The 202961-nt window shown below is 40.2% G+C and carries 178 protein-coding genes and 3 tRNA genes (1 of these 181 only partly in view); 72 read left to right on the top strand and 109 right to left on the bottom strand.

Features of this window, described 5'->3' with window-relative positions; translation table 11 throughout:
- Positions 1 to 340: the start of a helix-turn-helix domain-containing protein gene (locus ACO1QW_RS12590; protein WP_486259028.1), read on the bottom strand. 545 nt of this gene lie to the left of the window's left edge; 340 of the gene's 885 nt are visible here — the first part of the coding sequence; its start codon is at positions 338 to 340; its stop codon lies beyond the left edge, outside the window.
- Positions 341 to 530: 190 nt separating this feature from the next.
- On the opposite strand from ACO1QW_RS12590, the gene ACO1QW_RS12595 reads away from it, so the two are divergent.
- From ACO1QW_RS12595 to ACO1QW_RS12605, 3 genes are all read left to right on the top strand, one after another.
- Positions 531 to 1670, top strand: a complete 1140-nt coding sequence (locus tag ACO1QW_RS12595; protein WP_486259030.1) for a glycosyltransferase — start codon at positions 531 to 533, stop codon at positions 1668 to 1670.
- Positions 1661 to 2308 carry a 16S rRNA (guanine(527)-N(7))-methyltransferase RsmG gene (gene rsmG / locus ACO1QW_RS12600; protein ID WP_486259032.1) on the top strand — a complete coding sequence of 216 codons (648 nt, stop codon included), beginning with the start codon at positions 1661 to 1663 and terminating at the stop codon, positions 2306 to 2308. Before ACO1QW_RS12595 ends, rsmG begins: the two co-directional genes overlap by 10 nt.
- Positions 2309 to 2419: 111 nt before the next feature.
- Positions 2420 to 3073 carry a response regulator gene (locus ACO1QW_RS12605; protein ID WP_486259033.1) on the top strand — a complete coding sequence of 218 codons (654 nt, stop codon included), beginning with the start codon at positions 2420 to 2422 and terminating at the stop codon, positions 3071 to 3073.
- Positions 3074 to 3219: 146 nt separating this feature from the next.
- Here ACO1QW_RS12605 and ACO1QW_RS12610 read toward each other — a convergent pair whose 3' ends face one another.
- The 24 genes from ACO1QW_RS12610 to ACO1QW_RS12725 all read right to left on the bottom strand — a co-directional run bounded on the left by ACO1QW_RS12610 (position 3220) and on the right by ACO1QW_RS12725 (position 36331).
- The gene (locus ACO1QW_RS12610; RefSeq protein WP_486259034.1) at positions 3220 to 5106 is read right to left on the bottom strand and encodes a M1 family metallopeptidase; all 1887 of its coding nucleotides are present in this window, start codon (positions 5104 to 5106) and stop codon (positions 3220 to 3222) included.
- A gap of 70 nt (positions 5107 to 5176) precedes the next feature.
- Positions 5177 to 6529: an ATP-binding protein gene (locus ACO1QW_RS12615; protein WP_486259037.1), complete on the bottom strand. Its 1353-nt coding sequence runs from the start codon at positions 6527 to 6529 to the stop codon at positions 5177 to 5179.
- Positions 6530 to 6553: 24 nt separating this feature from the next.
- Positions 6554 to 7651 carry an eCIS core domain-containing protein gene (locus ACO1QW_RS12620; RefSeq protein ID WP_486259039.1) on the bottom strand — a complete coding sequence of 366 codons (1098 nt, stop codon included), beginning with the start codon at positions 7649 to 7651 and terminating at the stop codon, positions 6554 to 6556.
- A gap of 11 nt (positions 7652 to 7662) precedes the next feature.
- A complete protein-coding gene (locus ACO1QW_RS12625) occupies positions 7663 to 13059 on the bottom strand; it encodes an eCIS core domain-containing protein (RefSeq protein WP_486259041.1) in 5397 nt (1798 codons plus the stop codon).
- A 128-nt stretch (positions 13060 to 13187) separates the two neighbouring features.
- Positions 13188 to 13940 (bottom strand): CHAP domain-containing protein, encoded by a 753-nt coding sequence (locus ACO1QW_RS12630; protein ID WP_486259042.1) that lies wholly within the window; start codon positions 13938 to 13940, stop codon positions 13188 to 13190.
- Positions 13941 to 13957: 17 nt separating this feature from the next.
- Positions 13958 to 15286 (bottom strand): contractile injection system tape measure protein, encoded by a 1329-nt coding sequence (locus ACO1QW_RS12635; RefSeq protein ID WP_486259044.1) that lies wholly within the window; start codon positions 15284 to 15286, stop codon positions 13958 to 13960.
- A 40-nt stretch (positions 15287 to 15326) separates the two neighbouring features.
- Positions 15327 to 18338, bottom strand: coding sequence for a hypothetical protein (locus ACO1QW_RS12640; protein WP_486259045.1), 3012 nt, complete (start codon positions 18336 to 18338; stop codon positions 15327 to 15329).
- A gap of 10 nt (positions 18339 to 18348) precedes the next feature.
- The gene (locus ACO1QW_RS12645; protein WP_486259047.1) at positions 18349 to 21018 is read right to left on the bottom strand and encodes a hypothetical protein; all 2670 of its coding nucleotides are present in this window, start codon (positions 21016 to 21018) and stop codon (positions 18349 to 18351) included.
- The gene (locus tag ACO1QW_RS12650) at positions 21015 to 24164 is read right to left on the bottom strand and encodes a hypothetical protein (RefSeq protein WP_486259049.1); all 3150 of its coding nucleotides are present in this window, start codon (positions 24162 to 24164) and stop codon (positions 21015 to 21017) included. The genes ACO1QW_RS12645 and ACO1QW_RS12650 overlap by 4 nt, the downstream gene beginning before the upstream one ends.
- Positions 24161 to 24616: a GPW/gp25 family protein gene (locus ACO1QW_RS12655; protein ID WP_486259051.1), complete on the bottom strand. Its 456-nt coding sequence runs from the start codon at positions 24614 to 24616 to the stop codon at positions 24161 to 24163. Before ACO1QW_RS12655 ends, ACO1QW_RS12650 begins: the two co-directional genes overlap by 4 nt.
- The gene (locus ACO1QW_RS12660) at positions 24589 to 24873 is read right to left on the bottom strand and encodes a PAAR domain-containing protein (protein ID WP_486259053.1); all 285 of its coding nucleotides are present in this window, start codon (positions 24871 to 24873) and stop codon (positions 24589 to 24591) included. The genes ACO1QW_RS12655 and ACO1QW_RS12660 overlap by 28 nt, the downstream gene beginning before the upstream one ends.
- 10 nt (positions 24874 to 24883) lie before the next feature.
- A complete protein-coding gene (vgrG, locus tag ACO1QW_RS12665) occupies positions 24884 to 26632 on the bottom strand; it encodes a type VI secretion system tip protein VgrG (protein ID WP_486259054.1) in 1749 nt (582 codons plus the stop codon).
- Positions 26629 to 27327, bottom strand: coding sequence for a CIS tube protein (locus ACO1QW_RS12670; protein ID WP_486259056.1), 699 nt, complete (start codon positions 27325 to 27327; stop codon positions 26629 to 26631). The genes vgrG and ACO1QW_RS12670 overlap by 4 nt, the downstream gene beginning before the upstream one ends.
- 25 nt (positions 27328 to 27352) lie before the next feature.
- Complete coding sequence (locus ACO1QW_RS12675) at positions 27353 to 27538, bottom strand: DUF5908 family protein (RefSeq protein ID WP_486259058.1); 186 nt, start codon at positions 27536 to 27538, stop codon at positions 27353 to 27355.
- A 5-nt stretch (positions 27539 to 27543) separates the two neighbouring features.
- Complete coding sequence (locus ACO1QW_RS12680; RefSeq protein ID WP_486259060.1) at positions 27544 to 27990, bottom strand: phage tail protein; 447 nt, start codon at positions 27988 to 27990, stop codon at positions 27544 to 27546.
- An 8-nt stretch (positions 27991 to 27998) separates the two neighbouring features.
- Positions 27999 to 28430: a phage tail protein gene (locus ACO1QW_RS12685; protein WP_486259061.1), complete on the bottom strand. Its 432-nt coding sequence runs from the start codon at positions 28428 to 28430 to the stop codon at positions 27999 to 28001.
- A 39-nt stretch (positions 28431 to 28469) separates the two neighbouring features.
- Positions 28470 to 30425 (bottom strand): phage tail sheath family protein, encoded by a 1956-nt coding sequence (locus ACO1QW_RS12690; RefSeq protein WP_486259063.1) that lies wholly within the window; start codon positions 30423 to 30425, stop codon positions 28470 to 28472.
- 24 nt (positions 30426 to 30449) lie between these two features.
- Positions 30450 to 31640 (bottom strand): hypothetical protein, encoded by a 1191-nt coding sequence (locus ACO1QW_RS12695; protein WP_486259065.1) that lies wholly within the window; start codon positions 31638 to 31640, stop codon positions 30450 to 30452.
- Complete coding sequence (locus ACO1QW_RS12700) at positions 31637 to 32239, bottom strand: Pvc16 family protein (protein ID WP_486259067.1); 603 nt, start codon at positions 32237 to 32239, stop codon at positions 31637 to 31639. Before ACO1QW_RS12700 ends, ACO1QW_RS12695 begins: the two co-directional genes overlap by 4 nt.
- Positions 32240 to 32697: 458 nt before the next feature.
- A complete protein-coding gene (locus tag ACO1QW_RS12705) occupies positions 32698 to 33147 on the bottom strand; it encodes a PepSY-like domain-containing protein (protein WP_486259069.1) in 450 nt (149 codons plus the stop codon).
- Between the two features lie 91 nt (positions 33148 to 33238).
- Positions 33239 to 33904, bottom strand: a complete 666-nt coding sequence (gene rsmI / locus ACO1QW_RS12710; RefSeq protein WP_486259070.1) for a 16S rRNA (cytidine(1402)-2'-O)-methyltransferase — start codon at positions 33902 to 33904, stop codon at positions 33239 to 33241.
- 83 nt (positions 33905 to 33987) lie between these two features.
- Complete coding sequence (purS, locus tag ACO1QW_RS12715) at positions 33988 to 34233, bottom strand: phosphoribosylformylglycinamidine synthase subunit PurS (RefSeq protein WP_486259072.1); 246 nt, start codon at positions 34231 to 34233, stop codon at positions 33988 to 33990.
- Between the two features lie 15 nt (positions 34234 to 34248).
- A complete protein-coding gene (locus ACO1QW_RS12720; protein WP_486259073.1) occupies positions 34249 to 35010 on the bottom strand; it encodes a CDP-alcohol phosphatidyltransferase family protein in 762 nt (253 codons plus the stop codon).
- Positions 35011 to 35041: 31 nt separating this feature from the next.
- Complete coding sequence (locus ACO1QW_RS12725) at positions 35042 to 36331, bottom strand: aminopeptidase P N-terminal domain-containing protein (RefSeq protein ID WP_486259075.1); 1290 nt, start codon at positions 36329 to 36331, stop codon at positions 35042 to 35044.
- A gap of 289 nt (positions 36332 to 36620) precedes the next feature.
- Between ACO1QW_RS12725 and pckA the strand changes: the two genes are divergently transcribed.
- A complete protein-coding gene (gene pckA, locus ACO1QW_RS12730; protein ID WP_486259077.1) occupies positions 36621 to 38225 on the top strand; it encodes a phosphoenolpyruvate carboxykinase (ATP) in 1605 nt (534 codons plus the stop codon).
- Between the two features lie 68 nt (positions 38226 to 38293).
- On the opposite strand, the gene ACO1QW_RS12735 is transcribed toward pckA, so the two are convergent.
- The 6 genes from ACO1QW_RS12735 to ACO1QW_RS12760 form a co-directional block, all read right to left on the bottom strand.
- Positions 38294 to 38695, bottom strand: coding sequence for a hypothetical protein (locus ACO1QW_RS12735; protein ID WP_486259079.1), 402 nt, complete (start codon positions 38693 to 38695; stop codon positions 38294 to 38296).
- A gap of 18 nt (positions 38696 to 38713) precedes the next feature.
- Entirely contained in the window at positions 38714 to 39349 is a 636-nt protein-coding gene (locus ACO1QW_RS12740; RefSeq protein ID WP_182801904.1) for a deoxynucleoside kinase, read from the bottom strand.
- 93 nt (positions 39350 to 39442) lie between these two features.
- Entirely contained in the window at positions 39443 to 40438 is a 996-nt protein-coding gene (gene trpS, locus ACO1QW_RS12745; RefSeq protein ID WP_486259081.1) for a tryptophan--tRNA ligase, read from the bottom strand.
- Positions 40439 to 40662: 224 nt separating this feature from the next.
- Positions 40663 to 41997 carry an OmpA family protein gene (locus tag ACO1QW_RS12750; protein ID WP_486259083.1) on the bottom strand — a complete coding sequence of 445 codons (1335 nt, stop codon included), beginning with the start codon at positions 41995 to 41997 and terminating at the stop codon, positions 40663 to 40665.
- Between the two features lie 90 nt (positions 41998 to 42087).
- A complete protein-coding gene (locus tag ACO1QW_RS12755) occupies positions 42088 to 42504 on the bottom strand; it encodes a septal ring lytic transglycosylase RlpA family protein (RefSeq protein ID WP_486259085.1) in 417 nt (138 codons plus the stop codon).
- A 6-nt stretch (positions 42505 to 42510) separates the two neighbouring features.
- Entirely contained in the window at positions 42511 to 44211 is a 1701-nt protein-coding gene (locus ACO1QW_RS12760; RefSeq protein ID WP_486259087.1) for a L,D-transpeptidase family protein, read from the bottom strand.
- Between the two features lie 71 nt (positions 44212 to 44282).
- Here ACO1QW_RS12760 and ACO1QW_RS12765 point away from each other — a divergent pair, with 71 nt between their 5' ends.
- Entirely contained in the window at positions 44283 to 45002 is a 720-nt protein-coding gene (locus tag ACO1QW_RS12765) for a M15 family metallopeptidase (protein ID WP_486259089.1), read from the top strand.
- Here ACO1QW_RS12765 and ACO1QW_RS12770 read toward each other — a convergent pair.
- The 11 genes from ACO1QW_RS12770 to ACO1QW_RS12820 all read right to left on the bottom strand — a co-directional run bounded on the left by ACO1QW_RS12770 (position 44995) and on the right by ACO1QW_RS12820 (position 54419).
- Positions 44995 to 45297 carry a DUF952 domain-containing protein gene (locus ACO1QW_RS12770; protein ID WP_486259091.1) on the bottom strand — a complete coding sequence of 101 codons (303 nt, stop codon included), beginning with the start codon at positions 45295 to 45297 and terminating at the stop codon, positions 44995 to 44997. The genes ACO1QW_RS12765 and ACO1QW_RS12770 overlap by 8 nt on opposite strands.
- 2 nt (positions 45298 to 45299) lie before the next feature.
- Positions 45300 to 45746, bottom strand: coding sequence for a VOC family protein (locus tag ACO1QW_RS12775; RefSeq protein ID WP_486259092.1), 447 nt, complete (start codon positions 45744 to 45746; stop codon positions 45300 to 45302).
- 9 nt (positions 45747 to 45755) lie between these two features.
- A complete protein-coding gene (locus tag ACO1QW_RS12780; RefSeq protein WP_486259094.1) occupies positions 45756 to 46751 on the bottom strand; it encodes a chorismate synthase in 996 nt (331 codons plus the stop codon).
- 15 nt (positions 46752 to 46766) lie between these two features.
- Positions 46767 to 48038, bottom strand: coding sequence for a 3-phosphoshikimate 1-carboxyvinyltransferase (aroA, locus tag ACO1QW_RS12785; RefSeq protein ID WP_486259096.1), 1272 nt, complete (start codon positions 48036 to 48038; stop codon positions 46767 to 46769).
- Positions 48039 to 48098: 60 nt separating this feature from the next.
- Positions 48099 to 49124 carry a 3-dehydroquinate synthase gene (gene aroB / locus ACO1QW_RS12790; RefSeq protein WP_486259098.1) on the bottom strand — a complete coding sequence of 342 codons (1026 nt, stop codon included), beginning with the start codon at positions 49122 to 49124 and terminating at the stop codon, positions 48099 to 48101.
- Positions 49125 to 49323: 199 nt separating this feature from the next.
- On the bottom strand, positions 49324 to 50412 hold the full coding sequence (locus ACO1QW_RS12795) for a chorismate mutase (protein WP_486259099.1): 1089 nt from the start codon (positions 50410 to 50412) through the stop codon (positions 49324 to 49326).
- A 47-nt stretch (positions 50413 to 50459) separates the two neighbouring features.
- The gene (locus ACO1QW_RS12800; RefSeq protein ID WP_486259100.1) at positions 50460 to 50927 is read right to left on the bottom strand and encodes a GNAT family N-acetyltransferase; all 468 of its coding nucleotides are present in this window, start codon (positions 50925 to 50927) and stop codon (positions 50460 to 50462) included.
- A complete protein-coding gene (locus ACO1QW_RS12805; RefSeq protein WP_486259102.1) occupies positions 50924 to 51772 on the bottom strand; it encodes a prephenate dehydrogenase in 849 nt (282 codons plus the stop codon). Before ACO1QW_RS12805 ends, ACO1QW_RS12800 begins: the two co-directional genes overlap by 4 nt.
- A gap of 84 nt (positions 51773 to 51856) precedes the next feature.
- Positions 51857 to 53008: a pyridoxal phosphate-dependent aminotransferase gene (locus tag ACO1QW_RS12810; RefSeq protein WP_486259104.1), complete on the bottom strand. Its 1152-nt coding sequence runs from the start codon at positions 53006 to 53008 to the stop codon at positions 51857 to 51859.
- A 1-nt stretch (position 53009) separates the two neighbouring features.
- The gene (locus ACO1QW_RS12815; protein WP_486259106.1) at positions 53010 to 53834 is read right to left on the bottom strand and encodes a prephenate dehydratase; all 825 of its coding nucleotides are present in this window, start codon (positions 53832 to 53834) and stop codon (positions 53010 to 53012) included.
- Between the two features lie 402 nt (positions 53835 to 54236).
- Positions 54237 to 54419 (bottom strand): hypothetical protein, encoded by a 183-nt coding sequence (locus ACO1QW_RS12820; protein WP_486259108.1) that lies wholly within the window; start codon positions 54417 to 54419, stop codon positions 54237 to 54239.
- Positions 54420 to 54561: 142 nt separating this feature from the next.
- Between ACO1QW_RS12820 and ACO1QW_RS12825 the strand changes: the two genes are divergently transcribed.
- Positions 54562 to 55128 carry an RNA polymerase sigma factor gene (locus tag ACO1QW_RS12825; RefSeq protein WP_486259110.1) on the top strand — a complete coding sequence of 189 codons (567 nt, stop codon included), beginning with the start codon at positions 54562 to 54564 and terminating at the stop codon, positions 55126 to 55128.
- A gap of 1 nt (position 55129) precedes the next feature.
- Positions 55130 to 56233, top strand: a complete 1104-nt coding sequence (locus tag ACO1QW_RS12830) for a S1C family serine protease (protein ID WP_486259112.1) — start codon at positions 55130 to 55132, stop codon at positions 56231 to 56233.
- Positions 56234 to 56305: 72 nt separating this feature from the next.
- On the opposite strand, the gene ACO1QW_RS12835 is transcribed toward ACO1QW_RS12830, so the two are convergent.
- From ACO1QW_RS12835 to ACO1QW_RS12865, 7 genes are all read right to left on the bottom strand, one after another.
- Complete coding sequence (locus tag ACO1QW_RS12835) at positions 56306 to 56779, bottom strand: DUF3276 family protein (protein WP_486259113.1); 474 nt, start codon at positions 56777 to 56779, stop codon at positions 56306 to 56308.
- 111 nt (positions 56780 to 56890) lie between these two features.
- Complete coding sequence (locus tag ACO1QW_RS12840) at positions 56891 to 58711, bottom strand: ABC transporter ATP-binding protein (protein ID WP_486259115.1); 1821 nt, start codon at positions 58709 to 58711, stop codon at positions 56891 to 56893.
- Positions 58712 to 58810: 99 nt separating this feature from the next.
- Positions 58811 to 59239, bottom strand: coding sequence for a CBS domain-containing protein (locus ACO1QW_RS12845; RefSeq protein WP_486259117.1), 429 nt, complete (start codon positions 59237 to 59239; stop codon positions 58811 to 58813).
- Positions 59240 to 59338: 99 nt separating this feature from the next.
- Positions 59339 to 59833, bottom strand: coding sequence for a cupin domain-containing protein (locus tag ACO1QW_RS12850; protein ID WP_486259118.1), 495 nt, complete (start codon positions 59831 to 59833; stop codon positions 59339 to 59341).
- A 97-nt stretch (positions 59834 to 59930) separates the two neighbouring features.
- A complete protein-coding gene (locus ACO1QW_RS12855; protein ID WP_486259120.1) occupies positions 59931 to 60377 on the bottom strand; it encodes a hypothetical protein in 447 nt (148 codons plus the stop codon).
- Between the two features lie 269 nt (positions 60378 to 60646).
- Positions 60647 to 61084 carry a YqaE/Pmp3 family membrane protein gene (locus tag ACO1QW_RS12860; protein ID WP_486259122.1) on the bottom strand — a complete coding sequence of 146 codons (438 nt, stop codon included), beginning with the start codon at positions 61082 to 61084 and terminating at the stop codon, positions 60647 to 60649.
- A gap of 45 nt (positions 61085 to 61129) precedes the next feature.
- On the bottom strand, positions 61130 to 61648 hold the full coding sequence (locus ACO1QW_RS12865) for a TM2 domain-containing protein (protein WP_486259123.1): 519 nt from the start codon (positions 61646 to 61648) through the stop codon (positions 61130 to 61132).
- Positions 61649 to 61827: 179 nt separating this feature from the next.
- On the opposite strand from ACO1QW_RS12865, the gene ACO1QW_RS12870 reads away from it, so the two are divergent.
- On the top strand, positions 61828 to 61983 hold the full coding sequence (locus ACO1QW_RS12870) for a hypothetical protein (RefSeq protein ID WP_486259125.1): 156 nt from the start codon (positions 61828 to 61830) through the stop codon (positions 61981 to 61983).
- A gap of 133 nt (positions 61984 to 62116) precedes the next feature.
- On the opposite strand, the gene dnaK is transcribed toward ACO1QW_RS12870, so the two are convergent.
- The gene (gene dnaK / locus ACO1QW_RS12875; RefSeq protein WP_486259127.1) at positions 62117 to 64027 is read right to left on the bottom strand and encodes a molecular chaperone DnaK; all 1911 of its coding nucleotides are present in this window, start codon (positions 64025 to 64027) and stop codon (positions 62117 to 62119) included.
- Positions 64028 to 64323: 296 nt separating this feature from the next.
- On the opposite strand from dnaK, the gene ACO1QW_RS12880 reads away from it, so the two are divergent.
- Together ACO1QW_RS12880 and ACO1QW_RS12885 are read left to right on the top strand one after the other, a co-directional pair.
- On the top strand, positions 64324 to 64983 hold the full coding sequence (locus ACO1QW_RS12880; RefSeq protein ID WP_486259129.1) for a YdeI/OmpD-associated family protein: 660 nt from the start codon (positions 64324 to 64326) through the stop codon (positions 64981 to 64983).
- Between the two features lie 170 nt (positions 64984 to 65153).
- Positions 65154 to 66416, top strand: coding sequence for an aspartate kinase (locus ACO1QW_RS12885; RefSeq protein WP_486259131.1), 1263 nt, complete (start codon positions 65154 to 65156; stop codon positions 66414 to 66416).
- Here the strand turns inward: ACO1QW_RS12885 and ACO1QW_RS12890 are convergent, their stop codons facing one another.
- From ACO1QW_RS12890 to hppD, 3 genes are all read right to left on the bottom strand, one after another.
- Positions 66417 to 68393 (bottom strand): T9SS type A sorting domain-containing protein, encoded by a 1977-nt coding sequence (locus tag ACO1QW_RS12890; RefSeq protein ID WP_486259133.1) that lies wholly within the window; start codon positions 68391 to 68393, stop codon positions 66417 to 66419.
- 81 nt (positions 68394 to 68474) lie between these two features.
- Positions 68475 to 69647 (bottom strand): L,D-transpeptidase family protein, encoded by a 1173-nt coding sequence (locus ACO1QW_RS12895; protein WP_486259135.1) that lies wholly within the window; start codon positions 69645 to 69647, stop codon positions 68475 to 68477.
- Between the two features lie 91 nt (positions 69648 to 69738).
- A complete protein-coding gene (gene hppD, locus ACO1QW_RS12900; RefSeq protein WP_486259137.1) occupies positions 69739 to 70869 on the bottom strand; it encodes a 4-hydroxyphenylpyruvate dioxygenase in 1131 nt (376 codons plus the stop codon).
- 220 nt (positions 70870 to 71089) lie between these two features.
- On the opposite strand from hppD, the gene ACO1QW_RS12905 reads away from it, so the two are divergent.
- The 6 genes from ACO1QW_RS12905 (at position 71090) to ACO1QW_RS12930 (ending at position 79221) form a co-directional block, all read left to right on the top strand.
- Complete coding sequence (locus ACO1QW_RS12905) at positions 71090 to 72214, top strand: 5-(carboxyamino)imidazole ribonucleotide synthase (RefSeq protein ID WP_486259139.1); 1125 nt, start codon at positions 71090 to 71092, stop codon at positions 72212 to 72214.
- 129 nt (positions 72215 to 72343) lie between these two features.
- Complete coding sequence (locus ACO1QW_RS12910; protein WP_486259141.1) at positions 72344 to 73384, top strand: efflux RND transporter periplasmic adaptor subunit; 1041 nt, start codon at positions 72344 to 72346, stop codon at positions 73382 to 73384.
- 2 nt (positions 73385 to 73386) lie between these two features.
- A complete protein-coding gene (locus ACO1QW_RS12915; RefSeq protein ID WP_486259143.1) occupies positions 73387 to 76485 on the top strand; it encodes an efflux RND transporter permease subunit in 3099 nt (1032 codons plus the stop codon).
- Complete coding sequence (locus ACO1QW_RS12920; protein ID WP_486259145.1) at positions 76442 to 77755, top strand: TolC family protein; 1314 nt, start codon at positions 76442 to 76444, stop codon at positions 77753 to 77755. The genes ACO1QW_RS12915 and ACO1QW_RS12920 overlap by 44 nt, the downstream gene beginning before the upstream one ends.
- A gap of 95 nt (positions 77756 to 77850) precedes the next feature.
- A complete protein-coding gene (purE, locus tag ACO1QW_RS12925) occupies positions 77851 to 78366 on the top strand; it encodes a 5-(carboxyamino)imidazole ribonucleotide mutase (RefSeq protein WP_486259147.1) in 516 nt (171 codons plus the stop codon).
- Between the two features lie 33 nt (positions 78367 to 78399).
- The gene (locus tag ACO1QW_RS12930; RefSeq protein WP_486259149.1) at positions 78400 to 79221 is read left to right on the top strand and encodes a hypothetical protein; all 822 of its coding nucleotides are present in this window, start codon (positions 78400 to 78402) and stop codon (positions 79219 to 79221) included.
- Here the strand turns inward: ACO1QW_RS12930 and bshC are convergent, their stop codons facing one another.
- From bshC to ACO1QW_RS12980, 10 genes are all read right to left on the bottom strand, one after another.
- Positions 79222 to 80877 (bottom strand): bacillithiol biosynthesis cysteine-adding enzyme BshC, encoded by a 1656-nt coding sequence (gene bshC / locus ACO1QW_RS12935; RefSeq protein WP_486259150.1) that lies wholly within the window; start codon positions 80875 to 80877, stop codon positions 79222 to 79224. It lies immediately after the preceding gene.
- 6 nt (positions 80878 to 80883) lie between these two features.
- Positions 80884 to 81717: an SMP-30/gluconolactonase/LRE family protein gene (locus ACO1QW_RS12940; RefSeq protein ID WP_486259151.1), complete on the bottom strand. Its 834-nt coding sequence runs from the start codon at positions 81715 to 81717 to the stop codon at positions 80884 to 80886.
- 48 nt (positions 81718 to 81765) lie between these two features.
- Complete coding sequence (locus tag ACO1QW_RS12945) at positions 81766 to 83010, bottom strand: NAD(P)/FAD-dependent oxidoreductase (RefSeq protein ID WP_486259153.1); 1245 nt, start codon at positions 83008 to 83010, stop codon at positions 81766 to 81768.
- A 3-nt stretch (positions 83011 to 83013) separates the two neighbouring features.
- Positions 83014 to 85368, bottom strand: coding sequence for a beta-L-arabinofuranosidase domain-containing protein (locus tag ACO1QW_RS12950; RefSeq protein WP_486259154.1), 2355 nt, complete (start codon positions 85366 to 85368; stop codon positions 83014 to 83016).
- Positions 85369 to 85376: 8 nt separating this feature from the next.
- Positions 85377 to 87347, bottom strand: a complete 1971-nt coding sequence (locus ACO1QW_RS12955; protein WP_486259156.1) for a glycoside hydrolase family 127 protein — start codon at positions 87345 to 87347, stop codon at positions 85377 to 85379.
- Between the two features lie 78 nt (positions 87348 to 87425).
- Complete coding sequence (locus ACO1QW_RS12960) at positions 87426 to 87716, bottom strand: YciI family protein (protein WP_486259158.1); 291 nt, start codon at positions 87714 to 87716, stop codon at positions 87426 to 87428.
- Positions 87717 to 87726: 10 nt separating this feature from the next.
- Positions 87727 to 88812 (bottom strand): 4-hydroxyproline epimerase, encoded by a 1086-nt coding sequence (locus ACO1QW_RS12965; RefSeq protein WP_486259160.1) that lies wholly within the window; start codon positions 88810 to 88812, stop codon positions 87727 to 87729.
- Position 88813: 1 nt separating this feature from the next.
- Positions 88814 to 91123 carry a VPS10 domain-containing protein gene (locus ACO1QW_RS12970; protein ID WP_486259162.1) on the bottom strand — a complete coding sequence of 770 codons (2310 nt, stop codon included), beginning with the start codon at positions 91121 to 91123 and terminating at the stop codon, positions 88814 to 88816.
- A gap of 26 nt (positions 91124 to 91149) precedes the next feature.
- Positions 91150 to 92634: an aldehyde dehydrogenase (NADP(+)) gene (locus ACO1QW_RS12975; RefSeq protein WP_486259163.1), complete on the bottom strand. Its 1485-nt coding sequence runs from the start codon at positions 92632 to 92634 to the stop codon at positions 91150 to 91152.
- A gap of 17 nt (positions 92635 to 92651) precedes the next feature.
- Positions 92652 to 93548: a dihydrodipicolinate synthase family protein gene (locus ACO1QW_RS12980; protein WP_486259165.1), complete on the bottom strand. Its 897-nt coding sequence runs from the start codon at positions 93546 to 93548 to the stop codon at positions 92652 to 92654.
- A gap of 127 nt (positions 93549 to 93675) precedes the next feature.
- Between ACO1QW_RS12980 and ACO1QW_RS12985 the strand changes: the two genes are divergently transcribed.
- The 8 genes from ACO1QW_RS12985 to ACO1QW_RS13020 all read left to right on the top strand — a co-directional run bounded on the left by ACO1QW_RS12985 (position 93676) and on the right by ACO1QW_RS13020 (position 99921).
- Entirely contained in the window at positions 93676 to 94554 is an 879-nt protein-coding gene (locus ACO1QW_RS12985; protein WP_486259167.1) for an AraC family transcriptional regulator, read from the top strand.
- Positions 94555 to 94681: 127 nt separating this feature from the next.
- The gene (locus ACO1QW_RS12990; RefSeq protein ID WP_486259169.1) at positions 94682 to 95962 is read left to right on the top strand and encodes a sterol desaturase family protein; all 1281 of its coding nucleotides are present in this window, start codon (positions 94682 to 94684) and stop codon (positions 95960 to 95962) included.
- Positions 95963 to 96086: 124 nt separating this feature from the next.
- The gene (locus tag ACO1QW_RS12995) at positions 96087 to 96647 is read left to right on the top strand and encodes an RNA polymerase sigma factor (RefSeq protein ID WP_486259171.1); all 561 of its coding nucleotides are present in this window, start codon (positions 96087 to 96089) and stop codon (positions 96645 to 96647) included.
- Complete coding sequence (locus ACO1QW_RS13000) at positions 96637 to 97215, top strand: hypothetical protein (RefSeq protein ID WP_486259173.1); 579 nt, start codon at positions 96637 to 96639, stop codon at positions 97213 to 97215. The genes ACO1QW_RS12995 and ACO1QW_RS13000 overlap by 11 nt, the downstream gene beginning before the upstream one ends.
- 42 nt (positions 97216 to 97257) lie before the next feature.
- Positions 97258 to 98271, top strand: a complete 1014-nt coding sequence (locus ACO1QW_RS13005) for a DUF4097 family beta strand repeat-containing protein (protein ID WP_486259175.1) — start codon at positions 97258 to 97260, stop codon at positions 98269 to 98271.
- A 251-nt stretch (positions 98272 to 98522) separates the two neighbouring features.
- On the top strand, positions 98523 to 99077 hold the full coding sequence (locus ACO1QW_RS13010) for an RNA polymerase sigma factor (protein WP_486259176.1): 555 nt from the start codon (positions 98523 to 98525) through the stop codon (positions 99075 to 99077).
- A 38-nt stretch (positions 99078 to 99115) separates the two neighbouring features.
- Complete coding sequence (locus ACO1QW_RS13015) at positions 99116 to 99412, top strand: hypothetical protein (protein ID WP_486259178.1); 297 nt, start codon at positions 99116 to 99118, stop codon at positions 99410 to 99412.
- Positions 99413 to 99420: 8 nt separating this feature from the next.
- On the top strand, positions 99421 to 99921 hold the full coding sequence (locus ACO1QW_RS13020) for a Spy/CpxP family protein refolding chaperone (RefSeq protein WP_486259180.1): 501 nt from the start codon (positions 99421 to 99423) through the stop codon (positions 99919 to 99921).
- An 85-nt stretch (positions 99922 to 100006) separates the two neighbouring features.
- On the opposite strand, the gene rimO is transcribed toward ACO1QW_RS13020, so the two are convergent.
- Positions 100007 to 101317, bottom strand: coding sequence for a 30S ribosomal protein S12 methylthiotransferase RimO (gene rimO, locus ACO1QW_RS13025; protein WP_486259182.1), 1311 nt, complete (start codon positions 101315 to 101317; stop codon positions 100007 to 100009).
- A gap of 143 nt (positions 101318 to 101460) precedes the next feature.
- Between rimO and ACO1QW_RS13030 the strand changes: the two genes are divergently transcribed.
- From ACO1QW_RS13030 to ACO1QW_RS13040, 3 genes are all read left to right on the top strand, one after another.
- Positions 101461 to 101946, top strand: coding sequence for a hypothetical protein (locus ACO1QW_RS13030; RefSeq protein WP_486259183.1), 486 nt, complete (start codon positions 101461 to 101463; stop codon positions 101944 to 101946).
- 429 nt (positions 101947 to 102375) lie between these two features.
- A complete protein-coding gene (locus ACO1QW_RS13035; RefSeq protein ID WP_486259185.1) occupies positions 102376 to 104022 on the top strand; it encodes a DNA polymerase/3'-5' exonuclease PolX in 1647 nt (548 codons plus the stop codon).
- A gap of 326 nt (positions 104023 to 104348) precedes the next feature.
- Complete coding sequence (locus ACO1QW_RS13040) at positions 104349 to 105719, top strand: hypothetical protein (protein ID WP_486259187.1); 1371 nt, start codon at positions 104349 to 104351, stop codon at positions 105717 to 105719.
- A gap of 117 nt (positions 105720 to 105836) precedes the next feature.
- Here the strand turns inward: ACO1QW_RS13040 and ACO1QW_RS13045 are convergent, their stop codons facing one another.
- Positions 105837 to 106268 (bottom strand): VOC family protein, encoded by a 432-nt coding sequence (locus tag ACO1QW_RS13045; protein WP_486259189.1) that lies wholly within the window; start codon positions 106266 to 106268, stop codon positions 105837 to 105839.
- A gap of 23 nt (positions 106269 to 106291) precedes the next feature.
- Between ACO1QW_RS13045 and ACO1QW_RS13050 the strand changes: the two genes are divergently transcribed.
- The 3 genes from ACO1QW_RS13050 (at position 106292) to ACO1QW_RS13060 (ending at position 108748) form a co-directional block, all read left to right on the top strand.
- The gene (locus ACO1QW_RS13050; RefSeq protein ID WP_486259190.1) at positions 106292 to 107539 is read left to right on the top strand and encodes an MFS transporter; all 1248 of its coding nucleotides are present in this window, start codon (positions 106292 to 106294) and stop codon (positions 107537 to 107539) included.
- A 116-nt stretch (positions 107540 to 107655) separates the two neighbouring features.
- Positions 107656 to 108012, top strand: coding sequence for a hypothetical protein (locus ACO1QW_RS13055; protein ID WP_486259192.1), 357 nt, complete (start codon positions 107656 to 107658; stop codon positions 108010 to 108012).
- A gap of 1 nt (position 108013) precedes the next feature.
- On the top strand, positions 108014 to 108748 hold the full coding sequence (locus ACO1QW_RS13060) for a DNA-formamidopyrimidine glycosylase family protein (protein WP_486259194.1): 735 nt from the start codon (positions 108014 to 108016) through the stop codon (positions 108746 to 108748).
- A 7-nt stretch (positions 108749 to 108755) separates the two neighbouring features.
- Here the strand turns inward: ACO1QW_RS13060 and ACO1QW_RS13065 are convergent, their stop codons facing one another.
- From ACO1QW_RS13065 to ACO1QW_RS13100, 8 genes are all read right to left on the bottom strand, one after another.
- Entirely contained in the window at positions 108756 to 109916 is a 1161-nt protein-coding gene (locus ACO1QW_RS13065; RefSeq protein ID WP_486259196.1) for a glycoside hydrolase family 88 protein, read from the bottom strand.
- 17 nt (positions 109917 to 109933) lie between these two features.
- The gene (locus ACO1QW_RS13070) at positions 109934 to 111454 is read right to left on the bottom strand and encodes a hypothetical protein (protein WP_486259198.1); all 1521 of its coding nucleotides are present in this window, start codon (positions 111452 to 111454) and stop codon (positions 109934 to 109936) included.
- 1 nt (position 111455) lies between these two features.
- The gene (locus ACO1QW_RS13075) at positions 111456 to 113969 is read right to left on the bottom strand and encodes a glycoside hydrolase family 2 TIM barrel-domain containing protein (protein ID WP_486259200.1); all 2514 of its coding nucleotides are present in this window, start codon (positions 113967 to 113969) and stop codon (positions 111456 to 111458) included.
- A gap of 116 nt (positions 113970 to 114085) precedes the next feature.
- Positions 114086 to 115831: a cellulase family glycosylhydrolase gene (locus tag ACO1QW_RS13080; protein ID WP_486259202.1), complete on the bottom strand. Its 1746-nt coding sequence runs from the start codon at positions 115829 to 115831 to the stop codon at positions 114086 to 114088.
- Positions 115832 to 115956: 125 nt separating this feature from the next.
- Entirely contained in the window at positions 115957 to 116466 is a 510-nt protein-coding gene (locus tag ACO1QW_RS13085; protein ID WP_486259204.1) for a hypothetical protein, read from the bottom strand.
- Positions 116467 to 116484: 18 nt separating this feature from the next.
- Positions 116485 to 118134 carry a RagB/SusD family nutrient uptake outer membrane protein gene (locus tag ACO1QW_RS13090; protein ID WP_486259206.1) on the bottom strand — a complete coding sequence of 550 codons (1650 nt, stop codon included), beginning with the start codon at positions 118132 to 118134 and terminating at the stop codon, positions 116485 to 116487.
- Between the two features lie 20 nt (positions 118135 to 118154).
- On the bottom strand, positions 118155 to 121292 hold the full coding sequence (locus ACO1QW_RS13095) for a SusC/RagA family TonB-linked outer membrane protein (RefSeq protein WP_486259208.1): 3138 nt from the start codon (positions 121290 to 121292) through the stop codon (positions 118155 to 118157).
- A 176-nt stretch (positions 121293 to 121468) separates the two neighbouring features.
- Positions 121469 to 124384 (bottom strand): triple tyrosine motif-containing protein, encoded by a 2916-nt coding sequence (locus ACO1QW_RS13100; protein WP_486259210.1) that lies wholly within the window; start codon positions 124382 to 124384, stop codon positions 121469 to 121471.
- 79 nt (positions 124385 to 124463) lie between these two features.
- Here ACO1QW_RS13100 and ACO1QW_RS13105 point away from each other — a divergent pair, with 79 nt between their 5' ends.
- Together ACO1QW_RS13105 and trxA are read left to right on the top strand one after the other, a co-directional pair.
- A complete protein-coding gene (locus ACO1QW_RS13105) occupies positions 124464 to 125027 on the top strand; it encodes a GNAT family N-acetyltransferase (RefSeq protein ID WP_486259212.1) in 564 nt (187 codons plus the stop codon).
- A gap of 67 nt (positions 125028 to 125094) precedes the next feature.
- Positions 125095 to 125463, top strand: coding sequence for a thioredoxin (trxA, locus tag ACO1QW_RS13110; protein ID WP_486259214.1), 369 nt, complete (start codon positions 125095 to 125097; stop codon positions 125461 to 125463).
- Positions 125464 to 125478: 15 nt separating this feature from the next.
- Here the strand turns inward: trxA and ACO1QW_RS13115 are convergent, their stop codons facing one another.
- Genes ACO1QW_RS13115 through ACO1QW_RS13125 form a run of 3 tightly spaced genes read right to left on the bottom strand, consistent with a single transcriptional unit; the run spans position 125479 to position 131149 of the window.
- Positions 125479 to 129234 (bottom strand): sensor histidine kinase, encoded by a 3756-nt coding sequence (locus ACO1QW_RS13115; RefSeq protein ID WP_486259216.1) that lies wholly within the window; start codon positions 129232 to 129234, stop codon positions 125479 to 125481.
- A gap of 4 nt (positions 129235 to 129238) precedes the next feature.
- Positions 129239 to 130021, bottom strand: a complete 783-nt coding sequence (mazG, locus tag ACO1QW_RS13120; protein WP_486259218.1) for a nucleoside triphosphate pyrophosphohydrolase — start codon at positions 130019 to 130021, stop codon at positions 129239 to 129241.
- A gap of 3 nt (positions 130022 to 130024) precedes the next feature.
- A complete protein-coding gene (locus tag ACO1QW_RS13125) occupies positions 130025 to 131149 on the bottom strand; it encodes a DUF3667 domain-containing protein (protein ID WP_486259219.1) in 1125 nt (374 codons plus the stop codon).
- 71 nt (positions 131150 to 131220) lie between these two features.
- Between ACO1QW_RS13125 and ACO1QW_RS13130 the strand changes: the two genes are divergently transcribed.
- Positions 131221 to 132060, top strand: coding sequence for an RHS repeat domain-containing protein (locus tag ACO1QW_RS13130; RefSeq protein WP_486259221.1), 840 nt, complete (start codon positions 131221 to 131223; stop codon positions 132058 to 132060).
- A gap of 190 nt (positions 132061 to 132250) precedes the next feature.
- On the opposite strand, the gene ACO1QW_RS13135 is transcribed toward ACO1QW_RS13130, so the two are convergent.
- From ACO1QW_RS13135 to ACO1QW_RS13155, 5 genes are all read right to left on the bottom strand, one after another.
- Positions 132251 to 132502, bottom strand: coding sequence for a GIY-YIG nuclease family protein (locus tag ACO1QW_RS13135; RefSeq protein ID WP_486259222.1), 252 nt, complete (start codon positions 132500 to 132502; stop codon positions 132251 to 132253).
- A gap of 38 nt (positions 132503 to 132540) precedes the next feature.
- Positions 132541 to 132626: transfer RNA gene (locus ACO1QW_RS13140), tRNA-Leu, on the bottom strand.
- Between the two features lie 43 nt (positions 132627 to 132669).
- Positions 132670 to 132742, bottom strand: a tRNA-Gly gene (locus ACO1QW_RS13145).
- A gap of 125 nt (positions 132743 to 132867) precedes the next feature.
- Positions 132868 to 133071, bottom strand: coding sequence for a hypothetical protein (locus ACO1QW_RS13150; RefSeq protein WP_486259224.1), 204 nt, complete (start codon positions 133069 to 133071; stop codon positions 132868 to 132870).
- A gap of 50 nt (positions 133072 to 133121) precedes the next feature.
- Positions 133122 to 134162 carry a glycosyltransferase family 2 protein gene (locus ACO1QW_RS13155; RefSeq protein WP_486259225.1) on the bottom strand — a complete coding sequence of 347 codons (1041 nt, stop codon included), beginning with the start codon at positions 134160 to 134162 and terminating at the stop codon, positions 133122 to 133124.
- Positions 134163 to 134201: 39 nt separating this feature from the next.
- Here ACO1QW_RS13155 and ACO1QW_RS13160 point away from each other — a divergent pair, with 39 nt between their 5' ends.
- Together ACO1QW_RS13160 and ACO1QW_RS13165 are read left to right on the top strand one after the other, a co-directional pair.
- Positions 134202 to 135350, top strand: a complete 1149-nt coding sequence (locus tag ACO1QW_RS13160) for a sensor histidine kinase (RefSeq protein WP_486259226.1) — start codon at positions 134202 to 134204, stop codon at positions 135348 to 135350.
- 90 nt (positions 135351 to 135440) lie between these two features.
- Positions 135441 to 135524: transfer RNA gene (locus ACO1QW_RS13165), tRNA-Leu, on the top strand.
- A gap of 62 nt (positions 135525 to 135586) precedes the next feature.
- Here the strand turns inward: ACO1QW_RS13165 and ACO1QW_RS13170 are convergent.
- Together ACO1QW_RS13170 and ACO1QW_RS13175 are read right to left on the bottom strand one after the other, a co-directional pair.
- Positions 135587 to 136432 carry a hypothetical protein gene (locus ACO1QW_RS13170; RefSeq protein ID WP_486259228.1) on the bottom strand — a complete coding sequence of 282 codons (846 nt, stop codon included), beginning with the start codon at positions 136430 to 136432 and terminating at the stop codon, positions 135587 to 135589.
- Positions 136433 to 136515: 83 nt separating this feature from the next.
- Complete coding sequence (locus ACO1QW_RS13175) at positions 136516 to 137244, bottom strand: hypothetical protein (RefSeq protein ID WP_486259230.1); 729 nt, start codon at positions 137242 to 137244, stop codon at positions 136516 to 136518.
- A 536-nt stretch (positions 137245 to 137780) separates the two neighbouring features.
- On the opposite strand from ACO1QW_RS13175, the gene ACO1QW_RS13180 reads away from it, so the two are divergent.
- Positions 137781 to 138188 carry a hypothetical protein gene (locus tag ACO1QW_RS13180; protein WP_486259232.1) on the top strand — a complete coding sequence of 136 codons (408 nt, stop codon included), beginning with the start codon at positions 137781 to 137783 and terminating at the stop codon, positions 138186 to 138188.
- 176 nt (positions 138189 to 138364) lie between these two features.
- Here the strand turns inward: ACO1QW_RS13180 and ftsZ are convergent, their stop codons facing one another.
- The 7 genes from ftsZ to murD all read right to left on the bottom strand — a co-directional run bounded on the left by ftsZ (position 138365) and on the right by murD (position 148096).
- On the bottom strand, positions 138365 to 140224 hold the full coding sequence (gene ftsZ / locus ACO1QW_RS13185; RefSeq protein WP_486259234.1) for a cell division protein FtsZ: 1860 nt from the start codon (positions 140222 to 140224) through the stop codon (positions 138365 to 138367).
- A 113-nt stretch (positions 140225 to 140337) separates the two neighbouring features.
- On the bottom strand, positions 140338 to 141738 hold the full coding sequence (gene ftsA / locus ACO1QW_RS13190; RefSeq protein ID WP_486259235.1) for a cell division protein FtsA: 1401 nt from the start codon (positions 141736 to 141738) through the stop codon (positions 140338 to 140340).
- 69 nt (positions 141739 to 141807) lie between these two features.
- Positions 141808 to 142983 (bottom strand): cell division protein FtsQ/DivIB, encoded by a 1176-nt coding sequence (locus tag ACO1QW_RS13195; protein WP_486259237.1) that lies wholly within the window; start codon positions 142981 to 142983, stop codon positions 141808 to 141810.
- Between the two features lie 5 nt (positions 142984 to 142988).
- Complete coding sequence (murC, locus tag ACO1QW_RS13200) at positions 142989 to 144371, bottom strand: UDP-N-acetylmuramate--L-alanine ligase (RefSeq protein WP_486259238.1); 1383 nt, start codon at positions 144369 to 144371, stop codon at positions 142989 to 142991.
- Positions 144368 to 145462, bottom strand: a complete 1095-nt coding sequence (murG, locus tag ACO1QW_RS13205) for an undecaprenyldiphospho-muramoylpentapeptide beta-N-acetylglucosaminyltransferase (protein ID WP_486259240.1) — start codon at positions 145460 to 145462, stop codon at positions 144368 to 144370. The genes murC and murG overlap by 4 nt, the downstream gene beginning before the upstream one ends.
- Positions 145459 to 146700 (bottom strand): FtsW/RodA/SpoVE family cell cycle protein, encoded by a 1242-nt coding sequence (locus tag ACO1QW_RS13210; RefSeq protein WP_486259242.1) that lies wholly within the window; start codon positions 146698 to 146700, stop codon positions 145459 to 145461. Before ACO1QW_RS13210 ends, murG begins: the two co-directional genes overlap by 4 nt.
- A 55-nt stretch (positions 146701 to 146755) precedes the next feature.
- Positions 146756 to 148096, bottom strand: a complete 1341-nt coding sequence (gene murD, locus ACO1QW_RS13215) for a UDP-N-acetylmuramoyl-L-alanine--D-glutamate ligase (protein WP_486259244.1) — start codon at positions 148094 to 148096, stop codon at positions 146756 to 146758.
- Between murD and ACO1QW_RS13220 the strand changes: the two genes are divergently transcribed.
- Positions 148095 to 148259 carry a hypothetical protein gene (locus tag ACO1QW_RS13220; RefSeq protein ID WP_486259246.1) on the top strand — a complete coding sequence of 55 codons (165 nt, stop codon included), beginning with the start codon at positions 148095 to 148097 and terminating at the stop codon, positions 148257 to 148259. The two genes, murD and ACO1QW_RS13220, sit on opposite strands and share 2 nt — an antisense overlap.
- A gap of 76 nt (positions 148260 to 148335) precedes the next feature.
- Here ACO1QW_RS13220 and mraY read toward each other — a convergent pair whose 3' ends face one another.
- From mraY to mraZ, 6 genes are all read right to left on the bottom strand, one after another.
- On the bottom strand, positions 148336 to 149613 hold the full coding sequence (mraY, locus tag ACO1QW_RS13225) for a phospho-N-acetylmuramoyl-pentapeptide-transferase (protein WP_486259248.1): 1278 nt from the start codon (positions 149611 to 149613) through the stop codon (positions 148336 to 148338).
- 76 nt (positions 149614 to 149689) lie between these two features.
- Positions 149690 to 151156: a UDP-N-acetylmuramoyl-L-alanyl-D-glutamate--2,6-diaminopimelate ligase gene (locus ACO1QW_RS13230; RefSeq protein WP_486259250.1), complete on the bottom strand. Its 1467-nt coding sequence runs from the start codon at positions 151154 to 151156 to the stop codon at positions 149690 to 149692.
- Positions 151156 to 153264 (bottom strand): penicillin-binding protein, encoded by a 2109-nt coding sequence (locus ACO1QW_RS13235; protein ID WP_486259252.1) that lies wholly within the window; start codon positions 153262 to 153264, stop codon positions 151156 to 151158. The genes ACO1QW_RS13230 and ACO1QW_RS13235 overlap by 1 nt, the downstream gene beginning before the upstream one ends.
- Positions 153264 to 153590: an FtsL-like putative cell division protein gene (locus ACO1QW_RS13240; protein WP_486259254.1), complete on the bottom strand. Its 327-nt coding sequence runs from the start codon at positions 153588 to 153590 to the stop codon at positions 153264 to 153266. Before ACO1QW_RS13240 ends, ACO1QW_RS13235 begins: the two co-directional genes overlap by 1 nt.
- A gap of 56 nt (positions 153591 to 153646) precedes the next feature.
- Positions 153647 to 154603 (bottom strand): 16S rRNA (cytosine(1402)-N(4))-methyltransferase RsmH, encoded by a 957-nt coding sequence (rsmH, locus tag ACO1QW_RS13245; RefSeq protein ID WP_486259256.1) that lies wholly within the window; start codon positions 154601 to 154603, stop codon positions 153647 to 153649.
- Positions 154604 to 154608: 5 nt separating this feature from the next.
- Positions 154609 to 155067, bottom strand: a complete 459-nt coding sequence (gene mraZ, locus ACO1QW_RS13250) for a division/cell wall cluster transcriptional repressor MraZ (protein WP_182801999.1) — start codon at positions 155065 to 155067, stop codon at positions 154609 to 154611.
- A 221-nt stretch (positions 155068 to 155288) separates the two neighbouring features.
- Here mraZ and ACO1QW_RS13255 point away from each other — a divergent pair, with 221 nt between their 5' ends.
- Complete coding sequence (locus ACO1QW_RS13255) at positions 155289 to 155696, top strand: hypothetical protein (RefSeq protein WP_486259258.1); 408 nt, start codon at positions 155289 to 155291, stop codon at positions 155694 to 155696.
- Here ACO1QW_RS13255 and ACO1QW_RS13260 read toward each other — a convergent pair whose 3' ends face one another.
- Positions 155697 to 157025 carry a sensor histidine kinase gene (locus ACO1QW_RS13260; RefSeq protein WP_486259260.1) on the bottom strand — a complete coding sequence of 443 codons (1329 nt, stop codon included), beginning with the start codon at positions 157023 to 157025 and terminating at the stop codon, positions 155697 to 155699.
- Between the two features lie 167 nt (positions 157026 to 157192).
- On the opposite strand from ACO1QW_RS13260, the gene ACO1QW_RS13265 reads away from it, so the two are divergent.
- Positions 157193 to 157744 carry a YqgE/AlgH family protein gene (locus ACO1QW_RS13265; RefSeq protein WP_486259261.1) on the top strand — a complete coding sequence of 184 codons (552 nt, stop codon included), beginning with the start codon at positions 157193 to 157195 and terminating at the stop codon, positions 157742 to 157744.
- An 80-nt stretch (positions 157745 to 157824) separates the two neighbouring features.
- On the opposite strand, the gene ACO1QW_RS13270 is transcribed toward ACO1QW_RS13265, so the two are convergent.
- From ACO1QW_RS13270 to atpD, 4 genes are all read right to left on the bottom strand, one after another.
- Positions 157825 to 158883 carry a VOC family protein gene (locus ACO1QW_RS13270; protein WP_486259263.1) on the bottom strand — a complete coding sequence of 353 codons (1059 nt, stop codon included), beginning with the start codon at positions 158881 to 158883 and terminating at the stop codon, positions 157825 to 157827.
- 77 nt (positions 158884 to 158960) lie between these two features.
- Positions 158961 to 160853: a DUF4139 domain-containing protein gene (locus ACO1QW_RS13275; protein ID WP_486259264.1), complete on the bottom strand. Its 1893-nt coding sequence runs from the start codon at positions 160851 to 160853 to the stop codon at positions 158961 to 158963.
- Between the two features lie 101 nt (positions 160854 to 160954).
- A complete protein-coding gene (atpC, locus tag ACO1QW_RS13280; RefSeq protein ID WP_486259266.1) occupies positions 160955 to 161206 on the bottom strand; it encodes an ATP synthase F1 subunit epsilon in 252 nt (83 codons plus the stop codon).
- A gap of 87 nt (positions 161207 to 161293) precedes the next feature.
- Positions 161294 to 162793 carry a F0F1 ATP synthase subunit beta gene (gene atpD / locus ACO1QW_RS13285; protein ID WP_486259267.1) on the bottom strand — a complete coding sequence of 500 codons (1500 nt, stop codon included), beginning with the start codon at positions 162791 to 162793 and terminating at the stop codon, positions 161294 to 161296.
- 251 nt (positions 162794 to 163044) lie between these two features.
- Here atpD and ACO1QW_RS13290 point away from each other — a divergent pair, with 251 nt between their 5' ends.
- Together ACO1QW_RS13290 and ACO1QW_RS13295 are read left to right on the top strand one after the other, a co-directional pair.
- A complete protein-coding gene (locus ACO1QW_RS13290) occupies positions 163045 to 163878 on the top strand; it encodes a dienelactone hydrolase family protein (RefSeq protein WP_486259269.1) in 834 nt (277 codons plus the stop codon).
- Positions 163879 to 164073: 195 nt separating this feature from the next.
- Positions 164074 to 164493 (top strand): lipocalin-like domain-containing protein, encoded by a 420-nt coding sequence (locus ACO1QW_RS13295; protein WP_486259270.1) that lies wholly within the window; start codon positions 164074 to 164076, stop codon positions 164491 to 164493.
- 75 nt (positions 164494 to 164568) lie between these two features.
- On the opposite strand, the gene ACO1QW_RS13300 is transcribed toward ACO1QW_RS13295, so the two are convergent.
- Entirely contained in the window at positions 164569 to 164898 is a 330-nt protein-coding gene (locus tag ACO1QW_RS13300; protein WP_486259272.1) for a hypothetical protein, read from the bottom strand.
- Between the two features lie 43 nt (positions 164899 to 164941).
- The gene (locus ACO1QW_RS13305; protein ID WP_486259273.1) at positions 164942 to 165409 is read right to left on the bottom strand and encodes a hypothetical protein; all 468 of its coding nucleotides are present in this window, start codon (positions 165407 to 165409) and stop codon (positions 164942 to 164944) included.
- A gap of 102 nt (positions 165410 to 165511) precedes the next feature.
- On the opposite strand from ACO1QW_RS13305, the gene ACO1QW_RS13310 reads away from it, so the two are divergent.
- The 15 genes from ACO1QW_RS13310 to ACO1QW_RS13380 all read left to right on the top strand — a co-directional run bounded on the left by ACO1QW_RS13310 (position 165512) and on the right by ACO1QW_RS13380 (position 177540).
- Positions 165512 to 166231, top strand: a complete 720-nt coding sequence (locus tag ACO1QW_RS13310; protein WP_486259275.1) for a ferredoxin--NADP reductase — start codon at positions 165512 to 165514, stop codon at positions 166229 to 166231.
- 211 nt (positions 166232 to 166442) lie between these two features.
- On the top strand, positions 166443 to 166793 hold the full coding sequence (locus tag ACO1QW_RS13315; RefSeq protein ID WP_486259277.1) for an NADH-quinone oxidoreductase subunit A: 351 nt from the start codon (positions 166443 to 166445) through the stop codon (positions 166791 to 166793).
- A gap of 24 nt (positions 166794 to 166817) precedes the next feature.
- Positions 166818 to 167360, top strand: coding sequence for an NADH-quinone oxidoreductase subunit B (locus ACO1QW_RS13320; protein ID WP_486259279.1), 543 nt, complete (start codon positions 166818 to 166820; stop codon positions 167358 to 167360).
- Complete coding sequence (locus tag ACO1QW_RS13325; protein WP_486259280.1) at positions 167357 to 167815, top strand: NADH-quinone oxidoreductase subunit C; 459 nt, start codon at positions 167357 to 167359, stop codon at positions 167813 to 167815. Before ACO1QW_RS13320 ends, ACO1QW_RS13325 begins: the two co-directional genes overlap by 4 nt.
- A gap of 3 nt (positions 167816 to 167818) precedes the next feature.
- Positions 167819 to 168934, top strand: a complete 1116-nt coding sequence (locus ACO1QW_RS13330; protein WP_486259282.1) for an NADH-quinone oxidoreductase subunit D — start codon at positions 167819 to 167821, stop codon at positions 168932 to 168934.
- A 144-nt stretch (positions 168935 to 169078) separates the two neighbouring features.
- Complete coding sequence (gene nuoH / locus ACO1QW_RS13335; protein ID WP_486259284.1) at positions 169079 to 170155, top strand: NADH-quinone oxidoreductase subunit NuoH; 1077 nt, start codon at positions 169079 to 169081, stop codon at positions 170153 to 170155.
- Positions 170156 to 170164: 9 nt separating this feature from the next.
- Complete coding sequence (locus ACO1QW_RS13340) at positions 170165 to 170644, top strand: 4Fe-4S binding protein (RefSeq protein WP_486259285.1); 480 nt, start codon at positions 170165 to 170167, stop codon at positions 170642 to 170644.
- A 26-nt stretch (positions 170645 to 170670) separates the two neighbouring features.
- Entirely contained in the window at positions 170671 to 171186 is a 516-nt protein-coding gene (locus ACO1QW_RS13345; RefSeq protein ID WP_486259287.1) for an NADH-quinone oxidoreductase subunit J family protein, read from the top strand.
- The gene (gene nuoK / locus ACO1QW_RS13350) at positions 171183 to 171497 is read left to right on the top strand and encodes an NADH-quinone oxidoreductase subunit NuoK (protein WP_486259289.1); all 315 of its coding nucleotides are present in this window, start codon (positions 171183 to 171185) and stop codon (positions 171495 to 171497) included. Before ACO1QW_RS13345 ends, nuoK begins: the two co-directional genes overlap by 4 nt.
- A gap of 3 nt (positions 171498 to 171500) precedes the next feature.
- The gene (nuoL, locus tag ACO1QW_RS13355) at positions 171501 to 173432 is read left to right on the top strand and encodes an NADH-quinone oxidoreductase subunit L (RefSeq protein ID WP_486259291.1); all 1932 of its coding nucleotides are present in this window, start codon (positions 171501 to 171503) and stop codon (positions 173430 to 173432) included.
- Position 173433: 1 nt separating this feature from the next.
- Positions 173434 to 174924 (top strand): complex I subunit 4 family protein, encoded by a 1491-nt coding sequence (locus ACO1QW_RS13360; RefSeq protein WP_486259293.1) that lies wholly within the window; start codon positions 173434 to 173436, stop codon positions 174922 to 174924.
- Positions 174925 to 174933: 9 nt separating this feature from the next.
- Entirely contained in the window at positions 174934 to 176337 is a 1404-nt protein-coding gene (locus tag ACO1QW_RS13365; protein WP_486259295.1) for an NADH-quinone oxidoreductase subunit N, read from the top strand.
- A 56-nt stretch (positions 176338 to 176393) separates the two neighbouring features.
- On the top strand, positions 176394 to 176801 hold the full coding sequence (locus ACO1QW_RS13370) for a hypothetical protein (RefSeq protein WP_486259297.1): 408 nt from the start codon (positions 176394 to 176396) through the stop codon (positions 176799 to 176801).
- Positions 176792 to 177244 carry a DUF1569 domain-containing protein gene (locus ACO1QW_RS13375; protein ID WP_486259298.1) on the top strand — a complete coding sequence of 151 codons (453 nt, stop codon included), beginning with the start codon at positions 176792 to 176794 and terminating at the stop codon, positions 177242 to 177244. Before ACO1QW_RS13370 ends, ACO1QW_RS13375 begins: the two co-directional genes overlap by 10 nt.
- A 50-nt stretch (positions 177245 to 177294) precedes the next feature.
- On the top strand, positions 177295 to 177540 hold the full coding sequence (locus tag ACO1QW_RS13380; RefSeq protein WP_486259300.1) for a hypothetical protein: 246 nt from the start codon (positions 177295 to 177297) through the stop codon (positions 177538 to 177540).
- Positions 177541 to 177616: 76 nt separating this feature from the next.
- Here the strand turns inward: ACO1QW_RS13380 and nifJ are convergent, their stop codons facing one another.
- Together nifJ and ACO1QW_RS13390 are read right to left on the bottom strand one after the other, a co-directional pair.
- Positions 177617 to 181192: a pyruvate:ferredoxin (flavodoxin) oxidoreductase gene (nifJ, locus tag ACO1QW_RS13385; protein ID WP_486259302.1), complete on the bottom strand. Its 3576-nt coding sequence runs from the start codon at positions 181190 to 181192 to the stop codon at positions 177617 to 177619.
- Between the two features lie 416 nt (positions 181193 to 181608).
- Positions 181609 to 181872 carry a hypothetical protein gene (locus ACO1QW_RS13390; protein ID WP_486259304.1) on the bottom strand — a complete coding sequence of 88 codons (264 nt, stop codon included), beginning with the start codon at positions 181870 to 181872 and terminating at the stop codon, positions 181609 to 181611.
- 133 nt (positions 181873 to 182005) lie between these two features.
- On the opposite strand from ACO1QW_RS13390, the gene ACO1QW_RS13395 reads away from it, so the two are divergent.
- Positions 182006 to 182620 carry a low molecular weight phosphatase family protein gene (locus tag ACO1QW_RS13395; protein ID WP_486259306.1) on the top strand — a complete coding sequence of 205 codons (615 nt, stop codon included), beginning with the start codon at positions 182006 to 182008 and terminating at the stop codon, positions 182618 to 182620.
- A gap of 4 nt (positions 182621 to 182624) precedes the next feature.
- Here ACO1QW_RS13395 and ACO1QW_RS13400 read toward each other — a convergent pair whose 3' ends face one another.
- From ACO1QW_RS13400 to glpK, 3 genes are all read right to left on the bottom strand, one after another.
- Complete coding sequence (locus ACO1QW_RS13400) at positions 182625 to 183335, bottom strand: MIP/aquaporin family protein (protein ID WP_486259308.1); 711 nt, start codon at positions 183333 to 183335, stop codon at positions 182625 to 182627.
- A 139-nt stretch (positions 183336 to 183474) separates the two neighbouring features.
- Positions 183475 to 185025, bottom strand: coding sequence for a glycerol-3-phosphate dehydrogenase/oxidase (locus ACO1QW_RS13405; protein WP_486259310.1), 1551 nt, complete (start codon positions 185023 to 185025; stop codon positions 183475 to 183477).
- 176 nt (positions 185026 to 185201) lie between these two features.
- Positions 185202 to 186686, bottom strand: coding sequence for a glycerol kinase GlpK (gene glpK / locus ACO1QW_RS13410; protein ID WP_486259312.1), 1485 nt, complete (start codon positions 186684 to 186686; stop codon positions 185202 to 185204).
- 75 nt (positions 186687 to 186761) lie between these two features.
- Here glpK and ACO1QW_RS13415 point away from each other — a divergent pair, with 75 nt between their 5' ends.
- The 4 genes from ACO1QW_RS13415 (at position 186762) to ACO1QW_RS13430 (ending at position 191970) form a co-directional block, all read left to right on the top strand.
- Positions 186762 to 187922 carry a hypothetical protein gene (locus ACO1QW_RS13415; RefSeq protein WP_486259313.1) on the top strand — a complete coding sequence of 387 codons (1161 nt, stop codon included), beginning with the start codon at positions 186762 to 186764 and terminating at the stop codon, positions 187920 to 187922.
- Between the two features lie 21 nt (positions 187923 to 187943).
- Complete coding sequence (locus ACO1QW_RS13420; protein WP_486259315.1) at positions 187944 to 188921, top strand: DUF2157 domain-containing protein; 978 nt, start codon at positions 187944 to 187946, stop codon at positions 188919 to 188921.
- Positions 188918 to 190072, top strand: a complete 1155-nt coding sequence (locus ACO1QW_RS13425) for a hypothetical protein (RefSeq protein ID WP_486259317.1) — start codon at positions 188918 to 188920, stop codon at positions 190070 to 190072. Before ACO1QW_RS13420 ends, ACO1QW_RS13425 begins: the two co-directional genes overlap by 4 nt.
- 107 nt (positions 190073 to 190179) lie before the next feature.
- Positions 190180 to 191970: a DNA polymerase III subunit gamma/tau gene (locus tag ACO1QW_RS13430; RefSeq protein WP_486259318.1), complete on the top strand. Its 1791-nt coding sequence runs from the start codon at positions 190180 to 190182 to the stop codon at positions 191968 to 191970.
- A gap of 5 nt (positions 191971 to 191975) precedes the next feature.
- Here ACO1QW_RS13430 and ACO1QW_RS13435 read toward each other — a convergent pair whose 3' ends face one another.
- Positions 191976 to 192419 (bottom strand): META domain-containing protein, encoded by a 444-nt coding sequence (locus ACO1QW_RS13435; RefSeq protein WP_486259320.1) that lies wholly within the window; start codon positions 192417 to 192419, stop codon positions 191976 to 191978.
- Between the two features lie 185 nt (positions 192420 to 192604).
- Between ACO1QW_RS13435 and ACO1QW_RS13440 the strand changes: the two genes are divergently transcribed.
- The 11 genes from ACO1QW_RS13440 (at position 192605) to ACO1QW_RS13490 (ending at position 202711) form a co-directional block, all read left to right on the top strand.
- On the top strand, positions 192605 to 194263 hold the full coding sequence (locus ACO1QW_RS13440; RefSeq protein ID WP_486259322.1) for a 2-oxo acid dehydrogenase subunit E2: 1659 nt from the start codon (positions 192605 to 192607) through the stop codon (positions 194261 to 194263).
- Positions 194264 to 194361: 98 nt separating this feature from the next.
- A complete protein-coding gene (map, locus tag ACO1QW_RS13445; protein ID WP_486259323.1) occupies positions 194362 to 195120 on the top strand; it encodes a type I methionyl aminopeptidase in 759 nt (252 codons plus the stop codon).
- A 40-nt stretch (positions 195121 to 195160) separates the two neighbouring features.
- Positions 195161 to 196987, top strand: coding sequence for a hypothetical protein (locus ACO1QW_RS13450; RefSeq protein ID WP_486259325.1), 1827 nt, complete (start codon positions 195161 to 195163; stop codon positions 196985 to 196987).
- A gap of 76 nt (positions 196988 to 197063) precedes the next feature.
- On the top strand, positions 197064 to 197927 hold the full coding sequence (locus ACO1QW_RS13455; RefSeq protein WP_486259326.1) for a UbiA family prenyltransferase: 864 nt from the start codon (positions 197064 to 197066) through the stop codon (positions 197925 to 197927).
- Positions 197920 to 199008, top strand: coding sequence for a type III polyketide synthase (locus ACO1QW_RS13460; protein ID WP_486259327.1), 1089 nt, complete (start codon positions 197920 to 197922; stop codon positions 199006 to 199008). The genes ACO1QW_RS13455 and ACO1QW_RS13460 overlap by 8 nt, the downstream gene beginning before the upstream one ends.
- Positions 199001 to 199702, top strand: coding sequence for a methyltransferase domain-containing protein (locus tag ACO1QW_RS13465; protein ID WP_486259329.1), 702 nt, complete (start codon positions 199001 to 199003; stop codon positions 199700 to 199702). Before ACO1QW_RS13460 ends, ACO1QW_RS13465 begins: the two co-directional genes overlap by 8 nt.
- Positions 199695 to 200831 carry an NAD(P)/FAD-dependent oxidoreductase gene (locus ACO1QW_RS13470; protein ID WP_486259331.1) on the top strand — a complete coding sequence of 379 codons (1137 nt, stop codon included), beginning with the start codon at positions 199695 to 199697 and terminating at the stop codon, positions 200829 to 200831. Before ACO1QW_RS13465 ends, ACO1QW_RS13470 begins: the two co-directional genes overlap by 8 nt.
- 54 nt (positions 200832 to 200885) lie before the next feature.
- Positions 200886 to 201392 carry a GbsR/MarR family transcriptional regulator gene (locus tag ACO1QW_RS13475; protein ID WP_486259332.1) on the top strand — a complete coding sequence of 169 codons (507 nt, stop codon included), beginning with the start codon at positions 200886 to 200888 and terminating at the stop codon, positions 201390 to 201392.
- Between the two features lie 88 nt (positions 201393 to 201480).
- On the top strand, positions 201481 to 201834 hold the full coding sequence (locus ACO1QW_RS13480; RefSeq protein WP_486259334.1) for a hypothetical protein: 354 nt from the start codon (positions 201481 to 201483) through the stop codon (positions 201832 to 201834).
- A gap of 31 nt (positions 201835 to 201865) precedes the next feature.
- Entirely contained in the window at positions 201866 to 202303 is a 438-nt protein-coding gene (locus ACO1QW_RS13485; protein WP_486259335.1) for a hypothetical protein, read from the top strand.
- Between the two features lie 45 nt (positions 202304 to 202348).
- Positions 202349 to 202711, top strand: a complete 363-nt coding sequence (locus tag ACO1QW_RS13490) for a CoA-binding protein (protein ID WP_486259337.1) — start codon at positions 202349 to 202351, stop codon at positions 202709 to 202711.
- Positions 202712 to 202961 lie beyond the last annotated feature (250 nt).

The raw sequence follows: 202961 nt of genomic DNA on the forward strand, positions 1-202961 counted from the left end.
CAGTGTATCTCGGGTTGGCAATAAATGCATGCAGGAACTGTTCCGAAAAGTTGACAATAAACCCATCGGGAGCCGAAGCAAAATCCCAGCTGTGCACTTGTCCGGGTGTCATAAAATAAATCTGACCTGGCTGCACGTTAAAATTCACAAAGTCGATTGAATGTGTACCCGAACCCTTGCTGAAATAAACGAGATGAAAAAACGAATGCTTATGTGGGAAATGCAGGTTCCGGTGTTCATCCAGGTAATGGGCAAAGTGATCTGCTGTAAGATCTTTTGCAGAAACTACATCCGCTTTTAATGTTTCAATACTGTAAACAGGTAATACTTGCTTATTCATGGCTGATGTTGCTATTGCAAAATTACGTAAGCCACACCCGGTACACGGGTAGTTTTTATGGGTTTTGTGGTACTTTTTACGGATAACGGTAGATGATGGTTGCGCAAGGTGGATTATCCCTGATTAGTCTTGAAAAAAGGAACAACAAATCCCCCAGCCAAAAATCCAACCTCCGAAATCTGCTTTCCGTGTGCTATTTTCGCAGCTGCTTATGAGTGTGTACTGGCCCGAAATCTTATTTGCTGCTTTTTGTTTAATGGCAGCCATCCAGGTGTTCTATTACCTGTACTTTTTTTCCCGTTTGGCATTTTATAAGAAGCCCAAGGTGGAAAGCTCCATGCAACATGCCGTATCAGTGGTGGTATGTGCAAGAGACGAAGCACAAAATCTTGCTGATAATTTACCGGAAGTTTTGCAGCAGCAATATCCTTCAACTTTTGAAGTCATAGCGGTGAACGATAACTCGTACGACGATAGTAAGTATGTGCTTGAATATCTGTCGAAACCATTCCGCAATCTTCGCCCAATAGAATTAAAGCAGGAAGCACGTTTAATCTCAGGGAAAAAATTTCCCTTGTCTATTGGAATTAAAGAAGCAAAACACGAATTACTCTTGCTTACCGATGCCGATTGCAAACCTGCCAGTGGCAAATGGATCGAACTGATGCAGGGCGCATTTAACAATGGAAAAGAAATTGCGTTGGGTTATGGTGCTTATTATAAAAAACCTGGCTTGCTTAATAAGCTTATTCGCTTCGAAACATTTCTATCGGCACTACAATATTTCTCTTACGCATTAGCTGGCATGCCATATATGGGTGTGGGCAGAAACCTTGCTTATAAAAAGGAATTGTTTTTTCGCAACAAAGGATTCTCATCACACAACCAGTTACCCGGTGGCGATGATGATCTGTTTATTAACAAGGTTGCCACAAAAAAAAATACAGCGATTGTTATTGATGAAGATGCCTTCACTTTATCTGAACCAAAAACAAGATGGAGCACATGGCGCAGTCAAAAAGCAAGACATTATACTACCAGTAATCATTACAAAGGCATTCACAAATTTTCATTGGGATTGTTTGCATCTTCACATTTCCTGTTTTATCCGTTACTGGCTGCATCTATTATCTTTTTCAATTGGTGGATGGCGTTGGCAGTATTTGGCTTCCGATTAGTTGTGCAGGGAATTATTTATTACAAGAGCATGAGCAGGCTGAAAGAAAAAGATCTTTTCTGGCTTTATCCTTTCCTCGATATCTGGCAATGGTTTTATTATCTTTTATTTGCAAATACATTATTCAAAAAACCGAAGCCCAATTGGAAGTAGTACTCAAATATTTTGCTGATTTTTCTCCTAGGCAATTGCAACAGTTGCAACAACTGGAAGCAGTGTATAAAGAATGGAATGAAAAGATCAATGTCATCTCCCGTAAAGACATTGACAGTTTGTATGAAAAACATGTGTTGCATTCCCTTTCTATTGCTGCGGTGTTCAACTTTCAGTCCGGCACACAAATTTGTGATCTTGGAACAGGTGGCGGCTTCCCCGGCATTCCATTAGCTATCTTTTTCCCGGAAGTTCAATTTCATTTAACCGATAGCATCAATAAAAAATTAAACGTTGTAAGAGAAGTTGCCAGCGCTATCGGTTTAAATAATATAACTACGCAGCATACACGTACAGAACAAATTGTTAATCGCAAATTCGATTTTGTGGTGAGTCGTGCTGTTGCTCCATTGAAAGATTTGTGGAAATGGAGTGTGCCTATTTTAAAAGCAAAAGGCCAAGGCAAACAGGCAACCGCTTTTGATGAACCATTTTATGGCGGACTTATTTGTTTAAAAGGTGGCGACCTTGCTGAAGAAGTAAAAGAAAGCGGTCTATCGCCCATTGTTTGGGAAATTGAGCAACTATTCAGCGAAGATTTCTTTAAAGAAAAGTATGTGATGGCTGTGAAGCGCTGAGGATAAACCATATAAAGTTTATACAAGCCACTTGTCATTTTTATACCTGCAACAGCTTTATTACCACTTAGTGGTATTTCCTATATTCCCTGAATAGTTCAACTTTGCAGTATGAATAAAATTTCCGTTTGTATTGTTGAAGACGTTACAGACATCCGACAGGCACTGGAACAGATCATTGAGTTGAGCGAGAATTGCAGCCTGGCTGGTTCGTTTTCATCTGGTGAAGAAGCATTAATAAAGATTCCACTTATAAAACCAGACGTTGTGCTGATGGATATTGGTTTAGGTTCAACCAATGGTATTGACCTTGTGAAAGAATTGAAACCTCAACATCCTGAAATACTTTACATGATGTGTACAGTGTATGAAGAAGATGAAAAAATATTTGATGCATTGCGTGCCGGTGCCAGTGGTTATATCCTGAAAAAATCATCGCCTGCTAAATTATTAGATGCAATTGGCGAATTGGTTGATGGAGGTGCACCCATGAGCAGCCAGATAGCCTTGAAAGTTGTGAATGCATTTAAAGATATGCCGGTGCAGGAAACAGTTACTCCGAACACAGAGAATGAAGATACAGCCATCCTGACCCGCCGTGAAAAAATGATCTTAGAAAAACTGGCGCAGGGAAAAATTTATAAAGAGATCGGTAAAGAATTAGACATTAGTCCTGAAACAGTTCGCAAACACGTGTATCATATTTACGAGAAGCTGCATGTAAACAACCGTGTGGAAGCAGTAAACAAATTCTACGGACGTTAATACTTACAAGAGAACTTATAAAAAAAAGCTGTTCGTTTGAACAGCTTTTTTATTTGCAAAATATATAGTTAGTAAGTTTTATAGTTCTAAGCTGATTTGGCAATTGTCTATCGTCTATTGCCTATTCACCAATGACCATTCACAACTCACCACTTCAACTCGAGCCTGTTATTTCTCCTGTCAACATCTGCCATGCGTTGCGAAGGATCAATTTCAACGACAGTTAAATCACGCAGAGGTTTATCAAACTCTATCACATAAGTTGGGTGTGTCCATTTCCATGCAGGATAAACGGTACGTGGCATATTATCTTCCGCTGGCTTTTCACCAAACATGAGGTATGCAGGAATGTAATGCATCTGCTGTGTGCCATCTTTAAACGTAAGCACTACATCAATGGGCATTGGCATTTCTTTGAGGCGCCGCAAACTGATCTTTGTTCTACCACCCTCTTCCCACAAACTGTCAATTTTATAATCGATAGTTTTTGTACTATTTACCCAATATTCTTTATACCAGTCTAACTGCAAACCACTCACTTTTTCTGCTACACGTAAAAAGTCATTTACGTTTGGATGCTTAAATCGCCATTGTTTGTAATAATCCATTAAAATCTTATCACGCACTTCCCCACCAGTGATATATCCCAACTGTGCAATAAAAACTGCTCCCTTTGAATAAGCTGCACTTCCGTAAGCATAGTTGGTATTAAAATGATCGGCATGCGTTGTTAATGGTTCTTCTAATCCGCTTTTTGCCAGATTAAAATAACTGCTGTAACTACCGGAATTGTATTTTGGCAATTTATCGTCGGTATAAACAGTTCCATTCTTTTTGGCCAATTCTGTATAATAATAATTGCTTACTCGGCCTGTTGCATAGTCAGTAAAGCCTTCATCCATCCATGCATATAAACTTTCATCAGTACCCATCAGCATTTGGTACCAGGTGTGCATCCACTCGTGAATAACGGTTCCAATGCCGGGACCATTTAACAACGTTGCCATAGGATATTCCATACCACCATCGCCACCTTGCAGAAACGAATATTGTTTATATGGATAAGCACCAAAGGTTTTTTCAATAAACGGCAACACAATTACAGCTGCATCTGCAACTTTCGCCCATGCCTGGTCATTAGCTGCATCATTTGCTTTGTAGTTGTACAACACATGAATAGTGCGACCACCACTTACCTGCCGTGTAAGATGTTTGTATTCTGCATCGGCAGCCCACACAAAATCATGCACATTTGGCGCAGTAAATTTCCATGTGAGTTTATCGCCTGCTGGACGAGCAACTTTAACGCCAGCTGCTTCATATCCATGTCCTATTTGATTAGCGTTGGTTAAATAACCTGTGCCACCGATCATAAAATTTTTATCGATTGTGATGTTTACATCAAAATCGCCCCACACACCATAAAATTCACGGGCAATGTAGGGGTTTGGATGCCAGCCGTCGTTATCATATTCGCATAACTTGGGATACCATTGTGCCATCGAAAACTTTACACCGTTGGCTGCATCTCTTCCACTGCGACGCACCTGCAATGGTACTTGCGCATCCCAATCCATTTCCAACAACACTTTTTGTTTTGGTAAAATGGGTTTGCTAAGTTTTACTTCAAGAATGGTTTCATGCTCAGTTAATTTTTGTTCAACGCCATTCAGTTTTAATGATCTTACTTTCTGGTAACCGATTTCTGTTTCGTTGAGATTAAGAATGCGGTCTCTTACACGTGCATCCCAATCGGGTTTTGAACCAACGATTTTTTTTCCTAATTCACGGCTGCGTGTATCCATCATGCTGTTTGGCTGAAACGCATTCCAGTACAGGTGATAGAAAATTTTATCTAGAGTGTCGGGAGAATTGTTCGTGTATTCAAGTTTCTGTTTACCGCTGTAGCGGTTTGTGTTCACATCCATGTCGATGTCCATCACGTATTTCACCCGCTGTTGCCAGCGATTGGGCTGGGCCGATAGTGTTACCATCACACACAAAAGGGTTCCGGTCAAAACAAGTTTCTTCATGCTCAAAATTTTGAGCCGTAAATATCCTGAAAAATCCTGTTTGGAAAAGCTTAAATGATGAGCGGAGGAGTTACGCTGATTTTTCCTCCTTCATCAGCTCTTTGCGGATACCATCGAGCAGATCGGCCTGTTGCATGTCCATTGTATCACGTGCATAGCATTGCAGCACAGCAAACTGAACAGCGTTGAGGATAGAGGCCCCTGTTAGTTCATACTTTTCTGCCAGTTGAAAAAGATCAACTGAATTTGCTGTTGAGAGACTTTGCGGCAAGGATTTTTGCCACAGCACATAACGTTCCTGCACATTGGGGATAGGAAAATGAATAACTGCATGAAACCTTCTTACAAATGCATCATCAAGATTATGACGAAAGTTTGATGCAAGGATCATGAGTCCTGGATAATCTTCTACACGTTGCAACAGGTATGATATTTCCTGGTTTGCATATTTATCATGTGACGATTGCACGTTGGTACGTTTGCCGAACAATGCATCGGCTTCATCAAAAAACAACACCCAGTCTTTACTTTCGGCACGTTTAAAGACCGTCTCCAAATTCTTTTCTGTTTCACCAATGTATTTCGATACTACCTGCGAGAGATCGATGCGATACACTTCTTTATCAAACTCTTTACCAATCAGTCCGGCAGTTAATGTTTTACCGGTTCCTGATGGACCATAGAATAACACACGGTAACCCGGCTTGATCTTACGCTTGAGGTTTTCATCTGAAGATATTTTATGATGATGTTTTAACCAGGTGATAATGTCAGTTACCTGCTGTGCAGTTTTGTTTGGCAGCACAAGGTCATTCCAGTTCATTTGTGTGCTGATGCGTTTGGCAGGAAAGTCGACACCAAATCGTGGTGCTGATTCTTTTCCCAATAAAATTTTATCAACAACATCCTGTGCAAGTATTATGCGGCCGCTCATCACCGGTTCACCTTCCTTCACTGGCTCTAACCACAAAATACTTTCACGAAAAAAGAAATGATCTTCAGAAAAATAACGCTGCACATGCAAACGGTCTTCAATATTATTCCCTGCTAAAACAAACTGTGCAGTTTCTCCAGTTGGCAACATACTCCGGTGATTGGTTGCACGCACTCCGCCGAACAAAGAAAAATCGCCACCGCCCGGTAATTGTTCTTGAATTATACTTTCAAAAAAATCAGGACTTACATGCGGCACTAATGCCAGCATTAAAATGATCCACTCATCAGTGTTTCTTAAATGAGGAATATGTTTACCGATCTCTTCTTTATATAATTCACCATTAAACCGCTCTTTTAACCATTGCTGCAGTTGTAACTGCTGCTGATTAAAATGCGTTTGCAAGCGTTGCGAAATAATAAGATGAAGATCTGCAAATGCTGCATCAAAGGTTGAGGTGTGGATGTTTTTATGTAAGCTGTAAAGCATAAAACAAAATACAAATTTTATTAGTTACGGACAATTACAAGTGACAGTAAATTGGTTTGCACCATTTGCATCTAATGCAGCACTTCTTGCATCGGAGGCTGCTCGTCGTGACCGCTCAACCCGATCATGAACTGATTGTATATGAGCATCCAGGTCTGTCAGGCAACCGGTAAAACTATATCGTGTGGTAATGGTACCTGCATAAGTATTGAAAGCATCAACGTGTTGTTGCTCATGTTGGGCTAAAGTGGTATCAACAAAATTTTGAACGGCGTTATGTTCACAATCATTCAAACCCGATTGTGGCGATGGAAGAAATACAGAAGGGCTTGCTAAAAATTCGGATGTAACTGTGCCAACACTGGTAACACAATCTTCAGCAGAACAATTACGACAATTACGAGCTCTTTGCTGAGTTCCATCTGAAGAAAACGAATTAGAATAGTTTGCGGAGGTTCTTCCACTTACACGAACGTTGTTACAATGTGCAAAGTGAGTAGTGTTTTGTGTGTACGTCCCCTCACCGGAAAATTGTACTGAACCAAGATATTCAGTTTCTTCAATCGTTGCTTCATCAGTTTGCCGTTGAATTCTATTTCCTGTTTGCTGCATCACATGTGTTAACTCATGTGCCAGTAATGTTTTGCCTTCGTTACTGCTGCTGTTAAACTGTCCTTCGTTAAAGACAATATTGTTTCCTACAGTATATGCTTTTGCGTGAACTTCTTTCGCCGACTTTGCGGCTTCGTTACCTGTGTGTACCCGTACACTCGAAAAATCGTACCCCATTCTTGAAGAGAAAAATTGCTGATCTGACTTTGGCAATGTCGTTCCCTTTCCACTCAATGAATTGATATAAGAAGAAGTGATAGCTGTGCCCGAAGAACTTCCGTCATCTTTCTTCTGAATTTTTTCTTCTTCTTTTTTTTCTGCTGAACGATGTAGTTTTTTGTCTTCCTCTTCGCAGTGTTCACACTTGCGTTGCACAACAGGTGCTGCGTGGAAAAAACCATCACTTACAGAACCGGCAAAGAAATTCTGCTTTTGTTTATTCTCTTTGTTTTGAGTTACCGGTTTTTGTTTTGCAAAACGCCGGATGCGTCGGTGGATGGAAGGTTTCATAATTTATGTTTTTAAAATGTCCAATTAACACTACTCAGCCCTCTCCGAAATTCATTTATTCGGGCACGCTGATTATCTGTTGGAGAAAAACTTTCAATATGTTCCGGAGTGAATGTAGTTGCATTAGTAATAACACTATTTGCAAGCACTCTTTCCATTTGACGATAATTATTATATCCTCCTAAAGGCCTGTTTCTCCGGAGTGTATTAATCATGTTTTGCGAAACAGTGGTAAGTCTTCGTAACAATGCCTGGTCATCTCGACTTGCTATTATAAGATTAATATTATAATCATCTGTTTGTGGCAAATCAACAGACTTGCTGAACCGAAGCTGTTTAGCAGGATCTTCAACCCATTGATTATTTTGCATTTTCATTGCGCCTCCTGTTACTGAATAAGTATTTACAAAGTAGTTATTGTATTCGCTTCTATAGGTTACGTTAGCCCGCAACCAAATCGGCAGTCCTTGATCATAAAAACTTTTTAATTGAGTTTCAAATTCCGACCTATATTCATTGTTGTAATAACTTGGTGTCGGTATAAGATTGGAGTTACTTGCCACTCCGCCGACATTATGATTCAGAATATGAAAACGAACCCACCTTGAACTCAGTTGCATGTCCCTCAATACCTGCCATTCATCTTCAAGATTTGACTCGGATGGCTCAGTACCTGGCAAATGATTGGCTGGCACCCGGCCTCCTCCATTATAAACATATCTTGCTGTAAAACTTTGCGCTTTCGCAGCAGTAAACCCGGGAACAAATTCCGATCTAGGAACCGCAAGTTCTACTGCACCTGGGTCGATTTCCCGTACTATGTTTATAATATTACCAATTAATTGAGGGATAACGGGATTGTTTTGTTGACTGACTTTGCTACTATTCATTAGATTTTGCACATCTCTAAGAATGTTTCTTCCGTTTTGAATGCTGCGTAATTTTCTTTGCTTATCAGCATCACTTAAAGTACTTGACCCATTTATTTCTGTTGTTTTCTGATCAAAGAATTGTGCAACATTCATTGGTGTACTTTCAATTATCAATGAAGGATTTTCTGCCGAATCTCTTATATAAATAGTATGCCTTTCGCCTGTTTCTGTTGTAAACTGTTGCCTGAAACCTAGCCATCCCATAATCGCATCTCTTGCACTTCTTCCCATCGCCATCACTCTATCTAACAAATTCATTCCCGTATCAACAGCCCTGTTCACCAACCATGTTAATGCATTATCCACCATCTCTCTTGCACGTTCGATCATTTCACCTACTCTTCTGCCAATACCACTCAAACCAACCTGGTTGGCAAGAAAACCAATCACAATCGGCATTGCTCTTCCCATGGTGCGTTCAAGATAATTTGCAGCAGTGGTAACATTACCTTCTGCTATATCGGCCACACCATTTACAAAACTGTTCACCACTTCCAGCATCTCACGCAGGTAACGGATAAAACTTTGTATGGCACTATAAATAGCAATGGCACTATTCACCACTGCCATGATACCTGTTGGATCGAGCATGCTCAACAAACGTGTTACCATGCGATTGATGATCTGTTCCATTACCCAGTTCTTCACTGCATCAAGAATTGTATCCCACAAATTGGAAAGTTGTTCCTGTATCTTATCCCATATTGCAGCCATACCACGTTCCTGCACATCACGAATGAACGTCCAGATACCTTCCAATGTATTGATCATACCACGTATGCGTGCCACACGCTGCGGACCAATGCGTGGATGTGCAGCGAGTTTTTGCCAGATGCGTTCCATACTAATGCCCAACACTTCGAGCACCCAGGCAATAACACCACGCAATGAAAGATCCGTTAACTCAGGAACACCTGCATCTCTCAACTCACTCATCAACCAACCGACCAAACCTTGCACCAGGTGTTGCAGAATATTATCAAAGAACTGGATGAAGCCTTGCTTAATTGCACGTAACAGATTTTTCAAAAACGCAACAGGGTCTTGTTTGATCCTGTCGAATGCAGCCATTGATCTTGCAATAATGTTATTGATAAGATCGAACGGAAAGTTCATAACTGTAAGAATAGCTTCAATCACGATCTTCACAATTTCAATCACAAATGCAATCAGACGACCAATGGGTTCACCAAAGCGATCAAGAATGCGTTGGAAACATGCGATGGGGTCCATTAGATCGCCAATGGTAAACGAGTTCCACAGATCAATGAACAATTGCACGATGGCTGCAGGCGTCATATTGAGCCTGTTCACCGCTGCAGTGATCCTGGCTGTAGTGCTGTCGATTGCTCCGCTTTCTTTCAGTTGATTATACTGATCGATACCACCTTCCATTAAACTAAAGAATCCCCTGATCACATTCTCCATGTTGAACGGCACTTCTTCATTTGTAAACGGATCTCGTCCAATGATGACCGTTACTAACTGGTATCCACGAACCGTTCTTGCCCAAGTACTCAGACGTTGCATCAACACTTCTTTTACGAGACGAAGAATTTCTGCAGCAACACGAATCACAAAATCAAGCACCTGCGTAATGGGCTCAGCAAAAATGTTATAGATGCTTCGGAAGGTTTCCACAGGACTCATCAACGCTTCAATGGTTACCCTATCCCAAATGGTACTGAAATTTTGAACAATGGTATCGTACAAATTACCGAACACCATTATGCCTTCATCAATATAACCTACCACCCGCTGGTAAGTACCTGTCTCCTGCATTTGTGTTCGCTGCTGTATACCTTCTTCACCACCCAATTCAAGAATGGCGTTAAGAATATTTGTACCGTTACGATCGACCCGTTGTTTGGTAACAGGATCTTCACCAAGAATAACAGTGAGCAGCGGATAAGCAGTTGTATTCTCTTTAATGAAATCAACAATGGCATTAAGCAGATGATCTTTGATCATCTCAAGAATTTCAAGCGCCGCATTTACAGCAAAGTCAATCACGTTGCTGATGAAACGTTGCACAATGTTGGCGCCATCACGCAACACACCCATCGGCGACATATCCAACCCAAACTCTATACTGTTCCAGAATCGGTCGAACTCGCTGAACAATCCATCAACGATCGCTTCGAGCCCTGCAATCTGTTGATCGATCCATTGAGCAGCAGGATCAAGCAAACCTTCTTCATTCAACTTTTGCTGGATCAACGTTCCGCCCGGCATAATATCAAATGCAGCATCAAGCAGGTTATGACCATTTCGTTGCACTTCTGCATGCGTAATGGGATCTCGGCCTAACACAACACGTAAAGCACGATAACCTGGTATATAACTAACGATCTCACTTGCTTTACGCAACAAACAAGCAGACACTTCATTCATGTCGATACCAAGACAACTTGCAAGTTCTGAAATGCTGGTATGCGCAAGTGCGTCGTCAATTACCAAACGTTGCAACTCATCATCTTCTGTTTTGCATTGCACAGGTGGTCCACGATCATTCACCGATTGTAATTCATTAAAATCACCAGCTTTTGTATTTGTCAAAGAACTAATGGAAACATCTTCTGTTTTTTGTTGAACAGTATTCGCAGCAGCACAACAAGTATCTTGAACATCAACACTACTATGATCATGTTCATTCAATTCCTTTTTCTGAATGCATCTTGATAAATCTGTAGCAGGTAATTCTTCTTCCTGTTCATGATCTTCTTTTTTCTGCAACTCTTTTTCTTCAGCAGACCGATCGACCCTGGTGGTTGGATTTTGCAATGAACCCTCTGCATTTACCTGCCAATTGCTTAATTCAGTTTTTGCCTGTATGTCGGTTGATGATTCATCGCTGATATGATGTTCATCTTCTGTGTCTCCTTTTCGCTGCAGTCGCTTTACATCAGCTCTTATTTCAGCCAATGTTTTGGGTGGCACCTCCGGTACAATCGCTTCACCCGGACCTAATGAACCTTCCATGATCTTTAACGGATCAAAGAACGCCGTCCATTCCTTCATGGAATGATCTTTTGTTTGCACCTGCCCACCCAGATTATCTTCACCTGCCGTGTTACCATTTACCGTTCTTACGTTTCCCCCTTCGGCACTTTCAACAATGGCAAAATGTGAGTAAGCATTACGATAAGCAATATCACCGGGCAACGGAAGTTCACCGGGTTTGCGTGCTGCCTGGAACTTCACCATTTGTCCGCCAAGTTTCCATTTCGGCATCGGCACACCACTTTTATTTAATGCCCAGAAAACAAATATGCCGCACCAGCTTGGCATGGCATCACGTTTTCCTTCTGTTGTTTTAGGAATTGCATTGGCAGTAGATACAGTTGTTTTATCAACGATCATTGCCGTTGTTTCACGTTTCTTTTTTATGTCCTGTTCAGCAATTGCACCCGGTGTTGCAGGTTGCCCGTTGCTGATAATTTTTTCTTCCCCAAATGTTGTTTTAAAAATATCTACGAGATGTTCCCAACCAGTACGATTACCATCGGCCTGCGGTTTATTAGCATCAATTTTACCTTCAACTGTTTTTGCTCTTGCAACAGCATTTGTGAGTTGCGACGGTACAGCAGCACTACGATGGATCATTTGCTTACGTGCAATGATCTTGGGTGTAACTACTGTAGAGTTATTGGCATGATGGCTGCTGGCACCTTGCTGAATTGTATGCGTTAGTTCATGTGCAAGCAAAGTACCACCTGCTTCGGTGTGAGGAGAATATTTACCGGAGTTGAAATAGATATCATTGCCATGCGTGAAAGCCTGAGCATGTATAGAACTACTCATGCTTTGTGCATAGCTTCCCGTGTGGATGCGAACACCACTGAAGTCGGCACCAAAACGGGATTCCATAAATTGTTTTGTTGATGAAGGCAATGCAGAGCCACTTCCTTTTGATGAAGAAAGACTGCTTTCAAATGATGCCCGGGGGGAGGATGCCGGTGGCCCCCTTCCACTGCATTGGATGACATCAGAACTGTGTAAAGCTAATTCCTTGCGATTGATATTGTAATCATTTGCTGATTCACCTACAGCATCATCAGCAAACGAACTGTTCGCTTCTTCACTTCGTTGAATTAAGCGAAAGAGTTTGGTATGAACCTGTTGCTTTTGTTCGCAGGAAGCACACATGCGTTGTACATTAACGGAAGAGCTTTGCTCAGCTTCCGGCAACTCTTCTTCCTTCTTCTGAATTTTTTCTTCTTCTTTTTGTGCAGAAACAGGTGCTGGTTCAGGCATGCGCATTACCTGGTTTGCTACAGCATCGGCTTCTCTTTCCTGCGGATCATCGGGACTGCTTACTGAAAGCTTTGTTTGAATGGCTGATGAAAAAAATGAACTACTTTCTTTACCAGCGAAAAAAGAATCCTCACCTGCTTTCCTGAAGAAAGAAGTTTTATCTGCGGATGCTTTTACAGCAGTTGCAGGTTTGGATGTTTTTTCAGCCGATGTAAACAAGTTGCCTGTTTATGGTTTAATGTTTGATGTTTGTGTTTGTAGCCTGAGCGAAGTCGAGATTGAAACACTACATCTGTCAGACGATGGCGTCAGACGGGGCGCACTCATCACTCATTACTCATCACTCCTCATTTGTATTCAATAAATCCCCTGTTGATCTTTCCTATCTTTCTTTGTAACCGAAACACACCAATACCATTCCTGCTTCCGGCATTATTGCTGTTGCCTTCAATGGTATGAATAAACCCGCCTTCTACTTTTTCTACAATGCCTGTATGACCAGCAGCTCCACCTGTGTTCATAATAAAAATATGCCCGGGTTTAATCAGTGATGGTTTGTTCACTGCTTCATCCGTTGTGATCTTTTTTCCTGTTGTTTTATTCCAATGCGTCATCACGTGTCCTGTTTTAAACAATGGATTCTTCTTACCCAACGTTGTTGATGCCTTATCAAAACCCCAATAAACAAATGCAGCACACCAGAATAACCCGGAAGGTAAACCAACACTTGCGAGATACTGATCAACAACAGGTCCTTTGTTACTACCCGGAGGATCTTCCATTACACCTAATTGCTTAACCGCAACCTTCAACGTTTCTGTAAGTAGATTATTAGGAGCTGTATCAGTAGTTACAATACTTTCCGTTCCAAACAAGGTTGCCCATGTTAGTGAACCTACATGTCCATCAACCTCCAACGGATTTCCAAACTGATCCATATGTGTTGCCTGGAAAAGCTTTACTGCATTTTTTGTTTTTACTCCATACGTACCCGTTCCTTCAAGGTTACCGATGTTCAGCTCCATCAGTTTTTTCTGAATGGCTTTTACAATAGCAGTATTGCTTTCGCCTTCTTTGATAATTCTGCCTGGATATTTCATATCTGTAGTTTTTGGTTTTACGTCCATTCAACAAACAGTGCCTGTTTCATCCAAGGGTAACGAATGATGGAATAAGACCACGGCAAGTATTGCAGCAACACATCTTCTGTTCGTTGCTCCACCTGCAACAGCCATTTGTTTTCTTTCAGTGATAGCTTACCTGTGCGTTGAAAAAAAGATTGCTGAAGTGATGGTACAGATGTTTGCTTTAGTGCCGGCCAATGAACGATCATCTGCTGAAGCAAATGAAAACATTCTTCCTTTTGTGCGATCGTTAACTCCACATTAGCATCAACAAATTCATGAGGCTGCAAACCACAGATCAATTTGCATAGAGGATAATAAATCTCTGCGTGTTCTTCGTCACCCGCTAGAAACGAAAGCAAGGCACAGGCTCGGTCTTTATCGATCAATGATTTTCTGTCTTCACTTAACAGGTGTAACTCATGAAACAACGTAGAAATAAATGGCTGCAACAAAACAATGCCGGCATTATGCACAATGATGGCTTCATCATTTGACTTTGTTGTGCTTTTCTTCTTATCTAAGGTTTTCTTTTGCTCTGCATCATGTTTTGCAGAACGCTGATATAATTCGTTATGATCCATCACCCATTCCACTGTGGGCAACTCTTCTTCATTTTGCAGCAAATGATTGTTCTCGTCAGCCAACAAGTAAAGCAGGTAGGTTTTTATTTCAAAATACGAGAATGAAACAGAGCGCTTGAATCTCAATTTGCCTTCCTTTAAAACAACGTTCAATCCCCGATGAAGTTGAGTAAATAACCATTGCTGCTCCTCAAATGTTCCGTGCTTCAGAAACCGTTTCAATCTTTGCTCATCATGCAATTGCTGAATAAAAAAACTCCTTAGTTGTTTATCTATTGGTCTAGCTGATTTCTTCCACCAGCTCAAACGTTCCTGCCATAGTTCAAATGAAATATAAGAGGGCAAATGTCCATGCTCTAAATAAAAAGCCCAGGCTTGTAATAAAATATCGGGATCAACACTCACAGACTTTTGTTCAATATCATTTGGATGTTGAACAATTATTTTTTTCTGCTGCTGCACATGAGTGGCAACCTGTTCCCTTATCTGTTCACGCAAACGATATTCTATTTTCTGCAGATCAAATGAATCGTTAACCTGGAGATCAATTGAAACACGATCAATAAATAACAACTCATCATCCAGATCAAAATCAGCAAACACTTCCTCTGCCAAACGTTTAAAATTGTGTTGCAAGTAAGAAGCAGCCTGCTGACGCATAGCAAACACTTTCTCCTGTTGCACTCCTTTCAGATGAAATGAAAGTTTACCGATACTATGTATTGCAGTTGTGCTCATGGTATTGATATCTTAAATAAACTATGATTAAAGAATTCAGTTACCTTATCCGTGTTTTAAGTGTTGTTAAATCTCTGTTGACGGTGCCAATTGTTTGATCAAATGCAGCTTTCTGCAGGTTCAGCTTTTCTGTTACCGATCTATCCGTCTGCACAAGTACTTCGTTTTTAAGCGTAGCGAGTTTTCCATCAACCGCCTGTGCGTTAGTTGTCATATCACGGTTAACAGTAGCAATCGCCTGGTTTAACTTGGTATCACTCGCTGCTGTGGCTTGCACCAGTCTTGTATTAAATCCGCTTTCAACAGAAGTAACACGATCGTTCACTCCTTTAACATCTGCTGTTATTTTTGAAGTCAATTCGGTTCTTACTGTGTTTAATTTACCATCGAGCAAAGCAAGATCGCTGCCGGTTTTGGTTACTTGTGCTTTTGTTGCAGTAAGTTCGTTTGCAACAGTAGTAACCTTTGTATTGATCCGGTTTTCTGCTTCCAGTATTTTACCGTTGAACTCTGTTCTTACACCTGTTATCAACTCTTCAAAATCGGCCCGGTTCGGTTCCCTGACACCTCCTTCAGTGCTAACTTTAATATTGCCTTTTGTAACTACTGTATCGTATGATGAAATTAATTTTGAGAACGATGTCTCATACTTGTCTTTAACAACCGCTACTTCCTTTCCAATATTTTCACGGTTTACAAGCACATCCTGTCCAACTTTGTTTATCCTGAGATCAAAATCATTTAGCCGTTTTCCTAAAGTAATATCAGCATTATTTGTAAGGTCTTTCACTCTTGCTAATTCATCTTTAACATTGAATAGTTCAGCGTTTAACAGCGGCCGTTTAATGATGTCTTTCGAAATAGTGTAGTTGATCTCTTTTATTGGTCTGATTGGTATTGTTGTAGTATCAACATTCGATTCTACCAATTCGTCTTTTACAATATAGGGCAAATAAAAATCGGCAACCACAGTTTCAGTGTCCCCAACTTTTTCATACACCAAAATAAACGTGCCGCCTTTACAAACGCCTCCATTATGCATCATGGCAGGATTCTGTTGCAAAAACTTGCTGAAAATATATCCGTCTTCTACCTGTTGTTTTTGCTTTTGCAAAATATCGCCAAGCCATAACAATATTCGTGGCTGCTCCAACACTGCAAGGTTCTCAAGAGGTGAACGAAAAGCTGCTGCTGTAAATAGCTTTGAATTTTTATTTACTTCTGCACCTGCATTCGCCATGCTGAGATGCAGATCATCCCACGCTACAGCGCCAACAACTTCTCTCGCCGGTTTAGCCAAGGCGAGTTTTGTAGTTGCAATTTGTGTATCCAGTTCAGTTTTTTTATTCAACACCAAATTTCTTAACGCCTTTGGATCGCCATAATCTTTTGTAATGGCAGGCTGGTTTAGTTCTTCATCGTTTGGCAGATTTAAAAGCAATGATTCATTATACTTCTTTACATAATCGAGCTTGGTATCCATGTGGAGGCGTTCCTTATCATACAACAGATCAAGAATTCCGGGACGTATTGCTTTGGGCGGCAATCTTCTTATTCTTTCTTTCTGCAGTTGCACACCCGCTATATCAAAAGGCAGATCAAATTGCTTTCGTATGTTATCAATTGCGATGTATGCATCATCGTATGTTTTTCCAATATGCCCTTCAATTCTTAAGAAAGGATATGCATCAATATCAAACATCAGCGGCGTTGTTACATGCGGCAAACTGGAATATTGCTGTGAATGATAAGACAAGATAGTGTTGCTTTTATTGCGTTGCCATGCTTTAGGCGACCAATGCGGTACAACATTTTCCGCTTCATAGTAATACGGTATCGCCCTGTTTCCAAGCACTTCGTTAATACCACCTGACGGTGTAATTTTTATTGATGCTCTTTCAGGAATGTTGAATGATGCAATGAGTTTTGCAAGTCGTGCAAAAAGATGCAAGGCATCTTCCATCGCTTCGTTTTTATTATTTAGAATGGGCGATTCAATAAAACAATGCCTGTATTTTCGGTTTAAACCAAAATCAGCTCCTTGTACTAATCCCAATGCCAAATGTTTTGGAAATGCATCAGCTGAAATGCAACAGCCATGACAAAGATCGAATACACTTTCCTTGAATTCATTGTATGCAACAGCTACGTCTTTCAAAAAATCATACACGTATTGTATGCCACGTGCATTGTCTGCTACTGCTTTTTTTGCAATGGCCGGCACTTTTGTTACAACATTCATTTCAACCTGGGTAAATAATTCTTTATATCCACCATTTACCTTGTAACACTGCAACAGATCACGGGCAGTTGCTGCCGCAGTTTTCAATCCCTCTTCCAAAATATTACCTGCATTATTAATGGCAGTACCATAAGTGCGCAATAAGTCTGGATAGCTGAAGATGCTGTCATTCTCATTCAGCAACACACGTGGAATACTTACTTCCGGCAGGCTGAAATATTCATCACCACAACAGTCAACATCATTATCGATCAGATCATAATCACTCCTGCTAATGGCGAGAAACTTTAACTCCGAATGATGTACCAATCCTTTGTTCTCACATTCATCTGCAGAGCATTGATCGGTATCAATTGTATATTGACTCAGGTAAGCAAGTACAACTGTGTTTTGTGGTGGATTATTTCTACCAAAGAAATCAGCAAGCCCTGTTGCGTCATCATTTGATTCCACTAGCTCCGATAGACGAAGCGTGCCATCTTCATTCTTTAGTTTTTCAAATGCTGGATAGTTTGCTTTACCATCATCAAGTTGCTTTGCGGCAATTAATACTTTATCAGCTTCCAGTACCACCAGGTCGCCATCGCTGGTAACACCTACACCCTTTGTAACGATAATACTGTTTCTTTCAAACACGATATTTAAACCGCATACGATTCCCACACCAAGCAATCTTGCACGTGTAAGCCGCTGCTGGTAATCAAAATACTGCACCACGTGATTCAACTGCTCAGCAGTGAGTACCTGGTTATCTTCAAAATAGTTAAACGTGTTTCTTGGTGCGTTGAGTTTTACGGGAATATGTACCATACCAATTGTTTTAAAGATTACCTAAACTGGTTCGTCCTAACACAAGCGGATTTGCTGGCGTCTCACCACAATGAGGCAGCACGCCTTTTGGCATTAAACTCCGCAGGTTAAATAGTATATCGATCAATGCTCTTGTTGCAATCAATCCTTCAGTTGTGTTTTGTTTTCCTTCCTGTTTTAATGCAAGCCATAATTTCCATGCAGTTTCAAATTGTGCAAGCTGCTCTTTATTTACCCAACAGATCTTTGGATAGATATGCGCAGGTGTTTGTTGCCGGATAAGATTCTCCACTTGTTTTCTGAAATCCATGTTTCTGAAACGAATTGTTTCCGCCGGCAATACAACTGTAATGCGGAACGAATAAGGATCCTGTTCACAATCTTCACAATCATTATCGGTACACACCGGTAAGAAATTTTCTTTGTTGAACAGTTCATTTTCCTTTTGTAAGAATGCTGCATCTAATCGCAACAACAAATGTTCCACTACAAATAATCCTTCATTACTGAATTGTTCTTTCACCAGCAACATCAGTTTGAGAATAGCAGCTTCTGCCTGGCTTTTGCTTGCAAAAAACTCATTGCGCCTTGCAAGTATGGTTCCGGAAGCATCAATTACATTAAAGTGATACCGGCCATCGGTAGCTTGTTTCAGATCGTAATGATCACGAAGTGAAGCATGCTCTATTGCTTTGGCGAAAACCAGTTCAGCTTCTGCCTTTGTTGAATATTTCTTGACACTGCTGAGTAATGTTCTGCTTCCATTATCCGGATCAGCAATGCGGAACACATAGTCTGCCGTACCGTTGTTGATCTCTTCCACCACTTCTGACTTGACATTTGAAATGGCATGTCGTGAATAATTGCTGATACCAAGCAAGCGACAAATCCTGTGCTCCAATCCGCTTACATTCTTTGTATCCCAAACAGGGCTTTTTGTATAATTATAACCAGCTGATCTGTTCTTACTCAATAAAGGATACTCTTGCAGCAGTTGAATTTTTGCAGCAAGCAGTTCGCTATCGGAAACATTATCTGAAAGCGTGTATAGCTGAATGGCATAATCTGTAAACTGTTCAGCAAAGCGACTGAGTAAATGATCGGTAAACCGATTTAAGCGGTCTGTATCTTTTTCAAAATTGCTGACAATGCCTGCAAGTGTTCCGCCGGGATTTGCATAGTCGTCTGTATTGATAATAATTTCCTTCTTTTTCTTTTCGGCTGGATCAGCTATATCTTCTGTTTCACCAATATCAGCGAGCTTCTGATAAAAATAACTCTGCGGCGTTGTTACATCGGTCATCGGCCGTTCCAACCGCAATAGGTCTTTTACATGATGCAGTTGCGAAAGATAATTGCCAAGCAACTGATCAAAAAATACGAGATACCCTTTCAATTGTTTTGCTTGCGAACGACGCAACTCATCGGCATGAGATGGCAATCCATGATCACTCACTCCATAAACAAGTGGCAGATCATTCCGCAGCGAACGGTAACCATTCACTTGCCTGTCTACACCTTGGGCATACATGTAATCGTCATACTTTTTATCTTTCTTCGATAACCTGTCTACTTCCATCTTCTCCCTGAACAGATCAATCGCTTTTTGCTTATTGGCATTTACAGGAACAACATCTTTATAAAAATGCAAGGCCATCTTGTCCAAACAAAGCCCGGGCTTTTTTCCTTTATCGATGCAAAGCACCCATTCATTCTTTAGTTCTTTGTCCTCACTGCAAAAGTTGAACTTCACTTCCTTCACAGCAATCACATGTTGTATATCCATCATAATGGATATAATGTCGGACAAGAATATTTTTCGTTTAAGTCCTGACCGCTTTACTTCTTCGTCCGGAATAAAACCATATTTCAAAACGGGGCCACTGAATATCTCATCCATGCGGTATGGTTCGCCATTACTTTTTTTCAACTCCCGCATTTCAGCAAGTGTATATTGCTTTACATCAGGCGATAAGTAATTCTGTACACGGTATAATATTTCCGCATACACTTCAAAAGCATTTGCCGTTGGCAGTATTTCCACATCAGCACAAATGCGAATCTTTTGTTCATCGACCAGTTCAATATTCCGGAGATCTTCACATAGGTTGCGATGTTTGTGAAAACACTGTCTTAAATCGTCAAACAATTGTTGTCGCTTCTCATCATCCCAATCAGTTCCATCTTTATACTTCATATCCAGCTCCACCTTCACATCGTAAATACCATTCAATTTAAACTCATCATATTTTTCATGATCAGGCTTAGCGGCTACAATATGTTCATTCTTAAAATCAACAAATAACGATTCATCGGCTTTCAATAGCCAGGCATTCTTTACTCCATCTGCACCAATGAATAATTTCCGTAGATCAATTTCTGAAACAGGTCGTGTAGGTAATATTTTTCTTGCTGAATAAAACTGAGATTTAAAATTCTGTTTATTACTTTTTGAAGTTGATAAGATATCTTTTAATGGGAACGATGTACGATAGCCGAGATCTGTAATAGCGTACGACAGCAACTCCATAATGGTAATACCGGGATCATGCGTATTGTAATCCGTCCACAGATCAGATGAATAGCGTTCGATCCACTTCAACCCTTCTGCACGCAGAAAGGCATAATCCATGGCTGATGATGCAGGTTTTTGTTTTGATATGGTAACAGCATTCTTCATACACAAACTTCTGTTTCCTGGTAAGCGGTGATCAAATGTTGGTTATGCGAAACAAGAATAGCAGCCGGGTTACTGATCTTTATTTCATCAGTATCAGCTCCCGGTACGTTGTTGACTATATGATACATGTTGAACTCTGTAACAAAATCAACATAGCTCAGTTCTTCAATAAAATTGAGCAGGACAGATTTCCTGATATGGCCGCCAAAAACAATATCAGCACTTGATGAATAGGCCCAAGGTGTGAGATAACGAATGAGGTCATTGTTCAACACATCCGCATAAAAACCAAAATCACCTTCGGTTGTAAACCTGATCTTGAGTTGCAGCTTCACTTGTTCATACACCGGGTTCTTCACCTGCGGCGTAACAAAAAACGAACAAAGCTCTTTCAGGTAATCTTCTATCCTTGTAATAAGGTCGAGACTTACTTTTGGTTCAAGCGGACTGAATTGATTTTTATTCCGTACATCAGGCACAACTATCAATGTTACATTACCCGGCTTCACAAAATCACAAGCACAATCAGCAGGCAATACACTATGGTTTAAACATTTCACTTTATACACTTCAGGAAATTCCTGCAACACGAGATGTTCATAGTCCCAGAGATCAACAGCCCGTTGTTTATGACGCAAGCGTTCACTCACACGCAGGTAAAAATCATCTTTTGATTCAACTGCCTTTCCACCAAAAGATGCATAAGGCTGGATAAGTTTTTTTACTTCAGCTACTTTATTCACCAGCTTGCTGATAGTGCCAGCAGCAGATTCATGCAATGCATTTTTATTTGCATCAGCTTTAAATGTTGCTGTGATAGCTTGTGGTAGTACATTATTAAATAAACAAACAGCATCCACATCTTTTTCAACCACTGCACAGATCCATATTTTGCCGGCATCAAGCAAACTATTATCCGTAGTTGCTTCCGCAGGTATCACTAATCGGATAATACCGCTTCTTAATAAATGATTGGTTTCGTCTTTCAATATTTCTGTTTTCTTCAGTTTTCGCCATTCATTATTGCTTAATGCAAACCATTGGATGTTCACTGCTTCCTTTTCAGGGTTAGCTGTGCCTTCTGCAAACTGAAATAAAAATGAAACGGATTGACCAGGCAAAGCACCGGTTAATGAAAACAAGAAGCTTCCTTCATTTACATAAGAAGGAAAAAGAAAAATACTCTTGTTAAAAGGAACAAGCGGGCCAAATAGTTTTGCTGTTTCAGCTTTTAAATAACCGTGCTGTTCTGCCTGGCCAAACACCCCGAGATGAAATAATTGAATTTCTTTCCGGTTGAAATCACCAAAGCTTTCGGATGAAAGAATGATTTCTGTTGATGAAGCTGTATAGTTAAAACGGATGGTTTTAATTGTTGGTGTGTAAGGTTCCTTTGGCAAAACGCTGACACTTTTTTCTCCTGAACCACTCATAGCTGCTGCCAATATTTGCGGGTATATGCTATGAAGAAAATCTTTCTGCAATTCAAAACGGATAAACCCTTTCTCAGAAGAAACAGGAAGTATCACTTTTTTTGCAATGCTACTTACTGCATTAAAATTGTAGCCAAGAAAACCTGCGATGTATACATTGGGATTGGAATAAAGAGATTGAAAAGAATTGTAAGATGAAATGAAATACGTGTTGAGCCACGGATAAATTGAAAAAAGACCGGGTGAACTTGCTGTATTAGGCCATGTAACTGTCGACTCTGCATTACTTACATCAAACAAATTTGTTTCGCCGTTTCTTGTTGTACTGGTTTTAACAAAATAGTCGGCTTTAAAATATTCGTTCTTCTTAACAGGGTTAGTAGGCTTATAATTACTGTAATGAGCATTTAAATCAGCAGGTGGCGCCAACCATGTTACATCAAATGAAAATGTATCCAGATTTTTATGCAGCACTTCTTCAAACCCAACATAAAACGATGAGCCTTTTTTAGGAAGTGATCCAAATGGTTGAAAAGGTTTCTTTGCATCAACCACACCCTGGTCATTCTCCAATCGTAATCCTGCAACGCCAGTTACTTTCACATCGATCTTTAGTTTGGTTACAGTTGCAGCCTTTAATGCTCCAAACAAATTACCCTTGCTTGTTGTATCAGCTTTTAACTGCATGACAGGCCATACCGTGTTGAACGATTGTCCATGCAGCAAAGCATCATACTTAGTTATCTCTTCATCACCGGCTCCTAAAATATGCCTGATGCTGATCGATTGATTGCCTGCATTGAAATTATTTGCTGCTGTAACCGTTGCTTCAAACGGACCCATCCAGTTTTTCTTACCGGTATAAAAAACTTCCAGCTTTTCTCCACTGATGTTTTTAATGCTTTGCAAGGATTGTGCAAGTCCGCTTAGGTGAATAGTGATATTTATTTCTCTTGTGCCTTCTTTCAACAATAACAAAGGCGATGCTAATGCAAAACCAATTTTCGTAGACGAAAGATGATTACCACCAAATGCTTTCCACCATGGTTTTGTGGGATCTGGTTTTGCAGCAAGTCCGTCAGGTGAATTGGCAACACTTGCAAAACGAACAACATCACTTTCACCAGGGTTTAAATAAATGGTTCGTTTATCAGCAATGGTTGCAGTGTTAATGAGCGTATCATCATCGGCACTATACTGAAGCGGTAGTTTTGTTGCAGCATCTTTGCCTGCATCAAACAATGTATTCTTTGCAGAAAAATATTCTGAAGCACCCTTCGCCAATTCATACACTACATGCACTTTATCAGGCTCAGCTTTCAACTGATGGAGATCGAGTACATGTTCGTAATAAAAATCGAGATGCTCGCCTGTTAAATTGTTCAATTGATTTTGTGCGTAGCCAAAAAGTTTTACAAATACGAGGTACAATGCAAACTGCGGATGAAAATCGCTGTGGCTGTCGATGCTCTTTTTTAGTTCTGCAAGATTCAATCCCTGCTGAAAGAAATGTTTCCAATTACCATCAATGTTCAATTGTTCGTTAAAGAAATTCACTTGTTCAGCAAAGTCAATAGCAAACTGTACCAGGTCGTCCATACTGCGTTCATCAATCTTCACATAGTTCTTGTTGAGCAATACAGTTGCCCGTCGTTTCAACCTGCTTGTTCCATCCCGCAGCAATAATTGTTCGTATGGTTTACCCGTGATCATTCGCCTGTTGTTTTTAATTCAGTTGCTTCAGCTTTATAAAATGGGAACACATAATTATACCGGCTGTTGGTTGTACGTACTTTGTAATGAATATCGATGAGTATTCTTCCTTCCAGTTCTCCTTCATCATCTATCTCCAATTTTTCCACTTCAATGCGAGGCTCATAGATCAACAAAGCAGTACGCACTTTATCTGCCATTACTGTTTTTAATGTTGTTGTTACAGGATCAAACACAAACTCATTCATATCGCATCCATATTTTGGTTGCATGATGCGTTCGCCCGTAACAGTTGATAAGAGGATGTGAAGACTTTGATTAATATCGTCCACCGCCGCAACCATATTCACCAGTCCGGCTGTTTTATTGAACGACGGAGGAAAACTCCATCCTTTACCTAAAAAATCATCTTTCACTTCCATGGTTAACCTCCTATTATTACTGTTGGACATCCTGCTACAATTGTTCCGCCATGTGCAGTTGTATCGCCCATGCGTGCCGCAGGCATACCACCGATCATTACTGTTGCAGAACCTTTAATGATTGTATCAGGCGGACCAGTACACACTAACATATCACCAACACGTGCAGCCGGCATACCAGCTATCAACACCGTTGCACAACCCGGTGGCATCACCGGGCCGCCAACATGAGGTACAGTTCCATTTACCATTGGGCAAACATGCATATCGCCCACTCTTGCTGCCATTGACATACGCTTAGTTTATTTGTACTACCGATCCTTTTACTGTTGTTGAACCGCTTGATGATACTTCCATTGTTCCGCTTGCATTAAGCTTACCGCTTGCACTGGCTTTCAGTTCTGCATTCAATGCTTCTAGTGTTAAGTCAGTACCAGCTTTAATGTTGATGGCTTTTGATGCTTCAATCGTAATACCATCTGCATTCATCAAAAATTTATTTCCGTTTTCATCCGCTATCTGAATTTCACCTGCATCTTCATCCACAATAATTTTTTTACCGGCAGGAGTTTCTGTTGTGAATGATTTTTTTTCATCGTTCCATACCCATTTCATTTCGCTGCGTGTTTGTAATCCCTTTTCATGATTATCATTATTCTGTTGCAATGGAGAAACTTTTGCAGAACTATGCAGGCCTCCTAATATCACCGGATAGTTGGGATCTTCATTGAGAAAACCAACCAATACCTCATCCCCCACTTCTGGACGAAAGAAAAAACCACGGTTGTTTCCTGCATCAGGCATCATCATGCGTGCCCACATACCTTCTTCCTGCATGCTGACAGAAGGCAGTTTTATTTTCACTCTGAATTCATTCATTGGATCTTCGAGGTCAGTTACCACACCTGTATGCAATCCTTTAATAGCAGGACCATAAGCAGCTGCGGGAAATGCACTGATGGGCAATGTTGTTGCATAAGCATTGGCATCTAAACCAAATTGGGCAGTAGTGATCCAACTTCCATCAAACAACTCATGACGGATGCCACTGATAAATGCATTGCTGCTGAAACGATCCCCAACACCTGAGATAGCGATCATTTGCCCCGGCTTTACATCGGCATAACCCTGGAACTTTGCACTGCCCCTAATTTTCGATAAACGATTACGCATGAGTTGTGCATCGGCCCATTGTTGCAATTGCGGTTCAGGCAATGCACCTGCATGTTGAATGATTTGTTTACTGTTTCCTGTTGCAGCAGAAATATCTTCGGGAGATAAATTACCGGCGTTACTGATCGTTGGCGCACTTGCTTCTACATCTACCAATTCCTGGTCGGCATGGTTCCATGTTTGTGCATGCACTGTTTCAAACTGACCACGTGCATCTATCTCCGCATCCATTTCCAAAATCGTTGCACCAAACAATACACTTAACGATTCAGTAGCAGCGAGATCAGGTTTCTTTGCAATGAGTTTTCCTTCTTCACAAAAACAAATCAATCCGTTTGCTTCTGCACGTGTCACAATAAAATCCCAGTCAGTTGAATGGTATTGCACAATTTCTTTTAACGCAGCTCCGGTGTTTTCTATCTCCGCTTCTAATCCTGCATCCTGGATAATTTCTTCCATCACTTGCTGATCACTTAACTCTGCAAAATATTTGCTCTTTGCATATGTGCTTAATTTTACGAAAGCGTCCTTTGCTTCCACTTCAAGTACAGGTGATCGTTCATTTCTTATTTTGATAGCCTGTTTTACAACAATGCCTTTGAACAATAATTTTTCATCGGCTTCATAGCCGGCCCACAGTTCAAGATTTTTTCCGGGTATAAACCATTGTTCATTGCTTGCGGGAAAATTTGATTGTGCCGCATCACCATCATAAATAATGAGCTTGCAGGAAGGAATGCGATAAGCCTGCCTTTGTATCACCACTGAACTGATGTTGACGCTGCGTGGCACATTCTCCCCTTCAATTTTTACTGTGAACGTAACCACATCAGTGCCTGCTGAAGAAGATGGTATGGTACGGGTTTCACTCATGCTTTTACTTTTTCAACTGGTGGAAAAAAAAGTTCTTGTCCCACTTTTATATCACGGTAATGATTGAGTTGATTCACAGCTGCTACCTGCAGGTATAAATTTTCATCACCATAAATGGTATAGCACATATAAGGTAAAGTATCACCATGCTTCACACGACGCACATGTGTAAGATCGGGCGACTGTGCATTTTCTGCTGCTGTGCGCTGCACATCTTCAACGGCACCCATGAACGAACATTTTGCTGATGCCCTGATAGGCGTGCCATCTGGCTTGAACAGTTTATAAGTAATGCTGAGATTAGTCAACCGACATTTGAACAGCATCGTTCCCCAATATATCTTAACGTAAGGTGTTTCATGTGTATCGCCCACAAAATCATACACTACTTTTTTCAGTTTGTTGATGGTATCAACAATTGAATGAACAGCAGTAACAACAGGTACTCCGCTTTCTGCTGCAGGTATGCCATCGCCATTCAATACGCCTGTTGCATCAAACAAAAAATCAAACTCAAGATTTTGTGGTCGGCTGCAACTGTAACGAGGTTGTGCAGCACTGGTACCACCGGCTTGTTGCTCGGTGTATTCAATCGTATGAGAAAGCGTATACGATTCCGGATTTACCTGCACAGTAAATTCTCCGTCCGCCATTGCAGTGTTGAATTCTGCATCGGTGTACGCCTTCAATGTCATCTTCTGTAACTTACCCGGTATCATACTATCGTTCTTCTTTTTCTTTTAAAATGCGTAATACTTCTTCCACACAAATTTTTACAAGTGATTCTTTCTTGCTTTCACCATCTTTTTTTTCACCTTCACTTTGCCCACGTTGCTGACGGCTTTCTTTATTGCCGGTTTCATTTACATAAGCAGTGATCTGTATTTCATTAATGACTACTGGCATACGGTTTAACGGTTAAGGGGTGAGAAATAAGCACAGCTCAGTACCAATGTTTCCACTACCACTTCGCTATTATTAGCATTGAAAGATGATAATTCCCATTTGATGGGGATGCTGTTATACACCCGCCACATATAAACGGGTGCATGTATTTCGTTGAGTAAGCTGATGGTTAAATTTAACGGCCGGAATTCAAAATTCTCCATTGCATTTTTTACCCAACGATAGAGTTCAGAATATTCAAACAATCCACGCTTCAATGTTATATCGCTGAAGTTGGCTCTTGTTGGCAGCTTATGCGAAAAACGATTTTCCCCACCTTCATTCACTGATTCTGTTCCCATACTTACAGACAAACCAGCCACTTCCTGGAAACGTACGTCAACAGGCGATTGCGGAAATAACTCAAAGGTTACCAGGAAATGAAAACCGGTAAGCGGATATTCAAATGGCATACTCTTGTTTATGGAAGTTCAATAACCAAACCTTCGTGTGCGAGTTCCATTGTTTCAATGGCCACTTCGTTTCCGTCGGCTTTCAGATCAGATGACTGCACTTTAACCGGGAATGCATTTTTTATTTTCCATACCATTACCGGTTCGTGCTGCTCATTGAGTAATGAGATCACCAAATCCCTTCGCTCAATTTTATTCATCTGTACTGTGTTGAGCCATGCATAGTATTCATTGTCGCTTTCAAAAGTTCCCCGTTTTAGTGTAACGTTTGAAAATTTTTGCAGGCCTGGCATTTTTATTTTAGAATATTCAGGACTTGAGCCATCTCTGTATTCAATTACATCAAGACTTTTATCTAAGCCTGTTACTTCTGTAAAACCAATACGGGTACCGCCCCATTCAACCCTGAAATGAAATTTTGATAAAGGATAATTTGCCATATCATTCTTTTTGTGTGATTAATGTGATGTTACTGCAGATCAGGACTCCTGCATTTTGTGAGAGAAACGAAGGATGATAAACTCAGCCGGACGAACAGCTGCCATACCGATTTCGACAAACAATTTCCCTTCAAGAATATCCTGTGCAGTCATTGTTGCTCCAAGTCCGCAAGCAACATAAAATGCATGCTCCGGTTTTGCACCTGCCAATGCGCCTTGCCGCCATAACACAGTGAGGTAATTGGAGATCATTGCTTTTACTTTTACCCATGTGTTTGCATCATTCGGTTCAAACACAAACTGCTCGGTTGCTTTCTTCACACTCTCTTCAACCATATTGAACAAGCGGCGAACGGAAACATAGCGCCATTCATTATCATTTCCTGCCAATGTTCTTGCACCATACACCAATGTTCCTTTACCGGTGAATGCCCGGATAGCATTGATGGATTTACCTGCTGTTACATCAATATTCAATGCATCTAATTGTCCTGCGTTAAATGTTGTAGCTGGCCCGATGATGCCACTGATGCTTACATTGGCAGGAGCTTTCCACACGCCACGTGTACGATCAACAAATGCATAGATACCAGTTACAGAACCTGAAGGAGGGAGAATAGTTTTTGTGTTTTGAATACCATCCAGTATTGCTTTGTAAGCGGGGAATACAATTGCCAATCCTTTATCTGCTTCCTGTTCTGTAAGTGCTGCTGTTTTTACGATTGCACTGGAAAAATAACTGTTGATAAAATTAAACTCCGTACGAAGCAACGGAATAATGCTTCTGATCATTGCTGCATCATCTGCACCACTCATTACATTTAATGAAGCAGGAGGCGCACTAAAAATAGTTGTCCAGTTTGCATGCGATGGAGAAGAGATAGAATGCTGCACTGTGTAAGCAGCAGTTAGTTCTGCATCTGCTTCCACTTCATAACTAATGATCTTTGAGTACGAAGTCACTAATGATTTAATGGTGTTTTCATAATTTAATTTAAGATTATTGCTGTTTGTTACAGCAGCAGATGTTGCACCTGCAAGTTTGTCCACTTCACGTGCAATGTCAAAAAGAAAAGCCATCACCGCTTCAAGATTTGCCGGGTTGGGCGTTACAGATAACGCATTTTCCAAAGCACTATAACGTGCGGCTACATTTGCGGATGACCCCTGCAAAGTAGTTGTGCTCGTACTTACTTTTACATTGTCAGCAACAGCATCATTCAGTTTTTCAATTTTTGGCGATAGGTCACCTGAGCCTAAATCGCTCAATGTAACATTTACTCCATCACGTTGAAAACGATTGGGGAATATGCTATTGTTCATAAAATCGCTATACTTGATCTGTCGAGGAAGAATTACTTCCAGCCACGGCGTATACACTGCACCATACTTCAAATTATTGATGCCAATACCGCTCCTGAATGTTTCTCCTTTGTAATCATTATTCTTTACATCCATCACTACAAACCTGTCTTTCAGCTGTTCACATTGCATCAATGCTTGTTGATATACTTCATAATAATCGCTGTCGTTTGTGAGCAATGAATTATCAGGGAAAATGAGTAAGGTTGGTTCATCTACTTTTTCAATTACTTTTAAACCTTTTCCCTCATCGAGAAAATCGCCTTTTGCTTTGGGATCGGTGTACAGCCCAACAGAAACAATGTAACAATCGCCACCACCATTCTTAAAAAACATACGCAGCGAATCGTACATAAACAACGACTGGCTGATGTTGGCCGATTTAAAATTGTTCAATGCATCAACAGTCACTTGCGTGATAGCCAATGATGGTGCTCCTCCGAAATACGTTTCATAATCGAGCAGGCTGCTGATCTTTACTGCTTTATTTTTTAGATCGCCGGGACCGTACTCATCTGCTCTTGCAGTGTAGCCGATGAAAGCAGGAATTGCGGTTTCAACCTGTGCTATGGAAGGAGGAAATTTTGGAACCTCTTCTATGTAAACACCGGGAGTTTTAACTGTTAATGCCATAGTTGACAATGTTTATAATGATGATTAATGATTTAAATAAACTGATGAGCAATTATAGATATCAGTTCCCTGTTGCAATTGACTCAGCCATGTTGCTGATGCATTTGGTAAGGGACTGATGTTGCCATGTATTGCTGATGTGAACGATAAGGTTTTGACCGGTACTTCACTCAATGGGAACGGAGTTGTGCTGATGAACTCTAACTGATTGGCAGCATTTGAAAAGCTGAGCGCTGCGTCAGTATCCTGCACAGATGTTACATCATTTGTTTTAGCGATGTATTTGATAAGGACTGATCTGTTGCAAAAGCGAAGACTGAACATTCTGTCGACTGCTTTTCCATTATCAAGTAATGAGAAGGCAGTTGCAGTGCCGATCTTATTATGAAGTTCAATAACAGCAACAGGTGTTTCGATCATGCCGGGATCTTTTACTACTATAAAAGATGATTCGCCATTTACATCGATGCGATGCTTGCCTGCATCCAAACCTTGCAGACTAACATCAACCAGCGATCTTAGGGTTTCAAACTTTTGAATAACTGCAGCCTTTGTCTCTTTATTGAACAAACCGGTTTGAACATCAATTCCAAAATGTTTTATCACAAATTCTTTTGCAGGTACAGCAACTGTAAACGAGTATCTCGTACTGTAAACAGCTGCTGCATCCTGCTCTGCTACAAACTGCCTCTTTGTCCTCTTGCGCCAAAAAGAGGTATTGCTGATTAACGTACCGTTCGCTGTTGTCTTTAAACACTCATATGTATCTGTACCATCAGTCACTAAACGACCAGGCTTATAAATAGTGGCTGCAACATGTGCCGCTATTCGTTTTGATAAATACAACCTGTTGATGTTGCCCGAAGGAAGTACAGGCTCTGTAAATGCATTATTCGTAAAATTAGATAGCCAATTTGTTTCTGACTTTACCGGTTTAAAGTTTGATTGCGTAATATTTTCGAACAACCCGTTTTCCGGAATAACATAAAAGACAAGCTTCAAGTCATCGGGCCATGATTTTACAGGCTCTGAAGCATTATTCACTTTCGTTGCAATAATGAGTTGATGATCGAGCTGTTTCCATTTTATATCGTAGTTGCGGAATAACTTCTCAGTTGCTACTGATGGCTTAATAAGCAAATGTTTTGCTTTTGACTCACGGTAATAATCGTGCAGCATTTCAACACGGCAAACTAATTTGTAACTGCTGTTCATATTACAGTGGGAGTTTTATCTTTCGCTGTTGTTTCAATTTCAAGAATAATTCCGCCGCCATTTTGTACAAAGCGATCATCGATCATCACATTTCTTACTTTATATAATACTGATGGCAAATATTTTCCTCCAAGGCTTGCCCACAAATGATTCACCTGTTCGAAATTGAGTGTTACCAATTCACTGCTGATCTGTTGAACAGGTAAAATTGCATCAGTAAATAATGACGGACTATTTTGTGGCGTAAATAGATTCTTATGTTGAAAGAATTGCATCACATAAGAGAGATACAATAATGCATCGTCGGTATAATCACGGTTAATTGAAAACAATACATACAAATTCACAAGCACCGGCGGGTTTCTATATTCAACACCTGTACCAAAGGGTGAAGGAAAACTGTTTGAAGGATGTTTACTGATGCGATCTTCTTCAATATTCACCAATGACATAACAATCTTGGAAGTAACTGCAGTAAGTTCTTCGGCTTTGGCAATGTTGGCAGCAATTACAATTCCCGAAGGAGTTGCAGCGCCGTTTCTGAGCATAATAAATCTGTTCAGCTCTTCAGTTAAGAACCGGAATACTTGTTGTATCAAGATTATAACGTTTAACGGTTAAGGTCTTTGTTTACAACGGATGTGGGGTAATGCAGTTTAGTAAGGGAAGATTAACGGTAGGTTTTGCAATGGGTGATTTCTCTCACAGGTCATTCTGATGCTAATATTGAAAGTTTTTTAAGAATTGTCAATACCTCAAAGCGGTATTAATTTAATAATTGCAAACAGTGCTTGTAAAAAAACATTTCTGTTAAAGTGAAAGCACGCATAAAACTCAATACAGTATTCAGTTTCAAGAAAACATACAGCTGTTGTTTTTGAAGAATTATTTTATTTTAAACAAAGAAAAGAAATCAAAAAAACGTAAAATTTACATGTGATTTTTGCATTTGATCCGTAAAATTACCAGCACTTTTGATGATCAACGGACAACATTGCTGAAATAAAAAACCGTTTGTTTATATAACAAACGGTCAATTAAAACAGGAAAATGATTTCTATAAACTGAACAGCTCTTCATACAATCTTCCCTTTGCATCAAACACCAGTTTCTTTTTATTAATTGAAGATTTTTGTACGATAATATAATACTCGCCAGCTTCTACTCTTGGCTTGGTAACAGTTAGTACTTCTTTAACCGTCCATTCTTTATACTTGCTGTCTTTAAATCCCTGTTGCACCACTTCGGGCAAAGTTTCCAGTTTCACTTGCTCTTCTGTGCTTACCCAAAGTCCTTTAGGTGTGTAACTGGCTTTCAACCTTCGTTCATCCAATGTAAATCGTACGGTATGGTTATCTAAACCTCCACTCCATTTCAAATCCTTTGCTTCAGGATATTGTTTATCAAAACTTTGTTTCACAATATCGGGCACTGAAAATATTTGTTGTGCTCTTATTGAACTGCTGATTGAAAAGGCCAAAATAACTACTGAAAAAACGTGCTTCATAATCCTCGGTTTTATAGTGCAAACCTAAGCAGCTTTCGTGCCTTAAAATGTTAACAGCTCGTTGAATATCATTGAGAGAAATGAAGAGGAGTTATTCTTTGCCAGCTACCACAATCACTATTTCACCTTTGATGGCTTTGGCAGCAAAATGATCATGCACTTCTTTCAAAGTGCCTCGTTTGTTTTCTTCAAACTTTTTTGTGAGCTCCCGGCTTACACAACACAAACGTTGTTCACCAAAATACTGCATGAATTCTGTGAGCGTTTTTAATAAACGGAAAGGCGATTCATAAAAGATCATTGTACGTTCTTCTTCCGCCAACTGTTTGAGTGCGGTCATTCTTCCTTTTTTCAGCGGAAGAAACCCTTCAAATGTAAAACGTGTTGTGGGTAACCCGCTATTTACAAGTGCTGGCACAAATGCAGTAGCGCCGGGCAATGTTTCAACGGGAATAGCATTTTTTACACATTCACGAACAAGAAGAAAAGCAGGATCGCTGATACCGGGTGTACCGGCATCGGTGAGCAACGCCATTTTCTTTCCTTCTTTCAACTGATCAACCAGGTGTTGAACAATTTTATGTTCGTTGTGCTGGTGATACGGAGAAATGGGCTTTTGAATATTGTAGTGATTCAATAAAACGCTGCTGGTACGTGTATCCTCTGCTAATATGAGATCGGCTTCCTGCAATACATCCAAAGCACGAAGTGTAATATCCTTCAGATTACCAATGGGAGTGGGAACAAGAATGAGCATAATTTGAAAATTTGAAAATGAAAAAATTTGAAAATGAAAATCGAAACTGATTCAATTTTCAAATCTTCAAATTGTCAAATTATTTAATTAACTGAAATTTCGAACTGCTCCATTACCGGGTTGGCAAGGAGTTTTTTTGCAGCTTCTTCAGCAATTGCTTTTGCATCATCGGCAGTAGCGGCATCGATCTGCATGCTGATGTTTTTTCCAATGCGTACATCAGCCACACCTTGTAAACCTAAATTACTTAACCCACCCATTACCGCTTTACCTTGTGGGTCTAATAAATCTTTAAGTGGCATTACTTTCACCTGAACTGTGTACGTCATTGTCGTATAATTAAATTATGAGATTTGTTTGCGAAGCAGCAAAGATAAAGCAACATAGGTTAAATAAATAAGCGGAATGGCCGCCCATTGAAAAACAACCGCTAAAACAATGGTGATGGCTGCCAGTATGATCTTGGGCTGATTACCCTTGAAACTGTAATCTTTAAACTTGAGGCTCATAATAGGAATATCGCTCACCATCAGATAGCTGATAACGATAGTAATGCCGTATAACAACCAGCGGTTCAGGACAAATGACGAAAGATCCCAGCTATTATACCAAACGATCAATGGTAAGGCTGCAACCATAAATCCAGTAATGGGCGTTGGCACACCACGGAAAGAAATGCTTTGTCGTGTATCGATGTTGAACTTGGCCAGTCGCCATGCTGCCCCGCATGCAATCAGGATTGCAGGCAGCAATAACCAAATCGAGGTATCAAAAGCTGTTTCTTCTTTCAAATAGCTCATGCGCAGCAGTTGGTACATGATCATTGATGGAGCCACACCAAACGTAACGCAATCGCTTAACGAATCGAGTTGTTTTCCCATTTCGGATGATGCTTTCATTAAACGGGCAAGAAAACCATCAAGAAAATCAACTATGCCTGCAGCAAAAATAAAGAAGGAAGCATAAGCCATTTTTTCAGGAAGGTTGATGACTAGATTTTCTCCGCTGATCGTTGTTATTGATTCGCCAGGTTGCAGAATGAGAATAATGGCAATACAACCAAATACCAGGTTCAATAATGTAAAGAGATTAGGAATTTGTCTCATTTTCAAATTTTCAAATCATCAAATTTTAAAATTATTTCTTCATCAACGCTTCTATCTCTTCAACGGTAATAGGAATATTCTGCATCAGATCTTTATTACCATTTCGGGTGATCCAGAAATTGTTTTCAATACGTACACCCATTTGTTCTTCTTCAATATAAATACCAGGCTCAATAGTAAATACCATACCTGCTTTTACAGGTTCTGTTTTTGTACCAAGATCATGCACATCAATTCCAAGATGATGCGAAATGCCATGATACAAATATTTACGATAAGCCCTGTTCTCCGCATCTTCATTTTTTACATCGGACTTTTTCAATAACCCGATTTTCAGAAATTGTTGTGTTGCTTCTTCGCCAACCTTATTGGTGTAATCAACAATGGTAATTCCCGGCTTAAGAATGCTCTTGCAATAGTTATGAATATTCAGGCACGCATTGTAAACTGTTTTTTGTCTGCGTGTAAACTTACCATTTACAGGAACTGTACGTGTAAGATCAGCACAATAGCCGCCATACTCAGCGCCAAAATCCATCAAAATCAATTCTCCATCTTTACATTCCTGGTTGTTACTTACGTAGTGCAATGTTCTTGCTCTGTCGCCACTGGCAATGATGCTTCCATAAGCAGGACCAGTTGATCCCTGTGATAAAAATGAATGATAAATTTCTGCTTCAATTTCATTTTCCAACACACCCGGTTTAATAAAACCAAGTAATCGACGGAATGTTACATCTGTAATATCCATCGCTTTTTGCATCAACTCTACTTCCTCTGCTGTTTTAATCGCACGCAGGTCTCTCATGATCTTTGCAGCACGTTGAAAATTATGTAACGGGTATTTTGTTTTCATTTCATCGATAAAACGATAATCCCTGCTGCGAACGAGTGAAGCTTTGCGATCATTTTCATTACTGCTTAAATAAATATTATCTGCAAGATGAATCCATGTTTGCAGCAGCGCTTCAATACTATCTAACCAAACAATGGTTTGAATACCTGAAATTTCTCTTGCTTCATTTGCACGCAAGCGTTTACCATCCCATTTCTCTTTTAATTCGTTGGGGCGCACAAGCACCAATACCTCCCTGAACTTCGGATCAGGATTATCAGGATACAAAATCACCATGCTGTCTTCCTGCATTACACCGGTGAGCCAAAAGAGATCACTGTTCTGTTTGTAAGCATGCAGAGCATCACCGTTCATTGGCCACTCATCGTTGCTTACAAAAACAGCAATTGAATTTGGCCGCATGGCTTTGGTAAAGCGTTCACGGTTTTTAGTAAACAGTTGGGGTTTAATGGGCTGAAATTTCATGTGACAATAATTAGGTGCGCAAAATAAGCTATCGTAGGTGGCTTCCCAATTATGTCGTCAACAAATCCACAGAAAGTGAAAAACTAACGACTGTTTGATAAATATTTATAAATCATTCATCTGTCATTGCATATTATTTAAAAACATTCATCAGGAGTGTTCATATCTGAAAAAAATCAACAAAAAACAACCTTTATTTAGATATTGTTCAGCCGGCAACGATTGCGGAATTTTTCTGGCAACGGCCAACCCTGTATTTTTGGCTTGCCGTATAAAGGAGCTATTGATTATGTCTATACCAAGTGTATTTTTCCCAGAGCAAAAACTATTAAAGCTCGGTTTAAAGCTATCAAGTAATATCCACTATCAACTCCACCCGGAGGAGTTAGCTGAACAAACGGTTAACCGCAGACAAGGCCAGTTTAACGATACTGGTGCTCTTTGTATCAATACCGGTAAGTTCACGGGTCGCTCTCCAAAAGATAAGTTTATTGTGCTTGATGATATTACGAAAGACACTGTTCATTGGAACGATTTCAATCAGGCCATTGATGAAAAGTATTTTCACATTCTGTATAAGAAAATGATGGATTACCTGGGCGGAAGAGAAGAAATATGGGTGCGTGATTCTTATGCTTGTGCTGATAATAGCTACCGACTCAACATTCGTGTGGTGAATGAAAACCCTTGGAGCAATCTTTTTGCTTACAATCTTTTTTTGCGTCCTACCGATGAAGAGCTGGATAGCTTTGAACCGGATTGGCATATTATTCAAGCCCCGAATTTTTTAGCCAATCCCGAAACCGATGGTGTACGCAACTGCAATTTTTCTATTGTAAGCTTTACGCATAAAATGATCCTGATCGGTGGCAGCGGCTACACAGGAGAAATGAAAAAAGGAATTTTCACGGTACTCAATTATTTATTGCCACACCAAAAGAATGTATTAAGTATGCATTGCAGCGCCAATGTGGGCGAAAAAAATGATGTTGCTGTGTTCTTTGGTTTAAGTGGAACTGGAAAGACAACATTAAGTGCCGACCCTGCACGTAAATTAATTGGTGATGATGAGCATGGTTGGGACAATGATTCTGTTTTCAATTTTGAAGGTGGCTGTTATGCCAAGTGTATTGATCTTACTGCTGAAAAAGAACCAGAGATTTATAATGCTATTCGCCCCGGCGCTTTAGTTGAAAATATACAGTTCTTTGAGGGAACAAATAAAATTGATTTCAGCAGTAATGCAATTACGGAAAATACAAGAGTAAGTTATCCGTTGCATTATATCAGCAATGCATTGGAACCTGCAGTTGCTGGTTTACCAAAAAACATTTTCTTTTTAACCTGCGATGCAACTGGTGTTTTACCTCCTATTGCAAGACTTACACAAGGCCAGGCCATGTACCAGTTCATTAGTGGATATACTGCAAAAGTGGCCGGTACGGAAGCTGGTGTTACAGAACCTAAGTCAACTTTCAGTGCGTGTTTTGGTGCACCATTTCTTCCACTGCATCCGGCAAAATATGCAGAGATGCTTGGTCAAAAAATGAAAGACAATAATGTAAATGTTTGGCTGGTGAATACTGGGTGGACTGGTGGGAGTTATGGCGTAGGTAGCCGTATTAAACTTTCTTACACAAGAGCATTGATCAGTGCCGCATTAAATGGCGAATTGAATAATGTTGATTATGAAAATATGCCTGTGTTCAATCTGGCAATTCCAACTGCATGTAATGCAGTGCCATCAGAAATATTAAATCCCAGAAATACCTGGACAGATAAAGCAGCTTATGATGTAAAAGCAAAGTCTTTAGCTGAACAGTTTGTAACTAATTTTAAAAAGTATGCTTCCGGCAGTGGCGAAGAAATTCTAGCCGCAGCGCCGCAAGTGTAAGTGGTCGTAATCGATTGTTTGCTAAGAACAGGAAACCCCGCTATTCATGGCGGGGTTTATTATTTTATTTACGATAGTTTATTTTGCCATTCAAGCTGCTCTTGCTTTTTGTATTGATACAATTGTTTCAGATAAGTGGGTGTACCCGTCGCCCAAAAAATGGTGAGGATGATAACACTGTAAAGAAACAGAATGACCATCAGCAAAGAAAAAGACAAGGTGAGGATGAACAGAATATTGATCAACAAAAACAAAATGGTATTACATAAAAGAAGAGGTAGTGTAAACCGATTTTTTAGCATCAGGAAAGAAAAGCTGGTAATGCTAAACAGTATTGCAAGAATTACCGAAAGAGCCATCCAGTTGTCAGAACCATAAATAAACATTTGAAAAAGGGTCGCAAGAGAAATCAACACTCCAAACAACCCTGCATAAAAACAAAAGCTGTTTTTACTTTCCTGTTCAATCATATTTGTGTTTTAAGGGAATCAGAATAAACCGTATAACTGTGAATCGATCTTATTAATGATCTCACCAAAATGCTCTTCATTTTCAGCAAACTTATTAGCATCAACATCAATAACTAAAAGGCTGCCTTCTTTGTATTGATCGATCCATTTGTTGTAATATTCATTCAGTTTTTTGAGATAGTCTAAACGAATATTTTCTTCGTATTCTCTTCCTCTCTTTTGGATTTGTGCTACCAGAGTTGGTACAGATGCTTTGAGATAGATCAACAAATCTGGAGGCGAGACCATTGTTTTTAACGTAGAGAAAAAGGAAAAGTAATTTTCAAAATCACGCTTGCCCATCAATCCCATATCATGCAGGTTGGGAGCAAAGATGTGTGCGTCTTCAAAAATAGTACGATCCTGAATAACGGTTTCAGTTCCTCTTTGAATTTCTAATACCTGGTTCAGGCGATTGTTCAAAAAGTAAATCTGCAGGTTAAAACTCCAGCGTGGCATATCCTCGTAAAAATCGTTGAGGTAAGGGTTATGATCCACATCTTCAAACTGGGGTATCCATTTGTAATGCTTGGCAAGCATTTCAGTAAGGGTTGTTTTTCCAGCGCCGATATTACCGGCAATTGCCACATGTTTTGGTTTTTTACTTTTCGCCATAAACTATTTGAAATTCCAACTAAGGTTATCAAAATCCAAGAATGTTCAATGTAGATAATCTTTTTGGATTTTGGTTTTCGTATGCTGGGTTTTTTAGTAATAATTCAATCCTACTGCAGTCCTTACCAATTCAATGGTTTCCAGTGCGCTTTTCCTTGCTTTTTCAGCACCTTTCTGCATCACATCTTTCAGGTATGCATCATCGTTTTCAATTGCTTTCGCCTTTTCACGAATAGGTGCCACAAATTTGGCAACATCTTCTCCCAGTTGTTTTTTCATATCGCCGTAACGAATGACGCAACTGTTGAAATCGTTTTCAAATTTCTGAACAGTTTCAGGCGCACTCACCAACCGCATTAACTGGAAAATATTTTCAATATAATCGGGCTTTACTGAGTTGTGTTCCGTTGGGCCTGCATCAGTTTTTGCCTTCATTATTTTTTTACGAATCAAATCATCATCATCCGCCAGGTAGATAGTTGCATTTTGATTTTCACTTTTGCTCATTTTACCTGTGCCATCAAGGCTCGGCACTTTCACGAGTTCACCCCCAAAATTGAAAGCCATCGGTTCGGGAAATACCTCACCATAACGATGATTAAAACGGTTTGCAAAATTGCGGGCCATCTCTAAATGTTGCTCCTGGTCTTTACCAACGGGAACATATTTTGCACGAAACAGCAAAATGTCGGATGCCATCAACACAGGGTAAGTGAGTAGCCCTGCATTCACGTTATCGGGATGCGCTCTTACTTTGTCTTTAAACGTAGTTGTTTTTTCCAGCTCGCCTTTATACGCCAGCATGTTGAGGTAGAGATAAAGTTCGGCAGTTTCATGTATATGACTCTGGCAGTAAAACGCCACTTTATCTGGATCCAATCCACAAGCAATATTTTCTGCAAACACACGGCGAACGTTTACTTTCAGTTCTTTCGTGTCAGGATGTGTAGTGAGCGAATGCCAATCAGCCACCATAAAATAACATTCATATTCCTCCTGCATTTTCACATAGTTCTGCATGGCGCCAAAATAATTGCCCAGGTGTAAATAACCAGTTGGGCGAATACCACTCATTACAACTTCTTTCATGCGTTCATTTTAATTGTTCTATAGTCGCATAGTATATCCATAAAAAATAATCATCGCCGGTTGGGCAAAATTGCTCGATTATTTTTTATGAATATTTCTGTTTGATCATATCATTTAATCTTTCTTACACAAATAAGTGGGCGAAGATAAAACTTGTTTGCTGCCCTTTGCATAAAAAAAATCCCTCCAAAACAGGAGGGATTTCAGTATAAATATGATTGCTATTAATAACTTCTAAGCTTCAATTCAACCCGGCGGTTTTTTGCTTTACCAGCTGCTGTTTTGTTATCAGCAATTGGTTTATCAATTCCATAACCTGCAGAAGTTAAACGGGCTTTATCAATACCTTGAGCCACAAGGTAAGCCTTTACTGCTGCAGCACGGTTTTCTGATAATGTTTGATTCTTAGCAGCATCACCCGTGTTATCGGTATGCCCTTCAACATCCAGTTGAAGTGTTGGATTATCTTTCAGGATTTGCGCCACGTCGTTTAACGGAGCGTATGATTTTTTCTGCAACTGGTAGCTTCCTGTATTAAAGAAAATATTACGGGCCGCAAACTCAACTTTTGTCTTAATTTCTTCTTTTACTTCAGGACAACCTGCATTTGAAGCAACACCTGCAACGGCTGGACATTTATCCTCTTCATCATTCACACCGTCCTTATCTGTATCCGGAATTGGGCAGCCGTTATAACGTGCAACGCCAGCTTGCTGAGGACATTTATCTTCTTCATCATTGATGCCATCTTTATCGCTATCGGGAATGGGACAACCATTGTAACGGGCCAATCCTGCAACATCAGCACATTTATCGTCTTTATCAGCAACGCCGTCACGATCTTTGTCGGGACAACCACGTAATGCAGCAACACCAGCTTCATCAGGACAAACATCATCCACATCTAAAACGCCATCGCCATCTTTATCTTTTGGAGGCTCTGGTGCTGGTGGAGGTGGCGGAGCTGGAGCAACTCTTTCTTTAAGCGGAACGCTTACGCCAAAAGAATGCACCAGGCCATAGTTAGCTCGTGCAGTTACCGGAACACGAACACCCGTATTAACGTGAACAAATACCTGGTCAAATAAATTCACCTGTAAACCTGCACCTATCGGCATTTGTGCCATCCAGTTTCCTCTCTCTACTGAAGCACCTACGCCAGCCTGTAAATAAGGTACTACCCAATAATTATCAGGAAGAAGTTTAACGTTGAGGTTGGCGTCAATTTCACCATAAAATTTATCACTTGTCGCAACATTTAACGTGTTACGGGAAGGATAGGTAAGAAATGCTCCCCCCAACCTTACCATCACATCAATATTGTTTGTAACACCCTGCATGTAATGCACTGTAAGTCCGGGTTGTAAACGGTCCGTTTTTCCTAAAGTTTTCTCCCTGAGCACAGCTGAAAGGCCTTTACTTTTTATATCAACACCTGACTGAAAATCGAACATCGAAAACTGAAACCCTATCGATGGCAGTTTTTTTAGATCCTTGTTTTGAGCGCCGGCAGTTAAAAAACCACAAAAGGCGATCAATAAAACGAGCGATTGTTTCATAATATGAATTGTTTTGGAATGAGCAAAAATAACGGTAGGTAGCAAAACGATGAAAATAATTACCCACATTCTTAAGGATTTAATACGTATCTATTTTGCCGGGGGATTTTTACCGAGCACTTCAAGTTTTACACGGGTTAATCCACTGCTGATAAAGCCCAGTTTGGTAGCTGCGATCCTGGTTAGGTCGATAATGCGTTTATTCTTATGATGGAGGCGGTCGTTGATTTTTACAACAACGGAGCGTTTATTACGCAGGTTAGTAACTTTTACAAAGGTTCCTAATGGAAGAGTATTGTGAGCCGCTGTGAGTTTTTGATTATTGAAAATTTCACCATTCGCTGTTTTACGCCCATTGAATTTATTGGAGTAAAAACTAGCCATGCCGTATTGAATCTTTGGCTTGCCTGGAGTTTTTTTGGCGGACTTTGTCGTGTCTTGCTGAGCCTCAGCAACAAAAACGAACATTGAAGAGATCAATGCAAAAAGAAGGCAGAATTTCTTCATCAATCGTTATTTGGTTGAGAAATAAGCTTCACGTGCCACTTTATCTTCGTTGTAAATATCTTCAAAGAAAATAAGTTTCCCCTCTTTCCCGGCTGCGGTAAAGTAACGGAAATAAACGGGGAGTTTGGTTTTTACCTTAATGATATGTTTTTCTTTTCTTTCCAGCCAAGCTTTTATCGAATCACTTTCAACACGTGACGGATCAAATTCATAGTTGGCACTGTCTAGTGCCGAAATATAATAGGTAAGTTTCTCCCACTCCTGCACACGCACACAACCATGACTTAATGCACGCTTCGCATTTTTAAACAGGTAGCGTTGATTTGTATCGTGCAAGTAAACAGAATACTTATTGGGAAAATTAAATTTAAGAATACCCAAAGCGTTATCATCTCCACTACCCTGCACCACTTTATACGGAATACCTTTCTTATACTTTGTCCAATCAACAGTGTATGGGTCAACTACTTCACCTTCCCATGTAAGAAGTGAATAGCCTTTTTTGGCAAGATAACCGGGATCACGACGCATTGCCGGCACAATCTCTTTCATAATAATGCTGTTAGGAATTGTCCATTGAGGATAGGTAACCATATCGCTGATGCGACTTGTGAGCAACGGAGTTCTTGTGTTGGGTTTGCCTACCACTACTTTACTCTCAAGACGAAGTGTATCATTATCCCACAACTCAAGTTTGTATGAAGGAAGATTTACCCATATATAACGTTCGGGCATTTTTGCCGGAAGTATTTTATACCTGTCGAGATTAATAGCAATACGTCTAAATTTTTCTCCATCAGTGTTATTGAGAAGTCGGACTACCTGTACACCAAACTTACCATCAACTGTTAATTCTCTTTTCTTTTGCAGTTTAATAAGCGCATCTTTTAATTGTGTTGTATCAACCTGTTCCAATTGCCAGCTGAGCATCCCCTCTTCCTGCAAACGTCTTGCCAATGATTTTACAAAAGCCAGTGAATCTTTATAAGGGTAAGAAACATAAGTAAACTTTTTATCAAAGTCTGCGCTATCAATAAATTGCTTGATTGATTCTTTCAACTGGACATATCCTTCATGCGTTGGTTCTAAGGAATGAAATATTTGTGAAATACTTTTTCCATTTATAACAGCATTAAGATTTGCCTGGTAAAATTTATCTGTTAGTACCGTATCAGGATTCAGAAAAGTACTGTCAGTTTTTAATCTGCCAATGTGCAGATGCGCAACCATGTTAAAAAAAGCATCAGTCAACATTACATCGGCTTTCGACCACAAGGCAGCATCTCTCCTATCGGCAATAGCTGCTGTATCTGCAGCAAATCTTGTAGCAATACTTTTTAAAGTTGAATAATGATAATCGTTGGGGAATAAACCATAAAGCCTGGCCTGTTGAATAAATGCCATCAGTGAATCAGCCAAAGGCAAAAAATGTTCATCACTGCTCCATACAGCTTTGTGATCTGCTTGTTTATAATAAGCGTCTACTACTTGCAAACGTGAAATAGTAGTACTGTCGTCAGCTTTACCATCGTCGGCAATGCGTGAAAGTAATTCGCTGATGTTTGTCTTCACCCGATCGTTCATTTTTTCAGGCTCAACAACAATATCTTTTACTTCCTCAGTTTCATCGTTACCACAGGCACTAAATAAAAACAAGGAAAAAAATAAAAAGAATAAAGAAGAAATACCGGCGGGCTGCTTTCTCATGTATTGTTTACATTTATTGCACCATTACCAAAGAATCAACAGTAATGAATGCTTTTCAGATAGTCAAAATAGTGAAACGGTTGCACATAGCAATAACCGCCATCCTGTTTTTTTCCCTGTTGGTTTTACCATCCTGTGCACAGCAGCTGAAAACCAGCAACTATGGCGTACGCTACATCGCTGTAGAAAAAAGTTACCGGCAAACATTAACAATTGACAGTAACAAGAAAATGAAAAACCTTCAACAACTTATTCCGGCAGTTGTTCTTGATCTTCGTTACGCATCTGCAAATAATTTCGTCAACCAACCAGTTTATCCAGAAGGCACAACTATTACATTTTTACGATCACCCGCTGCAAATGCATTGTTGCATGTACAGGAGGAACTTCAAACAAAAGGTTTAGGATTGAAAATTTTTGATGCATACCGTCCTTATTCCGTTACTGTAAAATTCTGGGAGTTGATCAAAGACGAACGTTATGTTGCAAACCCAACAAAAGGAAGTGGTCATAACCGTGGGCTTGCTGTTGATCTAACGATCATTGATGTAAATACAGGTTTTGAGTTAGATATGGGAACAGGCTTTGATAATTTTACCGAAACAGCACATCATTCATTCACAAAACTGAACGCAACTGTTTTACAAAACCGAAAATTGCTGAAAGATGTGATGCTGAAACATGGTTTCAACTTACTGGAAACGGAATGGTGGCATTACTACTGGCCCAACGACAGAAATTATGAAGTACTGGATCTTGATTTTAAGCAACTGAAAAAACTTTCTAAGTAAGTTCAACTACATCCACCACCGCATCTACATTAATGGTTCCATATACATGAGGAAATGTATCTGCTGTCGACGGGCTCCATTCAAATACAAAACGACTGGTCAACTTATAGGTATCAATTACCAGTTTTACCAATTCTGTTTTCCCTGAAAAATAACGTTCAAGCACACCCGCCACCTGGTTTTCCTGTGAGCAATGAATAAATCCTTCGGCTTTTAAAGATGGAGATTCGTAAGCACCAACTTGTTTTGCTGCATTCCATTCCGCAGCAGTAGTAACATGATAAATAATGGGCATCGTTAACGTTTTACTTCGTTCAGTTCAATTAAATAACCATCAGGATCGGCAACATAAATCTGTACAGCACCATCAAAGCGAACTTGTTTATGAAAACTCATTTTGTGCAGCGTTAAATATTTTTCAGCAGCAGCAATAGAGGTAACAAACAATGCAAAGTGACTTCCGTTGCGATCGTTCTTTACTTCAAAATCTCGACCCGCCAGTAAATGAATCTGCTGATCGGTTCCCAACTTAAACCATGAACGGATGGCTTTGAGCGAATCAGGCACAGCAACGGGCTCCAACCCCATTACTTCTTTATAAAATTTTGTACTGGCTGCAATATCTTTTACATGCAGGGCTACATGATTATGTTTCACCACTTCAATTTTTGCATCTGTTGTTTGTGCAAAAGAAATTGTTGTGATGAATAAGGCAAAGATGACAATCGTTAATCGTTGAAGCATGATATGAAGTTAAGAGACTATTCGTTTGATCCGTTGTTCCTGCAACATCAGATCGGCCAATACAATCGCTGTTGCAGCTTCAACAATTACCGGTGCACGCAAGGCAACACAAAGATCATGTCGACCTTTGATCGAGAAATTTTCTGTTTGCTCTGTATCCCAGTTCAAGCTGTTTTGTTCTTTCGGCGTTGATGAAGTTGGTTTGATAGCTAAACGAAACACCAGTTCATTTCCATTGCTGATGCCACCCACTACACCACCTGCATGATTGGTGCGTGTTTTACCACTCATGTCATCAATGGCATCGTTGTGTTCACTGCCAAACATTTTTGCAGCAGCAAAGCCGGTTCCGAATTCAATACCACGAACGGCAGGTATCGCAAACATCATTTGCGCCAATACCGATTCAACTGAATCGAAATAAGGTTCACCCAAACCAACAGGTAATCCTGTTACTCTGCATTCAACCAAACCACCAACAGAATCTTTTGCATCAATCGCATTTTGCAATCCTTTTTCTAAATCTTTTTCACCACCTATTTCGGTTACCTCAGCATAAATAGAAACGCCGGGCAGTAATTTCTTTGCAATTGCTCCTGCAGCAACTAATCCCGTTGTAAGCCTCGCACTGAAATGGCCGCCACCTCGGTAATCTTCATGACCGCCAAATTTTTGATGCGCTACCCAATCAGCATGACCCGGACGTGGAATGCTGCGTTGCTTTGCATAATCTTCGCTGCGTGTATTATTATTTTCAAAGAAAATAGCAATGGGAAAACCAGTTGTTTTGTCGTTGAACGTTCCGCTTTTGAAAAACGGATAATCTGCTTCCTGTCGTGGTGTAGTACCTTTTTGTTTACCACCTTTTCTGCGCTCCAGATCGGGCAACAGATCATCGGCTGTTAACGGCAAGCCGGCAGGACAACCATCTACCACAATACCTACACTTTCGCCATGCGATTCGCCAAAAATGGAAATACGAAATAATTTACCGAATGAGTTCAATGTTGAATGGTTTAATTATAAAGATACGCTTGCACCTAATAACTTCAAGTGCTCATAAAAATCAGGATAGGATTTGTTTATCGCTTCTGCTTCTTCAATTGTTACATCACCTCCTGCTTTTAGTGCTGCAACAGCACAAGCCATGGCAATACGATGATCGTGTTGTGAATGAACAGTAGCGCCTTTTAAACCGCCACCACCATGTACGATCATGAGATCATCCTGCAATTCTATTGTTACACCCAGCTTCGCAAATTCTTCCTGCAAGGTTAATGCACGGTTACTTTCTTTATGTGTTAAACGTGTTGTTCCTTCAATTACCGATTTACCATTGCAATAAGATGCTAATGCAACTAACGGCGGAAACAGATCGGGACATTCAGTTGCATTAAAATGGAAAGGCTTTAGCGAAGCCGGACCAATTTCAATTTGTTCAGGTTGAATTGAAATGATGCAACCGCAGTCCATCAACGCCTGCAACACAGCTTTATCGGCTTGTGTTGAAAACACATCCAATCCTTTTACAACGATGTTTCCTGCAACAGCACCTGCAACAAGTAAGAAAGCCGCACCACTCCAATCGCCTTCTACAGTGTAGTGGTGAGTGGTGAGTGGTGAATTGTGAGTGGACGGAGCAAAATAAAAGGATTCGTAATTTTTATTCTCCGGCACTTTTAATCCAAACTGTTTCATTACATCAAGCGTAAGATCGATGTAAGGCTTACTTTTGAGATTTGTTACAGTGATCGAAACATCATTTGCATTGCTTGCTGCATACGCCAACAACAATCCGGTTAAGAATTGTGAGCTGAGCGATCCATCAATCGTAATATTTTTCGGAACGATCGGTCCCTGGATATTCAATGGCAATTTGCCTTCATTACTTTTCGCCTGTACATCCAGTTGCGGCAAGATCTCATCAAAGAAATCCATTGGGCGTGTAACCAAACTGCCGCTGCCGTTTACCGTTAGTGCATGATTGCTCAATGCAACCAATGGTGTAAACATGCGGATGCTCAAACCGCTCTCGCCGCAATTGATTTCGCTGCTTACCGGTTGCACACCGCTGCTCTCAATAATGAGTTCGCTACCGTTGTTTGTAACAACAGCACCGAGGCGTTGGGTAATATCCATCGCTGCTTTATCATCATTACTATGACCGGGATTTTTGATGACACTTTTTCCCGTTGCCACCAATGCAGCAGCACAAGCACGCTGCATGGAACTTTTTGATGCGTTTGATTGAATGGTTCCGGTAATGGTTGATGGATGAATTGTAACCTTCATGATTCAAGTGCGATGCGGTGAGTCACCCGTCTTTCTTAAAGGGTGACTCACCGGCTTTACTTATAAATTTTCAATTAATTCTTTCAGCTGCACCAACGGAATGTTCATCACTTTGGCTTCGCCTATTTTATTAAGCACAACATATTGCATTACATCCTGTGCTTTCTTTTTGTCTTTCTTCAAGGTCTCAAAAGCTTCTTCCTTATCAAATTCAAACGAAGAAGTGAGTCCGTATTGTTCAATAAGTTTAGTGAGGCGTTGCGTTTCAGCAGAAGAAAAATTATTTGTCAGCTCTGAAATTCTTGCAGCGGCCACCATTCCAATTGTTACTGCATGCCCATGCATCAATTGATATTTATTCTCGATTGCATGCCCCAATGTATGACCAAGATTCAACAATTTACGATCAGCTTTTTCAAACTCATCTTCCTGCACCACTTTTGTTTTAATTAAACAGTTGCGTTCAATTAACTGCTGCAGCGCTTCTTTGTCATCTTGATAATAGGTTATGGAGTGTTGTTCCAGTTCAGCAAACATGGCTGCATCTTTAATAGCTGCATGCTTGATCACTTCTGCAAAACCATTCTCCCATTCTTTAAGAGGTAACGATTCAAGCAATGAAACATCGTATAATAAAAACGAAGGCTGACGGATTGTACCTACCATGTTCTTGTAAAAGCCTACATCAATTCCATTCTTACCACCAATGCTTGCATCAACTATGGCAAGGATAGTGGTAGGAATAAATCCGCAGGCAATACCACGCATATACACGGCTGCGATGTAACCAACCATATCAGTCACCACACCCCCACCAACACCAACCAGTGTCGATTTACGGTCAGCACCCAATTCAATCAACTGGCGGATCACATCATCAACTGTTGCTTGTATTTTATGTGCTTCACCAGCTTTCATTACAATGGTTTTCCAACCATCGAATTTTGTGCTGTGAGCTGCAAATACATTTTCATCAGTGATGAGTACAGTGTTGTTGCTGTCTGCAATTGCAGACAGTTGCGCCATGCTTCCGTTGAAATAATAATCAACTGATTCGGTAGAAAATTGATAGGTCTGTTTCTGCATATCCTGCCTCTCCCTCGTTCCCTCTCCGGTAGAGAGGGAGCCGGGCTTTTATATTTTATTTTGGCTGAAGTAATTCAGCATTTCATCGTAATCAATCAGCTGAACAAAAAGTAACAGCTGATGTGGAGGATGTAAAGCAGATGAATGCTTCACTGTTCCGCTCCTTCTCTTTTGGAGAAGGAGCGGAGGATGAGGCTTCTTACGAATCCAACACCTTCTTCTGATGGTTAATGCTTTCCATATGCACCGCATCAAAATACTTGGTGATGAAATCTTTGCTCAAACCTTTACGCTCACCTTCTTTAAATGCACGCTCCAGAATTTCGTTCCAGCGGTTTGTTTGTAAGATGGTGATGTTGTTATCTTTTTTATACTTGCCGATGTTCTCAGCAATTTTCATACGCTGACCAAGGATCTGCATCAACTCATCATCAAGCTGGTTAATTTGCTGACGCAATTTTTCCAATGCCTGGTGAAATTCTTCTGATGCAACATCTTCTTTACGCCAAATAATGTTGCCAATCATTTCGCCCAAACGTTCAGGAGTAACCTGTTGTTTCGCATCGCTCCATGCATTATCAGGATCAATATGACTTTCGATCATCACACCATCAAAATCAAGATCGATGGCCTTTTGTGCTGTCTCTTGTAAAATATCTCTGCGACCGCAAATATGTGAAGGATCATTGATCATGATCTGATCAGGATTACGACGTTTCATTTCAATTGCCAAATGCCACATAGGTGCATTGCGGTATTCTGTATTACCGTAAGAAGAAAATCCACGGTGTATTAAACCAATTTGTTTTACACCTGCACGTGCAACACGTTCAACCGCACCACTCCACAATTCAAGATCAGGGTTGATCGGGTTCTTGATCAACACGGGAATATCAACACCACGTAACGCATCAGCTACTTCTTGCACGCTGAAAGGATTTACAGTTGTACGTGCACCAATCCACAACACATCCACTTCGAAGTTCAATGCATCTTCCACTTGTTTACCGGTTGCAACTTCAACAGTTGTTGGTAAGCCTGTTAATGCTTTTGCTTTTTGCAACCATGGTAAACCTTTTGCACCAATCCCTTCAAACATGCCGGGTTTGGTACGTGGTTTCCAGATACCTGCACGCAACATATTTATTTTTCCTGTTGCTGCCAGGCGCTGTGCGGTTGATACTAATTGATCTTCTGTTTCGGCACTGCATGGTCCGCCAATGATGAGCGGCTTTTTGCTCCATGCTTCCTGCACTTTTTCTTTCATGTTTGCTTCGATTGTTTGCATTGTTATTGGTTGTAAAGTTAAGTTTTATGTTACGAACACTTGTTCTGCTATTTGGCTGCTGTTGTGTCACTCACTTCAGCGTTCTTTTTCCATTCTTCTTTTTTCATTTCAAATTTTATCTCCCCTTTTCCATACACTCCTGTTTCGATCCATCCCTGCTTGCGATAAAATGTTTCAGCTCTTGTACCCGGGCTTGTACTCAACCATACTGTTTCATTTGTTTGACTGAAGTACCAATTCATCATGAGGTCATGTAATTGCTTCCCGATTCCTTTTGCTTCACTGTTGGGATCAACAAACAAGGCCCATATATTATGATCTACTAAATCAGCAATGGAAAAACCAACCACTACATCATCTATTACACAAACCCAACCTTTGCCCCGTCTTGTGATATAATCTTCCACATCACCATCGGACACCAATGCAGGATTGCTCAGCATGTTTTCTTTTACAGCGTTGCGTACAACCTGTATCTGTGGTATATCCTGTATCGTTGCTTCACGAAAAATCATTTGATGATGCGTCTTATTTTGTTTGCGTGTTCAATTAAATTCTGCAAATCTGTTCCTTTATCATCTCTGATGCTGTCTCTGAATTTTGTTAACTGTTGAATATGTTCATTCAATACATCCAGTACGTTTACTTTGTTCTGCAAAAAGATAGGCACCCACATAGCAGGATTACTTTTTGCCAAACGTACCGTGCTTTCAAAACCCGCACTCGCCATTTCGAAAATGGCATTGTCTTCTTTCTCTTTTTCCAATACCGTATTGGCCAAAGCAAATGATGTGATGTGTGAAATGTGACTGACATACGCTGCGTGCAGATCATGTGCTTTCGCTTCCATACTCAATAAATGCATCCCTATTTTTTTGTACATGTATTTTGTCCACTCCAGTGCATCCTGATCACTATCGTTTTCATTACAAATGATCACCGCTTTATTTTCATACGCACCACGTACTGCTGCTGCCGGACCACTGTACTCAGTACCCCACATGGGATGCGTTGCAACATAACGCCCACGTTTTGGGTGATTCGCTACTGCTTCTGTCAGTTGTGATTTGGTAGAACCCAAATCAACAACGATCTGCTGATCTACCTTGTCAAGAATAGAAGGCAACAATCCCACCATGAGATCAACAGGGAATGCAAGTATCACTACATCACTTTGTGCAATAGCTTCATCCAATGGCAATATCTCATCTACCAGTTCAAGTTCCAGTGCTTTTGTTTCATGTTCTTTATTGGCATCGGTACCGATCAATCGTGCTGAGATCTTTTTCTCATGCAGTTGAATGGCGAGTGAACCACCAATTAAACCCACACCAATGATCGCAATTCGTTTCCGTTCCATAGTTTTTTCTTTTTAAACTAAGAGGTTAAAGAGTGGAAGAAGTAAAAGAATATCTTTTTTAACTCTTTTCCCTCTTTCAAACTCTTAGCCCTTTATTCTTTCAATCGCTTCTTCAAATCTTGTAACAGGCGCACATAAACTCACCCGTATATAACCATCACCGGCATTACCGAAAATGCCGCCCGGTGTAATAAATACATTGCTGTTGTACAACACTTCATCACTCACTTCGTAACCAGTTTTATATTTTGCAGGAATCTTTGCCCATACAAACATGCCCACTTGCTCAGTTGAATAAGTACATTTTAGCAGATCGAGCAATTCAAATACTTTTTCTCTGCGTTCACGGTAAATAGCATTCACGCCATCGTACCAATCTTTATCTAAACTCAATGCTTTGGCTGCAGCTAACTGCAAAGGCAAAAACATACCACTGTCCATATTACTTTTAAACCGCAGCACTTCATCAATGCGTTCTTTTGCTCCACTTAACATACCCACTCTCCAACCAGCCATATTACTCGATTTGCTTAATGAGTTTAGCTCAAGCACACAATCTTTTGCACCATCAATACTCAACAAACTCATCGGGTTATCATTCAAAATAAAACTGTAGGGATTATCATGAATGATGAGAATGCCTGTCTTCTTTCCAAATGCAACCAATGCTTCAAACAACGTTTTATCAGCTGCTTGTCCCGTTGGCATCTGCGGATAGTTTACAAACATCAACTTCACTTTCGAAAGATCACTTGCTTCCAATGCTGCAAAATCAGGTGCATAATTATTTGCTTCAGTCAGATCATAATCTATACAAACGCCACCCGCCAATTTCACTGCACTTCGGTATGTGGGGTAACCGGGGTTGGGTACCAACACTTCATCGCCTTCATTTAAATACGTCATGCAGATATGCATGATGCCTTCTTTACTTCCAATCAATGGAAGTACTTCTGTATCCGGATTCAATTCAACATTATACCATTTCTTATACCAATCACTCATCGCCTTACGCAACACAATTGAACCTTTGTACGATTGGTAACCATGTACATTCGGCTTCACACTTTCTTCCTGCAATACTTTAATTACATCAGGATGAGGTGGCAGATCAGGACTGCCAATACCAAGGTTGATGATCTGTTTGCCTTGCTTGTTCAACTCCTCAATCTCTCTCAGCTTTTGAGAGAAATAATATTCACCAATGCCATCCAATCGTTTTGCTGTTTGTATCATATTAAACTGTCTTTCCGTTTTTGTAAACACCATAAATTTTCAATTCAACTGTTGAAGGTTTGATCGCTTCGATCACTTTATGAAATTGATCAATGGTATCAAACTCCATATCTGCATGAAAGCTGTATTTAAAATCTGTTCCGGGAATCGGGAAGCTTTGCAGCTTACTTAAATTAATACCCCCATCAGCAATTTGTCCCAGCACTCTTGCCAAACTTCCCTTCGAATGATCGGTTACAAAATTCACCGATGCTTTATTTGCCTGTTCAATGGAACCATTCTGCTCACGCTGTAAAATGAGGAACCTTGTATAATTGTTCTTCATGGTTTGGATACCGGGAGCAATTACATTCAATCCATATAATTCAGCTGCAAGCTTACTGGCAATGGCTGCAATATGTTTGCTCTTATGCTGATGAATATGTTTTGCACTCAGGGCTGTGTCTTCTGTTTCAACCAACTTCCATTTGTATTTATCTAAATAGTCATAACACTGCTGCAGGGCCATGGTGTGCGAATGCACTTCTTTGATGTCTTCCAGTTTCACGCCTTGGTTTACGATCAGGTTTTGCTTGATGTGCAGGTACACTTCACCCACAATAACAAGATTGCTCTTCTGCAATAAATTATAGTTAGGTAATATGCTGCCCGCAATTGAATTTTCAATGGCCATTACTGCACCATCACTTTCTTTTTTATTGGCACCGATCTTCACTACTTCTCTGAACGTTGCACAAGGAATCACTTCCACATCCTTTCCAAAAAATTGCCTTGCTGCTTCCTGGTGAAAACTGCCTTCGTAACCTTGTATTGTAACTTTCGCCATAGTCTTAAATGACGAATCCCGGCTTTTGAGCCGGGATTCTTTATGTTGTTTGTTCTGTTATCAGTACTGTTGCAACAAAAGGAAACCCGGCTTCGGTCTAAAATAGAAGAAGCTAAAATAAAAGAAACGGTATCCTTTGTTTATTGTCATCGAATTCAAATGTAGATAGGCTTTTCAATAAAACAAGCGTTAGCCGTAAAAAAAATCTGTGCAACCGTTATCAATTCCTGCACTAACAAACGATGTATCAGGAAAAATAAAAGCCCTGAAACGAAAAAAGCCATTCCAGGAATGGAACGGCCGTTAACGATTGCTTGCCATATGAAAATCTTAATCCTCGGGCTTAAACACTACCCGGCAAGCTGGGATCTTCTCTCTTCACCTTTGCCCAAGTGGCTGAAATTACTTTTTAGTTGTATCAACAGCAGGAGCAGCAGTTGTATCAACAGCAGTAGTGTCAACAATAACTGGAGCTACTGTATCAACTGGAGCTACAGTTGGAGTATCAGTTGCTTCTGTTTTTTCACCTTCATTGTTACAAGCTACAAAACCGAGGATAGCGAACGCTAATAAAACCTTTTTCATTCTTTCTAAATTTTAAAGTTTAAGATAATTATCAGGGATTAATACAGGAAGCTGGAAAAGGTAACCCGGTTTTTTTAAAAAATATTTTTAGCCGTTCTTTGGGTTACAATTTGCCCTTTTGGGTATTAAAATAACAGACATAGTGAAACCTGAGATAAACGAATCGGAATTACTGGAAGGATTGGCCCGGAACGATAGGAAAACGGTGGAAACCCTGTATAAGCAGAATTACAGTATGGTTCAGGCGTTTATCTTGAATAATAACGGCACAACAGACGATGCGAGGGATGTTTTCCAGGAAGCTATGATCGTTCTTTATGAGAAGGTGAAAGATGGTTCCTTTGAGCTGAACTGCCAGATCAAAACCTATGTTTATTCGGTTTGCCGAAGGCTTTGGTTAAAAAGGTTACAACAGCTCCAACGCTTTGGTGCCCCGGTTGAAAGTTTGGAAGAAGTGGTGCCCATTGAAGAAGAGCTGGAGGAACATGAGCGGAAAAATGAAGCCTTTGGGGTGATGGAAAAGGCCTTAAACCATTTGGGTGAGCCTTGTAAAAGTTTACTGGAATCGTATTATATCCAGAAAAAACAAATGCTGGACATTGCAGCAGAGTTTGGTTATACCAACGCCGACAATGCCAAAAACCAGAAGTATAAGTGCCTTATGAGACTAAAGAAGTTATTCTTTGCTCAATATAAAAAAGTGGACTGAGATGGATGAAATTTTACTATTAGATGCAACTGAGCGTTACCTCAACGGCCAAATGAATGCCGAGGAGAAAGCTATGTTTGAAGAACTCCGCAAAACCAACCAGGAAGTTGATCAGATGGTGGTGGAGCATTCGTTTTTCCTACAGCAGTTTGGACGTTATGGGGGCGTGAGAGAAATGAAACATTCGCTGCATGAAGTGCACAACCAACTGCTGCAGGATGGTGAAATAAAAGAAGAAGTATTGTCGACAAGTGCTAAGGTGGTGAATATGTGGAAACGTTACAAACGTACCATGACCATTGCTGCATCTATTGCCGGTATTACTGCATTATCTATCAGCGGTATGACCTTGTTGTTTACTCCAAAAAGTAATAACAAGCAGGTGCAGGAGTTAGTGAATACGGTAAACGTTATTAAAGAAAAACAAAAGCAACAGGATAACAGGATCGATCATATTGCAAATGCAACAAAAATCCCTACCGGTACTTCAGTAACAGGATTTGGTTCAGCATTCTTAGTTGATAGCAAAGGTTACCTTGTAACAAATGCACACGTTGTAAGAAATGCAAAAGGCATTGTTCTGTTGAATAATAAAGGCGCCGAATTTAAAGCCATTGTTGTAAAAATTGATGCGGCGAAGGACATCGCCATTCTCAAAGTGGTAGATAAAGATTACAAGTCAACCGGCTCAGTTCCTTATGGCATACGCAAATCTTCAACCGATATTGCCGAACCAATTTTCACTCTTGGTTATCCACGTAATGAAATTGTTTATGGCGAAGGTTACCTGAGTGCTAAAACAGGTTTTAATGGTGATACTCTCAGTTGCCAGATTGCTGTAGCGGCCAACCCTGGGAACAGTGGAGGACCAGTGTTTAATAAGAATGGTGAAGTGATCGGTATCTTAAGTACAAAAGAAACAAAGGCTGATGGAGTAGTATTCGCCATCCAGTCGAAATATATTATTGAAACGGTGAATCAATTGAAGAAAGATGATTCAACAATTGAATTAAAACTTCCTTCAAAATCTTCGGTGAAAGGAATGGGTGCCAGCGAACAGGTCAAGAAAATACAGGACTACGTTTACATGGTGAAAGTGTATTAATAGATTATCCCGTTATGAAACTAAAACCCCCCGACAAGTCGGGGGTTTTCTTTTATCAGTTGGTTTTGGTTTTTACCATTTGTCAACCTCTTCGTTCGCCAGGTTGTTTCCCTCTGCTGCCTGCACTTCTGCTGCCGGTGCTTCCTGAACAGGAGCAGGAGCTGCTACAGGAGCGGCAGTTGCTACGGCTGTTCCGTTCGATGATGATTCAACTACTTCATTATTGCTGTATTCACCATCACCGCTTGAAGGAGCGTCTTCATGGTTAAATGCATCAAAATCAAAATCAGGCATTAATTCTGTCTTCACATAATCCACTGCTTCGTTTAATCCTTTAATGAACTTGTTGAAATCTTCTTTGTACAGAAAAATCTTATGACGGTCATAACCTTCACCTGTAAAGCGCTTACGGCTCTCCGTAATAGTGAGATAATAATCGTTACCACGTGTAGATCTTACATCAAAGAAATAAGTTCTTCTCTTACCTGCACGGATGCGCTTGCTGTAAATACTTTCCATCCGTTTGTCATTGTTTTCGTACGCCACAGTTTTTAGGTTTTAGTTTGCAATGCTTTTTTTCAAACAGCGACAAAGATATATTTCTTTTCGATTTGGCAAAATTTTCCAAAAAACTCCAGACACCGCTGATTTTCACTCTTAAGAAGTAGTTTCTTCCAGTTGCTGCCGACTGTATAAATCGGCGTACAAGCCCTGTAATTGCAGCAATTGTTCATGGGTTCCCTGCTCTGCAATACGGCCGTTATCCATTACAATAATGCGGTCGAATTGCAAAAGCGAAAAGATACGATGGGTAATTACGATAGCCGTCTTATGTTGAAGATAAGTAGACAAATGTGTAAGAATCTCTTTTTCCGTGCGGGCATCAACTGCATTCAAACAATCGTCCATAACAATAAGGCCCGGATCTTTTACCAAGGCACGGGCAATGGATATGCGTTGCTTCTGTCCGCCGCTGAGTGTAACACCTCTCTCTCCCACCATTGTTTGATAACTTTCGGGGAAAGATTGAATGTCGTTATGAACCGATGCAGAACTGGCAGCAGCTTTAATTTCTTCTTCGGTATTATTGCCGGTGCCAAAAGAAATGTTGTTGGCAATTGTATCACTAAAAAGAAATACTTCTTGTGGAATATAACTTACCTGGCTACGATAATGCTGCAGTTCCAACTCCTGAATATTTTTATCATCAATGCGCACTGTTCCTTTTGACGGATCATAAAATCGAAGTAATAATTGCGCAATAGTTGATTTGCCTGAACCCGTGCGACCAATAATCGCCACTTTCTCTCCCTTCTTGATTCTTAAATTAAAATCTTTCAACGCAGCAATACCCGTGTGCGGATAAACAAAGCTTACGTTTTCAAATTCAACATTGCCTTCGAGTTTACTCTTTACTCCATTTTCAGGAGATGGAATAGTTGTTTTGGTGAGCAGAAATTCGTTTAACCGTTGCTGTGAGGCAGCTGCACGTTGAATAGTACTTGCCACCCAACCGATAGCACTTACAGGAAATGCCAGCATGGTCAGGTACATAATGAATGCGGCCATATCGCCAAAATTTATCTGCCCTTCCATATACTTTAAACCGCCAACCAAAATAACCAACAATGTACTGATACCAATAATGAGGCCCATGATGGGAAAATAGATCGCTTCAACTTTATACAATGCAGTAGCACTATTACGGTATTGTTCACTGTTTGTTTGAAAAAAACGAAGCATCGCTTTTTCCTGTACAAAGGATTTAATTACACGAATACCTGAATAAGATTGTTGTGCATTAGTGGTAAGATCAGACAGTTTGGCTTGCACCTCTTCACTTTTTTTGTGAATGATGTTATTCACAAAATAAATGGTAATGGCGAGGATGGGCATTGGTGCCAAAACATATAACGACAGTTCAGCGTTCTTCTTCACCATATAATAAACACTCAGTGAAATGAGCGCAATAAGGTTAATGAGGTACATGATGGCCGGGCCGGTGTACATTCGCACTCTGCTTACATCTTCGGCCATTCGATTCATAAGATCGCCAGTTTCATGTGTTTTATAAAAGTTAGTATCGAGCTGAAGATAATGCTGAAACACTTCGTTCTTTTGATCGAACTCAATGTGGCGACTCATTACGATTATTGTTTGTCGCATAAGAAACATGAAGAAACCCCGTAACACTGCAAACAATAATAACATCCCTGCAAGTAATGCGACTATTCCAGTGGGCGACATTGACATTGCTTCAATCCAATTAACCGTAGCAACAACCAACCAATCGTCCTGACGTAGCAGTCCTTTGGGTGTGCTGTTTGTTAGGAATCCCTGCACCTTATCAATAATATAACCGGTTACCTGTGGTGCCAGTACCGCAAAATAGTTGGAGATAAAAATGAAAACAATACCCAGTAACAACCGCCACCTGTACTTCCAGAAATATTTATTGAGATACGAGAGATGTTTCATGCAGCGGCAAAGTTACAAACCGAAAGGCCATGACAAGACCGTTCATCATATGATTGAATAGTTTAACGGAACGTTTTTGCTTTGTATCTGTTTGAAGCCTTATGATTGAATATAATTCTGCAGTTGCTCAATTGTTTCCTTTTGCGAAAGAATGGTTTCAGTAACTACATCATTAATGGAGATAATACCACTTACATGATCGTTTATAAATACCGGCAGGTAACGAATATTGCTTTCACTCATGATATGCATACAGGTTTCAATAGAATTTTCCGGAGTGATGCGGGGCAGTCCGGTTGTCATAATATCTTTTACAAAAGTTTCGGTTGATGATTTCCCTTTCAGGATAACCTTACGGGCATAATCACGTTCTGTCATTACCCCGAGGTATTCATCGCCTTCCTTCACCATTACAGAGCCAATATTTTTTTCAGCCATTAATTGCAATGCATTAATTACAGGCAAACCTGGCTCAACTGAAATTACATTCTTGCCTTTGCGCTGGAGTATATGCGAAACTTTTCTCATTCTATTCGGGTTTTAATTCAGGTTTAAGTTAATGAAAATCCATAAAAAAAAGATGTGCCGATTTACAACACATCTTTTTAATTTTTTTAGTAACTGATCTTATCGGCCAAAATCATCCTGCAAACGAACAATATCGTCTTCATCTGATGGATTTGCAACATCAGTATGTTGCCATATCTCCGCAATCACACCCCAATCTTTTAAACCAACAAGGCGATGACGCTGACCTGTTGATAGCACAATGATATCGCCTGCTTCGAATACATTGATTTCTTTTTCTTCATCGGTATCACTCATGACCACTCCAACTTCACCTTCAACCACACGCCAGATTTCTGCACGACGGTGATGATATTGCCACGATAAACGTTTACCAGGCTCTACCACCAATATTTTGGGGCTGAGTTTATTGCCCAGCATCAGGTCTTCTTTTTTATAAGTAGGAAAATAAGTTTCTATAAATAAGTCGGCCTGGCTTTCATCTAACACAAAAAAACCACCCCAGGGACGACTAAAATCATGAGTCTGAATCCGAAAGCCATCCTGCTCAATATACTGTTGCTGCTGTTCTAAAAATTGCTGTTTGTCGCTCATATGTATGTTTGTTTCGGAGTAAAAATAAACCAAGGACGTATCAGGGCAAAAAAAAACCCTCAAAGCTGAGGGTCTTTTTTTATTAAGGTGAATTGAATTAATTGGCTAATGCAACCAACCAAAGTACAAAGAAGATGACTGCTGCCAACCATGCAAGGCCCGATAAGAACCAAACAAAGGGAACGAACCATCCAATAATTGCCAGAACAATTGCAGCAAGGGCAAAAATGATCCACAAGCGAAGCATTTGCTTTTCATCTTTTGTATCAATTGAGTTGCCTTTTTTTAATTGTTTGCTTAATTTTTTCTGCGCCATTTTCAAGGCGATCTTTTGGCTGAAGGTCATTTTCTTGCCGGTCATTTCCTGAATTTTAGCAGGAGTAAGTGACAAGAACGCATCCATGTTTGTTGCTTTTACTTTTTCAATAGTAGTTTCAACACCTGCTTTTGCATTATCAGAAGCATTGGCAGGAACATAAATAATACCTGCATAAGAAGAAACACTAAATACAACGGCTAAAAGGACGATAATAATCTTTCTCATAGTAGAGCTTGATTTTTTTGATGATTGATTTGGTTAATGAGCCGGCAAATTACACAAAATGAATTAATATGACCAATAGCATATATATGTGGTGTTACTATTGCTGCATCAATTGAAGTAATACCTCACTCAATTGGCAATACTTTCTTAATATGCAGATGAATGGTATGTAAACATCCTAATAAAATAACAGTGCAGAATTCTAATACACAGTTGATGCAATAAAAAAAGGCCCTCAATGTGAGGGCCTCCCTTCTACTATAAATTAATTATGGATAGTATTTTTTCATTACAACTAACGCATGAATAAAACCAGGTAACCAGAACAGCAAGGTAAGTATAAGGTTAACGATCCATGTGCTTCCAGACCAATCATCCATTATACCCATTGCGATCCAGGCTAATCCAAAAATAGCCAACACGATGTACAAGCCTTTCGGAATTTCGCCACCTGCACGCTTAGCTTTTTTCTGAGCCATTTTAAGCGCCATCTTTTGAGCAAAATTCATTTTCTTTCCTGTCATTTCTTTCACTTTTTCAGGAGTGAGCGACAGAAAAGCATCCATGTTTGTAGCTTTAACGTTGGCAATTGTTGTTTCAATGCCAGCTTTTGCATTGTCTGTTGCATTTGCAGGTACATAAATAATTCCTGCGTAAGAAGAAACACTAAAGACCACCGCTAATAGAACGATAATTAACTTTCTCATAGTGAGCTTAATTTATTGGTTAATTGATGTACTAAATATAGGTAATTAGTTGGTATAAGAACCATCAACTGGCTCATAACTTCCTGTAAGAATGCGGATAAAATCAACAAATGCCCAAATGCTGATACCGAGAATAATCACGTAACCGATAATTGCAAGAGCCGGTACCGTAGTTGATGCAGCAGCTGCACCAGCAACACCAATCACCATCAATGCAATACCCACCAATGTGCCGATCAGTTTGATGAAACCATTGCGTTTATTGCCCAGGTAAAAATCATGAACACCAAAGCCGCCAAGGAAAAATGCAAGCAGGGCTGCAACAACTTTACTTTTATCGCCTGCACGCTTTGCTTTGTCGGCAACTTTTTCAAGTTTGTTCTTTAATATTTTCATGAACAGCTTGCCTTTTGCAGTTTTTTTCTTTACCACAACGTTGGCAGTAGCGGGTGCTGTAATGCCAGCTTTGGCCGCATCCGAAACATTTTCTGGTACATGTACAAAGGCTGAATTGGTAGCAAGAGTGATGGTTAAAACAAATAACAGGGTAACTAAACGTCTCATAGAAAAGTTTGATTTTGGTTAAGAATGGAGGCAAAATACTGAAAACGACTTAAAAAAAACAACCACATAAATATGTTCTTCCCCAAAGTGGATAAGCTGTTATTAGACTGATGGAAAGAATTTTAGCCGCACTTTTCTGTTCACGTCTCTTCCCTTATCTTCGCAAAAATTTTTAACGCATGGAAAAGAAATCATCTGCTTTAAACTGGATATTATTTTTTGTTTCTGTAGCAGCTTGTGTGATATTTTACTTTACCCCGTTTCTTGCCAATTATATTACAGCCACTTTTCCATTTATCTGTTATTACTTCGTAAAAGCATTAGACCTGATTTAAGAAGGCTTACATTTCATATAGATAGCCCGTTACCAAATGGTGACGGGCTTTTTATTGGACATCTGCTCACAACAAAAAGCCCCGACAAATTTGTCGGGGCTTTCATTATCATGAATGCATCAATCAAGCGGTGTTACTTCACCTCTTCAAACTGTGCATCTTCTACATTATCTCCTTTCGGACCAGTTGACCCCTCAGGACCAGCACCTGTTTCAGCACCAGGTTGAGCACCTTGTGCATCCTGAGTTGCTTTGTACATTTCTTCGCTGGCTGCTGTCCACGCAGTGTTCATTTCAGTCATAGCTGCATCAATTGCTGCTAAGTCTTGCGACTTATGTGCATCTTTCAGCTTGGTAAGAGCAGCTTCAATTGGCGCTTTCTTATCGTCACCAATTTTATCACCATACTCTTTCAACTGCTTCTCCGTTTGGAAAATCAAACTATCGGCCTGGTTGATCTTTTCTACTTTTTCTTTCTCTGCTTTATCGCTTGCTTCATTGGCCTTCGCTTCATTCTTCATCTTTTCAATTTCTTCCTTGCTCAAACCACTACCAGCTTCAATGCGGATCTTTTGTTCTTTACCAGTGCCTTTGTCTTTTGCACTTACATGCAACAAACCGTTGGCATCAATATCAAACGTTACTTCAATTTGCGGAACACCACGTGGAGCTGGTGGAATACCATCAAGATTAAATACACCCAGACTCTTATTATCCTTACTCATTGGACGCTCACCCTGCAATACATGAATTTGTACACCAGGTTGATTGTCGGCTGCAGTAGAGAATGTTTCGCTTTTTTTAGAAGGAATGGTTGTGTTGCTAGCGATCAATGTTGTCATCACACCACCTAACGTTTCAATACCAAGGCTCAGCGGAGTAACATCGAGCAACAATACATCTTTCACTTCGCCGGTTAATACCGCACCTTGAATAGCTGCACCAACTGCAACCACTTCATCGGGGTTAACACCACGGTTAGGTTTTTTACCGAAGAATTTTTCAACGATCTCCTGCACTTTAGGGATACGAGTACTACCACCCACAAGAATCACTTCATCAATATCGCTTGTAGAAAGACCTGCATCTTTCAACGCAGCTTCACAAGGTTTTAAACAACGGGCAAATAAATTGTCAGCTAAGGCTTCAAATTTTGCACGTGTTAATTTTATCACTAAGTGTTTAGGAACACCATCAACTGCTGTAACATAAGGGAGGTTGATCTCTGTTTCGCTTGAAGAGCTCAATTCAACTTTTGCTTTTTCAGCAGCTTCTTTCAAACGTTGCAAAGCCATTGGATCTTTGCGGAGATCAATTGCTTCCTGGTTTTTAAATTCATCAGCTAACCAGTCGATGATCACTTTATCAAAGTCGTCACCACCAAGGTGTGTATCACCGTTAGTAGATTTTACTTCAAACACACCATCGCCCAGTTCAAGAACAGAAATATCGAACGTACCACCACCAAGGTCAAATACAGCGATCTTCTGGTCTTTATGTTTCTTATCGAGACCATACGCCAACGCAGCTGCGGTTGGCTCGTTCACAATACGGCGAACGTTCAAACCTGCAATTTCACCGGCTTCTTTTGTTGCCTGGCGTTGTGCGTCGTTAAAGTAAGCAGGCACAGTAATTACTGCTTCTGTCACTTCCTGGCCAAGATAATCTTCAGCAGTTTTCTTCATTTTCTGAAGCACCATTGCAGAGATTTCCTGCGGCGTATATAATCTGCCATCTATGTCAATACGAACGGTATTATTGTCACCTTGCGACACTTTATAACTCCAGTGCTTGATCTCTTCGCCCACTTCGTCGAAACGACGACCCATGAAACGCTTTACTGAGTTAATTGTATTGATGGGGTTCGTGATAGCCTGGCGCTTTGCAGGATCACCCACCTTACGTTCACCGTTTTTCAAAAATGCCACTACCGATGGGGTTGTACGGCGTCCCTCATCGTTTGCAATCACAACAGGCTCGTTACCTTCCATTACGGCAACGCAGCTATTTGTTGTTCCTAAGTCGATTCCTATAATCTTACCCATTTGGATTGTTTTTAAGTTCACTAAGGTTACTCAATGATAATGCCATGTGTAAAGAGGGTGAAAAATTGGCAGACAATATACAGTTCTGAGTTCTAAGTTCTTAATTATGAATGTTGGGCTGTCAGCTAATGATTTTTATACCGCCACTTGTTCGGGCTGCTGCGGGGTTGTCGTGCTACACTTCGTTCCGCACCAGGCCGCTTCGCATCCCGCAGCCTTTGAGCAATGAAATTTCATTCAGCAGATCAAATTTTCAGCATTATTCAAGTTCTTATCTTTAGGCAAACCCATCAAGCATGGCCAATTCTATTGCCCAAAAACTTCGTATTAAAGACAATTATTCCCTGCTTACACTCAATGCGCCAAAAACATTCGAAAAAAGCCTGGGTAAACTTCCAGCCAATGTAGAGATCAGCAGCAGTGGTAAACAATACAACCAGGTTCATTGGTTTGTACTCAACCGCACACAAATGGAAAAAGAAATGAGCAAGGTGATGAAGTTGCTGAAACCGGATGTCACTATTTGGGTGTATTATCCAAAAGGCACATCGGGTATACAAACCGATCTTACCCGTGACAAAGGCTGGGATTGCCTAATGGCAGAAGGCGATAAACTTACATGGATCAGCCTGATCTCATTCGACGATACATGGAGCACATTTGGTTTCCGCCCAAAAACTGAAGCAGATAAAAAGAAAGAAGCTGCACCAAAAGTGCGGGAAATCTTTAACTGGGTAAATCCAAAAACCAAAGAAGTAAAACTGCCCGATGATCTTGCTGCTGCATTGAAAAAAAATAAAAAGCAAAACGAATACTTTCAATCGCTATCGTTCACCAATAAGAAAGAATACATTGAATGGATCATTACAGCCAAGCAGGAAAAAACAAGAACCGAAAGAATTGAAGGAACCATTGAACGCCTTGGTAAACAATGGAAGAATCCAAGGAATATTTAGTGTAAACACCTCTGCCGGGGTAAAACACTTTCAATCATCCTTTTAATTAACCGCCGTCAGGTTTACCAACCGCTGACGGGGTTGCGCCTCTCCCTATCTTTGCCCCGCATTTGATGTTGAATAGTCATTCAATTTTCAAATTTTCAAATCAACAAATTTTCAAATTCCCCATGCGTGTTTTCAAATTCGGCGGTGCCAGTGTAAGTAACTATGAAAAAGTGCAGAACCTTGGCAATATCATCAAACAATTTACCGATGAAAAATTGATGATCGTTATATCAGCTATGGGCAAAACCACCAATGCACTGGAGAAAGTGGCCGAAGCTTTTTTTGCAGGAAAGAAAGAAGAAGCATTGCAGTTGTTCCGTGCGGTGAAGTTGCAACATCTTGATGAAGCGAAGTATCTGCTGGTTACACATTTTAATCCGCTCATGGAACAGTTCAATAATTTCTTTACAGAAGTTGAATGGCTGTTACATGATCAGCCCGTTCGTGATTATGATTATTATTACGACCAGATCGTTTGTTTGGGTGAGTTGTTAAGCACTTCAATTGTAAGCGCTTATCTGAATGAAATTGGCATCAGCAATCAATGGATCGATGTAAGAGATGTGTTCCGTACCGATGATAATTTCCGGGATGCTGCTATTGATTTTCCATTTACGCAACAGCAAGTAAATAATATTATTAAGCCTTTATTTACAAATAATAATATCGTAGTAACACAAGGTTTTATTGGCTGCACCGATGAAAATGAAAGTACAACGCTTGGTAGGGAGGGAAGTGATTATACCGCTGCTGTATTTGCATATATGTTAGATGCTGAAAGCGTAGCGATCTGGAAAGATGTAAAAGGCGTGATGAATGCCGATCCTAAATTATTTGCAGATGCACAATACATCAGCGAATTGAATTATGATGAAGTGATTGAAATGGCTTATTATGGTGCACAGGTTATTCATCCAAAAACCATCAAGCCACTACAGAATAAAAACATTCCGCTTTATGTAAAATGTTTTGCTGATGCAAGCTTACCCGGTACCGTTATACATAACAACCCGGTTAAAAATTTACCGCCGATTATTGTTATCAAACAAAACCAGGTATTACTTGAATTACACACGAAAGATTTTTCATTCATTGGCGAACAACCGATGAGTGATCTGTATAAGATCATGGCAAAATTCCATATTAAACCAAATCTCATTCAAACCCATGCTGTCAACCTGCAGTTGTGTATTGATGATCGTCCGGATAAAGTGGAGAAACTGGCACTGGCAGCATCTGCTGAATTTGATGTGCAGGTTGTGAAAGGATTAACACTGCTGAGTGTACGTCATTACAACAATGAAACAGTTGAAAAACTCACCACAGGAAAAACAATTGAATTGAAACAGCAAAGTGCCGAAACAATTCAAATGCTGCTAACGTAATTATTGTTTCAGGAGTTTTGCAGAATAGCTTTCGCCTTTATTTTCCAACCGCACATTGTAAATGCCAGCTGCTAATTGTTTCACTGAAATAAGAGCTATATTTTGAGAAGAAGGAATAAATAACTGTTGATTGATCACTTGCCGACCATTGATGTCGGTCACTACCAAAGTAGTTTTACCGTTAAAGTTGGCCGGCAGTTGAATAGTTAAATCTTCTTTTGCAGGATTGGGATAAAGGTTGAATGTTTTTAATAGAGCTGTTTCAAAAAATACATGATTTGAATATTGTCGTTCGCCATTCAATGCAAATACAACAAGACGATAAGTGACTGTAGAGTTACTTTCTTCATCAATATAAATCCCATCTGCTGATGATGGATACAACTGTTCACTTATTTGTTTGAACTGTTGATTTCCTGTTTTTCTCTCAAGTATTATTTTCTGAACGTTATCGGCATTTGTTAATATCCAGTTGAGTTGGACCGAATGATTATTTCTTCTACCAGTAAATTGTTTCAATAGGTCAAGAGGTAAGATTGAGCAGTTGATCGTGTTATTCCCTTGCGGAGCTACATATCCAGATTGCAAAAGACCTGCTGTTCCGGCCACAGCTCCATTAGGCTGACCCTCACACGGAGGGTTGTGTGAGGGCGCATTTTTTATCACACCGCTGGCGCCACCAGTAACATTTGTTGTGACAGTTCCCGGCAAAGATCCACTTGACCAAATAACGCCGCCGCCGCCGCCGCCGCCGGGGCCTGGACACTGATCCTGAAAACCAGCATTGCTTCCGTTTGCACCTCTGGCCTGAACCGAAAGGCTTCCTGAAAAATTATTGATGCTAAGTAGTACAACTCCACCTGCACCACCACCACCACCACCATCACCCGCAGCTTCTGTTTTAACTGGCAAAACGGGATTTACTCCTTGTGCTCCATTTGCAGAAATTGTGTAACCGTTTCCAATTAAAGTAGAGGCTTTGACAAAAATTATTCCTCCTCCATCTCCACCGGGCGTGCCTGCGCCTGTTGTTCCACTATAAATATTATTCATCTCACCACTTCCACCACCGCCACCAAGAAAAATTTTATTGTTTGTACTTGTTGAAGTTACTGAAGCAGGATAGCCAAATGAATTTAATGCAGAACCACCTAGACCTACAGTATTCGCACTGCAAAAAAAGGAATTGCTTTTTTCGCCACCATTTCCACCCGTTCCATAATTGCTACCACCACCTCCACCGGTATTATCGACATTCGCTCCACCCCCTCCGTTCGATTGCCTGCCCCTCCCGTATTCCCGGTTTGAAATGTAATAGGCAATGCCCTCTCCTTTCGGAGATCCTCCAAGATTGGTCCCAGATGATTGAGCTTGAGAATAATAATAAGCTGTTTCTTCACCGCAACGGTCCGTAGTATTTACAAAAAGACCACCGCCTTTGAATCCAGCACTATCTGCACTTATTGACGCATTAAGCGTAACTGTTCCGGATGCTTCAAACGCAATAACACCGCCTGTTTCAGAAACCGGATCCCATTCACTAGCTCTTAATGTCCCGTTAACTGTGACATCAGTGAAAACAGGTACCCGCACAACTTGAACACCCGAAACATCATAAGTGTGCAACAAGTGATTACTCAATACAATAGTATTGTTTAGAAATCCACAGATAGAAGAAAATTCATATTTGCCGGCATTTCCTATCGAACTAACATTTCCAAAACTTGAATTATCTGTTGACGTGATCGTTGCACCTTTCATCTGTATAATTAACACACGATCACCCGTAGATAAACCCGCTATACTTTGTAGTGTAATGCCGGAATAAGAGTAAGAATTGTAAGTTCCGTAATTAGTGATGCCTGTTACGTTATGATAACTGTTGATAACACCGGATATAGTTTGCCCTTCGCTTTTTTGTGGGATGAAAAAAGCAATTAGAGATAAGCAGGTAATTATAAACTGTCCAAGTTTCATGTGGTGGGTCTTTTCCACAGCGTACAGATCGCTTTACATGAATGCTGGATGTTGGGTTTTGTGGTTCGAACTCGAAATATACTATAAATCTTCCGGAGCTGCAATATTCAGATTCTGGATCAGCTTTGTATTTACAGGCTGGCCATCTTTTGTGGCCGGCTGCCATTTCAATTCTTTTTCAAATTTTTCTTTAACAACCCTGTTCAGTTCTGTATGACCACCACGAATGACAGTAGCCAATGCTGTATTGCCATTTTTATCGACAATGAACTCTACCTGTAACGACATCGAAGAATTGCCTTCAAGGTATGGAACAAGTGATTGACTTAAATTGAATAACCATTTCTGCAATGCTGCATTTCCATCCTTATGAAAAGGAACACGGTCTACTTTTTCTTCTAATGCCCACGCTGCGTATGGATTTGCCTTGTTATTGGTTTCAATTACTTTAACGCGTTTTACTTTCGGCGTTTCAGGATTTGTTGCCACCACATAGCTACCATTCTTTGCAATCAATACCGTTGGTAACTGATGGGTGTCTTCAAAATATTCATAGGCATCCTTTATCTGTTGGGCAAACTGCTGCACTTCCTGCTTGTTCTTTGTTTTAGTAACCAACGTCTCCATCCCTTTTTGATTATCGTAACGAACGGGATAGATATGAACCGGGATAAAATCCTGCCCCTGGTCTTTTACAATTGAAGCCATGTAATACACTTGTTCGATCAATGAATCCGTTAAAGGCAAACATCCAATGGTTACACAATTGCCATGAATATAAATATCGCCACCGGGTTTACTATGATCGCTTAAAATAGCATCGGATGCGTTTGGATAATTTAAACCCAGAGCCAGGTGATAATTACTGTTGGGTTTAAATTCATTGATATAATAAAATCCTTCTGGTATTTGTTTATCGCCTTCTTTACGTTTTGGTCCATAAGTACCGGAAGTGGCACATACTTTATAAACTTTGAACAATTCGAATTTTTCATCCCAATCATTCTTCAGCCAAACTTCCAGTTGCTTCTCATGTTTAAAGGCACGCACATACATATATTTTAAAGGCCATTGAAAACCTTTTTCCTTTAATTCTTTACGTAATGAATCTTCTACTTTGGAAAATATACTGGCTCCTTTAAAATTTCGGGCTGCAGAAACTGTGGCACTGCTTCCTTCATACGGCGATTGAGCAGAAACACCTGTTACAAACAGGCTCAAACTAAAAATGAATAAAAGGCTTTTGTTGAGCATACTGGATTTGTTATGAACGAGACGCTGTCAAAAATATTTCAAATTGTGGATAAAATCAAATGAAACGAGGCAGTAAAACTGCCCCGTAAAATTACAGATTTCCTCTGGCTTCCTGCTCTCTTTCTATTGCTTCAAATAAAGCTTTAAAGTTTCCTTTACCAAAACTCTGTGCTCCTTTCCGCTGAATGATTTCAAAAAACAGCGTAGGTCTGTCCTCCACAGGCTTGGTAAATATCTGAAGTAAATATCCTTCATCGTCCCTGTCAACCAGTATACCCAATTCTTTTAACGGGTCAAGATCTTCATCAATATGACCAACACGATCGAGCAGATCATCATAATAAGTTGTTGGCACCTGCAAAAACTCAACGCCCCTGCTTCGCAATTCCATCACCGTTTCCACAATATTGTTGGTGGCCAATGCCACATGCTGCACACCTTCACCATTGTAATAATCTAGGTATTCTTCCACCTGCGATTTTTTCTTTCCTTCGGCCGGCTCATTGATTGGAAACTTCACATAGCCGTTTCCATTACTCATTACTTTACTCATCAATGCCGAATACTCAGTTGAAATATCATTATCATCAAAGCTGAGAATATTGCGAAAGCCCATTACATTTTCATAAAATCCAACCCATGGATTCATCTGGTTCCAACCCACATTTCCCACACAATGATCAACATATTGCAAACCGGTTTCATTTACTTTGAAATAGGGATTACTCCATTCCCGGTAACCGGGCATAAACACTCCTTTGTAATCGTTACGCTCAATGAATAAATGAACCGTATCGCCATAAGTGTGAATACCACTTACAATCACCTTACCTTGTTCATCTGCAAGGATAGTTGTGTCCTTATAAAGTTTTGCGCCACGTTTTGTTGTTTCAAATAATGCCGATGCTGCATCATCAACTTTTAAAGCCAAGGCTTTTACACCATCACCATGCTTATAAATATGATCAGCCACTTCATTGTGAGAACGTAACGGAGTTGTGAGCATGAATGTTAGTTTATTCTGACGTACCACATAACTGGCCTTATCTTTCATTCCGGTTTCCGGACCAGCATATGCCAATGGTTGAAAACCAAAAGCGGTGATATAAAAATGAGCAGCCTGCTTGGCATTACCCACATAAAATTCTACATAATCAGTTCCGTGCAAGGGAAGAAAATCTTTTTGTGCAGCCTGTTGTTTGTTAACAGCAATAGTTGACATGATTGTTGATTTAAAATTCAATAAAAGAGGGACAGTAGAGGTTCGTGATGCAGAACCTTTCTCAAACAATCAGTTGGAGTCAATCGCCAATACTTCCATCAGCAAACAGTAGTTGCTGCGTTTATCGTGGAAGCGCTTATTGGCATAATCGGGGTGCATGGAGGCAAAATTAAACTATTAAGCTTCAAACAGAAACCTCCCAAGCAATTATCTTTGCCGCATGCAAAAAATCGGTATTCTCGGTGGCGGACAATTAGGCCGCATGTTATTACAGGCAGCAGCTAATTATCCCGTTGAAACATATATTCTCGAAAATGATGAACATTGCCCCTCTGCACATCTTTGTCATCATTTTACCAAAGGAGATATCAGAGATTTTGAAACCGTTTACCAGTTCGGTAAAGGACTAGATGCCGTTACAATTGAAATTGAAAGTGTAAACGTAGAAGCACTGGAAAAACTTGAAGCAGAAGGTGTAAAAGTTTTCCCTAAACCTTCTGCATTGCGCATTATCAAAAATAAAATTGAACAAAAGAAATTCTACCAGCATCACCATATACCAACATCTGAATTTGTGATCACTGAAAACAAAGAAGAACTGAATGCATTGGCTTCTTTTTTACCTGCTGCACATAAAATAGGCATGGGTGGTTACGATGGCAAAGGCGTTGAAATATTAAAAACCGCCGCTGATATTGAACGTGGTTTTGACTCTCCTTCCGTTCTGGAAAAATTGGTGTCCATTGAAAAAGAAATAGCCATGATCGTTGCCGTGGCGCAGGATGGTGAAACAACCATGTACCCGGCTGCTGAAATGGTCTTTGACCCTCATTTGAATTTACTCGACTACCAGCTATCACCCGCCGAGCTTACTGAAAAAACATTTTGGAAAGTGGAAGCTATTGCAATGGCTGTAGTTCGTAATCTTCAATCACCGGGTTTATTTGCTGTTGAATTATTTGTTGACAAGAATGGTGAAGTATTAGTAAACGAAACAGCGCCACGTGTACATAATAGCGGTCATCACAGCATTGAAGGAAACTATTCGTCCCAGTTTGACATGTTGTGGCGTATTATGCTGGGTTATCCACTAGGCTGTACCGATGCTATCATGCCATCAGTTATCTTAAATATTGTTGGTGAAGAAGGTTTTAGCGGACCTGCTTACTATGAAGGTTTGGAAGATGTATTAAAAATGGAAAATGCATTTGTGCATATTTATGGTAAAACCCATACCAAACCGGGTCGCAAAATGGGACATGTTACGGTAATTGGAAAAGACAGGAGCGAATTGACCTACAAAGCCAACCGTATAAAACACTTGCTGAAGGTTAAGACCAGGTAACCCTTATCACTCGCCAAAACTCCACTGCATATCCGCCCATGAGGGCAGTTATGGAATTACGTCTACCACTCATCCATTGACGGGGTGGAAAAAACGTTCTATGTTTACCTTTAGCCAATTGATACATACATGAGAAGTAATATAATAATCGCAACCATTATCGCTGGATTGGCAATCAGTTGCAAAGACGAAAAGAAACAGGCAGTACCACAGGCTGGTCGACAACAAGGACCAATGACTGTAGTTGGTTATATCGTAAAAACAGGACCTGTTAGCGAACCCCTTCAATTACCCGGCACATTGTTGCCAATGGAAGAAACAGAAATTCATTCAGAAGTAAACGGTCGTGTAGTTTCACATGCTATTAACGAAGGCGCATACGTAAACAAAGGCGCATTGCTTGTGAAGTTATTTGATGGTGATTTGCAGGCACAGTTAAAAAAGCTGCAGGTGCAGTTGCAAATTGCGCAAAAGACAGAAGAACGTAACAAAGAGTTATTAAAGATCAGCGGCATTAGCCAGCAGGATTATGATCTCAGCTTTTTGCAAGTGAGTAATATTAATGCTGATATTGAACTGCTGAAAACAAATATTGTCAAGACAGAGATACGTGCACCATTCAGTGGTCGTATAGGTTTCCGCAACATATCGAATGGTGCCTATATTACACCCACAACCATTATTACAAAAATTCAGCAGCTGAACCAAATGAAATTACAGTTCAGTGTGCCTGAAAAATATACATCGAAGATCGGTGTTGGTCAAACCATCAGTTTTTCCGTTGAAGGCAATTCAAGAAAATACCTGGCGAAAGTGTATGCATCAGAGTCGACCGTAAGTGAGACTTCACGTGGTATGAATGTGCGTTGCATCGTGCAGCAGAGCGATGCAAGACTTGTATCAGGATCATTTGCCAAAGTGGATATGGATTTTGCTAAAAACGATGTCGCCATCCTTGTTCCTTCTCAGGCAATTCTTCCACAAGCAAGAGGTAAAAAATTAATTCTGTACCGTGACGGAATTGCAAAGTTTGTTGATGTGGAAACAGGCATACGTGATTCAGCAAACATTGAAATCGTTAGCGGCGTTGTACCTGGCGATACAATTATTACAACTGGTTTGCTTGGCTTAAAGCCCGAAGCAAAAGTTAAACTCTCTAAAGTTCAATAGTTATGACGATTTCAGAACTTAGTTTGAAACGTCCCGTGCTTGCCATTGTGATGAACATCATGATCGTGTTGTTTGGCGTCATCGGGTTTCGTTTCTTAGGTATTCGTGATTATCCGGCCATCGATCCTCCCAATATCAGCGTACGTACTTCGTATCCCGGTGCCAATGCCGATGTAATTGAATCGCAGATCACCGAGCCGCTGGAAAAATCAATCAACGGTATTGCGGGTGTAAAAAATATTACGAGCAGCAGCAGCCAGGGCAACAGTAATATTAATGTTGAATTTGAATTAGGTTTTAATCTTGAAGAAGCAGCAAATGATGTGCGTGATAAAGTGTCACAAACGGTTCGCTCACTTCCTGCCGATCTCGACGCACCACCGGTTGTCACAAAAGCCGATGCCAGTAGTGATCCTATTCTTTCCATGACCATTCAAAGCGAAAGCAGGAATCCATTGCAGGTAACTGAATATGCAACAAATAATTTGTTGGAACGTATTCAAACTATTCCGGGAGTTAGTACAGTTAATATCTGGGGTGAAAAGCGATATGCCATGCGTATTTGGTTTGAGCCCGAAAAATTACTGGCGTATAATTTAACAGCCAGGGATGTGCAGAACGCTTTGCAACGTGAAAATCTTGAATTACCATCCGGTAAAATTTCAGGTAACACGATGGAGTTAACTGTACGCACGTTTGGTCGTTTAAATACCGAAGAGGATTTTAATGATCTCATCATTAAAAATGTAGATGGCCGTGATATAAAAGTGAAAGATATCGGGCAGGCGATACTTGGTCCGGAGAATGAAGAAAGTGTATTGAAAGAAAGTGGCATTCCCATGATCGCCCTGGCTATTGTACCACAGCCGGGCAGTAACTACGTTGCTATTGCCGATGAGTTTTATAAACGTTACGATCAGATAAAAAATGAAGTTCCTGCAGATATAAAACTGGATATTGGTCTTGATCAAACAAAATTTGTACGAAAGTCCATTGCTGAAGTTGAAGAAACATTAATGCTGTCCTTTGCATTGGTGGTACTCATCATTTTCCTGTTCTTCCGTGATTGGATTGTTGCAATTCGTCCATTAATTGATATTCCTGTTTCGCTCATTGGTGCATTCTTTATTATGTACCTGAGTGGCTTTACCATTAATGTACTTACGTTACTCGCTATTGTACTTGCAACAGGTCTTGTTGTGGACGATGGTATTGTGGTAACTGAAAATATATTTAAGAAAATGGAACAGGGCATGGATAAATACAAAGCTGCCCGTGAAGGTTCCAAAGAAATTTACTTTGCTGTTATTGCCACTTCTATTACATTGGCCGTTGTATTTCTTCCCATCATTTTCTTACAAGGTTTTGTGGGACGATTGTTCCGTGAGTTTGGTATTGTGGTAGCAGGAGCTGTATTGATATCTGCATTTGTATCACTTACTCTTACACCCGTACTCAACGTTTATCTCACTCGTAAAGGAGGAATGAAACATGGTTGGTTTTACCGTGTAACAGAACCATTCTTTACGTCAATGGAAAACGGATATCACAAATTGCTTGTAGGTTTTATGCGGGTAAGATGGGTGGCACTTGTGTTGATAGTAGCATGTTTTGGCATCATTTGGTTTATTGGCAGCAATCTTCAGAGCGAACTTGCTCCTATGGAAGATCGCAGTCAATTCCGTTTACAAGTGAGTGCTCCTGAAGGAACGAGTTACGACGCCATGGATGCATACATCGACAAACTCAATCAACTGGTGATGGACAGCGTGCCCGAAAATAAGGTACTCATCTCCGTTACTGCACCCGGTTTTACAGGAGCCGGTTCAGTGAACAGCGGTTTTGTGCGTTCGTTGCTGGTAGATCCTGATGAACGTGATCGCTCACAACAACAAATTGTTGATGTCATCAACCGCAACCTTCCAAAATATAACGAAGGCAGAGCATTTGCTATACAAGAACAGACAATTTCCGTAAACAGGCGTGGTGGCTTGCCAGTTGCATTTGTAATTCAAAATAATAATTTCGACAAGCTCAAAGATATTCTTCCAAAATTTTTGGAAGAGGCGCAAAAGAATCCTGTGTTTTCAAGTGTAGATGTTGATCTGAAATTTAATAAACCTGAGTTGCGTTTGAACATTGATCGTTTGCGTGCAAGTGAATTGGGCGTAAGTGTCACTGATATTTCTGAATTGATGCAATTATCACTCAGTAACCGAAGGCTTGGTTACTTTATTAAAGATGGAAAACAATACCAGGTGATCGGGCAAGTGTTAAGAGACGATCGTGATGACCCAACAGATCTTAAGAATTTGTTTGTACGCAATGCGGCCGGCCAAATGATCTCTGTTGATCAGTTCGTTTCTTTTGAAGAAGAAACAACGCCTCCTACTCTCTATCACTTCAACCGTTACAAATCGGCAACGGTAAGTGCTGGTTTGGCTCCCGGTAAAACTATTGGTGATGGTATTAAAGAAATGCAGGCTATTGCTGATAAATTATTAGATGATTCGTTTAATACAGCTTTATCTGGCAACTCAAGAGATTTTGCTGAAAGTAGTGGTAATACTTATTTCGCATTGGGTCTTGCTTTGATTTTGATCTTCCTTGTATTGGCTGCACAATTTGAAAGCTTTATTGATCCGCTGGTGATCATGTTTACTGTACCGCTTGCTATTGCGGGTGCATTGTTCTCTCTTTGGTTGTTCGATCAAACGATCAATATCTTTTCACAAATTGGTATGATCATGTTGATTGGTCTTGTAACTAAGAACGGTATCCTAATAGTTGAATTCGCCAACCAGAAAAAACATACAGGCATGTTGAAGAAGCCTGCGGTTATTGAAGCAGCAACGATGCGTTTGCGACCTATCCTGATGACGAGTCTTGCAATGGCACTTGGTGCCTTACCGTTAGCGTTGTCGTTAGGTGCAGCATCAACCAGCCGCATTCCTTTAGGTATTGTTATTGTAGGTGGAATTATGTTCTCATTAGTGTTAACGCTGTTTGTAATTCCTGCGATGTATTCGTACCTGTCATCCAAAAAAATTAAAGTGCATGAAGAAGAAACTGAAGCTGCTATTACTAAGCTGTCTGATTAATATTGCTGCGTTTGCACAGGATACAGTTAAGCTTTCGATCGATGAAGCCATACGCATGGCAGTTGAAAGAAACTTTGATGTAGAAATTGTAAAGAATGAACAGCAGATTGGTGCCATCAATAATAATTGGGGCACAGCAGGTTTATACCCCACCGTTAGCGCTACCAGCACACTTGGCATTGCATCAAATAATCTTGAACAGAAGTTTTTTGATGGAAGAGAAATTAACAGGAACGGTGCCATTCTTAGGAATATCAATGCAGGCTTGGCGGTAAGTTGGCGCATTTTCGATGGAATGCGAATGTTTGCTACTAAACGTCGTTTGGAAGAACTGGAAAAAATAGGTGAGCTTAGTTTCCGCAGCCAGGTGAACACAACTGTGTTTAACGTGATAGCTGCTTATTACGAAATTGTACAACTTAATCAACAACGAAAAGCTTTACAGGCAACTATCAGGTTTTTTGAAGAGCGTAAAATGATTGCTGAAAGTAGGTTTACTATTGGCACTGCTCCTAAAACGGATTTTTTACAGGCAGAAGTTGACTTGAATCAACAAAAAGGAAGTTTATTAGCTGTGGAAAATAATATTCGTGTGGCTAAGGCTAACTTCAATAATTTACTGGCACGCAAACCCGAAATTGCTTTTGAAGTGATGGATACTATAGCGCCGGATGCAGGATTAACCTATGCAGCGCTTTTGCAAAAAGCACAAACCGATAACTATGATCTGTTACTTGCACAAAGCAGTTTGTCTGTACTCGTACAACAAAAACGGGAGATCATTTCTCAACGTCTGCCTTCTGTTACACTCAATGGAAGCTATAATTTTAATCAAAGTAAAAACAGTGCAGGTCAGTTTCTTTTGAATCGTAATAATGGCCCAAGTGGAAATATTGGTATTGCCATTCCTATTTTCCAGGGAGGCAATATTAAACGGCAGGAACAAGTTGCAGATATTGGTATCAAGAATCAACAGATCGTAATTGATCGTTTGAAAAACCAGGTCAATACAAGCTTATTGAATGCATACTACAATTTTCAAAACGCACTTAACCTGGTGACGTTGGAAAAAAATACTTTGACATTAATCGAAGAGAACAATATGATCGCTACCGAACGATTCCGTAAACTGGCAATCACTTCTTTAGAATTAAGACAAGTACAGATCGATTATATTAATGGACAAACCCGCTACATCAACTCACTGTTCATGGCCAAACTCGCAGAAGCAGAGATGAAGTTGTTAGCCGGTGATTTGAACAAATTGTAGACACCGCTTCATATTTTTCTTAAGCCGCTGACCACACATCAGCGGCTTTCTTTTTTAACTGCCTTTAGTTTTGTTTCTTTGCAGCAAATCAATTTATGGCATCTCCAATCATTGGCATCATCATGGGAAGCGACAGCGACCTTACTGTTATGCAACCTGCGGCTGATATTCTGAAAGAATTTGGTATCGATTATGAATTAACGGTTGTGTCAGCACACCGGACACCATTGCGTATGGTGGAATATGCAAAAACTGCCCGTGAAAGAGGATTGAAAGTAATTATTGCCGGAGCTGGTGGTGCTGCGCATTTACCGGGAATGGTGGCTAGCATTACAACGTTGCCTGTAATTGGTGTTCCAGTAAAATCATCCAACTCAATTGATGGATGGGATTCAGTTCTTTCCATTTTGCAAATGCCCAATGGAGTGCCCGTTGCAACAGTTGCATTGAATGCTGCAAAGAATGCAGGCATACTTGCAGCTGAGATCATCGGAACATTTAATGAAACAGTTGCTGAAAAGATTGCTAATTACAAATCAACGATGAACGATGAAGTTATTGGAAAAGTTGAAAAGTTGAAACAGCAGGGTTGGCATAATAAATTCGATTGATCTTCTTTATTTCCTTATCAAACAAATAAACCAATGAAACCGCAGTTACGTTTAATTGCATCAATATGCCTGATGAGTATGTTACTCAGTTCATGTACCTTATTTCGTTTTGCTTATTCTCCTACCGTACAGCAAATACCAGCCTTTAAAGAAAAAGGCGAATCAAGAATTACTGCCATTGCGGCAAGCACATTGGTAGGTACTGAAAACAGTTACAGTTTGCAAGGTGCTTATGCAGTTAGCGATCACTTTGCATTAAATGCTGCATGGAATGGATCGTTGCGCAGCCAGGATGAATTAACTACTAGTAGCGGAAATAATACAAGTACAGAAATTGTGAAATACAATCGTAGCACTGCTGAATTTGGTGCTGGCATTTTCTATCCCATTTCAAAAGGCAAGCAAGTGTTCATCGAGTTGTATGGGGGTTATGGCTTTGGTAAGAATAATATCGACGACAATATGGCCAGCAATAGTGGAGCAAAAGGTTTTCATCACAGCAAAACAAATAAAATTTATTTCCAGCCGTCTTTTAGTTTTCATCCCGGAAATAATTTCACTATTACTCCTGCCCTTCGTTTTACTTCAATAGGCTATACTGATATCAACACTAATTACGACAACAATGAATTAGAAAGTTACCAGTTACTGGAGATAGCACGTAAGCGTTTGTTTTTTGTTGAACCCGCATTAATGACCAGCTTCGGTTTTGATGGAGCACCGTGGTTTCGCATACAGGCACAAATGAATGTTTCACTCCTCACGGGTAATTCAAGTTCGCATACAAATTACCGCAGCAATTATTTCAGCGTAGGCTTTCAGTTTGATCCGGTAAAAGCAATGAAGAAGAAATAACTAAAAAGATAATACCACAAACTCCTGTTCAAGGGCAAGAGAATGTTGAAATAACGCATCGATAAATGCACTACCATGCTTAGCGTACGAGCTTAAAAAGCTTTCTTTACGTTCCTGCAAACCATTACCGGGAAAAAGTTGTTGTTTGATAGTTTGGATCTGCCGTTGTTCATCGCTGTACTTTCTCTTCTCAGCACGTACGAGTTTCTTTTCTAATTCCTTCAACCGGTAAACAGCTTTTACTTTCAACGCCTCTACATGTTGTAGTAAAGTTGAGTCAACGGTTGCGGCTTGTGTTTTCAACAAGTCGTATAACTCTTCGGCTTTCGTTAAACTGCCATTGAGCTGAATCTTATTGACAGTTGTACGATGAACATATTGATTAAGCAATGCTTCACCGCTGCTAAAAAATTCTTCAACAGTAAAACCAAGTTTCTCTATCCTGCTAATCCATTGCTTTTCGGTTACAAGAAATGAATTACGCAACAGCAACACCGGATATGGTACTTGATGATGCGCAAATACATTCTTCAACTCCAGCCAGTAAGCCAATTCACCACCACCACCAATAAAGGCGATGTTGGGAAGAATGGTTTCCTGGTACAATCCACGCAAGATCACATTAGGACTGAAACGCTCCGGATGTTCTTTTAACTCCTTCAGCATTTCAACTTTTGTAAACTTGATGGTTGTGTTTGCAACAGCAAAGCCATCGCCATCTGCTTCAATACGTTCACGCAGGTCTTCATCAAAATAAAATAAGTTGATCTCTCTGCCACCGGCCTGTACTTTATAATTCGCTTCAAGCTTCTGAATTGTATCAGCTACCTGTTTTGCAGAAGAACGATTCACTAACTCATCTTCAAACACATTGATCATCTGTTGCTTCAATTCTTTCGCATCAGCAATGATCACAATCAAACCAAAACGCTCAAAGAGAAAATGCACAAATGAAAATGTTGCAGCCTGTATGGTTGATTTCTCTTTATAACTTTTCAATAAAGCATCTACAATTTCTTTTCCATGTGGCTCCACCAATAATTGTCCGCTGATGGCATGAATGAGTTGCGTGATGTTTTTATCGATCAGCATCTTCCCAAACGCACCATTCTGCTGTGTTGCCCATTGGTATTTTACACCGTTCACACTTGCATAACTCAACTCTTCAAAGTCGGCATCTTCACTACCCATGTAATACACAGGCACAAAATTGTATTGCGTTAATTCCTGCTTTAAGGTATCGGCCAGTTTAATGGCATGCAGAATTTTATAAATGAAGTATAACGGACCGGTAAATAAATTGGGCTGGTGTGCCGTAGTGATGGTAAACGTATTTTCTTGAAGCAGCAGATCGATATTACGATTAACGGCTGCTGATTGTTCAACAGCAGCATACTGTTTTTTCAAATGATCGACCAGCACATTGCGGTTGGTTGCAAATGCTTGTCGCTCAGCAATAGCATGTTTAATGCCTTCCAGGTTTGGACGATGTTTATAAAACGGCTTTAATGCCGCAGCATCATCCAGATAATCCAATGCAATAGTAGAAAAAGCAGCAGTGTTACGGTAAGTGATCCGTTGCGATGTACAGTCCATACGTTTTGTAAAATTAGGAACATCCGAACGGTTACCCGCAACCGTCCGACAAGTTTTCACATTCCTTTATTTTAGTTCGTAAGCTACCACCGAGTTTTTCCAGAAAGTGGGAATATATACGATGCGTTTCGCAGCATCATAACCAATGTCGGCTGAGTTGATCTTTTGCTCTCTTCCATCGAGCAACACCTGTTTGCTTCCATCTGCATTTACATAATACACTACACCGCTCCAGGTTGATACAAGGTAATCGCTGCCGGTAACATTTTCAATACCATCGGTACCGCCTTCCATTCCTTCCGCAAGTTTGGTAAGCGAACCGTCTTTTTCCATGCGGTACATGGTACCAGCATCAAGTACATACAAACTTCCTTTATGTTTCAATACACCATTTGGTCCTTTTAATTTTGAACTATCAAGCAATACAGCTGCTTTACCATCTTTCACTTCATACACTCTTCTTGCACGTGAATCTGTAACATATACCGTTCCGTTCTCTTCTGCCGAAACATCGTTTAAACCTGCTGCACCTTCTATGGCAATACGTTCAATGATGGTTCCTTTGTCAATATCAATCACCACCAACTCTGTAAGATCAGCAACATATAATTTGTTTTTGTACAGACCCATTCCTTTCGGAGCACTAAGCCCGCTTACCCAATCAACGGCAATGATCTTTCCATCCAACCCAACTTTTCCAACACTTCCTTTTCCATCTTTGCCCCAAGGCTCTTTCCCATCAATATTTGTGATGTACAACACTTTATTTTTCCCGTCGAACAAAACAGATTCAGGCACTTTTAAAATAGCATCCGACTCCCATAATTTTACGAGTTGATGTTGTGCTGTTGCAGATAACAGAATAGTTGTAAACGATAGTAAGAATGCAAGCTTTTTCATGTGTTTTTGCTGTGTTGATGAAGATTGATTTGCAAAACGCACAGCAAATTACGAAAATCGTTCAGGATCGTAAGGCTTTATATCTACGGTTGCTTTTTGTCCGTTTGCAATCTCCGCAACAAGCTTACCTGTACCTGCACCCACACTTAACCCGATCATTGCATGACCGGTTGCAATGATGGCATTTGATTTTATTTTGCCGATATAAGGCAAGCCATCAGCAGAACAAGGCCGGTAACCATACCATATTTTATCGGGTGACGGTACAGGTATTTTAAACTGCGGCACAAAACGTTCAACAGCATTTAATATTCCTTCCACTCTTTTATAACGTGGAGCAGTTTTGGTTGAAGTGATTTCCATCGTTCCACCAAAACGGATCTTGTTTCCATCCATTGGTGTAATGGCAACACGACCTTCCTGCAACACCGCCGGATGGTTAAATGTAAACGGCGAATCTTCTAATGTAACGGAATAACCACGGCCGGGCATTAAAGGCAAATTCAATCCTGCCATTGCTGCAATTTCTCTCGACCAGGAACCGGTTGCGATCACCACCATATCGGCATCGTATGCTTGTGCCGTTGTTTTTACTGCAGTGATTCGCTCTCCGTTTTTTACAAAACCATTTACTTCTGCATGCGGAATTAACTGCACGCCTTTTTGCTGAAGGATGTTGATCAGGCCCTTCATTAATTTTTGCGGATAGAGATGTGCATCGCATTTAAAATACAACGCACCACGTATGTTGAGTTCAACCTGTGGCTCCATGGCCTGCACTTCTTCTTTCGATAACATCACGGCTTCCAGTCCAAGCTTTGCTGCATCTGCTGCTGTATGATGTGCATGTTCTTCGTTTGCTTCCGTTTGAAACATTTCCAGCAAGCCTTTCTTTTCGTACGCAAAATCAAATTCGGGAAGCTTGGCCCATTCTTCGTACAAGTGCTGACTGAACAACGCAATATCACGGAGAGGTATAGCCGATTCTGCCACATGCTTTGCAGTAGCGCTCTTCATGAATTTCAAACCCCATGAAATAAGCGCAGCATTTAATCGAGGCTCTACATAAAACGGACTTCTCGAATTCCACATCCATTTCAAACCCTGCGTTACAATACCGGGTGTCGCCAACGGAACAAAATGACTTGGACACACATAACCTGCATTGCCATACGAACAGTTATCGGAGAAATCATCTTTATCCAACACCGTTACATCCCATCCGCTTTGTTGCAGATAGTAAGCTGAACTTAAACCAATAATACCGCCGCCGATTACAATTGCTTTGCCCATACTTTATTGCTGCTCTTTTATTGTCCGTACACCAAATACACGTCCTGCTGTTTTACCATGATTCGCATCTACCTTCACTGTGATCTTTGTTTTACCGCTGATCATGCTTGCAGGCAGTTTGTATTCCAGATCGTAAAACTTACCCGTCTTGCCGCCTTTCCATTCTACTGTTACAAGCTTCACGCCATCCACTAAAATATCAAACACCCTGTCTTTATCATCACCAATGTACGTAAACAAAAAGGCGTTGTTCACTGCAGGATCAACTTTCATTTCAAACTCAAAGTTATTATTGCTTCTTGCTTCACGCCCCATCCTGTCCATTGCATCACTTACATAAGAACGTTCTGTTGCTTTCAGGTTATGGTCACGCTCGGGTTGCATTTCACCCACACGGAAGTTATCAATGGTTCTGTTTTCAATTTCCTGTACACGCTTTTTCTCTGCTTCATAATCGGCCTGCAGTTTGGCAAATTCATCCGGTGTAAAATAATCCCAATACACACTGTAATACTGATCGTAGGTTTGATAGAAAGGAATCAATTGTACATCAAATGGCTTACCCACGCCTTTCATTTGAAATTGTAAAGAAGAAGCCGGTTGAATCCAATCATTCACATTACGATTTGATGTGAGCAACACAGGCACACCCACAACAGGATCGGGCTTTTCTTTTCCCAACAAACCTGCCAATACCAACGGACCATATTTGAATGCAATACGATTAGGATTGTCGGGCATTGCCTCTGTATAAAGATTCATATCGAGATCAACTGTAACCACATCGCCGTTTTTCCAAACACGGGTGGCCGTTAAATAACCTGTTGCATCTGTTTCTGTTTTTACTGCTACGTTGTTAACCTTTATAACAGCAGCTGCATTACTCCACGATGGTTTACGGATCTTCAATGTAAACGAAGAAGGATTTGCTGCAGTAACAACAAGCTTCACCTGTTTACTTTCAGGAATATAGTTGGTCTGTGTAATGCGGATGTTCTTTTCTTTCCAGTTTAACACAGAAGGAATGAACAGATTTACGTAGAGATTATTCTTTCCATCGTAACTGTAAATCTGCTCTGCGTACTTCGCATGATTTTCGATACCACTGCCAACGCAGCAAGTAAATGTATTGAACTGATCGCTGAACTGTTTCTTTGTTCCCATGCGCAATGGAACAAAATACGTCATCATACCATTCTCCGGATTCTGCGAAGCAAGAATATGGTTGTACAAAGCACGCTCGTAATAATCCATCAACTGTGCCGATGGTTGCCACGCAAACAAATGTCTTGTCAGCTTCAGCATATTGTAGGTGTTGCAGGTTTCGCAGGTATTATCGCTTAACCGTTCGTTGAGCTTTCCTGCTTCACCGCAATACTCATAGTTACTGTTACCACCAATTACATAACTGTGGTTGTGCACCATCGTTTCCCAAAAGAAGGAAGCAATGGTAGCATCACTTTTGTTCCCCGTTAATTCATATTGCCTCGCACTGCCAATGGCTTTCGGTACGTTGGTATTGCTGTGCTTGCCGGGCAAAGGATCGATGCGTTGCGCCAATTTGCCCATTACAAACTCATCGTAAAATTTATACGAGAGATCCAGATATTTTTTGTTGCCGGTTAAGGAATAAATATTCGCCAGCACATCATTCATGCCGCCGTATTCGCAGTTCAGCATTTTTAATCTTGTTGAATCGGGCAAATGATTCACGGTGTTGTAGGTCCAGTCAGCCATGCCTGTTATCAGCTTCAATGCTTTGTTACTGTTGCAATACAAATACGCATCGCATAAACCTGCCATTACTTTATGCACCGTGTACCAGGGACTCCATCCACCATTCAAATCAAAACCCGATGATTTAATTTCTCCCTTTGCTACTTTTCCAAAAATGGAATCTTCTTTTGGTATGGCACCAATATAACCGGTCTTGCGTGCAAGCTGGCAACGTTCCAATTCGTTAACGATATAATCAATGCGTTTTTTAAATTCTGCATTGCCTGTCGATACATACATCATGGAAGCTGCTGACAAATAATGCCCCAATGTATGTCCCGATAATCCATCACTCTCCCATCCGCCATAGATCGAATCTTTCACCGGCAGTCCTGCATTTTTATAAAAGCGGTACAGCAACCTATCTGTACTTAACGATAACAGGTAAGCACTATCCAGCTGCATTGCCTTTGTAAACGGACTTGTCAACAGTTTTACATCAATCAACGGAAATGCAAATGCTTTCACCAGCACAACAGGTTGCACTTTTACTTTTGCATTTTCCTTTTCGGGTATATACGATTGTGCAGCACACAACAGCAGCGACGACAACAACGTAATTGTGCAGACGAATTTCTTCATGTTACTGATCAGTAATTAATTTTTACATCTTTAATGGTAGTTGGCAACCACACCTGCATTTCATTTTTACCACGGTTGGCCCATGTGTAGTAAGGAATGGCGATGATCTTTCGTTTCTCTGTTCGGAGTGATAAACCATCTTCAGCAACAAGCACAACAGGCACTTCTGCCGTTAATGCTTTCACCGGTTCATCCATTATTTTATAATCGATGGTTTCAAACTTTGTATCGGCAGGCAACACAATATTCCACGCTTTGTTATTGTTATCCGCACCTTCAACACAATACACAACCGGTCCACGCTGAATGGCGATGCGGTTATTGTTTTGCTTTAATTCTGCTTTTGCTTCAATGAGTTTGACTTCCATTGGCAGATCCAGTTCAACAACATCACCTTTCTTCCATTCCTGGTTAATAACAAGGTAGCCGTTTTCATAAGTGCCGCTCAACATCTTTCCGTTGATCTTGTAACCGATGGATAATGGTTTGCTATCAGCTTTGGTTATACGATATAAACCATCGGTGTTAAGCTGGTTATACATCCAGTCAGGAATGCGTACGTATAATTTGAACTTCTGCTTTTTTGCTTGCGGATCAACTGCAATCTTCACCTGTCCATCCCATGGATAATTTGTTTCCATCTTCACATCAACTTTTGTTTTCGGCAACTGAATACTTGTATTGCTGCCAACAAACAGATTCACATAAATACCTTCATCACTCTTTGCATAAATATAATCGCCCAGCGATGCGACCATACGTGCAATATTTGCCGGACAACAAGCCGTACCAAACCATTCTCTGCGTTGATGCTGCCCACGTGATGCCAATGGATTACCATAAAAGAAACGATCGCCGGTTAAACTCAAACCATCCAGTGCACCATTGTACAAACTGCGTTCCAGCACATCCATATACATCGCATCACCTGTTAATGCATTCATGCGTTGGTTCCAGAACACCATGCCCACACTTGCACAGGTTTCGCAATACGCCTGCTCATTCGGCAAATCATAATCCTGGCTGAAACCTTCGTTGCTTCCTGCAGAACCAATACCGCCGGTGATGTACATGTTTCGAAACACCACATCCTGCCACACCGTTTTCATTGCACGGATATAATCCACATCACCTGTTTGTGCAGCTACATCAGCAGCACCGGTGTACATATACATTGCACGCACAGCATGACCTGTAATTTGCGTTTGCTCTTTCACCGGCAACACATCCTGCGCATAAGCCGTGTCTTTCCAATCGGTCCACGTATAACCTTTCGCCAAACGTTTACCACGCTCGCTCAATAACCAATCAGCAAGTTTTAAATATTTTTCATTCTTTGTTGTCTTGTACAATTTCACCAATGCTAATTCCAGTTCCTGATGACCGGTTACCCAATGACGTTTACCGGGACCAAACAATGCATCAAAATGATCGGCCCACTTAATACACACATCTAAAAATTTGCGTTTGCCTGTTGCATTGTAATACGCAACAGCTGCTTCAATCATGTGGCCTGCATTGTAATCTTCATGCATGCTCATATCAGTATACCGATCCTGCAAACCTTTCAATGTATACCATGTGTTGAGATAGCCATCGGGTTGTTGTGCAGCAGCGATCTTATCGATCCATTCATCGCATTTCCTTTCCATCTCTGCATTGGGATGCGTCTTTAACGAATACGCCATTGCTTCCAATGCTTTGAACACATCACTGTCATCATAGAAAATTCCTTCATGCTGTTCGCCTTTGTTTCTTGCAACACGTTCAAAATTGCGGAGACGAGGTGTTGCCACTTCTGTTTGATAAATACAGGCAGCTAATGTCTTCGTTGCAACCTTATCGATCTTTGGTTTCCAGAATGCATCCGTTACATTTACCTGCGAAAAATTGACGAACTCAATTTTCTGTAGACTGTTTTGCGCAAGCAGGTTTAACTGCAACAAACAAACAAGCAGAAGAAGAATATTTTTTTTCATGTAACCGGCTGTTGAATAATGATGAATCAATTGTTGCGTCGCACACTTGTACAACATGAATTGTCTGCAACTTATTTCTTACACGTTCACTACTCTGAATGGCTTTACTTCGATCGTTTGCCAAATACCATCTTTAATGTATGGCTCATTTGCATACCAATGATCAAACTCTTCCTTAGTTTCAAACTGAACGATCATGATGGAACCACGCATCTTTCCTTCTTCATCGAGTGTAGCTCCGCCAATCACAAAGTTGTTTTGTTCTTTTAATTTCTTGGCACCTGCTAAATGAAACGGACGAACTTCCATTCTTCTTTCCAATGCACCTTCATCTGTTCCATCCTGTGCTATGATCACATATTGTTGCATAAACCTTTTTTTAAATTACCTGGAACCCATATGCATACGGATCATCCTCCTTATCAATGCTGATGGTATTGTAACCATAGATCTTGGCCCAACCTTCAATACCGGGTTTAATGGCTTTGATACCATTCAACTCCAGTTCTTCTTCTATTGTACCAATAAACTTACTGCCGATAATACTTTCATGAATGAACAGATCGCCTTTTTTCAACTTTCCTTTTGCATACCATTGTGCCATGCGTGCCGAAGTGCCTGTACCGCATGGGCTGCGGTCAATTGCTTTATCACCATAGAACACCGCATTACGTGCAGTAGATGTTGGATCGATCACAGCACCTGTCCACAAAATATGACTGCAGCCATTGATCGTTGCATCCTGCGGATGAACAAATGTATATTTCGCATTGATATTCTTACGCAAATCTCTTGCCCGTGCAATGAGTTTATCAGCAGCGTAATGTTCAAGACCTTTAAAATTTTTCTGCACATCCACAATAGCATAAAAATTCCCGCCATAAGAAACATCAACCACCAATTCTCCTAACTCCGGACAATCAACTGTTAATTCCGTTGAATGCAAGTACGCAGGTACGTTCGTCAACTTCACGCTCGTAACTCTGGGCGAACTGCTGTGGTCTGTGGTCTGTCGTTCATCGTCTGTCTTATATTCAATCATCACCAATCCTGCCGGTGCTTCCATACGAATAACACCCGGCGTTTTCGGAACAATCAATCCTTCTTCAACTGCAATGGTAATGGTGCCGATTGTTCCATGTCCACACATCGGCAAACACCCACTTGTTTCAATAAACAATACCGCTACATCATTCTGCGGATCATGTGGCGGATACAAAATACTTCCACTCATCATATCATGACCACGAGGTTCAAACATCAAGCCTTTGCGAATCCAGTCATACTCTTTTAAAAAGTGTTGACGTTTTTCACTCATGTTGTTTCCTTCCAATGCAGGGCCACCTTCTGCAACCAAACGGACAGGGTTGCCACAAGTGTGTGCATCTACACAATGAAACACCCAGCCGCCAAAACGATTGAGTGAACTATTGGGATATTTTTTAATGATTGGGGTAGTTGTCATTTTACTTCAACGCATTTAAGTCATCCAATACATACACTCCTCTTCCATATGTACCGATCACTAATTTTTTATCTCTCGGATGAATAAACAGATCATTCACCGAAACAGAAGCAGGAATGTTTCCATTGATAGCGATCCATTTCTTACCTCCATCTTTACTTATATACACACCAAAATCTGTTCCGCAGAACAATACGTTGGCATTGTCGGGGTGTTCGGCAATTACATTCGCCGGCGATGGAGGCAGATTAGATGAGATCGTTTTCCATGTTGTTCCATAATCATCACTTACATATACATAAGGCGTGTAATTATCTGCACGACGATCATTCAAAACAAGATATACTCTTGATGGGTTGAACGCCGATGCGACAATTTTAATCACATGTTTATTAAAGGGAAGTCCTTTGGTAATTTCTTTCCAACTGCTACCATCATTTGTTGTTAACCAAACACGACCATCGTCAGTACCTGCATATAATACGCCTGCTTTATTCCCTTCTGCAACTGCAGTGATGGCCTGGTGATAAATGAGATAAGGATAAATGCCGTTGCGTTGTTTGTTATTGTATGATAAGTCAGCGCTGATCATCTTCCAGGTTTCGCCGCCATCTTCTGTTTTGTACAAATGTTGCAAACCATGATAAAGTACTTTGTTGTTGAATTTACTCATTACTGTTGCAGCCAGCCATTCGCCCCGCAATGAATCAATACGACCAACATCAAACTGTTTGAATTGTTTTACGCCCTCTCTTCTTCCTTTGCTCATATCCGTACGCATCAAACGTCCGTAATAAGAAGAGGAATAAACAATATTTCCATTCAAAGGATCAACTGCAATTTGTGTTCCTTCACCACCCGGTGCCATGCGCCACGGACGAAGTGTTGTATCAGCAGCTTTACCAATCGTGTTGCTCACATTACCGCTCATGGTGCCTTCATCCTGCACTGCACCAAAAATGTTAAAAGGTGTTTGCATATCGTATGCAACAGTATAGAATTGTGTAGTAGGAATTTCATCAAAGAAATTTTTCCATTTTACTCCTCCGTTATAAGTAATAGAAACACCACCATCATCACCCATGATCATACGATCGGGATTTTCTTCATCGATCCATAATGCATGATGATCGCCATGTGTCCATTCACTGGTTGTATCCGATGCTTCCCACACTTTCCATGTTTTACCGCCATCTTCACTTATTCCTTTTTCTACACCAAATGCATAGATGCGGTTTTCATTTTTTGGATGTACACGTATTTGTGAGAACACCCAACCATAAGTGCCTGAGAATGGTTTAAAGAAATCATGCACTTCTCCCATCTTCTCCCAACTCTCTCCTTTGTTACTGCTCCGATAAATTGCAGCACCAATCACTACCTTCTGCACTTTACGTTCGTAGCTATCTGTTTCACCGGGATTCGGATCACGCTTTTTATTGTGATCGTCCACAAATGCATACAACACATTGGGATTTGAATGACTTATTGCCAGACCAATACGACCTGTAAGTTTTGTGTTGGGTAAACCGTTTGTGATCTTCTTCCATGTTTTACCGCCATCAGTTGTTTTATACAGATGATCGCCATCTTCAGGCACAGGATCGCTCCATCTTCTGCGAATGCGATTCCACATGCTTGCATACATTGTATTGGGATCAGATGGATCCATCAGCAAATCAATACAACCGCTTTGTTCACTTTCAAACAAAACCTGCTTCCATGTTTTACCTCCATCACTTGTCATGTACACACCACGATCTTTATTATAAGTCCATTCGTTACCACTTGCTGCCACATAAACCACATTTGCATTTTTTGGATGAACAATCACCCTGGCAATAGTGCCCGTGTTCTCCAAACCAATATGGGTAAAGCTTTTTCCTGCATCGGTTGTTTTATACATACCAATGCCCGGCAACGATGCACGGAAAATATTGGCTTCACCTGTTCCTACATACAATGTATTGGGATCAGAAGGCGCCACGGCAATATTGCCGATGGATTGTGTTGCTTCCTGATCAAAGATGGGTTGCCAGGTTGTACCTGCATCTGCTGTTTTCCATAAACCACCTGTTGCAAAAGCTGCATAAATAATATTGGGATTGCCTGTTATGCCTGCCACATCTGTACTGCGGCCGCTGCGGTTATCGGGCCCTGTCAATCGCCATTGCAGATTTTTGTATGGTGATTGTTGCAATAACAATTGTTGTTGTTTAAATGCAGCGATCTTTTGTGCCCCGGTTGTGCTTTTGTTTGGCTGAGCTGCCACTGCAAGTGGCAGCATCAGCAATAAACAGATTTTTCTCATTTTGAGTTTTGCTTTTTACGATTGCTTTATACTTTAGAAGCTGATGGAATATTATTGACTGTACGAATAATTCCCAACGGGTTTTCATTTTTCAATTCATCGGGTAACAATGTATTACTCCAGTTTTGAAAAGCGATGGGCCTTGCAAAGCGCTTGATGCCATCGGCACCCACACTTGTAAACCGACTATCGGTTGTTGCAGGGAATGGGCCACCATGCTGCATACTCAAACAAACTTCTACTCCGGTGGGCACACTGTTGAGAATAAAACGGCCGCAGATATTTTTCACTGCTTCTACCAGTTCATCATTTCCCAGCATATCATTTTCAGTTGCCATCAGTGTGGCGGTCAACTGTCCTTCGAGATGCAATGCTACCTGCAACATTTCATCGTTGTTTCCACACCTGATAATAAGTGAATATGGTCCGAATACTTCCTGGTGCAATACTGGATTCTCTAAAAAGGTTTCTGCACTAACGGTAGCAATGGTTGCTAATCCTTCATTTTCCTGAACATCTGTTTCTGATTCAGCAACGAGATGAACTTCCTCCTGCATCAATGCCAGTTCTTTCTTTTCTGCATAAGCTTTTGCAATACCGGCGTGTAACATAGTTGCTGGCTGCACCTTCTGTATTGCTTTACCAAGGTCATGTGTAAAGGTTTTCAGTTCCTCGCTCTCAATTGCAATGATCAAACCTGGATTTGTGCAGAACTGTCCAACACCAAGCGTGATGGAGCCTGCATACATTGTTGCAATATCCGTAGCAGATGCTTTTAATTTCTCCGGCAATAAAAACACAGGATTCACACTACCCATTTCTGCAAACACAGGAATAGGTTCTTTACGTTCGTTGGCCCAATCGAATAATTGTTTACCTGCACCATAAGAACCCGTAAAGCCAACTGCTTTTGTATGCGGATGCTGGATCAACGCCTTTCCAACTTCTATACTTTTTCCATACACATGTTGAAACACGCCCTTTGGCAAGTTGAGATGAGCAACTGCTTTGTGAATTGCGTCTGCAACGATCTCCGAAGTATGCTCATGTGCAGGATGTGCTTTTACAATCACGGGACAACCGGCTGCCAATGCACAAGCCGTATCGCCACCGGCAGTTGAATATGCAAAAGGAAAATTACTTGCACCATATACAACTACAGGACCAAGTGGCACCAACATCTTTCGGATATCGGGCTTAGGCGGAACCTTATCGGGAACAGCTGTATCAATTCTTGCTTCCAGCCAATCACCACGTTCGCATGCATCGGCATAACTGTTCAATTGAAAAATAGTGCGGCCACGTTCGCCACGCAATCTTGCTTCAGGCAAATTAGTTTCACGCATGGCCACTTCAATTAAATGATCGCCACAGCTTTCCAATTCTTTTGCAATTGCACGCATTAATGCGGCTCTTTCTTTTAAACTTTTTTTGCGGTACGCATGAAAAGCACTCCATGCTTCCTGCATACATGCATCAATTTCCTGCACTGACGTATCAGAATAACTCATTGTTCGTTTTTATTAGTTTACAAAACAGGTCGTGCAGCGATACCATCGTTAATGATCTTCAAAATACGAGTTCGCTCACTACCCTGTAAAGTTAAACGAGGACCACGAACATATTCACTTCCGATTCCCGTTTGTGTAGCAGCCAGTTTAATATACTGGACCAGCTTCGGATGAATATCGAGTTCGAGCAAAGGCATGAACCAACGATAGATCTTTGCAGCTTCTGCAATTTTGCCTTCTTTCACCAAATTATAAATTGTAACTGTTTCTTTCGGGAATGCACAAACCAAACCTGCAACCCAGCCATCGGCACCGAGACATAATTCTTCTACAGCCAGCGTATCTACACCGCAAAGAATTTTTAAACGTCCGTTAAAACGATTAATGAGACGTGTTACATTGGTTACATCCCTGGTACTTTCTTTTACTGCAGTGATATTGCTGCACTCGATCAGTTCTTCAAACATATCGAGCGTAACATCAATTTTATAATCAACCGGGTTGTTGTAGATCATGATGGGCAAGTCAGTTGACTTTGCAATGGCTTTAAAATACTCCACTGTTTCCCTGTCATCACTTTTGTAACGCATCGGTGGTAACAACATTAAACCTGCTGCACCCCATGCTTTTGCGTTCGCTGCCTGCTTCACCGCATCTTTGGTTGTACTCTCTGCAATATTCATGATCACCGGAATTCTTCCGTTGAGAAATTTAATAGCATGCTTGATGAGCTGCTCCTTTTCTGCAGCAGTGATGGTACTTGCTTCACCCAACGAACCACCAATGATCACTCCATGTACACCGGCATCGAGTTGCGCTTGTAAGTTTTTTTCAAACATCAAAAGATCGATTTCCTCGTTAGCAGTAAACGGTGTAAGCAAAGCGGGGAACACCCCTTTCCATTCAAATGACATAGTATAAAATTTTAACCGAAAGTAAACGATGCGGCAAACAAATAAAAAGCCGTTCTTAGCGAATACTTAACCGATATTAACCGAATTTGCTCGTACTTTTACAATTAAGGCTAATATTTGCTAAACAATGAAGATCGTACAGTTTACCATACCCGTTGCAGGTGATAGTTCAATGGTGGTACAGGAAGATGTGCTGCCACATTTTTATATTCACCTGCATCGTCATGCAGAAATGCAGCTTACATGGATAAAGGAAGGAACAGGAACATTGATAGCAGGTAACTATATGCAACCATTTAAATCGGGTGATGTGTATTTACTTGGGGCGAATCAACCGCATGTATTTAAAAGTGATCCTGTTTATTTTGATAAGCGTAAAAAGAAAAACACCCATGCTTTGTCAATATTCTTTCACCCGGAAAAATTAGGCGATACGTTACTGGCTTTACCTGAAACCAGATCCATCCGTCGGTTGATCGATCAAAGCCAATCAGGCTTACAAATACATCCTTCATCGACACAAAAGATCATCGCTTGTATGCAACAGGTGCAGCAAACAAAACAGGGATTTCAACTGGCAGCATTTATTCAACTGCTGCAAAGCATCAGCAATACAAAAAACAACCGGGTGCTTGCTTCGGCTTCTGCAGGTTATACTATTTCTGATACAGAAGGTTTACGCATCAACGATGTGTACCGTTACACCATGGAACATTATACTGAACATATCAGTCTTGAACAGATCGCTGCAGTTGCACATTTAACCGTGCAGGCCTTTTGTCGCTACTTCAAAAAACATACACGCAAAACCTATGTGCAGTTTTTAAATGAGATCCGTATTAACGAAGCCTGCAAAAAAATGACCGGCACAGACGCATTAAGTATTTCTTCTGCAGCTTATGAATGTGGTTTCAGCAGTGCCGTGTGTTTTAACCGGGTGTTTAAACAGATAACCGGCGTACCGCCTTCCCGCTATCTTTCCGATTACCGGCAGCAGGTAAACTGATATACAGCCCGTAACTGCGAGGAACGAAGCAGTCTATGCATAAGATTGCTTCGCAGGCTCGCAATGACGACCATTTTGAAAGATTGGTTTATTACGATTACTTATCTTTAGAGAAGATTGTTTGCACATGGAAACCTACGGTAAAATTTTACTCATTGCCATGCCGGCTTTTTTATTGCTGGTACTCGGCGAAACATTGTATGGAGCGTGGAAGGGAAAACAAACCGTCCGCAATATGGATATGATCTCCAGCCTCAGCAGCGGTGTCACCAATGTTACAAAAGATGTATTGGGCTTAAGTATTGCCATCATCAGTTATGGATGGTTGGTTGATAAGCTCGCCATTGTACATGTACAAAATAATATTCTCGTTTACATCATCGCATTCATGGCGCTCGACTTTGCAGGTTACTGGGTGCATCGTTTAGATCATGAGTATAATTTTTTGTGGAACGCACATATCATTCATCACAGCAGCGAAGATTTTAATTTAGCCTGCGCATTGCGGCAAAGCATTTCGGTTGTATTCCGCATCTTCGCTATTTTCTTATTGCCTGCAGCTTTGCTTGGTGTACCACCAATAGTTGTTGCTGTGATTGCGCCACTACATTTATTTGCACAGTTCTGGTACCATACACAACACATCAACAAGATGGGATTTTTGGAGAAAATCATTGTTACGCCTTCGCATCATCGGGTGCATCATGCCATCAATCCTGAATATTTAGATAAGAACTATGGGCAGATCTTTATCTTCTGGGATAAATGGTTTGGCACTTTCCAGGAAGAGTTGGCCGATAAACCACCGGTTTACGGCATTACTCGTCCCGTGCAAACATGGAACCCTATCAAAATAAATTTCATGCATTTGTGGTTGATGATAAAAGATGCGTGGCACACAAAAAACTGGAACGATAAATTCCGCATATGGGTGATGCCGACAGGTTGGCGGCCAGCTGATGTTGCTGAAAAATATCCGGTGCATAAGATCAACGATGTGTACCACATGGAAAAATATGATACCAAAGCATCAACCGGTTTGCATGTGTGGAGTTGGGTGCAGATAACAATGGTGCTGTTATTCATCAGTTACCTGTTTGGCAGTATTGCTTCCATCAATGCATTGAACGCTTACTACATTTATATCTATGGCTTATTTGTTTTTCTTACCATCTATGCTTACACCGAACTGATGGATCGTAATAAATATGCCATTGTGTGGGAAGTACTCAAAAACAGCCTGGGCATTGCTATTCTGTTACAAACCGGCGATTGGTTTGGCGCAGCCTCTCTAAGCTTTGTTATTAAATATATTGTTGCAGCATACTTTCTACTTTCTACAATCATCACACTTTGGTTCGTGATGAAGCATGCAAAGGAAGATGCACAGGTAGTGGCGATGGCGTGATATCGTTGAATACTTATACTAACCATTCATCCTGCATTAAATCCTTTCATCGTTCAAACAAAAAAATCTTATGAAGGTCATGCAACAAAATGCATGACCTTCATACTTTATTATAAATAAACCATTGAACCTGTCAACGATCATCCCTTCAGCAGACGTGTTGGTGCAGCAATGCCTCAACGGTGAAGCCTCGGCATACAGGGCCCTGTATGACCGATATGCAAAGGCCATGTACAATACAGCTCTGCGAATATTAAACAGAAGCGATGATGCGGAAGACATTTTGCAGGAAGCTTTCACCGATGCGTTTCAGCATTTGAGTTCTTTTGAAGGCAGGTCAACTTTTGGTGCATGGCTGCGGCAAATTGTGGTGTACAAAAGCATTGCACACCTCAAAAAAAACAAACTGCATTTGAATGGATTGGAAGCCGATGCAGAAAATATTGCCGATGAAACAGAAGTGGATGAAGATGAAGTTTGGTACACAGTTGACAGTATTAAACAAGCCATGCAAAAATTACCGGATGGCTACCGCACCGTGTTAACGCTTCATTTGATTGAAGGATTTGAGCAGGAAGAAGTGGCAGCAATGATGAAGGTGGCACATTCAACCGTACGTACACAGTACATGCGGGCAAAACAAAAACTATTACAGGTATTAAAACAGGAAGTATATGAGCAGTAACCTGGAAAAATTTGTGAACAGGAACCGTAGCGAGTTTGATACGGAACATCCGTCAGCCGACGTATGGAGAAAAATTGAAAAAACGCTTCCTGTCAAAAAGGAATCAAAAGTTTTTTCTCTGAGAGATATTTATAAGTTCTCTGCGGCTGCTGCAATACTGTGTATTGTTTTAACATCTGTTTACTTCCTGTACATCCGCCAGCAAAAAACTGAAACAGCACAGGTTGAAACCAAAACAAATAACCCTGAATTAAATGGTATTGCACCTGAATATATTGCAGAAGCAAAACAGGTATTCAATGCCATTGAAACAAGACAGGAACAATTAAAAGAAGCAACGGCAGACAATCCTCAACTGTATCAACAGTTTTTAGATGACCTGAAATTACTCGACAGTACTTACAACATGCTGCAAAAACAGGCGGCAGTAACTCCAAATAAAGATGTGATCATGAAAGCCATGCTTCAGAATCTGCAACTGCAGGCAGAACTGTTGTACCGCCAGTTAATGATCAGCAACGACATCAAAAAACAAACAAAACAAAACAATGCATTGCCAAATGGCTAAGTAGCATTCAGTACATCTCTACATCATTTAAAAAGTATGAATATGAATTTATCATTCAAAACCATTATTGGTATGGCCCTGCTGTTCATTACAGTTCAGGCAACAGCTCAACAAAAAGAAGACAAGACAGAGAAAAAGCGTTACGATCATTTCAAAGAAAGAAGCATTTCAAAAACTTATTCAGCTTCGGGTAACACATTGAATATTGATAACAGCTTTGGTAATGTAACGGTAACAACCTGGGATCGAAACGAAATTAAAGTAGACATCCACATTGAAGCAAGTTCTACCGACAAAGAACTGGCCGATAAAATGTTTGAGAACATTGATGTTACTGAAAGTAAAGATGGTAATGAAATAAAATTCAAAACCACCACCAACAAGAACAAGGGTAACAACAATAACAATTACAATTGTAAGAATTGTAAGAGCAGTATGAGCATTAACTATACTGTGCAGATACCATCAGGTAATACCTTAAAAATTGAAAATTCTTTTGGTGCCATCAAATTACCTGATTACAACGGAAGCGTTTCATTGAGTAGTAAGTTTGGATCATTAACAGCAGGCAATCTTCCCAAAACAGAAAAACTGGTGGTTGAATTTGGAAAAGCAACATTGAAGAATGTAAACAATGCCACATCTACATTCAAGTTTTCAACTGTGACTATTGAAAATCTTACAGGCAGCAACAAGATCAATATGGAATTTTGTAGCAGCAGCCGTATTAATATGGACAACGATCTTACTTCACTTACATTGAATGAATCATACAGCACAGTTAACCTTCGTCCTGCTTCAAATTTTTCTGCCACATATAATATCAAAACAAGTTTCGGTTCAGTCACTGATCGCAGCAACGCAAATATCAAACGTACTGATACCCCTGATAAATACGGCCCTGACTCAAACCGCAATTACGAAGGAAGATCAGGATCAGGTTCTTCAAAAATTGAAGTGAAATCAAGTTTTGGCCGCATTATTATTGGTGAAGCAACAGCTGAAGACCTGAAAGGAAAGACGAAAGAAAAAACGAAGAACAAAGAAGTTATTTAAAAGCTTTTTCTCATGTTGATTATACTTCCCTTTGATTCTTCAAGGGGAACTCTTTAACAACTGAAAGCAAACAGTTGTTTCGGTTTAAGTACAGCTAACCTTATCATCGCTCCCCTTTTGTTAGCGCAAAAGGGGATTTTTATTTTTGGTAATCATCTCATTAAATCAACCCTTCATTTCATCAAACCGCAGGTCATATTTTTTTATTCATTACAGTTTCCTTCTTATCTTGACCGCCACATTAACCCTTCATGCTCAGCTTTTCAGAAAACGAACATGCATTTAAAGACTTTATCACGCAACACCAGCAAAGGGTGTACAATACTGCGTTGAACCTGTTGCAGAATGTTGAGGATGCCGAGGAAATTACACAAGACGTTTTCATTGAAGCCTGGAACAAAGCCCACACGTTTAAAGGTGAGGCACAGGTGAGCACCTGGCTCTACCGTATTGCGGTGAATAAAAGTATCGACCTCCTGCGCAGCAAAAAGCGGAAAAAGCGCTTTGCCTTCCTCACCAATTTGTTTCATGAAAGCGGGGAACCCATCAGCGATGCAGGCGATTTTGTGCACCCGGGCGTGGTAACCGAAAACCGGGAAAAGGCAGCCATGCTTTACAAAGCCATCGATCAGTTGCCTGAAACCCAACGGGTTGCCTTTTTATTAAGTGAAACCGGGGGACTGAGTTATGCCGAAATCAGCGAAATTACGGGCAGTTCCGTATCTTCCATTGAGTCATTATTGTTCAGGGCACGTAAGAACCTGCGGGGGCTGCTGGCCGGTTACTATAAAAATTTACCTGAGTAGCAAGTTTTTTACATTATGAACGTCAAAATAGTACAGCAATGAAGAAAAATCAGGAACAATGGATCGATGAAGTAATGGGCAGCCTGCAGGGTATGCAACCCGCTGAAGGCAATCCTTACCTCCACACCCGTGTACTGGCCCGCCTTAAACAAACTCCGGCACGCCAGGCCGTTCAGGTGAAATGGGTATATGCTGTAGCTACTGTTTTCGTGCTGATGTTTATTTTAAATGTTGTGGGCTGGAATACGCTTAGTAGCGACGACCAGGATACAACAGATATTGAAACCGTGATCAACGAATACGATTTAGAAAACAACTTAACTTCTTTACCCTGAGCTTAGATATGAGTAAGATCAAATTTCTCACTACCCTTGTTGTTTTACTGTTACTACTAAATGCTGTTACGCTTTTTTTCCTGTTGGGAAAGAAAGATGGCAATAAGCATCGGCCTAATAATGGGGGTCGGCCTTCCTACTCCGAATTCATTAGTAAGAAGTTGAATTTTGATACCGTTCAACGTCAGGAATTAAAAGACTTGAGAACAAAACATAAACAGGAGCTGGAAGAGTTACGCAAAGAAGACAAACAGGTACAGGAAGTAAAAACGCAAATGTTAAAAGATGGAATTACTGATAGTGTAAGAATTGATTCCATCCTTACAGCTTCTGTCGTTGTAAAAAAGAAATTTGAACAAGCGTTTCATAATCATTTTATGCAATTGCGAGCCATCTGCAAACCCGAACAGATCACACTGTTCAATCAAATGCTTGATGAAATGAATAAACGACGCATGCCCAACTTTGGTGATAAAAAGACCCCGCCCAAAAAAGACGAAAAGAAATAATTGGTATCCTGACAATAAAAAAGTCCCGGTCAATTGACCGGGATTTTTTTTGAGCATTGCTTACTGTCTATTGCTTATTCATCAATCAGCTCACTACCTCTCCCTCCAGATCGTAATCAAATGCCTTCGTGATCTTTACATTTACAAACTCACCGATCTTTAATTTTTTATCGCTCTGAATGATTACTTCATTATCTACTTCCACCGAATCAAATTCAGTGCGACCAAGATAACGACCGGCTTCTTTCTTATCAACTATCGTTTTGAAAGTTTTGCCAACCTTCTCCTGGTTCAGTTCGTAAGAAATTTCCTGCTGCACACCCATGATCTCCTGTGCACGACGTTCTTTTTCTTCTGCAGGCACATCATCCACCAAATCAAAACCACTCGTACCTTCTTCATGACTGTAAGTGAAAATGCCCACACGATCGAAACGTTGTTTTTGTAGGAAGAGTTTTGTTTCTTCAATATCATCCAATGTTTCGCCGGGGAAACCAGCGATCAACGTAGTACGTAAGCAAAGACCGGGAACTTTTTCACGCACAGCCGCTATCAATTCTTCTGTTTCAGTTCTTGTAATTTGTCTGCGCATTGCCTTCAACATATTATCACTTGCATGTTGCAATGGCATATCAAGATAGTTGCAGATGTTTGGTCGCTCACGCATTACATCCAACACATCCAAAGGAAATTTATGCGGGTATGCATAATGCAAACGGATCCATTCCAAACCTTTTACATCTGCTAAACGATGCATCAGATCACCCAACATTCTTTTTTTATACAGATCCAAACCGTAGTAAGTTAACTCCTGTGCGATCAACATCACTTCCTTCACACCTTTCTTCACCAACCCTTCAGCTTCTTTTACCAGGTTATCCATGCTTTTGCTCACATGCTGACCACGCATTAACGGAATAGCACAAAATGCACAGGTGCGGTTGCAACCCTCACTTATCTTCAAGTAAGCATAATGCGATGGTGTGCTCAACAAACGTTCGCCCAACAACTCTGTTTTATAATCGGCTTCAAACTGTTTTAAGATCATGGGCAATTCCATGGTGCCGTAAAATGCATCCACTTCGGGTATCTCTGCTTCTAAATTATTTTTATATCGTTCGCTCAGACAACCTGTCACAATAACTTTGTCAAGTTTTCCACGGCGTTTTAGTTCCACCTGGTCTAAAATAGTATTGATGCTTTCTTCTTTAGCTTTATCAATAAAGCCACATGTATTTACAATAACAATGTTGTGATCTTTTTTACCACTCTCATGCACCACATCAATTTCGTTGGCCAATAACTGGCCGCTCAATACTTCACTATCCACCATGTTCTTACTGCAACCCAGTGTAATAATATTGACCTTGTCTTTTTTTAAAGTCTTACTTTTCATGTAATCTAATACTGGTATGGATTTGTCCGATTTTACCAGCGTGCAAAGGTAACAGATTCGGGTTGAACGGAAGCCATTTGTGAGGGTTTGTTAAAGTTTGGCATCATTTTTTCAATGGGGCTGGTACATCTAAAACTCACATTATGAAGAGACTTATTATCGCCGCCATTGTGCTTACAGCATTTGCACAAGGCGCATCAGCCCAGGCAAAAGGAAGCAGTTACAAAACAGCATTAGGTGTTAAATTCTATCCCGGTGCAGGTATCACCCTCAAACATTTCGTAAAAAGCAATGCAGCTCTTGAAGGACTCGCCTACTTCTGGAGAGACGGTGTTCGTATAACTGGTTTATACGAATTTCATGGCAACTTCAGTGGCGCACCCGGTTTAAAATGGTATGTTGGCCCCGGTGCACACGTTGGTTTCTGGAACGACCGTTACTGGAGAAGAGAATATCCAGGTTACAGGGGCAGCGCTGTTGCAGGTATCGATGGTGTATTAGGATTGGATTATAAATTTAATGGCGCACCTATTAATATGTCTATCGATTGGCAACCTTCGTATGAATTTGGCGATTATGGCGGTTTTTACGGAAACTGGGGTGGAATTGCGATACGTTATACCTTTTAAACAGGACAATCCTTTGATTACGATAAAGGGATACCCTTAAACTTATAAACTAAGTTTGAGGGTATCTTTTTTATACTGCAACTCATTTACTTTTACTTCATCAGCAAGGGCTGAATACCCTATAAGAGAACTATTTTAAATCCAATCCTTGAAAAGAAACCAGTAATCCGGTATCGTATGAAAAACAACGGATAAAGAACATCCGCCAATGTCCCTTGAGAAACTTCCGCAACCGGAAGTTTTTCCTTTTTATAGCTTACCACTTCGTTTTTTATCCAATTCAACAACGCTTTACGAAAAGTATTTTCTTTGTACAAATAACTTCCTTTTCATGTGTTCATTTTTATTTTTTTGGGCCCGATAGGATAAACGATTAAAATTATTATCGCTGTTGGTATAAATTAGCTCAATAATTTTTATGTTTATTTCATGCCCGATAATTACCAGATCGCCGAACTGTTTTCCCTGCTGAGCAAGCTCATGGATATTCATGGCGAAGACAGTTTTAAAGCAAAGACCTACGCCGCTGCAGCATTTAATATTGAAAAGCTGCCGGTGCAACTGGCCGAAGTAGACCCGGCAAAAATTTCCACATACAAAGGCATTGGTGCCAGTACATCAAAAAAAATTGTTGAAATACTGCAAACTGGTGAACTGAAAGCGCTCACCGAAATTGTTGCAAAAACGCCTCCGGGTGTTATTGAAATGCTGGCTATTAAAGGGATTGGACCAAAGAAAATTTCTACTATCTGGAAGGAAATGGAAATTGAAAGCATTGGTGAATTGTTATATGCCTGTGAAGAAAACCGCTTGTTGTTGTTTAAGGGCTTTGGTGAAAAAACACAGGCCAATGTAAAAGAGTCCATCGAGTTTTTCCTGAAGCATAAAGACATTCATTTGTATGCCGATGTGGAAGCTTATGCCATGGCCGTTGATAAAAACCTGCGTGAGCATTTTAAAGACTACCGGTTTGAACTAACGGGCGAGTTCAGACGACAAATGGAAATAATTCACCAGCTCGAATGGGTCACCACTACTCCACTTGCTGCATTAGCCCCAATCTTTATCAACAATAACTTTGAAGTAAAAGAACAAACCGATTCTTTCTTATCAGTAAAAGGGCCGGAGAATATTGTGCTGCAGTTTCATATTGCAACGCCTGCAAATTTTGGAACCGTGTTATTTCAAACATCAGCTGCTGAAAACTTTTTACAAGGCTGGGGAACTTTATCCACCGTTCCCGAAGAGCAAATGCTGTTTGAAGAAAAAGGCGTTGCTTTTATTCCGTTTTGCCTGCGTGAAGAGTGGAGCTCAGCCGCTGTTCCGGATCTTATTCAACCATCTTCTATTAAAGGCATTATCCATAGCCATAGTAACTGGAGCGATGGAGGCGAAACCATTGAAACGATGGCACGCCATGCACAGGAAAAAGGTTTTGAATACCTGGTGATCAGCGATCATAGTAAAAGTGCCGGTTATGCAAACGGTTTGAGCGTTGAACGTATTGAAGCGCAGCATAAGTATATTGATGAGCTGAACAATAAGCTGAACGGCTTCCGCATTTTTAAAAGTATTGAAGCTGATATTTTAGGCGATGGCTCGTTGGATTATGATGATGATACACTCGCTACATTCGATTTGGTAATTGCATCTGTTCACAGCAATTTAAAAATGAACGAAGAGAAAGCGATGATGCGTGTGATGAATGCCATTGAAAATCCATACACTACTATTCTTGGTCATATGACAGGACGATTACTTTTGAGCCGTGCGGGTTACCCACTCGATCATAAAAAAATTATTGATGCCTGTGTTACCAACAGTGTGGTGATAGAACTGAATGCACACCCACGTCGTTTGGATATTGACTGGCGCTGGATACCTTATGCTTTAGAAAAAGGTGCGCTGCTTTCCATTGACCCCGATGCGCATGAACTAAGCGGCTACAACGATGTGAAATATGGAACACTGGCTGCCCAAAAAGGCGGACTAACGGCCAGCCGTAACCTCAGCAGTTTTTCTTTACGTGAGTTTGAAGAATATATAATGGATGTGAGGATGGAGAAAGGGATATGATTGGCCTAACTGTCAAATGAAATGATAAAACATATAGGCTTTCTTTTGACCGATATTGTAATTATTTCAATTGCAGGAATAATTTGCTTTAAGAAGTTTAAGAATTTCAGGAAGTCGATCTATTGGTTGCTGTTTCCAAATATTTTCTCAGTCTGGCAAAGAAAACTTCGTGAAGAGGATTTCACTAATACATTTCGTTTTGAACTATTTATACTTCTTATTTGTGTTTTAATAGCAATCAATTTTCTTGTCTTTAAGTATATTCTCTAAAATATGTAATCAATATTTCATCACATCCCCTCTCCAGATCACCAAAAACAATTGCCATGGAAAATTTATCTGCTGAAACTTTATCGTGGAATAGTTATCAAAAGATAGGCTTTCGTTTTGCCTTCATTTTTTTCATCCTGTTTATTGTTTTACTGGACTGGTCTGTGAATCCTGTTTTATCCTATTTCTATTTCGAGGCAGGTCTGGCAGAATTTTTAGATAGCATCATTAACCGGACAGGCAAGAATCTGTTCCATATTCAGTACACGATCATTTCCCCTTATGACGGACAACATAACGACAGAACCTACATCTATCTGCTTTATTTCGTAATGATCATGGTAGCACTTTTGGGAACCATTACCTGGACAGTATTGGACCGGAAACGTACCAACTATGATTCACTTTATTATTGGCTCACTACCATTATACGTTATTACCTCGCATTTACATTATTTCTTTTTGCATTGGAAAAATTTTTTAAACTACAATTTCCAGACCTGGGCCTTTATCTGTTAACAGAGCCTGTAGGAAATCTGTCGCCCATGAATTTGGCCTGGGCTCTCTTTGGTTATTCGTATGGCTACAACATTTTTATGGGTATCGCCGAAAGTGCTGCCTTGCTCCTGTTATTCCGCAGAACAATGACCTTTGGAGCCCTCCTCACCTTGTTTACGCTTGCCAATGTGATGGCGGTCAATTACAATTATAATGTGCATGCGAAGATGTATCCAACGGCATTATGTGTAATGACCTTGTTCCTGTTGATTCCCCAGTTGAAAAGTTTGTTCCGGTTTTTCTTTACCAATGAGGCAACATCGCTTTCTGTTATAAAAGCACCAGTATTTAAAAAGCCGTGGATCACTATCTCAAAATTAGTATTGAAAATGCTGTTGATAGTTTACTTCCTGGTGTTTATGGTTAAGGACTACGTGGGTTATAAACAAAGAAGTTTTGCAAGAGAAACAAACAAAATCAAATCGGGGATAACCGGAGTGTACGATGTACACACATTTGTGATGAACAAGGATACTTTATCAACTGAAAACTCATTACGGTGGAACCAGCTCATAATAGGAGGTGCACGGGAGCGGATTCGGCTGAAAGCAGACAGTATTGCTTACATGGAAGTATCAGTTGATAAGAAAGAAATGTTCGTGTATGGAGACAGAAACCAATTAGCCCTAAAAGATCAGGAAATTTGCAATGAGTTGGGTTTTAGGGAAACAATGAATGTGGATATGGATTCCATTTTCGTAGCACGACAAATAAAAAGCCGGTTTCAGTTCGGGTTTATCGATTCCGCTACACTTTGGTTAAAAGGGAAAATTAAAAACGATTCGGTTTTCATTACCGCCAAAAAACAAACGGTTAAACCCGAAAACTTCAGATTAATGAAGAATGGTTTTCAATGGATAACGGAATAATGATAGCAGCAGAAGACATAGTTGAAAAAATGTGCGCTATACCAATTGACACGGACAAAGGACTTTATAAGACAGCATTTTCTTTTATGCAAATAAAAATACGTAGTCAATATTTCATCACATCCCCTTCTCCATCAACAGCACATTAAATTTATGCCCGTCCGGATCGGCGAAGGCAAAACCATAATAATTATTTTCATCACGCCCTGCTTCATTAAAAACAGTTCCGCCCGCCTTCTTCACCATTTCTTCCCACTGTTTTACTTCTTCTTCCGTTTCTGCAGAAAGCGTGAAAATAATTTCACTTGCATTGCTACCTGCTGTTAGGTATTCATCGATCTGTGAACCCTGTTCAAAAAAATGAATTACAAAATCATTATCACCAAAAAGGAAGCTGGCCAGCTTGGGATAATTGTTAGTGTTGTTGGGTGTAAAACCCAATTGAGTATAAAAAGCACGTGTGCGTTCTGCATCTTTCACACTGTAATTGGCCCATATTTTTTTCGCTTTCATATCGCCCAGTTTTAAATTGAATTTTACTGTAACCATGCCAACATGTTTTTTATAACTTCATGCAAGCAGCCGGTATTGCAGGTATAAGTTATAACACATCCGGCTATAAACACAGTATTTTGAAATACATTACACGCACGGTCTGGATTTTATCGCTGGTAAGTTTGTTTACAGATATGGCCAGTGAAATGCTGTATCCCATCATGCCCATTTATTTAAAGTCGATTGGATTTTCAATAGTGCTCATTGGCATTTTGGAAGGTGTGGCAGAAGCAACCGCCGGATTAAGCAAAGGTTATTTTGGAAAACGCTCCGATCTTTCAGGCAAGCGTGTTCCGTTTGTGCAATTGGGTTATGCATTCAGTGCTATTTCAAAACCAATGATGGCGATCTTCACATTTCCACTCTGGATATTTTTTGCACGTACCATCGATCGCTTTGGTAAAGGCATACGCACCGGTGCCAGGGATGCTATTCTTTCCGATGAAGCAACGACAGCTACAAAAGGGAAAGTGTTTGGCTTTCATCGTTCAATGGATACTTTAGGCGCAGTGATTGGTCCGGCATTGGCGTTGCTGTATTTGTATTTCTATCCGCAAAATTATAAAACACTTTTTTTAATTGCATTTATTCCAGGCGTTACTGCAGTATTGGCATCTTTCTATCTTAAAGAAAAAAATCTGAGTGAGCCTAAAGCATTTGTAAAAACAGGTTTTTTCTCCTTTTTAAAATACTGGAAACAAAGTCCGTCTGCTTACAGGAAACTGGTGACGGGACTTTTAGTTTTCACTTTATTCAACAGCTCAGATGTTTTTCTTTTACTACAGGCAAAACAGGCAGGGCTTAATGATACAATGGTTATTGGCATTTATATTTTCTACAATCTTGTGTATGCATTAGCTGCTTTTCCAGCAGGGATGCTGGCGGACAGGGTTGGATTGAAAACCATTTTCATTAGCGGCTTAACTTTGTTTGCAGCAGTTTATTTTGGAATGGCCCTGAATACAAATCTCTATTTCTTCGTTTTTCTTTTTTTCCTTTATGGAATTTATGCTGCTGCAACGGAGGGCATTTCAAAAGCCTGGATCTCCAACATCACAGATAAAAAAGATACGGCAACAGCTATTGGAACATTCTCCGGTCTTCAAAGTATTTGCAGTATGCTGGCCAGCTCACTTACGGGATTGATCTGGTTTCAGTTCGGGGCCGCAGCAGCGTTTGTATCAACAGCCATTGCTACAATACTTGTTATCGTTTACATTTTTACTCTTCCTGATCCAGTACCTATAGGAAGTAAAATGAAATGACGACAAAGAGAATTATGTAATCCGCTCAAATAATTGTGTAACATTCTTTCTGAAAGTAAACTGCAACTTAGAGTAACTATTTATTGAACCATTTTGGTAAAAGTAAACGAGTTGTCATGTATACCGCAAAAATAATCAGGCACCGGCACAAGTATCATCATTATTTAAATGACGATTTAAAATCAGTTAAAGAAGAAACTCATTTTAAGATTGTATTCTCACACCCCGAGGAACTGGTTCATTTTGAAGATTGGTGTAAAGAGAACAAAGGCGAATATATCTATGACAAAGATAACAGCTGCCAAAAAGGAACTTTCCCCCAATTAAAAATATTCCTCGAGGAAATATGCTGGTGCGATATCATGACCTATTACCTGCTCCATGTGGCAAACTATAAATATCATTCTTCTATTCATCCCTACAAAGGAGAAGTATATACAAGAAAACACGCCTTAAAAACAATAACGACCTAGCATGCCCGAAGGACCTTCGATAGTTTTAGCAAAAGAAACAGTTGCACAATTTGCGGGCAAAAAGGTTATTGCTGTAAGCGGCAACAGCAAAATTGATCAGGACATTCTTCTGAATAAAAAAGTAACTGCATTTAAGAGCTGGGGCAAGCACTTCCTCATTTGCTTCAGAGGCTTCACACTGAGGGTACATTTTTTAATGTTCGGCAGTTATACCGTAAATGAAAAGAAACCAAACAGGGCCATTCGTCTGAATCTTACCTTTAAAAACGGAGAAATAAATCTTTACACCTGTTCCATAAAATATCTCGAAGGCAATATCAACGATCATTACGACTGGAGTGCCGATGTTATGAATGAACATTGGGATAAGAAGAAAGCAAAAGCGAAATTAAAAGATATTCCCGGCACACTTATTTGCGATGCACTTTTAGAACAGGACATTTTTTCGGGAGTAGGCAACATTATCAAGAATGAAATATTATATCGTGTACGTATTCACCCCGAATCGTTAACAGGTAAAATACCTGCGGCCAAACTAAACAAGCTGGTTGATGAAACACGCATTTACAGTTTCCAGTTCCTGGAATGGAAAAGAAACTATGAGTTAAAACAACACTGGCTTGCACACACAAAGAAAACATGCGTACGGTGTAACCTTCCTATTACCAAAAAAAATACAGGAGTAAAAAAAAGAAGAAGCTTTAGCTGTGCTAATTGCCAGGTTTTGTATAATTAAACAGCTTTCATTTACTTACTCTTCTTAATAAGGCTTCCAAAAAATAATAATCGGCATAGATCAGGGGCACATCCACTTCACCATTAAAAGGTTTATTGCCGGTGCTATGTAATAAAATATATCCTTTCGCCGAACCCAATGGTGCACGGTATTTTTGTACCAGGCTCTTCACGATCTTATCAGCAAATGATTTGTATTGTTTTTTATTGGCTGAATAATTTTTCAACTCATACAAAGCAGACGCAATGATTGCTGCTGCTGATGCATCTCTTGGCTCACTGTTTAAATTGGGCACATTAAAATCCCACACTGGAATTTTATCGGCAGGTAACGCCGGATGATTCATTAAATAAGCAGCAACCAGTTCAGCTTGTTTTAAATAAGCAGGATTTTTGGTTTCACGATAGCACATGGTGTAACCATACAATGCCCATGCCTGTCCCCTCGCCCATGCTGATGCATCGGCATAACCCTGGTGCGTGCTGCCGCCTATTACTTTACCTGTGATTGTATCGTAGTCTATTACATGAAATGAACTGTGATCATTTCGAAAATGATTTTTCAACGTTGTGTTGGCATGCGATACGGCAACTTTATAATAAGTTGAATCGCCACTTAGTCTGGTAGCTGCAAACAACAGTTCAAGATTCATCATGTTGTCAATGATCACGGGGTATTGCCATTTACCAAAATCCCAGGAACGAATGCAACCAACTGTTGTATTAAATCTTGTAACCAATGTTGCAGCTCCCTGAATAATCTGTTTCTTGTATTCTTCATTTTGTGTGAGACGGTAGCCATTACCATAACTGTTGTACACTTTAAAACCAACATCATGCGAGTTGCGGTTTTTTGGTTCACGTTCCATCAAAGCGGTAAACTCTTCAGCTCTTGTGATCCATTCCGGTTTATTCGTGTATTCATACATGAACCATAACATGCCGGGAAAGAAACCGCTGGTCCAATCGTTTGATACCACGAGGTGAATTGAATCATGTTGCAATGTTCTGGGGAAAATGCGTTTATCTTTTCTGTTTGCAACAGCCTCCTTATACATGAGTGAAAGCTGTTTCTCAGCTTCTTCAAAAACCTTATTCGTGCTCTGTGCAATACCTATCTCAGAAAATAATAATCCGATGCATAGTGCAATGATCAATTTATACTTCATAACTGTTTGTGTAAATTTTATTTGGTTGCAGCTTTTAATTGCGCCATGTATAAAGAAGCCGGTGTTAATCCGGGTTTGTTTTGCCCTTCCCATTCGGCATCAGGCCGTCCGTTCAATCGGCCTTGATATTTATTCCCCTTCAACCCAATTACATAATTCATTGCTGATACCCACGGATTTTGAATGGCTGCTTTCCCTACAGTGCAATTCCACGCCACCATGTTTGCACCAGCCCATCCATGACCGGTGCCCCAGTTACCACGATCCTGAATATTCAATTCTCCATCGGTAATAATATTATCAAACAATGTACCTGTTGCCCAGCGATGATGCGGACCAATATCTGCTTTTGCATTTTCTGATCTGCAGGAATAAAATACATTCGGTCCGCAAACTCTTGCTCCATTCACATAATCATGACGACCTTCTGAAGCAAAACAATGCATAAATAAATTCAACTGTCCATCATTATTAAACGAATAACGACGACTACCAGTGATTTTTGATTTTGGCTGAAGGTATTTGCAGTAACTCACTGTAATGTTTCTTGCCTGGTAGCCAAGATTTACACATGAATAACCAAAATGTGTGGCAGTAACATTTGTTACCCAACCGTTCTCGATCCTGTTCATAAATACTGCATCCCATCCATGATCTTCATCTTCATCACTTGCATATTCCGATTCGCATAAAAGATCTTCAACACCCACATTATTGATACGACCATTAAAGCTGTATTGATAAATTTCACCACCTCCATATTGTTCTTCTATCGCCATTACCACCGGGTTGTCAATAAATATTTTGTTTCCGTCGATTTTTGTGATCACTCTTTCATAATGCAAACCATACTCTGCAGGATCCCATTGTCGTGAAGTACTATCTCTCACTACTATCTCATGCATCTTAATATCTTCGATCCATTTTTTTGTTGCAGGACGATATAAAACAATACTATCTCCAATTTTTAATCCCTTAGTACTTGCTACAGGGAATGACTTTGCACCAACAGGCACGTATGCATCTGTGATCTTGCGTCTTGTACCGCCGATTTCCTTTAACTCACTAACTCCACCGATAACGATCAGTTTTCGTTGACCTTTACCTGTTGCAACGAGTTTTGTTTCATCCCCTTCACCACGCAATACAATACCGCTTGTTTTGATACGGATCGTACCCGGAATTTTATACACCCCTTTCTTCAGAAGTATAGCGCCACGAAAACCGTTGGTATTTAGTTTCATCTTAGCAACTTCATCTATCGCCGATTGAATTGTTTGTTCATCGTTCTCTGCACTTGCTTCAATTGTTTTTACAATGGGAACTATTGGTAAGGCCTTACGGTTTTGTTTGTATCCCACACCGCTGAAATCAGGAAGGCTGTTACCCAAATTATCTTTAGCATAAACGATGCTGCCATCTTTTTTTACCTGCACATATTTTGAACTCCACGATTCCTGTGCAGTAACCTGCATGAAACCGAGCAACAGCAGCGCAATAATGCATCTATACATTTTGTTATGGCGTATACGCAACATTTTATTTGTTTAGCTTCTTTACCTGTAATGCATTCAATACAGGTTCACCTTCAACAGGTTTAAAATCGATCTCGATGCCTGTGTTAGGAGCAACAGTCAGTTTTACTTTCTTGCTTACCGCTGTTGCAGAACCATACTGAGATGCAATATCAAAGTTATCGAGTAGTAAACTTCCATTTACATAAACATTAAAGATCCTTTTTCCATTCGGCTCGATACGTTCAGGATCGGAAAGATTATAGGGAAGCTCTTTCACTTGTCCGCCTAACAATTCCGCAAAATGTAATGTAAGTTCATATTCACCAGCAGGAACATCAAATCTGTATTTTTTTATACCGATCTTTTGGGTTTGGTAAACAGGGTCGTTTTCCGATCCTGCAATATTCTTATCAGTACCATAAGGCAAACGGTTGCTGTTTGGAATCTTGAATGTTCTACCACCAACGGATCCCCAACCACCTTCATAGTATTGCTGATCGGGTATCCATTGCTGTTTTTCATCGTCAGTGAAATATCGATTGGCACCGAGCAATACGTTGAGTTGTTCAAACTTTAGTTGTTGCGTAAAGTGATGAGGTTGCATCGCAAATGAAACGATCATTTTATCATGATAGAATTTACCTTCCCTTTCTGCTTTTACTTCAATTACATTTGTTCCATTCTTATAAGGCAGTTGCCATTCACTCAATCCATCAACGGTTTGCTTTTTGCCCATGGAGATTCCGTTCATTGTGAGCATTACATTCTGCATGTTAGTGGCCACCTGAATGTTTTTCATGCAAACAAGTCTATTACTGTCTGCAATACCAACAGCTGTTGATGAACCCAATATTTTTATATAAGGCTTTTGCAATAATACTGCCTGGTAAAAATGATAAGGATCTTTTGCAGTGCGGTCCCATTCCAATAATCCTTTGTTATTGATATGCGGCATTGATTCTGTTCTTGTTTCCGAATTGAAATCAGCAAGATTCCAGATCATTGCAGCTGCAACAAAAGGACGCTTCATCATTTCCGTATAATAATACTGGTGAAGTTTTGTTGTGTACTCAATGCTCTTATCAAAACGAACAGGTGCTGTACTCCTGATGCGTGGGTCAGCATCTGCCCCATATTCAGAAACGACAATTGGAGTTGAAGGATGTCGTTTATGAAATGTATCAAGAAAAGCAGGAAAGTCGGTCATGTTAGGCCCGTACCAACCTGAATAAAGATTCCAGCCAACGATCATAGCAATATTGTTCAATCCTGTTTCATTGTAGCGTTTGTAATCGCCATGATGAGCGATCATGGTGTAACGATAAGGATCTTCTTTACGTGTTACACTATCCAATGCCTTGGCAAGGTTTGTAACAGCGGCAAAATAGACGACTTGTTTTCCCTTATCATTATTGTAATGAGGCCGCAGCAACACTTCATTCATATAACACCAGATGATCACACTCGGATGATTATAATGCTGCCTGATCATTTCCGATTGCATGGCCAAACAGTTTTGATAGAACTGTTCTGTTTCTGTTATTTCATTTACAACCGGTATTTCAACCGATGTTAAAATACCAAGACTATCGCATGCGTTCAACACTGATGGATCTTGCGGATAGTGTGCCACTCTTAAAAAATTGCCACCCATTTGCTTCAACAACAAAATATCTTTTAGTGCAAGATCGTCAGTTACTGCATTGCCAAAGCCCATCCGGTCCTGGTGACGACTGGTGCCCACCAATTTATACGACTTACCATTCAGGAAAAATCCTTTTGCTGCATCGAAATGAAACCAGCGAAAGCCAACTGAATTTGTAACCACATCTAATAACTTACCAGTTGCTGCATCTTTTATTTCCGAAGTGACTTTGTATAAGTACGGCAATTCAGGAGACCACAGTTGTGGATTTTTTATGGCAATAGTTGGTTGGCGAAATGAAACTTCAGCACCAGCATCTAAAACTAACTGTTGCGAAATTGATCCGACAACAATGCCGTTTTTACTTTTAACAACAGTATTAATTTTTACTTTTTTTGAACTGATCTCTTTGTTACTTATAACTGTCTTCACTTCAACGGTTGCCGTTTTAGCATCAACTGAAGGTGTGGTGATGTATTGACCATTATCGTTCGCCGAAAAATGAATTGGATCAACCATCTTTAACCATACATCACGATAAATGCCACCATAAAAAGTGAAATCAGCCGAGAGTGGTGGAATGTCCTGGTTAAAACTGTTATCAACTTTTACCAACAGATCATTTTCTTTTTCGAAGTTCAGTAATGGAGTTATGTCGATAGTGAAAGCAGTATAGCCTCCTGTGTGTTCACCGGCTTTTTTACCGTTAATAAATACTTCCGTAAATTGATTCGCCCCCTCAAATAAAATGTAAAACTGCTTGCCTCTGAATTTTTTATTTATGTTGAGTTTACGTTTATATAAACCGATTCCCCTGTAATAACCTGGCACATCATCCATTACATCGTCAGTATTCCATGTGTGTGGAAGACGAATTGCCTCCCACTTCATTGTCGAGGTTTTGTTTTCTTTACTGAACAACCAATCATTGTTGATGTTTGTAACGGAAGCCGGTTGTGCATATAAAAAACCTGTCAGCAAAAGGCTATATAGGGAAAGGATGAATTTCAAAACTTTTTATTTCGTTTTAGTGAATTGAAGAGCAGATAAATTAAAGCCCCATTTACAGCCAGCACTCGAAAAACGGTTGTGCCTTTTTTTAATGATACGATTGACGATGCTGACTCTTTAAAATTCAGCATGTCTCCGCTTGAAGAAAGTTCTAATTCTTTAATAATGGTTTGTTGATCCTGTTGAAGGGAAAGAACACAGCTGTTCTTGTCTGTTGCTGTAAGAAATGAAACCTTGTACTTACCTCCTTGACTAACTGTAACTGTGTACTGCAGCCACTCCCCTTTTTCAATGTCGGTTATATAAGCGACGTCTTTACTGATGCGTATATCAACTCCATCATTTCGATATACATGACCTTTATTACCGTCTGTATTTACTCCCGGTGTGTATTGGTAACGTGCCGAGTCTTTATCATAATAAGCATAACGCTGCCGACCAAGATCAAAATCAACAGCATTTATTGTTGTGTTGCCTTCAATAACGTGTTTCTTAAAAGGCTTTGTCGAAGTTGTTTGCACCTGGCGGATCATTGCATCCACCACATCAGCATGATAAATATTGTTTTCAAATTTTACATTTTGCAATAACTGTTGCAATATTTTCCATGCTGCTTCTTTCGTTGGCTTTGGTCCTTTGCCCGACCAGTAGTTTAATAATTCGTCATAACCAGCAGGTCGTTTTATTTCCAATGGATTATTGATACCCATTTTCTTTCCCTGCCACCAAGCCCAGCCTATGCCATGTTTTTCTACCAAACCAATTGCTCCAGTAAACCAGGTGTTTGAATTTTCACCGGACTCGCCTAACCACAACGGCATATTGTATTGATCTCTTAGTGCTAAAAAATTTTTAATTGACTCATCGTTATTGAAATTTCCATACTTGTGAAAACTCAAAACCATATTATCATCCCATGCAGGCAATATTCCACGATAGTTATTGCCAAAACCATTTCCTTCGATGATGATGATATGTTTTTTATCTACTTCACGAATTGCTTTTGTAATGGCAATCATCAATTCTCTTAAGGGCTCGTTCTTTTTTTCCGCAGTACCACGAAAATCATTTTTCGGATCTTCAAATCCCCAGTTGGGTTCATTGATAATATCGTACCCACCTATCCATGGCTCGTTTGCATAACGCTGAGCCAATTTTTTCCAAAGCGCAATAGTCTTGTCTTTGTTGGCTTCACTTTCCCATAAAGAAGGTTTGGTTGGATCTCTGTCCGATATAGGAAGATCATTACCTTGTCCGCCGGGTGCTGCATGTAAATCAAGAATGAGATACATTTTATTTGCCTTGCACCAGTTCAATAAACTATCAGTAAGAGCAAATCCTTTTTCGATCCAAGTATGCTGCCCTTTCACCGGTTCTTCTTCAACAGGTAGTGTATACAGCTTGTAATGCATGGGCAGACGAATCGAATTAAAACCCCAGGCAGCTAGTGCATCGATATCTTTTCTAGTTGTATGATGCAGTAACCATTCTTCATAGAATTGTTTTGTCTTCTCCTCACCCACTACATCTTTGATTTTTTCTTTAATACGGTACTGCTGACCAAGAAACGATAGACGAAACATATATCCTTCCTGCAACAACCAGCCACCAAGTCCCATTCCACGCAGAATGATCCTTTCGTCTTTTTCATTCACAATTGCAGTTGTTTTTGTTTTTAAAAACTGTGCATTGCTGTTGAAGATCGGACCAATAAAAAGTAGGAATAGAATAACTCTGTACATGCTGCTTATTTAGCAAAAGGTAATGCTGTATTTCTTCATTATGAAAAGGAAGTTTCCGGTATTACCCTTCAACTTCTCTTTTCAATAATGAAGGTTCTTGCTATATGAAAAACGACTGCTGACGCTTAGTTGATCGTAATGGGTCTTCTGAAAGCTGTTGAAAAAATATCAACATAAAACTGTGACGTTTTATTTTCCAGCATTTGTATCTCCAACTTTCTTGCACCCGCAACAGAACTATTGAGCAATTTGATATAGATCGTATCCATTGCCTGTTTTGCCTGTGTAAATACCATGCTGTAGGTAGTATCAGCTGATGGAATCACTACTCCGTTTTTATCTACGATATCAAAATCCTGTCCACGAACTGCAGGTGTTGAAATACCTCCTGTCACCACTGCATACTTCGCCACAGCATCATAATTCCTGGTAAAGCTTGAATAAAACTGCACAGGAAATTTCAACAAAGCAGTTTGAGATCTTGCCACGGTTACAGCTGTATTATTGTTAGGAACAAAAATGGCATAGTAGTGATGTTCATATTCCGATAATCCCATTGGGTAATCTCTCTTTTCGCAGGAAGTAATGGCAACCATTCCGGTAACTGCAATAAGTATATAAATAACTTGTTTCATTGTAATTCGTTTTTGTTATTACCAATTAAGGTTCTGAGTTACATTTCCCTTACTGAGACTTATTTCATTCAGCGGAACCGGGTAGAGATAATCACGATCGGCTCTGAATGTTCTTGTGCTTGCAGCTTCAACCCGCAACACATTATCTGAATTAAGTGTAAGACTATTTTGATTTGTACCCACCCATTCTGCTGCTATGAATTTTGCACCCAGCAAATCTTTTGGCAAAACTGTTTCAGCAGTTTTCCAACGAATAAGATCATCATACCGGAACCCTTCCAATGCTAATTCAACGGTGCGTTCCCTGCGAATTTCTTCACGCATGCTTAGGTTATTTGTTGTTACAAATGCATTAGTAAGTTTTGGTGCAAAACCAACTCTTGTACGCAAAGCATTAACGGTCAAATTAAGATCAGCATCACTAATGCTCCCGTTCAATTCAAATTTTGCTTCTGCATAAGTGAGCAATACTTCCGCATAGCGAATAAGGATGCGATCAACCGTTGCTGCATTTACGATGTTCTGATCAATTTTATTAAATGCTTTCTTTGGTGCAATGGCTGTTCTGATGCCTAATGAAGTTTTAGGAATCCAAGGGCCCTGGTAAGCTTCATCGCCAGCTCTGAAATAAGAGAAGGCCATGCGGGGATCACGGTTGTCAAGAATGGTATTGTAACTTGTTTCACTTCCTTCTGCAACAAAAGAAGCAGAACGAGTTGCTGATGGCGTTGTTCCATCCACATTAAATGCAGGTAAACCATCGCTGTACAAATACTGGCGTAATAAATTACGGGTAGGTGCCAACTGTCCATTCTCTAAACCTCTTGAATGATTATGACCAAGCAACAGGTTTGCATTGCTTACGCCGTAAATCTTTACAAAAATATTTTCATTGTTTGCTTGTCCTTCACCAGCTTGAATAAATAAATTACCATAGTTGGAGAACAATGTATGCCCTTCACCCATTACTGCTGTTGCAGCATTCACTGCAATAGTTAAATGGCTTTGCCAATCTGTAATGTTGCCATGAAACTTTCCTCTTGTGCCTTCATACAATGCTGCTCTTGCTTTCAACGCCAATGCTGAACTTTTAGTAACACGTCCCCATTGTGCAGCTTGCAGATTTGCTCTTGTTGGCAACCATAATGCAGCAAAATCAAGATCATCATAGATCTGTTGTATCACCTGTGCACGTGGCGTACGAGCCATATACAGTTCCGGCGAATTAACCAATAATGTTTTTAACAGTAACGGCACATCGCCATAGAGTTTCAGCAATTTGAAATAAGCATAAGCTCTGAAAAAACGTGCCTCAGCAAAATACCGGTTGCGTATTGCATCCGAAACATTTGCTTTCATTCCTTTTTCTAAAATGTTATTGGCTGTAAAAATTTCGTCATAACGTTCATTCCAATCTCCACTCGTATTAGGTACCGATCTTGCACCTGTGCTAACCGTATTCGGACTAGTATTTAAAGCATCATCAGCCCTGTTATCAACCCAATCTCCATCGAGTTCCTGGTAAAGCCGGTTTGTTGCACTGATAAGATCATTCTCTGTATTCCAGAAAGTTTCATCAGGCATTTGCGTTTCCGGCAAGCGATCTATTTTCATACATGCACTCAACAATAAAGTTGCAGTGATGATATATATTGATAGTTGTTTCATTTTTTTCATGATTTCATTGATTAAAGTGAAATGTTTAAACCAAATGCCACTGTGCGATAGAACGGATAAGTGGTTGCACCAACATTATTACCTACTTCAGGATCAAACACCTTCAGCACTTTTGTGCTTTCCCACAGATCCTGTCCGGATACATACACTTTAATTTCCCTGATATGTTTATTCTTTATTGGAAGTGTGTAACCGATCTGTACATTTTTCAAACGTATATAACTACCGTTTTGTGCCCAACGATCAGAGGGTCTGTAATTGTGTGCACTTGTTTGATACATGCGTGGAAAAAATGCATTGGGGTTTTCAGGTGTCCATCTGTCCATATGAATGGTCCATGGTACATCAGCTGTACCGAGAAGAGGTGAAAGTGTTCCTTCATCGATCAGGAATTTACGTTGTGCGGCTCCCTGGAAAAAGATAAAGAAGTCAATACCTTTCCATGTTGCACCAAGATCAAATCCATAAGTATAACGTGAGTTTGTTGTTCCAAGAAAAACAAGATCACCAGGGTTATCAGGCGTACCACCACCAGCATCAATTTTTCCGTCAGCATTCAGATCAAGATATTTTACATCACCTGGTTTTGGATTTGCAAAGAATGGATACACCACTTTTGCTTTGTAGGCATCAGCTTCTGCCTGTGTTTGAAAAAAACCATCCGTTTTAAAACCCCAAACAGAATTCATTGGAAATCCTTCGAGGTATTGAACAACACCACCGGTGCCAATTGAATTTCTATTATCGTATTCTAAAAGTTTATTTTGATTATCAGAAATGTTGAAGCCAATACGATACTCAAACTTGCCGATCATATCTCTCCATTTCACATCCAGTTCTGTTCCCCAACTTTTGAGTTTACCTAAATTGATAAACCCGGGTGCCACTCCAACAATATTTGGAAGATTAGGTTGTGCCAACAGATCAGTTACCATTTTTTCATAGTAATCGGCCGTAATAGTTAACCTGTTGCTTAATATACCAACATCAACACCAATATTTGATTGTGCTACTGTTTCCCATGTAAGATCAGGTGATGATTGTATTGATTGATAAACATATTGGGCACGGGTGTTGTTGAACACTAAATTGTTTGAAGTACTTAATCCGCTTGTTAGCAATGCTAAATAATCGTAATAACCTAATGCGTCACTGTTACCCAACTTACCCCATGAACCACGCAGTTTTAAATTATTGATGAAGTAAACATTCTTCATAAAATTTTCCTGGTCAACTCTCCAGCCACCGGAAAATGAAGGATAGAAACGCCAGCGGTTGGTTGGAACAAGACGTGAGCTACCATCGTAACGATAAGATGCTTCAAGTAAGTAACGCCCTTTGTAATTATAATTGAAGCGACCAAATGCAGAACCAAGCGCCCATGTTTGCACAACATCTCTGCTTGTTTTGGTTAACGGGTCGGCAAAGTTTAAACTGAAAAATTCATTGCTTGGCATACTCTGACCGGTTGCCTGTGCTTCATCTTTACGGTACTCTTCAAATGAACCACCCTGCAATAATGTGAATGCATGATCTTTCCATTTGAAATTGTAGGTGAGATAACTTTGCATATTATTCTGGTAAGCTTTGTTCTTCACCAGCGTAAGCATGTTCGGTGTATTGATGCTAAAGCGAACCGTGTTGGTGCTGCGGCCATACCAGTAAAGTGTCTTTGCCTGGTTCTCCATGTTGTAAGAACTTTGATTGCGCCAGGCAATTACATCAAGAGTTAATCCTTTAATAACATTCTTCACCTGGAAATTGATCTTGCCGGTAAAGGTTTCGTAATCTCTTGTTTCCATGCCCGCATTCTTTTCAATGTCAACAGCATTCACCTGGAGATCTCCATTATAAATATTTCCTGTTACATCATCTTTTGGAACATACAACGATTGACGTGCACGACTACGATACAGCCTGTTAATGATCTGTTCCGTACCATATGAATTTTCTCTTGTGAAAGAACCAATATATCCCGTTGTAACTTTCAAACTCATGTACCTGTTCAACTCTGTGTTTACATTCAGTTTGATGTTGTATCGTTTGTTATCATCGGGACCAAAACGTAAAACACCATCACGCTTATAATAACTTCCTGAAAGCAGGTAATTTAATTTTTGTTCGCCGCCACCAATTGATAAGGAATGATTTTGCTGATGGTTGATCCTATCCATCCCTTCTTTCAACCAATTGTTATTGCCGAAATATTCCCAACGATCTGCTGTTGGATTTGGACGTGAAGAAAAGTTAGGATTCTTCAACCACTCTAATTGCTCTGCATTAAATTCTCTTGCACCTGTTGCATTAAAACGTGCTTCATCGATCAACGTTTGTTCATCCCATGAATTCAAACGTTCCGGTTGACGTGCAGTAATATTAATACCATAGTAACTGTTGAAATTAATTCTTGTTTTACCGGCAGCGCCTTGCTTGGTGGTAACCAATATAACACCGGCTGCGGCTCTTGCTCCATAAATAGCAGAAGCCGATGCATCTTTCAACACCGAGATCGATTCAATATCATTTGGATCGAGTAGGTTGATATCCTGTTCTATACCATCAACTAAAACCAGAGCGGAGGCATTGTTGGCTGATGTAAATCCCCTCACCCGAATACCGTATCCTTCGGCACCGGGTTTACCACTGCTCCTGATAACCGTAACACCCGGCAACACTCCCTGTAACGCACCAGTTACATTTGGCACTGGGCGGTTCACAATATCCTTCCCATTCACCACTGCAACAGCACCACTGAGGTTTACTTTTTTCTGGCTACCATAACCGATCACCACGACATTTTCAAGCGAGGTGGCATTGTTTGCCAAAATCACGTTGATGGTTGACCGTTCGTCGACCGCAACTTCCTGCGTAATAAAACCGGTGCTGGAAAAAACCAACACGTTTCCTGTACTTACATTAATAGAAAACTTCCCGTTTTTATCGGTAGTAACGCCGGTGCTTGAGTTTTTAATAACCACACTTACACCTTCAACCGCCGAGCCGGTTGCATCTGTAACGGTACCAGCCAGCAATTTCGATTGGGCATTAAGTGAAGAAACGGAGAAAAGAAAAAAGATGAAAAGAGAAAGGACCGAGGTCCATGTCCAAAGTGGGGACTTTTGGGCATGAAAAGTTTTTTGAACTCTCATATGTGCAGCAATTTTGTTTTGTAACTCAAAATTGCTCATTTATAGGCCCCTTCTCCAAAAAATACACTACGCCAAAACCTCTACAAATGAAATAATAATTATTGATTTTTAAGTAGTTGTAAAAAATATCGCTACGCCTTCAACATTTCCGGAAATGCTTTGAAAGAAATTACGGCCTAGCTGGTGATTTTAATAAGATGATCAAACAAACTCATGTCGTTTGCCAGGTCGAGCTTTTTCCGGAGCCGGTAACGACTGGTTTCAACGCCACGGATGGAAATATTCATGAGCTGGGCGATCTCTTTTGAACTGAGGTTGAGCCGCAGATAAGCTGCCAGTTTCAAATCTGAGGTTGTGAGCGACGGATATTGCTCCTTTAGTTTTTTGAGATAGTTGGTATGAACGCTGTCGAAGTGAACAGCAAACTGCTCCCATTCCTCGTTATGGTCGAGTTCTTTATCGATCAGCTTCAGGATCTTTTGAAATTCCTTGTTGGCTTTGGTAGCATCAGGCGCTCCTTTATATTGTACAAGATCTTCCTTCAACTTGCTGAGCATTTCTTTTTTCTGCACAAGGTTCATGGCCGATGAAGCCAACTCCGAATTTTTATGCTCCACTTCGGACTGCAGCTTTTCGTTCCGCAATTCAACGATTTGTTTTTGGGTTTGCTGAATGGCAAGCTGGTGCTGCAGTTGTAACTGTTTTTGTTCTTCATCATACTTGCGCCGCTGTTCCTGCAGTTTTAGTTGCTGCAATCTTTTGTACTTGCTCTGCTGCCGTTTGTAGAAATAGTAAAGGAGGCTGAAAAAAAGGAGTATATATAAGGTATATGCCCACCATGTTTGATACCACGGCGGTAAGACTTTAAACGTGAAAGCAGAAACCTTCGACTCGTTATCGGGATTGTTGCGGCACTTTACTTTAAACACGTAATTACCAGCCGGGATGTTGGTGTAATCTCTCTCAGTCTTCTTCGTCCATACCGACCAATTTTTATCAAAGCCTTCGAGGTAATAACTATACTCCGTATTTAATTCCTGACCGAACAAGGTTGATGAACATTCAAAATGTAAGGAGTTGTACTTGTATTTTATGGAGGGAACAGAAGTCAACACATTATAACCCCCATAGATCAATCCGCTATCCTGCACATTACTCAGCTGCACTTTGCGGATCAGTGCCTGCAAAGGCAACCGATTTTTTTTATACAGGGCGTAGTTGATGTGAAAGAAACCTTTCTCCGCTGCTATCAATACATTGTTACTATCGATCACTAAAATATTTTCAAATCCATTCGCCATAATACGCCCATCAATCTCGGGTATCAATACAATTCGTGATTCTTTAAACGAGCGATCAACAACCGACACCTTTCGGTCACGACTGAACCAGATATTTCCGCTTGCATCTTCTTTCAAATAACTCACCGGTGCATTGCCCAGCAATTTTTCCAGCGATGAGGAACGGACAAAATCTTTTTGTTGTTCATCGTATTCAAAAATGCCATTATCGGTAGTGAGAACGATCTTGTCTTTTAATTTGAATATTTTGTTATGATTGCTTGAAAGAATTTTACTCCGGTCTTGATATCGTTCTGATTGACCAATACCGTTCTCGCCATAATTGATTTTATAAAGTCCTTTGTAAGGATGTGCTATCCAAATAATATTTTTCCCAATGACAACGAAACGAGCTGATTCAACTTGTGAATTAACAACCGGCATTGAGATGTTGCCGTTGCTGTAGTTTGCAAAACTTAGCCCATTATAAGTTCCGCCAACAATAACCGGTGATGGTTGCGCTTTGTACAAAGGTTGAAAACCCCAGAAACCTGTTCTTACATCAAGCGGAATTGCTTTATTGCCCTCAATAATGTAAGCTCCTTTGTTATGACCCATCAGCAGCTTATCATTTACTGCCGATAAATTCCAAACCTGGCCTTGCGAATTTTCAACAAAATCAAATGTGCCGATCGTATAACTTATGTCTTTGAATAACTCATCGAGTTTAATACGATAAACACCGGTAGAAACACCGAGATATAATTCATTCCGGAAAATAGTGGAGGTGTAACCCGCATTCCGGTTTTGCTGATCAGGAAAAATATTACGGATGGCGTTGCTGTAAGTAACCAGATCAATTCCATTATCTAATCCCAGCCAAAGATTCTTATCCTTATCGGCCATGATCGAAAGCACATTGTTATTTTGTATGCCTTCATTTTTTGTAAAACGCTGGATGAACTTTCCCTGCTTGTTTATAATGATGCAACCGCCGAGATTGGTAGCTAATGCAATTCTATCGGGTGAAATGATACAGGCAGATGAAATATTTTTCGAAGCAATTTCTTTAAGATGGGGAGAAGTAAAAGCAGAAATTGTATCGCCGTGCAAAATAAACAAACCATGCATGAGCGACACAAGCAACGTACTGTCTTTCGTTAACGGAAGTGCCGAGCGCAGCAATAAATTATCTGTTGGCAACTTCCCTGCTTTAATTTTAGGAAGCCATTGCCCGTGGGAATAATAAACTAAGCCCTTATCAATTTCATTGGCCAGTAATTGGCCATTTACTGAACTTAAAAACCCCCAGTTGACACTATTATAAACTGCAACTTTCTTTCCATCATATTCCAGTATTTTTTTATTGGCTCTGAAGAATACACGCTCCTGGAAAAAGCAGATGTTCCATACATCGGCAAAATCATTGTCTTTGGTTGGTATAAACTTGTTGAGGGAAGTATAAACTAATTCACCATTACCTACTGGTGAAAAATAACCTATCTCACCTTGTCCACCGATATATATTTTGTTATCGTCACTTACGGCAACTGACCGTGCAATTGTTTTGTTGGGCAATTTATACATCCGCCAGAACACACCATCAAAACTCAACAGCCCATCGTTGTTGGCCCAATACATAATGCCGTTTTTGTCCTGCACCACACCCCAATTCTGGCTGCCCGCATTATATTGTTGCTTACTGTAATTCACAATATTGGGAATACCGATCGTATTCTGCGCATACAACAAGCCGGTTGTTAAACACAGTAGAAGCAGCAATATCGGTTGTACCCAATTCTTTGTTTTCACGTGGTCAAGATAAATAATCTGTTGATAACATGAGCAAAGAGCTGCATACCTGTTAGATTTGTTAGTACAAAAGCGTTTCATGATCAATTACTCCACTTCAAATACAAAAGAAGAACTGGAAGGAATATTAAAGCTTCAGCGATCGAATTTAGCACAAGGCCTTTCAGCTGAAGAAGTAGAAAGTCAGGGTTTTGTAACAGTTCAGCATAGCTACGATGTGTTGAAAAGAATGAATGACATCGAAAAACATGTTATTGCAAAAGACAATGATGCTGTGGTTGGTTATGCCTTAGCTATGACAAAAAAATCAAGATTTGACATACCGGTGCTGATTCCCATGTTCGATGCATTTGATAAAATTGCCTATAATGGCAAGATCATTTCAGATGTAAATTATATTGTTGTTGGGCAGGTTTGTGTTGGTAAAGCATATCGAGGACAAGGCATTTTTGATGATTGCTATGCTGCTTATAAAAAATTATACAGCAGTAAATATAATCTTGCCATCACAGAAATAGCAAGCACGAATACACGTTCCTTAAATGCACACAAAAGAATTGGTTTCAGTGAAATCAGTTCGTATAAAGATCCTGAAAACACAGAATGGATCGTAGTTGTTTGGGATTGGCACAGCATTGTATAGATTCCTGTTGGTCTACCATGCCATAAAAATGGCTTGCTTCTTGGTACGTTTATTAATAAACATTCATATGGCTACTATCAAACTCACCACGCAGGATTTTAAAGACAACGTCTTTAACTACGAAACAGAAAAAGAATGGAAATATAGCGGCTCCCTTCCCGCCATCATCGATTTTTATGCTGATTGGTGCGGACCTTGCAAAATGGTGGCTCCGGTGCTGGAAGAGTTGTCAGAAGAATATGAAGGAAAGATTCTTATTTACAAAGTAGATACAGAAACGGAGATAGAACTTTCGTCTATGTTTGGCATACAAAGTATTCCTACATTTTTGTTTATACCTGTTGATGCACAACCCATGATGCAACCGGGAGCTTTCCCCAAAAAAGTATTTAAAGAAGTGATTGAAGAGCATTTACTGAAAGCCAAAGAGGCATAACTGAATGATAATTCATCAGTAAATAAGTGGCAGCTCAACGAAAAAAGTGCTGCCTTTTTCTTGTTCAGTAACAAACCATATATCGCCTTTCACCTGCTCCACGATACTCTTGCACATAGCAAGACCTAAACCCGTACCAGATGTTTTCGTGGTGAAGTTGGGATAGAAAATCTTTTCCTGCAGATCAGGATGTATTCCACGGCCATTGTCTGTTACAGCAACCAATACTTTTTCATCGTTCACATTTACCTGCAACTTTATTACAGCCGTTTCATCGGCAGGAGCTGCTTCAATGGCGTTACGAATAAGGTTTGTAAATAAACGGTTGAGTTGTGTTTTATCGGCCATAACCAAAGCTGTTTCTGCAGTTGTGGCAAAAGCAATATGCGCATCTTCATGCATATTGAAAAGATCAACAACAGATCGAACCGATTCAACGAGATTTACTTTTTCCAAACGTGGGTTGCCAATGTTTGCAAAGTTGGAGAAATCAGATGCAATGTTGGATAAATAATCAATTTGCTCCACCAATGTTTTCGCCACACTTTGTGAAATACTTTTTGCATCAGCTGAATTTGAATCAACCGCTTTTTGCAGATACTGGATACTTAGTTTCATTGGCGTAAGCGGGTTCTTGATCTCATGTGCTACCTGCCTGGCCATTTCACGCCATGCACCTTCACGTTCACTCCGGGCAAGCAAATTAGCACTCTCTTCAAGTTGTTTCACCATTCGGTTATACTCTCCTACCAGTTCACCAATTTCATCGTTACGATTCCAAACTATTGCTTCGTTTGTTTTGCCGAGCTTGATCTCCTTCATCTTTTCGCTGATGATAGAAAAAGAATTAGTGATACGGCTCGTTACAAAAAATGCAACCAACCCTGCAATAAGAAAGATAAATGCATTAAGGTTGATAAGTGTAACAAGAAAGTTTGATATCTCCTGCTTCAATTCATTCTGCGATGTGAAGTAAGGAATATTCAGGTACGCATAGGTTTGACCGCTTGCATCACGAACCGGCACATAAATACTCATATAAGAACGACTACCTACTTTTTCGTCTTCAATTGTCTGCACAAGAAATTCCTGCGATAATTTATAATATGCGAGTGGATCTGTTTTACTGCTGAGCAATCCTTTGTTATAATAATACGGTTGTGATGATATTTGCAGATTTCCTGCAGGATCATAAATATTCACATCTACTCCATGTATTTCCGATATGCGATTAATTTTCCCTCTTAATTCAGCTGAAGCAGGACTATCGTACGCTTTTAACACATCATCAAAAACAGCATGATTGTTTAAGGCAACTTCCACTTCCGAACGCATGATGCTGATAGTTCGTGATAATCTTTCTTTATTTATACGGCTGTGCCTGTTAATAAAAAAGAAGATCGTAGATGCACCAATGATCAGGAATGAAAATATACTGATACCAATAATGGTTGTGTGTACTTGTGTTCGGAAAGTGAGTTGCAGATGTTCTTTCCATTGATCAGCCTTAATACCTAACTGCAAAACATATTGCACAAACCTGAAAAGAGCAAGCATGATAAGAAATACACAAAACAAGTAGGCGAATAATGTTATGCCTTCCAGTAGTTGATTCTGGGGTTTAACTACTACAACTGTAAGGTCTTTTGAAACGGTGTACCATAATTCTGAATATCCGTTTCTTCTTTTCTGCTCAATAGCGGGCCTGGCATTTTTTGTACTACTAAGATGTATGGGAAACGCATAATCGTTTACAGCACTAATGAGCTCTTTATTTTTATAGATAGCATATGCATACGAAGCCATATTATCGGGCAAAAGGCTAAACGTACGGGAAAATAATTCAGGATTGAATTTTTCATCGGCATAACGCTTGGGTCGGGAAATAATGAAAACATAACCGATAAGTTGATTTGTTTCCTTATCGTGTACCGCTCTTCTTGCAATGTAATAGAACTTGTCAAATGATTCTTCGTAGTACTGCCAGTCACCTCCACTGGTTGGTTTGCTTTGCAGTGTATAAACCGTGTTAAGTGTATTGAACGAAATAGAATCAATATTAAATAACGACTCAGGGTTTTCACCTGCCGTAAACGTGTATATCTCCGTATCAAACTTATTTAAATAGCCGGTGAAGTTTTCGCTGATCAAACTATCTTTTAAAAACTGGTTACCACTGGAAAAAGTAAAACGATAGAATTCATTTTCCAGGAACTCAGGTCTGAAATTTCGCAGTGCCAGATTTAAGAGGTTTTCTGCAGATGGATCGGTTTGCAAATTTAATTTCTCCGCAAGCCCTATTCTCTCCTGCCACTCTTTACGGCTGTTTTCATTAATAAGCAAGAGTGTCAATGAAACGGAAAAGAAAAACAGCCAAAAGATCACACGACCGTTTGACGGTAAAAAATTCAACTGCAAATACTCCTTGTTGAGTAATACCAACAACAATAATAACCACCCCAGCAAGATCAAATGATATACAGCGGCTGTGGAGTTAACAGTGAAAGACAAATAAACCAGCCCTGTAATAGTTAAAGCTAAAGCCTGTATAGTTAACTTACCATTGCTATATCGTTTCAGAAAACCTGACAGCCAATCAGCCAATAAAAAATAGTTGAGCGCCAAAGAGCCAAGAATACAAAAGCCAACAAAGCTGAAAGTAGAAAGATCAAAAAAATCGGTAACGTTAAATGATATCTGCGAGTCGGACACCATGCTGCGAATGATATTTCCAAACATGATGGTGATGGCAACCAATAACACAGCAGAAATAATAAGCCCGGCTTTATCATTAATTTTTACAGGAAACCATCTTGCAGTTTTTCCATACCTGCGTATAAACAATAATATCCAGAGCAATAAAAATGAATTGAGAAAAAGATCGCCAAGCGAACGTAATATCCTGTTTGAACCATACACTGCGGGATCGAACAACTCAAATTGCCGCAGATTTAATGGAATTGGAAAATAATAACTCAGCGTGCGAATAATAATAATAACGCCCACCAAAAATAAAAGACCAATAAAAAAATTATACCTGCTTGTAAGTGCTGCTGCCGTTTTTTGAATAAACATCAGCAAACAAAAAACAGCCAGCAATCTTAAAATAACGGTGACACTATTGAGTGGTTGCGGATAATTGCTTTGCTCCTTTAACCAAAACAAACCAGTACCGTCCGTACTTTTTACCTGCAACTCTGTTTGCTGCACATCACTAAGCGTATAATATTTTTCAATTCCTTTTAAATAAGTAAAATTGTTACTGAGATAACTTGCAGGAAGAAAATAATTCCACTTTACAGGAATAAGCGCCATGGCATAACATACGGAACCATCGCCCAGGCGCACCGTTTTTTTGTAAACGGTATAGTATCCATTAATGAGTTGCTCAAACCAGATACCGTTTGCCCTTTGCCATAACTGAATGCTCGGCAAAATGGTTTGTGTACTCCAAAAACGTGTTTGAAAACCATCGGCGCCATCGGAAGCAACAAAGATGAAATAATCTTTACCCAACAATTTAAGTACATCATCTTTTTCTGCCCGGCCCTTTTTCAGATCGAGCAATAAAGCCGTGTCTTTCAGAATTTTTGTAAAGTCATCTTCTCTTTTATTAATAGCCCGCTGCAGTGTTTTTTTCACTTGCACAGGTGCTGAAGTATACGACCAGTAATATTGAAAGAGATAAGAGAATGTGAGCAGCCACCCTCCTAAAATGAGCAGATAGCCATTTTTAAAAATGAAGTTGCGGATGGTTGTAATGTGGTTCAAGATATTATTCTGCTTCCCTGTTTTTTTGTTTGATGCGGTTCCAGATACCGTCCATCTCTTCTAAACTCATTTGTGTGAGCTGCTTTCCTTCACTGATTGCTTCCTGCTCCATCTGGGTAAAACGCCGTATAAACTTTTGATTTGTCCGTTCCAGCGCATGGTCAGCATCAATCTGCAAAAACCGTGCATAATTCACCAATGAAAAAAATACATCGCCCAGCTCCTCTTCTATTTTCTCCTGCTCTGCAGTTAGCACCACTTCCTTCAGTTCACTTATTTCTTCTTCAATTTTTTCAAACACCTGTTCTTTATTCTCCCATTCAAAGCCAACCTGTTTTGCTTTTTCCTGGATGCGTATGGCTTTAACCATTGAGGGCAAACCTTTGGGAACACCACTTAAAACAGAAGTTTTCCCTTCTTTCATTTTTAGTTTTTCCCAATTACGTTTTACATCTTCTTCATCTTCAACTTTTACATCGCCATAAATATGTGGATGTCGTGCAATCAATTTATCGCAAACGCCATTAATCATATCCGGTATCGTAAACTGCCCCTGCTCTGCCCCGATCTTTGAATAGAAAACAATATGCAACATCAGATCACCCAGTTCCTCTTTAATATGTTTCCAGTTCTCCTCTGAAATAGCATCCGTGAGTTCATAGGTTTCTTCAATAGTGAGTTGCCGTAATGTATGAATGGTTTGTTTTCTATCCCACGGACATTGTTCACGCAATTCATCCATGATTTTTACCAAACGCAGGAAACTATCGGCAGTTGCTATTTGCATATCCTAAATATTAAATGCTGAGAAAATTAAAAAGAATGTAAAAAGAAACGTTACTACAATGAAAAAAATGAAGTTAAGAAGAAAGTATTTGATGATGGTTTTAGCTCTCCGTTGCATATAGTAATTACGCATGGCTTTGTACAGGTAAATAAACAACCAGACAAATAATGCTATTTGTATCCATATAAAAATGCTCCACCCCGTTATTCCACCAAGTTTATTCATGGCAAAATAAAGGAGCATGATCAGGAAACAGAAAATATAATAGTAAATGCTGAAGATAGCATGATCAACAAAATTAAATTGCCTGCGCCTGCGTATATAAAGCAAAGAAAGAATAAGCGCAAACATAGGTAACGACACAAAGAAGATGGTGGGTAACTTATGCAGGAAAACATCGCTTACACGGGCCATTGCAAGGCCGGGTGTTTTTCCATATTTCTGATTGATGTACGCCACCTTGCGGTTAAACATAGATGCAAACCAACCATCCTTTTTATCTTCGGGCAAGGTCTTTTGTATGGAATCATACTTTTCAGGTGAGGCCAGTTTATCGGTAAAGCCAAATAAATTGGGCGACTTCTTTTTTATGGTAGAGTCCTTTACCGGTAGTGAATCTCTTTTTACTGCATCAGCTCTTATAATGGAATCAATCAATGGTTCATTTAACTGATCCATCCTGTTTAGATTTCCCACAACCTTTTTTCCAACCTTGATATTGCCTGACACAAAATCAACATCAAAATTTACATCGCTGCCACGGAAACGTTCTTCCAGCCGTGCATAACTCATTGCAACGGCACTGTCGTCAATTTTAAACAGCGAAAAGAAAATGATAAAAAAGAACGCCGATGTAAACACATACATCCGCACAGGATTCATATAGCTCATGCGGCGGCCACGGGCATACTCAGCTGGTAAAAAACCAGGACGGAACAACAGATAACGGATGGCTTTACTGAATTTGCCTTCAAAATGGGTGATATCATTAAAAAAATGCACAACCAGGTGCCAGGCCGTTTCCCGGGGTTCAATATTTTCCTGCCCGCACACATGGCAATAACGGCCAAACACCCTTGCATTGCAGTTTAAACAGTTTTTTTCTTTGCGTTCCTCGCCGTGCGACATAGCCGTTAGTTTCGGCTAAAATAAAAAGATTCACCCATACGTTTCTTATTTCAGGAATATCTTTGCCACACATGATGTATAAACTAATATCCGCCTTCGTTTTACTTGCGTTAGTACCCTTTGCAGGCCGTAGCCAGTATTTCCAGAAAGACATCCTCAGTACAAAACAAACTACCGAACAGATTAAACTGTACAAAGCCAACAAAGTGCGTAAAGTTGTGTTGCAGTCGTTTGAAGCAACCGGCGAGCCTGTTGAACAGTTCATTTGTTTCCAGGAAATAAGTCCATCGTATAATATCATGAAAACATTTAGCCAAACAATGGGTACCATGCAATCAGTATTGGTAACACAGTTTAATTCAAAAGGACAATTGATACGTAGTGCCGATAGTAGCAACACCACATTAAATGTGTCGAGTTATGTGTATGATGCTGCTGGCAGATTAGCTGTGGTTGAAAATGTATCGCAGGCGTATGCTTACAAAACAAAAGAAACAGTGCGTCATCAATATACTTATGATTCAGCAGGTCTTCCTGTTTCAATGTTGCGTATTAAAAACCGAATTGATACTGCTTTTGTACAATTTAAAGCAGATGAAAAAGGAAATGTGGGTGAAGAAATTATTACGGCAAAAGGAAAAGCAACTCAAACATGGTTTTATTATTACGATGCACAAAACAGGTTAACAGACATTGTTCGTTATAATGATCGTGCACGACGTTTATTACCCGATTATGTGTATGAATACAATGAACAGTCTTTACTTACGCAAATGATCTCCGTGCAAAGCGGCGGCAGCGATTATGTTACCTGGCGCTACCAGTACAATCCGCAGGGATTAAAAACAAAAGAAAGTTGCTTCAGTAAGCAGAAGCAGTTAATGGGATATGTGACATATAGGTATGAGTGATGAATTGTGAATGATCAATGGTGAGTAGTAAATATTGCGAATCATTAACAACACTACCATTTTTGAAATGCCGGAATGAAATTGATGTAAATAAAAAAAGCGACGATAAAGGTTGCTTTTTTTGTGCCCCGGAACGGAGTTGAACCGTTACTCGCATTGCTGCGAACCCCGATTTAAGATCGGGGCGTGTCTACCAATTCCCAGCGACTAATCGTTCCAGATAAACACGACTTTTCATTTTCTTTAAACGTATTTCTTCTCTTCGGGCTTCTATTTCTGTTGCAAATGCTTTCATGGCTTTTAGTTCATATGGCCTGCAATTTCGGGTAGCCGTTACATAGCCACCGTTATGCCGCAACAATCTTTCTTGCACATCAGATGAATAACCGATATAATAACGATTACATTTTGTTGAATAAAGTATGTAAACCCGATACGACATACTGCAAACAAAAAAAGCAACTTGCGTTGCTTTAAATGTGCCCCGGAACGGAGTTGAACCGTTACTCGCATTGCTGCGAACAGGATTTTAAGTCCTGCGTGTCTACCAATTCCACCACCGGGGCTCCGGTAAGATGAAAAAAAATCCCGCATGAGAGCGGGATTGTGAGCGGAAGACCAGGCTCGAACTGGCCACCCCGACCTTGGCAAGGTCGTGCTCTACCAAATGAGCTACTTCCGCTTGTAAAAGAACGATTGGGGTGCAAATGTAAGGGACGTTGAATTAATTGACAAAAAACTGAGCAAAAATTCTTTAAAAAAAAATCCCTTCAACATGTGAAGGGATCATTTATAATACTTTGATTCTTATTTATACTTCGGATTGTAAAGCGTGCTTTCCGGAACCTGCACTTCAGGTTTTCCTTTATAGCGGGAGGTATATAATTTATAACATCCGCCCAGTAAAAATGCAGCAATACAAAACACCTGCACATAAAAAAGGAAACGAGATGAAGTTACCCAGTTGCCGGTGATATCTTTTTGCTTTTCGTCGATAATCTCTTGAGCCATATTAGTCGGTTTTTACAGTTGCAAATGTAAGGGATGATGCGTTACAGCGTTCAGACAGGCTTTACAATTTCTGAAAAAAACTTCTTCTTACGGATGAAATATTGCCATACCACCGAACCAACATAAATAGTTTTTAACCGTGGATAAGTGCTTACATTGGTTTGTTTTGGCCGGAAAATCCATCGCATAAAGGCAAAATGGGCTTTCAGTACCGCCAGCCAGTAGCCAGCTTTGCCTGCCAGCAACTCTTTATATGCAGAAACAATGTCCAGCCCTATCCTGACCGGAAGCTTCCATAACAATTCCGGCCTCGACATATTTTTCGTGATCATCACTAAATTGTTGCGGAAGTTGAGAAATATTTTTTGTGTACTGCCCGTTGGCAATGTACCGCCGCCCACATGATACACTACCGATTGCGGACACACCATTATTTTATAACCGCTTCGCTGCAATCGCCAACAAAGATCAATCTCTTCCTGGTGGGCAAAAAAGAATTCATCAAACCCATGCATTGCATGAAACAATTCAGCCCTGATGAATAACGATGCACCGCTTGCCCAGAAAATTTGCACTGCATCGTTGTATTGTCCGTTGTCTTTTTCCAAAACATCAAATACACGTCCACGTGAAAACGGGTAACCTAATGCATCCATCCATCCGCCACTTGCGCCTGCGTATTCAAATGTATCTTTCTGATGGTAGGTAAGTAGTTTTGGCTGACTAGCAGCAATAGTTTTATCTGCTTCCATCAGCTCAATGATTGGTTCGATCCAATTCGTTGTCACTTCAACATCACTGTTGAGCAACACATAATAATCGGCCTTTACCTGTTGCAGAAAAAAGTTATAGCCTTTTGCAAATCCGTAATTCTCTTTACTTGTAAGAATTTCAACAGGAGAAAAAGTTTGTTGCACAAGCTGCACCGAATCATCTGTTGATGCATTATCGGCAACAATCACACGCATGTTACCGTAGGTTGATGCCAATACCGAAGGCAAAAACTGTTGCAGGAAATTTCTTCCATTCCAATTAAGAATAATAACAGCAACAGACGGGAGGGTTTGCAAGAGTGGTAAATATTTTTTCAAAAATAGCGGATGAGAGTGAAACCTTGTCTAAATTAGGGCATGCTTCGTCAATATTTTAACTGGCGCACATTACTGGCAATTATTGCCATTGCTATTGTAACCGGTACCATTTTTTATTCAAATTATCTTGCCAACCAAATCGCAGTTGATGAACGTCTGAAAGTGGAGCAATGGGTGGAAGCTGGCAGGTTCCTGATAATGGCGCCTGTTGATGCGGATACAAAATTACCCTCACTCATCCGTAACGAGCAGAAATCGATTCCTATTATTGAAACCGATGAGAAGGACAGCATTGTAAGCTATATCAATATCGACAGTACAAAAATTGCAGACAATCCGGGTTATCTCGCTTCTAAACTAAAAGAATTTAAAGGTCAGAATCAACCCATCATTCTTGAAATAAGCAAAGATCCGCTACTCATCAATAAATATTATTTTGGTCACTCTGCATTGCTGCAGCAGGTGCGTTACTATCCCATGGTGCAACTTTTTATTGTTGCCTTATTCATTATTATAACCATTTTCTCTTTACAGATCAGGAATAAATCAACCCAAAACCAGGTGTGGGCAGGTATGGCTAAAGAAACTGCTCATCAACTGGGCACACCGGTATCGTCGTTGCAGGGCTGGGTGGAGATGTTGAAAGAACAGCAGGCAAATCCGCAAATTGCAACCGAAATTGAAAAAGATGTACAACGTTTGCGTTTAGTAAGCGATCGTTTTGGAAAAATCGGAAGCACCCCACAACTGGAACCGAATAACGTGGTTAGGCAAGTAGAAGAAATGGTGGAATACATCCGTAAACGTGCAACAGGTAAAGTGCATTTGGAAGTGAAGAAAAATAAAGCCGATATGATTGCGGCTATTTCTCCCCCGCTCTTTGATTGGGTGATTGAAAACCTCCTGAAGAATGCTTTGGATGCGATGGACGGCAAAGGCAATATCACCGTTGATATGCACGAAGAAGAACGAACAATCATCATTGATGTGACGGATACAGGCAAAGGCATTGCTTCGCAAAACATCAACCGTGTGTTTAAACCGGGCTTTACTACAAAGAAACGTGGCTGGGGTTTAGGCTTATCGCTCAGCAAACGTATTATTGAGCAATATCATAAAGGACAACTGTATGTAAAACATTCCGAGCCGGGAAAAGGTACTACGTTCAGGATTGTATTGAAGAAGTAGGAGAAAGCCGGTAGCCCGTAATCGTTAGTCGCAAGTAGTTGTTTTTTATTTTTCATTTCGCCTTTTTCATTTTACATTTGCCGCCCTCAAGCCCGGGTGTTGAAATTGGTAGACAAGCCACTTTGAGGTGGTGGTGTTCGAAAGGACGTGCTGGTTCGAATCCAGTCCCGGGCACAAAAATCCCCGATCAAATTGATCGGGGATTTTGCTTTTGTAATAAAATTGCTGGTTTGTTTTTACAACCGCACACCAACACTCGCTGTTACATAAAAACGGTTGCGTCCGTATTCCCCATTTGATGGTATAAGATTTTGCGGCATCACATACGATGGGCTCAACACTGCATTGAATTTACCCCACACCAACACCAATGGCATTGTGTATTCGTAAGCAAGAAGAGAAAATGTATTTACATTCCTCGTTCCTGTTACCGTTTGAGGCGGACCAACAGGCAAGCCACCAATAGTACTGTTCTGTTTCTTCTGGTAGGTTTCACTGAAGCGTTGCGTACCGCCATATGCTGTTATGGTTGGATTAATCGCAAATGCTTTTGGTTCACCTTCTTTCAACGGAATGATGAATAAATGATCGAGCCCGGCAGTTGCACCGATATCTGTGTTGTTGCTAAACTTCAGATCGGCACCAAGATTTATATTGACAACTTTATTTTGAAGGGACGTATTAATTCCTGTTTGATATTTTAATGCTGATTGTACCAACACCGATTGTTCTTTATAAAGAAAGCGTGACACGAACACATTGCCGGAAAACTTTTCGCTTTCAGGAAAACGATAACCAAGCTCTACACTACCACCGGTATATTGAAAAGGCAACGCACTGTTGGCAATAAATATAGCAGCTCCCTGTGCGTACAATCCATTTTTTAATTGATAGCTGATAATCGGCAGCGTAGCGCTGCTGCTTAAACTATCAGTACGACCCAGGAAATGAACTAAACTCTGATGTGCGATGTTAGCTGTAAACACTGGCTTTCTTTCGGCTTTTGTACTATCGTTCTGTGCAAACAGAACAAAAGGATTACTAAGCACAAGAATAAAAAGCAATTCATTAATTTTTTTCATGGCTACAGGTTGATAAAGTTTTGAAGAAGAAAGTCCCGCCATTGCGGGACTTTCCTTTCCCAAATCATCAGGAAATGTTATTCTTATTGATGACTTGTTGAAACTGCTGAGTTACTACTTGCGTTTGCTTCAGCATTTGCATTCACTTTTGTTTGCTTAACTTTCTTTACTGTTGCTTTTGTTTTGTCTTTTGCATCAGCAGCTTTTGCTTCAACTTTTTCTTTCATAGCTTCCGCCTTTGCTTTAGCATCAGTTTTTACTTCTGCATTACCATTAATTTCTCCATTAGCCGATGCATTGTTTGAATTTACTTCACCGTTTGCATTTGCATTGCTATTACCGCTGATCAACAGACCAGGTTTTACTTCATTCCGTAATTCCTTTTCTGTTGTACGGATACCATGCGCTTCAGTAACAACGGTTTCTTTTACTTCTGTTGCAATGCCTTTACCTTGTTCAGTGGCATTTGTTTCTGTTTTCAAACGTGCATCAATTGCTGTTTCATTTGTTACTTTACCATTGCTGCTTTTCAACGTAGCATTTGTTGCAGCATTTGTCTTTGCAGTAACATTCGCTGTTGTACGAGTAGCAACATTTGCTGTTGTTTGCACCACTTTTCCAGTAGCATTTACCACTCTTGTTGTAGCTTGTGTTGTTTTACTTACTACATCTGCTACTTTACTTGTGCTTACTGTTGCTTTTGTAACAGCGCTTGTTGTGCTGTTTAAATTAAGATTCACCTGCGCTAACGCTGCGTTTGCAAAAAGCATTACTACTGCTGCTGCTGATACTTGTTTCATTTTGTTCTTCATACTGTTTGATTTGATGATTGAATGAGTAAAAAAGCATTTATTGCTCTTCAACGGATATACAGACGAAGTATGTTTTCTTAGGTTTAAAACTGTTGATAACATTTTTTTATCATCAACCATGAGTAGAAAACATAAACTATGCCAAGAGAAAAGCAGCTATGTGAATGCTAACAATAACAGCTCATAACAATTCAAAATCAGTACCTAACAAATAGTTTAACGGGCAGTAAAAAATTATTTCTTAAAACCAAATCCATTAATCTCCTCGTTTCGTAATTGTGAGGTTTGGTTTATACGGATCAACATTTACTTTTATGGACATTTTGTAGAAGTTCTAAAATGGCATCATAAACCAGGCTATGACGAAGATCATCTTTTTCCCCTATCCGTGTCAGTTATGGAAAAGTGAACGCCATTTATTTTCGTATACAGATTATTTCAAATGAAATGAGGAATAAAGATTATTGGTGCGAAAACGACCGCAGTGATAATTTTTAGGCGCCTAGTATGTGACAAACACAATAATAAATTATCACATGAAAAAAATCATCAGCTCAGGTTTTGTAGCAAGCATTGTATTGCTTGTGTTTGCTTACCTCTGTCTTTTGGTGATGCCCATTCTTTTGCCTAAAGTGGCACAAGAGTATTACAGCCCTTCATTTGTAAGTGATGAATCAAGGAACCTGCTGTATTATGTTCACCCTGTTTTGCTGGCCTTTGGTCTTGCCTGGTTCTGGAACAGGTTTAAAACATTGCTGAAAGGAAACGCTTTGATGCAGGGAATTGAAATGGCATTGATCTATGTGGTTATTGCAACTATTCCATCATTACTAATAACCTATAGTGCGATAAATGTTTCTTTATTAACTATCGGCACCTGGTTATTGTATGGGTTCTTCCAGGCATTGATTGCCGGTATTATTTTTTCAAGAATGCATGTTTAGATCGTTTAAATAATTATTGACTTTCGTTTTCTCATGTTTAAGGTTTGACAAAAAAAGAAACCCCTCTGATTTTTCGGAGGGGTTTTACACAACTAATAAAAATCAACGATTCTAAAAATTCACCTTACAACTATAAAACAAACTTTAATCCTCACGCCGAAGCGTGGGGCTATTCATTAATCTGGTTTTTTGCCATCTAAAAATGTATTGATGGTATTGATCTGTGCCTGGTTATTTTCATCGCTTTGTACAGTGTAATTGCTGTAGAAATTTTCTGCAGGCGAAATAGTGTTGTACAATTCTAAATTACGGCGGAGATATGCCGGCACAGTGTCAAACTCATTATTCGGATCGCTGCCATGGATGTTAAACGAGAGGTTTCTCAACTTCTGTAAACGATCGGCTGCTTTTTTCCGTTGCTCTTCTGCCTCATCCGTTACCGGAGGCTCTTCCGAAGAAGCAAGATGAACATTTTGATCGGCCCTAAGCTCTTTCTCCGCCGTTGGTTGTTCTTTTTTCTCCACCAATTGCATGTCGAACGATTCTTCCTCGTCCTTAACAATGTGCAATTGTTGTACTGGAGTTTCAACCGGTTTTTCTTCGGCCTTTATTTCCGGAATGGATTCTTCTTCTGTTTCAACATAAATCATCGTTGGCTTTTTCAGGAAACCACTTGTTGGTTTCACTTCCTGCGCCGGCTGTTGCATCACTACTTCCTGCTTCACTTCTTCAATCGGAGCTGACAGTTCTTTCTTTATTTCAAATACAGGAGCAACTGGCTCTAATACAAACTCGATCTTTTCTGTTTCAACAACAGGCAATGGTTTCTCTTCCACCTTTGCAACAGGTAGTTCTGTTGATAAAACCGGTTGCATATTTACTGCTTCAGCAACGGCAGGCGCAACATTTTCAACAGGAGCCGGAGCAGGTGCCGGAGTTGGCTTCGGCTCCTCCGCAAAAAGAGCCGGCTGACTATATGCTTTTTTCTCTGGCTCAGCCAACGTCATTACGATCTTTTCTGATTTCGGTTTTACTTCTTCAACTACTGCCGGCTTTTTATCAAACGGATTCTTTGCTTCAAAACCTGTTGCAATTAATGTAATACCAATTTTATCGCCTAATGTACTATCATAACCTAAACCAAGGATCACATCGGTGTTTTCTCCAGCTTGTGATAACAAATGGTTTTGAATGATCTCCACTTCATCCATGGTGAATTCATGTTCACCTTCTGCACTGTTGATGTTGATGAGTATCCATTTTGCACCACGAATATCATTATCATTCAATAGTGGAGAATTCAAGGCTTCTTCAATTGCACGCTGTGCACGGTTATCACCATTTGCACTGGCATTACCAAGAATAGCTACACCACCATTTTTCATTACGGTGCATACATCGGCAAAATCGACATTGATCTGGCCAGTGCTATTAATTACATCGGTGATACATTTAGCTGCAGTCGCTAATACATTATCGGCTTTTGAAAATGCTTCTTTCATTTTCAAATTACCAAACTGGTGGCGTAGTTTATCGTTGCTGATCACAAGCAAGGTGTCAACATATTCTTTCAAACGGCCAATACCATCTTCCGCTTGTTGAATACGTTTTTTTCCTTCGTATCCAAATGGAGTTGTAACAATACCAACAGTAAGAATACCGAGATCCTTACAAATTTTTGCAATGATAGGCGCACCACCAGTACCAGTGCCACCACCCATACCTGCAGTAATGAATGCCATCTTGGTATTCACTTCCAACATGGTTTTTAATTCTTCTAAACTTTCTTCAGTTGCCTGGCGTCCAATTTCAGGATTGGCACCTGCACCAAGTCCTTGTGTTAAATGCGGCCCTAACTGCACTTTATTTGGCACATTGCTGGTTGCAATAGCCTGGGCATCTGTATTACAAATAATAAAATTTACACCTTCAATAATTTGAGCATGCATGTGATTTACTGCATTGCTACCACCGCCACCTACACCAATTACCTTGATGATGGATGACTTTTCCTTTGGCAGATCAAAATGTATCATAACTTTCCGGGTTTGCTGGGTTAGTAAGTTTTTTATTAGCCGTTAGCCTGTAGTCCTGAGTCATTAGTAGTCCCTATACTATCTACTAAAAACTATCGGCCACAGACTTTCTTTTAAAGTTTTCTATCTTCTTCTTCGTTAAACAAATCAATCAATCCGTCTTTTATACTGTCCATAAATCCTTTCAGGTTCTTGCGTTTTTTTACACGCACAACATGTGTTTCCGATTGTTCATCGTACACCTGCACCACTTCGGCAACAGGCTCTTCTTTTATTTCTATTCCTTTCAGTTTGTTCTGCGTATTCTCAAACACGTTGTACCCTTTCATGATCAGCCCGATACATGTTGAGTACATTGGCTTTGCCAATTCATCAATATGACCCGGAGCCAAATGTTCGTTGGGGAAACCAATACGTGCATTTAATCCTGTAACGTATTCTGTTAACTGGATAAGATGTTTCAATTGTGAACCACCACCTGTTAACACAATACCACCATTGAGCATGCGGTTATCTAAACCTACCTGCTTTAAATGATAAGTAACAAAATCCATGATCTCGCTCATGCGTGCCTGGATGATGTGTGCAAGATTTTTTACACTAATCTCCTTCGGCGCCATTCCACGAATACCGGGAATGGTGATGAATGCATTTGATTTCGCTTCATCGGCCAACGCACTACCAAACTGCACTTTCATTTGTTCAGCTTGTGTACGTAACACACCCAATCCCATTTTAATATCATTCGTGATGTTTTCACCACCAAATGGAATTACCGCTGTATGTTTTAAAATTCCTTCATAAAAAACGGCAAGATCAGTGGTGCCACCACCAATATCTACAATAGCAACGCCTGCTTCAAGATCATGCTCACACATTACTGCAGCTGCTGATGCCAATGGTTGTAAAACAAGATCTCTCACTTTCAAATTGCTCTTCTCTACACTGCGATTAATATTGCGGATCGCATTTTTATCGCCGGTGATGATGTGGAAGTTTGCACCAACTTTCACGCCACTATATCCAATTGGGTTAGGAATATTCTGAAAGTTATCCACGGTAAACTCCTGTGGTATCACATCAATGATCTGATCGCCTGCAGGAATGTATGTTTTGTATTGATCGCCGATAAGCTGATCAATTTCACGTTGCGAAATTTCTTCTTCGTTTTGCTGACGAACAATATCGCCACGTGTTTGCAATGATTTAATGTGATGGCCCGCAATACCAACGTAAACTTCGTTGATCTCGAGATTTGGGTTGCTTGCATAGCAATTTTGTAAAGCCTGTTCAATGGCTTTAATCGTTTGATCGATGTTTAACACCATGCCGTGTTGTACACCGCTGGAGTTTGCACGACCAAAGCCGAGAATTTCTAATTTGCCGAATTCATTCTTACGTCCGGCAATAGCAGCGATCTTGGTTGTACCAATATCCAAACCCACGATGATGGGATTGTTATTGACAGCCTGACCGTTCATTGCTGTTCCGTTTGTGGGTGATTCCGTTGTCATAGTTGTATGTTGTTTTTAGTTGTGTGAACGTTTTTTTTGGTTATCAACTTAAAAGGTGTTTTTCATATTTTAATTTTTCTTCGCCATCACTGCTTTAGGTTGTTTTTTCACAGGTTGGCTCTTAGCCTCATTTAACACATTTTCTTCTTCCGACTTTGGCTTTGGTTTTTGCTCATTTGGTTTTGGAATTTGCACATTGGTGTTTTTCTCAGGGGTAGGGAGTTGGTTTTTCATCGCATTGCGATTTTCCTTGTTCTCTGGTTTCACAGTAGCGGAATTTAAAACGGGCTCTGCGGATGTTGGTTCTCTCTTATAGGTTCCGGAGGTAAGCAAACTGTTTGGCTCCTGGTTTATAACTGGTTTTTCAGTTGACAATGTTGAATCGCTATTAATATAACTTGTATCAATAGCCCGGCTTACTTCATAGTTATTTTGCTCCACCACAAAACTTTTAAACAAGCTCACACTATCTCTTCTTACCGCCACGAGTTGCTTATTAAAACGTACATCCAATACGTTATAATAATTCCAACCGGTTTTGTTCATGATGTTTTTGTAAAACAACAGTAAGCGATTGAACTTTTGTTCCATCTTCTCGGTATCACCAAACTGGATCAAATGATTGCCAAGTTTTGGCACCAACTCAAATTCATAATTATTAATGTTCACCTGGTCGACCTGCGCCATCCAGAAATCACTCTTCAATAAGAAATGACCCATTTGTTTCACCTGCTCCTGCAACACACTATCTTTTTTTCTCCCGGCAGTAGTTTCATTGGGGAAAGAAGTAAACACAGGCACACGTGCCACCTGGTCGTTAGTGATCGGTAACTGCTCACCCATATCATCAATATAAAACGACTGGCCATTTACCATAAATACTCTTGCTACTGGTTCACGCTCGGTAATATCAGCATGCAGCACATCATTATTATCAAAGAACAATTCTGCATTACGTATCCAGAGATTACGTTCCAGTCTATCTTCGAGCTGCTGCAGATCAAATGTTTTAATTGGTGCGCCTTTCATTAATTCAGGTCGACCACCTGAAATAGTATTAAGAATTTGTTTTTTACTTACATATTCCGTTCCATCAACACCTTTAATAGTAACAATAACATCCTTACAACGTTTCCCGTTTTTGTTACGGGCAGCAGCAACCAGCAGTACTATTGTAGCTGCACATACCACCGTCCACATGACAGTGAGTAAGAATTTTTTTACTGAAAATTTTTTACTGCTCATTTATATTATGATTCGATGTTCTTTTTTAAATCCTGCAGCATGGCATCTATATCTCCTGCGCCTGCTGTTACAAATACTACTCCGTTGTTGGTCGCCTGACCAACGACATCTTTTAATGTATTCAACAACTCTTCTTTTGTCATCACCTGTTTCTTCGAAAGTTTCATTTTGTTTAAGATGAGTTCACTTGTTACGCCCTCTATCGGTAATTCCCGTGCCGGGTAAATCGGCAACAACATCACTTCATCAGCCATATCAAGACTTGCTGCAAACCCATCAGCAAGGTCTCTTGTCCTTGTAAACAAGTGTGGCTGAAATGCCAACACCAGTTTTTTATCTGCAAAGAGGCTTCTTGCACCGGTGATCAATGCCTTTAGTTCTTCGGGATGATGTGCGTAATCATCAACAAAAACCACATCGCCTTCACCCGGAGCAATCACATATTCAAATCTTCTCTTCACTCCTTTGAATGCTGCAACAGCCGCTTTTATCTTTTCATCATCGATGTGCAGCACATGAGCAACTGCAATAGCAGCCAATGCATTTTCTACATTATGCAATCCACCCACATTCAGCAACACATCTTTCAACAACCAATCGCCAAACACTACATCAAACACATAACTGCCGTTTTGCACTTTTAAATTTGTTGCATGTACAGTTGCATTTTTATCATTGAGATGATACGTGATGTGATTGTCGGCAACCAAATCACTGTATCGTTTCAATCCATGTTTGCTGATGAGCCATCCACCGGGTTTAATTTTTCTTGTAAACTCGATGAACGCTTCTTCCATTGCTTCAGCAGTTCCGTAGATATCCAGGTGATCAGGATCCATTGCAGTGATCACTGCCACATCGGGACTGAGTTTGTGAAAAGAACGATCATACTCATCTGCTTCCACCACACACACATTATTATCACTTGCCCAGAAGTTGCGGTCATAGTTCACCGAAATACCACCAAGAAATGCATTGCAACCAAAACCACTGTGACGAAGCAAATGTCCCGTCATAGTACTGATGGTTGTTTTACCATGTGTACCTGCTATACAGATATTCAAAGAACTTTGTGTTATGATCTGCAATACATCACTCCGCTTTACCACACTGTAACCATTCTGCAAATAATACTGGTACTCTTTATGCTCCTTCGGAATAGCCGGTGTATAAACCACCAGTTGCACATCCTTTGGAATCACTTCAACATCTTCGTTGTAATGGATGTTAATTCCTTCCGTTTCCAATTGTGATGTGAGATGCGTAACTGTTTTATCGTAACCACTCACCTTCACTCCCTTCTCATTAAAGAACCTTGCGAGTGCACTCATTCCAATGCCACCAATTCCTACGAAGTACACTTCTTTTATATCGTTCAACTGAATCATTTCTTTATCAACTTCAATACTTCTGTTGCAATTACTGTATCTGCATTATCTACACCCAGCTTTGCAATGTTTTGTTTCAATTCGGTTTGTTTTGCTTCATCCTTCGCTAATGCAATGATGCTGCTTACTAATTTTTCTTTCGCCTCACTATCCTTCACCATTAGACCTGCATGCTTCTCAACCAGGTGTTGTGCGTTCACTGTTTGATGATCTTCTGCAGCATGTGGATAAGGAACAAACACAGCAGGTTTTGCTACCAAACATATCTCCGCAATGGCCATGGCACCTGCTCTTGATATCACTACATCAGTCGCAGCGTAAGCATTTTCCATCTCTTTAATAAAATCACTCACCCACACGTTTGCCTTACCGTTTGCTTTTATCTTGCCATGTGTTGCATAAGGTTTACCTGTTTGCCAGATCAGTTGCAGATCGTTTTCTTCAAACTGATCGATACCTGCATCAATGGCTTCGTTAATACTTTTTGCGCCAAGGCTGCCACCAACTACCAGCACTGTTTTCTTGCCGGGGTTCAAGCCAAAAAATTTCAGTCCTTCTTCCCTGCTGACTTCTGCATGTGCAATAGCTGCACGAACAGGATTGCCGGTGATCATCAATTTATCTGCAGGAAAAAACTTTTCCATCTTATCACTCGCCACAAACACTTTCGTTGCATTTTTTCCAAGCAGTATATTACTCTTGCCTGCAAATGAATTGCTTTCATGAATAAAAGTTGCTATGCCTCTACTCTGTGCATAACGCAGCACCGGAAAGCTGGAATAACCGCCAACACCTATTACTGCATCCGGCTGAAACTTGTTTATGATCGACCGCACCTGGAAAAAACTCTTTACCAGCTTAAACGGCAAACCCATGTTTTTTATCAAAGAACTTCTGTTAAAACCTGCTATATCCAACCCTTCTATTTTATAACCTGCCTGCGGCACTTTTTCCATCTCCATTTTACCCTTTGCGCCCACAAACAATATCTGCGCATGGGGTCTTAATTTTTTAATCGCATTGGCTATGGCGATTGCCGGAAAAATATGGCCACCTGTTCCACCACCTGCAAGTATGATCTTTACGCTCATGCCAGTTCTTCTTTAACGGTCTCAACTTTTCCTTCTGCATCTTCCACGTTTCTCGCCACACTTAGAATGATGCCGATGGACAAACAGGTAAACAGGAAACTACTTCCACCCATACTCACCAACGGAAGAGTTACCCCTGTTACCGGGAACAACCCAACATTCACTGCCATATTCGTCATTGCCTGTATCACCAATGTAAAACTCAACGCCAACGCAAGGAATGCACCGAACGCATAGGGACATTTCCTGAATAACCTGATACTTCTGAATAAAAAAACCATGTAGATGAATACAATGAATGATGCCCCAACCAATCCATACTCTTCAATAATGATAGCATAGATATAATCGGAATAAGGGTGCGGTAAAAAATTTCGTTGTTCGCTATTACCCGGACCAAGACCTAACATGCCACCCTTGGCAACGGCGATCTTAGCCTGCAACACCTGGTAAGGTGCTTCACTCTTCTCGGCATACATAAAATCCTGCACACGTTTGATCCATGTTGGTACTCGACCTGCCGATAATACTGCAGGCAATTCTTTCATCTTTCCTTCTTCCTTATCATAATATGCTCCTGCAATTGTGATGAGAATGATTACGGGAACTGCAACTGTTGCAGCGACTATTGCAATGTGTTTAAAACTTACACGACCAATAAACAACAACAACATGCTTGTTGCACCGGTGAGTAATGCGGTTGAAAGATTTGCCGGTGCAATTAATCCGCAGATGATTACAATTGGCACCATCATCGGAATAAATCCTTTACGGAAATCTTTGATGATATGCTGCTTCTTCGATAATAATCTCGACAGGTACATAAACAAAGCAAGCTTAGCAATGTCGGATGTTTGTACTGTGAGATTGATGATGGGCAACTTGATCCAACGACTACCATCATTGATCTTTGCACCAAAGAATAACGTGTAGATGAGTAATAGAATAGAAATGTAAAACAACATCTTGGCTACCCTTGAATAAATAGTATAATTTACCCTGTGTGCAAAGTAAACGATGATTATACCCAGGCTAATGAATGCAATCTGCTTGAAGAGATAGACATACGTGTTGCCTTTATACAATTTATAAGCTAATGAATTGGTAGCACTGTACACAACCAATAAACTCACCAACGACAATACAACCACGATTGCCCAGATTACTTTATCGCCACGGGTTTTATCCCGCAGCCCTGCCGGTGAAAATTTAGATGATATGTTTGCGATTTGATTCATTTGCTTTTTTTATGCTTCTATTTGTCTGACGGCCTAAGGGCCGTACTGACCAGCGTTACAGATCCCTTACTGCTTGTTTGAATTGGTTTCCCCTGTCTTCATAATTTTTAAACAGATCGAAACTTGCACATGCAGGGCTCAGCAATACTGCATCGCCTTTTTCTGCAAAATGATAAGCTGCTTTTACTGCATCTTCTGCACTTGTTGTGTTCACCATTAATGCAACCGTATCACCAAATGCTTCATGAATTTTTCTGTTGTCCAACCCCAGGCAAACAATTGCCTTTACTTTTTCTTTCACCAATTCTTTCAACACTTCGTAATCATTTCCTTTATCAACACCACCAAGAATTAAAATGGTTGGATGCGACATACTCTCCAGTGCATACCATGTAGAATTAATGTTGGTTGCTTTACTGTCATTGATGTATTCCACTCCTTTTACCATTGCCACCATTTCCATACGATGTTCAAGGCTTTCGAATGTGGTGACTGCTTCCCTGATCTTTTCTTTGCGGATACCTAAAGTAGCCGCTGCAATACCTGCTGCCATGCTGTTGTACTGGTTGTGTTTACCCTTGATCTTAAAATCATCTACGCTCATTGTTACTTTGTCGTCGTTCACTGCAATCGTCATTGTGCCGTCTTTAATAAATGCACCTTTTTGTGGTTCCTGTTTCATGGTGAATGGTAGTGGGGTTGAATGGATAGTAAGTTTTCTAAAATACTTTTCTGTTACCGGGTCATCGGGACAGTAAATAAAAAAATCGTTCTTCGTTTGGTTATTGGTGATCTTAAATTTTGCGTTGATATAATTTTCAAACTTGTAATCATACCTGTCTAAATGATCTTCGGTGATATTGATGAGTACAGCAATATCGGCCCTGAACTCTTTTATATCATCGAGCTGAAAACTGCTGAGCTCTGCGATGTAAACTTCTTTTGGATCGAGCGCCACTTGTTTTGCAATGCTGATTCCGATATTACCCACCAATGCACAATCCAACCCTGCATGTTTACAAATGTGGTAGGTTAATGAAGTGGTGGTTGTTTTACCATTACTTCCGGTAATAGCAACGATCTTGCTGTCGCCCTTAAAGCGATACGCCAACTCCACTTCACTGATGACTGTAATACCTTGTTTGCGTATCTTCTTCATCATTTCACTCTTCTCCGGAATACCAGGGCTCTTTACAATTTCATCTGCACTTAAAATTTTTTCTTCGCTGTGCATGCTCTCTTCAAACTCAATACCGTACTCCTTCAACTCTTCTTTGTAAATGTTTTTGATAGGTCCTGCATCGCTCACAAATACATCATACCCTTGCTTCTTTGCAAGAATAGCAGCGCCTGCTCCACTTTCGCCGCCACCTAGTATGTAACATTTATGCGCCATGTTCATTCAAGTTTCCAGTTACCTGTCACTTGTTACCGGTAACTGGAAACCGGTAACTGATCTTCTGGATTTTGGTTTTTCTGCTTTTTTTATTTCCAACAGAGAAATAAAAAAGGCTCTTCACAAGTATGGGTTAGTACAGGACCTCAGAGGTGCTACATAGATGGTTCTCTTTTAAGTCTTACATAGGATTGGTTGGGTAAGGATTGAAAACCAGGGGTGGTTTTTCAATAACCTCTTTAGCGAATTTTGAGCGTAACAATTGCAAGCACTACGCAAAGGATCGTTACGATCCAGAAGCGGGTAACAATTTTACTCTCATGAAATCCTTTCTTTTGATAATGATGATGCAGCGGACTCATTAAGAAGATTCTTCTGCCTTCACCATATTTTCTTTTCGTGTATTTGAAGTAAGCAACCTGCAGCACCACACTCAGGTTCTCTACTAAAAACACTCCGCAGAAAATGGGTATCAATAATTCCTTTCTTACTAAGAATGCCAGTGATGCAATAACACCACCTAACATTAAACTACCGGTATCGCCCATGAACACCTGCGCAGGATATGAGTTGTACCATAAGAAACCGATACAAGCACCTACCATTGCAGCGATGAAAATGGATAACTCGCCAATGCCGGGTATATATAAAATGTTGAGATAATCAGCTAAGCGAATATTACCACTTGCATAAGCGAAAATCCCTAAACAAATTCCAATGACTGCCGAAACACCAGTTGCTAATCCATCAATACCATCGGTGATATTTGCACCGTTAGATACGGCAGTAACAATGAAGATGACGATCAACACATACAACAACCATGTTACACCACGTATAGCTTCAGGTAATAGTTTTGAATAATTGAATTCATGATTTTTTACAAACGGAATGGTTGTTACCGGTTCGTTTGCTTTGATCATTGTTCTTTCTTTTCCATCAAGCTTTACCACTCTTACATCGGCATTTGCAGGAAGTTCTGTTCCGGTAAACTCACGGTATGCACTTACAGAATCGTTGAACATTAACGTTGTTGCTACCGCAACACCCAATACAACCTGTCCTAAAATCTTAAACCATCCTGCTAAACCATCCTTATCACCTTTCTTATAAGCTATTCCTTGCTCCTGCGCCAAACGTTTTGCACGAAGTTTTAAGTAATCATCAATAAAACCGATCATGCCCATCCAAATTGTTGCAAACAACATGAGCAGGATATATACTTTGCTTACATCAGCTAATAACAGCGTAGGAACTACAATTGCAAGGATGATGATGAGGCCACCCATTGTTGGTGTTCCTTTCTTTTGTTGCTCACCCGCCAAACCAAGATCACGAACCGTTTCACCAACCTGGCGCCTACGCAGATAGTTGATAAGTTTTTTTCCGAACACAGTTGAAATGATCAGTGATAACAATACAGCCAGCATCACCCTGCTGGTGATAAACTGGAACAGATTGTCGCCCGGGAATTTGATCCCGATACTGTTCAACCAATCAAATAAGTTTTTTAACATGTGTTCTGTTTTATCGTGAATCGTCAATGGTGAATCGTGAATAGCTACTCATCATTGATTACTCATCACTCATCACTCATCTTTCTAATAATTCAAACATTTCTTCCAGTACCTTCTTATCATCAAAAGAGTATTTAATGCCTTTAATGTCCTGGTACTTTTCGTGACCCTTGCCTGCAACAAGAATGATGTCTTCGTGTTTTGCAAGACTCACGGCTGTTTTGATCGCTTCTTTTCGATCAGCGATTGAAATAAATTTTCTTCTTGCTGCACTGCTCAAACCAAATTCCATATCAGCCAATATCTCCAATGGATCTTCACTACGTGGATTATCACTTGTGAAGATCACCCTGTCGCTAAGTTCACAAGCCACTTCACCCATTACCGGACGTTTTGTTTTATCTCTATCTCCACCGCAACCAATCACAGTGATGATCTGCTCATGCCCCCTTCTCAACTTTTTAATGGTGCTCAATACATTTTCCAATGCATCGGGTGTGTGTGCATAATCAACAATACCGAGAATGAGATCCTTTGGTGAAATGATGTAATCGAATCTTCCTTCAGCACCGGTTATACCACTTAACACCTGCAACACTTTATTCTTGTCCTCATTTAACGAAACAGCTGCACCGTAAACTGCCAACAGGTTGTATGCATTGAATTCCCCGATCAAACGAAAATGCACTTCCTCATTATTCACCATCATCTGCAAACCCGTCAGGCTGTTCTCCAATATCTTTCCTTTGAAATCGGAAATACTCTTGAGACCGTAATACAACCTCTTTGCTTTTGTATTCTGCAACATCACCTCACCTCTCTTATCATCCTTATTACTAATGGCAAACGCATCAGCCCCTAGTCCATCAAAAAAGCTCTTTTTTACTTTGATGTATTCATCAAAGGTTTTGTGATAATCGAGGTGATCATGAGTAATATTGCTAAACAATGCGCCTTTGAATTGAATGCCTGTTATACGATGTTGGTGAATTGCATGACTGCTGCACTCCATAAATACATAAGTGCAACCCGCATCGTACATCTGTTTTAATAAACTGTTCAGGTTGATGACATCGGGAGTTGTGTGTGTTGAAGGATAAACCTTATCACCCACATGGTACTCAACTGTTGAGATCAAACCACAGCGATAACCTAAACCACTAAACAGTTTAAATAATAATGTTGCAATGGTTGTTTTACCGTTAGTGCCCGTAACACCAACCACTTTCATTTGCTCACTCACATTTCCAAAGAACTGGTTGGCCATTAAGCCCGCAGCTTCTGCACTGTTTGCAACTTGTATGTAGTTTACATCATCGTTCAATTGCTCCGGTAATACCTCGCATATCACTGCAGTTGCTCCCAACTCAATTGCTTTATTAATAAACTCATGCCCATCAACTGACACTCCTTTCATTGCAATAAAGCAAGTACCTGGCTTCACCATGCGTGAATCGATCTGCAAATCATTCACATCAACATTCGTTGCACCGTGAACGCTACGCAAATGCACTTTGTACAATATGTCTTTTAATACTGCCATCAGTTGAGAGACAACGTTATTTCTTGTCCTTTCGCAACAGGTGTACCTGCTGCAATAGATTGATTATTGATTCGTCCTTTACCGTTCACTTTTACTTTCACACCTGCTGTTTCCAATACATACAATGCATCTTTCAATCCCATTCCTTTTACATCAGGCATTAATTTCCCTTTCGTGTCCACTGGTAGCGGTTGAACATTATTATTTTTCACGAATGAACGGCGCCAGTTACCGGCCAGCTGATCGGTATAACTAAATCCAAATTGAGTTGAGATTACCTGCAACTCACTCTTCATTCCATTGAATGTGTACAGCATAGAATCAGCAATGGCAGACAATTGATAAGGTTGCTGCTGTTCCTGGCTGTATTTATAAAGATGGTCAGCAATTTCTCTGAATACGGGAGCTGCCACAGATCCTCCATAGTAGTTAGCCGCATGTGGTTTGTTCTTCACCACCACAATGATGGAATACTTCGGCGCTTCTGCAGGGAAATAACCTGCAAATGCTGACTGATACACGCCATCACGATATTTATATTTTCCATCATTCACTTTAGCTGTGCCTGTTTTGCCTGCTGCTTTGTAAGGAGCCGTTTCAAATTGTTTCCTGGCAGTGCCTTCTGTGCAAACTGCTGCTAAACATTCCTGCAGTTGTTTGATGGTAGCTTCACTTGCAATTGCATCATTTAATACAACAGGTTCATTTTTCCTGATCACTGTTCCGTAACTCCTGATCTCGTTCAAGAGATAAGGCTTCATCATTTTTCCATTGTTTCCAACGGCGTTGTACACCATCAGCATTTGCAACGGCGATACCATCAATTCATATCCAAATCCCCACGACGCCAATGTTTGCGGATGCCAGTTCTTTGGTTTTACTTTATTAGGGTTACGAATGAGCGGACTAAATTCTTCGTTCAGCTCTATACCTGTTTTTGAAGTAAGATGAAGTGCGCTGAAGTGCTTGTAATACTCTTTAGGTTTACCTGTATAATATTGGTAAGCCAGTTTACTCATTGCCACATTCGAACTTTGTGTAAAAGCTGTTTTAATACTTGTTACTTCAGGTCCATGATGATCATCAACAATTGTTCTTCCATTCAGATTCCAACGACCACCATGTATTGCGATGTTATCATTGATTGTTACGTGCTTATCTTCCAACGCAGCAAGCAGTGTTACAAGCTTTACAGTTGAACCTGGCTCTGAAGTGCGTAAAGCATAATTATCTGTTTCGAAATAGGTACCGTCTTTTGTGCGACCAAGATTTGCAATGGCTTTTATTTTTCCAGTAGCTACTTCCATTACAATGCATGTACCTTCCAATGCTTCATTGGTTGTCATGGTACGCATCAATGCACGTTCAGTAATATCCTGGATGTTTACATCAATAGTTGTATACACATCATCACCGTTTTCCGGTTCCACTTCAAAACCTTCCACCGGCATCATTACACCTCCAGCAACGTATCGAACCAGGCGCTTACCGGTTGTACCACGCAATACACTATCAAATGATCGTTCAAGTCCAACAAGCTTTGAATTTTCCCGATACAAACCAATGGTACGGAAACCAAGTTCACCAAATGGGTTAAGTCTTTTTGTTTTTACTTCAGCGATAAAACCACTCTTGTTGCGACCTAAACGCACCAGCGGAAACTCACGCAGCTGTTTGTAATCTTCAAACGAAACTTTTTTATGAAGCAGGTAGTAACGCTCTTTATCTTTATATGCCTGCTTTAATTCCTTTTCGTATGTAGCTGCATTCTTATCGTTGAATAAACCTGCCAAAGCAATGCTTAGTGAATCAATATTCTCTTTAAAATTCTTACCACTCTTTGCACGCAAACCATCGGCACCAAAATCAATATAGATATCAAACTGTGGTAACGATGTACTTAACATGCTTCCATCTTCGCTATAAATAGTGCCACGCTCTGCATCAAGATCAAGTATCTTCGTATGCAAACTATCTCCCATACTCTTCCAGTAGCTGCCTTCAATACGTTGCGTATAGAAAGCTTTGCCAAGAATGAGCAAGCCAAAAAGACTCAACCCGAGAAATCCCAGGTACACACGCCACAATATGTCTTTTTTAACTTCCATTAATTGTCTTTCAGTTTTGTACTGTCGGTTAATTTGATGGGTTGCTGAATATTTTCTTTTAAACCTATTGGTTCAACTGCTTTTGATACTTCGCTTAAACGGTTTTGGAACATGAGTTTACCATTGAGTGTTTTGTACTCATACTCTTGTTCTTTTAACTGTCTTGTGGTTTTGTTGATATTGCGGATGGTGTTATCGGCGTAATGGCCATTGGCGATGTATATGATCGCCAGCAGGGAGAGAAAGAGGAAGTATGGAACGTTCTTAACGATCCACTGGTAATTCAACCACTTCTTAAAATCGATCTTTGGCTCTTTTACTGCCATTGGTTTGTTTGTAGTTTCCTGTGTTCAGTTTGTTTGTTGCTTAGTTTTTACAAGGGTTAAAGTTTTTCGGCTATACGTAACCGTGCACTTCTGGATCTTGAATTCAGTTTCTGCTCTTCAGCCGTTGGTTCTATTGGTTTCTTCGATATGATCTTAAATACCTGTTCTTTTGTTTCCCTTTCAAACGGGTTATAGGTTTCCTGTTCAAAACTTCCTTTTTTGAAAAAGTTTTTCACCAGTCTGTCTTCCAACGAATGAAAGGAAATGATAGCCACCCGGGCTTTGGGTTTAAGTACGCCGGGCAATTGCTCTAACAATTCTTTCAACACACCTAATTCATCATTCACTTCAATACGCAATGCCTGGAATACCTGGGCGAAATATTTATTGGGATTACCCTTTACCACCGGTTGCAACGCCTGCTTCAACTGCTCAATTGTTTGAAATGGATTACTGTTACGTTGCTGAACGATTGTTGCAGCGAGTGTTTTTGCATTGGTTACTTCTCCATACTGTTCAAACAATTTGTGCAATTGCTGTTGCGAATAAGTGAGAAGAATAGAAGAAGCTGTTACTGGTTGCGACGGATCCATACGCATATCGAGCGGACCATCGAACCTTGTAGAAAAACCTCTTTTACCTTCATCAAACTGGTGACTCGAAACTCCTAGGTCGGCTAAGATGCCGTCCACTTTTGCAAAACCGTTCAGTTTTAAAAAGCGGTTAAGATGTTTAAAGTTGTGCGGAACAAAAACGATACGTTCATCATCAGGAAGGTTGCGTTTAGCATCAGGGTCTTGATCAAAAGCGATCAACTTCCCGTCTTTTCCCAAGCGTTTCAAAATCTCCCTGCTGTGACCACCGCCGCCGAAAGTGCAATCAACATAAACGCCATCAGGATCTATGTTTAACGCATCAACGGCTTCCATCAGCATTACAGGAATGTGATAAACATCCTGTTGCTGATCGACCTTTTGCGGGTCTGCAGCTTGTATTTTTTTTTGTTTCGCCATCTTTCTTACAACACCGGAGGTTTCACCATCACCTCATTCGCCAGGTTGCTGAAATCGTTGGCTGAAAGGGCTTCAAAGAACTGTTTGTACTTATTACTATCCCATATTTCTATCTTATTTCCCTTGGCAAACAACACTACATCTTTATCAAGCCCTGCAAATTCTTTCAGTTGAGCAGGCACCAGTAAACGACCTGCAGAATCAAGCTCGATGGTGGTTGCTCCGTTCAAAAAGTAGCGTTGAAATTGCCTTACCTTCGGATCAAAATCGTTTAAAGAACTGATGTGGGTGAAAATGGGTTCCCAATGTTTAGAATGGTATAAAGAGAGACATGAGTCTAAGCCACGGCTGATCACAAATTGGCTGTTCCACTCTTCCGGCATTTGCTTTTTAAAGCCAGCCGGGAGCAGGAATCGACCTTTTGCGTCGAGCGTAACCTCATATTCTCCCAGAAAACCAATCATTTAAGCGATTTTGAACGAAAAATTACACATTTACACACAAAATAACACTTTTTCCCACTTTCGAACCAAAAGTGTCAAGTTTTATTTTTTCCACAACTCGCTGAGTCTTACTGGCAAAGGATTAGAGATGAATAATGGCCCCTTTTTGTGGATAGGCCTGTGGATTACGGTGAATAGCCTGTGGAAAAGCCATTTTTCAATGTGAATTAAACTTTTTTGCGATGATTGCTTATTCAGGAACACCGCTTATTAAAAAACTGGGGATCACAGATCAGCTCAAGTTGCTGATCATTAACCCGCCCGGTGGAATAGATGTTTATTGGCAGTTGATTGCGGCCAATTGTTCATCGCAGATCTGCAAGCCAAAAGAGCGGCCCGGCTTTGTTCATCTTTTCGTTACCTCACAAAAAGAATTTCTTCAACAATTCAATAAAATTGAAAAGCGGCTGAGCGGCAACGTTAGCCTGTGGGTGAGCTGGTATAAAAAGAGTTCAGGCATTGCTACTGATGTTACTGAAGACTGGATACGACAGTTTGCTTTATCGAACAATTTGGTAGATGTTAAAGTGTGTGCTGTTACTGATCAATGGAGTGGGTTGAAGTTGATGATACCGGTTGCGAAAAGATGATCATTTCTTCAACGGCAGATCAACTGTAAACGTACTACCCTTTCCAACTACACTATCGGCTTTTACCTTACCACCATGGGCTTCCACCATTGTTTTTACATAGCTGAGGCCAAGACCAAAACCTTTTACATTATGCACGTTGCCCGTGTGTGCACGATAGAATTTTTCAAACACTCTTGATAAGGTTTCTTTATTCATACCAATACCATGGTCTTCTACCGTGATACGAATAAACTTACCTAAGTTTTTTGTATTGATGTGTAGTTGAAACGAATCATCTTTTGAATACTTCAAGGCATTATCAACAAGATTGTTAATGAGGTTGGTTAAATGCACTTCATCTGCATCCATTAAATCGTTTGTTGCATTTAATTGCACATCCACTTTCCCTTGCTTCTCTTCAATTTGTAACTGGAGATTGCTTAACACATTGCGGATGATCGCATGCACATGCAACTCCCGTAAATTCAATTGCACTTCCTGCCGCTCCATTTGTGCCGCCTGCAGAATTGACTCCACATGTTTGTTCATGCGTTTGTTTTCATCCTTGATCATGCCTGTGAAATAACCAAGCTTCTCAGGGTTGCTGAGCACCTTTTCACTTTTTAATGCATCAACTGCCAATGAAATTGTTGCAAGTGGTGTCTTTAACTCATGCGTCATATTATTGATGAAATCATTCTTCATATCGCCGAGTTTCTTTTGACGCAACAATGTTCTTATCGTCAAGAAAAAGGCAGTAATGATGATGAGTGTAAATAGTATTGAACCGGTGATCATCCAACCCAGCGATTGTAATACATAACTTTTTACATCGGGTACTACAATTACAAATACTTCATCAGGTGCCAGGCTTTCAAGTATACTTCCACTGCTCGCCACCAAGGGATACCATGCTTTTAAATTATGCACCGTATCAGAAGCCATATCCATAAATCGTGGCGACTTTAATTCATAGTGCCCAAATACATTATCACTCGCCACCGCAAATTCAAACTCTGTATCTTTTAAATTATTTCTGACAAATGCTTTCTGCAACTTTTCCCTGATCTCGTAAATAGTAAACCTGTTGGTAACGGAAAACTGTTTGTAAACATCATACCCATCGCCTGGAAACTTCATACCCGGCATGCGGCCAAGGTTATTAAACGCATCACTACGCTGCACCACCAATTCTTCGCCCACCTGTTGTATAACAGCCGCTAATTTTTCTTTCAATTGTTCTTCCCTTAAAAACGCAAGATTTCTTAACCAGGATACCTGTATATAAATGATCCCCATTAATGAAAGTGTGATCAAGCCAATAATGATGGGAAACGTTTTCTTCATGTAGAAATTTTACTATTGTCATTTACCTTTTTGGGGCTACCTGCAAAAATACCTGTGAAAATAACAGGAAATCGTCTATTTCGCAGAAGCAATTTGTTTTAACGTGGCTTTGACAGAACCCAATGCAAAAAAATGGAAATTTGAAAATTCCGATGTAAATTAATGATATGATTGAACCGGCTAGTGGCATATTACTGATATCTGATCCTTTTTTAAAGGATCCCAATTTTATGCGTACCGTAGTGTTGCTTTGTGAGCATGATGAAGCGGGAAGTTTTGGGTTAGTGATCAACAGAACATTTGAGCAAACACTCAATGAGCTGATCAGCGATCTTGAAGGACATACAGTTCCCGTTTTCTATGGCGGCCCTGTTCAAATGGACACACTTCATTTTTTACATCAGCTTCCCAACGAAATACCAGGCGGACAGGAAATAACAAAAGGCATTTTCTGGGGCGGCGATTTTGATATTGTATTAAGCATGCTCAAAAATGAAACACTAGAGCTGGATAAAATACGTTTTTATCTCGGCTATAGTGGTTGGAGCAATGGGCAACTGAAGGATGAGATGAAAGAAAAAAGCTGGCTAACGGTGAACGCCAGCCGCAATATTGTTTTTCACAATGAAACAGATAATATCTGGAAAGAAGCAGTAAAATCAATGGGTGGGCAGTATAGCCAGATCATTAACTACCCGATTGATCCACAGTTGAATTAGGTTATGACATTTGTTTCAATTTCCCTCAATCTCGACTACGCTCGATTGAGTAAACCGCCCTTCGACTCCGCTCAGGGCTACTACACCTTCACTCTCGAAAAACTTAAACTCTTTACCATCCAGTTGGGCAAAGGCTTTTCCGGCTTCCTGTTTTTAAGATTTAGATACCAACCAATTTTTTTGAGGATAGGCACACGATGTGTTTCTACATACTCGATCCATGTGCCATCGGGATCTTCGTTGTAAGAAAAGTGGCCTGCTGCTTCACCCATATCAAAACTGTTGGCACTGTCAACTGTAAATGGAAAACCATTTTCATTGCAAATGCGCTCATGCTCTTCGTAACCATTGATATCAAAGCAGAGGTGAATATACCCTTGATCACCCCAAAAACGGTTCTCAAATATTTTCTTTGGTGTACGATCTGTTACTTCAATCAATTCAATATAAGTCGGCCCAAGAAGTTTTGAAAATGCACCTTCCTGTTTACGTGTATGACCAAGCATCACACGTTTAAAATGATGTTGACCACCGGGCATTTTGCTAAACTCTTCGTAATGACCTTCATCTAGAAACAATTGCTTATCGTAGCCCAATATCTTTTCATAAAAAGGAATTGCTTTAGCTATGGAACTAACGCCGATGGTTACGCCACAAACACCACCCGTGTGTCTTCCGGTATCACCAAACCAATTATCATCGGCCATAACTTCAAAAATATTTCCGTAAGGATCTTTCAAAAAGAACGATTCAATACCACCGGGATTTTCTTTCGGCGCACTTAATAAATTCAAGCCTGCTTTCTGGTACTCAGCATAAGCTGCTTTTACATTTTTACATTTTATTTTGATAACGAAGATGCCTGTATCGCCCAACTGCACTTCAAAGGCTGCAGGTTGCGATTTACGACTGCGGTATTCCCAAATTTCAAAGCCACCGCCACCCTGCATATTCAACGCTAGAATGGCATAACGTTCGTGACCTTCACCACCTGTATAACGTTTCATCAGCTCCGCACGGGCTGCATCTTTAAACACCACCACATCGGTACCGAAATGTTTGTTATACCATACAAAAGCTTCGTCGGCATTTGTAACACCGATACCAACCTGCTGAATACCACTGATGATCCTGCGCATATCAAAATTTTTGAAGTGCGTGAAGATAGGAAAGATGCAGAAAAAAACCGCAGCGTCAGGCTGCGGTTCTTTCACAATTAATCAAGCTGCAATTTCTTTTCCTTCGGATATTTTACGCTGTACTTCAATTCCATTTTCTTCACTTGTTTCGGCTCAATGATGTATGTCCAGGTGACGATCTTTGTTTCATCATTCAATTTTCCTCCCTCATGTTTCAAATCGTCTACTTCAATTTCTTTTAACGTAGAGATGGGAAACTGATCTTCGAGGATGATATTCACCGGCACGTTTTTGTTATTGCGAACAACGATCTCGTATTGCTTTGTATCTGTACGGTTACCGCCCAGGAATTTCTTATTGCTGAACTCTTTCAATAATGTTCGTTTAACTGTAATGCCTTTATCCACGCCCAATGATAGCGACAGTGTATCCGAATCGTTTGAAAGATCGAGATAAGATTTGCCGAGAAATGTTCCTTCAAAAAATAAATTGGTTTCCCCGGGAATTAAGTTCAGATCCTGCCAGTTAATTAGTTTGGCAGTGAGGTAAGCAGCTTCATCCAATTTCGGTGCGGTGTAATATTCATAATAGGAATCAATACTTTTTTCGTTGATGCTCATCGTGTTTATTTTGCCATCGTTGTTCACTGTGGCAATTTCCTGTATTTCGTATTGCGTTGTAATGGGCTGGAAAGTATTGATCACTTGTAATGGAATAGATTTGGCTTCCTTCTTCATACTGGACATTCCTCTTATTTGTACACCGGCAACTTTACCCTGCAATCCATCCTCTACTCCATAACCTGTTACAACAACTTCCTGTAAATTATTAGCCGCCGGTTTCAATGCCACGTTAACAAAACTTCTTCCCGCAGCAAATTCATACGGCTCATACCCAACATAAGAAACCAGTAAGCCTTGATTTATTCCACTTGCTTTTAAACGATAAAAACCATTTGCATCGGTAACAACTGATTGCGTTGTTCCCTTCAACATTATACTTGCACCGGGTAGTGGCACACCTTTATCATCAGTAATTCTTCCCATCAACATTTGATCACTTCCTCCAATAGTCCATTGCTTCATGTAATTGCTCATCTGCGCATCTACATAAGAAATAAACCAGGGATTGATCAGGGGTTTTGAATTATTATCGCTGGGATTTCCCGTTGATAAAACAAGTTTAATATTGTTCCAATTCTCACCACTTGTTTGATAAACATTGGCATTCATTTCAAGTTGTAGTTTGCTCACCACATCTTTTACACGAATATTATAAGTAGGATACCAGCCGGCTTTTTGCACGAGATAAGTTATTTCAAAGGGAACAGTTGCGGTTTCTTTTACATCCGCCAATACCACAATTTCATTGGTAGAAAGATCAATTTTACGACTCATTTCAGTTAGTTGATTTGCGAGTTTGCTGCGTTCCTTATTCATCTCTTCGATCTCTTTTTGCAACGATAGTTGTTGCTTCAACACTTCGGTTAAACGTTGCCGTTGAAAATCGAGAGCTTGCCGTAACTCTTCTGGTTTTAATGTAACGGTTGAACCTGCAATCTGCTGGTTTTTGATGAGCATGGTCTCCTCCTGCTTAAATACTTCCAGCACTTTTGACGTAAGACCGATCTTATCATTGAGCTGAAAAAATTTCTCCTGCGTAGTTTTAATCTCTTCTCTTACTTCCTGTTCTTTCAAATAATCACGTTGAACACGTACAGATAGAATTGTGAGTTTGCCATCGGCTTTCACCTGTACACTTTGCTTTTCAATATCGGTAGAAATGCCGGTGAAAACGATCTCCTGTTTCCCTGTTTGTATGGATTGCCTGCCTGTGCGTTTTACCTGTGCCCCTTTTGTGAACACAGTCACCTGTTCCATTTTTGTTTCAATGGTTGTACGTTTTACCTGCTGTGCTGTTACTAAAAAAGGAGAGAAAAGAAGGGCGAGAAAATAGATCGCTGCTTTCATAAACAATTGTTTTATGAAGGCTTGATGCAGATGATCTAAAGATTACATAAAACAAAAATCCCCGCTTAAAGCGGGGGATTTTTAAATTCTTAACTGTAAAATTATACAGCTTCACTTCCTTCTACCAGTACTGTTACTTTATTGTTCAGCACTTCTACAAAACCACCCTGGATCTTATACAGTTCGTTACGGTTCTTTTCAACCAGGATCTTTAATTGACCTGCTTTCAAAGCACTTACTAACGGAGCGTGATTATCCAACACTTCAAAGCTACCGGCAATACCAGGCAACTGTACGCCAATTACCTCGCCGCTGTATGTTTTTCCGAGTGGAGTTAATATTTCTAAATTCATACAATTTGAAAATTTGTGAATTTGAAAATTTGAAAATTGACGGGCGTTATTTTCAAATTAACCCATCTTCAAATTTTCAAATTGATTTTACCCTTTCGCTGCTGCCATTAACTTCTTACCTTTTTCGATGGCATCTTCAATTGTACCAACAAGGTTGAATGATGCTTCAGGATATTCATCCACTTCACCATCCATGATCATGTTAAAGCCACGGATCGTGTCTTCGATGCTTACGAATACACCTTTCAGACCGGTGAACGCCTCCGCAACGTGGAATGGCTGAGAAAGGAAACGCTGCACTTTACGTGCACGGAATACAGTCATTTTATCTTCTTCACTCAATTCATCCATACCAAGGATAGCAATGATATCCTGCAGTTCCTTGTAACGCTGAAGGATCAACTTCACACGGTTTGCAGTATTGTAATGTGATTCACCCACAATTGCAGGAGTAAGGATACGTGAAGTAGATTCCAACGGACTTACCGCAGGATAGATACCAAGATCGGCAATCTTACGATCCAATACCGTTGTTGCATCAAGGTGAGCAAATGTTGTTGCAGGTGCCGGATCGGTCAAATCATCCGCAGGTACATATACCGCCTGTACGGAGGTAATTGAACCGTTACGTGTTGAAGTGATACGCTCCTGCATCAATCCCATCTCAGTTGCAAGTGTTGGTTGGTAACCTACCGCTGAAGGCATACGGCCTAACAACGCAGATACTTCAGAACCAGCTTGCGTGAAACGGAAGATATTATCAACGAAGAACAAGATATCTTTTCCTTTACCTGTACCATCTCCATCACGGAAATACTCGGCAATTGTCAAACCACTCAATGCCACACGAGCACGTGCACCTGGAGGTTCGTTCATCTGGCCAAACACGAAGGTTGCTTTTGATTCTTTCAAACCTTCCATATCCACTTTAGAAAGATCCCATCCACCTTCTTCCATACTATGTTTGAAAGCATCACCATATTTCATGATACCTGCTTCAATCATTTCACGCAACAGATCGTTTCCTTCACGGGTACGCTCTCCTACACCGGCAAATACAGAAAGACCACCATAACCTTTTGCGATATTGTTGATCAATTCCTGGATCAATACGGTTTTACCCACACCCGCACCACCAAACAAACCAATTTTACCACCCTTTGCATATGGCTCGATCAAATCGATTACTTTGATACCTGTAAACAGGATTTCGTTTGAAGTACTGAGGTTTTCGAAAGCGGGTGGCTTAGCATGAATCGGGCGGCCTGTGGCTTTGCTCACCTGGGGCAAACCATCAATTGCATCTCCAGTTACGTTAAATAAACGGCCATTAATGAGTTCACCGGTTGGCATCAGGATGTTTTTACCGGTATCTGTTACTTCCATACCACGAACGAGACCTTCAGTACCATCCATTGCAATGGTACGAACGCTATCTTCACCAAGGTGCTGCTGAACTTCCATAACAAGCACTTCACCGTTTGGGCGTTTTAATTCAAGAGCACTGTAAATTTCGGGGAGTGTACCGTCGAACTGAACGTCTACAACGGCACCGATAACCTGTTTTACCTTACCAGTATTGGCCATATTAAATGTTATTTAAAAGAATGGTTTTGAAAACTGGCCGCAAAGGTAAGGGTGCAGGGGTGAAATGTAAAATTGAAAACGGGATAATTTAGAAATGAGGAAAAAATGTTGAGGAAAGCTGGTTTTAAAGGATTTGACATGGTTTTTGCCCCTTATTCTGTCGCTAAATGAAGTTATATAATATCACTTTCCCAAAACTTTTTATTCCCTTTGTGGTTATTAGCTCAGTTTTCATTTTTAAATGTTCCATTATGAGAAAAATAGCAACCAGGTTAATTATTATGACGGCCCTTTTTTCTACCGCTGCCGCCTGCAATAATCCAACAGAAAAGAAAACAGAAACAGAAGTAAAAGAACCAATGCTGAAAGAAGAAAGGGTTACTTACAACGGCGACAATATTATAATGAATGGGTTTGTGGTGTATGATGAGAATAAACAAGGTACCCGCCCGGCTATTTTAGTGCTGCCCGAATGGTGGGGTTTGAACGATTACGGCATGATGCGGGCACGGGAACTGGCAAAACTCGGCTATATCGCCATGGCTGTGGATATGTATGGCAATGGTAAAACGGCCGATAATCCGGATAGTGCCGGGGCATTTGCCGGGCCTTTTTATCAAAATCCGCAAATGGCGAAGACCCGTATTGACGCTGCTTTGGCAAATTTGAAAAGCTATGCACAAACTGATACGGCGAATATTGCAGCCATCGGCTATTGCTTCGGTGGTGCTATGGTATTGAATAGTGCCCGCATGGGATTAAATGTGAAAGGGGTTGTAAGTTTTCACGGCAACCTTGTCGGCACGCCCTTAAATAAAGATTTGTTGAAAGCAAAGATTCTTGTCTGCCATGGAGCTGCCGATCCTTTTGTACCCGCTGCTGAAGTGGCTACATTTAAAAAGCAAATGGATTCTGTTGGCATTCCTTATACATTTAAAGAATATGCAAATGCTACACATGCATTCACTAATCCTAATGCAACCGCAATGGGTGAGAAATTTAAGATTCCCATTAAATATAATGCAGCTGCAGATAGTGCCAGCTGGAAGGATATGAAAGATTTTTTTACATCGCTGTTTCAATAACAACACTAATCGCCAAAATAAAAAAAGGACTTTTTTGAAAGTCCTTTTTTTATTTATGACCGTAAATTCCGAAGAATAAAAATGTAAGCTGCACAATTATCTGTGTTTCTACACAGTTATCAATTTGCAATCAGCAATAGTAGGTTTAATGAACTGCTGCAACTAGTTTCGCCGAAACAAAATCAATTGTATCTCATGAAAAATTATTTCTTCGCAGCTATCGCTGCCTCTGCTCTCCTCTTCGCTTGTAAGAAAAACGACAAAGAAACTACTTGTGAAAAAACTGTAGCTGCAATTGCAGGAAATTACAAAGTCACAAAAATAACTTTGGCTGGTCAGGATATTACAAATCAGTACTTCTCTGAAGCTTGTTTAAGAGATGATGTTTATGAATTAAAGGCTGACAAATCGGTGGTTTATACCGATGCAGGTACTGCTTGTGCTTCATCTTCTAGTGGAACAGGAACTTGGGATGTTGTAAGTGGACGTCTTACAGTCACTCATTCAGGCGATGGAGACGATTTTGATGGTAATGTAACTAACAAATGTAATGGCTTAGAAATCTCTGAAAGTTTTGGCGGCCAGTCATTGGTTTTTACATTAACCAAACAGTAATTTCAAAACTTTAGTATAAAAAGGAGGCCGACGAGCCTCCTTTTTGTTTACTTATATTATTTGATTACAAATTTTTTATAGCAATCCCCACCCTATTGCCTTATTCACCGTTTTTGCAACAGCACCTAACGCCGCATTGATCGTACTTTCTACTGCAATTAAACCCAATCCTTTTATACTCATCAGTACAGTACGAAAAGCACCTTTCTGAATTTCAATATGAAGTTGTGCTTCTTCTTTTGTGATCTTTCCTTCCAGTTTTAGTTTTTCTATCAGCAACAGTTTGTTGGCCATGTTTAAGGTCTCACCTTCTGCAAATGGTTTGGCATCTTTCCAGAATTTTCCAAGATTATTTTTTGCTGCGCCGAGCATATCATTAATAAGTGCAGTGGTATCAAGTGCCATAAGAAAGATTTAAGATGATTGGTTGAAGGAAGGGAGTTTATAATTAATCAGCTTTAGCTCTTTGTTTCAACGCCATCATAAAACGAATGATGGCGCTATACTGTGTTTCAAATGCATCTTTCAACAACATTACTTCCTCTGGTAGAAGCAAACCATTTGCTTTGCCTTTATGTAATGTTTCAAGCCTGTTGACATTTGCTTCAAGCTCATTGATCATACTCACCACTGTTTTATTTTTATCGATGGCTTTATTTCTGATGCGTACTGTTGCTGCTTTTACTTTCAACTTCTGATAAAATTCTTTCTGTTGCTCATACTTCATTGCAGCTGATGTTGGTTCGCTTTCGAGCTTTACAAAAAAAGCTGAAGTTGCTTCCTGCATCTCTGTAACAATCTTATCAGTAATCTCATCATACGGAGCAAGCAAGGTTACTTTACAGGAAGTAAAAACTAGAAAAGCAGTTATGAACGTAAAGATCATTTTCCTGCTTAAATGTGTAGTAACAGGCATTGTTGAAAGGTTGAATAAACAAAATACAAATCATCTTCAATAAAAAAAATGATGAATAATTGACGTAGATAAAATACATTCGACCAATCAAAACTGAAACTCATGGCGCTACAACCCTGGCGAACCGGCACAATCATCCGTATTGTAGATGAAACTCCCAACACAAAACGTTACTGGATACAACTTTCTGAAATTGATGTTTTTGATTTTAAACCGGGGCAATTTGTACAGCTTGAATTTCCTATTCACGAACAACAAAGCAAACGACTCCGAAGCTATAGTATTGCTTCATGGCCCGATGGCACAAATGTATTTGAACTGCTGATCGTATTAAACGAACAAGGCGCAGGCACCACCTGGTTATTTGCCAATGCAGTAGTGGGAACTGAAATACCTGTGCGTGGTGCAATGGGTGTGTTTACATTACCTGATCCTATTGAAAAAGATATCTTCTTTATTTGCACAGGAACAGGCATTGCACCTTTCCGCAGCATGTCGCACTACATAAAACTTCACAACGTGCCGCATAAAAATATTTACCTGCTCTTCGGTACACGTAAGAAAACTGATCTGCTTTATTACGAAGAGTTGAGCAAATTGCAGGAAGAACTTCCGGGCTTTCATTATATACCTACATTGTCGAGAGAAGAATGGGAAGGGCGTAAAGGTTATGTGCATCCTATTTACGAAGAATTATGCGCAGGTAAACAAGAAGCCAATTTTTTCCTTTGCGGATGGAAGGCCATGATCGATGAAACAAAAAAACGCATCATGGATATGGGCTACGATAAAAAAGCCATTCACCAGGAATTATATGGCTAATCTTCATCATTGTATCAGATGAGTTGAAACAGTTTTTCTGATGACTTTCATCAATTTCTGTAAGTCATTCAACTGCGACCTTTCGCCTTTCAAATCATAATTCCTGTTGCAAACATATTCATACTAACATTTCTGAATAAGTTTTTGCATATTAACAACAGGCGAAAGAAGAAATGACGTAATTTAAAACCGCAATCAAACCATTTCAATTATGGGTGCTGCCTCACTCATTATATTAATCCTTGCTGCCATTGCCTTTTCGGCTGGTGCTATCCTTATAGCAAAAGTGGTGACCAAAACCACAAAAAATAAACAAAAAGCCGAACCTTATGAATGTGGCATCCCAACCGTGGGGCCAAGCTGGATCCAGTTTAATGTAGGTTACTATTTATTCGCTCTTATCTTTTTAATTTTTGATGTGGAGCTAATCTTTTTATATCCATGGGCCGTTGCTGCAAAGCAGGTAGGCTTATTAGCTTTGGTTGAAATCATTATTTTCTTTTTCATTTTATTCATGGGCTTTTTATACGCACATAAAAAAGGTGCGTTAAAATGGAAATAAAAACAAAACAGCAAACAGTACCGGATGACAACACAAGAACATACAAAGAGTGATTTTCCCGGAGAGATACATGAAATACCCGGCGGTGGTATTGTTCTCAGTAAACTGGATGATGTCATCAATTGGGCACGTTCCAATTCTTTATGGCCACTTACGTTTGCCACCAGTTGTTGCGGTATTGAAATGATGAGTACCGCTGGTGCTAAATACGATTTTTCCCGTTTTGGTTTTGAAGTAGCACGTGCCACACCACGCCAGGCCGATGTGATTATCATAGCAGGAACCATTGTAAATAAAATGGCACCCGTTTTAAAACGTTTGTACGATCAAATGGCCGAACCAAAATATGTAATTGCAATGGGTGCCTGCGCTATTAGCGGAGGACCTTTCTTTTATAACACGTACTCAGTTGTAAAAGGTGCGGATCATGTGATACCTGTTGATGTGTATGTGGCAGGTTGCCCCCCCCGCCCTGAAGCATTGTTACATGCATTGATATCGTTGCAGGAAAAGATCAAGAGTGGTTTAACAAGAGAACAAATAAAGGAAGGAAAAGAAAATATATGACGAACGAAGAATTAAAGACCAGTATCACAGCACTTCTTCCTTCCGCAACGATAGAAGAAGCTGGCGAATTTCTTACCATTAATATTGAATTGGCCGATTGGGCATCAGTTGCTCAACAACTGCGAAACAACGATACATTACAGTTTAATTTTCTTTTCTGTTTAACATGTGTTGATTGGAAAACACACCTCACAATGGTTTACCATTTGCGTTCAACCATTCATCGTCATGAGATAGTTGTAAAATCAAAACTCGACAGAGCAAATCCTGAGATAGAAACAGTAAGTCATATTTGGCGCACGGCAGAGTTTCACGAACGTGAAGTATATGAATTGTTTGGTGTGAAATTCCTGAACCATCCCGATCTGCGTTTATTGATATTACCCGATGGATGGGAAGGCAAACGGCCCTTGCTGAAAGATTTTGAAGATCCGATTAACATGATCAGACTATAATTTATGTTTGAAGAAGTAGGCACAACAACGGAAGGCGATTTAATTATCAACGTAGGCCCACAGCACCCTGCCACACATGGCGTATTGCATTTGGTGATTACGTTAAATGGGGAAACCATAAAGAACATTGAACCACATCTCGGTTATATTCATCGTTCCATTGAGAAGATGTGCGAAAGCCTTACATACCGCCAGTTCATTTATGTAACAAGCCGCATGGATTATCTCTCTGCCCACATCAACAATCATGCATGTGCCATGTGTGTGGAGAAAGGTTTGCAATTAGAAATTCCTCCACGTGCACAAGTGATTCGTGTGTTGATGGATGAATTAACACGCATTGCTTCACATGAATTATGGTGGGGAGCAATGGCAATGGATCTCGGGGCCTTCACTCCTTTCTTTCATGCGTTTCGTGAACGGGAAAGTATTAACGATATTATGGAAGAAACATGCGGCGCACGACTCACCATGAACTATATGGTGCCCGGTGGTGTAATGCATGATCTTCATCCCAACTTTCAAAAAAGAGTAAAAGATTTTCTTCAACTATATAAAAGTAAAATTCACGAGTACGATGAGCTGGTAACAGGTAATGTTATTTTCCAGAATCGTATGAAAGGCGTGGGCATCATTTCGCCTGAAGATGTGATCTCTTACGGCTGCACGGGACCGGTAGCAAGAGGAAGTGGCGTAAGCAGCGATGTACGTAAACTTTATCCTTATGAAATTTACGATAAGCTGGAATTTGATGAAGTATTAGAAACCGGTTGCGATTCATTTGCACGTTACATGGTAAGAGTTCGTGAAATGCAACAATCAGTACACATTGTTGAACAATTGATCGATAATATTCCTGAAGGTGATTTCCAGGCAAAAACAAAAGCCGTACTAAAATTACCTAAGGGCGAATTTTATAGTAAAGCAGAAACAGCACGTGGCGAGTTAGGTGTTTATATTGTAAGTGAAGGTGGCACTACACCTTATCGCATTAAGTTTCGTTCACCGGGTTTCTCTAACCTGTCTGTATTAAACAGAATGGTGAAGGGTGGAAAAATTGGTGACCTTATTGCCGCAATGGGAACGTTGGATTTGGTGATACCCGATATTGACAGGTAAAACCTTCCCGACCTTTCCTGAAAGGGAGGCCAGCAACGCACGGGCTAAGTTGTCAAATAGTTGGATGAATAAATAACCAACTGTACAAGAGTGCGACGCAAGGGAAGACGATTAGAACTAATACAGATGACTAAATAAAAATAAATGTGGAGCTTAAGTAACATAGCAGCAAACATTGATCAATGGCTCAACGCAGAGTTGGGTGCAACATGGGCATTGGTAATTGAGATGGTGATTGCAGGAGTGGCAGCAATAGGTTTGTTTGCTGTACTTGGATTGGTACTAGTTATTATGGAACGAAAAGTATCGGCATGGATGCAGATACGACTTGGACCAAACCGTGTGGGACCTAAAGGCGTGTTTCAATCATTAGCAGACACGTTGAAATTATTAGTGAAAGAAGGAATGACCCCGGGTGGTGCTGATAAACTACTCTTTAACGTTGCACCGTTCGTCGCCATGATTGTTGCAATGCTTTTACTTGCTCCTATTGCATTTGCAAAAGATTTTCAACTGTGGGATTTAAATATCGGCATCTTATATATTTCGGCGGTATCATCCATTTCTGTTATTAGTATATTAATGGCAGGTTGGGCAAGCAACAACAAATATTCCTTGCTTGGTGCCATGCGTAGTGGCGCACAAATCGTAAGTTACGAATTATCGGCCGGGCTTGCAGTACTTGCCATCATTGTGTTAACTGGAAGTTTGCGTGTGAGTGATATCATCAATGCACAAGCTGATGGTTGGTGGATCTTTAAAGGACATATTCCTGCTATTATTTCCTTCATCATTTTCATTATTGCAGTTACGGCAGAAACAAACCGTGCTCCTTTTGATATGGCCGAAGCAGAAAGTGAATTGACTGCGGGCTTTCATACAGAATATTCAGGAATGAAATTCGCCTTGTTCTTTCTTGCAGAATATGTGAACGTTTTTATTGTTTGCGCTCTTGGTGCAACACTTTTCTTTGGAGGATGGATGCCTTTTCACATCGGCAACTGGGAAGCCTTTAATCGTGTGATGGATTTTATTCCATCAAGTATCTGGTTTTTTGGCAAAACGTTCTTTTTAATATTTGTGATCATGTGGTTCCGCTGGACATTTCCACGCTTGCGTATTGATCAGTTATTGAACCTGGAGTGGAAATATTTATTACCCATCAGCATGTTCAACCTGCTGCTGGTAACACTGATCGCTATTATGGGTTGGCATTTTTAAAGTAGTATTATGTTTTTAAAACAATACATAAAAGACATCTGGGGTGCAGTGAAATCACTGGCAACAGGTATGAAGCGTACCGGCTATTATTTCACACATCACAAAGAAATTATTACAGAGCAATATCCCGATAACCGGGACACACTGGTATTGCCCGAACGCTTTAAAGGCGAAGTGGTGATGATTCATGATGAAAACAATGAGCATGCATGTACCGGTTGTACCGCTTGTGAATTGGCTTGTCCGAATGCAACTATCAAGATCATAACCAAGTTTGATGTGGATGCTGAAACGGGTAAGAAGAAAAAAGCAATCGACACATTTGTGTATCATCTTGAATTATGCACCATGTGTAATTTATGCGTAGAAGCTTGTCCAACTGGTGCAATTAAAATGGCGCAAACATTTGAGCATAGTGTGTTCGACAGAAGTCAGCTGACCAAAACACTAAATAAACCCGGATCCAAGATCAGGGAAGGCGTGGAATAATTCAATATGTTTTATAACAAACTGAAATGACTGCATCACAAATACTTTTTTATCTCATCTCTGCTTTTATACTGAGCATGGGTATTTTATCCGTTACCACTAAGAAGATCTTCCGATCGGCTATATGGCTCTTATTTTCTTTGGTGGGCATCGCCGGTCTTTATTTCTGGATGGATGTACAGTTTATTGCAGCAGTACAAATTGTAGTGTACGTAGGCGGTATTGTTGTCCTTATTATCTTTTCCATTTTTCTGACTCAACAATCAGGTAAAGAAATGCCGAAGGCACCATTGGCAAGAACTATTGCAAGTGTTGTGGCGGTATTGTTTGGTTTTGCCTTTACTTATTTACTTATCGACCAATATGGATTTATCGGCATCGACCAGCCTTTTAACAATGATGTTGCACGCATTGGTAATGCAATGCTCAATACCCGCCAAAGTGGTTATGCTTTACCGTTTGAAGTAGTGAGTATGTTGTTATTGGCCGCCATGGTTGGTTGCATTGTTATTGCATTAAAAACAAAACCTGAAGAAAAATGAACGACGTTCCGTTAACACATATTTTATTCGTGAGCACAGCGCTGTTCTTTATTGGTATGTATGGTTTGTTTACCAGGCGAAACATGATCACTATGCTCATGTCCATTGAATTAATGCTCAATAGTATTAATATCAATTTTGTCGCCTTCAATAAATATTTGTATCCCGAAAAATTAGACGGCATCTTCTTTACCATTTTTATTATTACGATTGCTGCTGCCGAAGCAGCTGTAGCAATTGCCATCATCATCAATCTCTACCGCAGTCATAAATCAATTGATGTGGAAGATGCAACTGAACTGAAATACTAAGCCATGAACTACTCATCATACATCCCATTAATTCCTCTCCTGCCGCTGGTGGCTTTTGTACTGCTGGGTATGTTTGGCAGGAAATATATGAACCAATCAGCAGGTATTATTGGCACGGGATTGCTGTTGATCTCAACTGTACTTTCCATTTACACTGCTTACCAGTATTTTTTTGTTGACGGAAAAGTGGGTGATGCCTATCAAACCATCACTGCTTTTAAATTCACATGGCTTACATTCTCTGAAAATGTGTCGATCGATATGGGTATCATCCTTGATCCTATTTCGGTAATGATGCTGGTAGTGGTAACATTTGTTTCACTGATGGTTCACATCTTCAGCCTGGGTTATATGAAAGGAGAAGAACGTTTTGCCACTTACTATGCATTCCTTGGCTTGTTTACATTTTCGATGTTGGGACTGGTAGTATCATCCAACTTATTCCAGATATATATGTTCTGGGAATTGGTAGGTGCATCTTCTTATTTACTCATCGGTTATTATTTCCAGAAACCATCTGCAGTAGCTGCATCCAAAAAAGCATTCATTGTAACACGTTTTGCTGATCTTGGTTTTCTCATCGGCATTTTAGTACTGGCATTTTATGGTGAAAGTTTAGACTTCAATACTATCATACAAAATTTAACGGCCCAGCAATCTTCACAATTTGTTGCGATCACTTCTGCATCATTCATTGGTATCTCTGCATTAACATGGGGATTGGTAATGGTGTTTATGGGCGGTGCAGGCAAGAGTGCAATGTTTCCTTTGCATATCTGGTTGCCTGATGCGATGGAAGGTCCAACACCTGTGTCGGCTTTGATCCATGCGGCCACAATGGTGGTGGCAGGTGTTTATTTAGTTGCAAGATTATTTCCGCTGTTCGCCATTAATGAAGAAGCATTATCTATTGTTACAATTGTCGGTTTGATCTCTGCATTATTTGCAGCAGTGATCGCTTGTACACAAACAGATATCAAACGTGTACTTGCCTACTCCACCATGAGCCAGATCGGTTATATGATGTTTGCATTAGGTGTAAGTGGCACAGGTGGCGAAAATGGGTTAGGTTATACAGCGTCTATGTTCCATTTGTTTACTCATGCGTTCTTCAAATCATTATTGTTCCTTGGTGCAGGTGCTGTGATTCATTTAGTGCACAGCAACGATATGAAAGACATGGGCGGTTTGCGCAAATACATGCCCATTACACATATCAGTTTCTTAATTGCCTGTTTGGCTATTGCAGGTGTGCCTCCATTTGCAGGATTCTTCAGTAAAGAAGAAATTCTGTTGGCCGCTTATAATGCAAGCATGCCTGTTTATATCATTGCTTTGCTTACATCGGGCTTAACTGCATTTTATATGTTCCGTTTGTATTTCTCAATTTTCTGGAACAAAGAAACTGAAGTGCACAACCATCACGGGGAAGGAACTTTTTCGATGAAACTTCCACTGATGATTCTAGCTGTTTGCACACTTGCGGCAGGCTTCCTTCCGTTTGGTGAATTTGTTTCTGCCGATGGTAAAGCACTGGAATCGCATTTTCATTTAAGTTTTTCTATTGCACCTGTGGCGCTTGGTTTTGCAGGTATTTTATTAGCCATGCTGATGTATAAAAAAGAAAACAACAAACCACAACAGGTGGCAACTGCATTGGGCGGTTTGTATAAAGCGGCCTACAAGAAATTTTATATTGATGAATTATACCTCTTCATCACCAAGAAGATCGTCTTCAATTTTATTGGCCGGCCAGCAGCCTGGATCGATCGCAACATTGTTGATGGCTTGATGAATGGTATTGCAATCGGCACAGGAAAAATTTCGGCACTTATTAAAAATCTGCAATCAGGTAAAATACAGAACTACATCTTGTATTTCTTTGGCGGACTGGCTGCATTCTTAATCATATTTATTTACTTCTGGAAACCATAATATGAACCTCACGTTACTACTCGTATTGCCACTTGTATTTTCATTGCTCCTGTTAGTAGTGAAAGGACAGAAACAGGTACGTCTTGTTGCTCTCGTTGCTGCTGTTGTACAATTAGGTGCCGGTTTGTTTCTGTTGATGCAGTTCCTTGCAGAGCGTGCAACCAACGATGCGGCTTTTTTGTTTGAACAGAATCATACCTGGTACAAAGCACTTAACATTGGTTACCATGTTGGGGTTGATGGTATTTCAGTTGCGATGATTTTATTAACTGCCTTTGTAGTAGTTGCAGGCGTGTTGGTTTCATGGAAACAGCAGACGATGTACAAAGAATTTTTCTTCCTCCTGCTCTTTTTAAGCTTAGGCGCATACGGTTTCTTTATTTCACTCGATCTTTTTACGATGTTCTTCTTCCTGGAAGTTGCTGTGATCCCGAAATTTTTATTGATAGGTATATGGGGAAGTGGCAAAAAAGAATACAGCGCATTAAAACTGGCATTGATGCTGATGGCCGGCTCTGCTTTGGTATTTGTAGGATTATCGGGTTTGTATTTTAATACAAGCATCAATGGCGTTCATTCATTTGATGTGTTAGAAATTTCCAAACAGAATATTTCACCTGCACTACAAAACTTATTCTTCCCATTTGCATTTATTGGCTTTGGAATCTTTACTGCGTTATTCCCTTTTCATACATGGGTACCCGATGGTCACTCAAGTGCACCAACAGCTGCATCCATGTTTCTCGCAGGTATTTCGATGAAGCTTGGCGGTTATGGTTGCTTACGTGTTGCCACCTGGTTAATGCCTGACGCTGCTGAACATTATTCAACGATCATTATTATTCTGGCATGTATTGCCATTTTATATGGCGCATTCGCTACTATGATGCAGACCGATCTGAAATACATCAACGCCTATTCATCCGTGAGTCATTGTGGTTTTGTGTTGCTGGGTATTGGTATGTTAACCAAAACTTCCATCAATGGTGCAGTATTGCAAATGGTGAGTCATGGTTTAATGACAGCGCTTTTCTTCGCTGTAATCGGCATGATTTACGAACGCACACATACAAGACAGGTTGCACAACTTGGCGGACTTTTAAAAGTAATGCCATTCATTTCTTCTGTGTTTGTAATAGCTGGTTTATGTTCACTTGGATTGCCAGGATTAAGTGGTTTTGTTGCAGAGATGACAGTGTTCATGGGAAGCTGGCAACGTGCCGGTGCATTCTACCACATAGCCACAATTATTGCCTGCGCTTCAATTGTAGTAACGGCAGTTTATATTTTGAGAGCTGTTGGTTCATCGATTATGGGACCAATGAAAAACAATGAACACTTACAATTAAGTGATGCAGGCTGGAATGAAAAAACAGCAGCCATTGTTTTATTAGTTGGAATATTAATGATGGGGATCGTACCATTTTGGTTAACTGATCTTATTAACCCCGGTACAGAAGTAATTATACAAAAGCTAGGATCGATAAAGTAAAACGAAGCAATGAGTAATTTTTTTATTTTGATGCAACAGGAATTGCTGTTAACAGCAATCATCTTTATTCTTCTATTCATGAAGCTGAGTACAGTTGAATGGAAGACCAAAAGCGTTTTGCCGGTTATAAATGTTTTACTGACTATCAACCTTCTGGCGGGAATTTTTATCAAAGGTGATGGAAGCTTATTTGGTGATATGTTTCAGCAAACAGAACTGTTGCGGCTCGAAAAGAATATTCTCAACCTCGGCACACTTCTAATCTCTCTGCAAGCGTATAATTGGTTATTGAAACACAATCATGCAACAGAATTTTATTTGCTGATGCTATCCACCTTATTGGGTATGTTCTTTATGCTGAGCAGCAATAACCTCTTAATGTTTTATGTGGGATTAGAACTTGCAAGTATTCCCTTGGCAGCATTAGCCAATTTTGATTTGGAAAAACGCCGTTCATCGGAAGCAGCGATGAAGTATATCATGTCATCAGCATTTGCATCGGGTTTATTATTGTTTGGCATATCGACGATGTATGGCGTTACCGGCACAGTTAACTTTGCGGAGTTACAAGCAGCCACATCTGATCAACCATTATTCTTATTTTCATTCATACTCATTCTCGCAGGCTTTGGTTTTAAAATATCAGCCGTGCCTTTTCACTTATGGACGGCCGATGTCTATGAAGGATCTCCCATTGCAGTTACATCGTATTTATCAGTGATCTCTAAAGGCAGTATGATCTTTGCAATGACTACCGTTCTGTTCAACGTCTTTGATCAACTGATATTCCATTGGTATAATATTATTGCCGTGTTAGCAGTTTTATCCATGATCGTTGGTAATCTCTTCGCCATTCGTCAGCAAAATGTAAAACGATTCCTTGCTTTCTCATCCATTTCGCAGGTAGGTTTTATCCTGATTGGTGTTACAGGTGCAAGTGCTATCGGACAGAGTTCCGTAATTTATTTTGTCCTTGTGTACATCTTCTCCAATCTTGCAGCGTTTGGCGTGTTGAGTTTAGTGAGTTCAGAAAAAGGAAAAGAAACCATTGATGATTTCAAAGGTTTTTACAAGACTAATCCATTGCTCACATGGATATTGGCCATTGCTTTGTTTTCATTGGCGGGTATTCCACCCACTGCCGGCTTCTTTGGTAAATTCTTTTTGATACTGGCAGGTGCGGGTAAAAATAATTATCCTTTGATCACAATCGCAGCGTTGAACATGGTGGTATCGTTGTATTATTATTTACGCATCATCAAGGCAATGTTCATGGACGCAAATGAAACGCCGATTGAAAAAGTGGAGATGACCTGGGCACCAAAACTCTCAATGGCCATTTGTGTTGCGGGCATTGTAGTTACCGGTATCATGAGTGGTGCTTATGAATACATTCATTCACTGCTGAAATAATTTGTTGCGGTTTCCTGTAACCAGAAACAAGAAACCTAAAACTATAAACTGATTTTATGGCTATCAATAAAAATCATGAATTCGAAGATTTAGATGGTGTTAAATGCGCCATTGTTGAAAAGAATGCATCCAACGAGCGTGTCGCATTTTTGAAAGAGCTACTTGAATTCAATCGCTATAAAGTAATTGTTGTTCCTTCACCACCGCCAAAGGCAGCGCCTGCACCAAAACCTGTTGAGGGCGAAGCACCGGCAGCACCTGCTGAAGTTCCCCCTCCTCCATCAACATTTACCGTTGGTGTTACGGATGTCAGGTTCAATCCCACAAATGCAATCTTCGGTCGTTTATTGAAAACAAAAGATAATCATGTTGTAACCCTTGCGTATTGGCAACAGGAAGAAACAAAAAGCAGTGATAATATTCCTTATTTTTCGCTTGACGAAAACAGTCATCAATGGAAGTAAAGAATTTATTTGATCAGCAGGCTTATGAGGAGATCATTGTGCGCCTGCAAAACTTATCATCAGCAAGTGAACGCCAATGGGGAAAGATGACAGCAGCACAAATGCTGGCACATTGTAAGGAAGCATACAAAGTTCCGCTCACAAGCAAAACATTAAAACGACTACCCATCAGTTATATCGGTTGGATATTCCGACCTGTTTTATATAACTCAAGACCTTACCGCAGAAGTTTACCGACTGCACCAAACTTCATTATAAAAGACGATCGGAATTTTGAAAACGAAAAAGCAGAGATGCTTTCTATCGTTAAAGCATTTCATGAAAGAGGCGCCAGCGGCATTGGCGATAAAATGCATCCTACGTTTGGACGTATGACAGCCGAGCAATGGGGCAAGAGTATGTGGAAACATCTTGATCATCATCTCAGGCAATTTGGTGTTTAACAGGTATAACTTACCTTGCAACAACAACCATCACAACCAAATCTACACTTATGCCGCAAAAGCAACTTTCGGAAATGACCGAAGAGGAATTAAAGAAAAATATAAAGATGATGACCATTGCAGTAACCGTTATCATCGTTTCCATCATTATCATGTTAATTTCTGCAGTGTACACTTATACTAAAAAAGGATTTACTGCTACAGCGGTGTTACCATTTGCGTTTCTTCCTATTGCCATCATCAACTTAATGAATTTAAAAAAGATCAGGGCTGAGTTAGATTCGAGAAAGAAATAATCGATCAGTAAACATTAAAAAAACAAAGGGAGCTTCTTTCGAAACTCCCTTTTTTCTATTCATATGGGTCAATTCCTTATAGCCCTTTTAATGTTTCAAGACGCTCCCACCTACTCACTTTTGCATCTTGTGCCTGTTCCATAAAGCGTGCAGCCAATGCAGGATCTTTTGCCTTGATGATATTAAAACGATTTTCATGATACATAAACTCACTTAAATCAATTGATGGATCTTTTGAATCAACAACAAAGCGCTGACCTCTTGGCTTCATTGGATTATAGTGGAACAATGGCCAGTAACCACTCTTCACTGCAAAATCTTGTTCTTCTGCTCCATGCGCCATATCAATACCATGTGCAATACAATGACTGTAGGCAATGATCAACGATGGACCAGGATAAGCCTCTGCTTCAAGTATTGTTCTGATGGTATGCATATCATTTCCACCCATTGCTATTTGTGCAACATAAGCTGTACCATGTGCAATGGCTTGTAATGCCAGATCTTTTTTACCAGTTGTTTTACCATTCACACTAAACTTCGCACTTGAGCCTAATGGAGTTGATTTTGATTTTTGTCCACCCGTGTTGCTGTACACTTCGGTATCCAATACCATAATGTTTACATTTTCACCGGTGCTGAGGATATGATCTAAACCACCATAACCAATATCATAAGCCCACCCGTCACCACCAACGATCCAGATCGATTTTTCTTCTAAGAAATCTGCAAGGTGGAAGAGATTCAATGCTGCCATGGAACGTTCATGACCTAAACGATGTTTCAGTTCTTTCACCAGCTCATGTTTCTCTGCAAGTTCCGCTTCAGTTGTGCCGTTGTTGTTAATGATCTTATCAACCAAATCTTCACCGATCATGGGACGCAATTCATCGAGCAATTGCAAAGCCATTTCTTTCTTCTTATTGCTTGCCATGCTGAGGCCTAAGCCAAACTCGGCATTATCTTCAAACAAACTGTTTGCCCATGCCGGACCAACTCCTTCTTTATTTTTTGTCCAAGGTGTAGTTGGTAAGTTACCCCCGAAGATGGATGAACAACCTGTTGCATTGGCAACGATCATTCGCTCACCAAACAATTGTGTTAAGAGTTTAATGTAAGGTGTTTCACCACAACCGGCACATGCACCACTGAACTCAAACAATGGCTGGAAGAATTGTGAACCTTTCACTGTATTCTTGTTCACTCTTGTACGATCTACTTCAGGCAGCGTTAAGAAATAATCCCAGTTTTCTTTTTCCTGTTCCTGGATATCTGTTTTATCCATCATGTTGATGGCTTTATGACCAGCATCTGTTTTGCTTGTTATCGGGCAGAACTCAACACACAATGTACAACCGGTACAATCTTCTGTTGATACCTGCAAAGTATATGCTTCTGTTTCTTTGTTCCACTCTTTACCGATCGGATCAACATGCTTCCATCCACCCGGTGCATCAGCAAGCAATGCTTTATCATACACTTTCGGACGAATAGCTGCATGCGGACAAATCATGAAACATTTACCGCACTGTGTACACAACGATGTATCCCACACAGGAACTGCATCTGCAATATTGCGTTTCTCCCACTTGGTTGTTCCGCTTGGGAAAGTACCATCAACAGGAAATGCACTCACAGGTAACTCATCACCTTCTCCTGCAATAATTTTACCCAACACTTCTTTTACAAATTCAGGCGCTTCACTTGGTACTGCAGCATCAATCGGTCTGTTACCAATTGCATATTTTGAATAATCTACTTCGTATAAATTAGCAAGTGTTTTATCAACCGCATCGTAGTTCTTTTGTACAACCGCTTCACCTTTTTTCCAGTAGCTATCGTAAATCGCTTCTTTAATTTTTGCAATCGCTTCTTCACGTGGTAACACATTGCTGATGGCGAAGAAACAGGTTTGCAGAATAGTGTTGATGCGGTTGCCCATGCCGGCATCTTTTGCTACCGTATAAGCGTTAATGGCATAGAATTTTAATTGCTTGTGTACGATCTCTTCCTGGATTTTCTTCGGCAATTTCTCCCACAACTCTTCTTGTTCGTAAGGTGCATTCAACAGGAATACTGCTCCCGGTTCTGCATCTTTTAAAATATCGTACTTGGTTAAATAGTTGAAGTGATGACAGGCCACAAAGTTTGCAGACTGAACTAAGTAAGTTGACTGAATTGGATTTTTACCAAAACGTAAATGCGATACCGTTAATGATCCTGATTTTTTTGAATCATACACGAAGTAACCCTGCACGTGATCGTTGGTTTTATCGCCAATGATCTTGATGGAATTTTTGTTGGCACTCACTGTACCATCGGCACCTAAACCAAAGAACAAACCACGGAACTGGTGTTGCTCTTCCAGGTTAAAAGTTTTATCGTATTCTAAACTTGTATGCGTAACATCATCATCAATACCAATCGTAAAGTGATTTTTCGGATGTTCTTTTTTCAACTCACGGAACACAGTCTTCACCATGGCAGGAGTAAACTCTTTGCTCGATAAACCATATCGTCCGCCAATAACATGTGCATGATGATTTTCCTGTGCTTCGTTCAATGCATTCACCACATTCATGTACAAGGGTTCGCCAATACCGTTTGGTTCTTTACAACGATCGAGCACTGCAATACTCACCACACTCTTTGGCAATGCATCCATAAATGCTTCCACATCTAACGGACGGAACAAACGCACAACGATCATACCCACGTGTGAACCATGTTCATTCAAATAATCAACGGTTTCTTTTACAGCACCTGCACCAGAACCCATCAATACAATTACACGATCGGGATGTGCATGACCATAGTATTCATACAATTTATATTTACGTCCGGTTAGTACTGCAAATTCATCCATTACTGTTTGCACAGTAGATGGCACCAATGCATGATACGTGTTTGCAGCTTCCCTGTTTTGAAAATATACATCGGGGTTTTGTGCAGTACCACGTATAAAAGGATTGTTAGGATTTAATGCACGGCTGCGATGCGCATAAATGGCATCCATATCCATCATGCGTTCAATAATTTCATCAGGGATCACTTCAACTTCATTCAACTCATGCGAAGTACGGAAGCCATCAAAAATATTGAGGAAAGGAACTCTTGAACGTAAGGTAGATGCCTGTGCAATCAACGCCATATCCATTACTTCCTGCGGATTGTTGCCGAACAACATTGCAAAACCAGTTGAACGCACCGCCATCACATCACTATGATCGCCAAAGATCGAAAGCGCATGTGTTGCCAAACTACGTGCAGCAATATGAAATACCGTTGGCGTTAACTCACCGGCAATTTTAAACATGTTGGGAATCATGAGCAGCAAACCCTGCGATGCTGTAAAAGTTGATGCTAATGCACCACCCTGCAATGCACCATGTATGGCACCTGCAGCGCCTGCTTCACTTTGCATTTCCATAATGCGTGGCACTGTGCCGAAAATATTTTTCATGCCTTTGGCACTCCATTCATCGGCCCACTCGCCCATTGTTGAAGAGGGAGTAATAGGATAAATAGCGCACACTTCATTGCACTTATAGGCAATGTAAGCGGCCGCTTCGTTGCCATCCATTACTTCGTAAACAGCTTTGTTTTTTTCTAACGGGTCTGCAGTTACTGCAAGGTTGGTTGTTGCTTCCATTGATTTACTATTTGAAGCAACGAAATTACCCGACCAAAAAACGGCTATGCATGACCATCATCAGCCGAAAAGCTAATTGATATGAGGAAAGGCAGGTTTTTGTGGCGGGCTGCATATATAATGGCATCAACTGTTGCGTCGCACACTTCGTGGTTCTGTTTTCATGGCAGCCTTGTGAGCAGCGGTGCGGTTAGTTATGCCATACTTGTGCCGGTTGCTAAAACTAATTCGTATTCTTTTAAGCATGGCATACCTATGTTGGGCAATGTAATATAACCAGCAGGGAAATACTGCTGCCGTTTTTGCGTCGCCTGACCAACAACTTTTGTTGCAGATGAATTTTTTTTTCTTGGAAAGGGAGTAGTCGGAATTTAAACTTGTGATCACAAATAGCGCCCGCAAGCTGACTTCGGTACTCAATACTCCACATCTCGTAAATCTTCCGTATCTCTTGCTACGGGCACACCTTTGGGATCTAAGATCATGGCTTCCTGTATGGGTGTTTCGCCCAACCGATCGCCACTGGCAATCAGCTTATATCCATTTTCATATTCGGTATAATAACCACAGGGAAAAGCAGAATAGCCATCGGGCAACAGCACTCTTTTTTGCTGTTGAAATCCCCAACCAATTACTTTCTGATGCCGAATGAAAGTATTGAACGCTTCGTTGAATGTCATAGATGAAAAAATGTTTGTCAGTTTAAGTACAGCTTGAATTCTATCGGTCTTTTTGTTTGACGCTAATATAAAAATAATCTGATGGCATTCGCATCCATAGTAATATTGCAGGACCTTACAAAAAGACATCATCATGTTTCAACCGATACAGGAACGCTGTGCAGCATTAGTAAAAAACTTTAAAGAGATTCCTGCAGAACGTAAACAACTGCTGGAGAAAGTTGCAGACTATATCAAAGCTAAACGTGCTGCCAATGAAACCATTAACCTCATTTATGTTTGTACGCATAACTCACGCCGTAGTCATTTAGGGCAAGTGTGGGCTTCAGTTTCAGCAGCTTATTATGGTATTGATAATGTTTCTACTTTTTCAGGTGGCACTGAAGCAACGGCGTTTAACCCAAATGCTATTGCAGCGTTAACAACGGCAGGTTTTCGCATCAATAAAAAAGATGAAAGCAATAATCCTGTGTATGAAGTATTTTTTGCTGACGATAAATTCACAACCTGTTTTTCGAAAATGTATAGCCACGAAGCAAACCCCACGCAGAATTTTGCAGCCATCATGACCTGCTCCGATGCTGAAGATAATTGCCCGTTCATTCCTGGTTGTGATCTCCGTATTGGCACTACTTACAACGACCCAAAAGCTTTTGACAATACTATTCTTCAAAACGAAAAATATACCGAACGCAGCAACCAGATAGCGATGGAATGTTTGTATGTGTTTTCGAAAGTGGTTGAATAAAAAATTATCGTTGCAGAAGTTGAAATAACAATGCTGCTATCACTGCACCGAGGATAGGACCGGCAACAGGTATCCAGCTATAACTCCAGTTGCTGTTTCGCTTTACACCCAACGGCAAAAGAAAATGCATAATGCGTGGACCAAGATCACGTGCAGGATTAATGGCATAACCGGTTGGCCCGCCTAAACTCACACCAATACCAAGTACTAATAATGCAACAGGTAATGCATCTAACGATCCTAGACTATTTCCGGGTGAACTCATGAGCAACACGCCGAGCATTAAAACAAATGTGCCGATTGCTTCAGTTGCCATATTGAAAAACACATTAGGTATAGCTGGCGAATTGCAGAACACTGCCAGCTTTGCTTCCACATCGTCTGTTGCATCGAAATGTTGTTTGTAAGCCAGCCACATTAAAGAAGAGCCGGTCATGGCACCAAGAAATTGTGCGGCTATATAAGAAGGCACATTTGCCCATTCAAACTTACCGATGCTTGCAAGACCTATTGTAATTGCCGGATTCAAATGTGCTCCGCTAATGTTTGCACTGCTGTACACACCAACAAACACCGCCACTGCCCAACCAAATGCAATAACAATTAATCCACTGTTGTGGCCTTTTGTTTTACTAAGCAACACATTTGCAACAACACTGTTACCTAATAACAACAATAGCATGGAACCGATGTATTCTGCAAGAAAGGGAGACATATGGAAAGCAGTTTATAGTTTTTGGTTTATGGTTTTGGGCTAAAAACAACCGTTCAACTTTATTTATTTACTATGGTTTTGCTATGTGATTATCTTTGACTTTCACAACCACAAACAAGAAACCATAAACAAGAAACAGTTATCTCAACACATACCCCTCCGCCACTTTATAAAAGTCTTTCAGCTGCTGTTCTTTCCACTGTTCGTCTTCATTTAATTCTTTCATCATGATATCAGCAACCAGTGGTGCAGCAGCGATGGCAGCTTTTGCATCAAGGATCAATGCTCTTGTTCTTCTACTCAATACATCTTCCACCGTCATCGCCATTTCATTACCTACTGCCCAAAAAACTTCTGCTACCGTATAAGGAAGATCAGGATGTATCAATTGCGAATAACCTTGGTGTTGTAAGTAACGAATTGCCGCAGCATCACTTCCATAATAATGCAGCGGATCTTCAAAATCAACCTTCTTCATCCAGCCATGCAGTTTCATGGTTTCCGTCTGGCAACGGGTATAAGCAAGTCCACCTTCGTAATGCGCTTTTAAAATTACTTCCTGCGCCATTTTGCGATAGGTTGTCCATTTGCCACCGCTTACGTTGATCATGCCGCCTTTCGATACCCATATAGTATGATCACGGGGAAGCACAGCTGTTTTTTTCTGCCCGGGTATCTTCACCAAAGGACGTAATCCTGCAAACACACTTTTTACATCGCTGCGTTGCAAGCCTGTTTGTACATATCGTTTAAAGTGGTTGATAACAAATTCCACTTCTTCTTCCAATGCCTTTGGTTCTATCTCGGCAGTTTCCACACTTGTATCGGTTGTGCCAATAATTACTTTACTGTGAAACGGAACAGCAAACAATACTCGACCATCATCGGTACGTGGAATAAACAATGCCTGGTCGCCGGGAAAAAATTTTTTATCAACAACAATATGAATTCCCTGCGATGGTGATATTGATTTTTCCAATCCATCATCATCCATCCGCAATACATCATCTACAAACACACCGGTAGCATTTACCACCACCGTTCCTCTTGCTTCATATTCATCACCTGTTAAACAATCTTTGATGTGCACACCTTTTACTCTGCCAAGATCATGTTTCAAGCCTGTGACTTTGCAATAGTTGAGCACCGTTGCGCTTACATCGGCCGCAGTTAATGCAAGCGAAATACATAAACGTGCATCATCAAACTGGCCATCGAAATAAGCTACGCCCCCGCTGAGTTTTTTTCCATCGAGCCCTTTAATATAGGTCTGTGTTTTTTTGATCGATAGAATTTCACTCGGACCTAAACTCAACTTAGCCGATAAAAAATTATATACTTTCAAACCCAAACCGTAATACAGTTTCTCCCACCAACGATAAGCAGGTAATACAAGTTTAAGCGGATGTGCAATATGTGGTGCATTTTTCAGCAACAAACCACGTTCACGCAAAGCATCACGCACCAAACGAAAATTTCCCTGTTGCATGTAACGCACACCACCATGTATCAATTTGGTTGAACGGCTTGAAGTTCCTTTTCCAAAATCGTATTGCTCCAGTAAAAGTGTTTTATAACCACGGGCAGCAGCATCCACTGCGGCACCAAGCCCGGTAGCACCACCACCAATAATGATGATATCCCACAGATCGGTGGTCTTTAATTGTTGTATTTGTTGCGAACGATTCAAGAATTAGTTTATCGTTTTTTGTTTGTAGTTGACCTTTCGGACTTTGCAATATTACTCAATGATGTTGAAGGTTGAACAACAATAGAAGCTGTTTCTGGTTTTAGTTTTTTGTTTATAGTTATTAATTCAGCACCAACAACATGTCTCAACCTGGTTGGCCTTTGAAGAACTATAAACTAAAAATTCTGCGCTGCCTTCACTGCTTTCAACCATCCTGCGTACAGTGCAATGCGTTTGTCTTCGTCCAGTGTTGGTTCAAACCGGCGATCTACTTTCCATTGCTGCTGAATTTCATCGATGCTGCTCCAATAACCGGTTGCAAGTCCGGCAAGATAAGCTGCGCCTAATGCCGTTGTTTCTGTTACCTTCGGACGAACTACGGCCGTGTGCAAAATATCGCTTTGAAATTGTAACAAACCATTGTTGATGGTAGCACCACCATCAACTCTTAATTCGGCAATTGAAATACCAGCATCAGCTTCCATTGCTTTCAATACATCAGCTGTTTGGTATGCAATACTGTCGAGTGCTGCTTTGGCAATATGTGCTGCGGTTGTTCCTCTCGTTATACCCACCATGGTTCCTCTTGCATGTTGGTTCCAATACGGCGCACCTAAACCTGTGAAAGCCGGAACAACATATACACCCTCGCTATCATTCACTTTTGCTGCCAGTTTTTCTACATCACCCGATGAACGGATGATACCCAATCCATCACGCAACCATTGCACCACTGCACCTGCAATAAACACACTGCCTTCCAATGCATATTCCGTTTTACCATTGATCTTCCATGCAACTGTTGTTAAGAGGTTATTGCGTGAGATCACTGCTTTGTCGCCGGTATTCATCAACATAAAACAACCGGTACCATAAGTATTCTTTACCATTCCTTCTTTGGTACACATTTGACCGAACAATGCACTTTGTTGATCGCCTGCAATACCCGCAATAGGGATATTAGTAGCCGTTAGTATGTTTTGCGTTACACCAAATACTTCGCTGCTGCTGCGTATCTGCGGCAACATGTTACCGGGTATGTTGAATATTTTTTCAAGTTCTCCATCCCATTGCAGCGTATGTAGGTTCATGAGCATGGTTCGGCTTGCATTACTCACATCTGTTGCATGTACCTGACCTTTTGTAAGGTTCCATAACAACCATGTATCGACAGTTCCAAAACATAATTCCCCTTTTTCTGCTTTTGCTCTTGCACCTTCCACCTTATCCAGTATCCATTTTATTTTTGATGCACTGAAGTAAGCATCTACCACCAACCCTGTTCTTTGCTGAATTAAGATGTGCAGATTTTTCCGTTTCAGTTCATCGCAGAAATCAGCTGTTCTTCTATCCTGCCAAACAATGGCATTGTAAATGGGTTTACCTGTGTTGCGATCCCACACCACGGTCGTCTCCCGTTGATTGGTGATACCAATAGCATGTATGTTTTCAGTTGTTAAACCTGCTTTTGTAATCGCTTCTGCAGCTACGCCTAATTGCGTACTCCATATTTCTTCAGGATCATGTTCCACCCAACCGGGCTGCGGAAAAATTTGTTTGAATTCTTTTTGTGCAACAGAAACAATGTTTCCATCATGATCGAACACAATGGCACGACTGCTGGTTGTCCCTTGGTCGAAAGCGAGAATATATTTTTCCATATAACAAGTCGGTTAAAATACAATAACGATCTATTGCTTTACGAACCCTTACTTTTGAAGACTAAAGCAAGGCTAATGCAATTGGTTGAAGTTAAAGATAAACAGTCAGCAAAAGAATTTTTACAGGTTGCTGTGGATTTATATAAAGATGATGCTAATTGGATTCGTCCGTTAGATAAAGATATTGAACAGGTGTTTGATGAAAAGAAGAACAAAGCTTTTCGACATGGTGAAGCGATCCGTTGGATATTAAAAAATGAGGAAGGAAAATTAATTGGTCGCATTGCAGCATTCGTCAACAAACGATACAAATCGAAAGGTGATGACGTGCCGGTTGGTGGCGTTGGTTTTTTTGAATGTATCAACGATCAATCGGCAGCCAACTATTTATTTGATACAGCAAAGCATTGGTTGCTAAACAAAGGCATGGAAGCAATGGACGGCCCCATCAACTTTGGAGAGCGTGATCGCTGGTGGGGTTTGCAGGTAGAAGGTTTTCAACAACCATTGTATTGCATGAATTATAATCTCCCCTACTATCAACAGTTGTTTGAAAATTATGGCTTTGAATTGTTCTTTAACCAATATTGCTATTCACTAAAGGTTAAAGACAAGCTGGATGATAAATTTTATGAACGTCATGATCGTTTAGTAAAAGATCCGAATTACAAAGCCGTTCACATTAAAGTGAGTCAACTCAAAAAGTTTGCAAAAGATTTTTGTACGGTTTATAACAAAGCATGGGCTGGTCATTCCGGTTTAAAACAAATGGAAGAAAAAACAGCTATTGCCATGTTCGAAGCGATGAAGCCCGTAATGGATGAACGCATCAGTTGGTTTACGTATTACAAAGATGAACCTGTTGCCATCTGGCTCAACCTTCCCGATCTAAATCAGTGGTTCATGGAACTGAATGGTCGTTTTGATAGCTGGAGCAAACTAAAATTTCTCTGGGTGAAAGCAACCAAGCGAAATAAAAAATTCACCGGTATTATTTTTGGCATTGTTCCCGAGCATCAGCACAAAGGTGTTGATGCATTTATGATCATTGAAGCTGCAAAAGTGATTCAAGCACCCCTGTTATACGATGATTATGAAATGCAATGGATCGGCGACTTTAATCCACGCATGATGAATGTGGCCGCCAGCCTGGGTACACATATCAGCAGAAGATTAATTACCTATCGTTTCTTATTTGACAGGAAGAAAGAGTTTCAACGACATCCAGTGTTGTAAAAAATTCTTATCATTACTGTTATGAATACCCAGCTATTCGAACAACTCCACGCTGAAGGGCTTTTATCTGACAGCTCCTTACAAAAAATAAAAAACTATAAGGAAAAACCTGTTTCCCTGCACTGGGATATCAAAACTCTTTTATACCTCGGCGTTTTACTTTTAAGTGGTGGGCTTGGTATCCTTATTTACAATAATATCGACAGCATCGGGCATCAAGCCATCTTAATTTTTATTGCGTTGATTTGTGTGTCTGCTTTTGTTTATTGCACAAAAACAAAACTCCCTTTTTCATTTTCTAAAGTAGAATCGCCTAATGTTTACTTTGATTATGTCCTCCTCCTTGCCTGCTTAACCTTCATGAGTTTTATTGCCTACCTGCAATTTCAATACAACGTTTTTGGAACAAAATATGGACTGGCCACTTTTCTACCGATGCTCGTACTATTCTTCTCTGCTTACTATTATGACCATCTCGGCATCCTCAGTTTGGCTGTCGTCAACTTAGCCGCATGGCTGGGCATTACAGTTACACCCTCCGAATTATTAAAAGCAAATGATTTTAACAGCAGCACCATTATCTATACCGGTTTAATGCTGGGCGCATTTCTCGTGGCAGTGGGTTTTATTTCAAAATTGAAAGTCTTCAAACCACACTTTGAATTTACTTACAGCAACTTTGGTACACATCTTCTTTTTATATCGTGCCTGGCAGCAATGTTTCATTTCGACTATATGTACCTGCTCTGGTTCTTACTACTGGTAGTGCTCGCCTTTTTTTTCTATACAAAGTCTATGCAAAACAAATCGTTCTATTTTTTAGTGGTAACGACTTTGTATAGCTACATCGGTTTGGGTTATGTGGTTCTTCAACTGATCGACTCAGTCGACAGTTATGGGCTTACTTCCATCTACCTTGGTTTAATCTACTTTATTGCTTCAGGTATCGGTCTCGTTTTCTTCCTCATCAGTTCTAACAGAAAAATAAAAGCAGCATGATTGCCTATAACAAAACATACCTGCATAATAAAGATGTTCAGGACCAAGCAACTTCTGCGTACGAAAACGACCTGATTGGTTCAGACGAATTGCAACAGGTAAAAGAAAAATACCCGGTTCATTTTTACACACCAAATTTTTTCATCCGCATCGGATTATTCATATTAACCTATCTCGTCGTTTCGTTTTCCTTCAGTCTTTTTTCGGTGATCTTTATGAGTTCTATCGAAAGTGCAATGAAAATTCTCCTGTTGCTTTTTTCATTACTTACGTACGCGGTATTGGAATTTATGGTGGATAATAACAGGCATTATAAATCGGGAGTGGATGATGCACTGTTATTTGCTTCTGCAGGCATGCTGTTAGGTAGTCTTATACTTATCCTTGAATCAGGTGCCTTAACTAATTGTATCCTTACATTCCTCATTTCGTTTTACTGTTCCCTTCGCTTTGCTGACAGATTTATGAGTGTAGTTGCGTCTCTTAGTTTTCTAGGCATTCTTTTTTTCCTGTTTACCGACCATCTCGGCATTTCGAAAGCTATCATACCTTTTGTACTCATGGCTGCTTCTGCCATTGTTTATTTTTTAGTGAGCAGGCTTCAAAAGAAAACCGAATTAAAAAACTATGAGCACTGTTTTACCGTAGTCATCATATCCAGCCTACTCAGTTTTTATGCCGCAGGAAATTATTACGTGGTTCGTGAAGTAAACAATGGTATGTTTCATTTAACCAGTGATGGTTCTTTACCTTTCGGTTGGTTGTTTTGGATATTAACTGTTATTCTGCCCATTGTGTATATTATCAGGGGTATCCAAAATAAAGATGTTATCCTGCTAAGGATCGGCGTATTGCTTATTGCAGCGATGATCTTCACCATCCGTTATTATTATGAAATTCTTCCCATAGAAATTGTGATGACAATTGCAGGATCCGTGCTGCTTACTCTTTCATATATTTTAATCAATTACCTGAAGCAAACCAGATTTGGCTTTACTTACATTGAGCAACCCCAGAAAGAAAAAGATGAAAAGTCGCTGATCGAATCTTTAATTATTGTTGAAACTTTAGGACAGCAAACCAAGGCCGACGACAGTACTAAATTTGGTGGCGGGAGCTTTGGTGGAGGCGGCGCTGGAAGTGACTATTGAATTTCAAATATTTTGCAGGATGCAAATGCAAATTTTTAACAATCCCAAAGACCTGGCATCGATCCAAAATGTATCCCCTCCTTTTTCCCTAAATTGCACCCGCAGTTATGGATAAATTCATTGTTTCGGCACGCAAGTACAGGCCACAAACCTTCGATACGGTTGTGGGGCAAAGTCATATCACCACTACATTAAAGAATGCCATCAGCCATAATCAACTGGCGCATGCATTTTTGTTTTGCGGTCCACGTGGTGTGGGTAAAACTACATGTGCCCGTATCCTGGCAAAGACTATCAACTGCGAAAACATTCAGCCCAACGGTGAGGCTTGTGATACATGCGTAAGCTGCCGCACATTTAACGAAGGAACATCGCTCAACATTCATGAGCTCGATGCGGCCAGTAACAACTCGGTGGACGATATCCGTTCGCTTATTGAACAGGTTCGTTTTGCTCCGCAGATGGGACAATATAAAGTGTACATCATAGATGAGGTACACATGCTCAGCTCCAGCGCCTTCAATGCATTTTTGAAAACACTGGAAGAACCTCCTTCCTATGCCATTTTTATTTTGGCTACTACCGAGAAGCATAAAATTCTACCAACCATCTTAAGCCGTTGCCAGATATTCGATTTTAAACGTATTACTATTAATGATACGGTTGATCACCTCGAAGAAATTGTAAAAAAGGAAGAAATACTGGCTGAGAAACCAGCGCTGCAAGTGATCGCACAAAAGAGTGAAGGTTGTATGCGTGATGCACTCAGCATCATGGATAAGATCGTAAGCTTTACCAATGGCGAACTCACTTATCAAAATACATTAGAGCATCTGAATATTCTGGATGCAGATTATTTCTTCAAACTGCTTGGTGCCATGCAGCAGCAGGACCTTGCTACAAGCATGTTGTTGTTTGATGATATCAATCGCAAAGGCTTTGAAGGTGATATGGTACTCAACGCCATGGCTGAATTCTTCCGCAACTTATTAGTTTGTAAAGATGAGAAGGTTGCCAACCTGTTAGAAGTGGTAGAAAGTTTTAAAGACAAATACACATCTACTGCTAAAAAAACATCTGCATCATATATCATCAGCGCATTGAATGTATTGAACGAAGCGGAGATCAATTACAAACAGGCTCGTAATAAACGACTGCATGTTGAGTTGGCTTTGATCAAACTCACTTATCTGCAGCAGGCACTTGATCTTTCTGATAAAAAAAAAGTAGTTGATAAAGCAAAGGCTGTTCAGTTTCGTGCATTAAAGGCAGTTGAGGTTAAAGAGCAAGTGGTTAGTGGTAAACCACAAATAATAGGTGAAGCAAAACTGATGGTTGAAGAACCTCAGCAGAAGTTGCAAACCACTAATAACAAAGTCCAGGAACAAAAACCAGTAATACCGGTTGCTGCAACCGCAACTACTACTTCTAAAACTTCATCAGCAGGAATTAAAGGTGGTTTATCAAAACTGCGGGAAAAAATTGCAGCCGAAAATAACAGTCCCAACAATCAACAAAAAGAAATTGATCAGGAAGGATTAAAGATTGCCTGGCAGGAATATATTCTGAAATTGAAAGCTGCCACCAAACATTCTGTTGTATCAACATTTGAAATGATGGAATGCCGTATGAGGTCGCCACTTGATTTTGAAGTGGTGGTGTACGGAAATATTCAACTTGGATTTTTGAAGCAGGAAAAAACAGCATTGCTGCAACATGTGCAACAGTTTTTCAAAAATCCTAACATCAACATTGTTGTTCAATTGATGGAAGAACCGGAAGATCTTACACCGGTAGAAAAGCCACTTTCAACCAAAGAGCAATTTATGCGGATGACTGAGAAATATCCATTGGTGAAAGATCTGAAAGACAGGCTCGGGTTGGAGTTGGATTATTAAATCAATTACCGCTTCTCCATTTTCATATCATAACGTAAAGCTGTTGTTATGATCATTGTTTTACCGTTGATGGTATAATCAGAAGCTTTGCAGGGATGAACAGATTGCAGGCCGCAGGACAGTAAGACCGTTAGAAATGCTGATCCTAAATTATCTTCCGCAACTTTCGTCATATTAAAGAAACCAAAATTGAGCTGGTTAGCTGCTGGCTTTGTGTAAGTGCCTCCATCAATAATATTTTTCAAAGTATTACCTGTGAAAGAGCCATCTGCTTTTAAAGAGAGCTGAATTTTCTCCATTGAGCCCGCAGGATAGGTTAAGGTGCTGCCAGTACTTTTATCCGTTATCTCTACCAACTGCCATGTTCCGGCTAAATCCGTGCTGGTTGTTTCTTTACCACAGGATGCTGACAAAATAAGCACGATGAATAAAATGGAAAGAAGACGCATAAGAGTTGTTTACTTGGATGACAAATTAAAACCAATTTCCGTTGCAAACAGGCTGTATTTCTACATTCAGGTAACGATCGCTCATACCCTTCAATAAACTAACAGTTATTGACAAGAAAGCACAGGTCGATAATTCCCCAAATTGCCTTAATTTCACGCCCTCATTACGACAAAAAACTGATCTTATGGCTGAAGTGATTCGTATGCCCCTGTTAAGTGATACCATGACCGAAGGAAAAATTGTGAAATGGAACAAACAGGTTGGCGATAAAGTTAAAAGCGACGATGTGCTTGCAGATGTTGAAACCGATAAAGCTACAATGGAAGTAGTTGGTTATGCCGATGGCACCTTACTCTACATTGGTGTTCCTGAAGGAAAAGCAGCACAGATCAATGAAATCATTGCAATTGTTGGTAAAGAAGGTGAAGACTATAAAGGCCTATTAGATGGCGGTTCGGCTGCTCCGGCACCTGCTGCTAAAGAAGAAAAAGCGGCCCCTGCCCCAGCTGCCGCTCCTTCGGCTCCTGCTGCTGCAGGTGTTGATGCGGATGCACTGGCAGGTCAGTTGGGTGTTACGGTTATTCGCATGCCTTTGTTGAGCGATACCATGACTGAAGGTAAAATTGTTGCCTGGAACAAAAAACTGGGCGATAGTGTAAAAGCTGATGAAAGTCTTGCCGATGTTGAAACTGATAAAGCAACCATGGAAGTAGTGCCTTATGTTGATGGTACTATTTTATATACTGGTGTTGAAGCAGGTAATGCCGCTAAAGTAAACGAAGTAATTGCGATAATTGGTAAAGCCGGTACTGATGTTACCGGTTTGGTAAACACCATAAAAAATCCGGGTGCTGCCGCTGCTCCTGCAAGTGCACCTGCTGAAACAAAAGCTGCTGCTTCAAGCGCTCCGGCTGCTGCTGCAACACCTTCTTCAGCAAGTACTGAAAACGGTCGTGTAAAAGCTTCACCTTTAGCTAAAAAAATTGCTGCGGATAAAGGCATTGATCTCCACGCTATACAAGGTAGTGGCGATGGTGGCCGTATCATTAAAGCAGATATTGATAATTACAAACCTGCGGCAGCTGCTGCAAGTGGTGCTCCTGCTGCTAAATCAGCAACCCCTTCTGCTCCGGTTATTGCTTTTACGCCGGGTGCAGGTGAAGGTTTTGTTGATACGCCCAACAGCAACATGCGTAAAACCATTGCACGTCGTTTGGGTGAAAGCATGTTCACAGCTCCTCACTTCTACTTGAAGATGGAGTTGAACATGGATAATGCAATGGCAGCACGTGCACAAATGAATGCCGTTAGTCCTGTGAAGATCAGTTTCCAGGATATGATGATCAAAGCTTGTGCAATGGCATTGCGTCAACATCCTGCAGTTAACTCTTCATGGATGGGTGAATTTATTCGCACTTACAATCATATTCATATTGGTAGTGCCGTGGCAGTTGACCAGGGATTGATCGTTCCAGTATTCAAATTTGCAGATCAGAAAAGTTTAAGCCAGATCGCTTCTGAAGCAAATGGATTGTACGATAAAGCAAGAACCGGTAAACTTCAACCGCAGGAATTTAGTGGTAATACTTTTACCATTTCTAACCTGGGTATGATGGATATTGAAGATTTCACTGCCATCATTAATCCTCCAGATAGCTGTATTCTTGCTGTTGGTCGCATTAAAGAAATTGTGATCAAGAAAAAAGATGGCAGCTTTGGTACAACTAATGTGATGAAAGTAACCTTGAGTTGCGATCACCGCAGTGTGGATGGTGCAGTTGGTTCATCGTTCCTGCAAACGCTTAAAAAGTATATCGAGAATCCTGTTACCATGTTGGTATAAGTGTATCTCTGATAATTTTATACGATCCCGTTGCAACACTGCAACGGGATTTTTTTATTGCTGATTGATTCTATCTTTATCAACTAAACAAATTCTTTATGTCCATCACCAATAATGCAGAACTGGAAGGCATGCAAAAGATCAGTAACGCTGTTGCTGTTACGCTGAAAGCCATGCGTGAATATGCAAAGCCCGGCATCAGCACAAAAGAACTGGATGATTATGGCGGAAGATTATTGGAAGAGATGGGCGCTAAGTCAGCACCATATCTCACTTATAAATTTCCTGGCTTCACATGCATTAGTGTAAACAAATCATTTGCTCATGGCATTCCTTCTACAAACATTATTCTGCAGGAAGGTGATTTGGTGAACATTGATGTATCGGCTGAGTTAGATGGCTATTGGTCGGATAATGGTGGTTCTTTTGTTGTGGGTGAAGATCTGCATCAACATCAGCCATTGGTCGATCTATCGAAACGAATTTTATATAATGCCCTTGATAGTATAAAAGGCGGGGTGCGTATTGCAGACATTGGAAAGCTAATTGAAACACAAGCAAAGAAAGCCAATTGCAAGGTGATACAAAATTTAACGGGTCATGGCGTTGGCAGAAGTTTGCACGAAGATCCGCTGGAGATACCGAACTATTACGATCGCTTCAATACAAAACGATTTCGTAAAAATTCAGTTGTAGCCATTGAAACATTTATTGCTACACATTCAACACAAGCTATTGAACTTGCAGATGGCTGGACCTTTGTTGGCAACAAAGGTGGTTATGTTGTGCAGCATGAACATACCATCATCGTAACTGATGGCAAGCCGGTTATTCTTACGGCAGCCAATGGCGTCTGATTAATAATATAAGTCGTGCCGTCTGTATATATTGCAATGAATGGGTAAAACATTTACAAACATTTTATTGGCGATAACTCTCCTTATCTCCTGCCTGTTTTATTCCATGCATGGGAGAAAGAGTCTTGTATTTTACGGAGATGCGTTAGGTTATTATTTGTACCTGCCCACTACTTTTATTTACAATAATGTCGGCAACCCGGAAACTTTACCAAAAGACAAAGGCATAGATCCGGTTGTGACAAATTATGTTGCTGCAATGTCTGCTCAATTGGGCAAAAGCAAAAAAGGATATGTAGTTAATCAATACAGCTATGGTACTGCATTTTTTGAATTGCCATTTTTTGCAACGGCGCATTGTATTAAAAAAATATCAAACAAAGAAGCAGATGGTTTTACTAACACCTATGCAAACGCCATTCGCATTTCAACGATTGCTTATCTTTTGCTGGGTTTGTTTTTCGTATTTAAATCGTTATTGGAATTTGTTGATCGCAACACGGCAATTGCAACAACCTGTCTCATGCTGATAGGCACCAATCTTTTCTGGTTCTCTTTCTACCAGGCTGGCATGGCACACAGCCCGTTGTTTTTCCTGTATGCTTTGCTGTTGTTTCTTACCATCAAAGTGCATAAGAAACCTTCGATACTGTTATTTGTGCTGATCGGTTTCGTTACAGGGTTTATAACCATCATTCGCCCTTCAGATATTTTATGTTTGCTTATTCCTGTTTTGTTTGGCATTTACAATCGGTCATCGTTTGTTGAAAAAAAGCAATTCATCCGGAAGAATGCTCTCTTTATCGGCATTGCAGCTGTTTGTTTTTTGTTGCCACTAGTTCCTCAACTACTCTACTGGAAAAAATTTGGAGGATCATTTTTCTACGACAGTTATGCAAACCAAAGCTTTGATTTTTTACATCCAAAGATCGTTGACGGTCTGTTTGGTTTTAAGAATGGCTGGCTGGCTTATACACCTATCATGCTGTTTGCGTTGGCTGGACTTGTGTTTGCCAAACGTTTCAGGAATGTGCAATTATTATTCTTCACCCTATTGCCGATATACATTTACGTCATTTACTCGTGGTGGTGTTACAATTATATCAACGGCTTTGGCTCCCGCCCAATGATCCATCTTTACCCTTTGCTGGCAATCCCTTTGGCATCATTAATAAGCATCCCAGCAAAGAAGAGAATCATACAGATTGCATTGTGGATACTATTATTGTTTTGCTGCTTCGTAAATATTAAACAGAGCATTCAACAGGCAAAAGGAGAAATGTGGAGCGAAGAGTCGAATGCAAAATTTAATCTTCAAACACTTTTTAAATCAAAACTCAACTACAATGATCTTGTGGTAATGGATTGTGGAGAAAAACAACCCTCATCATCATCGCTTCCTTTACTTAAAGCTTATGCCGAACTCAACTTATACAACAGTGTGCAACAAAAAGATTTCATCCGCATGAGTGAGCAGGAAGAGTTTTCTCCTGCTTCATTACAATATTTTATTACGGAAAAAGATATCGCTGCGAAATACATAAAAACAAGCGGCGTGTTCAACGCACCTGAACAAGTATATGATTGGTACCGATACCAGTTGATGGTGTTAACAGTTACACGTAATGGCGAGTCATTATTGTGGAAAGCAATTAAGATTAACAATAAAATCGGACTAGCTGATAGCTCCTGCTTGAAACATGCACGTATTGATCTTCGTCATTCGGATATTGATCAATGGGAACCGGTTCACTTCTATGTACCGCTTTCGTTTAAACTGCAAAAAGGCGACGAGGTAAAAGCGATTGTGTGGAATTTAGCCCGCAAACCATTGCTCATCAAAAATCTCAAGCTGGAATTCTATTAATAGATCACATCACTTCCTTAAACTGCAAGCCAGCCGAAATAAACAAAGCTTACATTTACAATAAGCATTATCAACCATGTTAAGGAAAAGTACAATACAGCTTTTGCGATTTCATTTCTCCATTTTTTTAATGCCGGTGTTTTGGTTTGCGTTAACGCAACTCGTAAACATCAATTGGATAAATGCTGCACTGATCTTTTTTATTCTGCATGTCCTCGTATATCCATCAAGCAATGGTTATAACAGTTATATGGACAGGGACGACTCCCCTATTGGCGGCCTGGCCAACCCTCTGCAACCCACAAAGCAATTATTTTATGTAACGGTTGCCATGGATGTTTTGGCAATTGCGCTTTCATTCATTATAAGCCCCCCGTTTGCCCTAGGTATTCTTATTTATATTATTGGTTCAAGATTGTACAGCTATCGTGGCATCAGGCTCAAACAATACCCCATCATTGGCTACCTTACTGTCATTACACTCCAGGGAGGCCTGGTTTTCTGGATGGTGTTTCATGGATCATCCATGTTGCTTAAAACAGGCATGCCGATTGCAGGTATGATAGCAGCAAGCTTATTGATCGGTGGGTTTTATCCACTCACACAAATCTATCAGCACAAGCAGGACAAGGAAGATGGTGTTACAACTATCAGTTACATGCTGGGCTATCGTAGAACGTTCATATTCTGTGCTATTGTTTACTCTGTTGCAATGTTATTTGTTGGATACACATTCTTTTCGTCATTAATGATCAAAGAATTTTTTATCCTGGCCATCTTTTTTCTGCCCATTCTCGTTTATTTCTTATGGTGGGCAGCTAAAGTGTGGAGAGAAGATAGTTTTGCCGATTTTAAACATACCATGCAAATGAATGTTTTGGCAAGTATATGCACCAATGCGGCATTCATTACGATCTTAATCATGAATCAATTTGAGTAAACTTGTTTCAATTGGCACAGCCGTTCCGGCATTTAAACATGCACAGAAAGATATCCTTCAGTTCATGCAGGAAGTGTATGCGTTGGACTCGACCGAAAACAGGAAATTAAAATTTCTTTACAATCATAGTGGCATTGAAACACGGTATTCCGTTGTTCCGGATTATAGCCACCAGTTACCTGAATGGAAATTTTATCCGCATACCGAAAATCTTGAACCGTTTCCTGATCTTGAAAAACGCATGCGCTGGTTTAATCGCTATGCGGCACCGTTATCTGTTGATGCAATCCGGCAATGTATTTCAGGAAAGATCAACAGCCAGGATATTACCCACCTTATTACGGTGAGTTGCACCGGCATGAGTGCACCAGGTCTGGATTTGATGGTGATGGAGTTGATGGATCTTCCAAAAAACATTTTTCGCACTTCTGTCAACTTCATGGGATGTTACGCAGCTATACATGGATTAAAAATGGCAGACATGATCTGCAAAACAGTTCGCAACGCTAAAGTAATGGTTGTTTGTACGGAACTATGCACTTTGCACTTTCAGAAAGAAACAAGCCCTGACAGCATTGCTTCCACTCTTTTGTTTGGTGATGGAAGTGCAGCTGCATTAGTAATGCATGATGATGCAACAACAGACGGTTTATATCTAAAAAGTTTTTATAGCGAAATCGTTCCAAAAGGCAAACGGGATATGGCATGGGAACTTTCATCAACAGGTTTTTTAATGACCTTGAGTGGATATATTCCTGATCTTATTAAAGAAGATTTTGCTCCTTTGGTTGAACGTGCACTGCAACACGCTGGCATGCAACAAAAAGATATCAGCAATTGGTGTATTCACCCGGGTGGCAAACGTATTGTGGAAACCATTCATCAATCGTTAGAATTGGAAGAAGGAAAACTACAAGCTTGTTATGATGTGTTGCGTAACTACGGTAATATGTCATCTCCAACTATATTGTTTGTGCTGAAAGAATTGATGCAAAACAGCAGCGATAATGAATCCATTTTTGGCGCAGCCTTTGGCCCTGGTTTAACAATGGAAACCTTTGTAGCTTCAACACATGCCTGATCTTTCTAAACGATCATATCAAAAAGAAATACTTGACGGTGATGATAGTCCGTTTGAAGACATCAGGCAGAATATGAAAGAGCTTGATGTTATTAATACATGGTTGGGTGGTCACAAAATTACGATCAAAGGTCTTGAGCAATTATTGAATAGGGTAAGTCACACGCAACTGCTTGTTTGTGAAATTGGCTGCGGTGGCGGCGACAACCTAAGAGTAGTACAACAACACTGCAAAAGAAAAAGCATCAACATTCAATTAATTGGCATTGATATCAACCCACATTGTGTTGCTTATGCTCAATCAAGAGAAGAAAATAAAGGGATCGAATTTATTTGTTCCGACTATTCATCAACTGTATTTCCTCAAAAGCCAGACATAATCTTTTCTTCGCTGTTCTGTCACCACTTTACAGAAGATGAATTACGATTTCAATTTACCTGGATGAAAAACAATTCTACGCTGGGTTTTTTTGTGAACGATTTGCACCGCCATACATTGGCGTATTATTCAATCAAATTGCTCACCCGTCTTTTCTCTAAATCTTATCTTGTAAAAAATGATGCCCCATTGAGTGTAAAGAGAGGATTTAAACGGGAAGAGATCATGCAGATCTGTGAACGATCATCTATTAGCACCTATGAACTGAAATGGATGTGGGCATTTCGCTGGCTGCTTATTTTTAAACATGTTTGAAAAGCATTATGATATTGCAATTATCGGCGGCGGTCTTGCCGGGTTAGCTTTGGCTATTCAGTCAGCAAAGCAAGGTTATGAGGTAGTGCTGTTTGAAAAAGAAAAGTATCCCTACCATAAAGTGTGTGGCGAATACATCAGCATGGAAAGCTGGAATTTTCTTGAATCATTAGGTGTGCCTTTATCCGAATTGAATTTGCCAATCATTAAACAGCTCGAAGTATCCTCACCCAACGGCAACATCTTCAAGCATGAACTGCCGCTTGGTGGATTTGGTATCAGCCGATACAAACTTGATGAAATGCTGGCGAACATTGCACGACAACACAATGTTACTTTGCTTGAAGAAACAAAGGTTAACGATATAAATTTTGCAAATGATGAATTCAGTATTCAATCAACCGCTGGTGAGTTTAATGCTAAAGTAGCTGCCGGCTGTTTTGGTAAACGAAGTAATTTCGATGTAAAATGGAACAGATCTTTTGTTCAACAAAAACCCAACAAACTAAACAACTATATTGCAGTTAAATATCATGTGCGCATCAACCGACCTGCACATGTTATTGCATTGCATAATTTCGAAAATGGGTACTGCGGTATTTCACAGATTGAAGAAGACAAATATTGCCTCTGCTATTTAACCACCGCTAATAACCTGAAAAAAAATAACAACAGTGTTCAGCAAATGGAGCAAAGCATCCTCTGCAAAAATCCTCATCTTAAACAACTATTTGCCGAGGCTGAAATTCTTTACGACACGCCAGTCACCATTTCGCAGATTAGCTTCGAACAAAAAAAACAAGTGGAGCATCATGTTTTGATGATCGGCGATGCCTCCGGCATGATCACACCACTTTGTGGAAACGGAATGAGTATGGCATTACATGGAAGCAAACTTGCATTCAACCAGATACATACTTTTTTGCAGCAACATATAACGAGGCAACAGATGGAAGAAATTTACAGCAGCAACTGGCAACAACAGTTTACAAAACGCTTGCAAACAGGCAGGCTTATCCAAAGCTTATTCGGTAAACCTGCTGTCACAAACATGTTCATCAATTCGGTCAAGGCACTACCCTTCCTGGCCAAACCACTTATACGAGTCACCCACGGCCAATCTTATTAAAAATTAATTTTCAGTAATTACTGAAAATTCGGAATTGTTTGCTAACTTAGGCCCATGAAATTATCGGAAGCCAAACAACAGTTCATCAGCACCTGGGGCGCAATGGGTACGCATTGGGGTATTAACCGCACCATGGCCCAGGTACATGCCTTACTGATGATCAGTCCTGACCCACTTACACAGGACGATGTAATGGCTCAATTAAATATCAGCCGTGGTAATGTGAATATGAACATTCGTGACCTGATCGATTGGGGCTTGGTTGATCGTGTGTTGATACAAGGTGAACGTAAAGAATATTTTACAGCCGAAAAAGATATCTGGAAAGTAGCACGCCAGATCATTAAAGAACGTAAGAAGCGTGAACTTGACCCCATGATGAAACTGATGGATCAGTTGAGTAAAGTGGATGGCGATAAAAAAGATAAAGAAGTAAAAACGTTTCTTGATACCATCAGTGGTATTAAGAAATTTGGTGCACATGCCGACAGTATGCTTGATGTTGTTGTGAAAAGTGATGAGAACTGGTTCATCAGCACGGCCATAAAGCTCTTTAAATAATTGATCACTGATCAATACAGCCGATTCGTTCGGCTTTTTTAAAACATATATCTTTCATTTTTTTCTGAAATTTTAAAATACATAAAACATGAAACTGTTCAAGCAAATAGAATTTTACAGTAGTGTATTGTTAATCGCCGCCTTTGCTATAAGCTGGCTCATTACCAGAGACGATGAATTGATATTGACAGGGTATTTTGTTGTGGGCGGGTTGCATGTTATTGGTATGATCACTCATGCAATGATGCATTGGTTTACGAATAGCAGAAGTCTTCGTTTATATTATCACTGGCTGGTTGTTATTCTTCTTTTGCTTATCCCTGTCGGCATAGGCTTATTTATTCTTTTGTTTGCTGCTCCTTTTATGGCTGTGCTATATACATGGATCTGCTGGCGTGAGCTACGTGCCTTAGAATTGAAAGAGTTAGTGCATTTGAAATGAGACAAAAATAATTTATCATCAAAACAATGTTATGAACTACACAATCCCCAATTGGCTTATTTACACCGGTGCTGCCGGTCAAGTCTTCACAGCATTGGTTTATCCTTATGTTCGTCATAAAGTTTTTGATTGGTATAACGATATCAAAAAACTAAAACCACTTAACCAGGAAATTGCAAAAACTTATGGACGCTATATACAAGGTTTGAATTTTTCTTTTGGTTTGATTTCTTTTTTGTTGGCAGATGAATTAAAGAATGGTAGTCCACTTGCAATTGCCATAACCGGGTTAATTGCAGCATACTGGACCGGAAAAGTAATCACTCAGTTCGCATACTACCCCATGTATGAAATTCCCAATAAACTCATATTCAAAATTGGTGAAGTATTGATGAATACATTGTTCTTCACATTTGCTGTGGTGTTTATTTGGTTGTTTGTAACCAATCTTATCCAATATTTTAATTAATTACTGCCGAAACCCCTTCCGAAAAATTGTCGTTAACTTTAGAGTATGAAAAAGAAAACACTTGTACTCGGCGCATCTGATCAGCCGCATCGCTACAGCTACCTTGCGATTCAACGTTTGCGTAATAAGGACCATGAAGTGGTTGGTATTGGTAAACATACTGGTCAGGTGGGTGATGTAACAATCGAAACAGAAAAACGTGCGATTGAAAATATTGATACTGTTACACTTTACCTGAACCCAACACATCAAAAACAGTATTACGATTATATCCTTTCTTTAAAACCTAAACGCATCATCTTCAACCCGGGTGCCGAGAATGAAGAACTGAAGCAACTTGCTCTTGAGAATGATATTCAGCCCATGGAAGCATGTACCTTGGTGATGCTGGGCACGGGACAATACTAACAGTACGCATTAACCGTATGCCGTCGTTGTAAATGTTCATCGTCTGTGGTCTGTCATCCATCGTCATATCCCCGTTATCCCCAGCTGTTAACAAACACATAATTGCAGCGCCTTGCTTTCGCTGAAAATAGTTTCGTAAATTAGGGAAACCACTTTTTTATGACACCACACTATTGGTGCCATGTGGCCAAAATCAAATAAAAATTTAGCACATGAAATGGAGAAAATTCAATGGCGAGCACATACGCAT

Source organism: Lacibacter sp. (assembly GCF_057361365.1).

Bases quoted from the DNA above. Each gene is read 5' to 3' on its own strand.
- glpK (WP_486259312.1), bottom strand. From the start codon at position 186,686: ATGGAAAAATATATTCTCGCTTTCGACCAAGGGACAACCAGCAGTCGT.
- ACO1QW_RS12960 (WP_486259158.1), bottom strand. From the start codon at position 87,716: ATGCAACAATATGTGATCATAGCACAGGATGGAACAGATGAAGGTGCA.
- ACO1QW_RS12750 (WP_486259083.1), bottom strand. From the start codon at position 41,997: ATGAAACAATCGCTCGTTTTATTGATCGCCTTTTGTGGTTTTTTAACT.
- ACO1QW_RS12810 (WP_486259104.1), bottom strand. From the start codon at position 53,008: ATGATACAAACAGCAAAACGATTGGATGGCATTGGTGAATATTATTTC.
- ACO1QW_RS12870 (WP_486259125.1), top strand. From the start codon at position 61,828: ATGGAAAAGAAATCATCTGCTTTAAACTGGATATTATTTTTTGTTTCT.
- ACO1QW_RS12620 (WP_486259039.1), bottom strand. From the start codon at position 7,651: ATGAAACCTTCCATCCACCGACGCATCCGGCGTTTTGCAAAACAAAAA.
- ACO1QW_RS12930 (WP_486259149.1), top strand. From the start codon at position 78,400: ATGAAACCGCAGTTACGTTTAATTGCATCAATATGCCTGATGAGTATG.
- ACO1QW_RS13340 (WP_486259285.1), top strand. From the start codon at position 170,165: ATGTTTTTAAAACAATACATAAAAGACATCTGGGGTGCAGTGAAATCA.
- ACO1QW_RS13330 (WP_486259282.1), top strand. From the start codon at position 167,819: ATGTTTGAAGAAGTAGGCACAACAACGGAAGGCGATTTAATTATCAAC.
- ACO1QW_RS12695 (WP_486259065.1), bottom strand. From the start codon at position 31,640: ATGAACAGCAGTTACAAATTAGTTTGCCGTGTTGAAATGCTGCACGAT.
- ACO1QW_RS13390 (WP_486259304.1), bottom strand. From the start codon at position 181,872: ATGACATTCAACGAAGCGTTCAATACTTTCATTCGGCATCAGAAAGTA.
- ACO1QW_RS12775 (WP_486259092.1), bottom strand. From the start codon at position 45,746: ATGCTTCAACGATTAACGATTGTCATCTTTGCCTTATTCATCACAACA.
- ACO1QW_RS12635 (WP_486259044.1), bottom strand. From the start codon at position 15,286: ATGAGCACAACTGCAATACATAGTATCGGTAAACTTTCATTTCATCTG.
- ACO1QW_RS13195 (WP_486259237.1), bottom strand. From the start codon at position 142,983: ATGAGCAGTAAAAAATTTTCAGTAAAAAAATTCTTACTCACTGTCATG.
- ACO1QW_RS12615 (WP_486259037.1), bottom strand. From the start codon at position 6,529: ATGCTTTACAGCTTACATAAAAACATCCACACCTCAACCTTTGATGCA.
- ACO1QW_RS13375 (WP_486259298.1), top strand. From the start codon at position 176,792: ATGGAAGTAAAGAATTTATTTGATCAGCAGGCTTATGAGGAGATCATT.
- nuoH (WP_486259284.1), top strand. From the start codon at position 169,079: ATGTGGAGCTTAAGTAACATAGCAGCAAACATTGATCAATGGCTCAAC.
- atpD (WP_486259267.1), bottom strand. From the start codon at position 162,793: ATGGCCAATACTGGTAAGGTAAAACAGGTTATCGGTGCCGTTGTAGAC.
- hppD (WP_486259137.1), bottom strand. From the start codon at position 70,869: ATGTCAACTATTGCTGTTAACAAACAACAGGCTGCACAAAAAGATTTT.
- ACO1QW_RS13270 (WP_486259263.1), bottom strand. From the start codon at position 158,883: ATGCGCAGGATCATCAGTGGTATTCAGCAGGTTGGTATCGGTGTTACA.
- ACO1QW_RS13365 (WP_486259295.1), top strand. From the start codon at position 174,934: ATGAGTAATTTTTTTATTTTGATGCAACAGGAATTGCTGTTAACAGCA.
- ACO1QW_RS12800 (WP_486259100.1), bottom strand. From the start codon at position 50,927: ATGATTTTTCGTGAAGCAACGATACAGGATATACCACAGATACAGGTT.
- ACO1QW_RS13435 (WP_486259320.1), bottom strand. From the start codon at position 192,419: ATGCGTCTTCTTTCCATTTTATTCATCGTGCTTATTTTGTCAGCATCC.
- ACO1QW_RS12915 (WP_486259143.1), top strand. From the start codon at position 73,387: ATGACGATTTCAGAACTTAGTTTGAAACGTCCCGTGCTTGCCATTGTG.
- ACO1QW_RS13300 (WP_486259272.1), bottom strand. From the start codon at position 164,898: ATGGCACTTGATACCACTGCACTTATTAATGATATGCTCGGCGCAGCA.
- nuoL (WP_486259291.1), top strand. From the start codon at position 171,501: ATGAACTACTCATCATACATCCCATTAATTCCTCTCCTGCCGCTGGTG.
- ACO1QW_RS13450 (WP_486259325.1), top strand. From the start codon at position 195,161: ATGGGTAAAACATTTACAAACATTTTATTGGCGATAACTCTCCTTATC.
- ACO1QW_RS13085 (WP_486259204.1), bottom strand. From the start codon at position 116,466: ATGAAACAAGTTATTTATATACTTATTGCAGTTACCGGAATGGTTGCC.
- ACO1QW_RS12845 (WP_486259117.1), bottom strand. From the start codon at position 59,239: ATGAGAAAAGTTTCGCATATACTCCAGCGCAAAGGCAAGAATGTAATT.
- ACO1QW_RS12950 (WP_486259154.1), bottom strand. From the start codon at position 85,368: ATGAAGAAATTCGTCTGCACAATTACGTTGTTGTCGTCGCTGCTGTTG.
- mraY (WP_486259248.1), bottom strand. From the start codon at position 149,613: ATGTTAAAAAACTTATTTGATTGGTTGAACAGTATCGGGATCAAATTC.
- ACO1QW_RS12770 (WP_486259091.1), bottom strand. From the start codon at position 45,297: ATGCCCATTATTTATCATGTTACTACTGCTGCGGAATGGAATGCAGCA.
- map (WP_486259323.1), top strand. From the start codon at position 194,362: ATGTCCATCACCAATAATGCAGAACTGGAAGGCATGCAAAAGATCAGT.
- ACO1QW_RS12890 (WP_486259133.1), bottom strand. From the start codon at position 68,393: ATGAAACTTGGACAGTTTATAATTACCTGCTTATCTCTAATTGCTTTT.
- ACO1QW_RS13395 (WP_486259306.1), top strand. From the start codon at position 182,006: ATGTTTCAACCGATACAGGAACGCTGTGCAGCATTAGTAAAAAACTTT.
- ACO1QW_RS13080 (WP_486259202.1), bottom strand. From the start codon at position 115,831: ATGTACAGAGTTATTCTATTCCTACTTTTTATTGGTCCGATCTTCAAC.
- atpC (WP_486259266.1), bottom strand. From the start codon at position 161,206: ATGAATTTAGAAATATTAACTCCACTCGGAAAAACATACAGCGGCGAG.
- ACO1QW_RS12955 (WP_486259156.1), bottom strand. From the start codon at position 87,347: ATGAAAAAAAATATTCTTCTTCTGCTTGTTTGTTTGTTGCAGTTAAAC.
- purE (WP_486259147.1), top strand. From the start codon at position 77,851: ATGGCATCTCCAATCATTGGCATCATCATGGGAAGCGACAGCGACCTT.
- ACO1QW_RS12705 (WP_486259069.1), bottom strand. From the start codon at position 33,147: ATGAAGCACGTTTTTTCAGTAGTTATTTTGGCCTTTTCAATCAGCAGT.
- ACO1QW_RS13305 (WP_486259273.1), bottom strand. From the start codon at position 165,409: ATGCCTGTTACTACACATTTAAGCAGGAAAATGATCTTTACGTTCATA.
- mazG (WP_486259218.1), bottom strand. From the start codon at position 130,021: ATGCAAATAGCAACTGCCGATAGTTTCCTGCGTTTGGTAAAAATCATG.
- ACO1QW_RS12985 (WP_486259167.1), top strand. From the start codon at position 93,676: ATGAAGATCGTACAGTTTACCATACCCGTTGCAGGTGATAGTTCAATG.
- ACO1QW_RS13170 (WP_486259228.1), bottom strand. From the start codon at position 136,432: ATGAAAAAAATTAATGAATTGCTTTTTATTCTTGTGCTTAGTAATCCT.
- ACO1QW_RS13295 (WP_486259270.1), top strand. From the start codon at position 164,074: ATGAAAAATTATTTCTTCGCAGCTATCGCTGCCTCTGCTCTCCTCTTC.
- ACO1QW_RS12640 (WP_486259045.1), bottom strand. From the start codon at position 18,338: ATGGTACATATTCCCGTAAAACTCAACGCACCAAGAAACACGTTTAAC.
- ACO1QW_RS13070 (WP_486259198.1), bottom strand. From the start codon at position 111,454: ATGTTGCGTATACGCCATAACAAAATGTATAGATGCATTATTGCGCTG.
- nuoK (WP_486259289.1), top strand. From the start codon at position 171,183: ATGAACGACGTTCCGTTAACACATATTTTATTCGTGAGCACAGCGCTG.
- ACO1QW_RS13320 (WP_486259279.1), top strand. From the start codon at position 166,818: ATGACAACACAAGAACATACAAAGAGTGATTTTCCCGGAGAGATACAT.
- ACO1QW_RS13030 (WP_486259183.1), top strand. From the start codon at position 101,461: ATGAAGAGACTTATTATCGCCGCCATTGTGCTTACAGCATTTGCACAA.
- ACO1QW_RS12965 (WP_486259160.1), bottom strand. From the start codon at position 88,812: ATGACAACTACCCCAATCATTAAAAAATATCCCAATAGTTCACTCAAT.
- ACO1QW_RS12735 (WP_486259079.1), bottom strand. From the start codon at position 38,695: ATGATTGAACAGGAAAGTAAAAACAGCTTTTGTTTTTATGCAGGGTTG.
- ACO1QW_RS13220 (WP_486259246.1), top strand. From the start codon at position 148,095: ATGTTCATTCAAGTTTCCAGTTACCTGTCACTTGTTACCGGTAACTGG.
- aroA (WP_486259096.1), bottom strand. From the start codon at position 48,038: ATGAAGGTTACAATTCATCCATCAACCATTACCGGAACCATTCAATCA.
- ACO1QW_RS13275 (WP_486259264.1), bottom strand. From the start codon at position 160,853: ATGAAAGCAGCGATCTATTTTCTCGCCCTTCTTTTCTCTCCTTTTTTA.
- ACO1QW_RS13090 (WP_486259206.1), bottom strand. From the start codon at position 118,134: ATGAAACAACTATCAATATATATCATCACTGCAACTTTATTGTTGAGT.
- ACO1QW_RS12860 (WP_486259122.1), bottom strand. From the start codon at position 61,084: ATGAGAAAGTTAATTATCGTTCTATTAGCGGTGGTCTTTAGTGTTTCT.
- ACO1QW_RS13290 (WP_486259269.1), top strand. From the start codon at position 163,045: ATGAGAAAAATAGCAACCAGGTTAATTATTATGACGGCCCTTTTTTCT.
- vgrG (WP_486259054.1), bottom strand. From the start codon at position 26,632: ATGAGTGAAACCCGTACCATACCATCTTCTTCAGCAGGCACTGATGTG.
- ACO1QW_RS12945 (WP_486259153.1), bottom strand. From the start codon at position 83,010: ATGGGCAAAGCAATTGTAATCGGCGGCGGTATTATTGGTTTAAGTTCA.
- rsmI (WP_486259070.1), bottom strand. From the start codon at position 33,904: ATGCTCATTCTTGTTCCCACTCCCATTGGTAATCTGAAGGATATTACA.
- ACO1QW_RS12820 (WP_486259108.1), bottom strand. From the start codon at position 54,419: ATGAAAAAGGTTTTATTAGCGTTCGCTATCCTCGGTTTTGTAGCTTGT.
- ACO1QW_RS12940 (WP_486259151.1), bottom strand. From the start codon at position 81,717: ATGAAAAAGCTTGCATTCTTACTATCGTTTACAACTATTCTGTTATCT.
- aroB (WP_486259098.1), bottom strand. From the start codon at position 49,124: ATGCAGAAACAGACCTATCAATTTTCTACCGAATCAGTTGATTATTAT.
- ACO1QW_RS13315 (WP_486259277.1), top strand. From the start codon at position 166,443: ATGGGTGCTGCCTCACTCATTATATTAATCCTTGCTGCCATTGCCTTT.
- ACO1QW_RS12645 (WP_486259047.1), bottom strand. From the start codon at position 21,018: ATGAAGAATGCTGTTACCATATCAAAACAAAAACCTGCATCATCAGCC.
- ACO1QW_RS13055 (WP_486259192.1), top strand. From the start codon at position 107,656: ATGTATACCGCAAAAATAATCAGGCACCGGCACAAGTATCATCATTAT.
- ACO1QW_RS12675 (WP_486259058.1), bottom strand. From the start codon at position 27,538: ATGCCAGTAGTCATTAATGAAATACAGATCACTGCTTATGTAAATGAA.
- ACO1QW_RS12910 (WP_486259141.1), top strand. From the start codon at position 72,344: ATGAGAAGTAATATAATAATCGCAACCATTATCGCTGGATTGGCAATC.
- ACO1QW_RS12610 (WP_486259034.1), bottom strand. From the start codon at position 5,106: ATGAAGAAACTTGTTTTGACCGGAACCCTTTTGTGTGTGATGGTAACA.
- ACO1QW_RS13490 (WP_486259337.1), top strand. From the start codon at position 202,349: ATGAAAAAGAAAACACTTGTACTCGGCGCATCTGATCAGCCGCATCGC.
- ACO1QW_RS12690 (WP_486259063.1), bottom strand. From the start codon at position 30,425: ATGGCATTAACAGTTAAAACTCCCGGTGTTTACATAGAAGAGGTTCCA.
- ACO1QW_RS13425 (WP_486259317.1), top strand. From the start codon at position 188,918: ATGATTGCCTATAACAAAACATACCTGCATAATAAAGATGTTCAGGAC.
- ACO1QW_RS13240 (WP_486259254.1), bottom strand. From the start codon at position 153,590: ATGGCAGTAAAAGAGCCAAAGATCGATTTTAAGAAGTGGTTGAATTAC.
- ACO1QW_RS13160 (WP_486259226.1), top strand. From the start codon at position 134,202: ATGCTTCGTCAATATTTTAACTGGCGCACATTACTGGCAATTATTGCC.
- ACO1QW_RS12975 (WP_486259163.1), bottom strand. From the start codon at position 92,634: ATGAGTTATTCTGATACGTCAGTGCAGGAAATTGATGCATGTATGCAG.
- ACO1QW_RS13230 (WP_486259250.1), bottom strand. From the start codon at position 151,156: ATGGCAGTATTAAAAGACATATTGTACAAAGTGCATTTGCGTAGCGTT.
- ACO1QW_RS13180 (WP_486259232.1), top strand. From the start codon at position 137,781: ATGAAAAAAATCATCAGCTCAGGTTTTGTAGCAAGCATTGTATTGCTT.
- ACO1QW_RS13480 (WP_486259334.1), top strand. From the start codon at position 201,481: ATGAAACTGTTCAAGCAAATAGAATTTTACAGTAGTGTATTGTTAATC.
- ACO1QW_RS13255 (WP_486259258.1), top strand. From the start codon at position 155,289: ATGATTGCTTATTCAGGAACACCGCTTATTAAAAAACTGGGGATCACA.
- ACO1QW_RS12905 (WP_486259139.1), top strand. From the start codon at position 71,090: ATGCAAAAAATCGGTATTCTCGGTGGCGGACAATTAGGCCGCATGTTA.
- ftsA (WP_486259235.1), bottom strand. From the start codon at position 141,738: ATGACAACGGAATCACCCACAAACGGAACAGCAATGAACGGTCAGGCT.
- ACO1QW_RS12670 (WP_486259056.1), bottom strand. From the start codon at position 27,327: ATGACATTGAAGGCGTACACCGATGCAGAATTCAACACTGCAATGGCG.
- ACO1QW_RS13470 (WP_486259331.1), top strand. From the start codon at position 199,695: ATGTTTGAAAAGCATTATGATATTGCAATTATCGGCGGCGGTCTTGCC.
- ACO1QW_RS13360 (WP_486259293.1), top strand. From the start codon at position 173,434: ATGAACCTCACGTTACTACTCGTATTGCCACTTGTATTTTCATTGCTC.
- ACO1QW_RS13035 (WP_486259185.1), top strand. From the start codon at position 102,376: ATGCCCGATAATTACCAGATCGCCGAACTGTTTTCCCTGCTGAGCAAG.
- ACO1QW_RS13415 (WP_486259313.1), top strand. From the start codon at position 186,762: ATGCAATTGGTTGAAGTTAAAGATAAACAGTCAGCAAAAGAATTTTTA.
- ACO1QW_RS12760 (WP_486259087.1), bottom strand. From the start codon at position 44,211: ATGAGAAAGCAGCCCGCCGGTATTTCTTCTTTATTCTTTTTATTTTTT.
- ACO1QW_RS13150 (WP_486259224.1), bottom strand. From the start codon at position 133,071: ATGGCTCAAGAGATTATCGACGAAAAGCAAAAAGATATCACCGGCAAC.
- ACO1QW_RS12725 (WP_486259075.1), bottom strand. From the start codon at position 36,331: ATGAAATTTCAGCCCATTAAACCCCAACTGTTTACTAAAAACCGTGAA.
- ACO1QW_RS12850 (WP_486259118.1), bottom strand. From the start codon at position 59,833: ATGAGCGACAAACAGCAATTTTTAGAACAGCAGCAACAGTATATTGAG.
- ACO1QW_RS13345 (WP_486259287.1), top strand. From the start codon at position 170,671: ATGACTGCATCACAAATACTTTTTTATCTCATCTCTGCTTTTATACTG.
- murG (WP_486259240.1), bottom strand. From the start codon at position 145,462: ATGAGCGTAAAGATCATACTTGCAGGTGGTGGAACAGGTGGCCATATT.
- rimO (WP_486259182.1), bottom strand. From the start codon at position 101,317: ATGAAAAGTAAGACTTTAAAAAAAGACAAGGTCAATATTATTACACTG.
- ACO1QW_RS12885 (WP_486259131.1), top strand. From the start codon at position 65,154: ATGCGTGTTTTCAAATTCGGCGGTGCCAGTGTAAGTAACTATGAAAAA.
- mraZ (WP_182801999.1), bottom strand. From the start codon at position 155,067: ATGATTGGTTTTCTGGGAGAATATGAGGTTACGCTCGACGCAAAAGGT.
- ACO1QW_RS13455 (WP_486259326.1), top strand. From the start codon at position 197,064: ATGTTAAGGAAAAGTACAATACAGCTTTTGCGATTTCATTTCTCCATT.
- ACO1QW_RS13050 (WP_486259190.1), top strand. From the start codon at position 106,292: ATGCAAGCAGCCGGTATTGCAGGTATAAGTTATAACACATCCGGCTAT.
- ACO1QW_RS13475 (WP_486259332.1), top strand. From the start codon at position 200,886: ATGAAATTATCGGAAGCCAAACAACAGTTCATCAGCACCTGGGGCGCA.
- ACO1QW_RS12685 (WP_486259061.1), bottom strand. From the start codon at position 28,430: ATGGCAAATTATCCTTTATCAAAATTTCATTTCAGGGTTGAATGGGGC.
- ACO1QW_RS12855 (WP_486259120.1), bottom strand. From the start codon at position 60,377: ATGAGAAAGATTATTATCGTCCTTTTAGCCGTTGTATTTAGTGTTTCT.
- ACO1QW_RS13045 (WP_486259189.1), bottom strand. From the start codon at position 106,268: ATGGTTACAGTAAAATTCAATTTAAAACTGGGCGATATGAAAGCGAAA.
- ACO1QW_RS12880 (WP_486259129.1), top strand. From the start codon at position 64,324: ATGGCCAATTCTATTGCCCAAAAACTTCGTATTAAAGACAATTATTCC.
- ACO1QW_RS12755 (WP_486259085.1), bottom strand. From the start codon at position 42,504: ATGAAGAAATTCTGCCTTCTTTTTGCATTGATCTCTTCAATGTTCGTT.
- ACO1QW_RS13465 (WP_486259329.1), top strand. From the start codon at position 199,001: ATGCCTGATCTTTCTAAACGATCATATCAAAAAGAAATACTTGACGGT.
- ACO1QW_RS13125 (WP_486259219.1), bottom strand. From the start codon at position 131,149: ATGTCGCACGGCGAGGAACGCAAAGAAAAAAACTGTTTAAACTGCAAT.
- ACO1QW_RS13430 (WP_486259318.1), top strand. From the start codon at position 190,180: ATGGATAAATTCATTGTTTCGGCACGCAAGTACAGGCCACAAACCTTC.
- ACO1QW_RS13015 (WP_486259178.1), top strand. From the start codon at position 99,116: ATGAAGAAAAATCAGGAACAATGGATCGATGAAGTAATGGGCAGCCTG.
- ACO1QW_RS13005 (WP_486259175.1), top strand. From the start codon at position 97,258: ATGAATTTATCATTCAAAACCATTATTGGTATGGCCCTGCTGTTCATT.
- ACO1QW_RS12805 (WP_486259102.1), bottom strand. From the start codon at position 51,772: ATGGAACGGAAACGAATTGCGATCATTGGTGTGGGTTTAATTGGTGGT.
- ACO1QW_RS13380 (WP_486259300.1), top strand. From the start codon at position 177,295: ATGCCGCAAAAGCAACTTTCGGAAATGACCGAAGAGGAATTAAAGAAA.
- ACO1QW_RS13235 (WP_486259252.1), bottom strand. From the start codon at position 153,264: ATGGAAGTTAAAAAAGACATATTGTGGCGTGTGTACCTGGGATTTCTC.
- ACO1QW_RS13095 (WP_486259208.1), bottom strand. From the start codon at position 121,292: ATGAGAGTTCAAAAAACTTTTCATGCCCAAAAGTCCCCACTTTGGACA.
- ACO1QW_RS12830 (WP_486259112.1), top strand. From the start codon at position 55,130: ATGGATGAAATTTTACTATTAGATGCAACTGAGCGTTACCTCAACGGC.
- ACO1QW_RS12605 (WP_486259033.1), top strand. From the start codon at position 2,420: ATGAATAAAATTTCCGTTTGTATTGTTGAAGACGTTACAGACATCCGA.
- ACO1QW_RS12795 (WP_486259099.1), bottom strand. From the start codon at position 50,412: ATGCAAACAATCGAAGCAAACATGAAAGAAAAAGTGCAGGAAGCATGG.
- ACO1QW_RS13000 (WP_486259173.1), top strand. From the start codon at position 96,637: ATGAGCAGTAACCTGGAAAAATTTGTGAACAGGAACCGTAGCGAGTTT.
- ACO1QW_RS12815 (WP_486259106.1), bottom strand. From the start codon at position 53,834: ATGGCGAAAGTTACAATACAAGGTTACGAAGGCAGTTTTCACCAGGAA.
- ACO1QW_RS13310 (WP_486259275.1), top strand. From the start codon at position 165,512: ATGGCGCTACAACCCTGGCGAACCGGCACAATCATCCGTATTGTAGAT.
- ACO1QW_RS12970 (WP_486259162.1), bottom strand. From the start codon at position 91,123: ATGAGAAAAATCTGTTTATTGCTGATGCTGCCACTTGCAGTGGCAGCT.
- pckA (WP_486259077.1), top strand. From the start codon at position 36,621: ATGTCTATACCAAGTGTATTTTTCCCAGAGCAAAAACTATTAAAGCTC.
- ACO1QW_RS12740 (WP_182801904.1), bottom strand. From the start codon at position 39,349: ATGGCGAAAAGTAAAAAACCAAAACATGTGGCAATTGCCGGTAATATC.
- ACO1QW_RS12720 (WP_486259073.1), bottom strand. From the start codon at position 35,010: ATGAGACAAATTCCTAATCTCTTTACATTATTGAACCTGGTATTTGGT.
- ACO1QW_RS13010 (WP_486259176.1), top strand. From the start codon at position 98,523: ATGCTCAGCTTTTCAGAAAACGAACATGCATTTAAAGACTTTATCACG.
- trxA (WP_486259214.1), top strand. From the start codon at position 125,095: ATGGCTACTATCAAACTCACCACGCAGGATTTTAAAGACAACGTCTTT.
- ACO1QW_RS12630 (WP_486259042.1), bottom strand. From the start codon at position 13,940: ATGAAATATCCAGGCAGAATTATCAAAGAAGGCGAAAGCAATACTGCT.
- dnaK (WP_486259127.1), bottom strand. From the start codon at position 64,027: ATGGGTAAGATTATAGGAATCGACTTAGGAACAACAAATAGCTGCGTT.
- ACO1QW_RS13135 (WP_486259222.1), bottom strand. From the start codon at position 132,502: ATGTCGTATCGGGTTTACATACTTTATTCAACAAAATGTAATCGTTAT.
- ACO1QW_RS12680 (WP_486259060.1), bottom strand. From the start codon at position 27,990: ATGCCATTTGAATATCCGCTTACCGGTTTTCATTTCCTGGTAACCTTT.
- ACO1QW_RS13105 (WP_486259212.1), top strand. From the start codon at position 124,464: ATGATCAATTACTCCACTTCAAATACAAAAGAAGAACTGGAAGGAATA.
- ACO1QW_RS13325 (WP_486259280.1), top strand. From the start codon at position 167,357: ATGACGAACGAAGAATTAAAGACCAGTATCACAGCACTTCTTCCTTCC.
- ACO1QW_RS13020 (WP_486259180.1), top strand. From the start codon at position 99,421: ATGAGTAAGATCAAATTTCTCACTACCCTTGTTGTTTTACTGTTACTA.
- ACO1QW_RS13175 (WP_486259230.1), bottom strand. From the start codon at position 137,244: ATGAAGAACAAAATGAAACAAGTATCAGCAGCAGCAGTAGTAATGCTT.
- ftsZ (WP_486259234.1), bottom strand. From the start codon at position 140,224: ATGATACATTTTGATCTGCCAAAGGAAAAGTCATCCATCATCAAGGTA.
- ACO1QW_RS13060 (WP_486259194.1), top strand. From the start codon at position 108,014: ATGCCCGAAGGACCTTCGATAGTTTTAGCAAAAGAAACAGTTGCACAA.
- ACO1QW_RS13065 (WP_486259196.1), bottom strand. From the start codon at position 109,916: ATGAAGTATAAATTGATCATTGCACTATGCATCGGATTATTATTTTCT.
- ACO1QW_RS13400 (WP_486259308.1), bottom strand. From the start codon at position 183,335: ATGTCTCCCTTTCTTGCAGAATACATCGGTTCCATGCTATTGTTGTTA.
- ACO1QW_RS13210 (WP_486259242.1), bottom strand. From the start codon at position 146,700: ATGAATCAAATCGCAAACATATCATCTAAATTTTCACCGGCAGGGCTG.
- ACO1QW_RS13130 (WP_486259221.1), top strand. From the start codon at position 131,221: ATGATGTATAAACTAATATCCGCCTTCGTTTTACTTGCGTTAGTACCC.
- ACO1QW_RS12840 (WP_486259115.1), bottom strand. From the start codon at position 58,711: ATGAAACATCTCTCGTATCTCAATAAATATTTCTGGAAGTACAGGTGG.
- ACO1QW_RS13075 (WP_486259200.1), bottom strand. From the start codon at position 113,969: ATGAAGTGGGAGGCAATTCGTCTTCCACACACATGGAATACTGACGAT.
- trpS (WP_486259081.1), bottom strand. From the start codon at position 40,438: ATGAAAGAAGTTGTAATGAGTGGTATTCGCCCAACTGGTTATTTACAC.
- ACO1QW_RS13040 (WP_486259187.1), top strand. From the start codon at position 104,349: ATGGAAAATTTATCTGCTGAAACTTTATCGTGGAATAGTTATCAAAAG.
- purS (WP_486259072.1), bottom strand. From the start codon at position 34,233: ATGACGTACACAGTTCAGGTGAAAGTAATGCCACTTAAAGATTTATTA.
- ACO1QW_RS12920 (WP_486259145.1), top strand. From the start codon at position 76,442: ATGAAGAAGAAACTGAAGCTGCTATTACTAAGCTGTCTGATTAATATT.
- ACO1QW_RS12895 (WP_486259135.1), bottom strand. From the start codon at position 69,647: ATGCTCAACAAAAGCCTTTTATTCATTTTTAGTTTGAGCCTGTTTGTA.
- rsmH (WP_486259256.1), bottom strand. From the start codon at position 154,603: ATGGCGAAACAAAAAAAAATACAAGCTGCAGACCCGCAAAAGGTCGAT.
- ACO1QW_RS13420 (WP_486259315.1), top strand. From the start codon at position 187,944: ATGAATACCCAGCTATTCGAACAACTCCACGCTGAAGGGCTTTTATCT.
- murD (WP_486259244.1), bottom strand. From the start codon at position 148,096: ATGGCGCATAAATGTTACATACTAGGTGGCGGCGAAAGTGGAGCAGGC.
- nifJ (WP_486259302.1), bottom strand. From the start codon at position 181,192: ATGGAAGCAACAACCAACCTTGCAGTAACTGCAGACCCGTTAGAAAAA.
- ACO1QW_RS12990 (WP_486259169.1), top strand. From the start codon at position 94,682: ATGGAAACCTACGGTAAAATTTTACTCATTGCCATGCCGGCTTTTTTA.
- ACO1QW_RS13440 (WP_486259322.1), top strand. From the start codon at position 192,605: ATGGCTGAAGTGATTCGTATGCCCCTGTTAAGTGATACCATGACCGAA.
- ACO1QW_RS13265 (WP_486259261.1), top strand. From the start codon at position 157,193: ATGATTGAACCGGCTAGTGGCATATTACTGATATCTGATCCTTTTTTA.
- ACO1QW_RS12650 (WP_486259049.1), bottom strand. From the start codon at position 24,164: ATGATCACGGGTAAACCATACGAACAATTATTGCTGCGGGATGGAACA.
- ACO1QW_RS13485 (WP_486259335.1), top strand. From the start codon at position 201,866: ATGAACTACACAATCCCCAATTGGCTTATTTACACCGGTGCTGCCGGT.
- ACO1QW_RS12980 (WP_486259165.1), bottom strand. From the start codon at position 93,548: ATGTCATTTGAATGGAAAGGGGTGTTCCCCGCTTTGCTTACACCGTTT.
- ACO1QW_RS13370 (WP_486259297.1), top strand. From the start codon at position 176,394: ATGGCTATCAATAAAAATCATGAATTCGAAGATTTAGATGGTGTTAAA.
- ACO1QW_RS13260 (WP_486259260.1), bottom strand. From the start codon at position 157,025: ATGAAGAAAACGTTTCCCATCATTATTGGCTTGATCACACTTTCATTA.
- ACO1QW_RS12660 (WP_486259053.1), bottom strand. From the start codon at position 24,873: ATGGCAGCAAGAGTGGGCGATATGCATGTTTGCCCAATGGTAAATGGA.
- ACO1QW_RS12655 (WP_486259051.1), bottom strand. From the start codon at position 24,616: ATGTCCAACAGTAATAATAGGAGGTTAACCATGGAAGTGAAAGATGAT.
- ACO1QW_RS12865 (WP_486259123.1), bottom strand. From the start codon at position 61,648: ATGAGACGTTTAGTTACCCTGTTATTTGTTTTAACCATCACTCTTGCT.
- murC (WP_486259238.1), bottom strand. From the start codon at position 144,371: ATGATTCAGTTGAACGATATAAAAGAAGTGTACTTCGTAGGAATTGGT.